This window comes from Wolbachia endosymbiont (group A) of Bombylius major (assembly GCF_947251895.1).
Lineage (GTDB): Bacteria > Pseudomonadota > Alphaproteobacteria > Rickettsiales > Anaplasmataceae > Wolbachia > Wolbachia pipientis.
The window spans coordinates 807,401-1,038,086 of sequence record NZ_OX366395.1 but is presented as its reverse complement, the minus strand read 5'-3'; the positions used below and the strand labels follow the sequence as shown (position 1 = coordinate 1,038,086).

Sequence of the window (230,686 nt, the reverse complement as noted above, 5' to 3'; positions counted from 1 at the left end):
TGCACAGATTGAAGATAAATGAATACCTTCATTATCATGATAAGGGGGCTGGCGAAGCTTGTCAAGGAAGTTTTTTCGTTTCTATTCCCAATAAAAGTGCGTTATATGGTTATGCAAGAAGTCTATTTACCCATTTGCTTAACTTTCTCTCTACTTTTTCTGAGTAAGGCCGCTATTGGCATGACAGACATTCATCGTAGTCAATATCTGTTTTTTGTTGCAATATTTCACTTTTTTTGAATATGTCATGCGAGACCTTATCGGCTCTCTGCATTGATTGTGATCTGCAGTAATATAAGCTCTTCAATCCTTTTTTCCAAGCAAGCATGTGTATTTTGTGCAAGTAACGTTTATGTACGTTAGCAGGTAAGAACAGATTTACTGATTGAGACTGGCAAATACACGAAGTTCTATCACTTGCATGTTCTATAATCCATCTTTGGTCAAGCTCGTACGCTGTTTTAAATGTCAATTTTTCATGCTCACTAAGAAAATCTAAATGCTGAACGGAACCCTCGTTTGTTGAAATTGAAGACCATATTTTATCATTGTCTTGATTTTTTTCTGCTAATAGTTTTTGCAAGAATTTATTTCGCACTACAAATGAGCCTGTAAGTGTCTTTTGTATGAATACGTTTGCTGCGTATGGTTCTATTCCAGGGGAGGTATTACCTGCAATAATGGAGATCGAGGCAGTAGGAGCAATAGCGAGTTTGTGTGCAAACCTTTCCATTAGATCAACTTCTTTGGCATCAGGACATGCTCCCTTTTCTTCTGCTAATTTTTTAGAAACTATATCTGCTTGCTCGCGTAAATACTTAAATATTTTTTTATTCCATTGTTGTGCTGTTACTGATTCAAAAGGAACCATTTTGCTTTGTAAAAATGAATGAAAGCCCATCACACCAAGACCAATACTGCGTTCTCTGGCTGCAGAATATTTTGCTCGCTGCATTTCATTCGGTGCTTTATTTATGAAATCTTCCAATACATTATCAAGAAAGCGCATTATATCTTCTATGAAGAGTTTATTGTCTTTCCATTCTTCGTAGTACTCAAGGTTTACGGATGATAGACAACACACAGCAGTGCGTGACTTATTCAGGTGATCATAACCTGTGGTTAAAGTTATTTCACTGCATAGATTTGACATCTTGATGTCTAAGTTGAGCTTTTTGTAAGATTCTGGCTTATTGTTATTTGTTGCATCAAGGAAAATAATGTAAGGTTCTCCAGTTTCAACTCTTGCTGTTAATATTTTGATCCATATATCCCGCGCTTTTACAGTTGAAATAACCTTATTGTTGTGAGGGCTTATTAAATTCCATTCTTGATCATTCTCAACAGCCTGCATAAATTTATCTGTTACTATTACAGCATGATGTATATTTAACGCTTTGCGATTTGGGTCACCGCCTGTTGGCTTACGCAAATCCAGAAACTCTTCTATCTCCGGATGAGATACAGGAAGATAGACTGCTGAACTTCCTCGCCTTAAGGATCCCTGACTAATTGCAAGCGTTAGAGCATTTTGCACTACAATAAATGGAACAATTCCTGATGTTTTGCCGCTACCCTTTACGCTTTCGCCTATTGAGCGTAAATTTCCCCAATAACTACCTATTCCACCACCACGTGCAGCAAGCCAAACATTTTCATTCCATAGATCAACTATTCCCTGCAAGCTGTCTTCGGTTTCATTAAGAAAGCAAGAGATAGGTAACCCTCTCTTAGTGCCACCATTGCTGAGTATTGGTGTTGAAGGCATGAACCACAAGTTGCTCATGTAGTCATAAAGACGCTGCGCATGTTCTTTATTATCAGAATAGTAATTAGCAATACGTGCAAAGAGGTCTTGATAACTTTCATTTTCTATTAAATACCTGTCTGATAGAACTGCTTTTCCAAAGTCGGTTAATTTGCTGTCCTTTGCGTAATCAATAGTAATGTTATTCATAAAATTCCTTTTATCCTTTTATTATATATAGATACTTAAAAGCCACTTTGAGTAATTTTTAAGTTAGGTTTTTCGGACTTTCTTGTTGATGCTGTAATGCAAACAAGATACCGTCAACCTGACTGCCATATATTTTACAGTAACTCATATAACTTATTTGCATATTTATCTCTTTTGCAACATGTTGAACATAACTTTCTGAGTGACGAAAATAGTCTCCTTTGTTTACAAAGTCAATACCTTCACCTTCCTTTCTTCTTATTAAACATACAATAACTCCTTTTTTGCTCGTAGATCTTTTTGCTAATTCCAATTCTTCTTGAAAGTCATGTAGATAATGTAGCACTTCAGGAAAGATAATTACATCATACTGCTGGTTTTTCTCTTGTTTAAGAAACTCTTTCATTTCCATATGTATTAATTCATTGTAAACAGGCTTACCTTTTATAAAGCATCCTCTTGCGATATTTAGCATTCTACTTGAAATGTCAATTCCTGTTATATGGTTTCCAATACTATTTATTTTCAAGAAATGACCACATATTCCAGTTCCACAACCAAGGTCAAGTATATTGAGCTCAGAAGTGGAGTTGTTGAAGATTTTTGTAATTATCATGTGTACAAGTTCATGCCCTCTATATTGTTTGGCAATCAACCAATGCTCAACAAAATATTCACCTGTGTAATCAAAATATTGTCTTATGAGGTTTTTTGGCAATTCTGTAATAGGCGCTGAGTTTGTCATTTTTTTTATATAGTAAGACGCCTCCTCGTGGTGATTATCTAATTTTAGTGTCTTTGTTAAATAATTATAAGCTTTATTAGTATTCCCTACCGCAAAATGACACCTTCCGATGTTATACCAGACTATAGGTAAATGGGGGTAAAATATGCTAATTAACCAAAATCGTAACTTTGCATCTGATATGTTACCTTTATAAAAGTGATATAAACCGATTTCAATGTTGGTATTTAACAGGTTCTTAGATTTTTTAAGAAGCACTGTCATTTCTTTATGAAGAGTATTATATTTATTCACAATGAAGTGTTTTACTTTCTTAATATTTAATACGCCAATGAGCTTAGACATACAATTTAAAGCAACGTTTTTTATAAAAGAGAGATTACTTTTCATACGTTAGAAATACTCCGAATGTTTATTATCATTTTTATGCAATTGATTTTAACACATTTTATCTTACAAAATATCTTTTTTATTAATTTTTACTGTATATATAAGTTTACCACATATTTCTCAGATTATACTGTTTAGGATTGCTAGTATATTGTTGTTGATAATATAAGTAAATGTTTTGTGCAAAAAGGCGTTGACATATTATTTATTAGGTTATAATATATAAAAGATTAATTTAGTTTTTAGATGTTTGACAAGTTTTATGGTAGAGATTAATTTAATCTCAATTCAATTTTAATAATATTTAACTCTGCATATTCTGCATATAGTCGGATAAATAAATTATTAAGAGCACTTGATGGATGCCTTGGCGTTAAGAGGCGATGAAGGACGTGGCAGGCTGCGATAAGCTGTGGGGAATTGTCAACAAATTTTGATCCGCAGATTTCCGAATGGGGAAACCCAACTAGTTTAGCTAGTTATTACGTACTAAGTATGTAAAGCAAACTTGGTGAACTGAAATATCTAAGTAGCCAAAGGAAAAGAAATCAACCGAGATTCTGTTAGTAGTGACGAGCGAAAGCGGAAAAGGCTAGTGATTTAAGAATAAGAATTAGAATACTCTGGAAATAGTAACCATAGAAGGTGATAGTCCTGTATAAGTAGAAAGTTTTTAAATCCTTGAGTAGAGCGGGGCACGTGAAATCCTGTTTGAATATGGGGGGACCATCCTCCAAGCCTAAATACTCCTTAACGACCGATAGTGAACAAGTACCGTGAGGGAAAGGTGAAAAGAACCCCGGGAGGGGAGTGAAATAGAATCTGAAATCAAGTGCTTACAAACAGTTGGAGCTCTATATCAATTTATTGATATTTAGAGTGACAGCGTACCTTTTGCATAATGGGTCAGCGAGTTAATCTATGAAGCAAGCTTAAGCCGTTAGGTGTAGGCGTAGCGAAAGCAAGTCTGAATAGGGCGTTTTAGTTTTATGGATTAGACCCGAAACCAAGTGATCTAGTCATGACCAGATTGAAGGTGTGGTAAAACACACTGGAGGATCGAACCAGTTAATGTTGCAACATTATTGGATGAGTTGTGATTAGGGGTGAAAGGCCAATCAAACTTGGAAATAGCTGGTTCTCCGCGAAATCTATTTAGGTAGAGCGTTGTATGTATGTTGTTGGGGGTAGAGCACTGGATAGACTAGGGTGATTCACCGTCTTACCAAATCTAACTAAACTCCGAATACCAACAATTAATTATACAGCAGGCACACTACGGGTGCTAAGTCCGTGGTGGAAAGGGAAACAACCCAGATCACTATCTAAGGTCCCAAAATTACAGCTAAGTGGGGAAGGAAGTAGAAAAACCATTACAGCTAGGAGGTTGGCTTGGAAGCAGCCATCCTTTAAAGAAAGCGTAACAGCTCACTTGTCTAAATAAGTTTTTCTGCGCCGAAAATGTACCGGGGCTAAAGCTGTATACCGAAGATGTGAGTGCTTATTGATTTCGATCAATAGGCGCGGTAGCGGAGCGTTCCGTAAGTCTGTGAAGGTGGTTTGTGAAAACTGCTGGAGATATCGGAAGTGAGAATGCTGACATAAGTAGCGTAAAAGAGTGTGAAAAACACTCTCACCAAAAATCTAAGGGTTCCTACGTTAAGTTAATCTGCGTAGGGTTAGTCGGTTCCTAAGGCGAGTCCGTAAAGGAGTAGTCGATGGCAATTAGGTTAATATTCCTAAACCTCTTAAGTGTGACGGGTTTCGTATTTGTATAGATCTTATTGGATTGATCTATGCTTAAAAGAAGCTCCAGGAAATAGCACTTATATTTATGAGGCCGTACCGCAAACCGACACTGGTGGATGAGTAGAGTATACTAAGGTGTTGAAAGAATGATGTTGAAGGAACTCGGCAAATTATACCTGTAACTTCGGAAGAAGGGTAACCTGCTTTTAGGCAACTATGAGTAGGTGGCACAAAATAGGGAGTAGCGACTGTTTACTAAAAACACAGGACTCTGCAAACACGTAAGTGGAAGTATAGGGTCTGACGCCTGCCCGGTGCTGGAAGGTTAATAGGAAGGGTGCAAGCTCCGAATTGAAGCCCCAGTAAACGGCGGCCGTAACACTGACGGTCCTAAGGTAGCGAAATTCCTTGTCGGGTAAGTTCCGACCCGCACGAATGGCGTAACGATTTCTCCACTGTCTCCAACATCACTTCAGCGAAATTGAATTCCCCGTGCAGATGCGGGGTACCCGCGGTTAGACGAAGAGACCCCGTGCACCTTTACTATAGCTTTACATTGCTATTAAAAGTGTGATGTGCAGGATAGGTGGGAGACTTTGAAGTTATGGCGCTAGCTATAATGGAGTCAACCTTGAGATACCACCCTTTACACTTTTGATATCTAACTATGTTTCATTATCTGGAACTAGGACATTGTATGGTGGGTAGTTTGACTGGGGCGGTCGCCTCCTAAAAAGTAACGGAGGCGTGCGAAGGTAAGCTAGAGCTGGTCGGAAATCAGCTTGATAGTATAATGGCATAAGCTTGCCTGACTGCGAGGCTGACAGGCCAAGCAGAGACGAAAGTCGGTCATAGTGATCCGGTGATTCTGTATGGAAGGGTCATCGCTCAACGGATAAAAGGTACGCCGGGGATAACAGGCTGATGGTGTTCGAGCGTTCATAGCGACGACACCGTTTGGCACCTCGATGTCGACTCATCACATCCTGGGGCTGAAGAAGGTCCCAAGGGTTCGGCTGTTCGCCGATTAAAGTGATACGTGAGTTGGGTTTAGAACGTCGTGAGACAGTTCGGTTTCTATCTGCCGTGGGTGAAGGAAATTTGAGAAGGTCTGACTCTAGTACGAGAGGACCGAGATGGATATACCTCTGGTGTACCAGCTGTTATGCCAATAGCATCGCTGGGTGGCTATGTATAGATGGGATAATTGCTGAAAGCATATAAGCAAGAAACCCTCTTCAAAAAGATTTCCCAATTAAGGCCGTGGAAGACTACCACGTTGATAGGCTAGGTGTAGAAGCATGGTAACATGTGAAGCTAACTAGTACTAATAGCCTGATTGATTTATTTGCTTTCTATATGTGTGTATGCAGTGTTAAATATTAAGTTAAAATTGTTAAGTTAGAAATTTTTATTGACTTGGTGGCTATAGCAAAAATGAACCACCCGATCTCATCTCGAACTCGGAAGTGAAACTTTTTAGCGCTGATGGTACTTGAAAAGGGAGAGTAGGTCGCCGCCAAGTTTATAAAAATTTCTTTTTACCGCCTTTTAATAATTCTTTTATTACGAGAAGTCGCTTCTATGTTCAAATCTAATAATTGTGGTCTAGGCTTATTCTTATTTTGCTCTAAGTATTGACTTTGCTCAAATGCTAATTCCCATTGTGTACGATAACTAGATTCTTTATATTCATAAAAATCTTCTTTAACATTATTTGTATTTATATTGAGATTTTTATCTTGTGCTTTTCTACTCTCTACCATTAAACACCCACACCCATTAATTTATTTTAAAAATTTTACTTATGTTATCATAAAAAATATAGTTGTAAATACCTTAATTGAGATTTTTTCTTATTTTATCTTTTTTAAGCAAATAGTTAGATCTTTTTGTAAGTTTTTATAACTTGCTTGCATAATGTTTCTATGAGTTAGTATTATGTAGTAGTGCCCTATATTACTTATATTTAAAATGCTAATTTTAGCAAGCATTCGTAGTTGCCTTTTTATTTTATTTCTTTTTGCTGCTTTTCCGGCTTTTTTACTGATAGCCAGACCTACTCTAATAGTATGAATGTACTTTTCAGGTTCTCTTTCTTTTATAGCGTACAGTGATATATAAAGCCCACGATAAAAAAGACTGTTGAGTGCTAACTTATTTTTGAAAGCAGAAGAAAAATCTTTTTTTTTATACTTACTATGCGCATAATTTGTTACACCCTAATGAACGGCGCTTATTAAGGATTTTTCTTCCAGCTCTTGTTGCCATACGTGAACGAAATCCGTGTCTGCGCTTTCTTATCAAATTTTTTGGTTGAAATGTTCTCTTCATTGTTTTTATATTAATATAATTATTTATTTTAAATTGTTTTACTTTATTGTCAAATAATGGTGAACTTGTATGACATTTTCGTAGAATAAAATTTGATGCATGGAAGAATGAATTCGGTGATAGTCATACCTGTCTTACTAATCCTTTTATTTTGTTTTAGTAGGTTTCAAGAAGTAAATAAGGTTAAATCTTATCTATATCTTAGTTGTGTATGGATGCTAACTTGGTTGTTAGTATTCTATAATAATTGTTTTGTAACTTTTATTTCTATAGCGTTACTTTTTTTCATGCTTGCTTTTATCTTTAAAAATAAAAGAAATAAGATAATAAAACTTTCGTTATTTGTGGCTTTGGCCATATCATTTTTTATCACTTTATTTATAATGCTGTCTATTTTTATTCAATCCATTAGTTTTTTTAATAAAGTAGCTATTTCAGAATTCTTGTTTTGCTTGAAATGGGGCCACAATGTAGTCACTATCAATGAAGAGAAGATAGGATGTTTTGGTATAGCGCCGCTTTTAGTTGGTACATTACTTATAACTATTATAGCAATGTTAGTTGTCGTTCCGCTTGGTTTATTTTCTGCAATATATATTAGTGAATATGCGAGTGAGAAAGTGCGTTATATTGTTAATACAACTTTGCAAGTTTTGTCTGCTATTCCTACGGTTGTATATGGATATTTCGCGGTTGTGTTTTTGTCTGTCTTTATAAAGCAGGTAGCAAATTTTTTTGGTTTAAGTATACACTCAGAAAGTGCCTTAGTTGCCGGTTTATCGATTGGGATAATGATTCTTCCTTTTATTATTTCTTTACTCGAAGATGCCATAAGATCTGTTCCAAAAAGCTTGCGTTATGGCTTCATGGCACTTGGCGCAACTCCAGCGGAAACTATATGGCATATAACAATACCTTATGCAATGCCTACAATTTTAAGTGCAATTTTATTGTCAATTTCAAGAGTGATAGGTGAAACAATGATTGTGCTAATGGCTGTAGGAATCAACGCAAATTTGACTTTTAACCCTCTTAATTCAGTTACTACCATTACCGTGCAGATCGCTACATTACTTACCGGAGATCAGGATTTCAATAGTGTACAAACTCTTGCTGCTTATGCGCTTAGTTTAGTATTGTTTATTATTACTTGGCTATTAAATGCATTTGCATTGTTTGTAATGAAGCGTAACTAGTAAGCGTTTTAATGTTGCAAAATTTCTGTTAATAATATAAAATTTATTTTCTTTAGAAGTTCTTTTATGGAATTATAGTGTTAGGTGATAAAAAGAAAGAGATGAATATAGGTAGAGCGATTAAGGTAACTCAAGCAGTTGTTGATATAAAATTTGAAGGTGAATTGCCTAAAATATTTAATGCTTTAAAAAGCAAACTAAAATATAAGGATAAGGAGCTGGTTTTAGAAGTTTCGCAGCATATAGGTGAAAATATAGTTCGTTGTATTGCTATGGATAGCACAGATGGCATGTCAAGGGGGGATGAATTTGTTGATACAGGTGCACCAATATCGGTGCCAATTGGGCGTTCAACTTTAGGAAGGATTTTTAATGTTGTTGGAGAGCTTATAGATGAGTGTGGTCCACTGAAGGGAAAATATAACTTAGAGCCTATACACAGAGCACCTCCAAGTTTTACTGAACAGAGAATACAGGAAGAAGTTTTAGTTACGGGAATAAAAGTTATAGATCTTCTTGCACCTTATCTTAAAGGAGGAAAAATTGGCTTATTTGGTGGAGCCGGTGTTGGTAAAACAGTCCTAATAATGGAATTAATTAATAATATAGCAAAAGCTCATAAAGGATTTTCTGTGTTTGCCGGGGTAGGGGAGAGAACGCGTGAAGGTAACGATCTTTATCACGAGATGATCACTTCAAATGTAATAAATATAAATGAGCATGAAAAATCTCAAGCTGTTTTGGTTTATGGTCAGATGAATGAGCCTCCTGGAGCAAGGGCTAGAGTTGCTTTAACAGCACTTACTATGGCAGAGTATTTTCGTGACCGTGAAAACCAAGATGTTCTATTTTTTGTGGATAATATCTTTAGATTTACACAAGCTGGTTCTGAAATTTCTGCTTTACTTGGAAGAATACCGTCAGCTGTTGGTTATCAGCCAACCCTTGCAACTGATATGGGTGCAATGCAAGAAAGAATAGCTTCAACAACTTCTGGCTCTATTACTTCTGTGCAAGCTATATATGTTCCTGCGGACGATTTAACTGATCCAGCCCCAGCAACTACGTTCTCTCACCTTGATGCCACCACAGTGTTGTCAAGGCAAATAGCTGAAATGGGAATATACCCTGCTGTTGATCCACTTGATTCAACTTCTCAGTCTTTATCTGCTGAAATCATTGGTGAAGAACATTATAAGGTAGCTTCTGAGGTGAAACGTATATTGCAAACTTATAAATCACTGCAAGATATTATCGCAATACTTGGTATGGATGAGCTATCTGATGAAGATAAAATTATTGTTGATAGGGCTCGTAAGATTCAGAAATTTCTTTCTCAACCTTTTCACGTTGCAGAAATATTTACTGGCATGCCTGGTAAATTTGTTTCACTTTCTGATACTGTTTCCAGTTTTAAAGGGATTGTTGAAGGCAAATATGATCACTTACCAGAGGCTGCTTTTTATATGGTGGGGAATATAGATGAAGCAATAAAAAAGGCTGAATTAATACAAGCTGAAGCTAAATAAAAGTTAAAGATTATGAATACTTTTAAAGTGCAATTTTTCTCTCCTGATGATCAAATTTCATTCAGTGGGGTGGTTTCTCTTTCAGTAACTGGGCTCGAAGGGGAGCTTATGATTTTAGCTCACCATGCTCCTTACTTAATTTATTTATTGCCTGGTATGATTACTGTTAAAATGAGTAACCAAACAGAAAAGAAGGTTGTAATTGATAGTGGCGTATTAGAAGTTGCAAGTAATAATTGTAGCATTATAACAAGTCAAATTCAGGTTTTTGATCGTGCAATTCATGATGAGAAATCGTTTAAAAATAAGAGAATTAGTATATATTTAAGTTATCTTGATGAGAAGTTTCTTTCTTAGTTATTTTAGGCAAAAAGTCAATTATCATTCAAGTGGCTATAAGATTTTTGCTCAGGGGGCTCTTTTTTGTCATCCCAGAAACCCCGGGGTGTCATCCCAGTGTCGGAGTACTTTAGGTGTATGATCCCAGAGTGTGATGGTATGGGACCATACACCTAATCAAATAAAAATTAAAGAAGGAGAGTTGGTTGTAACGGTTGGAGATAACGACTTTGTTTTACCTGGAATTTACGTTGGATAAACTACAAAAAATAACAGGTAAAAATCAACGTAAATTTAAGATAAATCGATTTTATTAGTATTATCAAATCAAAATCTGTTTTTAATTAATCAATAATACTTTTTTACATATTTTCATCCCCTTTCATGGATTTTTTAATTTTATAGATGATATCTAATATTATTAGAAGCATTGTAAAATATCTTATGAGAAAAGTTATAAAATATATTAGCATTATTGGTATTGCATGTTTAGTATTGTTATTTTTTATATCTAATGTGGAAACACGCGTAAAAACACAGGAAGAACAATTATTCCTAGCTGTAGAAGATGGTAATGCACAAGAAGTAAAACTATTACTCAAAAATGGTGCAGACCCAAATCTCTACTACAACCCAAAAGAATATTCAGAGGTAAGGAGAGCTGGCGGGTTATTTCCTCTATGGATTGCTGCAAGGGATAATAAGTTAGAGATAGCAAAACTTCTACTTGAATATAGTGCAAATCCAAATATTCAACATCTCTATAATAGAGATAAGTCTACACCTCTATACATTGCTGCAAATTACGGTTACTTGGAAATAGCTAAGCTGTTGCTTAAAAGTGAAGCAGATCCAAATATTCAAAATTATCTAGGTTATACGCCTATATCCACTGCTGCATTTAATGGTAAAGAAACTCCACTACTTGAACATGGTGTAGATCCAAATAATTTTCAAGATAGTAGCGTTTCTTCTCTATATTCTGCTATCAGAACCAATAAATTAGAAGTAGCCAAACTATTACTTGGGCATGGTGCTGATCCAAAAACTTCAAATGCTCTCGGAGCTATTACGTTTTATGCTCGAGATGATATTATAGAAATAATAAAACTACTATTTAAGCATGGTGTAAATCCAGAGGCCCAATATAAAGGAGTTGCACTTATACATGTTGCTGCAAAGTACGGTTACTTGGAAATAGCAAAATCATTACTTAATCACGGCATAAGCCCTAATGTTAAAAGTGATCAAGGTGCCACACCTATAGCTTTTGCTGCATCTTATAGTCAATTAGAGATGATAAAATTGTTGCTTGAACATAGTGCAGATCCAAATGTTCAAGATAATAATGGGAATACACCTATGCATCATGCTGCGTTTCGTGGTCCCTTGGAAACAGTACAATTGTTAGTTAATCATGGTGCAAATCCAAATATCCAAAATAATAAAGGAGTTAGACCTATATATGAGGCTGCATTCTCTGGCAAATTAGAGACAGTGGAATTATTACTAAAATATAACACAGTTTCAAATAGCTACATCACACCTATTCATAATGCTATAAAGTAGGGAAATAAATTAGAAGTGGTTAAGCTATTGCTTGAATATAACACAAGCCCAAGCCTTAAAGCAAAAGGAATGTGTCTTGCTGCATTTTCAAACGAATTAGCAATATTAAAATTCCTACTAGAACAAGGTGTAAATCCAAGTGGTCAATGTAGTGATGATGGCGCTACCCCTATATCTCTTGCTAAACAGCAAGGCAACTCAGAAATAGCAAAATTCCTGCTTGAATATAGCGCAAACCCTTGATATTACAAAAAGTGACCTTACCCAGAAAAAGTAGAGAGAAAGTTAAGACGTTTTTATCATGAGAATAAATTGTGCAGGAATGCAATAGTTAATAGTAGAATGTCTACGTTATTTGTTATAAAAGATTTCTATGTATTCAAATATGGCAGTTCTGGTTTGTTGAGCGAGAAGTATCAATAAGCAGCTCCCTTTTAAGTGAACTTTTCTGCAACAGAGTTATCGTAACAACAGCCCTTATGGCTCATGCTGGAAATGATGTTTTTTGTATTCAATAGAAATTGGTAATTTTGAGAGGTATACTGTGACCCTTGATCGCTATGTAACAGCAGATTTTTATCGGGTTTGCGTTTATCAACGGCCATCAATAAAGAATCTATAACTAATTATCATGTTACTCATTAACCACCATGCGTGAATATAGGTCAATTATTGCCGCCAACAACCTTCTTTAGTTTTTATGTAGGTAATCCCAAACTTTATTTGGCTGATCAGTAGTAAAATTTTGATCCAATGTGTTCGGAGCCACAACTCGGTTGCTTATTTGCTGTTTTTTATTTTTGAACCTTCGTCTAAGCTTGGCTTTAATGCCATTTTCTTGCATAACACTTTGTACTGTTTTAATTTTTGCCTAAAGCTTTTAATTCAGCGTGAATTTTAGGGGCTCCATATCTGCATTTAGAAGCTTGATGTATTTTTTGAATATCTGCTAGAAGCCCTTCTTTTGCTAATTCTTTACTGCTTTTTTCCTTAGCAACCCATACCACCAGTACAAAACCCTACATAGTTCCTGTGTTTTATAGCAATTTCTATATAAAAGAATACTTTACTCTTTTTCTTTGCCCAGGGCTTTTTTTAAGATGTCTCTTTCTCTTATTAGCTCTTTTTTTAGATCAAATCTTTCTTTGTCATAAGGAGCCTTTGCCTGGAAATGCGTATGCTCCAGACATTTTTCCATCATATTTTCTTACTTAACATACTGCCATCTATACCTAGATCTTTTGCTATTTTTGTACTTGCTTGACCTGTTTCTTTAACCAGCTTAACAGCTTCTAATTTGAATTCTGCTGTATATTCTCTTCTATTTGTCATATTTTGAAAAAACGTTTTATTTTACTCCAAAAACGTCTTAACTTTCTCTCTACTTTTTCTGGGTAAGGTCAATTTACCGCCGCGGCGCTAACTAGTAGCGGGATGACGGGTTACCAAATTGTAGAAGTTGCTTTAGCTATAAATTCAAGTTTTATCAATGTCTTGTGTTGTTACCCAAATAATGGTTGTGCAAGCGCTTAATTTTTTGATCAAAAAGGAACAAGTTTAGTAAAAAATAATGATATTATTAGTGGAACATAAAACAGTCCCACTGCAGTACTGATTAGAAGCAACAGAGTAGCTTTATCTGGTTGATAATTCAAAATATTAGCAAGTATTATACTGGACCCAGAAACTGGAATAATAGCCAGCAACATCAGTGCTTTATATATGCTCTCATCGTATATACCTATAACATGCTTGTCTAAAAGGACAATTCCTAAAACAAACAGTGGCCAGAATACGTACTTTGCTGTAATAGTGATCAAAGCAAGCTTCCAATCTATTTTAAAGCTTGCAATATTCGCAATGCTCACTCCAAGTAGCACCATTCCTAATGTGACAAATGTACTTCTAATATTCATCATAACATCTGTTAAAAAAGTAGGTATTTGTATATCGTATATACTTAAAAAGAAGCCCAGAACCATCGCATAAAGCGAAGGAAGTTTGAACAACTTTAATATGCATTCTTTTGCGGTATAAATACCATTTGCAGCTATGTAAAATCCTAAGCTGTTTTCAAATAGCGCCATTCCTATATAACAAACAACATATACAGATACTGAATCTTCATCAAATAAAGCCATGGCAATCGGCAGGCCAAAATAACCCATACTTGTGCTGCCCGAGCTAAATGCTAATATGTTTCTTGTGTTATCCTTAAATAAAAAAGAAGAAAGATAATACACTGATAAGGACATAGTGCTACCTATAAACCATATCAAAATCGGCAGAGAAATTACTTTTAAGTTAACTTCTGTATGAGAGACTCCATATAAAATCACTATTGGATTAGCTATATAAAAGAGTATTTGAGATATAGTGTTTCTATCAATTTTAAGACATTTTCCTGCTAAATAACCAATAAATATTGTAATATAAATAGGTAATATTTTTAGGAAAAGAGTAAAGAACATACTAGCCTATTGTGATACTTTTGACTGATAAAGTAACATTAGATCTTAAGGTATTGTAAAAGTAAACAAAATTTATTTTCCAATTTATCCAGCTCATAGTTAATTAAATTAGTGCCAAAATTCGTTTTTACATAGGACTTAAGAATGACATTTTTATGATAAAATTATGTTAAGTTTCTATAAAGCTTCTTGCATATTTTTGAATAATGACATATTTACTAAAAATTGAACTGCTTGTAGCAATTTAGATAGGCTGTTGAAAAAGTAAGAAAATGTTCTTCTTTCAACGCTTTAAATGTGATATTTTTATTCATTAATTGAAAATCTCAAATGTTACTACCATTTCTGTTAATCCTGTCTCTAATTGCCAAGTTTATTGAAATTGACATTTCCGCACCTAGTTTTCCTGATATGGTGCGCTATTTTAACGTATCAGAAGGAACAATTCAATTAACTATTGCTTATAATTTCCTAGGCTTTTGCATAGGAGGGTTGTTTTTTGGTCCATTGTCTGAATGCTATGGCAGAAGGAGAATTATGATCATAGGTAACACTTTGCTATTAATCGGTGCTGTTGGTTGTGTTTTTGCACCGTCGGTTTTTTGGCTTTTAATTTCTCGCTTTGTTCAGGGCATTGGTGTTAGCACGTCTGTAGTTGTGTTTGCCATAATTGCAGATAGCTATCAAGGCGACAAAGCGGTGAAATTTATTGGAATCATGAATTCTATTCTAACAGTTGTCATGGCAATTGCACCTATTTTAGGAAGCTTTATTAACGAAGCTGTAGGGTGGCGTGGTAATTATGCAACTGTTGCAGTAATTTGTTTGATCTCTTGGATTTTACTACTTTTAGCGTTACCAGAAACAAAAAAGGACCGCGATATTTTCAGTTTGAAAAAAACGGTGAAAGATTACGGAAAATTATTATCGAGTTCAAAATTCGTTGCATTGTCTTTAATACCAAGTCTCTTTACTTCTGCATATATGTCATTCATTACTTGTGGGCCATTTTTATACATGGAAACTTTTGGATTACCAAGCAAAGTTTATGCACTACATCAAGGTGCAATAGTTGGGTGCTTCTCACTCATCAGTCTATTTGCTGGCAAAATCTTGCAGAAACTTGGAGCAATAAAGTGTGTAATTTCTGGTACGAGCGTGGGTGCTATTGGGTCTCTATTGCTTGTAATATTCAGTATAATTGTACCCCACTCTTTCTACTTAGTAACACTGTCTATGATTATTTTTTCTATCGGTTGTGCAATTTGCCAGGCAGTGATTTTTAATGCATCAATAAATGTTTTCCCTGAAATTAAAGGCACAGCTTCTTCTGCAGTCTCATTCATTAGAGCTTTTATCATGGCTATTTTTATCGGCTTAACAAGCTACATTTACAATGGTCAAACAATTAGTGTATCTCTTCTTGTTCTATCCGCGATAGTACTAGAACTTGTTTTTACTGTCTATCTATTGCGTTTAAAAGATCCTATGTAATTAATAAAGATATTCCATTGTAGGCTGCTAACTTTCCCCTGCCAATCTTTCTGCTTCATTACGTGAAATTAATGCCTCAATAAATTCATCTAGTTCACCTTCTTTTATAATCTGTTCTAGCCGATGTGAAGTTAGATTAATTCTGTGGTCTGTTATTCTTGATTGTGGAAAATTATATGTTCTTATGCGCTCGGAACGATCACCAGAGCCAATCTGACTTTTCCTCATTGTTGACCTTTCCATTTCTTTTTTTTGTCTTTCAATTTCGTATAGCCTTGCCCTCAATACTTTGAGCGCTTTAGCTTTATTTTTGTGCTGCGATTTTTCATCTTGCTGTATCACAACTATCCCTGTTGGCAAGTGGGTGACCCTTACTGCGCTGTCAGTTGTATTCACTGATTGCCCTCCAGGACCACTGGATCTATAAACATCTATTCGTAAGTCTTTTTCTTCTATTTTAAAGTCAACTTCTTCTACTTCAGGTAATATCGCAACAGTAGCTGCAGAGGTATGCAACCTTCCTGAGGATTCAGTTTCTGGCACTCTCTGTACTCTGTGCACCCCTGATTCAAATTTCAACCTTGCAAAAACTTCTGTTCCATTAATGAGTGCAGAAGCTTCCTTATAGCCACCTATACCTGTATTAGAAATGCTTATTGGCTCGAACTTCCAATTTCTTCTTTCTGCATATTTTTGATACATACGAAATAACATTGCTGCAAATAATGCTGCTTCTTCTCCGCCTGTACCTGCTCTAATTTCTAATATTGCATTTCTTGAGTCATCTTCATCTTTGGGCAATAATGCTAACTTTAATTTTGCTTTTATTTTTGGTAATAATACCTTGTGCTTTTCGAAAAATTCTTCTTTTGCTAACTCTTTTATATCACCTTCGCTGTTTTCATCTTTCATTATTTCTTCTAAGTCTGAAATTTCCTCTTTCAGCGTGTTATATTCATCAATTATCTTGATTATTGGCCTGAGCTCAGAGTATTCCTTTGAAAGGGTAATGAATTCTTTTTGACTTAAATTGGTAGGATTTTCCAAATTCCTCTCTATATCATTAAATTTTTTCTTTAAGTCTTGTAAATTATTTTCCATATCCATATAGCACAGATCTAGCTAAGTAATATATACTGAAATAAAAAATTTCTTATATCAAGCAATAACACTATAATATACCTACTACCTTCTAGTTGAATATAATGGCAAAACAGATAACATCAAACTGCAATTTCATATTTGGAGCTTCGGACATAAAATCATTACCAAATGAATCGGCTCCAGAGATTGCGTTTGCTGGTAGATCAAATGTAGGAAAATCCAGTCTGATCAACTTACTGATAAACAGCAAAAAAGCTGCCAGAGTTTCCTCTAAGCCTGGATGCACTAGACAAATAAATTTTTACTCTATGTACGATGATAAGTTCAGACTTGTTGATCTACCAGGGTATGGCTACTCTCATGCAGGCAAGGAGGAAATTATACAATATTTAAACTTAATTGAGTATTATCTAATTCAAAGAGAAAATCTAAGAAGAGTGTTTGTGTTGATAGATAGCAAGGTAGGATTAAAAGAAATAGACAAAGACTTCATTTATTGGTTAATATATAATAACATTAACTTTAACATTGTGCTAACAAAAATAGATAAAGTAAGTCAAAAAAGCTTAGGTGCTGTTATAAAAGATATTCAAAAATGGATTAATAATGAGAATGTGTCAATTCATCAAATGAGCATCCGTGTTAAGCATAAAATAACCAAGGTAAGAGATGAGTTTTTCAAGTTTACAAGATAAAAAAATGAAGAGTAGTGAATTTTTAAAGGGTGAGGTATCATTTGAACAAAAAGCAGAAATATTACTTGAAGTGCTATCTAACATACCTAGCTTTGTAGGCGAGACTTTTGTCATTAAATGCGGTGGTACAATAATCTTAGATGAAACACTATTTAATACTTTTGTGCATAATGTTGTCTTGTTGAAGCAGCTTGGTATAAATCCGGTAATAATTCATGACGGAGAATATGAAATTAACTCAGTGTTAAAAATGCTGGATATGAACAGTAAGTTTGTGAATGGTATCAGACTTACAGACAAAGACACTATGAAAATCATTGAAATGGCACTGTGTGGTTCAGTTAATAAAAAAATTGTTCAGTATATAAATTCTGCTGGTGGTTCAGCTATTGGATTATGTGGAAAAGATGGTAACTTAATTAAAGCCGAAAAAATAACCGCTACGCTTAGAGAAGATAGATCAAATAATATCGAAAAGATATTAGACATGGGGTTCATCGGTAGACCCACTGAAATCAATCCTGATATATTATTTTTTATTGAAGAATCAGATTTTATACCAGTTATTGCACCAATTGGTCATGGAAAAGATGGGGAAACATATCATATTGATGCCGATAGCACTGCAAGCGCAATCGCAATCGCAGTTTCTGCATCTAAAATGATAATCTTGAGTGACACAGATGAAGAAATAGATAAAATTGGTGGCAGGAAGATATCTGTTAAAAATTTAAATGCATCGATTGATTGTGGGAAAATTAAAGGGGAAAAATTTATTGAAAGGCTTATGGCATACGTTAAAATGGCGGAGGAATGTGCTGGAGTTGTTCACATAGTTGATGGTAGAATATCTAACATTATGCTTGATTTATTTACTGAGAGTAATTCAAGCATATCGATTGTGAGTGATTTATAGCTATACTGCTTGCAACTACACGAATACCAAGAGGGTGTCATTCAAGTAGCTGACACTGGAATGACAGCAATCTACGTCATACCGCGATTCATTCGCGGTATCTCTAGATCCCGCTCACAAGTAGCGGGATGACGGTTGTCAGGGTGTCATCCCAGTGCCCAGACACTGGGATCCAGAAGACTTAATTTCAACCAAGTGGCTGCATAATAAGGACTAGATTCCAGACTGGAATGACATCATAGGGGCACTGGGATGACAAAAAAAGGAGCACTGAACTTGTCAAGGAATTTTATGGCCTAGCGTCACGCGCTGGAATGACATCATTTACGATGTAACATTTATCACTTTTGCAGATACAATTTACATGCTATAATTGAGTCTTCATAGATGGTAAATTGGAGTGCAAAGAAGTAAAATTAAAGTAGAAATAAAAAGATTATCACACGGAGAAGACTTGTCTCTTCCATGTTATGCAACTACGCAGAGTGCTGGCATGGATCTTTATGCTGCATTGAATGATTCTGCTGTTTTAAATCCACTTGAAAGATTACTTGTTCCAACTGGAATTGTGATTGCAATACCAAACGGTTTTGAGGGGCAAATCCGCCCACGTTCTGGTCTTGCTGCAAAACATGGAATCACTGTCTTAAATTCTCCGGGTACTATAGACTCTGATTATCGAGGTGAAGTTAAAATTTGTCTAATTAATCTAAGTAATCAGCCATACGAAATAAAAAGAGGAGATAGAATCGCACAAATCCTTATTTCTCCTGTATCTCAGGTAATTTGGGATGACAGAGAAGAATTCTGCGCAGAAGAAACCGGTCGCAATGCAGGGGGCTTTGGCTCAAGTGGCAGGTAGCTTACGAAAAAGCTTGACTATGACAGTTTTTTTATTTAAGCATATTAATATTTGAGGTCGTTTATGCTAACTTCCAAATATTTCAAGAATCATCGTGGTCAGTTCCACAAAACAAACATTGCATTTGTAGCACTTGCTGCTCTGTGTGCCATAGGTGCAATAGTAGCACTTTCAGCACCGCTTTGGAGGTCTTCAACTGCAGCTTTTGCAACTACACCTGAAGCATTTATATTAGCAGGTATTAATATTATGCTGGCTTATTTAGCAATATATACTATTAGCAGAAACAACAAAATATCTGAGTGGAAAGCTCCGAAGATTGTTGTTAATGGTGAAGCAAAATTGCTAGTAACAAAAGAGGTGTATGAGGAAATGAAAAAGGATAACCAAGTTAAAGATAATGCGGAAGAGGATAAATGGTATATAGACTTCAGCTTAAAAGGCGAGAACTACCGTATTGCTGTTGATGGTCAGTTTGATAATGACGAGACGATAGGCAATACTTTATTATTAAACATAAATTCACTGGAAGTGAAAAACAAAGAAGGTAAGTTCGAGGCAATTGAAGAAAAGTGGGATAAAACATTAGGTTTAGACAAAGATGGTGCTAAAGAGGTTAACACTTATTTAGGCCAACTTATTTCTGTTGAACAAGTTGCTTCTCAACAACAAGGAAAATAGACAGTATGGCCAAGTGAAGTAAAAGAGGCAGGCTAAGTCTGCCTCTTTATTTTTTAATGTCAGTTACTTAAATGACATCATTCATTATGGGAATGTATCCGTTCAGCAGAGTGGCAAAGTAGGTAGACAAGATAAACCAAAAAATCAAGAAAAAGTGAGTGTACAACAAATGGTGTCATCCCAGTGCTTGACACTGGGATCCAGAAAAATTGATTGTGCACTATACAACATTTTCGATGAAATTATCAAAAGCTGGATCCCAGTGTCAAGCACTGGGATGACATCCTCCTGGTAGACAATGTTCATACAGCTATGTGTCAGCTATGACACCCTGTGTTTGCTGGCTATAATTGCTAAGGATTTTTATTTAATTTAACTGCATCTTTTGCCTTATCCAATAACCCATTAATAAAGCCAATTTCGCTTGGTTTATCAAGTAAATCAGATGCAATGTTAGTATATTCATTAATGACAACTGGAACTGGCGTATCGCAATTAATCAACTCACATATTGCAACACGCAAAATAGATAAGCTTATAAGATTTAACCGTGAAAGGGACCAGCTTGGGTGTAAGTAAGACTCTATTATTTTATCATATTCTTCACTGTTTTTTATAACCTTATATAACAAGTTTTCTAAGAACTGATGTTCAAATTCTTCACATTCAAATATATCTCTCAACTTACTTATGTAGTCCTTAAGCTCACAATTTTCCAGTTTAAAAGTGCTTTTGTTGTAACCTACGAAAATATTTGAATAAGCTATTTGTACAGCAAGAAATCTTGCCGTGCTTCTTTTTATGCGCCACTTTTTATCTACTGGTTTTTCCTCCATTACTTTAATTTATTGTGTAAATCTATCATACGCAAAACAGTTGAGGCTGCATGGCCTCCAACGTTTTTTTTATTTTTGTCAGCTCTAACTAGTGCTTTATCTTTGCTGTCAGCGGTAATTATGCCCATACCAAGGGGCATTGCATAATGCATAATAACTTCATTTAAACCTTCGATTACTCCTTTACAAACGTATTGATAATGATCGGTTTCACCGCGAATTACGCACCCAAGAGCTAAATAACCGTTGTAATTAGCATTCTTACTTTTGACCGCAAAAAGAATTGTAGCTGGTATCTCGAATGCACCAGGAACTTCAATTATGTCATAGCTTACATGACTTTCTTTTAATCTATCGACTGCACCTTCAAGCAAAAGGTTTGCTATTTCAGCATAATAAACCGAATTAACTATTAGTATTTTCGACATTCACTACCACTTTTTTCGTTAAAAACAACTTTATTAATGATTGTTGAATTAAAGTTATAATATTACTAAATATCCAATATATTACCAGGCCGGCAGGAAAAGAAGAAAAAATAAAGACAGAAATGTAAGGTAAAAACTTCATAACATTTACTTGAATATCATCTTTGCTGGTTTGATCTTTTTCACTTAGCTTCTGCTGGATTATCATAGTAATACCAAAAACTATAGGCAAAATGCCTATAGAAATAGGGAAATTGTAATTAAACAACCCAAATAATGTAAAAATGTTCGTTGGATCAGGAGCTGAAAGATCTTTAATCCATAAACAAAAAGGGGCGTGTCTCATCTCTATAGTAACAAATAATACTTTATATAAAGCAAAAAATACCGGTATTTGTATTAGCATAGGAAGAATGCTTGACATTGGATTTACATTATTTTTCTTGTATAATGCAATTATTTCTTTATGCTGCTTTAAACTATCATTTTTATATAGTTCTTTTATACAAGTTACTTCAGGCTGCAAGCTTTTTACCTTAAACATCGAAATATATGATCTAGTAGATAAGGGAAGCATCAAAAGTTTGATTACTAAAGTCAGCAATAATATTGCTAAGCCAAAATTCTTTAAAACGAAGTTAAAGTATTCAAGCAGTAAAAACACTGGTTTAGTTATAAAGTAAAGAACACCAAAATCTACAGCTTTATCAAATAAAGGTATATTGAGAGTATCCTTATAAGAATCCAGTAAATTCAACTTTTTTGCTCCAGCAAAAAAATAATTCACATTAGAAACGCTTGCACCAGGAAGTATGCTCTTGTAAGGTTTGACAAAATCTACTTGGAATTTATCAGTATTATTAACGTTTGTGTGTTTAATGCTTACATTTATTTTATCGGATTTCTCAGGTATGATGGCTGTAAGCCAGTATTTATCAGCAAAACCAAACCAATTTTTTTCACTCGTGCTTGCTTTTACTAAATGTTTTTTGGAAATATCCTTATATGTCCACTCCTCTAGTTTATTATCAAATGCACCCAGTACTCCTTCATGGGATATCCAATAAGATTCGTTGATATTGTCACGTTTACGGTTAATTTTACCATAAGGAACCAAAACTACATTATCTTTTGTGTTATTTTCAACAATCTGCTCAATTTTAAACATGTAGTTATCGTCAAGGCTAATTTTCATTTTAAACACAATGCCATTCTCATTGTCCCAAAATAAAATTACCTCTTTTTGATTGAGTTTATCTGCTTGCCAGACTGTCTTAGAATCTGGAATTTTAATCTTTTTATTCGGATCGAGCCACCCAAATTCTGCAAAATATACATTTTTTGATTCTGCAGGTGACAGTAACACCACTTGTGGAGAAGAAGAACTCGGTTCTAAGTGGTAATTAGTTAAAATTAAGTCATCAAACCTTGCACCTTTCAGAGAAATTGATCCTTTAATCATGTTATTGGTTAAACTAACCCTCTGTTCTCGAGTAGAATTAATAATTTCAGAACGATTTTGGTGTATTATAGGAGCAAGGTCGTTAAAAGATTCGATATGTTCAATATTTTCAATCAATGGCTGATTTTGGTTTGCACTAAAAAAATTATCATAAATAATACGCCAAGATACCATGATCAACATGGAAAGGATAGCTGCTAAAATTAAACTTTTTGCTTCTGACATGAAATTAAATCAAACATATCTTCTTAAAGTGTATACTAAATATTGTACTAAAACAATGAAATTTACTTATTTTTAATAATAACTTTTAACGCTGATCTTTAAAATTTATTTTAATAGCTTCAAATTTTAACAATATGAACGCGGTGAAAAATCTAGTTATTTGGTTGCTAATAATAGCCACTACTGCAATGCTTATTGATTCACAAAGGGACAAACTAAGCGACAGATTTCTCAGTACTTTTTTACCATATAAAGGAAGAATTCAAAATAGTGGTCAGAATAATGGAAGTATCGAATTTACGAAATCATACGATGGACACTTTTATATTCAGGCTCAAGTCAATGATCGCAATATAACGTTTTTGCTTGATACCGGAGCAACCGATATTGTTCTATCACAAAAAGACGCATTACATGTTGGTATTAACTTACAAAACGTTCAGGATTTTAAAATATATGAAACTGCGAAAGGTCAAATAAAAGCTGGAGTGGTTCAAATACCTCAAGTTAAAATAGGGAATTTTTTAGTTAATGATGTACAGGCGAGCGTTAACACTCATTCTATGTCTCATTCACTACTTGGAATGAGCTTTTTAAGGTATTTTCATTTCACTATAAGAGATAATAAGTTGATATTATACCGCGACTAAACACTTCTACAATCTAAAGCTCCGTAGGTTAATATAGGGGCAGAAATAAATATTGCAGAACAAGTGCCAATCAAAATACCAAAAAAAATGATCAAGCTGAAGTCTTTTACTGCATCTGTGCAGATTAATGCCAAAGGAAGAGCAGCAAGAAGGGTTGTACCCGAGGTTAATATAGTGCGAAATAATGTAGCGTTGATACTTGCATCTACTATCTCACTCATCCGCCCACTTTTACCACTCTTGCGATACTCTCGAATCCGATCGTATATAATTACTGAGTTATTGATTGAATAACCAATGACAGTAAGGAGAGCTGCAACTGATGAAATATTAAACTCAATACCAGTTAGGCTAATAAAACCAACAGTTAAAATCACGTCATGAATCAGTGCTGTTATTCCACTGAATCCACATTGCCAATTAAATCTAAACCAAACGTAAAAAAATATTCCAACAATCGCGATCAACATGGATAACATTCCTTCAAATATTTGTGTTGAGCTTATTTGTGGGCCAACATAGTCTATTTTACGATAGCTTATTGAGCTCCCCAGCTTTTCTTCTAGTATGCTTTTTATCTTTTTGATTTTATTTTCACCTCCTTCATCTTTAAAACGCATGACTAAATTATCACCCGCTTTTGAACTCTGCACTGTAAAACCATTTTCTTTTAATGCATCGAGAATAGAGTGATTCTCATCTGAAGATTTTATCTCTATCAAAATTCCGCCTGCAAAGTCTATGCCTAAGTTCACTCCACGCAGCACAACAATGAGCATTGAAAAGATGATAAGAACAATGCTAATTAATGCAGTCAAATCCCTATATTTACTAAACTTGATATTGAGGTTATCTGGAATGAGTCTAAGTGCCATGCTATTTACTTAAACTTGAATTTTATATACTTTTCAAAAAATTCACTAGTTTATTTTGTGGTTGGACTTCTCTTTCATTCAAGTAGCTGACACTGGTTTCCATCCAAAAGGGTGTCATCACAGTAGCCCCTTCGGTGTCATTCCAGTCTGGAATCCAGGAAAAAGAATGGTGTCATCCCAGTACCCAGACACTGGGATCCAGTTTCACCTTATGATGGTGTCATGAAAATAGCTGACACTGGTTTCCATCCAAGACGGTGTCATTCCAGTCTGGAATCCAGAAAAAAGAATGGTGTCATCCCAGTGCCCAGACACTGGGATCCAGGTTGCTCACAAGCAAACTAGCATAGAAAGTGGTTACAACGTTTTCGATGAGATTACATGGAAAACTGGATCCCAGTGTCAAGCACTGGGATGACACCCTAGTAGAAATCGCTTTTGTAATTGCAACATTCGTGCAATCTTTAGTTACAAATATTTAAGAAATTTACCAAACGAAAAAAAAGGCAAAAGAAGCCCTAGTCATTGTCTATTTTCAGTATTGGCGTTTTTTAAGTCTTAAACACTGTAATTTAGCTGCTTTTAAATGCAACTCACCTTAGTTTAAATGTTTAAGAAATTTACTAAGCAGAAAAAAAGGCAAAAGAAACACCGTGTTAGCTAGTTGTCACTTTCTAATCCTGCAAATTGGCGTACTATACTGTCTTAAACGACTTATAAGCGCGTTTCAGCTTATACAGGTAAAAACCCAGAAATGTTGTGAAGACATAAGGTGCACATAGTGCAAAAAATTAAAAATAAGACACCAACTACGTTGTTTTTTTGCTGTTTAATCTGCACAGATGAAAATAACTGAATACCTTCAGTACCATGATAGGGGGGCTGGCGAAGGGTGTCAAGTAAGTTTTTTCGTTATAGTATAAAGGAGTCCTATTAAAATCTTCTCAATAAAGAAAAAGCGGCAAGGAGCGAACCAAAAGCGATAAGAAAGGATCCAAGCCAGATTATAGACATTCCAGGTTTATAGTGCACTTTGGCTGCGATTTTGCTTTTACTCTTATCAATCTCTCCAATTACAACATAAATATCAGAAAATAAATTGTGGTAGATACTGCTTTCAACATTTTTCTGACCTTCCACAAGGTAAAATCTATATTCAGGGGTTATCTCACCCAATATCTTGTTATTCAGCAAATTCCTGATATCCATTGTACCTCTCACTGCATGGAAATTTTTTTCTTTTATTAGCTCAATATTTCGTAAAGTAACTTTAAACTTATTGACTGTTATGCTATCCCCTATTTTTAAGTAATTTTCTTTTTTCTCCTGCCAACCAACCGAATATGTTATACCAAGCACTAGAATTGCCACTCCAGCATGAGCTGCAATCATTGCATAGTAGGATTTAGAAACTCTTCTTGCTAATAAAATTGATTCACCAAATGCTACCTTAAATAAACGAATTCTTTTACTGTATGCTTCTAAAACAAAGATTAATAATGCTATGGAGATAGTAATTGATAGCACAATCATTAGCTCCATGTGAAAAATAAACGGCAAAATAGCTGCAGCACTACAAAATGAAAATCTATATTCACGGAATATTGGCAATAGACTATTTCCCTGCCAACTGCAGTATTGCCCAATTATCGTGAGGGCTAGAATAGCCAGTGCAATAGGATTAAATAAAGAATTGTAATATGGTGCTCCAACTGAAATTAATTCACCGGTTAAATATTCGAGCACTGTAGGGTATAAAGTGCCAACGAACACAATGAAAAAGGCAGTGATGAATAATAAATTGTTCATCAGCATCATCGTAAGGCGTGAAAAGAATCTTCTACCCTCTGTCACTTGAGTAGCAGGTTTCTTTTCAGATTCCAGTGTCAAGCATTGGAATGACATTGCAGATGTGTGATTTTTTCTCGTAAACACTACAAATATTACTAAGCTACTGACTGTAATTACACCAAGTAGAGCTAATATATACAGTCCATACCTTGGATCATCTGCAAACGTGTGCACTGAGGTAAGTATTCCTGAGCGGACTAGAAATGTTCCAGTCACACTCAATATAAAAGTTGTAAGCGTAAGTAAAATAGCAAAGTTCCTTAAAACATTGAAATTCCGTACCACGAGCAACAAATGTGTCAGCGCTACTGCAATTAGCCACGGCATCAAAGAAACGTTTTCCACTGGATCCCAAAACCAAAATCCACCCCACCCAAGTTCGCGATATGCCCACCAGCTACCCAAGCTGATGCCCAAAGTGAGCAGCGACCAAGAAATAAGTACCCAAGGCCTGACAATTTTAGCCCAAACATTTCCTTCAACTTTTGCAATTAATCCAGCTATAGAGAGCGAAAAAGGAACGCTAAATCCAAGGTACCCCAAATATAATATTGGTGGGTGAATAGCAAGGCCTATATCTTGCAATATCGGATTAAAACCCAGTCCATCTGTTTCAATGCCTGGCATTTTAGTGAAGGGGCTGGATTCAAGTAAAGTGAACAGTAAAAAACAAAAGCAAATCAAGCCTTGGGTGATCAAGGATACTTTCTTCAATTTACTACCATTAGTTCGTTCTGGTGTCATTCCAGTGCTTGACACTGGAATCCAGTTTTTATTATACTGCCATTTGATGTACTCATTTGCAATTAAATTGTCTGAATCCAAGTAGTCAAGCACTGGGATGACAGAAGGTATATAAATATCCATTAGTAATAAATACATGGTGAGCACTAAGGTCCAAAGCAACATGGACCCTTCTTTATTTCCCCAAACACCACAAATCTTGTAGATCAAAGGTTTTGTTGTGTGTGAGTGGTAGTATACATTTTCGAGTGAGAAATCATTTGTAATGTGGCAGTAGATCAAAATAGCCATTGATGTTGATACACAAAAAAATATGGCAGTGGTAATAAACCGACAAGAACTAAGCGGTAAAAACAAATATGTCAAAGACAATAAGCAGGCTACCAATAGCAATATATTCCCAAATTCAGGCATAAAAAATTATAGTTTTTATATAAACAATATTACTGATGACAAGTAAGAAGTTAAAGTGTTAATTGACGCTTACTATTGATGCTATAGCTAAAGTGGCTTAGGTTTACCTACAATTTGAAAAACAACAAATTCGTCATTCCGCTACTCGTTAGCGGAATCTATGCTGAGATACCGCGAATGAATCGCGGTATGACGTAGGGAAATCTTTCTTGGGTCAGCTATAGCATAATGCCCCCGTAGATAGCTGTGCTAGTAATGCTGGCATTAATTAAAAATTAAATATTAAATCTTTATACTTTTATAGATAGCGTTAATATTGAGGTAACATTGTGGGTACAACTAAGATTAGTAAATTTCCATTTAATATAAAAGGTAAAGTGGCAAAACAACATGCCGAACCAATAATCGAAAAAAATCTCTATACTATTTTAGGATTCAAAGATATAGAAGATTTTGAAAATAAGACAAGTAAACTTGTTAATAAAAAAGTTTGGCAATCATTTGTTGACTGCTTTGCAAAAGAAATAGATTATGCAGCAACCGAAGAAGTTGTAAAAAACATCGTTTGTAACATTGCAAAGAGTGATCAAGGTAATGCTTTTACCAAAACTGAACATCTCATATTAAATGAAAAGCAAGATAATAAAAAGAGAGAAAAAGCGATTAGAAAAGCTATTAGTATTTTGAGAAAAATCAATCCAGAAAAAGCCTTTAATGAACTTTCAGTAATAAAAAAACAAGCTGAAGATTTTTTACAAACCGATTTTTGTAAAGCACAGAGTAAATCACTTCAAGGATTTGCTCCCTCTGGTGGACAGCTCTTTGCGGAAACTCTGAAATATATAGAAACACTAGAAAGATTATCCGAAGTAAAAAAAGAAGGGCTAGTTAGAGATTTCTTGTTAAATCATGTTAGTTTATTGAATAAAAAGTATCCTAAATCACAAGGTAAAAGGGAAGATGCTATAACAATACTATCAAGTGATGAGTTGAAGAATTTTTACAATAAAGGTGTAGAAGAAGGAATATTACAACCAATGGCATCTTACAAAGGATGCAGAAACCTGTATGACAAAATGAACCAGATAAAAAATGAATCCAAAAGTATAATTAAAAGAGAAGAACGGGAAGAAAATTTAAAGAAAATAGATAAGTCGATAATCAGCGCAATTAATGACATAAAAAAACATAGAGAAGCAATCCTTAACTGTAAAGACTTTCAAAGTTCTTACATAAAAGAGAAAAAAGAACATCCATTTAGAGGCAACGCATGTCAAAAAATGATTGATATATATCAAGAGAGAATTGTTGGATATCAGGAGAAAATTCGTCAAAACTTAAACCAAATAAAAGCGATATTAAAAAGTGCGCCGCAAGAAATGGATGATGTGGAAGAATTCGAGGAAATAATTGATGATATACATGAAGCAAAGCAGTGTGATGAAATTTTTGATTCAGCTTTAATTTGTTTATCGAACATACAGAATGAGCTAGATATTCAGCTGGAAAATCCTTCAACAGAACTCAGAGCTTCACACATTAACGTTAAAACTGAGCTAACTAGGTTATAAGAACCAAATCTTTAGGGTAATGAAAGCACTTTAATTCAAGACAGCTCTTAGTCTGTGTTTTAATTTGGTTGTGTTTTATTAAAAAAACTTTAGATTTATTTTATAATCGATACTCAAATATAATGACTCAAACTTGGGATTTGTTGCAAACAGGGCAAAAGGAAGGCTATAAAATTGCGTATACTAATGCTCGTATTATCGACCCGGAAACTAAACTTGATATAAAAGGTTCATTATTGACTGAAGGGGATAAAATTGTTGACTTTGGTGAATCATTATTTTCAACAAGTGGAGTTGATGAAACAATAGACTGTAAAGGGCTTGTTCTAATGCCAGGCCTTATTGACATTCACGTACATTTTCGTGAACCAGGCCAGGAACATAAAGAAACTATATATACAGGCAGCAAATCTGCAGCTGCGGGGGGAGTTACAACTGTAGTTTGTCAGCCAAACACTGTTCCAGCAATTGATAGCGTTGTTTTGGCTAAATATTTGAAATATAGAGCACTTGAAACTTCACATGTAAACGTTGAATTTTACGCTAAAATCACCACTTCGGAAGAAAAGTTGACTGAAATGGCACTTTTAAAGGAAGCAGGTGCGGTTGGGTTCACCGATGATGGCATGCCAGTTATGAACCCAATGATTATGAGACAGGCGCTGCTTTATTCAAGTATGCTGGGTGTTCCTATTGCTCAACATGCAGAAGATTTAAATTTATCAGCAGGTGGTGCAATCAACGAAGGTAAAATTTCTGAAGAATTGGGAGTAAAGGGAATCTTGAGTGCATCAGAATCGGTTATGGTAAGTCGCGATATACTGCTCATGAAAGATATGGAGAATGTGCACTACCATATTTTACATGTCTCTTCAAAAGATTCACTTGATGCTATTAAACGTGCAAAAGATTTGGGATTAAATGTTACGTGCGAAGTAACCCCTCATCACTTCACTTTGACTGAAGATATAGTAAAACAACATGGAGCAATTGCAAAAATGAATCCGCCGCTTCGCACTGAAGAAGATCGTTTAGCTATGATTGAAGGTTTAAAGACAGGTGTAATTGATTGCATTGCAACCGATCACGCTCCGCATGATCGTAGTTCTAAAGATCTGCCACTTGAAAATGCTGCATTTGGTATTGTTGGTCTTGAAACAATGCTGCCCCTTTCACTTGAACTTTACCACAGTGGGCAGATGGGTCTACTTGATGTGCTTGCAAAATTGACATGTAAACCTGCAGATATAATACACATACCACGTGGTCGTATACAAAAAAACCTTGCTGCAGACTTAATTTTAGTTGACCTCAATCATGAATGGGAAATTAAAACTGACAACTTTGCTAGTAAATCAAAGAATTCCCCTTTCGATGGTCGCAAAGTAAAAGGACACGTAGTACGCACTGTTGTGTCCGGCAAAACTATATACTCGCAGAAGAGTTAGTTATCATATCTTATCTATTCCAATTTGTTATCACCAGAATGGGCTAAGTGCACCTAAATTTAAATTAAGAAATCTTACACTGTCTCCGAATAAACACATCCTCTTATCTTTCCCTAATCTGTAAAGTTATTTTGTCTATCAATCTGATTCCAAAACAGCAAAATTATTGTATAATGTTACTTTGAAGTTTTATTTTCAATGCACAAGTTTGCAATACTCTTTTCTATACTGCTTGCAATAGTTGCTTACTACCTAAACAATGAAATCATATTTGAAATAGCAAAGCTATTTAGTGATATCTTTATCAGCTTGCTCAAATTAATAAGTTTACCTCTGGTTTTTTTATCCATAGTTTCCACAATTTCAGGACTTAAAGACTCAATCGAAATTAAAACCTTAGTTAAGAAAACACTATTTTATACGCTGCTTACAACTATTATAGCTGCGTTTGTTGCATTATCGTTTTATTTGTTAATAGATCCAGCAAGAAAAAATTTCATAAGTAATACAATAGAGAGTATTAACAGCAATAACCACAGTTATTTTTCATATTTAAAATCACTCATTCCTTCGAATTTTGTGCAAGTTTTTCTTGAAAATAATATGATTGGTAGCATATTAATCTCTTTTTTGATGGGTGGAGCTATTGTTTCACTTTCAAAAGAAAAGCAGGATATATTACATCAAGTATTCTCTGCACTTTTTGATACGCTACTTAAAATTGCTCAAGGGTTATTAAAATTTATTCCGCTTGCTGTTTGGTCTTTTATTACATGTTTTTTGCATGAATTAAAAGGTGGTAGTGAGTTCTACAGTCTTTTATGGTATTTTATTTGCATAATGTCTGCAAATTTCGTGCAAGCGTTTCTGATTTTACCGCTACTTATGTGGTATAAAGGCATATCGCCAATTCAAACGCTGAAAGGGGTTATGCCGGCACTCACACTTGCGTTTTTTTCTAAATCATCCAGTGCAACATTGCCAACAACTATAGACTGCGTGCAGAACAAGCTAAAGGTGCCAAAGAAATTATCGTCTTTTATTTTACCAATATGCACAACAATTAACATGAATGCATGTGCTGCATTTATACTAATCACTGTAATGTTTGTTGCAGAAATGAACGGATACGCATTTTCCTTGAGCGAAATGTTGATATGGATTTTTTTAGCTACAGGGGCTGCAATTGGTAACGCTGGAGTGCCGATGGGGTGCTATTTTATGGCAACCAGTTATCTCGTATCGATGAATGTTCCTTTGCACATCATGGGACTTATTTTACCTATTTACACGATCATCGATATGTTTGAAACTGCAATAAATGTGTGGTCTGATATTTGCATAACTCAGATAATTAATAAAGAATGTAGTAGTGAAACTTAAAAAATGATATTAGACGAAAATAACCTAATAATAAAAGAATTTAAAGAAGCAGAAGCAATTTTGCATGGCCACTTCAAGCTGTCGTCAGGGCTGCATAGTGACACGTACATACAATGTGCGAAGATTTTTGAAAATCCAAGCAGAGCCATGAGAGTTTGTGAGCCATTGGTAAATAAAATAAGAAAAGAATTAAATAGCTCCATAGATTTAATATTATCTCCTGCAATTGGTGGAATAATTGTGGGTTATGAGATTGGCAGGCAGTTTGGAATAAAGACAATGTTTTGCGAGCGCATTAATGGCAAGTTTGAATTACGCCGTGGATTTAAGATCAAAAATGGTGAAAAAATATTACTTATCGAGGATGTGATAACCACAGGCAAATCTTCACTTGAAGCAGTGGAATGTGCAGAAGGGGAAGGAGGTAAAGTTGTTGCTGAAGCTTCTTTGATAAAGAGAAATAGTGAAACGAAACTGCCTTTTCCTGTCATATCTTTGATTGAACTGAACATCAAAAACTACAGCGAGGAAGAACTTCCAAGTGAATTAAAACAACTACCCATAACAAAACCTGGGAGTAGGGAATATTTAACAAAGTAATCCTATAATATCTTGGAAACACAGCACAGCTTTAGTTATTTACTCCAAGTGTATTTTATGTATACTCATTACTAAATTAATTTTGAAATGATAGAAAATGAATGAATTTAAATCGATCCGTAATATAGCAATAATCGCACACGTTGACCACGGTAAAACTACTTTGCTTGATAACATGTTAAAACAAAGCGGCACATTTCGCGAGAATCAAGAAGTTCAAGAACGAGTGATGGATAGTGGTGATCAAGAGCGTGAACGCGGGATTACAATACTTGCAAAATGCACATCAATAATGTGGGGTGATGAAAAGATCAATATTATTGATACGCCAGGGCACGCAGACTTTGGTGGAGAAGTGGAAAGGGTATTGTGCATGGCAGATGGTGTGTTGCTGCTGGTTGACGCTGCAGAAGGTCCCATGCCACAAACAAAATTTGTGCTCTCAAAAGCACTAAAAGCAAATTTGAAGCCAATTGTGATAATCAATAAGGTCGACCGACCAGACAGCAGAATTGATGAAGTATTAAATGAAATATATGAGTTATTTTTTAACCTTGATGCAACCAACGAGCAGCTAGATTTTCCAGTGTTGTATGCTTCAGGTAGAAATGGCTGGTGTGCTAAGGAGCTTTCTGATGAAAGAAAAGATTTAAGCCCATTATTTTCAACGGTTATAGATTATATAAAACCTTCTGTTTATAATCAAAATGCACCTTTTGCTATGTTGGTCACTCTACTTGAGTCTGATAAGTTTCTTGGCAGAATATTGACAGGAAAGGTTTATCAGGGCATTGCAAAAGTCAATTCAGATCTTAAGGTGCTTGACCTCGATGGCAAAGTAATTGAACGAGGAAGATTAACTAAGTTGCTCTCATTTTCTGGCTTGAAACGTATCCCAGTAGAACAAGCTGTGGCGGGAGACATAATTGCAATTGCAGGACTTGAGGAAGCTTCAGTTTCAGACACTATAGCAGCACCAGAGGTTACAACTGCAGTAAGCTCAACTCCAGTTGATCCGCCGACAATGGCGATTACTCTGAGTGTTAATGATTCACCTTTTGCTGGGCAAGAAGGTACAAAGCTTACCTCAACTGCTATAAAGGATCGCTTATACGCGGAGGCAGAAACAAATGTTGCAATTACTGTGACTTTGGCACCAAGCGGTGAAGCGTTTGAAGTAGGTGGACGTGGTGAGCTACAGCTTGGGGTGTTAATTGAAAATATGAGGAGAGAAGGTTTTGAGCTTTCGGTATCACGCCCTCGAGTGCTATTTAAGGAAGAAGATGGCAAAAAACTTGAACCTATAGAGGAAGTAGTAATTGATGTAGATGATGAATATAGTGGAATCATCATGGAAAAACTCAGCTTCCGTAAAGGTGAAGTAACTGACATGAGACCTTCTGGTAATGGCAGGACAAGATTAACGTTTTTAGTGCCATCAAGAGGATTAATCGGTTATCAAGGAGAGTTTTTAACTGATTCTCGTGGCACAGGCATAATTAACCGTTTATTTCACAGTTATGCTCCACATAGAGGTCCAATTTCTGGAAGGCGCAATGGAGTTTTAATTTCTACAGATAAGGGTGAGGCTGTGGCATATGCAATTTTCAATTTGCAAGACAGGGGAATTATGTTTATTAAGCCACAGGATAAGGTATATTGTGGCATGGTTGTCGGCCAGCATAGCCGTGACAATGATTTGGAGATAAATGTGTTAAAGGGTAAGCAGTTAACAAACGTAAGAGCTTCAGGTAGTGATGAAGCTATAAAACTCACTCCACCAAAGATAATGACACTGGAGGATATGATAGCGTATATAGATGATGATGAATTGGTGGAAGTAACTCCAAAATCTATACGTTTACGCAAGAAATTCCTTGATCCAAATGAACGTAAGCGTGCAGGAAGGGCAAAGAATAAGGAGTAATCAGAAGTTGAATATTTGTGTAAAATAGTGTATAATTATTCATCTCCTAATTGTATTTAATTATGGCCTTTTCGAAATTTCTCGATCTAAAAAACAATTTCGCGTTCAAGAGAATATTTGGCACTAAGAAAAATAAAGATATTCTCGTTCACTTTCTCAATGATATATTGGACTTCGCTGGCAAAGATGAAATAGAAGAAATAGAATTTCTCAGCACTATCATGGATGCTGAGATTGCCTCTAAAAAACAAAGTATTGTTGATGTTTTCTGTACTGATTCTGCTGGAACCCAGCTAATTATTGAAATGGTGCGACCTGAAAGTCTTCGGTCATATTGTTTAAAAGGAGAGGAATTCATTCAGAAAGAAACTGAAAGGATTCTAAAGCTTATTGAACCAGATGTTTTGCCATCTGAGTCTACGCATCAGTGCGAATTGGGCAACCAGTTGGTGCCGAGCGATGCGGACAATGAACCTCCTCTTGATAAAGAAGATGCTCAATCGTGAGAGAAAGCATAAACTACAAGCATCATGTGGTTGGAGGGCTAGGCTTAGTAGTATGGTGAACGTAAGTGAAGCTTCATAAGTATCGTAACGATTAAAGAGCTAAAGATGCTGATAAGCTCCGACCAAAAGGTAATGTGACATTTTTCATTTCTGGATGTACGCAAATCACCGGTATAGAGAAGCCACCTAACCCACTATTGTATGACAAAAGGAACAGGGTAAGCCTGTATTTTCGCCTATATGGCAGGCAACCCGCAAGGAATGCTGATGGATGTGCAGGTAAAGGATAATGGAGAAAGCGAATGCCATTTTGTAACGAAATGGATAGAATTTGTAACATTAATTCGCGTGAAAACGAGCAGACTTCCATTTGGTCCCTCGTGACAAGAAACTTTGTTAACCACTTGAGGTAGAGAAGCAGATGATTACAAGTAAAACTGTAAGTGCGCCTACCAACAGCTCTGAAGCATGGAACCAGTTATCATGGAAGAAATGCCAAAAAGTTGTTATGAGGCTACAAAGACGTATTGTTAAGGCTGTCCAACAAGGCAGATGGGGTAAGGTGAAAACTTTACAACATCTTCTCACACGCTCTTTTAGCGGCAAAGCTTTGGCGGTTAAGAGAGTAACTGAAAACCAAGGAAAAAACACAGCAGGTGTAGATCGTCGAATATGGTCAACTTGCAACACAAAATTTCAAGGAATAAAGCTATTAAAACAAAGAGGATACAAACCTTCTCCGCTAAAACGGATATACATCAGTAAGTCTAATGGCAAAAGAAGACCTCTTGGAATCCCCACGGTCAGAATGGACTGCACTCAAGTCCAGTCAATATTCGGGATATACTACTATCACTCATCCATTTCATCCATGGAATGGGCAACGTTTTCAAATATTATCGACAAAGAACTTCAAGAACCGGGATATATTTAGTTTGAGAACATTAACGTGTGGTACAATAGGTATTCCACGTGATTGGACAGACAAGGCAGACCCTAACCCTTATCAGACCCTTACTGATTTATCGCCTATTTTATCATTTTCTCATCTTCAACAGTTAGTTAAATTGGTTACCAATCTCGATCAAACTACGAATAACAAATAGGTTGATCAATGACTAACGTAAGAGCGGTTGTGAGAAGAAAAATATGCCATTGGAAGGAAAAACCTCCGTAGTATCAATAGACACTACTCAGATAGCTACTTGTGTCGCCAATATGCTGCATAAGTACTTAATAGCAGAACAACAATTGATTAAAACGGAGGATATTAATAATGACAACACACAAAATTCAGAATCATCATGTATTAAAACTAGCATATATTTATTTAAGACAATCAACAATGGGACAGGTAAGGCTCAATCAGGAAAGTACTGAGAGGCAGTATAAATTAAAGGATAAAGCACAGCAAATGGGGTGGTCTAATAATGCAATAAGAGTTTTAGATGGTGATTTAGGGATTTCAGGAACCCAAACTAATAATCGAGAGGACTTTAAAATGTTAGTTGCCGATGTGTCAATGGGAAAAGTAGGAGCAGTGTTTGTGTTAGAAGCATCAAGATTATCTAGATCTTGCAGTGATTGGCATAGATTACTGGAATTATGTGCTTTAACCGATACATTGATTATAGATGAAGATGGTTGTTATAATCCTAATGATTTCAACGACCAATTGCTGCTAGGGTTAAAAGGAACGATGTCACAAGCAGAGTTGCACTTCATCCGTGCTAGACTTTTGGGAGGGAAGATAAATAAGGCTAAGAAAGGAGAACTTCGGTTCCCTTTACCAGTAGGATTTTGTTATGATGATGAAAGCAATACTAGGTTTGACGATAACGAGCAAGTAATACCAAATCTCATAAATAGGTAGACAAATAATTCACAGAGCAAATGGTTTGAAAAGAATTTTCCGTAATATTACGAATGAATGCACATACAGTATGCTCCAATAAACTAACAGAGTCATATATTCTATTTTTAATGAGATTGTCTTTCAAATATTGCCATAAACGCTCTACTGGATTTAACTCTTACTTTTACCCACAAATGTAAAAAGTGAGTAAGCTAAATAATTTAGGATCAAAATGATAGAAACAAGTATAAGCGTGCAATATACAGATGGCTTAGGGGATAAATGGCTGGAAAGAGAGTTAAAACACATTAATTTGGGAGATATAAGGCTTAATAAAAGACTTATAAAAACAAGTTATTGCATAGAGGGTAAGGCATCTGAATCAAAGCTGTAGTGGGTGGAAAGAAGCTAAGGGTGCATATAAGCAATGAAAAGCTTGAAGATAAGGGAATTTATTCTTCCCATTATAAAGAAACTAAGGAAAGAATAAAAGGAAACCAGATATTTGTATGGTTACTATGATAGTTCCTTTTTGGGAATGTTCAAAAAAGTGTGTCAAACCGAAAAAAAAGTAATAAATTGATATAAAAAAATGGAGGTGTGACAATGAGTCAGAAAGTAGTAAACAGAACTAACGGATTGGTAGATTATAAAGAGTTGGAAACAAATATCCTGTCGTCTATACGAGAAGGAAGACCGTTGACAGGAAGGGAGGGAGCATTAACACCATTTATAAAAAAGCTGCTGGAAGCAAGTTTGGAAGGTGAAATAGAAAACCACTTATTAGCTGAAAGTGAAGAGAATAATCGAAGAAATGGGAGAAATGGAAAGACTTTACGGACAAGTGCCGGTTCATTTGAACTTTTGACGCCAAGGGATAGAGAAGGAAGTTTTGAGCCGCAAATAGTCAAAAAAAGGCAAACAAGCTTACATCCAGAGCTTGAAACGAAGATTTTGAGCACATTTGCCAGTGGTATGAGCTATAGAGATATAGCGTCACACGTTGAGGAAATTTATGATCACAAAATATCGGCGGCAGAGATATCAAGTATTACCGACAAATTACTGCCTATAATCAATGAATGGCGTAGTCGTCCACTGCAATCAGTATACCCGATAGTATTTATGGATGGGATGTTCTTTAAGGTCAAAGAGGATGGACATTGCGTAAGTAAATGTATGTACAATATATTGGGCATAGACCAAAATGGCAGAAAAGAAGTCCTGGGCTTTTATTTGGCTGAAAGTGAAGGAGCTAACTTTTGGTTGGGAGTGCTAAATGACCTCAAAGAAAGAGGAGTAGAAGATATTCTGATTGCATGTGTAGATGGGCTAAAAAGCTTTCCTGCAGCTATAAATAGTGCGTTTCCTAAAGCAGAAGTACAGCTATGTATAGTGCATCAGATAAGAAATTCACTAAAATATGTATCCAGCAAAGATGTGAAAGTTTTCATGAATGATTTGAAAAAAATATATCGTGCTACAAGTAAAGAAATTGCTGAAAATTACTTACTTGAGCTGGAAGAAAAATGGGGAGAAAAGTATCCTTTAGTTATAAAATCGTGGCAGAACAATTGGGAAAATTTATCTGGTTATTTCAAGTATTCTAGCCCAGTTAGAAGGCTAATTTACACCACAAATCCAATTGAGGGGCTGCACAGACAGATCAGAAAATTCACTAAAACCAAGGGCTCATTTACCAGCACAAATGCCTTGTATAAACAGGTATATTGTGCTATAAAGAAGGTAGAGCAAAAATGGACTATGGCTCTGCCTAATTGGGCTTTAACTATGTCTCAACTTGATATTTTCTTTCCAGATAGATTGAAAATTGAGTTGAACTAAAAATGCGCTTTGACACACTTTTTTGAACATTCCCTCCTTTTTTAAGAAAGTTTTAAATTTCATACCTAACAATAAACAACTTTAGGTTTAAATTTATGAAATCAGTTGTTATATACATCAGCAAATACGAATTTAACTGGTGTTATGGACTTAAATAAATTTACCGAAAAAGCAAAAAGTCTAATTCAAAGTGCTCAGATGAAAGCGTTGGGAGCTGGGCATCAGATTTTTATGCCTGAGCATTTACTCAAAGTGATGCTTGAAGATGAATCAGGTTTAGTTCAGAATTTGATAAACGCTTGTGGTGGAAATGTGCAAAGTATTTCTGATGCTGTGGATAGCGCAATAAAAAAGTTGCCAGTAATTGAAGGTCCAGGAAGTGGTGGCCTTCAACTTTCAAGAGCAATAGCAAAAGTTTTTGAAGATTCAATTGGTATTGCTCGGAGGAATAAAGATTCGTTTGTTGCCATTGAGCGTTTACTACAGGGCCTTACTGCACAAAAAGATGATACTGTAGGCAAAATTCTGGCAGAGAATGGTGTGACTCCACAAAAACTGAACTCAGTTATTGCAGAAATGAGAAAAGGCAGCAGTGCAGACTCGCCAAACAGTGAGGAAAAATTAAACGCGGCAAAGAAATATACAAAAGATGTTACAGAGCTTGCTATGCAAGGCAAGCTTGATCCTGTAATTGGTCGTGATGAAGAGATCAGAAGAACTATGCAGGTATCACTGAGGCGGACAAAAAATAATCCAGTGCTGATAGGTGAACCTGGTGTTGGAAAAACTGCAATAGTCGAGGGGCTTGCAAACAGAATTGTTGCAAACGATGTGCCACTTGGTCTGCGTGATGCAAAGGTTTTAGCTTTGGATCTTGGTGCATTAATCGCTGGAACGAAGTTTAGAGGAGAATTTGAAGAAAGGTTAAAAGCAGTGATTAATGAAATTTCAAAAACAGAGGGAAAAATTATCTTGTTTATAGATGAGCTTCATACTTTAGTTGGAGCAGGAGCAACAAGTGGTGCAATGGATGCCTCGAATCTGCTGAAGCCTGCTCTTGCGCGTGGAGAAATTCGCTGTATAGGAGCCACAACTTTAGACGAATATCGTGAATATATAGAAAAAGATCCTGCACTTGCACGGCGTTTCCAGCCTGTGTTTATCTCTCAACCAACTGAAACTGATACCATTTCAATACTCAGGGGTTTGAAGGAAAGATATGAGGTGCATCATGGTATAAGAATTACAGATGGTGCAATAATTGCTGCTGCAACGTTGTCCAATAGATATATAACAGATAGGTTTTTACCTGATAAAGCAATTGATTTGATTGATGAAGCAGCAAGCAGGGTGAGAATTGAAATGGATAGCAAACCTGAGGTTATTGATGAACTTGAGAGAAAGGTTATACAGCTAAAGATTGAAGCAGAGGCTTTAAAAAAAGAAAGTGATGAAAATTCTAAACAGCGTTTAAAAAAGATAAATGAAGAGATCGAAAATCTAAACAGTAAATTTGCTGACTTGAACAGCAAATGGCAGATGGAAAAGAATAAAATAGCTAGAATACAAGAAACAGCCGAAAAATTAGATAACGCTAGAAAAGAGTTGGAATTAGTTCAGCGTAGTGGGAATTTGGGAAGAGCAGGAGAGCTGATGTATGGTGTGATTCCTCAGCTTGAGAATGAATTAAAAAATCAGGAAAAGGTTACTGATAGTTTCTTAAAGAAAGAAGTGACTGGAGATGATATTGCAAACATTGTTTCAAAGTGGACAGGAATTCCAGTTGATAACATGATGCACAGCGAAAAGGAAAAACTTCTCAACATGGAGAATGAAATAGGAAGAAGAGTAATAGGGCAGAAAGATGCAATAGAAGCGATAAGTAATGCAGTTAGGCGCTCTCGCTCTGGTGTGCAAGATACTAATCGACCTTTCGGTTCATTTTTATTCTTAGGCCCAACCGGGGTTGGAAAAACAGAACTGGCAAAAGCCCTTGCTGAATTTCTGTTTGACGATCAATCAGCGCTTTTGCGTTTTGATATGTCAGAATACATGGAAAAACATTCTGTTTCAAAGCTAATTGGCGCGCCTCCAGGGTATGTTGGCTATGAGCAGGGTGGCAGATTAACCGAAGCAATAAGAAGAAGGCCATATCAGGTTATTCTGTTTGATGAAATAGAGAAGGCAAATCCAGATATATTTAATATATTGCTACAGATCTTGGATGAGGGTAGACTCACTGATAGTCATGGCAAATTAATTGATTTTCGCAACACCATACTGATTTTAACTTCTAACCTTGGCGCTGAGATAATGCTAAAGGGGATTGCTGAGTCTGTAAAAGATGAGGTGATGCAAATAGTTAAATCAACATTTCGTCCAGAATTTTTAAACAGGCTGGATGAAATTATTATATTCCACAGTTTAACCAGAGATGACATTTACAAAATTATAGATGTTCAATTTTCTTATTTACAAAAAACACTTGCTAAGCGTAAACTGAGTATAAGTTTGTCGCAGGAAGCTAAAGAACTAATAGCACAAACTGGCTATGACCCTGAATATGGAGCAAGGCCCCTAAAAAGGGTTATACAAGAGTGTATTCAAAATAATTTAGCTAAATTAGTTTTATCAGGGGAAGTAGTAGAAAATGATGAACTAATAGTGTACGCTCTTGATAATGAAATCTTAGTTAAAAAGGTTTAAGTTCACTGTGTATTTTTGTTAAAAAAAATGTGTATAGATCATAATGTTGACACTGAGTCTTTATTTAAGCTAGCTGATCAAGAAAATCAGCAAGATAAAGAAAAAATTAAAAAATTTATTAAGTATTTTTATAGTTTTGTTTATAAAAGCGACCTAAAAGCCAATGATAAGTTTTTGCTATATATTGTAAACGATGCTTACAATTTTGTTTCTCAAAAAGAGAAAGATGAAAGTAAGTTAGTAGTAAGCAATATAGATGATATACCAGGAATAGAAGGCGATTTTACCACGATTAAGATAACAAACGATGATATGCCATTTTTGGTTGACTCCGTTATTGCAACTATTAAGTCGCACAATTTAACCATATGCTATTACAGCAACAGCATAATTAACATTAAAAGAAAAGAGGACCTAATAGATGAGATTTACCCTTTGGAAGAAAGCAATGGAATCAAAGAGTCAGTTATATATCTAATTATCAAAGGTATAAGTGACAGTTTTGTTGATACATTAAAAGAATCTCTACAAAAAACGCTGAAAGCAGTTAATTGCGTTGTGAAAGATTGGCACTTAATGCTTAAGAAACTTGATGAGGCAAGTCTTTCTGTCATCCCAGTACTTGATACTGGGATCCAGGAAAAGGACACGTGGATTCCAGTGTCACGCACTGGAATGACACCAGACCGAAATCAAGAGCAAAAAGATTTTCTAGTTTGGTTAAAGAATAATAATTTTGTATTTCTAGGTTATCAAGAATATATTGCTGGTAAAGATGAAAAACTCGTCTGTGATAGCAAAAAGGACCTTGGCCTGATAAGAGTAGGTCAAAGTACGTTGATTCCTTCTGCAAACCTTGATTCCCTATACATATTGAGATCAGATCTAATCTCAATAGTCCATCGGCGTACATACATGAATTGTATAGGAGTAAAAGAATTTGATGACCAGGGTAATGTAGTAAAGGAACGGCGTTTTTTCGGGCTATTTACTTCTGTAGCGGAGGTCCAAGATATTCGAACTATTCCAATAATAAGAGATAAAGTTAAAGTTATAGAAAAAAACGCGGGATTTGTAACCGGGGGTCACAATAACAAGGCTTTAATTTCTATTTTACAAGCATTCTCTTGTGATGAATTATTCCAATCAAATGAAGACGAATTATTGAAAATTTGCATTTCGATCATGTCTCTTGCGATTAGACCAAGGGTCAGATTATTTTTAAGAAGAGTAGGGGATTTTATTAGTTGTATAGTGCTGATACCAATGCGTTATGCTAGCGCTAGGCTAATGTTCAAGATACGTGACATATTGAAGGATGAGACAAGTGCAGGAAGTTCAGATATTTATAACAATCACATTATCAATGAATATGATTTGATGAAATTGCATGTAGTGCTAAAGACCAAAAATGCTAGCGTTCTTGATGATGAAGTTTTGCGTATCGAAAACAAATTAAGAAACATTACAGAAAAGTGGGAAGATCGTTTTATAGACAATTTATACAATACTTTTAGCACTGTTGAGGATATATTCATCCGTTATTGCAAGGCATTTCCAATAAGCTATCAAGAGAGTTTCGAACCTCATGACGCATATTACGATATGAAAAAATTGGAGATAGTGAGGAAGAAAGGAGTTAGCGAGGTCGATTTAAGACTTACTCGTGATAATCTTAATTATCAATTAAAGGTTTATACTCCAAACAATGGAGGCCTTGAATTATCGAAGATATTAAGGATCACTAAGAATTTAGGAGCTAAAATTCTATCTCATAATGGCTATTACATAGAAATTAACGGCGGAATATGGATACACCATTTTGTGTTGTCAAGAGTCGATGAATTAATAGACAACATTACTCTAAAAGAGCAATTTGAAATAACACTTGCGAAAGTGTTTAGCAAGGAAATTAAAAATGACTATTTCAATAGTTTGATCATTATTGCTGGGCTCAAGTGGAAGGAAGTGCTTCTGATTAGAGCGCTAAGTGCCTATCTAAAGCAGACGTCATTTAACTACAACCCAGAATATATCCAAAAGGTAGTCTCAGAGTATCCAAAAGTAGTAAAGTATTTGATACAACTATTTCATGCAAGATTTGATCCTAACATAGACATTGATAGAGCAGAAACTACGGACATTGTCAGAGAAAAAATTGAGGAACTTCTAAAAGAGATCAGCAATGTTTCACATGATTACGTTTTGCGCTCGATATTTAACTTGATAATGGCTATTTTAAGGACCAGTTATTATCAAGACGATAAACCATATTTATCTACAAAATTTGACTCAAGTAAAATAAATGGTTTGCCTGATCCTCGTCCGTATCGCGAATTGTATATTTATTCAAACCTTTTTGAGGGAATACATCTAAGAGGAGGGAAATTAGCCCGTGGTGGCTTAAGGTGGTCGGATAGGACGGAAGATTTTCGCACTGAAGTTTTGGGGCTCATGAAAGCTCAGATGACAAAAAATGCGGTTATTGTCCCTGTTGGTGCAAAGGGTGGGTTTGTAATTAAGCAAGTTTATAAAGACAAAGATACTTTAAGAGAGAAAAGTGTTGAGTGCTATAAGAGTTTTATTAGAGGAATGCTTGATATTACTGATAACGTGGTTGATGGTGAAATAATTCCACCAGAGAATGTGATTAGGTATGATGAAGACGATCCATACTTGGTAGTTGCAGCAGATAAAGGCACTGCTTCATTTTCTGATTATGCCAACCAGATAGCCTCTGAATACAATTTTTGGCTTGGCGATGCATTTGCATCTGGTGGATCAGCAGGTTATGATCACAAAAAAATGGGTATTACAGCCAGAGGTGCATGGATTGCAGCACAGAGGCATTTTTGGAAAATGAATAAGGATATTTACCAGGATGCAACTGTTATTGGAATTGGGGATATGGCTGGCGACTTATTTGGAAATGGTATGCTGCTTTCAAAAAATATACATTTAATCGGCGCATTTAACCATATGCATATTTTTGTTGACCCAAACCCTGATGCAGAAAAGAGTTTCACAGAGCGTAAACGTCTCTTTGAGTTACCATTTTCAACTTGGATGGATTATAATAAAGATTTGATTTCTAAGGGTGGAGGAGTATTTGAGCGTAGCAGTAAGCAAGTAAACATTTCTCAAGAAATGAAAAAATGCTTTGATATAACGGAAGATACGTTATCTCCAAGTGATTTGATTAGATATCTACTCAAAGCAGAAGTGAACTTCATATGGAACGGAGGAATCGGCACGTTTGTTAAGGCAAAGAGTGAAAGTCATAGCATGGTCGGTGACAAAGCAAACGATGAATTAAGAGTAAACGGTAAGGATATTAGAGCTTCTATGTTTATAGAGGGTGGAAATCTTGGTTGTACACAGTTTGGAAGAATAGAATATGCTGAAAAAGGTGGACATATCAATGCAGACTTTGTTGATAATTCAGCCGGAGTGATATGTTCGGACCTTGAAGTTAACATTAAGATTGCATTTGTTTCAGCTATGAAAGCAGGGGGTATTTCTTTAGAAAAAAGGAATGAAATACTGGCAAGTATGGTGGATGAAGTTGCATCCAAAGTGCTTGAGAACCACAACAAAATTGAAACAAAAGCATTACTTCTTGAGTGTTTGCAAGCTAAAGAGAGATTGGAGCAACACCACAGGTTACTGCTCAGTTTAGAAAAATCTGGGCTGTTAAACCGAAGCGTAGAATTTCTTCCAACTGAAGAAGAGATAGCAAGGATGTTAACTGGTGCAGAAGGTTTCAGTTCTCCTCAGCTCTCTGTTCTAATGTCTTATGCTAGAACAGCAATAAAAAATGAAATTATACATTCCGATCTGTCTGAAAAAGATCTTATATCTCATGACTACTTGCTAGGTTATTTTCCTAAAAAGATGGTAACAAAGTTTAAGGATTTCATATTAAAACACCAACTTCGTAGAGAAATTATCTCTACTTGCATTGCAAATGATGTAGTGAATAGAATGGGCTGTATATTCATCAATAATTTGGCTGAGAACACTGGAATTAAGATACAAGAAGCGGTTAACATATATATTGTTGTTACCCACCTGTATGATTTAAACAGCCTGTGGCAGAAAATTGATGAATTGGATGGAAAAATTGATGTTAACTCATACTTACAAATAGTGAGGAACGTGCAGAAATTTATTGGCAGAGTATCATTTTGGCTAGTGAAAAATCTTGGCAAGCTTAGCTTTGTAGAATTGGATGATGTTACAAAATTTAAAGATGCAATTGAAACTTTAGGCCAGAACTTAACTGATGTTTTAGATGAACACCTATTAAAGATCTATAGCCATGGATCAACTTCTTTAGTAGAACTTAATATAAATAAAGATCTAGCAAAAAAAGTTGCTGATCTATGCGTTCTTGCTTATGCACTGGACATTATATCTATTGCTGAACAGACATCTTTGTCCATTCTTGATGCTGGTAAAATATACTTTGAGTTAAAGTCGCTGTTAAGATTCGATCTGATTAGAACAATTGCCATCAAGATGAAAAGCCGCTCTTCTTATTGGGATCGCAGCTTAGTTAATGATTTATTGGACGATTTAAGCAATTACCATCACAAGCTAGCTGTTAAAGTCATAAAAGCTACTGATAACCCTGAAGATAAGGTTCAAACCTGGGCTTGTAATGATAAGGACTACATAGAACGTTATAATAGTTTTTTAGATGAGATGGTTGCTTCTAAACTTGATTTAAGCAAATTAATATTTATAATCAGAAGGATTAAAGTACTTGCTTCATAGGAAAATGTTCAATATAGGTCTTTCAGAAATTTTAGTTGTAGCTTTAGTGAGCATAATTGTTCTTGATAAAAATAAGGTACCTGTATTTATTGATTTTATTAAGACTATATATAGGTATTTTATAATTGTAAAGTTAAAAGCCAAAAGGTTATTGAAGGATGCCGGAATTGAAGACTTATATAAAGAGTGTAATACTGAGAAAGTAAATTACATAGTTGGTAAAAATGGTAAGCTTTATCCTACTTACGATATAGATAATACATCTAAAGATAATGACAGCGAAGATTCTGGTAGTAGATGATGTACTATCTAATGTCAAGCTTTTAGAAGCTCGACTAAAAGCAGAGTACTATACGGTTATCGTAGCTCATGATGGTGAAGAAGCTATAGATTTAGTAGCAAAGCAGCAGCCCGATATTATATTACTTGATATCATGATGCCAAAGATGAATGGCTTTCAAGTTTGTAAGGAGCTAAAGAGTGATCCCTTGACAACCCATATTCCAATAATTATGGTAACTGCACTGCATGACACTCACGATAGAGTGCAAGGTATTAATGCTGGCGCGGATGATTTTCTGACTAAACCAATAAACGAAACTGCTTTATCTGCACGAATTAAGTCCCTCACGCGCTTAAAAATGATTATAGATGAATTGCGTTTAAGAGGAGAAACCAACGCTGAGATTGGTGGAGTCGCAGGAAACAGTATTATGGATTATTCTAATCAGATTTTTGATGCTAACATACTTGTTATAGATGAGGATGTTTATCAAGCAGAGCAGATATATAATATATTAAAGCAACGCTTTAGGTCAATTAAAATACTGAGTGATCCAATGGAAGCATTGAAGGTTGGTATTGAGAATGGTTACGACCTGATCATTTCTGATATGCAATTTTCAAAAACTGACGGCTTGCGTTTGTGTTCTGAGTTTCGTAGTAAGGTGGAAACACGTTATACACCAATTCTGATTCTTTCTGAGGATTATGATAAAAACAATTTAGTAAAAGCACTTGATGTAGGTGCTAATGATTATTTAACAGTACCTTTGGATGAGGGTGAGCTAATAGCAAGGGTTAATTCGCAAGTAAAACGCAAAAGATATCAAGATGCCTTGAGAATGAATTTATTTAATAATGCGGAAATGTCTATAAAGGACCCATTAACTAACTGTTATAATAGAAGATATTTTGATGTACACTTAAGAAACATTGTTAAGGACTCTGTGGAAAAGGATAGAAGGTTGTCTCTTATGATACTTGATATAGACTATTTTAAGATAGTGAATGACAGTTTTGGGCATAGTGCTGGAGATGAACTTTTAAAGCAAATACAGAAAAGAATTTCTGAAAATATCAGAGTGACAGATTTACTAGCTAGGTTTGGTGGTGAGGAGTTTGTTGTTGTAATTCCAGATACCAATGTATCAGATGCGTATACTATTGCGGAGAGAATACGAAAAATTATTGCTAAAGAACCTTTTGTACTTGCGGATAAAAATACAACCCATAATGTAACTGTGAGCATTGGAATTGCAGAAATGCAAGGATCTGACTTTGATGATATTAAAAAATTTATAGTACGTGCTGACAGATATTTATATAAAGCAAAAAACAGTGGTAGAAATAGAGTGGTTACTGGCTATAGCTAAAGTGGCTTAAGTTTACCGACAACCGTCATTCCGCTACTAGTTAGCGGAATCTATGCTGAGATACCGCGAATGAATCGCGGTATGACGTAGGACTGCTAAGATTAAAGCGACAACATGAGGTTTCTCAGCTCTGGAAATTTCACATTTAACTGCAAAAATAGATACTTATTTAAAAAATATCCTGTAACTTTCAGTCCTAACTGAAATTCTTGGAATGAGTAGCTGTTTTGTAGGTTATTATTGTATACATCATGTAACATTTGTGGAAAAGGTAGGAGTTTATCTGCATAATAATCTCCTACTTTTTTTGACACTGCTCTACCAGTTTTTGGAGAAATAAATTGTAAATTTTCCTTAACACCTGTTACAGCGCATTTGGATAAGTCTAACTTGAATCCCAATTGCGTAAGAAGCAGAAGCTCTAAGTTAAGATAATGGCTTTGCCAAGACTGATTGTTGTGTTTAATTACATCGATGAAATATCGAAAATTGTCATACAGCATGGCACAGGGTTCACTTTCTGGAAGCACTTTTTCTAAAATAGAGGAGAAAGAAACAATAGTAATGCTTTTTAACCTATCTTGAAAGAAATGATGGAATGGAGATTCGATTAATTCGCACTTAAAAAAACCTAGATTTTCAGGTAACTTAGCACTCCATTCTGCATGTAATAGATTACTTATCTGAAACTTATAATTGCTATTGTTTGTGAGCTTAGTTAATCCCCTGCGCTTTCCATGATTTTTTGTAAACAGAGAAAGAATTAAGTTTTTATCGCCGTATTTTTTAGCAGCTATAATGATGCCTTCATCTTTCCATCTCATTTAGAGTGTATTGACCGTATGATATTATAGGATAGTACACCTAGAGCTTGTAATCCATAAAAATCACTTACTCCGTTACTATTCCAAAGTTTCAAGGCTATGAGAGAGTAAGTTATTGGCTGCCACTCTTCTTCCTGAGCCTCCATGCTGAGCTTTTGGTTTGCTAAATAATTGTTTGAATGATTTTAGTAACCATTACTTTTCCTTATCTGAAATTTTGGATAATTCAGCTTCTAATTCTTCTATCGTCGGTAAAGCTGTTTTTATGTTCTCTGGTAGATTTTCAGTTATTCGATATTCCGCTAATCCTATTGGTTTATTTATGTCTTTGAGTGTATATTTAGCAAGTACATCGTCTTTAGATTTACATAAGATTAACCCTATAGAAGGTTGATCTGTCGAGTGCTTCAGTAAATCATCAACTGCAGAAAGATAAAAATTCATTTTACCAGCATATTCCGGCTTAAAATCCTTATCTTTTAGTTCAATCACTACGAAGCAACGTAACTTTAAATGATAGAATAATAAATCAATATAAAAGTCTTTATTACCAACATCTAAATGAAATTGTCTACCAACAAATGCAAATCCTTCACCGAGTTCTAACAGAAATTTTTCCATATGCCCTACGAGTCCTTTTTCTACTTCTCTTTCATGAGCATCCTTACCTATACTTAAAAAATCAAAAATATACGGATCTTTTAATGTGTAATGTGCTAGATCGGATTGTGGAGATGGTAATTTTTCTTTAAAATTAGTTATTGCTTTTCCTTGACGTTTATGTAGTCCAAGTTCTATCTGCATCACCATAATGTTACGTGACCAGCCATGTTCAATAGCTTTTTTTACATAAAATAATCTTATTTCATGACTTTCTATTTTTTCCAAAAGAGTGATATTGTGATACCAAGTTAATTGTGCAAGAGGCTCCTGCACAAATTCAACATCAGGATATTCTTCGGCAAACTTACGCATATACTTCAGATTTCTCGTGCTAAAGCCTTTCATTTCTGGAAATGTACTTCTCAAATTCTTACTTAATTGATCAATTACCTTAGCTCCCCAGGTATGTTCTTTTTGGCGTTTTAGGATCTCTGTACCAATATGGTGGTAAAGCAAAATAAGCTTACTATTTACTGCAAGTGCTGCCTTATAACGGTTTGTTGCAATATGATCCTTCAACTGCTCTAAAAATTCTGTATATTCTTTTGCTATAATTTTTGTCATACGGTTCCTTTTAATCCATTATACAATTCCTTTGTCTTTCGAGAAGACAATCTTCCGCTTGCCTTCAGCTTTGAAGGGATTCCTTATTGACTTCAAACTCGTCCATCAACTAAAATATATTGACTTTACGTGCAATATTAGCTTTAAACCAGTAAAACAAGCTGCTTAACATATGCGTTTTTTCTATTCTAATTATATTCTTTTTTTGTCTTTATGTTGTTTTTTGCTTTTTTCGTTATCTTCAACAAAAGCCCAAACGAATGATACGTTAGCTGTTCCTATACCACAAAGGAAAAAAGAAATAGTTGAGCACACTGTTGTAGCACAACCGAGGCAAATTATCGAAATGCAAGAAGAAGTCATTATTAACGAGGGTAAAGAATTCATTCCAATTCCAAAAAGAAAAAAAAGTGTAGAGAAAAAACTAAGAAGGGATGTTAGAGGGGCAAAAAATGAAATAGGAAACGAAAAAAGCGTTGAGAGCAAAAAGGATGAATTAGTTGTAACAGAAATTATTAACTCTATAAGAGACAAGCTCACAAAATGCTGGAGCATTCCTGAAAGCATAGCTTACAAAGAAAATTTTAATATAAAAATTAACTTATTGTTATCCAGTCAAGGCGAGATAATTATGGCGGATGTAGCAGACAGTGATTCCTATCGAAATAATCCACTTTTCAGGTCGATAGCAGATAACGCAATGCGTGCAGTATATAAATGTAGCCCATTGACCGGCTTGCCTACTCAGCACCACCACATTTGGCGTGAAGTAACACTAGATTTTATTCTATAGCTAAAGTAATTCTATAATTTAATAAGCCCACTGTATCCGTTCAGGATAGCAGCAAGGTAGTATAACCATAGAGTAAAAGTGAGTTTACAACAAATGGTGTCATCCCAGTGCTTGACACTGGGATCCAGCTTTCTTTATAAATTCACCAAAAGTGCTTCATTCTATAACGCAAAACCCATACTTACCAAACCCAATGCATTACTTGCAATTAAGTTTCCTGGATCCAAGTAGTCTGGGCACTGCCGTCATAAAGGAACTAGTGTCAGCTACTTTCATGACACCCTTCTGGTAGGCCCAAATCGCAATGTTCGTACAGTTATGGAATGAACCGCGGTATGACGTAGGAAGATCTGAGCAAACTTTCAATCAGAAACAGCCAAAGATCTCTCTAAGATGTCAGTTTCTTTTGTATCTTCAACTTTACCGTCCTGGTCGAATGAAATTTGCAGAGACTTACTACTATACTTCCTTTTTCCTAAAAAATTGGCTTGTTTAATTTTATATGAGACATAGTACCAAACATTGTCATCGAACTTTGATACTAATGTTGGTGATCCTAAAGTGTGAACCACTTTTTCTTTATCGTCACCTACTTTTATCTTGCTCCACAATTCAACACTAATGCCAGGAGCTCCTTGATTGTGAATAGTGTGAGTGCAGCTCACTGTAAATAATAAAATAAAAGATATTAATACTCGCATTTCTGTTGATAAATTACTTGAAGCTATAATACACTAATAAATTATCTGCCGTCAAATTTCAAAAAAGTTAAATTGACTGATTCTCAATATCACCTAATATAATATTTACTTTAGAAAATAATAGGTGTCTTATGTCATTGTTAGAAGCAGATCCAATATACAAACCTTTTAATTACCCTTGGGCGTATGATGCGTGGCTGCAGCAACAAAGAATCCATTGGATACCTGAGGAAGTTCCGCTTGCTGATGACGTAAAGGATTGGAAAACTAAACTTTCAAACGTAGAGAAAAATCTACTAACTCAGATTTTTAGATTCTTTACTCAGGCAGACATTGAAGTAAATAACTGCTACATGAGGCATTATTCAAATATATTTAAGCCAACAGAAATATGCATGATGCTTGCAAGCTTTTCCAATATGGAAACTATACACATTGCAGCTTATTCTTATCTTTTAGACACAATTGGCATGCCAGAAAGCGAGTATCAAGCATTCTTAAAGTATGATGCTATGAGAAAGAAGTATGAGTATATGCTAGAATTTGAGGAAAGCAAAAAACATGATAAAAAACATGTAGCTAAAACCCTAGCAGTGTTTGGTGCATTTACCGAGGGGTTGCAGTTATTCGCATCGTTTGCAATTTTGCTCAATTTCCAACGCTTTGGAAAAATGAAAGGAATGGGGCAGATAATCGCCTGGTCAGCCCGTGATGAAACTTTGCACACCAATTCAATTATTATGTTATTTAATACATTTATTAAAGAGAATAATGAAATTTGGAACGATGAGTTTAAAGAGGAATTATATTCTGCATGCCGCACTATTGTTGAGCTTGAGGATGAGTTTATAAAGCTTGCTTTTAATTTCGGAGACGTTGAAGGACTATCTGCAGAAGAAGTGCGCAATTACATACGCTACGTAGCAAACAGACGGTTAATGCAATTAGGTCTTGAGTCCATATATGATGTTAATGATAATCCTATTCCGTGGCTTGATGAAATACTAAATGGCGTGGAACATACGAATTTCTTTGAAAATAGAGTAACAGAGTATAGCCGTGCAGCAACTCAAGGCACATGGGAGGAGGCTTTTACTGAAAACGACACGAATAATAAGTGAGTGCTAATTTCACTCTTCTTTGTCATTCCAGTGTCAGCTACTTTCATTACACCATTTGCTGTGCAGTTTAGACAGTTTTGCTTTACTTAACAACTAACTTACCATATATATGTCCATAGGACATTGGTATATAAGAACGTGCTACAACTATTAATCTTACTCACGGTCATCACTTCAGTTGCATTCTTTGGTCATTTAGTTCCAATGGAAGCAAAAACCTTCTTGTACTCAACGAGCCTGAGTATAAAAGAGGTTTTGCTATTTATAATGCCTTTTATTATTTTTGCGTTAATCTTTAGCAGTGTTAACAATCTTAAGCAGTCAGCTATAAAGTTCATATTGTTACTTATTATAATGATCTTCTTGTCAAATCTGGCTTCAAGTTTAATAGCTTATTCTGTTGGGTATTTTATCATACAAAACACTCATTCAATACAAGATATAACGTATGAAGAAACAATTGTTTCCTTATGGTCGTTTAGGCTGCCTGCATTGCTTTCTAATTTTTATGCCCTTGCCTGTGGATTTGTGTCCAGCATAGTAGTGTCCACACTGCTACCCAAGAAAAGCAAAGAGCTTTCGAACAAAATGTTAGATTTAACTCTCTTTATTTTGAAGACGTTTTTGACGCCGATTATTCCAATATTTGTACTTGGGCTTGCTTTAAAAATGCAGCATGATCAAGTTTTATCTATAATATTTAAGGATTACTCAATAATTTTCATTATTATAGCATCTGCAACCTACCTTTATGTTTTCCTCTTATATGGAGCAGCAAATTCATTCAAGATCACAAGCTGGATAGCTAGTATAGGCAATATGATACCGGCATTTATTACTGCAATGAGCACAATGTCTAGTAATGCAACTATGCCACTTACTCTTGAAGGAAGCAAAAAAAATGTAAAGCAACCTGACATGGCATCATCTGTCATACCAATAACTGCTAGCTTTCATTTAGTAGGTGATTGCTTTTTTATCATAATATTATCAATGATAATTGCCTCCGGTTATTCATTGTTCACAATAGATTATGTAACTTTTCTTCTCTATTTTTTGTTATTTAAGTTTGCTATCGTGGCAGTGCCGGCAGGAGGAATTATGGTAATGCTACCTATTCTTGAGAAATATCTCAAATTCTCTCCAGAAATGCTTTCGTTAATTACAGCATTGTATATAGTGTTTGATCCAATAATCACTTCAGCAAATGTTATGGGTAATGGTGCCTTTACTATAATATTTTCAAAACTCTATGATAAGCTTAAGTAATGTCTATTTTAGCGATTGATACTGTAGGTATTGGTAGTTCAATAGCAATAGTTGATTATGATGGTAACTGTTTTGTAGAGCACAATTCCACCAGCAATAGTCATGCAGAATCATTTTTTCAAATACTAAGTACTTTATTTGATAAGCACAACTATAATTATGATAAAATAGATCATTTGGCGGTAGTAGTTGGACCAGGAAGTTTCACTGGAATTAGAGTTGGTATATCAGCTGCACAAGGTATAAATCTTGCTACAAATAAGCCGTTATACGGGGTTAGTGCGCTGGAAGTTCAAGCCTACGCAATATCTTTGCTTTGTGCAAATAGCAAAAAAAATATCAGAGCTATAATCAAAAATGCTCAAGGGTTTTATACACAGTTATTTGATTTCAATTTATTGCCACTGTCTGGTCCAACTGCAGCATGTGACCCTGGTCACGCTACAAGCAGTACACATATGGATTGCAATTTAAATGCTAGCCATGCAGGACTATTAGTTCATTATAGACTGAAGAACAAGCAAAAATTAAACGAAGTTGAAGCTCTATATTTAAATGAGCCTCAGTATATGAAATTGCTATAGACTATTTTTTTGCATACACGTAATTTGGCTAAGCTTGTGCATCTGGTTTACTATCTCTTGAGCTACTTCTTTTATACTCATATCTGAATTTTCTATCTCTATGGCACTCGGTGGTATAAATGAATCGTTAGTCCTCAATTTCTCTATAACGTTATTTACATTAATCACCCTCCTATTTTTTCTTTGCCTTTTTAATGCAATACGCTTTTGTAATGTCAGTAGATCGCACCTGAGTACTACAGGAAGGATTTCTGTGCCCATTTTTTTACTAAGCCTTACTATTGAATCATACATCCTCATGTTCTGGTCATTATTTTCCATCAACTCATCAATAAATATGTAATTTTTTGAGTGAATCGGATAATTTTCTATTACCTGAAGCATAATTTGCATAATGCCATATATTCTATCTTGAACTTCTTTAGGTATTTGATCACGTTCAAAGACACCATCGTATATAGAGCAAACTTGAACATTGTTATAGAACTTGCTATTTACAATTAATGCGTCTATCATATTAGATAATTCTATTGCTGTGGAAAGTTTACCACTTCCCGAAAGACCAGAGAGATATATGAAAAATCCTGCTGGCTGTTTTTTTGTGTTAATATTTACCATATTATTTTCAATCTTGAAACTTACATTTATAATAACATAAAAATGAAGCTTTAAAACATATGAAATATTATATAGAAAATTATTTTTGTAGTTAAGATATTATGTAATTTAAAAACATAAATTCTGTATATAAACTCTATAATAACGATAAATATTTTTAAGCAAGCTACAACATAAAAGTGTTTGTATGTAAAAGACAAGATTTAATCTGACAGAGAAGAATTAACTGACAGAAGAATTGACGTAGTCAAAACTAATATCAGGCTGTTGTTTAATGCTACTAATATTTTTCTGAAAAGCAATATGTTTACTGTCAAAAAACGTTTGCATAGGTGTTTTGCCATAGCAGTATTTGCCTGAGTGAGGCCTTGTCTCATTGTAAGAACGCAACCAATGATCAACATCGATCTGTAGATCCTCCAAAGAATAGTAGATTTTCTTTCTAAAGATAATATTGTAACACTCATCTTGCATAGTTCTATGGAATCTTTCACATATGCCATTAGTTTGTGGAGAGTTGGCTTTGGTTCTAGAATGATCGATATTTTCGATTCCTAAATATAGCTGATAAGCGTGATTTTCGGGCTTGCCACAATACTCCGTACCCCTATCAGTTAGAATGCGTAATAATGGAATTCTCTGCTCATCAAAAAATGGGATAACTCTATCGTTAAGAAGATCTGCAGCTGTAATAGCTGTTCTGTCCGTGTAAAGTTTAACCATTGCAACTCTGGAATAAGTATCAACAAAAGTTTGCTGATAAATGCGCCCTATGCCTTTGATATTGCCCACATAATAGGTATCTTGAGAACCCAAATAACCTGGATGTTGCGTCTCAATTTCACCATGAGCTTCCCTTTGTTCTTTCACTTTTTCTAAAGCTGCAAGTTGTTCTTCAGTTAAAATGATTCCGTCTTGAGCTACTTTTGCCTCCAGTGCTTTAAGTCTCTTTTTCAAAGTTTCAAGGTCATTTCTTAGCCATACAGATCTTACTCCTCCTTGGGAAATTATTATACCTCTTTTTCTCAGCTCATTTGCAGCTCTTTCTTGTCCATATGCAGGAAATTCTGTAGCTATGCCAATTATTGCTCTTTCTATATCTTCCGAAACTCTGTTTGCTAATAGCGGTTTTTTCTTACTTATTTCATGTAATGCTTCTTCTCCCCCATTTTCATATAACTCCTTGAATCGATAAAATGTATCTCTTGAGTATCCCATCACTTTGCACGCTTGAGACACATTTCCTAATTGTTTTGCTAGCTCTAGTAATCCTAGTTTTGGTTTTAGTATTTTTGTTTGTATTGTACTCATTTCTAACACTCCTTATTTTTATTATTCTTAACTTACTTTTTTAAAGTGTCATATCAAGTCCTGTTTAATACAATTAATCATATTTTAAGCTTAACTTGATACTATAAACTGTGTCAAGCTGCCGCCTTGCCACCTCCTAGCACATTCCCATTTACGTTTTGCGCTTCTTTCGTTTCATCCATTTTAATACTAGGTTTTTAATATGCTATATGTAATACCACCAACTGCTAGTGCCACTGCTGTAACTATAGCTGCTGCTATCATTACGGACATCAATTCAACTGCAACTGTCCCGGTTGCAAAAAGTGTCACTGCTATAGCAGTACTGAGTGCTGCAGTTGCACAGCCGGCAATAATACCGTTTTTAATTGCCTTCTTTTCCAAAAACTGTTTTATATATCCGCTTTTGTCAAGATCCATTGGAGTTTTACCATCCTTATTTTTCAATAAAGGATCTGCTCCATTTATTATGAGAATCTCTACTACCCATTTGTTCTGAGTAGCAGGGAATGTTCAAAAAAGTGTGTCAAACCGAAAAAAAAGTAATAAATTGATATAAAAAAATGGAGGTGTGACAATGAGTCAGAAAGTAGTAAACAGAACTAACGGATTGGTAGATTATAAAGAGTTGGAAACAAATATCCTGTCGTCTATACGAGAAGGAAGACCGTTGACAGGAAGGGAGGGAGCATTAACACCATTTATAAAAAAGCTGCTGGAGGCAAGTTTGGAAGGTGAAATAGAAAACCACTTATTAGCTGAAAGTGAAGAGAATAATCGAAGAAATGGGAGAAATGGAAAGACTTTACGGACAAGTGCCGGTTCATTTGAACTTTTGACGCCAAGGGATAGAGAAGGAAGTTTTGAGCCGCAAATAGTCAAAAAAAGGCAAACAAGCTTACATCCAGAGCTTGAAACGAAGATTTTGAGCACATTTGCCAGTGGTATGAGCTATAGAGATATAGCGTCACACGTTGAGGAAATTTATGATCACAAAATATCGGCGGCAGAGATATCAAGTATTACCGACAAATTACTGCCTATAATCAATGAATGGCGTAGTCGTCCACTGCAATCAGTATACCCGATAGTATTTATGGATGGGATGTTCTTTAAGGTCAAAGAGGATGGACATTGCGTAAGTAAATGTATGTACAATATATTGGGCATAGACCAAAATGGCAGAAAAGAAGTCCTGGGCTTTTATTTGGCTGAAAGTGAAGGAGCTAACTTTTGGTTGGGAGTGCTAAATGACCTCAAAGAAAGAGGAGTAGAAGATATTCTGATTGCATGTGTAGATGGGCTAAAAAGCTTTCCTGCAGCTATAAATAGTGCGTTTCCTAAAGCAGAAGTACAGCTATGTATAGTGCATCAGATAAGAAATTCACTAAAATATGTATCCAGCAAAGATGTGAAAGTTTTCATGAATGATTTGAAAAAAATATATCGTGCTACAAGTAAAGAAATTGCTGAAAATTACTTACTTGAGCTGGAAGAAAAATGGGGAGAAAAGTATCCTTTAGTTATAAAATCGTGGCAGAACAATTGGGAAAATTTATCTGGTTATTTCAAGTATTCTAGCCCAGTTAGAAGGCTAATTTACACCACAAATCCAATTGAGGGGCTGCACAGACAGATCAGAAAATTCACTAAAACCAAGGGCTCATTTACCAGCACAAATGCCTTGTATAAACAGGTATATTGTGCTATAAAGAAGGTAGAGCAAAAATGGACTATGGCTCTGCCTAATTGGGCTTTAACTATGTCTCAACTTGATATTTTCTTTCCAGATAGATTGAAAATTGAGTTGAACTAAAAATGCGCTTTGACACACTTTTTTGAACATTCCCGTCAAAAGTTCAAATGAACCGGCACTTGTCCGTAAAGTCTTTCCATTTCTCCCATTTCTTCGATTATTCTCTTCACTTTCAGCTAATAAGTGGTTTTCTATTTCACCTTCCAAACTTGCCTCCAGCAGCTTTTTTATAAATGGTGTTAATGCTCCCTCCCTTCCTGTCAACGGTCTTCCTTCTCGTATAGACGACAGGATATTTGTTTCCAACTCTTTATAATCTACCAATCCGTTAGTTCTGTTTACTACTTTCTGACTCATTGTCACACCTCCATTTTTTTATATCAATTTATTACTTTTTTTTCGGTTTGACACACTTTTTTGAACATTCCCTCTCTATAGCTCATACCACTGGCAAATGTGCTCAAAATCTTCGTTTCAAGCTCTGGATGTAAGCTTGTTTGCCTTTTTTTGACTATTTGCGGCTCAAAACTTCCTTCTCTATCCCTTGGCGTCAAAAATTCAAATGAACCGGCACTTGTCCGTAAAGTCTTTCCATTTCTCCCATTTCTTCGATTATTCTCTTCACTTTCAGCTAATAAGTGGTTTTCTATTTCACCTTCCAAACTTGCTTCCAGCAGCTTTTTTATAAATGGTGTTAATGCTCCCTCCCTTCCTGTCAACGGTCTTCCTTCTCGTATAGACGACAGGATATTTGTTTCCAACTCTTTATAATCTACCAATCCGTTAGTTCTGTTTACTACTTTCTGACTCATTGTCACACCTCCATTTTTTTATATCAATTTATTACTTTTTTTTCGGTTTGACACACTTTTTTGAACATTCCCTTTTGAAATATCGGTTTTCTAGCTTTTTGATCTCCTGTTGCTTTTATAAATTAAGACGCCAGTTCGTAGAACTTCTCCAACTGCTCACTCCATAACATTGGTATTTCCCTTAAATCAGCTAATCTTAAACCTCTCGGTTGTCTCCCATTTACTATGTCTTCTTTAATCTTTGGAGCTAAATAATTTAACCTTAAAATTTGTTGTATACGTCTTGTACCTATATTAATTTTAACGCTCAGCTCTTTCACATTTCTATATTTTCCTTCTTCTAGCTGCCGTTTCCACAGATGGGCTCTTACCACTGCTTTCAGTAGTGCATTATCTGTTTTGCATTCTGGTTCGATTACTGTGCATTTGTTTCCTTTCTTTTTTAAACTCATTGGTATAAATTTTTCCTCTGACTCAGAACAGACATCTATTCCATCCTCTCTCATCCATACTGTCTTTATTAATTTCTTCACCACTTCTTTCTGTTTTCCAAAACTTAAATTTTTCCACTCTTCCGCTTTTTCTTCCAAATTTTCATATAGGCGTTCTGCTCTCTTCATCACTTCTTTTTCTACTTCTCCCGCTACTACTGTTCGGTTCACTGATCCACAATCTTTTCCTCTTAAATGGTTATTGCATATATAGTATCGATACCTCTTATTCTCCTTTTTCGCATACGTCAGTGTCATATTCACATCACAGCTCTTGCACTTGATTATTCCCTTTAGTAGTGCCTCTTCATATTTTTTCCCTTGATACGGTTGATTCTTTATTAATTCTTGCGCTTTTTGCCATTTTTCTTCTTCTATTATTGCTTCATGTTTTCCCTCATATTGCTTCTCATAATGCCGTATTTTTCCCGTATATATTGGATTTGTTATTATTCTCCTTACCGTTGCTTTTTTAAAGATCTCTTCCCCATGTACCTTTCCTGATTTTGCCTCAAATCTTTTCGTTCGGTATCCTTCTCTGTTTAACTCCCTTGCCAATTCTGCCATTGACTTCAGCTCCAAATATCTTTCAAATATATGCTTCACTGTCTTTGCTTCTTTCTCATTTATTATTAATTCTTTATCTTTTACATCATACCCAAGCGGTAAAGTTCCTCCCATCCATAATCCTTGTTCTTTTGATGTTGCTATCTTGTTTTTTACTCTCTCTACGATCATTTCTCTTTCTAGTTGTGCCGCCCCTGATAACACTGTTTGTACGAACTTTCCCATTGGCGTATTATTGTCAAATATCTGCGTTACTGCTACAAAATTTACTCTGTGCCTTCTAAAAAATGATGTCACTTCTATACTATCTTTTGTTTCCCTTGATAGCCTGTCTAATGTATATACTACTACACAATCTACTTCTCCTGCCTTTACATCTTCAAACAACTCCTTTATCGCTGGTCTTTCTAAATTTTTTCCTGAATATCCTCCATCATCGTATCTTTTTGCAAATACTACCCAGCCTTCTCGGCTTTTTATGTACTTTTCACATGCTACTCGTTGCGCGTCCAAGCTGTTGAACTTTTGCTCTAGACCGTCTTCATTTGATTTTCGCGTATATATTGCACATCTTACCTCTTTTAACATTCTCAACTTCCACTTTTATCACGCATTCCAAACAATAAAGGTCCGTTGTAACTCATTCCCATTATTTTCCCTGCTACTGCTGACAATGACGTATAAAACTCTTCTCTGTAGATTAAACCCCTATCTGTTACCATTACCGCATGCATCTCTTCTCCTCTTTCTAATATTAGCTCTGTTCCTTCAACTGGTAATTTATCACTACTTATCCTTTTTCCCTTCTCTAACCGATCTGCTAGATATTCTAGTCTTTTTGCCCCTTTTCTTGATATTTCTCCATACGCTTTCTCCTGTATTCTATATGCTAACCTCGGTATTAGATACTTCTTTGAATGTCTAGGTGCCTCTTCCTCAAATACCTTCTTCCATATTTTCCTCAGCTCTTCCAACGCTTTTTTCTCTAAATATTCTACCTCTTTTTCTACTTTTTTTTCCATATAATCACCTGAATTTTTAAACGCTATAGCACTTTCCCATCCACAAGCTCTTCTTTTACACCTGCTGCCGTACTTTCCGATACGGTTTTTATTTTTTCTATGAACTCCCTCTGTTTATTTGCCATTTTTACGTTCTCTAACACTTCTATTATCTTTTTATTTTTTCTCGTATAATACATTGCTGTTTTGCCAAATTTATCCTTTTGCTCTATATTCGCTCCTGCTTTTACTAGCTCTTTTATTATTGCAATTCCTGCCCCTAGCCTACATGCAGAGTGCAGTGGCGTACATCCGTTGATATATTGAGTAGCATTTACTTCTCCTCCTCCCCTGATCAGCACTTTTACATTTTCTAAACTTCTCGCAAATACTGCGCAGTGCAGTGGTGCATAACCCTTTTTATCTCTTGCATTCACATTTGTTCCCTTATTTATTAATAACCTTACTGTTTTGTAATCAGAGATTTCCACTGCTTGGTGTAATATCGTCTCTCCTTCTTCATTTCTTTTATTAATGTTTTCAAACCCGTTACTTGATACTTCTTTAAAAAACTTACTAAAAGATTCTCTCTTTTCTTCGTTGAACCCCATTGCATACCTCACAAAATTAGCTTTTCTAGCGCCAGACAAATTTCTTATATTTACCTGCCGCTATTCAAGTCATGTCCGTTTTAGCATAAGAAAGCAAGTCTTTTTCTTTTTATTTCATATATTTTAACCTATTATTAATATAATATATGAGGATATAAATATAAGTACTTAACTTATTATAGATATTACTTGACTATTTTTCCAACTTCTGTGCAAATGTCGATGTTCGTGCCATGTTAGTACACCTGGGTACAACACTAAAATGTAATTTTCCGGTTCATGTATTGAATCCTTTTGCTCTGAATTTAATTCGCTTTCAAAATGAACATAGTGCTTTGCTAAACCATATCTTATAACTTTTTGATTGGTAAAATCTTCTACTTTGTAGTGGTGAGTAACGCTAAACCTTTCTAAAATTGGCTTGTATTTTAAATTCCACAGTTCTTCAGACAGTTTACTACTTCCCAATACAAATTTATTTCCTTCTTCTTCTACGCTACTTACTGGAAAACATGCATTTACTTTCCCTAAATTCCAGCTATCTGATAATACTATCTGCGCTTTAGCAAACTTAATCTCAGGTAATAAGCTCTGTGGTAGCGGATATAGTGCTTTGAAGTTATACCACACATGATTTCTTTCATAAATACCGTTATAATTCTTTGTGTGAGGCTCGGTTTCTCCAAGTATTGCTACATCCAAGCGATATATATCATTGCTTAAAGCTTGTTCATGATGATCGCGTAGATAACTCTCTATAACCTCAATTAATGGATTGCTAGATCTGAAAAAGTTCACTCTTCCAAATGATAACACCGGTCCATCTTTTTCTATTTTTACCCCTGAATAGTCAGAAAGAAGATCTCCAAATAAACTCTCATCCAATATAAATCTCTGTGCATTATAATAATCGTTAAAAATTCTCATCAATCTGGATCTTGCAGGTAATGATAGTTTTGTCAGCTCTACTACTGCATCTACAAAAAAGTCATTTGGAACATCTCTTATTCCTATTTGCAACTCGAAAAAATGTTTACCAGGTGGCTCCTCAATAATTGTAATATCTTCTATATTTGCCCATTTTAGTGCTATTTTTAGTGATGCTGGAGTTCCTCTCAGTCTTTGAAATTTTACTCCTTCTACTACGGCTTTTCTTCTATCTTTTACCCAACGCAGTATCTCTTCTAAACCATATTCCTCAATCAACCACGGCAATGTTTCTTCTTCTAATCTAAATTTAAACCCTCTTATGCAACTTGGATTAACTTTATAGTCGATTGTTTCTACTAGCGCTTTTTCTTGCTTTGTTGCGTTTGGCGGTAATAAACTTTTCATTTGTCTTTTCTTTCAAGTTGCTTTAATTTCCTTTATTTAGGTAGCTTATGAGTAAGCAAGAGATCATTGCAGAACTGATAAAAAACAAAGATATTCTCGGTATTAAAAATACTTTCTTTGATATTTGACTATATTGTTAATACCTTAAAAAATAAGTTGCAACAGCTAGGAGAAGGAGAATCTTTTCGTCTGCATAACATTGGTCATTTTTATCCAGTAAACCTTAAACCACTTATTGCACGTAATCCTCTCACTGGTATGATTCCACAAAGCAAAAAATACGTTTTAAATCCTATCTAACTTGACGTAGCTAAGCACCGCACACTCATTCCCCAGAACCGGGAATGTTCAAAAAAGTGTGTCAAACCGAAAAAAAAGTAATAAATTGATATAAAAAAATGGAGGTGTGACAATGAGTCAGAAAGTAGTAAACAGAACTAACGGATTGGTAGATTATAAAGAGTTGGAAACAAATATCCTGTCGTCTATACGAGAAGGAAGACCGTTGACAGGAAGGGAGGGAGCATTAACACCATTTATAAAAAAGCTGCTGGAGGCAAGTTTGGAAGGTGAAATAGAAAACCACTTATTAGCTGAAAGTGAAGAGAATAATCGAAGAAATGGGAGAAATGGAAAGACTTTACGGACAAGTGCCGGTTCATTTGAACTTTTGACGCCAAGGGATAGAGAAGGAAGTTTTGAGCCGCAAATAGTCAAAAAAAGGCAAACAAGCTTACATCCAGAGCTTGAAACGAAGATTTTGAGCACATTTGCCAGTGGTATGAGCTATAGAGATATAGCGTCACACGTTGAGGAAATTTATGATCACAAAATATCGGCGGCAGAGATATCAAGTATTACCGACAAATTACTGCCTATAATCAATGAATGGCGTAGTCGTCCACTGCAATCAGTATACCCGATAGTATTTATGGATGGGATGTTCTTTAAGGTCAAAGAGGATGGACATTGCGTAAGTAAATGTATGTACAATATATTGGGCATAGACCAAAATGGCAGAAAAGAAGTCCTGGGCTTTTATTTGGCTGAAAGTGAAGGAGCTAACTTTTGGTTGGGAGTGCTAAATGACCTCAAAGAAAGAGGAGTAGAAGATATTCTGATTGCATGTGTAGATGGGCTAAAAAGCTTTCCTGCAGCTATAAATAGTGCGTTTCCTAAAGCAGAAGTACAGCTATGTATAGTGCATCAGATAAGAAATTCACTAAAATATGTATCCAGCAAAGATGTGAAAGTTTTCATGAATGATTTGAAAAAAATATATCGTGCTACAAGTAAAGAAATTGCTGAAAATTACTTACTTGAGCTGGAAGAAAAATGGGGAGAAAAGTATCCTTTAGTTATAAAATCGTGGCAGAACAATTGGGAAAATTTATCTGGTTATTTCAAGTATTCTAGCCCAGTTAGAAGGCTAATTTACACCACAAATCCAATTGAGGGGCTACACAGACAGATCAGAAAATTCACTAAAACCAAGGGCTCATTTACCAGCACAAATGCCTTGTATAAACAGGTATATTGTGCTATAAAGAAGGTAGAGCAAAAATGGACTATGGCTCTGCCTAATTGGGCTTTAACTATGTCTCAACTTGATATTTTCTTTCCAGATAGATTGAAAATTGAGTTGAACTAAAAATGCGCTTTGACACACTTTTTTGAACATTCCCCCAGAACCACAACATCCTCTCTTGGCTCGATTAATTCTACGTTTTCTACACCCTCTACAAACAAATTTGCTATTATCCAAGATCTTGTAACATTCCATCCCAGCCTTCTATTTGCTTCAAACTTCTTAATGAACTGCTTCTTGATTTCCTCCTTCGATATTACAGGACTTATGCTCATTCTGCTGTGAATATCTATTTCCGTAATATTGCAACCAATTACTGTTACTGTATCTGTTAAAACCCTTATATCATCTCTAGTAACCTGCTTTTTACAATTTCTAGTAGCTCTTCTAACGCTATGCCAGTTGTGGATAATTGTGTTGATAAGATTGAAATTTGTACTTTCCCTGGTATAGGTGATTCTACTAATGCATCTTTTACTCTACTATCTGCTGACAGTGCATGATACCTATAATACTCCTTGCTCCCACATGTGCTCCAGCCTTTTATTTTTGCTTTTACCTTCTTTCTAAATCTTTCATCCTCTTCTTCTTTCTGCCTCTCCACTCCGTAAAACTCAGCCAAATTATCAAGATCTTCTCCTACTGCAAATTTCAGTAAATTACTCTCTACTGCTTCATTTATTCTTTCTCTGAGCAAAAGTTCTCTCCATGCTGCTACCTCCATAATCTTTACCGCTGGATCACTTTCAACTAATGCTGAAAAGGTTTCATCTCTACGGACCAATTCTTCCTTCATTCTCGAAAAGATTTCTTCATAACTCAGCTTTTCAATAATATTAGGTGTCTGCATTTCTAAACAACTATTCCTCTAATATCTATGAATTTGCCTTCTGGAAGATAAATACCTTGAAGTACAAGAATCACTTTTCCTTCTTTTACTTCTGTAATTTTTACTTTTTCTAACTTAAATCTCTTCTCAAATTTCCCCAGTGCTTCTGCTGTTGCTGCATAGATCTCCAAAGTAAAATCTCTACTAATTGGTTTATCCACTAATTCAAATAATCTTGACCCATAATCTCTCCTCATTATTCTACTGTTAATAGGAGTGGTCAGTATATCAATTATCGATTGCTTTAAGTGCTCTATTCCTTCTAATGTTTTTCCTGTTTTACCATCCATACCCTTCATTTCTATTTTGCAAAGACGCTTTCACTGCCTTTTATTACTTTAAACCCACATGAAACTATATCTCCTACTCTTCCTACACTAAGACCATTTGCAAACACTGTTTTTGTTACTTGAATCATTACTTTTCCTTCACTAAAACTGTCTCCTTGTCTACATATTGACTTACCGTTTACAAAAACATTATTACTTCCGCTAATGCAGAAATGTGGTATAGCTTCTCCACAATAGTCTCCTAACCTTACTATTCCTTTGTTCAATTTAAGTCAATCCTTTCTGCTTTCAGTTTTATTCCACTTTTTGTCATTTCTATACTTGATTTCCCAGCCTTCAGTGTTATTTTATCTACTACTTCAATCTCTAAATGATGACTCTCTTTATCATATAACAATCTTGTTCCATCCTGAAACTTCACACTATTTATTTCTTTTTTATTCTCTGGTGCAGAGTATTTTTCCTGATATATTCCTCCTAATACCACTCCTAATGATAGTTCACCAAAAGGAGAAAATATCATAACCTGTTCACCGATATCTGGTGGAGACCAATCTCTATCTTTTCCTGCTTTGCTCGTTACCCATGGCAGATAATCTGTTAAAAATTCTCCTATTTTCACTCTTACTTTTGCTTTTTCATAATCTATTTCTTTTACAATTCCTACACGAATAACGTTTGCTAGTTTCCTATTCAGCTCTGAAATCGCAAAACTATGATCCAACATGTACGTTACCTATCTCTATAATATGCGGCTTAATTCCAGTTTTTGACCACACTGACTCACCAATATGTATCTCATGAACCCAATCAACTACCCAAACAAGATACGCATCTAATTCTGGTCTAAATCCATCAGGCTCTGCAGAGAGAAATTCACCTGGTGAAATGTTCATACTAAAAGTGCTTTTATTCACAACTTTTGCCACCTCAGCAGCTAATGTTCTGACAATAATAGGGGCATTTTCTATTGTGCTATCAATCACAATTCGTGCTTCAAATCTTGCTTTCAGCGCTAATTCTTCTGTTCCAGGATCATGTCCTTTTTCAAAGCTATTAAGTTCCACAAATACCGCTGGTGCTATCAATTCTTTCCTTATTGCTGGATAAACTTCACAAGTTTGAATTGCTGGTATTTCTTTCTTTAATGTAGTACAAATTGCATTATGCAAATCCTTCCAATTCATCATACTCTGCAGCTCAATTCACGTTTAAAAAATTTTGTAAAGACTTTCTCAACCTCATAATTAACAAGATTCCCTATTATTCTTGAAGCCTCAGGTTCGAGTGGCAATTTAACTTCTTTTATTGGTAATGCTGTTTTTCCCTCGCGTTTAAAAGCTCCTTTATAACCTCTTGGCATCGTTGCAGTAAACGCTCCTATAAACTCATGATTTCCTGTTTTCGTACCTCTTTTTGTTTCTCTCATAATGCCAATAGATGAAGCCCTTACATCATACAAGCTTGCTCTTATTAAAACCTCCAATCTGCTTGTTTTTGCTTTAAAAATTCTTAGCCTTTTTCTCATTACCGTTAATTTTATCTTCTTTTCCTCACTGATTTCCTTAGCTGCTTTTGATTTTAGCCATATTGCTGTTTTGTTTAATGCTCTCACTGTCGCTTTTTCCACTTTTTTCCTTTCAGCATCTATACTGTGTATAATACTACCGGTGTTTATACCCCTGACGCTCGAATTTTCCATACCATTCCTGAATTATCTTGCAGCGGTGAAGAATATACTTTATATTTACGGTCACCTATAACAAAAATATCTCCTACAATTGGCTGCAGTACATCAAACGCACTTACTTCCAACACTAAAGTTTCTCCTACAAATTGCCCTTCACCAATCTCGTATAATTTATCTGGCTCTTGCTTTAATACTTGTACCATGTACGCCTTATTTTTCGACTCATACAAAGCTAACTCTCCTAAATGGGCAAAACAATCTTTAAATAATCTCTTTATATTTTCCTGCATACCATTTTTTCTAAAAGTCTTTACATATTATTTTAAACATATTGCATATCTTATATTTTTATGGTATATTTTTAAGGTCATAAATAGAGTTTTCTATGTGGGGACCCTACTATGTTGTTACTATTTTCGCTAAAACGGCCGGACGATGGCACATTGGCAGAGGATTTGACTGCGTATGCAAATCAGTCCCTCTATCAAATCTTCTTGGCTCTTGTTTTGCATAGAGTGGCTGTCCTAGTGTATTTACTGTTTCATTAAAATCTGCTGGTGCAAAATATGTTGTAAATGTGCTCGCTGTTCCTAGTGGAAAACAGTGTCCTGTATCTCTTTCTATAAACCTTCTTACGGTTCCTTCAGGATCAGTTGCTTGCCCTCTATATTCCTCAAACGTTATGCCACAAAACGTAAATCCTGATCTCATATCATTCCTTAGCGCTGCTCCTTCTTGCCATCTTTCATATGCTTCTTTCACTTTACTATGCGAAGTTAATGCATCAAAAAACTCAGGGCTTACCAAGGCATGAATTCCGGTCATATATTCACCACTTAGATTATCTTCTATATGCCGGAGTACTTCCAGACACTTACGCTTGACATCTGTTGTTGCTGTTCCAAGGGCAAAATTTACTACTTTTGGTGTTATTTCAAATTCGTTGTACAGATTTAATAATTCTGACCCATCAGCATCTAAAATTATTCCCTTCAGCGCTCCCATTCGCAAATGCTCTAATGTTATTGCGTGCTTGTTTCTCATTAGCTGTAAATGGTCAGTTATTACGTCTGCCAGCGCTTTCAGTTCACTTTCTGATCCAAATGCTCTTATTCCCTGCACTTCTTCTGGCAGTACTACATCATCATGCGGAATATGCGGAATCGTAAATGTTCTTATTTTCCGTTTTCCTCGTTTTCCCACTGTTGCTGGTGCTCCTGGAACTTGTGTTGGCAATAGGCTTAAAACTCCATTATGTTCTTCTATGGTGATATGTCTAAATCTTACTGACCTACTTGGAAATAAATTTAAATTTTCAACACGTCCATAATTTATCGGCAATATATTCATCGCATTTGTTAGTGCCGTCATACTAAATGCTGGATTTGTAAATGGATTTTGCATTTTTTATTTTCCCCCTTTTGTGTTTTTAATAGTTTTTTTAAGCTCCCTTGCGGATAATGATCCCTCGTCCTTCAAGTTGCTTTATTGCTTCAGCTTTCTGTTCTTCAGTGATATTTGCTGGCCACACCACTGCATGATCTGCTAGTATTGCACCACGAGTAATAATTACTGCTTTAGCATTTTCTGTCGCATTTACATCACTTACTACTGCACCTATCGCTGTTTGTGTACCATCTGTGGCAGTTGGATTTATTATCTTAACCATGCTATCTTTATCGAGAGCCACTACTGTACCAAGCTTTAGGTTCTGCCCTTTTGCTACTGTTATCTGATCTCTTGAATATAGACTTGATGCCTCATACTTTAATAAGTCACCTAGATTATTTTGTTCGGTTATACATGTCATATTTTCTTTTCTCCTTTTTTTCCTTTAGTTTTACCGCCATGTTTGTAGTTATTGTACGCGGCGGTTATAAAAAAACTTAAATACTTGATTGTGCTCTAGCTTTAGCTACCTGCATCATCAATTCTTCTCCTGAATTCTGTGGTATTGCACTCAGTATCTCTGTCTTTTTCGTTCGCTCTGCAAGTAACTCCATTAAAACTTCCCGTGCTTGCTCAACACTTACGCTTTGCTCAATAAATTCTCCTATCTTTTCTGGCATCTTTGATACATTACATAATCTTATTATCTCTAAAATTTCTCTACGACAGTTCTCGTAGCTTTCCTCAATAGTTGTCATACTAACACTCCTACTTTTATGATTGTTGATAAATTCAAAAAATGTTGTAACTCCATCTGCAAGACCTATTTCTATTGCTTTCTCCCCAAAATATAGCCCTGCCTCTGTTGATCGAATCTTTTCAATTGAAAGACCTCTGTTCCTTGCTATCAGCTGCACAAACATTTCATATAGTCGGTCTACTTCTTTTTGTAAGCTTCCCAGACTTTCAGACGTCATTGGCTCATGTGGGTTTAAATCATTCTTTCGACTACCAGCAAAGATTGTGGTGTACTTAATACCTTGCTTTTCATCAAACCTACTTTGATCGATATGACTTGCTATTACTCCAATACTGCCAACACCAGAAGTTCTGCTCACAAATACCTTCTCAGCGCTAGAAGCTATAGCATATGCAGCAGAATATGCATCATCATTTGCTATTGCAATAATTCTCTTTTTTGTTCTTGATTCATAAATAAAATCAGCTAGGTCAAAGACACCGTTTACTTCCCCTCCTGGACTATCTATGTCAAGTAGAATCGTCTCTATGCTTTTATCTCCTAAAGCACTCTCTATCTCTTCATGAATATTTTCATACGAAGTCATATCTAAAATATGATCAAAAGCTTCTGTTTTTTTTGTCAAAACTCCATAAATACGTATTATTGCTATTCCTTTTGGGTTTATATGAAAATGCTTTAAGTTCTTAAAGATAGGTTGTTTGCTGTTATATAATGATAGTAGTTCAAAGCTTCTTCTCTCTACCATTACTGGTTTATTTATCCACATCACCTTCCTTCCCTTTTATGATTAACATCAGAATCGAAACAAAGTCCAAAAGAATTAGCTCGCTTTTGATCTTCTGCTATTTCTTGGTCAATTTCTTCAACATCGTAACCCATTTCTGATACTACTTCTGCTCGACTTTTGAAGCCATTTCTTACCGCCATTTGCTGTGCTTGCTGGTCTTTAAGCGGATCTACCCAATCAAATCCCTGTGGTATCCATTTTACATCTTTAAATACTTGATTATCTGTTGTAGAAAGCTCTCCAGATAAAGTGGCAAGTTCTAGCCATCTACTCCATACTGGTCTGCAAAATTGGAATACCATAATGTTATGTTGCAGCATAGCGCATCTACGACGAAACTCTATTAATCCTGCTCTGATTGATGAATAATTAACACCGGTTAAATCTCCTGTTAGTTGTTCGTATGTTATCCCTGTGCCTATTGCTATTGCCCTCAGTTGCTGTCTCATGAATGCTTCATAGCTTCCTCCTACGTCTGATGGTTCTGAAAATTTTATGTCCTCTCCTGGGTCTAAAAGCTGCATTGTTCCAGGTTCCAGGCCAGATAGTGCTACTCCTTGCTCATTTGCTTGCGCCTCACCTAAAATATTTGCTTCAGGATCAAGTCTTGTAATAAATCCCGCAAACATTGCTGCTGTCTTTTTTCTCACTAATTCTGCATCATCGTATTGATCAAGCTCATAAAGTTTCAGAAGTATACTCGAAAGCCATGGCTCCCCTCTGATTTGCCCAGGTCTTAATGGTCTATAGATATGTAAAACATCATTTGCTGGCACTCTCACTGATTCGCCAAACGAACCTTCACCAGGGTGTTCTTTAAATAGGTAATATGCTTCTCTTTGCCCAAGTCTATTGAACTCAATCCCGTTTCTTATTACATTACTATTGGCTAGTGTTTGATTGCTCTTGTTATCTAAATGTTCTGATTCCAATACTTGAAGTTGCAATGGTACAGAAAATCCATCTTCGAGTTTACGATGTCGGAGGCGTACAAAACACTCTCCACCTTCTATCATACTTCTGCATACTAGAGCTTGTAATCCATAAAAATCACTTACTCCACTACTGTCTGCTTCATCTGTCCATTTCAGCCATAATTCTTGTACTTTCTTTCGAAATTCTGCATTCTTTGCTTTTGATTGCGGCTTTATTCCTGTTCCAATAGAGTTACTTACTATTGTATCAATAATATTTGCTGCATATGGATTTTTTCTCACCATATCACGAGAGCGGCTACGCAAGTGCTCAAGGCTTTGAGACAGCAAATTGTTTATACTTCCTAACTCTGGTTGAAAGTGAAAAAATCTTCTTCCTGAGCCTGCTGCATCCCACGCTGAGCTTTTTATCTTTGGTTTGTTAAATAATTGCTTGAAGGTTTTTAGCAGCATTTATAAAATTCCTTTACTCGTTGAAAAAACAATTTTCCTCTTTGGCCTCATGCCTGCAACTTTTAACTCAGCCTTAATTCGTTGTCTTAAATTCAATAAATCATTTATTTGAACTTCTCCGTACCGCACAACATGGTCACCATATGCAATTGAGACAACTCTTTCTCCGCTTTGCAGCTTCTTTATCGCTTCTTCGACTTGAATTAAATAATCTTCGTTATACATTTACTACTTGCTGATCCATTTACTTTTCACTATTTTCTTTGATTTTTTACTTTCTGGTTTTTCACTTAAACTATTCCATTTACTCTCTGGCCATCTGTCTATTCCCAGTGCTATCGATGCTGCTCTTGCGTAAATTCGGCAATCTAGTACTTCATTTCTTTCTCTTACCTTCTGCCACTCTTGTTTAGTGTATCCTTTTACTACCTTGCTGACTAATTGCTCTGCCGTTAGCTGCTTAAAATATTCAGGTGCATACTCCGGAAAATGACAATATCCTGCTGGCACTTTCTCTTCTTCTTTCAAAATATTAAGTAATTGAAAAAGCTCTGACTTTAATATCGATACTCCTACTGGCCATAGCTTTATTCCTCTTTTTAGCTTTTGACCACCAACTGTTATATCTACTCTACTTGGGCTACTCAGCGGCACTAGCGCTTTATTTACACCTTTCACTGCCATTACTCTTCCAGAGCCTTGATGACCTCTTACCCAATTGTATACTTCCTGTGTTGCATATCCTGCATCAACTGCCATCATACTTATCATATATTCAAGCCCATTTTCACCGATAAAATGATGATTGAGGAGCTCCGAAAGCTTTTTCCATACTTCTCCACCTCCTGTATCTCCTTCAAATACTCGGTAGTCTATTGACCAATTTTCACGGCTTTTTCCCCAGGCTACAACTTCCACCTCTAGACGATCTTTTTGGACATCTACTCCTGCAGTAAGTACCACTTCTCTCCTAGGTACTGTGCCTACGGGAAAAAATTCTCTCCTGTTAAATAATTGCTTCCAGTCTGGTACTTCTCCTTTATCTACCCAAGTTTCTCCAAGCGTTGTGTTTATCCAAACTTTCAGTAATTGTTCACTTTCTTTGGCATGGAGAAAATCTTCTACTGCTTGTTGCCAACTATACCAGCCAACTGGACTATAAAGACTTGAAAGGTGAAATCCTATTACTTTGCTATTGTGTACTTGATTTGTAGCTCTCCATTCTCCACGGTCTAGCATCTCTGTCTTTTGATGATTTTCTATTTTGCTGCTACATTCAGTGCAGACATAATGTGCTGTTCTTGAGTCGTTGTTTTCCCATTTAATTTGTGACCATTTTAGAACTTGATAGTAATTACAATACGGACATGGTACAAAAAAGTACTGCTTATCTGTTGCTTCAAATTCTTTCTCAATTCTGCTTATTCCATGAATCGTTGGTGTTGATACTAAAAAAATCTTTCGCCGTGCAAATGTATTAGTACGGGCTATGCTGAGTAAAACTGGATCTCCTTCACCTCCTGAATCTCCTGGATAGGCATCAATCTCATCAAGAAAGAGATATTTTACTGGCATAGAACGAAGTCCTACACTGCTATTTGCTCCAGTTATTACTACTATTCCACCTGGAAATTCCTTACTCTGTACAGTATTCCCTGAATCTCTTGACCTTGGGTCTTTTACTTTACTTTTTAAACATGGCGTACTCTCTATTAACGGTGCAAATCTTCCCTTCGACCAACGTTTTCCCATTTCAACTGTTGGCTGTACTACCAGCATTGGACCAGGAGTCTGATCTATGATGTAGCCAATCCAATTGTTACCAGCTTCTGTTCCACCAATCTGCGCTCCTTTCATGAATACTACTTTTTCTGCTGGTGAGGACGGAGAAAGTGAATCCATGATCTCTTTTAAATAAGGAGTTCTCTCTGTTCTCCATTTTCCTGGCTCTGATGCTGCAGTTGGTGCTAAAACTCGATACTCATTTGCCCACTCTGACACTTTAAGCTGGGGATCTGGTCTTAAACCTTCAGAAAAAGCTCTAGCGTATATCATTGTCTGCATCTACTAGTAATTGGTTCTAACTCAACGTCATTAACAGTAGAACTACACTCCTCCAGTTCCATAAACATCTTTTTCTGAAATTCGTTTTCTATATATCTTTTGCTCACCTCACTTATCATTATTGCTATAATAAGTGCAAATATCCCTGTTATTGTTGCAAAAATGATTGCATTGCTTATTGTTGTTGCTGTTAACCCTATACATACCGCTATTGCTACTGCACTTACTGAGGTAAAAACACAGATCACATTGTTGTATTTTCTTACTTTTGCATCTCTATGTTCTATACACCTATAATAAACTGGTACAGACTTGCCTATCTCGTCTGGTAATTTGATGCTCTTTTCTTTAAATAAAGTTTTTAGCAATTCTAAATTATTTGACTTGATTGCTAAGTGCAAAACAGGTGTATAGTTTGCTCCTTTTTTCAGCAATAACTTTACTACATGTAAATGCCTTTTTTCTGCAGCAAGATAAATTGGTGATAGACCTTTATTATTTACAATATCAATATTGATTTCTTCTTTTAAAATTGCATCTACAATCTCAATTTCTCCTCTTTGTGCAGCTAAATGGAGTAGACTATTCTTTTCAGAACCGTATTTATTACTCATCAAAGCCTTCTTTATCTCAGGTTTAGCGTAATCAAATGGTGTCTTGCCGCTATCGTCTTTTACCAGAGGGTCTATATCTTCTCGTGTTAGTAAAACTTCTATTGTTTTAAGTCTTTCAGCGTAATGTAGTGGTGTTTTACTTTCGTAGTCTTGCAAATTGACTTGAGCATTAGGCTCCTTTATTAAGGATTTGAGGATATCAAGACATAAGTCTCTTTCATCGTAATTAGTATTACTTACAGCTATATGCACAGGTGACAATTTCATTGAGTTTTGTCCCATGCGTGCACTATTCACATCTGCTCCAAGCTTTAGCAGTAACTTTACTATTTCCAACTTTTTGTTATTAACTGCATAGTGCATTGGTGTCTGATTTCGTGCATCAAAGACATCTATTTCAGCATTTCCTTCTTTCACTAAAATTTTGACAATATTTTCATGTCCTATGCCTGCTGCTAGATGTAATGGAGTATGATGCAGAGTATTTCGTACATTAACATCAATGCCTTTTCCTATCAAATATCTAACTGCATTAACTTCACCTATCATTGCAGCTAAATGAAGTAAGCTATCTTGTTCTGACCCGTATTTGTTATTAATTAGCGCTTGTAATATTTCTGCTTTTTTCCCTTCTTTGGCGTAATCAAGAGATGTTTTACCATCATTATCTTCTATAAAAGGATTAATGTTCTTTTTCGTGAGTAACAGATCTACCATACTTAATTCATCAAACTCTATAGCGCAATGTAGTGGGGTTTTTCCGTTTAATCCTCTAACATTTACATCTACTCCTGGTTGATTGATGAGACATTTTATTAACTCTAAACTTAAGTTATCAGACATTTTATATTCAAAATCTTTTTTATATTTGAAATTTAGTGTTAGATAATTCTTCAAGTGAGTTTGTAATCTCTTCAGTTAGCGCCATATGAATCTTTTCAGTGTCACTCAGTGATGCAAGCAATGCTGAAACTCTATTTGGAATATTAAGTAAATTATTACGGACAACTCTTGCTACATTAAATGCATCGCGCTTTACTTCTTCTACTGCTACAAGTTCTCCTATCTCAGCCCTAGCTTTTGCCTCAAGAAGTTTACCTCGTTCCATTTCATTTTTTATTCGCGTTTTAAGCAACATCGTGGAAAGTTTTTCTCCGCTTTCTGAATAGTTTTTTCTTCTCAGTGGTTGACTTGGATCTCTGATTGTTTCTATAGCCCTGTTTGCTTGTTCTCGGTCAATGAGTCCATCCTCCAACTCAACTATTCCTTTTTTTACTAAATAACAGACATATTGCTTTGATACTCCTATCTCTCTTGCCCATTCTGTTTGTGTGATTTTCACTTTTTTTTCTCCTCTCTCTTGTTTCTACGAATTTTCTTCTTGAATCTCTGAAAAGGTTTTGCCAGTATCAGCAATTCCCTACCTGTTTATACTTGCCGGCGTCTTAGAGATATTTTACTAATATAGAGCGAAGTACTCCGGTGCTTTCTTTTTACATAGTGAAATTTGGCTATTTTCAACTAATACTATAAATTGCATCTTTGTAGTTATGAGATTCAACCACTACTTGCTCTAGCGTTAAACTGCTGCATTTGGCATCTTTACTATGGTTTTCTTCAAGCACTTTTGTCCTTGCTTCCTTTATTTCCTCAATGAACTTTCCATTAACTTTTTCTGGTTCAATTCTTTCCTCACAATATACAAGATTTGTGCAATTTGTTTTTCTGTAGTAATGTACTCCAAGGAATATCACTGATAGTGCAAGTATACTCGAGCCTATAAGTAGTGATAACCCTACGTTATTAATCAAAGCGTTCTGGTAAAACTTCTGTACACTATTAATACCACCTTCTACATACAGTAATAAAGGCAATACTATATTTGCAGCAACCAAACTGCTTAATAATGCTGTAAATAATGGCCTATCTTTGATTACTGATTCTACTTTATTTCTTCTACTAATGACTTTGTCGTCAATATTAATGAAGTTGTTCTTACCCTTCCAAGCGTTAAGTGTAAAATGTGAATGAGTACCATTGCTGTATTCCAGTTTGACTGATTTTATTACTTTATCTTTTGGTTGATACTTTAGCACCTGATTCAAAGTTTCATTCGCATTCTTTCCCCCTATTTGACACTCCTCAGTATCTCTAAATTGCTTTATTCCACAAAATATTGTGCTAATTGCAAGCAATGAAGTAATTGCTATCATTGGCATAGTAATATAGAGAGGGCTGTTTGCAAAAAATGCAATAAATTGTCCTTTATCCTGTAGATATACCAAAGCTGCAGAAGCGCTAAGTGCAACAGCAGCTATACCGAAAATTACAAATTCCTTCTGCTGCATTGCATATTTTACTCTTGGCAAAATTCTATTTGTTTTCTTTTCTTTTTTAATTAACGGGGTTTCTTCATTATCACTTTTTTCTGATGGGCTAGTTGAAAGTGTAACTGGACTATCATGATTTAATGACATATTCTCCCATCCTTGCCTGCCACAAAACTCACTCATTTCTGTTACTTGAGAATTTGATCTTGTCACCTCTGCACTTCTATTGTCTATCCCACTATCGCTTCCTTCCAAACTCTTTTTTAAAAATTTCGTATTCAGATCTACAGGTTCATCAGTTATATCTTCTGATTCTTTCTTAATTGATGTTTCTTCAGAATTTGACTTTTCTATCTCTGGACTTTGATCATTTATTTCACCATCTAAACCTCTTTTCGAGAATCTTTTACTTTGGTCTATAGTTGCATACATAGGTTCTCCTATAGCTTCTTGCTCATCACATTTTTCTCCATTTAATTGGAAAGAAGAATGTGGTAGCTTTGGTGGTGCAATATCCTGAATAATACTCAACCGATGATTTTCTGCTGTTCTAGGTGAAGGTGGAGCTACATTTCTAATATTGTCCTTCTCCAACATTCCATTCCTAGGTAACGGCTTTGGTTTATCTCCTAATTCTTTATCCTCTTCCTCTTTTTGCATTTCTTTTGTATTGTCTATTTTGGGGTTGGAAGATGTGTTGGATGCTGCCTCAAACTGATCAAGAGAATACGGACGGTTATATTCTATTCCATTTGCCTCACAAACTGCATTAAATTCGTCCTCTATGTCTTTACCATCATCCAATACTAAAGAAGAACAACTCACTGAAAAATCAGCACCTGCTTCGTCTATTTTTGCTGTAATACTGCTATCGCTACTATTGCTAATCACATTTAAAGAAGCTAGTTTGCATTCAGTGTTCAGGTCAGGTTCTTGCTTCGTACCTTTTTCAAACAATTCAATTCTCTCCTTAACAGATAGTGTAGAATTTGAAACATTATTTTCTACTTCTTCAGAAAACGATGCTTCATTATTTGTTTGCGAAGTTACTACTCCAGCTAACATCTTTTCTTGATTCATTGAGTACATCACATTTAATCCAAAGTTATTTGTTACGCTAAACTCATTAAAATACGGTATATACCAGTATTAATATTACAACTACCAAGGCTTACTAAATTTCTGTTTGCGTTATCTTTTCCACTTTTTTCTTACTGTTTTTCTTCTTGAATCTCTGAAAAAGTTTTACCAGTACCAGAAAGAATTGCTTCCCTACCTGTGTACACTTGCCAACGTTTTATGGTTACATCTACAAATTTTGAATCTAGCTCTATTGTCCTACAAATTCTTCCTGTTCTCTCGCATGCAATCAGTGTACTTCCAGAGCCGCTAAATGGATCAAGTACGATATCTCCTGATCTAATGCTATTAACTATTGCTCTTTCCATTAGCTCTACTGGCTTCATTGTTGGATGTAATGAGTTATGCACTGGTTTGTCATAAAACCACAGATCACTTTGATTTCTACCCCCATGCCACTCACGTTTATTGCCGCTTTTCCATCCATAGAGCATTGCTTCGTATTGTCTTTGATAATCTGATCTTCCTAGCGTAAAGTGATTCTTTGCCCAAATGATAAATGTTGACCATTTCCCTCCCGCTTCCTCAAATACTTTTTGTAACGTTGAAAACTCTGATGATGATATGCAGATGTAAATTGCACCTTTCGTATATGCTAAAATATGGGAACAGATGTCGTAGAGAAAAAGTTCGTACTTTTCACCTTGATTATCGTTTAATATTTTTTTCTCTTCTCTTTCCTGACTGCTACCGTAATCAACGTTATATGGAGGATCACATACGGTAATATCTGCCATTTTATTATCTAATACCGCTTTATATGATTCAACTAAAGAGCTATCACCACAATAGATTCGATGATCACCTAAAATCCATAGATCAGCTGGTTTTGTTATTTCTACTTTTTTGTCATCAACAACTAAGTCAGAAAGATCTTCTTCTTCACCATCTAAATCATCAAGAAACCGTTGAACTTTTTCCAATTCAAATCCTGTCATTTTAAGGTCAAACTGCAAATCTTCTAGCTCTTGAATTTCTACCTTTAAAAGATCATCATCCCACTTTGCCCAATTAGCTGATTGATTGGCAAGTAACCGAAAAGCTTTGGTTTGTGGTTCATTTAAATTATCACTTAAAACCACTGGAATACTCTCCATACCAAGCTTTCTTGCTGCTTTAAGTCTTAAATGACCATCAACCACAGTTCCATTGCTTTTTGCAACTATTGGTATACGAAAGCCAAATTCCCGAATTGAAGCACACATTCTATTTACTACATCATCATTTTTACGAGGATTACGCTTATATTCGACGAGGTTTTCAACAGGATAGTAGTGGATTGCTAAATTCATATCTTAATAATTAAAAAGTTAATATTCAAAATATCTCTGACGCTAAAGAAGGCCTGGGGTCAGCACCACCAAACCCGCCATTCTGGCTGAAAGGACCCACTTTTTATGGATTTTTCGTCTTATTAACATTTTTACTGAAATCCATAACATAGAACATTAATGCTAAAGCATCAGATTCATTATCATCTTTAGGCAAAAACCCTTTTTCCTTTACAGCTTCAATAACTTCACTCTTACTTGCATTGCCTTTGCCTGCTATAAAGCGTTTTATAGTTTTAACATTAACACCTTTGTATGGTACGTGATGTTCTTCACACCAAGCAGACAGCACTGCAAGAAAACCACCATAGCAATGAGCTGCATCAGTTCCTAGATGTCTTCTCACCCCCTCAAAGTACACTGCAGAAATCTCTTTCAAAGAATTAAGCCAATTGCGAAAACTTAAAAAACACATGCCACCTCCACTGAAACGACTACCATGAAAGCTTTTGCTTCCACTTTCAATTATTCCATCTGTTAGAATTGCCCAGCCTGTTTGCTTGCCGAGATCTAGCGTTAAGATTGACGTACAAAAACTCCTTTGTGTAATTAAAGTTCAATGCCCTGTATAATATATATGTACGATGACTCGCAAATTCGTCCGCAATTTTGAAAAAAAATTAAAAAAAATTTCATATCCTGCCATTTGAGTTTTTTCATCTTTACTTATCTTAATAACTATTTTACATAACTTATATTACGCCAATATTTATATTATTATATTATCATATATTATATTTTACCTGTATTTAAATATATATATAATATATATAAGACTTCAGTAATCCGTAAATCCTCTTCACTGGCCGATTTTAGCCACTTAACTTTAGAAACGGCTTTTAGGAATAGAACATAAAAAAGACAATATTATCAATAATTTAACGATTACTGCTTTCTGAAATACTAATTAGTAATTCAGAAATTAGGTACGAAATTGGTAGTTTTTTACCTATGAAAAAGTAGCTTCAGTAGTGTATCAAAACGTTTAAATCTTATTTTAATTTTTAAAGATTTTATTCTTTTAGATAAAAAAATTATTACTACTTTTTTATAATAAATTAGTCATACAAAGTCTTGGTAAAAATCTCTATTCATGAAACTTTTGGAGTTTTTATGAAGAATTCTTATCAAGGAATCGATTCTACAATTGTTAAACATGTGAGATTTCAAGCTTCGCGCCTTAAATCCAAAAGCTGTTTTATTAACGAAAGTCTCGAAGATATAGAGCAAGAGCTTTTTTGTCAGGTTTGGCAATATCTTAACCAGCACGATGAGAAAAGAAGTAGTTTTAGTACTTTCGTTGCTAGATTAGCTAATTATTGTGCTCGCAATATGTTACGCAATCAGTTGTGTCTAAAACGTAATATAACTTTTGATGATATAAACGACGATATTCCAGATCATAGGAACTCGGAAATCGAAGCGATAATTCGCACTGATATAAATAATATAATTTCAACTTTATCTGAAAAAGATAGTAATTTATGTCAATTACTTAAGATATTTACTATTACTGAAGTTTCTGTAATAACCAAAATACCAAAGACAACTATCTATCGCACACTAGAACGAATACGCGATAAATTCTCAGTTTTAGAGAAGTTATAAGCTCTCGATTATATTTGCTCAAAATTTTTTTTTGCAAATTGCGGACGAATTGCCTAGGTCATCGTACATATATATTTAGGTACTGGGAGAAAAATGAAAATAATGAACAGCAATGAACGGCTAAAAGTTCAAACAGGTATAAAAATGGTCATCTTTGGTCCTTATGGTATAGGTAAAACTAGTCTCTTAAAGACCATAAATGAACCAACACTTTGTCTTGATTTTGAGGCAGGTTTACTTGCTGTTCAAGATTGGCAAGGGGATTCTGTAAGTATTCGTACTTGGAATGAGGCAAGAGATATTGCATGTCTCATAGGTGGTCCTAATCCTGCGTTAAAATCTGACTCAGCATATAGCCAAAGACACTATGAGCATGTATCCAGTAAATACAAAGAGCTTTCTTCAGAGTTTCTCAAGTATCGATGTATTTTTATCGATAGTATTACAGTAGCCTCGCGTTTATGTCTATTATGGGCAAAAATGCAACCTGAAGCTTTTTCTGAGAGATCAGGAAAACAGGATATGAGAGCTGCCTATGGGTTACTTGCTCAAGAGATGATGGCTTGGCTCAATCAGTTTCAACATATTCCAAATAAAGACATCATTACAGTTGGAACTCTTGGACAATACCTCGATGATTTCAATCGCTCAACTTGGCTACCTCAATGTGAAGGAGCTAAAACTGCAAGTGAAATTCCTGGGATAGTTGACGAAGTAATCAGTATGGTTGGAATCAAGAAAGATGATGGTACAGAGGTTCGTTCATTTGTCTGTCAGACAATTAATTCTTGGGGATATCCTGCTAAAGATCGAAGTGGATGCCTGAATATGGTTGAAGAACCGCATCTAGGAAAACTTCTTACAAAGATTAAAACCAAAGCTTTTGCAATTCAACCTATCACGCACAACATATAGGAGGTTATTATATGCTACAAAACTTTTTAACTATTGGTCAAAAAATTCCTTTTTTCAGTGTGAAAGAATACTTGGACGATCAATCGCCAATACCAGAGGATATAATCTCACCAAGAATTTTAACAAAAAGAGGCTTATTGGTACTGGGTGGCCCACCTAAAATTGGTAAAAGTGACTTTTTGATTTCATGGCTCGTTCATATGGCTGCAGGTGTTTCTTTTCTTGGCATGGCTTCAAATAGACCTTTGAAAATTTTCTACATGCAAACTGAAATTGAATATGAATATATGAAAGAACGTTTGCAACAACTTGATAATGAACTTTTGAATGTAGCTGCTAACAACTTAATCATTACGCCAAAAGTGCACTTATCATTTAATCATGATGAAATAAGTGAAATCAAGGAAATTGTGAATGAACGCTTTAAACCTGATGTTTTGGCCATAGATCCATTACGTAACATCTTTAGCAGTGAATATGGAAATGAAAATGATAATAGTGCTATGCTGTTTTTTCTGCAAAAGACTCTTGAAAAGCTACGCAGTGCTATCAATCCAGATGCTTGTATTGTACTTACTCATCATACAAAAAAATTATCAAAAAAGATGCTCGAAGAAGATCCATTTCAAGGCCTAAGTGGTGCTGGATCTTTACGTGGATTTTACAGTACTGGTATGGTGATGTTTGCTCATGATGAAGAAAGTAGTGCACGCCAGATAGTATTTGAGCTTCGCAATGGTGAACGCGTGCAAAATAAACTTGTCGATAAGATAAATGGTCATTGGCAGCTAATGGAATAGCTAATTTTCACTTTAAAATCAACTTATAGGAGAGCGTATGCTACAAGATTTTTTAACTGATTTTAATAACGCAAAACTGCAGAGCAGTTTAATACCGAAAGGTACAATAGTCAAGGTAAAAATGGCAATAAAGCCTGGAGGTTATGAAAATTGGTTCACTAAAAACTACACTACTGGCAGTATCTATTTAAATGTAGAATTTACCGTCACTGAAGGCCCATATGCAAAACGCAAGATTTTTCAGATTATAGGTATCAAAAATGGCAAAGCAGAAGGTGAAGAAGACATCTGGGGAGAATCTGGACGTTCTATGCTGCGTAGTATTTTGGAATCATCCAGAAATATTCATGCAAATGACACTTCAGAGAAAGCAGTTACCGCTAGAAGAATAAACTCTATAGCTGATTTCAACGATTTAGAGTTTACAGCAAAAGTAGGCGTTGAAACTAATAATACATACGGAGATAGAAATAGGATTACTACAGTTATTACTCCAGAATTACAAAAAAGTTTTCAAGATGATTGGTTGCCATTTTGAAGTATGACGAAGGAAAGTTGTGGGCTGCTGTTATTACTAGAGCTATTCAGGATGCAGCAGGAAAAAACCCTAAACTTAAAAAAGAGGCTTGTCAATGGATTCGCTCACGATCTTTTGAAACTGTTTGTGAGCTGGCTAATCTTGACTTTAAACGTCTAAAAAATATGTTGAACAAATTTGGAATAAACAAGGAGAATTTTATGGATTTTTCATCTAAAAATGCTTTGAAAATAAAATCATTATTAATTAATAACATCAAAGATTGTTTATCTTATTTGTTACCTGAAGGCAAATCTTACCAAGATAAATTCTATATTGGAAGTAGAAATGGAAATAAGATAATAGTTGAAATGGAAGGAGAAAATGCAGGAAATTGGTACAACCTGATCGAAGAAAAGAAAGGAAATATAATAGACCTTTGGACTTTAGTTAAAGGTAATATAGATTCTGCTGAAACATGGTTGAACGGTAAAGATGAAAGAAGTTCCATATTACAAGAAAAACAAAACGAAGGAAAAGCATTTTCTGTAAATCATTACTTAAATGACAAATCACCAATGCCACAAGATATAATAGGCCCAAGAATTTTGACACCAGGTGGTCTTTTGGTCATAGGTGGTACTCCAAAGATTGGCAAAAGTCATTTTCTTCTTTCTCTATTAGTACATCTGGCAGCAGGAAGATCATTTCTTGGCATGAAGCCTACAAGACCGCTAAAAATATTCTATCTACAAAACGAAATGGAATATGATTACATTAGAGAACGTATACAACAACTCAACAAACTTCCTCATTTAGCAACAGAAAACTTAGTTGTGACGAACAAGATGAATTTGACCTTAAATGAAGAAGGTATAGAAAAAATAAAAAATATGGTAGAGGAAAAGTTTGATTTAGTTGTGATTGATTCTCCTTATAATTACGTTAACTATGGTCTGCAGCATGCAATAGAAAAACTACGTTCCAAGATTAATCCTATGGCTGGAATAATCATCACAAATCACACCAAAAAAGTATCTACCTCTATATTGGAAAAGAATCCATTTCAAGCTCTTGTTGGTGCTAATGCTTTAAGAAGTTTTTATACATCTGGAATAGTAATATTTCAACCCAATAAACGTACAAATATCTTGCAAGTAGTATATGAACTTAGAAACGGTAGATCTATACCAACAAAATTCATCAACAAGATTAATGGATGTTGGAAATCTGCTAACGTTATAGCTAGAACATAAAAATTCTTCAGGTAGGTATGGATATTTATTGTTCACAAAGAAATGGACATTATAAATTATTAGGGAAGAAAGAACAGTTAAGAACTCAACTCCTATCAAATATAAGGTCATGTCTTTCTTATTTACTGCCAAGAGGAACTTTTCGTGGTGATAAGTTCTATGTAGGTGATCTAAAAGGCAATCAAGGAAAAAGTATGATAGTGGAGTTAACTGGCAGTAAAGCCGGATTATGGCATGATTTTTCTACCGGAGAAGGAGGAGATATTTTTGATCTTTGGGCTGCTGTTACTGGAAAAAATCAATTTACTGATACGATAGAAGATATTGCTAAGTGGATTGGTTATTCGGAAAAAAATAACACTCTGGGGCAACCAACGGCATCATGGAACTATTACGATGAAAGTGATCAAGTGATTGTTACAGTTTATCGTTATAACACTGATTCAGGAAAAAGATATCTTCCTTTTGATGTAAAAAGGTCTAGTTTTACTCTACCAGAGACCAGGCCTTTATATAATATTCCAGGTATCATGAAATCTGATAAGGTGATTTTAGTTGAAGGTGAAAAGTGTGCAGATGCTCTGATAGAGCAAGGTATGACTGCCACAACTGCAATGTTAGGAGCAAATACACCAATAGAAAAAACAGACTGGTCACCACTTAAGGGTAAGCATGTTATTATTTGGCCAGACAATGATGAACCAGGTAAACAATATGCTGAGAAAGTGGTGAAAAAGCTTACTTTTCTTGGTGTTTTATCACTTACTCTTCTTGAAATACCGGAGAATAAACCAAAAGGATGGGATTCAGCTGATGGTATAGAAGAAAAGATGAATATTCCTGAATTCATTGAAAATAACTCGAAAAAAATCATCGTTAAGCAATTTCTTAATATTCAAGAATGGAGTGTGGAACGTTTTATAGGTCCAGTACCAGAGCAAAAGTTTCTTGTTGAAGGGTTATTTCCTTTAGGAGTGACATCTATTCTAGCTGCAATGGGAGATACTGGTAAAGGTATGCTTCTGCTTGATTTAGCACTGAAAGTTGCGAGTAGAAAAGATCAGCCATGTGGTTTTGGTCCTTTAGTTACTGAACATGGATCTGTGGTAATTTTCTCAGCAGAAGATGATATGAGTGAAATACATCGTCGTTTAGAGCGTCTTGATTCGCAATGCGAAAGATTAAAATATAAAGATAGGCTCTTTATTGTACCATTACCCAATGTTAGTGGATCACTTACGATAATAAAGAGTATTTCGAGTAAAATTATAGAGATTTCTCATGAATTTGAATCTATAACAAAACAACTTCATAAGATAAAAGACTTAAAATTAATCGTATTTGATCCACTTGCTTCATTTGTGCACGCTGACTTAAATACTGACCCAGCCGTAGGTGATTATCTGATGTCTTTATTATCTGATTTAGCAGGTAGCACTGGAGCATCAATAATTACTGCCCATCATATGAGAAAGCCAAAAAGTGAAAAACCTATATCGACTGTTGAGCAAGCACGTGATGCCATTAGAGGTACATCTGCTCTTGTTAATGGTGTTAGGTGTTCATACGCTTTTTGGTCTGTGGAAGATACAGCTAAACTGACAATTTTTAAATCAATAGGAGAATCTGTAAGACAGAACGCATTATTTTATGGAGCAATTGTTAAAGCAAACGGTTTGGCTGATCGCACTTTACGCACTTATTTAAGAAATGAAGAAACAGGATTGTTAGAGGATATAACTAAAAGATTAAGAATAAAAAATATGAACGAAAAAGATTCAAAGCAGCATCTTATAACTGCAATTACACGAGCAGCAATTTCTGGACATCCATTTACCCATACAGGAAGTACAGGAGTGTATAAACAGCGGCATAGACTACCTGAGGAGTTTCACAGTATAGGAAGAGATAGAATGGAGCGTATAGTTCAAGAGCTGTTACAAGCACGGAAGCTGGTTAAGGGAATGGCTACTGGTTCAAAAGAAGATAAATGGCTTGACATTCCTAGCGGACCATTTGCTCGTGGTGTTGGAAAGTTTAGCTGTGGAGCTGAGCTATTCTCCTAAAAAATTTTTCTGATATAAAAAAATATTTTGATTTTTGCGGACGAATTTTGAAGTCATCGTACATATATAATATAGGAGACTTAATTAAAAATGTCAATTCTCACACATTCAGGAAGAGCAGCAATAGCAGCAAGTATAAAAGAGCAGTCTCTACATCTTGCCTGGGGCAGTGGTGACTCAAATTGGGAAAGTAGCCATCAGGTCGAAAAAGTTTTTGTTGAGGGTGAAATAGCTCTAGATCACCATACTATTAAAGATGTAAGGGTTTTTACAGGACAAACAACTTATCAGCCAAGTATAGATTATATAGTTGATAGCAGTACTGGTGTAATTAAACGTACGGGAAATAGCTCTATCAGGGCAAATAGTGCAGTTACTGTAGAATATAGTGAAAGCACACCACCAGAGCTGATAACTTCTGAAAAACTGCTCAATGAGCTTGGCAGACGTACTGCGAACGAAGTGCTCTTCTGCACAGGTGATGAGAATGGAGAGCTTTTGACCCCTTCTGGAAGGTTTAGGCCCTCAAATGTACCAACTAATAATCTCTATCTTAAATTTACTTTCGATTTCACGGACGCAGCAAATCAAGTGATAAGGGAATTAGGGGTTATGGTTGGTACTAAAGTAAAAGAAGGGTTACCTAGAGGACAAAGATATTTTGAACCAAAAGACGTGGAAAATCCTGGAATCTTATTAGTTTTAGAACACACCGTACCACTTATCAGAACATCTGCAACTCGGGAAACTTTTTCATTTGTTGTAACTTTTTGAAACAAAATGACCTTAAATAGTTATTATAACCGCTTTAATCCTGACAAAGAATATGAGAAAAGCTTATTTCTTGCTGGAAGAGGTCTACAGTCTGCAGAATTAAATGAGACTCAGGAGTATGCTCTTTCTAAGCTTAAAGGCATAGGTGATGCAATATTTCGTGATGGTGATGTTATAACAGGAAGCAATTGTATCATAGATGGGGAAACCGGCGAAGTCACACTTGAATCGGGAAAAATCTATCTTCGTGGAGCGGTGAGAAAAGTAGGGGGAAAAAGATTTATTATTCCACTGAATACCACAGTTCGCATCGGTGTTTTTTTCGCCCTATCCACTATTACAGAATTAGAGGATGAGAATCTTCGTGATCCTGCAGTTGGTACACGTAATTATCAAGAAGTAGGGGCAGCAAGACTTAAAGTTTCCACCATTTGGGGTTATCAAGCAGAGAATGTTTCTCCCACTTTTTCTACTGATGGAGAATTTTATCCAATTTACAACATTGAAAACGGAGTATTAATAGAGCATTCACCGCCACCACAAGCAAACATAGTAACCACAGCGCTTGCTCGTTATGACAAAGAGGCAAATGGTTCCTACGTCGTAAATGGGCTAGAAGTGATGTTCCTCCACAAAGAAGAAAAGGGAGAAGAAGGGGTAAAAAAGGGTAAAAAAGAAATATTTGTGATTAATGAGGGCAAAGCTCATGTTGATGGTTATGAAATTGAGTTACCTCATAGTATTCGTGTTTCTTTTGATGAAGACCCAGATATAAAAGCAGTTGAATCAGAACCACATACCTTTCAGCCAAATAGCCAAAGAGTAATGGAACTGAAGGTTAATGATTTTCCAATAAGTGAAATCAAAAAAGTAGATATCACTGTTCAAAAAACCATTACTGTTACTCACGGTTCATACTCAGGAGCTGTTGATCCAATACCTGACTCTGCGGTACTTGAGATTATTCAAGTTAAACAAGGAGACGTTATTTATGAAAATAGTGCAGATTATAAACTAAACGCAGGAAACATTGATTGGTCATTACCTGGCAAAGAACCAGCACCTGGGAGTAGTTATCAAATAACTTATCGCTGTCGTACTCATGTGAGCCCTGAAGATATAAATGAAAAGGGATGTAAAGTAAAAGGAGCAGTTGATAATAGCTTGGTTTTAGTTGATTACACCTGGAAAATGCCCCGCTTTGATTTAATTACTATCGATATCAAAGGAGTGGTAAGAAGAATAAAAGGAATTTCTCACCCTTGGCGACCATCGATGCCTAAAGCACCTAGTGGACAACTTTTGCTCTGCTACATTCACCAAACGTGGAAAAACGGGGAAAAAGAAGGGGTAAAAATAGTGAATAATGCTATTCATGCTGTACCGATGAATGAGCTTGAAGCAATGAAAAAAGGAATAAATGATCTTTATGCGCTGGTTGCAGAGGAAGGTTTACGCAGTGATGCAAATTCAAGAGAACCTACCACCAAAAAAGGGGTATTTGTAGATCCGTTCTTTGATGATGATATGCGCGATCAAGGAATTTCGCAGTCTGCAGCAATAGTAAATAGAGAGCTAGTTCTGCCAATAGATGTAGAAGTTGCAGATATTGAAAAAGGTGGGGAAAGATATCTTTTGCCATATGAACTTGAACCGGTACTGGAGCAGCTTTTACAGACTAAAGGAGAAAAGATTAATCCATATCAAGCTTTTGATCCAGTCCCGGCACAAATTACTCTAAATAAAAACATTGACCACTGGACAGAGGTTACCACTAATTGGAAAAGTCCAGTAACCAGAGTATTTAATGTTAAAGAAACAACAGAATTGCTGTCAAGTACTTCATACGAAGCTGAATTTATGAGAGAAGCAGTACAAGATTTTGAAATTGAAGGTTTTGAGCTAGGTGAAAGGCTTAAAGAAGTAAAATTTGACGGCATCATTATCCAACCTATGTAAAAATAAAAAGAAAAAAAGTGGAAAATCAAGGACAAATAAGTGGAAAAATAAAAATCCCAGCAAATATTCCAGCAGGTACTAAATTAGTACAGTTTTACGGGGATAAAGGAAGCTATGGAGAAACAACGTATACTGGTAAAAAAACTATTACCATAGAAGAAAGAAGAAGAGTGATCGCAGCAAGACGAGTTGATCCTTTAGCCCAAACATTTACGCTAAATGAGAGCAGACACATAGGAGGCGTGGAGCTATGGTTTATAAATAAAGGCAAAAAACGTGTTGTTGTGCAGATTAGAGAAACAGCAGTGGGAATGCCCTCGCAGACTGTCATTGCTGAAAGCTATATTGAGCCAAAAGATATAAAGATAGATGGCACAGCAACACGTATTACTTGGTCGCCAGTGTTTTGTCATGCTGGGCAGGAATATGCAATAGTTTTACTTACCGATGACGGGGAAAATGCGGTCAAAGTAGCAGAACTTGGCAAATATGATGCAGTAAATAGCCGTTGGGTAACAAGTCAGCCATATCAAGTAGGAGTATTACTGTCATCTAGCAATGCAAGTACGTGGACACCGCATCAGAATTTAGATTTAACGTTTCGGCTATTAGCAGCAAAATTTAGCGAAAGTTCTCACGTTATTGATCTTGGTAAAGTTACTGCAAACAATACTTCAGATTTAATTGTTTTAACGAACGTCGAAAAAGTAGCATTTGATACCAATGTAGAATTTATTTTAACAGACGAAGAAGGAAAAGAAAACTTTCTGTCTGATAATTTGCCACTTGCACTGCGTGAAAGAATAAGTGGGGAATTAACGGTAAAAGCAAGCCTAAAAGGAGGGCGAGAAAAAAGTCCAGTGCTATATCCTGGATTACAGCTAGTTCTGGGTAATCTTTCAGAGTCTGGAGATTATGTTACAAGAAGCATTACAGCAGGAGCTAACACTAAAATTACCATAACATATGATGCGCTGATATCTGGCACTGCAGATGTTAAAGCATATGTTCAAAAAAACGTGGATTGGCAGTTAGTGAATTTAACATCAGGAAAACCTATTGGAGAAAATTGGGTGGAGAGAGTCCACATACTGACAAACTTTAATGGCAATGAGACAAGGATAAAATTAGTTTTAAGTGGAACGGTTATCTATCGTCCTAAAGTCAAAAATTTGCGAGTGATTATTACTTGAATCAATGCCAAATGACCAAAGCAAACGAGGATATACACTACCACATCCAGAAAATATTGCTGTGCAGGATGTTGTTCGTATCCGTACCACAATTGAGAAAATAGATGAAGATATTACCGAAAGAGAAGATGAGCATAATCAACTTAAGAGTAATTTTGAGCGGTTTAATTTTGAGACTTTTTTGAATTTTTGGGAATGAAAGAAGCAATATACCAAAGGATAAAGGATTTAGCAGCAAATAGCACACCTGATCAACTGGCATATCTTGCAAAATCGCTGGAATTGATAGCAGATAAAAAAGCTATTGCTGACATTGTGCAGATGACTGAGGTAAAAGGAATAATTGATGCACTACAAAAGAGGCTTAAGGATTTAGTAGAAAACAGTACACCAGATCAATTAGCATATCTTGCTAAAGCATTGGAATTGATAGTCGACAAAAGTTCGGTTTCTGAAATTGTACAGATGACAGATGGTAAGCTAAAAGAACTTCTTGATAGTGCAAAAAAACACTTAAGTGACATAAACAGCAATAAAGCAAGCTCTATATCGGCGATAACTGTAGCAAAAACAGAATCTGTAAGTGAAATCAACAAGCTTAGGGATAGTTCCTTAAACACTTTAAAAGCATCATCAGATTCACATATATCGCTACTTGATACTCGTAAAAATACCAATATTGCGGCAATAAATAGCATTAGTAACAGTCATAAAGATGGTCTTAAAGGTTTAGTAGAAGATTTTCGTGCTGTTAATAATGTACCACCTGGCTCATCAATTATAGGAGAAATAGAAACTCGAATTGAAAACATCTCTAATGAGGTAAAAACTCGGGATGAACAGTTAAAAGCGTCTCTTATAAATGAAATAAGAAAGCGCAACATGGTTGAATCAGGGTCATTACCTTTCTTATTTGGTGTACTTGGAAGAAAAAATAATTACTTTGGCCACGGAACTTTTATGACAGAGCTTGGAAAGTGGAGTAGTGATATAACAAAAACCGACTATATGTTGCAATTACTAGCAGGTAGCCATATATACGATACAGATTACGTTAGTTTTTATCGGCCAAGACAACTCAGTTTTATAGAGGGAAGCAAGGGAACATTTATTTACGGAGAGTTATACACAAACAGTTTTTCTGGTAGTTATGATCAAATATACTATTACCCATATGCTGCACTTGGAGTAGTATTTATAAAAAATACAACGAATGTGAACATAAATAAAACTATAGAGTTTGTTGGATCATCGTATTCGAGTACGGAGTATGGAGGTGCAGGATTATTTGTGGGAACACCAGATAATACCAATAAATCAAGTATTTCAAGAATAATATGGAAAAATGTTTACCAATACACAAGTTCTGATAGCAAGTTAGCTGGATCTGGCAATGTAGAAATTCCAGCAGGAAAAACAGTTGCAATATTACTTTACACATCATCTTACCTATGTTCCAGAACACAAGTCAGTCAAGGTATGCTTGCATCAAATTATGTATACAACTATGGTCAATTTATCCAGTGGGGAATATATAACATACGTAGCAATTTTCTAACCACGGGGCTTGAAATAGATGTAGAGAGAACGCTAAAAGCTTGGCAATGTCCTGGGTTATCTGAAACTTATGAACTCTGGAGGTAACAAAGAATGTCTATCTACATTAGATTTGAAAATGATAAACAAGTAGAAACAACAACACTTGAAAGCAAGCCAACTGAAAATGATTGGTATGAAGCACCAGAAGATTTTGATTGGCAAAAAAGCTATTGTTTAACAGAAGGAGGAAAAATTGCTCAGCGTACTAAAGAAGATATACAAAAGGAGTTACTGGATAATGCGAAGCTTTGTGCATTTGATAGTATGCGTTTCTATTATGATAATCATACTCACCAATATGCAGGTCATTCTCACCAAAAAGCTAAATCTTATGAGATTCAAGCGGAAGCCGCAAAAAGCATTCTAGCAGCACCAGAATCTATAGATGAAAAGGATAAAGAAATTATAGAACCTTTAGCAAAAGTCCGTGGTATTACGGTTATTGAAATGGCAAGAATAATTGAGGAAAAAGTGAAAAAAGCAGTAAAAGCAATAATTAAATGTGAAGAGCTTGAAGATTTAGCCAAAAGAAAGATTGAAGAAGCCGAAAGTGAAAATGAGCTACAGACTTTGCTAGATGATTTCAGGAAAAAAATACAAAGAAATGGCTGAAGAATTTTTACATGGCGTAAATGTTATTGAGGTAACCTCAGGAGCAAAGACAGTACGTACAGCTAAATCATCAGTGATAGGTGTAATTGGTACTGCACCTGAAGCAGATGAGCAAAAATTTCCGCTAAATAAACCAGTGTTAGTTGCAGGAAGCTTAAAAGAAGCGGCAAGGCTTGGAAAGAGTGGAACTCTTTTTTCGGCAGTAAATGGAATATTTTCCCAGATTGGTGCAACAGTAGTAGTTATTCGAGTTAAAGAAAGTGAAAACAGCGATCCAAAGCTCAAAGAAAGTGAAACTATTCAAAGTATAATCGGTGGAGTTGATAAAGAAACCGGAGAATATCAGGGAATTGAGGCATTTCTCAGCAGTGAAAGCATAGTTCATGTTGCGCCAAGAATATTAATTGCACCTCAGTTTACTCATCAGTTACCTGAAATAGATGGAGTAAATTCAGTAGTGAGTGCTTTAATTTCCATAGCAGAAAAATTAAGAGCAATTATTGTTGCAGATGGACCAAATACTAATGATGAAGAAGCAATAAAATGGAGAAAAAGTGTAGGCAGCTCAAGAGTTTACGTAGTTGACCCATGGATTAAGTTATTTATTGAAGGAAAAGAAAAAATCTTGCCATCGAGTCCATTTGTAGCTGGTTTAATAGCTAAGATAGACAGCGAGCAAGGCTTCTGGCACTCACCTTCAAATAAAGAAATAAACGGTATTATTGGCACAAGCAGGCCTATTGATTTTACGCTCGGTAATACAAATTGTAGAGCAAACCACTTGAATGAAAATGAAGTAACAACGATAATTCATCAAAATGGCTATAGGCTTTGGGGAAATAGAACATGTTCAAATGACTCAAAATGGGCTTTTTTATCAGTGAGAAGAACTGCAGATTTAATTAACGATAGTTTACTTAGGGCTCATTTATGGGCAGTTGATCGCAATATCACTAAAACTTATATAGATGATGTGATTGAGGGGGTGAATTCTTATTTGGCCAATTTAAAAGCACAAGGAGCAATTATCAGCGGAAAATGTTATGCAACTCCCGAACTCAATACACCGGCAAATATTGCAAGCGGAAAAGTGTATTTTGATTTTACACCGCCATATCCGGCTGAGCAAATAATATTCAGGTCTCATCTTGTAAATAATAGTGTAATAAGTTAGGAGAAAGTAAAGTGTTACCGAAAATACTGAGAAATTTTAACGTATTTGTTGATGGCCGGGGTTATGCAGGAAAAATAGATGAAATAACCTTGCCAAAACTTACCATAAAAACAGATGAATATAGAGCTGGTGGTATGGATATTCCAATAAATATTGACATGGGCATGGAGAAATTAGAAGCAGACTTTACTTTTTCTGAATACGATACAGAGCTCTTTCGGCTATTTGGGTTGATAAATGGAAATTCGGTATCTTTGACGCTCAGAGGTGGAATGCAAGGTAGTGGAAGTAATGATATTGAAGCAGTAATAATCAATTTAAGAGGCATTTTTAAAGAATTTGACTTTGGTAACTGGAAACCTGCTGAAAAAGCAACGCTGAAGTGTACTGTAGCTGCCCATTATTATAAACTTACGATAGGTGGTAATGAGCTGATAGAAATCGATGCTGAAAATATGATGAGAAAGATAAATGGTATTGATCAGATGGCTTTGTTACAAGCGGTCTTAGGTATTTAGGTTTAGTTTTAAAAAGATTTTAGAATTTTATTTTTTAGGAGAAAGTATGACAACAGTAAAACTTGATAATCCAATAACAGTTGATGGTATTTCTGTATCAGAGCTTACCATTAGACGTCCAAAAGTTAGAGATTATCTAGCTATTGAGAGACTTAATGGTAGTGATCTGAGTAAGGAAGTAACTTTGACTGCCAATCTAACATCAGTTGCAAAAGAAGCAATTGAAGAGTTGGATATTGCTGATTATGTAAAAGTGCAAGAAGTATTAAAGGATTTTTTTTCACCGATTATCCAAAAAACTTGAGATTAGAAATACTAGTGCTTGGCTCTATCATAGGTGGTGGAGTTGAGCACATTCTTGATATGGAGATTAGTGAGTTTATTTCATGGAGCAAATTAGCAAAGGAGCTTAAATGTCAACATTATCTATAAAAATCGGAGCTGTTTTAGATGGTAGCTTTAATACTGTAATAAAAGGAAGTAGTAGTCGACTTACTCATCTTGGTGAGAATATAAGAAAGCTTGATTCATCTTTTAAATCAGTATCAAAATTTAAGCAGTTGGGTAGTGATGTTTTGACTAGCAAGAGATCATGGAAAGGTTTTGAGGATCAGGTAAAATCCCTTGCTAAACAGATAAAAGCAGTCGAAAAACCGAGCAAAACTTTAAAAGCTGAGTTTAATAAGGCTAAAGCATCAGCAACAAAAGCAAAAGAAGCATACTTGAAAAAGAGAGATGCCTTACATTCATTCAATGAAGAAGTAAGAAAAAGTGGAAGAAATATTAAGTCATTAGTAAGTGATCAATATAAACTTAGTTCGTCCATTGAAACGTTAAAAGGTAAGTATAGTAAGCTTGGATCTGCAATACGTAGTCACCAAAGTTTTTTAGCAAGCAAAGCACATTTTAAGTCACAAATTATAGAAACTATTGGTCTTGGACTAACGCTTGCAGCACCAATCAAAGTTGCTATTGATTTTGAATCGGCCATGGCTGATGTTACAAAAGTAGTTGAATTTAACAAAGAAACAAAGGAAGTAGATAAATTTGCCCAGAAATTAAAAGAGATGTCACGTACTATACCACTATCAGCAGCAGAATTAGCACAAATAGCTGCAAGCGGTGGTCAACTTGGTATCAAGAAAGAAGACCTTTTTAATTTTACAGAAACAGTGGCAAAAATGTCCACAGCATTTGATATGTCTGCAGAACAAGCAGGAGATTCCATAGCTAAACTTTCTAACGTTTATGGAATTGATGTTAGTGAAATGGAGCATGTTGGCAATGTAATCAATCACTTATCAGATAACACTGCTGCTAAAGCAAAAGACATGGTTGAAGCTCTAGCAATAGTTGGTGGTACTGCAAAGCAGTTTGGATTAAAGTTTGAACAAACAAGCAGTTTAGTAAATGCTTTCATTAGCTTAGGCAAACAACCAGCAAAAGCTGCAACTGCTATAAATGCTCTACTTAGTAAACTTCAGACTGCTGAAGAACAAGGAGGGGATTTTAAAGCAGCATTAGAGCAAATGGGAATAACTGCAGAAGAAATAGTACAAAGAATAAGCGAAAACGGCGAAGAAGCGTTACTCTACTTTTTTCAAACTCTAAAGAAAATGGATAACCAGGAACGTTCTACAGTCCTTATGAAACTTTTCGGTCAGGAATATCAAGATGATATTGCATTATTAGCTGGAAGTTTTAACAAATACGAAGATGCAATAAAGTTACTAGCTGACACAGAAGAGTACAAGAGCTCTCTGCAGAAAGAATTTAAAAATCGTGCAGACACTACAGCCAGTAAATTACGACTTCTTCGAAACGCAATAGCTGAAGTTGGTATGAATCTGGGTTCAGTGATGCTGCCTACTTTAAAATCTATAGCTGAATTTTTACAAGAAAAAACTAGATATATAGCAGAGTTTGCAGAAAAATATCCAACTTTAACCACGGCGATCATGGGTACTGTAGCAGCCTTGATAAGTTTAAAAATTGTAGCAGTAGGACTAGGATACGGATTTACATTGCTAGGAAGTACGATTTTTAGTCTGAAAGCAAACCTACTTGGAGTATTTTCATTTTTATCAGCTACAGTTTTTCCTGCAGTAATAACAGGGCTAAGAGCAGTAACACTCCCTCTTACAATGAAGTAAGGCCTCACTCTGGTAAATATTGCTATGGAAAAAAACTATGCAGACTTTTCTTGATAGCAAACATATTGCTTTTCAGAAAAACATTAGTGACATTAAACAAGACTCTGATATTAGTTTTGACTACCTCAATTCTTTTGTCAGTTAATTCTTCTCTGTCAGATTAAGTCTTCTCTTTTACATAATTTCTCTTGACATAGAAAAACTAATTGTGTTAAAATTAGATTTTAATATCTCAAATGAAAAATGAGCATTTCTAAAGCTTCACCTTCGTTAAAACATTCAATTGCTGCAATTTCACTATACGTGTCTAGTATTGTTGCTGGAGTATCCACTTACTTTGTGTATCTAGCAATTTCTAATGCTACTATAAGACTAATCCATTTTATAGCAATCGCCTCTGGAGTAGTCGCATTGAGTTTAGTGGTATATTTTATTAACTCAGCTGTTTCTGAAGAAAGCGGCAAGATACAAATAGACTCCAAACTAACTAAATCAATTGCTGTTTTTTTACTTTGTTTATCTAGTTTTGTAGCTGGAATATACACTTACCCTGTGGTCTTGTTAATTTCTAATTCTGCTATGATACCAGTGCTTTCTGCAGTGGTCGCTTCCATTTCTACAATCACTGCATTGATTTCAGCACAATGTCTTCTAAAATCAACCGCTTATAGAGCAAATGATGAAAAACAAGAGTGTATGTGCAATACCCATAACGAAAAACCGAATGATAATAATGTTAGCACGAAAATTCCAGAAGGAGGTCCTACAATGTTAGGTATAGGGGTATACCAGACAGCACCAGCTAGTCTACCAAAATCTTCTAACTTGTTGCCACCTAATTCTCCGGCACCTACAAATCCGGTATCTACATTACCTAATTCTTCGGCACCTACAAATCCGGTATCTACATTACCTAATTCTTCAGCACCTACAAATCCGGTATCTACATTACCTAATTCTTCAGCACCTACAAATCCGGTATCTACATTACCTAATTCTCCGGCACCTACAAATCCGGTATCTACATTACCTAATTCTTCAGCACCTACAAATCCGGTATCTACATTACCTAATTCTTCAGCACCTACAAATCCGGTATCTACATTACCTAATTCTTCAGCACCTACAAATCCGGTATCTACATTACCTAATTCTTCAGCACCTACAAATCCGGTATCTACATTACCTAATTCTCCGGCACCTACAAATCCGGTATCTACATTACCTAATTCTTCGGCACCTACAAATCCGGTATCTACATTACTGAATTTTCATGTACCTCCGCCTCCGCCTCCGCCTCTGCCTCAAAATCTACTGGGATCAAATTATGATTTGCCAAGTCGAAATTTGAACACACCGGATTTTTCTCCTGCAGGACCGGCAGCTAAGTTAAGTTTATCAAAAAGTTTCATTGAAGAAATAAAAGCAAACAACTTGCAGTTGAGAAAACTCAAGGGTAACAAAAGGAATAGAGCAGATACTTCACAAGCAGCTCAATCTCCAATAGGTGGTTTATATGAATCTTTGAGACATAAGATATCGCAAAGAAGGTATGCTTTCGACCTTTCAAGTAATGACAGCATGTCTTCTGTAAGCGAAGGTTCTGAATTGACTAGGGAAAGGCTATGAATTGACACAACTCCTATTGTACTTTGTTGTGCAAAGAGAATATCCAAAAACAAAGTTTTTGCTGGAATTATAAAATTAAGCAAGAGCTCTTATGATTGGTTTTATGGTTTCAAATTACATATGGTAATCAATGAAAATGGCGAAATTTAAGCGCTTACGCTGACAAAAGGTAATGTTGACGATAGAAAGCCAGTTCCAGATCTAAGCAAAAAGTTAGCAGGTTTATTATTTGGAGATAAAGGTTATATCCAAAAAGATTTATTTCTACGATTACTTGATAGAAGTTTAAAGCTTATTATCAAGATAAAAAAGGTATGAAAAACGCATTAACCTCGCTAAATGAGAAGATTTTTCTTAAGAAAAGGTCTATCATCAAAACCGTTTTTGATTACCCCAAAAACAGATTAGAAGTTGAACATACTTTCCAGCAATAAACGTTAAGAGAAAATAAATATTCAATGTTAAGAGCCTGTCTTCAAACTCAAAAATGAGCTAATTTGTGAAGCATAATAGTGATCATATTAAAGAAGATGTTATTTTTTGAAGTGAGAGGAGAATGCTCATAATCCTTACTCATACGTCTAAAATTGGAGAGCCAAGCAAAGGTTCTCTCAACAATCCAACGTTTGGGAATAACCTGAAATCCTGTATCAACTATTTTCTTGGTAATCGTTAATAAACATCCAGTTTCCAATAAGCAGCGGTTTTGCAATTTACCTGTGTATCCTTGATCAGCAAAAAACTTATGTAATGTTGGAGCTTTGCATTTGGCTTGAACAAAAAGATTTAGTGCACCATCACGATCCTGAATGCTTGCACTTTGTACTTCAGCAGCAATTACAAGACCTACAGTATCTACAACGATGTGGCGCTTTCTACCCTTTACTTTCTTGCCAGCATCATATCCTCTGGATCCCCTTTTTGAGTAGTTTTTACTGATTGGCTATCTATTATTCCTACTGATGGAGTTTCATTCTTACCAATTATCTCTCTTACTTTTTTAACTAGAAAATCATGAATCTCTTGCCATATTCCACTTTTTTTCAATCGCGAATTACAACTATACACTTTTTTCCATGGTGGAAAATCTTTAGGCAGTTGTCTCCATTGACATCCTGTTCTCATCATATAGCGGATTGCGTTAATCATTGTTCTAATACTATGTTTTCTTGGTCTGCCGGTCTTTTTAGGTTCAAAATATAGCTCTATTATCTTCCATTCTTTGTCACTTATATCGCTTGGGTACTTTTAAAATATATCTTATAACACACTTCTTAACTCCTTTCTACTTAGTTTGAAGACAGGCTCTAAGCATTGAAGCAAAAGACAAGAGATGAAAAAGTGGAGAATAATACAAGGGTATACGCAAGAGGAATTAGCGAAGGAGCTTGGTATAGGAGGTCCACAGATACATTACTATGAACAAGGGAGCACCATGTTCGGTGAGAGGTTATGGGAAATAGCAAGAAAATTATCAGTGAATGCTGAAGATCTGGTAACGGAAGAAGAATGCTATGAAGATAAGGATGGTGAAGGAGAAAAAGAGCTATTAAGTTGGGCGAGAGAGTTAAAAAAAATTAACACTCAAGAATCACAAGATGAACTAGGCATATGGATAGAGTTTTTATTCCAAAGGAGACAAATTTATGAGGAAAAAATTAATAAAATTGAGGGAATTAAAGTCGCAAATAATTTAATTAGAATGGGTGTTTCTATTGATGTCATTTCCCAAATAACAGGGCCTGACTGCTAAGGAATTTGCGTAATTTGATAGCAAAAATTTCATAACCTGCATATTTTTTTGCAAAATATTCGTGTTGCTAGTGCATTTTATTGAAAGGATAATATTTAAATAGAAATAGAAAGTTATTTAATAAATATATTAGTGGAGATCTTTGGAAACTTGTTTAGATTCTTCTTTTGCTTGCTCAACTGAAACATTTTCCAACTTTTCTGGCTCAGCTACCGTTTTGGATTTTGCTTTGCGTTGTGTGATAGCTTTCTTTAGTGTCTTGACTGCGATAAAATTGATACTGAAAACACATGCAGAAGTTATTGCAAGTGCTGGAAAAGGGGTCAAATTGAACATTGGTAAAATTGCTACAATCGTTCCAGCTGTGAGTAAAAATGCTAACTTCTTGCTTCCAATGATCTTGTTTTTCTTAGCTTTTATCGGATTTAGGCTTTTTAGCTTACCTTTTAGCTTTTTGAGACCATTTTTGAACATTTTTCCCCTTTTTGAATCCTTCTCTACGTGTTTAGTTTTGAATACTTTTATTTTCCACTTGTTATCTTTTTCGATATTTTCTGCTTTAGAGGTTAATTCAACTTTTTTCTGCCATAGCGTAGGTTTCATCACAATTTCAGGGCTTAGCGGTTTCGGCTTATCGTTAGCTTCTTGAACTTTTTTATGTTTTTTCGGCAAAGCTATATTCTTTAAGCCCTTTTTCGCTTTTTTATATAAGTTCTTTATCTTGCTTGGCATTTTTACGTGAATTAAGATACGATATCGCAGAATTTATCTATTAATTCCTGGTTGTCCTCTATCATTGTATTTGCCTCTTGCTGCAGATATTTAATATTTTTGAATGTAATATTATCCATCTCAGCTGATGCTACTTTCAGTTGTGATTGTATTCTTATATATTTGTCGCCTATTACTTGATCGAGCTGATAGTTTACTGCATCTAAACTTGAAGCAAACATCACATGTAGTAGTGGTTTTATCCACCCTATTCTTCCAAATCTCCTTGAATTAGCATACTTTATACTTCTATTTGTTCTTCCAGTACCTATTGATACCAGTACAATATCATCATTTGGAAACAACCTCTTGCCACTTGCATATGCACAAGCAGCTGGATTATTGGCAAATACCCCGCCATCCACTAATACTCTGTCTATCTGGTTGATTTTTAGATGTTTTGGTATGAAATACGTTGGTGCAGCTGTTGTAGCTCTGAGCGCGTCTTTTAGTTTAATAAAGTTTCTGTCTTCTCTCCAGCTTTTAAAGAAAAATGGGCAATTATTGTGAATGTCATAACTGGTAAGCAGTAGATTACTTGAAACATCAGCAATAGTACTTTTGCCGAAGTATTTATCGAGAATGAATTCTATGTTTTTATATGAGTATTGAGCACCATTTAGCCAAGAAGCGATTGACCTTCTCCAGAATGATGATTCAAAGATATATGGTCCATACTTTTCGTAGAGTTCAACTAAATCGTTAGCTGAGTATTTTTGTGTACATAAACCTGCTGCAACAATCCCACCGGTTGAGGTTCCTGCCATAAGATCAAAGATTTCAGCAATCGGTTTCTTTGCTCTCTTTTCTATTTCTGCTAATATTATGGCCGGTATGATGCCTCTTATGCCTCCGCCGTCAACGGATAAGATATACTTTGTCATTGTGAAACTTAGTTATTATTTTTGTTTGTGAATGGCTTCAAGTTCATTGACTTCTTGAGTGAGGTTTTTCACTCTCTCTTCAAGTCGATAGACTATTTCTATTAGTCCTTGGTTTTTTTCTATAAATTTATCATGGATGTGCACCCGTAAATCGAGCTTGGCCAACCACCAGATTACTGCTACGGTTTGGATTAACATGGTAATAATTACCGTAATTGGGATTTTTTGATTTTGCATGTTTATATTGCCGATAATAGCTTATTTTCGGATTTATTCTGATCCTCTGCTTCTGCAAGTAGCTTAATGATTTCCCTGTAAGGTTTATCTTTATTGTGCCGTGATCTTAGTACAGCTACATCTCTTGGATTTTTTCCATCTGTGTCTCTAATGTTAGGGTTTGCGCCTTTTTCTAACAAAAGTTTAATTATCTCTAGGTTACCTTTGTATGAAGCTGCATGTAATGCTGTCCATTTTTCATATTTTGCTGTGTTTATATCAGCTCCTTTCTCTATTAGAAATTTAACAACCTCCAAACATCCTGCACCGGATGCATAATGTAATGCTGTTAATTCGGGAATCTGTGTATTAATATCTAATAGATTATTTGCTGAAAATTTTACAACTTCTAAGTTACAATTTTGAGAAGCAACGCGTAATATTGTTTTATAATTATCTGTAGCTTTTGCTTTCATATAGCAATAGGTAATAACAACACATATTATCATTGTTATACACCACCAAAAATGTAGCTTATTTCTTGAGTCTCTATTCATATTCAATACTTTTTCAACATTAAACATTGGTTTTACTGATTTTCCTTTAACGTTTACTGATAGATGCTGACAATGCAGTGCGATAACCTGAACTATCTAACACATGTTCTGCTCTGTCAATTATCCATTCACCGTCTATATCTTGATGAAACCCTAACAGGCTAAGTTTTGCCTCTGCAAATAGCTCTGGATTACCAGGCATAGTGATATCCAACACTGCATTATTTCGTTTTAGTTGTTTTAATTTAGCATTTGCCGAACTTAATGCTAACTCTGCATTCGAGTAAATTGTTTGTATGATATAACTTGGACTACCAGAGCCAACTGTTTCTGATATAGTTTCACCTCTTTCATAACTATGCCATTTTGCAATCACTGAGTTGTACCTGCTCACGGTAAAGTGCGCTTTCCAATTTATCGCGTCTTTAGGTCTAATCGCTGTTGTTCCTAAAGCTTTTCCAGTTGCCGACTTTGCTTTGCCTTTTGGAATAAAGAGTATATATCCGCCAGCTAACTTTGCCATTGCCTCGCGTTCTATTGCTATTTTTGTTAGTAAACTTATATCACTTTCTTCTGTTTGGTTAATATGTGGAATCAACACATTTTCAAATTCTTCTGCAACTCTGCACCCATATCCGTGTTTTTCTGCTATTTCCTTAACCAAGTTACCTAAAGTAATTTGATGCCATTCTTTAGATACTTTCTCTTTTAATGAGAGTCTTAAATTTGTTGCATGAGCCTTTATTAGTAAGGTTTTAGGTGGACTCTGCACTGTAATTTCATTAACCGTATATATACCCATAGGTACTACTCCAGTTTCTCTGTAACCCAGAGCAATATTTAATTCATTCGGAACATTTAAGTTTTCATCCCTGTAATCAATATGTACTTCGGCTACATCATCTATAGTTCCAGATTCATCGGTAAGGCGCAATGATATAACTTTATCTATAATTGATTCACATTTATCTATTATAAAATCTGGCTGCATTTATTCCCACACCCTTAATTTTGATTTTTGTACTATTTTCTGGATAATAGGAAGCTTTATCTTTAATCCAGCAGGCAAAAAGCTTCCATATTCTGCCAAACCTAAGTTCTCTGCTAGTGCTAATTCCACTACTCCATCAGTAAATCCGTAATGTTTCCAGCAAATCAGATCTAACATCTCATTTTCTTTACTCACATAGTATACAGTCATCTATAGCTCTTCAAACTCAAACTAAATTCAACTTTTCTTGGTAGTCCATTAGGTAAAAAATACATCTGCTTTTCTTCTAACCTAGTAATTACGAATTGTCCTAAAATATTACCTAAACTATCTACTAAAATATGTGGTTTTTCAGCTTCTTTCACACTCTTTAATTGATTTAGCCCGTTGAGATTATGCAGATAAATCATTCCTTCTAAATCTATATTTTCTACACCTTGACCGATATTTTGTAATAGTGGCATATTTTCAATACACTCAATCGTGCTCCAACGATTTTCTCTGTTATACTTTAAACTTGTAGGAGCAAATTTATACGGACCAAGAGATAACATCAATAAAATGTCTCTACCGTATCAAATAAAACATCACGTGACTTTTCTCTTATCCTTTTTATTACTTCATCTGCAAGGCTACGGATATCTTGATTTGGCTCTGCTTTAATGCTGATAGTGTAATTATTAGTGATGTTCTGAGTTTTATTTTGTTCTTTATTTTCAAATTTACTCCTTGCAAAGTCAGCAAGTATCTTATCGTTTTCTGTGGACTTTTTCTCCTCAATAAGGCTTTTGCTTCTAAAGCTATTCTGATTTCTATTGGAAAATTCTTTAATTATACTGCTACCTAGCAAAGGATTTCCACATTAGCTGGAAGTTTTAACAAATACGAAGATGCAATAAAGTTATTGGCTAATACAGAAAAGTATGGAAGCTCTCTGCAAAAAGAATTTAAAAATCGTGCAGACACTACAGCCAATAAATTACGACTTCTTCGAAATGCAATAGCTGAAGTTGGTATGAATCTGGGTTCAGTAATGCTGCCTACTTTAAAATCTATAGCTGAATTTTTACAAGAAAAAACTAGATATATAGCAGAGTTTGCAGAAAAATATCCAACTTTAACCACGGCGATCATGGGTACTGTAGCAGCCTTGATAAGTTTAAAAATTGTAGCAGTAGGACTAGGATACGGATTTACATTGCTAGGAAGTACGATTTTTAGTCTGAAAGCAAACCTACTTGGAGTATTTTCATTTTTATCAGCTACAGTTTTTCCTGCAGTAGTAACAGGACTAAGAGCAATAACACTCGCTAACCCTATAGGACTTTTAGTTGCTGGACTTGTTACTGGTGCAGCTCTTGTTATCACCAACTGGCAAAAGGTGAAAGACTTTTTCTCTAGCTTGTGGAAATCACTCATTGAACCTATAGGAAAAGCTTTTTCATGGATAGGGGAAAGTGTATTTGGAAAAGTATTGGAAAATAGCCCACTGAAAGAATTTGAAAAAAGAAAAACTGAAATAAAAGCAGTCCATACTCCCATAAAGAGTAATATTCTCAACAGTGGAAATCCTGTGCTAGGTAACAGTATAATTAAAGAATTTTCAAAGAGAAATAAAAATAGCTTCAGAGTCAAAAGCCTTATTGAGGAGACAGAGAGCGATAAGATATTTGCAAGGAGTAAGTTTGAAAATAAAGAACAAAATAAAACTCAGAACATCACTAATAATTACACTATCAGCATTAAAGCAGAACCTAACCAAGATGTTCGTAGTCTTGCAGATGAAGTAATAAAAAGGATAAGAGAAAAGTCACGTGATGTTTTATTTGATACGGTAGAGACATTTTATTGATGCTATCTCTTGGTCCGTATAAGTTTGCTCCCACAAGTTTAAAGTATAGCAGAGAAAATCGTTGGAGCACGATTGAGTGTATTGAAAATATGCCACTATTACAAAATATCGGTCAAGGTGTAGAAAATATAGATTTAGAAGGAATGATTTATCTGCATAATCTCAACGGGCTAAATCAATTAAAGAGTGTGAAAGAAGCTGAAAAACCACATATTTTAGTAGATAGTTTAGGTAATATTTTAGGACAATTCGTAATTACTAGGTTAGAAGAAAAGCAGATGTATTTTTTACCTAATGGACTACCAAGAAAAGTTGAATTTAGTTTGAGTTTGAAGAGCTATAGATGACTGTATACTATGTGAGTAAAGAAAATGAGATGTTAGATCTGATTTGCTGGAAACATTACGGATTTACTGATGGAGTAGTGGAATTAGCACTAGCAGAGAACTTAGGTTTGGCAGAATATGGAAGCTTTTTGCCTGCTGGATTAAAGATAAAGCTTCCTATTATCCAGAAAATAGTACAAAAATCAAAATTAAGGGTGTGGGAATAAATGCAGCCAGATTTTATAATAGATAAATGTGAATCAATTATAGATAAAGTTATATCATTGCGCCTTACCGATGAATCTGGAACTATAGATGATGTAGCCGAAGTACATATTGATTACAGGGATGAAAACTTAAATGTTCCGAATGAATTAAATATTGCTCTGGGTTACAGAGAAACTGGAGTAGTACCTATGGGTATATATACGGTTAATGAAATTACAGTGCAGAGTCCACCTAAAACCTTACTAATAAAGGCTCATGCAACAAATTTAAGACTCTCATTAAAAGAGAAAGTATCTAAAGAATGGCATCAAATTACTTTAGGTAACTTGGTTAAGGAAATAGCAGAAAAACACGGATATGGGTGCAGAGTTGCAGAAGAATTTGAAAATGTGTTGATTCCACATATTAACCAAACAGAAGAAAGTGATATAAGTTTACTAACAAAAATAGCAATAGAACGCGAGGCAATGGCAAAGTTAGCTGGCGGATATATACTCTTTATTCCAAAAGGCAAAGCAAAGTCGGCAACTGGAAAAGCTTTAGGAACAACAGCGATTAGACCTAAAGACGCGATAAATTGGAAAGCGCACTTTACCGTGAGCAGGTACAACTCAGTGATTGCAAAATGGCATAGTTATGAAAGAGGTGAAACTATATCAGAAACAGTTGGCTCTGGTAGTCCAAGTTATATCATACAAACAATTTACTCGAATGCAGAGTTAGCATTAAGTTCGGCAAATGCTAAATTAAAACAACTAAAACGAAATAATGCAGTGTTGGATATCACTATGCCTGGTAATCCAGAGCTATTTGCAGAGGCAAAACTTAGCCTGTTAGGGTTTCATCAAGATATAGACGGTGAATGGATAATTGACAGAGCAGAACATGTGTTAGATAGTTCAGGTTATCGCACTGCATTGTCAGCATCTATCAGTAAACGTTAAAGGAAAATCAGTAAAACCAATGTTTAATGTTGAAAAAGTATTGAATATGAATAGAGACTCAAGAAATAAGCTACATTTTTGGTGGTGTATAACAATGATAATATGTGTTGTTATTACCTATTGCTATATGAAAGCAAAAGCTACAGATAATTATAAAACAATATTACGCGTTGCTTCTCAAAATTGTAACTTAGAAGTTGTAAAATTTTCAGCAAATAATCTATTAGATATTAATACACAGATTCCCGAATTAACAGCATTACATTATGCATCCGGTGCAGGATGTTTGGAGGTTGTTAAATTTCTAATAGAGAAAGGAGCTGATATAAACACAGCAAAATATGAAAAATGGACAGCATTACATGCAGCTTCATACAAAGGTAACCTAGAGATAATTAAACTTTTGTTAGAAAAAGGCGCAAACCCTAACATTAGAGACACAGATGGAAAAAATCCAAGAGATGTAGCTGTACTAAGATCACGGCACAATAAAGATAAACCTTACAGGGAAATCATTAAGCTACTTGCAGAAGCAGAGGATCAGAATAAATCCGAAAATAAGCTATTATCGGCAATATAAACATGCAAAATCAAAAAATCCCAATTACGGTAATTATTACCATGTTAATCCAAACCGTAGCAGTAATCTGGTGGTTGGCCAAGCTCGATTTACGGGTGCACATCCATGATAAATTTATAGAAAAAAACCAAGGACTAATAGAAATAGTCTATCGACTTGAAGAGAGAGTGAAAAACCTCACTCAAGAAGTCAATGAACTTGAAGCCATTCACAAACAAAAATAATAACTAAGTTTCACAATGACAAAGTATATCTTATCCGTTGACGGCGGAGGCATAAGAGGCATCATACCGGCCATAATATTAGCAGAAATAGAAAAGAGAGCAAAGAAACCGATTGCTGAAATCTTTGATCTTATGGCAGGAACCTCAACCGGTGGGATTGTTGCAGCAGGTTTATGTACACAAAAATACTCAGCTAACGATTTAGTTGAACTCTACGAAAAGTATGGACCATATATCTTTGAATCATCATTCTGGAGAAGGTCAATCGCTTCTTGGCTAAATGGTGCTCAATACTCATATAAAAACATAGAATTCATTCTCGATAAATACTTCGGCAAAAGTACTATTGCTGATGTTTCAAGTAATCTACTGCTTACCAGTTATGACATTCACAATAATTGCCCATTTTTCTTTAAAAGCTGGAGAGAAGACAGAAACTTTATTAAACTAAAAGACGCGCTCAGAGCTACAACAGCTGCACCAACGTATTTCATACCAAAACATCTAAAAATCAACCAGATAGACAGAGTATTAGTGGATGGCGGGGTATTTGCCAATAATCCAGCTGCTTGTGCATATGCAAGTGGCAAGAGGTTGTTTCCAAATGATGATATTGTACTGGTATCAATAGGTACTGGAAGAACAAATAGAAGTATAAAGTATGCTAATTCAAGGAGATTTGGAAGAATAGGGTGGATAAAACCACTACTACATGTGATGTTTGCTTCAAGTTTAGATGCAGTAAACTATCAGCTCGATCAAGTAATAGGCGACAAATATATAAGAATACAATCACAACTGAAAGTAGCATCAGCTGAGATGGATAATATTACATTCAAAAATATTAAATATCTGCAGCAAGAGGCAAATACAATGATAGAGGACAACCAGGAATTAATAGATAAATTCTGCGATATCGTATCTTAATTCACGTAAAAATGCCAAGCAAGATAAAGAACTTATATAAAAAAGCGAAAAAGGGCTTAAAGAATATAGCTTTGCCGAAAAAACATAAAAAAGTTCAAGAAGCTAACGATAAGCCGAAACCGCTAAGCCCTGAAATTGTGATGAAACCTACGCTATGGCAGAAAAAAGTTGAATTAACCTCTAAAGCAGAAAATATCGAAAAAGATAACAAGTGGAAAATAAAAGTATTCAAAACTAAACACGTAGAGAAGGATTCAAAAAGGGGAAAAATGTTCAAAAATGGTCTCAAAAAGCTAAAAGGTAAGCTAAAAAGCCTAAATCCGATAAAAGCTAAGAAAAACAAGATCATTGGAAGCAAGAAGTTAGCATTTTTACTCACAGCTGGAACGATTGTAGCAATTTTACCAATGTTCAATTTGACCCCTTTTCCAGCACTTGCAATAACTTCTGCATGTGTTTTCAGTATCAATTTTATCGCAGTCAAGACACTAAAGAAAGCTATCACACAACGCAAAGCAAAATCCAAAACGGTAGCTGAGCCAGAAAAGTTGGAAAATGTTTCAGTTGAGCAAGCAAAAGAAGAATCTAAACAAGTTTCCAAAGATCTCCACTAATATATTTATTAAATAACTTTCTATTTCTATTTAAATATTATCCTTTCAATAAAATGCACTAGCAACACGAATATTTTGCAAAAAAATATGCAGGTTATGAAATTTTTGCTATCAAATTACGCAAATTCCTTAGCAGTCAGGCCCTGTTATTTGGGAAATGACATCAATAGAAACACCCATTCTAATTAAATTATTTGCGACTTTAATTCCCTCAATTTTATTAATTTTTTCCTCATAAATTTGTCTCCTTTGGAATAAAAACTCTATCCATATGCCTAGTTCATCTTGTGATTCTTGAGTGTTAATTTTTTTTAACTCTCTCGCCCAACTTAATAGCTCTTTTTCTCCTTCACCATCCTTATCTTCATAGCATTCTTCTTCCGTTACCAGATCTTCAGCATTCACTGATAATTTTCTTGCTATTTCCCATAACCTCTCACCGAACATGGTGCTCCCTTGTTCATAGTAATGTATCTGTGGACCTCCTATACCAAGCTCCTTCGCTAATTCCTCTTGCGTATACCCTTGTATTATTCTCCACTTTTTCATCTCTTGTCTTTTGCTTCAATGCTTAGAACTTTTTTCTTCTTTATTTTCATATTCATCAGCTGATAAGCCTGTTGCTCGGGAGATTATATCAGTATCAAACCCCGCCTTAACTAGATTCTTTGCAATTCTTATTCTTGCTGCTTTTACATTACTTTCTTCCTCAGCTCGGATAGATTTGGTTAATGCGTAAATTGCTTTGCGTCCTCCTGTTTTTTCTATGAAATTATACATTTCCTGGCTCCTAGCTTCATCAAAACAACTGTTTTCTTTTAGTACTTTTCGTCTTGGAAAAAGATTTCTAATAGGGATTGATAACGACTCTGCTATGATTTTTAACTTTTCAACTGGAATACCACATGTTCCTTGCTCATATCTTAGCAGCGTGTGGTAGTTTATGCTTGTTTTGTCTACTAAGTCTTTCAGAGTATATTTTTGTTTTAACCTCCAGCTCCTTACTTTTTGCGCTATTTGGTACCTTATTGAAATATTTGCCATAAATATGGTATAGGTTAATACTACCAAATAAAGATATACAAAATGTTCGCATTTTAGTTGAATATTTTTTCACAATTGTGTATAATTTTTAATGCTTTTTAAGTCGATTTCCTATGGCTCTTTCGAAGTTTCTCGATCCAAAAAATGATATATCGTTCAAGCGCATCTTTGGCACTGAAAAAAATAAGGACATTCTTATTCACTTCCTTAATGATATCCTTGGCTTCACTGGCAAAAGTACAATAAAGGATATAGAGTTCTTAAGTACTATTCAAGACCCTGATATTGCTTCTAAAAAACAAAGCATTGTTGATGTTCTTTGTAGAGATGAAAATGGGCTGCAAGTCATAGTCGAAATGCAGGTCGCTAAAACTAAAGGCTTTGAAAAACGTGCACAATACTATGCTGCTAAAGCTTACTCAAGACAAGCTGATAAAGGTGATCAATATCATGACCTTAAGGAAATTATTTTTATTGCTATAGCAGATTGTATTTTATTTCCTGATAAGTCTGAGTATAAATCAAAGCACACTATTCGCGATGAAGACACTAATGAACATGATCTAAAAGATTTTTACTTTATATTTATTGAGTTGCCTAAATTTATAAAAACCAAAGAAGATCAGCTTTCAAGTATAGTTGAAAAATGGGTCTACTTCTTTAGATATGCAGATGAAACTAGTGAAGAAGAGCTAGAGAGAATAATAGGTAGTGATCTAATAATTAAAAGGGCCTATGAAGAGCTAAATAGATTCAACTGGTCAGAAAAAGAATTTATTGCCTATGAACAAGAGATCAAGCGTATTCGTGATGAACAGGCTGTCCTTGCTCAAAAACTCGATGATGCCACTCAAAAAGGTAGACTAGAAGGTAGACTAGAAGAAAAAATTGAAGTAGCAAAAAACTCACTCAAGGCCGGTGTCTCTATAGATGTTATAGCTCAAATTACCGGTCTCTCTCATTCTGAAATTTTACAACTCAAGGAAAAAACATAATATTCCTACTTATTCACTTCAACATTTATGAAAACCTTCTCTAAGTTAGACATATCCCCTAATTAAGAATCTAGTGAACTGTCTAAAATGGCTATAAAGATTGCACATAGAATTATATAAATTACTATCATAACGTTACCCAAACTTCTATATCAAAGCTACGTGCTGTAAGTTCAATATGGAAAACACATTAACCACTTAGCATTTAATGTCTACTTCATCCATTTTAGTATTAAGACTATCAAACTTGGTCTGGTATCCCTAATTATTTTGGCTAATTTTGCTACCTTCACTTTAAATTTTCCACTACTTGGCATATTATACCTCCACCACTTATATTATAACTTACCTATTGAGATTACCTCTAAGCTTGGCTACTCCTATCTCAGAAAGACAAGTTGATACTTTTGAATGGCTGTGAACTGAAGCATTACTTAAATAACTTTGAGGCTCTAAACTCATTTGCTTTGCATCATCAACTTCTAATCTACCATCTCTGTTGTGTAATATCTGCTCTATTGATTGATTTAGCAGACCCTTATTAAATTGAGCTATAAACTTTTCAAATTTCTTCGGACTTAATTTACCAGCTTCTTCACCAGGACATGCTTTCTCTACATACGATTTTAAAATCCCTGAAATTTCATTAAATTTACCACTCATGACTTTTCTAGTAATCTCTTTCTGCATTCCCATATAATCAATATTTAATCGATGCATTGATAAACCACTTTTTAATCCAGCTTGCTCTACTACTTTCTCAAATCCCTTTGTAATATTGAGTGCATAGCCCTGTGCTTCTAGTGGAGATATAGACTGACCTACTGTAGAAATATACTTTTGACCTGTAACCTTTCTAACGAGCACGTCAATGAACATTATTGTACCATTTACATCGATTGGTGCACTAATTTGTGAGATTGAACTTTGAGTGAATGTTTTCTCAGGTAAAGCAGCTCTAGAACCTAATAACCCACCTATAGAGCTCTTTACCCAACCAAACAAATCATTTATCCATGAAGATGGTCTTGTGCCACTACTTGCTGCTACCTCAGGTTGATTACTTAAATCCATAGCAAGTGGTTTTCTTGACATATGATGATGAGCATGATCCCCATGGTGATGACGGCGTCTGCGTTGTACAGGTTTTTCTCTCTCTTTATTGAGCTCTTCCTCTAAATAATTTACAATATTATTATATCCTTTATCTCTAGCAATATCTAGCGGTGTTCTACCGTCAGCAGTTGAGGCATTAACATCAGCACCTCTCTCAACAAGATGCTCAACGATGTCTAATGAACCCAATGATACAGCCCAATGAAGAGGTGTCCAACCTTCATTATCTTTGACCTTAATATTAGCACTGTTATCTAAAAGAAGTTCAATTATATTAAAATTATTCTTTTGAATGGCCCAAAATAAAGGAGTCCAACCCTGCCTATCTTGAATATTAACATTAGCACCTCGTCTGATACTTTCTCTCACTTTTTCAAGATCTCCTTTTTCTGCAGCAATTAATAATTCTTTATCTAGATTTAATTGTTTTTGTTTCAAAACTTCTACTATATCTTCGTAACCCTTTTGAATAGCTAGGTCTAAAGATGTCTTGCCGTACATGTCTGTAGCCTTTAAATTAGCACCCCTGTCAAGAAGTAGATTTACTACATTCAACCTGTTTGCGTCAACAGCAATATGCAAAGGTTTCCTATTGTATGCATCTTGAGCCTCAATATTAGCACCTTTATCAAGAAGAAATTGAACCATATTTGAATTACCTTCTTGAGCCGCAAAGTGCAAGGGTGTTCCTTGATATGTGATCTCATTATTAAACTTGGCACCCTGAGCTATAAGGAACTTGACCGCATCCCATTTACTTCCCCGAGCGGCATAGATTATAGGTGTCCAACCATTATTACTATCTTGAGTATCTAAGCTAGCACCTCGAACTACAAAATCCTTAACTTCATTAAGATTACCACCTTGTACTGCAGTTAACAACTGCCTATCTAGATCTAATTGTGTTTGTTGTAAGTATTCTACAACATTATTATGTCCTTTATCTCTAGCAAGATTTAGCGGTGTTTTACCATTCCTATCTTTAGTATTGATATTGGCTCCCTTACCCACGAGGTATTCTATTATATTAAGATGGCCATTCCAAGAAGCCCAGTGCAGAGGCATCCAGCCGTCTTTGTCAACCTCATTAACACTTACTCCTTTATTAAGAAGAAATTCTATAATATTTTTATTATCGTGCTCAGCAGCAATGTGTATAGGCTCTCTGCCATAAACGTTTTGAGGATTAATATTAGCCCCTTTGTCAACGAGAAACTTTGCAACTTCTAAACAGCCTTTCGACGCTGTATAATGTAGCGGTGCCCAACCATAGTTACTGGTATCATCAACGCTTACCCCCTTACCGAGAAGGAACTCTATAATATCTTTGTAATTTTTTTCAGCAGCAATGTGTATAGGTTTCCTACCAAAAATGCCCACATCTATAACATTAACATTAGCACCCTGACCAACAAATTTTTTGACTTCAGAGAGATCTCCATTTTCTGTAGCAGTCAATAATTTTTTGTCTAATTCTGTTTGTTTTAAAAATCCTACTATATCTGTATAATTCCCTTGAATAGCCAAGTCTAAAGGTGTTTTTCCATCGCTAGTTTTAGCTTCAATATTAGCCCCTCGACTTGAAAGTACTCTAACTATATCAAGCCTGTCTTTGAAAATTGCATGATGTAAAGGTGTCCAGTCATTTTTCGTTTTAGCTTCAATATTAACACCTTTATTAAGAAGAAACTCAATTATTTTAGGTGTAGTATTATTATGCTGAATAGCCACATGCAAAGGCGTTAAACCATCATTAGTTTTAGCTTCAAGGCTAGCCCCTTTATCTACAAGAAGCTCAATTATTTTCAATTGACCATAAGCATTTGCTATATGTAAAGGTGTTTCCCCAATGTTAGTTCTAGCCTCAATATCAGCATTTCGATTTAAAATTGCCCTAGATATATCAAGCTTATTATCATTGTCAGCAGCACAGTGCAAAGGCGCCCAACTACGTTTATCTCTAATATTAACATCTGCACCCATACTGAGAAGATTCTCAACTTCACTAAGATTATTTCGTCTCACAGCATCAAACAGTTGCTCTGTCGATAGAATTGCTTTTTCCTTATTAAATTCCACTATAACATCTTCTGAGTTACAAATAGAAGCTATACACTTTGAGTTAGAAACTATTGCATCATTAAAAGCAAACATCATTTCTCTTGCCGGTTGATAAGTATTCCAGTTCTCTACTTTTACAAGAGTGTTATTTTTATGTGATAGCAATAAGGTATCATTTATAACTCTCATATTGAAATCTAATATAGACTTATCTTTCAAATCAACTAAACCAATATCATTCTTGTTAACAGGTTGATTATGATAAATCTGTAACCCTTGCTCATCTGGCTTATAATATCTGAAAGAACTAAATTCATCAGCTCTTTCTCCAAATTCTTCTGGTTCCATAATTTTGTCGCTCAACTCTATGGATAAATCCCAGTTTTTATGAACAGAAGAATAGTAATCCGATATTGATAATGCTCCTCTATCTGATAACAATAGCAAATCATTATTTAGCTTCAAAAAAAGAACTTTTTCTGAGTCAAATGTGAAACAATTATGATGATTTAAAAGGTTAGTACCATTAACACTAAATCTTCCATCTACTTTTAAGCTATGAGAGCAATAATCTCGCTCTAATTCTCCATTCTGAAGTTTGTAATATTCTTCCCCATTAAATGTAACTGTAACATCTTTATAATTTGATAGCAGGGTTATATTTAGGCCATTTTTGTTAATCTTTATTTCTCCTTTATTATCTTCTATAAATGGCATATCATTTAACGTACTATTTAGTAGACTAAAATCTAATATACCATTTGCTTGAGCAATCATAATATTAGCGTTTCTGTTATCGAAAAGATAAAGATGGCTTATATTACTTGGAGCTTTCCAGTAAAAATTATGGTGATCCTCATCAGGGTAAAAAATATGATTACTAGAACTACCTACAACACCATGATAATTAGTGTTTAATAATTGCTTTGTAATATTAAAGTTTGAATTGTCCATTTTTTGCAGATTATCCAACTTATTATCTAATTTTGTTATGTGCACATTTGTTACTTTATCAGTATTAATGTCTACTTTTGTTGGAGTTACAAACAAACCATCTGCTGTTTTTACTGATGTTTGTTTATCTACACTTATAAAAGCTCCACTTTTATTGTAGATATTTGTTATATTATTAGCATGAGTCATACTACCTATATCACTAAAATTTATCGGCAATAATACTAAGCCTTTCCCATAAATAGAATCACCAAAATAACCCTTTATTGCAGTAAAGTTTTTTGCTGTTATTACATCATTGCCACCCTTACCATCAACGTAACCTGCATGAGAAACTTCTATATGATTAGCTTTATCACTGCCAATAATAGAATGTATATTCTCTGAATCTGTAAAATTACCTTGCGTTACAACTATGTTCTTTTGTCCTTCTATTCCTAAATTACATACAAAATTATCCTTTGCTATGTAGAAGAAATTTGTTCCTTGTTTATGAATATCACAATTACTTAACTGATTTGTAAAATAATACCTATTCTGTACACTAGACCCTTGATTATTGATTCCATAACTATTAAGTAATATATTTTTACCATTGAAAATCACATCAACGGTATAATTAGAAGTCACATTTATAAAAGCATTGTTATTAGACATATAAAATAACATCTTTACAGACCCAGAAGGATTATTTCTGTTATATGAAACTGCATTATAGCAATCGGTCATATGTTCTTGTAGAAACCACCTTTCTACTGTTCTACTTAATTTCATATTATTGTACTTCGATGCACTACTGCATGATGCGCCACTTGGTAGACTCGCCAAGGTTTCTTTGCTTACAATTTGTACTGCAATATTGTCGTCATGTGGTCCACAAACAACATTATAGTTTCCAACAGCACTAGGAATTATTCTAGAATTGTGAGCAATGCTACTAGTATAAAATGGGTGTGTAATATTTGTTCTTGATTCAAAATCAAATGTATCATCAACTATCCTTGTTTTAGCACGGCACTCATTCGATACACCATGCAAAGCTTGACCAAATGCTAGACCGTATCCTTCCCATTGTCTTTTATCTCGAGAACGAGCGCTAGTAGCATATTCTTCTTTTGTAACCAGTATAGAAGGCAGTGAAATAGCTATTGTATCATAGTTATTCTTAAATTGATCTAAGATCTTTGATATATACTGTTTATATATTTCTTCTGCTTCCATATCATGTTCTATATAATCTGGTACTTTTTTACCAAGAAAGAAATCCCAATAAAGATCATGTTTTTCCTGATCTGTAAGGTTCATTTGTTCTTCTAATTTTTCTACCTCAAGCCCTGCTTCTACAAACTGTGATATGACAATAACAGCAACTGAGACAGCAGCACCAACTGGACCAGCAAATTCTCCTACTACTCCAGTTTCTAAGCCTGCTACTGACATTGTTTCAGTAACAACCGCAGGGACATCTGCGGCGATAAAGATAGAATTAGTTGCGATGTTTAGGTCAGCAATCTTTATATCTGCAGGATCTGTCGCACTTTGCCTTGCTTTTATTGACTCCGCTAACCCTAAAAATGCCGCAAAATTACCTATAGCACGTCCCATAACTGGAGCAAATCCCTTTAGCATCTGAGAATCAAGCTTTGTTCCTAACTCTAACATTTTTCCAGAGATTTTTTCACCAATCTTTGGCATTACCCAAAGATTTAATGCATCATAACCTAGCCCTTCTACATCTCCATTTGCTATATGTTTACCAACTAAAAATACCGTAAAGGCAAGACCTGCACCTTCTGCTACTTTCCCTATTTTTTCTGCTACTCCAGACCTTCTCAGGATATTTTTCATTTCTTCTTTATTTTCTATGTTGTCCTTCATCTCCTTCACAATATCCCTAATCTCTGGATCTATTGAACTTAGATCTATATTTTTAACTTTTGCGATAAATGCTTCTTCAACATTTTGGTCTATAGTTTCACCTCTAGATATTCGCTCAGAAACCTTGAAAAGCTGATCATAAAACTCAATATTCTTTACTCTTTCTGCTACCTTGTCAGCATTAAACAACTCTTTGATACGTTGTTCTTTTTCCTCTTCTGTAATCTCTTCTTCATCAAACGAATCCTTGCAGGCCATATTTACACTTCTTTCTCTTCTTGGTTTTTTACTTGGTGGATACTCTGGTGATGAAGGTTCTCTTTTTTCTCCTTTAGAACACTGCCCTACAGTAGGTAACATATGAACTGAACTATGAACTACACCAACAGGAATAAATCCTTCCTTAGCTGTCCTACTTGTTAAAATAAGTTTATTTGGATTATTAGATCCTTTATCGAAAACAACACCGATAAATTTCACCTCATCACCATCTGTGAGTGTTTTATAGGTAACGCCCTCTTTATACTCTTCATTTATTTGATCATTTGCTTCCCTCAATAAAGCTTGAGCTCCTTTGCCCTGCCTTGATGTCTTAAGTTCTAATCCTATTGGAGTGTACTCCTCAGCATTTCCACCTTGAGCTACAAACTTAATACCATGAACTAGCATATCAGTGCGTTCCCCTCTACCAGTTTGAAACTCAGTTAAAACTAATGCTCTAGTTTCTGGTGATTCTTGTAATTTTAGGTCGCTATAATAACTAAATACTCCATTCAATATTCCCTGGAAATGAGCTTCTTTATTAACGAGACTCTTAAAAGGAAAGATCCCTTCTCCAATTTTTTCTAACAATTTATTATATTCGTTTGTTGATAAAGACTGAGTATCCAATGCTTGATCAAATGTTTCTTTTAATTCATTAGGATAAGGAACTTCTTTGAAAGCACCTTGAAATCTCTCAGCTCCGTTGTTGTACTCTTGTAAAGAATTGTATTTTTCAGCCCAAATAGTAAGATATCTTTTAAAATCTGACTTGTATCTAGTATCAAAATTAAGACTTAATTCAACTATTTCCCTATTCCTTATTTCTCTATCTAATCTATTAAGAGGGAGCACTTTATCTAGACTGTTCAGAACATCTTTTCTGTTAGCTTCAACAATATTTATCACATAAACCAACTTCTCTGTACTTTCTGGAATAAGTACCATTGTTACAACTGCATGGCTTGCATCAAGGTTAGTTGATAGTCTTTCCCTGGCTCTTTCAGCTGCTGGACGTCCAAGTCTACGAAGATTAGGATGCACTTCGGTAGGTATATTATCTCCATAGATAAAAATGTATTTTTTAAAACCAGTTTTTAAATCTTCAACTCTATTTAGCAATAGTGATTGTCCTAGTAAAAACCTGCTAAAATAATGATTATCCCCCTTCTCTGGTGTACCAGGAAACGTATGATAAATACGTTCTAGATTATCTTTCACCTGTCCTTTTAATTCTATTGTTCCAATCCTTTGCGTATCCCAATCATCAGCAGATTTTAGCATATCTTGAAAAAGAGGAATTATTTCTTCTCCACGATTCGATACTTTAATATCAGAGATAGGAGATGAACTATCAAGATTGACACCAACACATAAAATGTCATCTGCAGTAGTTAGAACTCGCTGAACATTTGGTTGGAAACCTTGTGCATACTTTTCTCCTTGTTGCAAAGCCCTATCTGGAGTAGCATAAGGACCTGTCCCTGCTTTTAACTCAATAATAATCGGAATAGAATCCAGTGCACGATCAGGACCACGAGCCAGCAAGATAATATCTGCATAACCCCTTCCTGCAAATTGCTCTGGGTAGACTCTAAGATTATACCTGTAGTGGAAATTCATGAAAACGCCTACCATAAATCCATGATGTGCTGCTTCACGTGCACTATTATCATAGACTACTGATCCTACATACTCAGAATGAACGTTATTAATTTTTTCAAGAACTTTTTTTAAAGACCTGCTAACTGTTTGCGCATCAGAATCAGATAGCTTCGCTATATCACCTTCCGGATTATTCCATATTCCTTTTTCTATTTCATGAAATTCCTTGCTAGTAGCAGAATCAAGTATCTCTTTAGCTTCCATATTAACAAAAATATCACCCTTTCCTTTATAGATCTGTACTAATCTAGATTTTATTCTATCTTGAATTTCATTCTTAATATTTAGGATCTCATTCTCAACATCCCGATCTCTAATCTTACCCCTATCTATATTCTTTCTTAATATGTTCTCCAACTCATTAACGGTAAACTGATGGCCACGCTTACCTTCTGAAATGGAAAATAAATCTATATTATTAATAGCATCTTCAGCATTTCCAATTTGACCATTTTTAACAATAGCTACTTTTAAAGTTTTTGAAGTATCAAAACTAAAATAAATCTTTTTAATATTTAAATTTTCTGCAATTTTTGTATCTAGCAAAGTAGAAAAGCTCCCTAGGAAGAAGTGTGTAAAAAATCCTGTTTTTTCTACAGAGTGTAAATAAGATGGAATCTGATCCACAAATGATTGAAATCTCGTTTCAAAAGATTTAAAATCCTCACCTTGCCAGCTTATACCAACTTTTTTACCTGCTTCCTCTATTAATAACTGTATTAATTCAAAATCTTGTGGCCTTCCTTTGCCCATGACTTTTTTTAAACCTTTCGCAAGGTCTACATCATTATCAACAGCACCTCTCTCAAGACCAAAATTATAATGGTTTCGGTCGCCTGGAGCACCAACATGAAATAACTGTATTTGAATATTTCCATCACCATATTGAGTTTCAACCTCACCAGAAACACTGATTGTTGCGCTAAGTATTCCACTCATTGCTCTTATTTCAGGTTCGCCTCCCCAAGTATTAGGGTTCCTCATGTTCTCTAAGTAATTCTCAAAATTGCCTTCAACAAAATCTCTGAACTCATTTTCATGATCACGTATATAATCAACTACTCGGTTGCGAAATACATTTCTTACTAAATTTGCAAATGTATCATCATAATTGGCAGCACCTAAATTCCGAACTAAACCTCTCACATAATCTAAATTTTGGGTTATAGCTTCTCCATTTCCAAACAAAGCTGCATACCTTTGTCGAAATAGAGCATCATCGTTTCTGACAGGTATTAAGTAAGCCATAGTAACAGACCAAAATAAGCAACTATTTTCCCCTGGAACATCGACTTTTATAAATCGACTTCTATTATCTTCAGAATCTTGAGAAATAGTATCAAATGATGGATTTTTATAGATTAGCTCTACTTCATCTTCAGTATCATCATCAGATCTACGATAACGTTTAAATTGAGGAAATTTCTTAACTTGCTCTACATATTGAATTTCATCTGATAGCTCAGTAATTTTTGAACTAACGCCTTCTTTTTTTAGATGATCTGTTGGATATTGTATCTTAAACATAAAACCCTCTTCATTACATTATACTGAGCCCACTATTTATTATCAGAGATATCAACAATATAAGCTGTTTTTACCTACATGCTAACTTATATATATAACATTTGTATTACAATGCAACATCTTTTTGACAGAAGCTAGAGTAGTAACAAGAAACCACCACCTGCTTTATAGAATTGCCCTATAATACCTCTTAATTACCCAACTCTAATTGCTCACATGCCTTGCTTAATTCAACCTCAGTTAAGCTAGCAGGCTCTTCAGATCTAGACTTTCCATATGCTAGAAATTTATTTAACGAATTAATATCTCTTTTCTCTAACACAGATCGTATATACTCTGCTTGTCTAGAATCCATAAACTCCTTGATTTGATCAGAATTAGCCTTATCTAATATTGCCCATACCGGTTCCATGTAATTTTGATTTACCCAAGGTACTAATAAACTTGTAACAAGAAAGCAAGATCTATTACAAACTTCTTCCTTCAGCACATAAGTACGATGGCTATCAAACCCCTCCTTTCTCCACATATGCATAAAAAGCTTTGCACCTTCACCAGCATAATATGAGCTGTTCTCTGTTTTTATATGGTGTAGCCAGACAAGATATTTATCTTCTGAAACATTACTTGGCTTCAAATAGTCAAACAATGCTTGAAATTGATCAAAGCGAAGTGCACCCTGTAGCGTGTTTAGACTACCATAATAACCATTTTCAGCTAAGTCTCTTTTTAGAAGTTCTGGATATTTATCAGGACTTATTTGACTAAAACAAAACTCGAATATCTCAGGATAACTATTACAACGACTACCTGCTGCATATACCGCTGTTTTCATCAAGATCTCATCCTTTTTCTGTGCACCCATCTCACTTTCAGGTAATAACTTTATTTTATTCCAGAAAAATTCAACTGCCTGTACTTGTTTAAAATCTATAGCACATTTAAGTCCATATTCGTATAGATGACGACCATCTAAATTTAGCTTAGAGACATAACCACTAACAAAATGTGACCAAAACTGCGCTAAAAGACCAGACCCGCAACACCTAACTAAGTGCTCATACTCCAACAGACTGCTCTTACCTTGAGCCGATAGGCTTTTTTTTCTTTCCTCAAATAAAGCAATAATATCTTCTTCTAAACAGCACCGACAGGCAATGTCATACTTATCAAAGAGATTACCTGAATCTGGCGCAATCAACTTTTTGCCTACCACTTGCCTATCAAGCTTAACTCCGTGTAAATTGTCTACTTTTTTCCAACAATCCTTACTAGACAGCACTTGTGCAAGAAAATTACGTCCTTTCTTGCCGCTTTTTTGATGTAAACGCCAATTTGCATAGCACCAGCGTTCAATTTGAAAAAGCTTAGATGCTCTATAGGGATCATCCTCTTTAATAGACGAAAACAAAACTTTTGGAATATCTGAACGCAGCATGATCACCTCTCTATGAATGGAAAAAAAATGGAAACTGTTACGTTTAACATACACTACAGTAACTTGGTACCATTTCTAGTAAGATATCCCGTTTCTAAGTTTTGTCAATCATCAACTTGAAAAATTTTTTAGACTTGAATAACTCTCAACAAAAGCCTCTTAATATGAGAGATACATGACGTTTTGTTTATTTTAAATTCTGTTTTTTATAAGTTTATCTTAATTATTATTCTAAAATAAACTAATATTAATTTAGTAAAATATATTATTAAGATCTCAAGTAAGATAGCCATTTTCAGCACTCAAAATCAAGAGACGTGAGAAGAGTTTGTTTTGGGATGGATTGGTCTACCGCTTGTTCTGTGCGAACTTTATCTTTATAATAATTCTACTATACCACAAAACTAGCTATATTAGCCTACTTTCACCATATTTAAATATGAACTAATTTACCTAATTTTGTTGCAAAAATTTCACACTTTTATTTTCACAACGCCGCTTTTATTTAAATTGTTCTCACGAAGGTAGGTACTTTTTTGCGATTTTGGAAGGAGTAAATAATTAAAATTTTTGTGGTGCTAAATTAGATACTTTTTTAAAATGTTCTACCAAGGGAATGTTCAAAAAAGTGTGTCAAAGCGCATTTTTAGTTCAACTCAATTTTCAATCTATCTGGAAAGAAAATATCAAGTTGAGACATAGTTAAAGCCCAATTAGGCAGAGCCATAGTCCATTTTTGCTCTACCTTCTTTATAGCACAATATACCTGTTTATACAAGGCATTTGTGCTGGTAAATGAGCCCTTGGTTTTAGTGAATTTTCTGATCTGTCTGTGTAGCCCCTCAATTGGATTTGTGGTGTAAATTAGCCTTCTAACTGGGCTAGAATACTTGAAATAACCAGATAAATTTTCCCAATTGTTCTGCCACGATTTTATAACTAAAGGATACTTTTCTCCCCATTTTTCTTCCAGCTCAAGTAAGTAATTTTCAGCAATTTCTTTACTTGTAGCACGATATATTTTTTTCAAATCATTCATGAAAACTTTCACATCTTTGCTGGATACATATTTTAGTGAATTTCTTATCTGATGCACTATACATAGCTGTACTTCTGCTTTAGGAAACGCACTATTTATAGCTGCAGGAAAGCTTTTTAGCCCATCTACACATGCAATCAGAATATCTTCTACTCCTCTTTCTTTGAGGTCATTTAGCACTCCCAACCAAAAGTTAGCTCCTTCACTTTCAGCCAAATAAAAGCCCAGGACTTCTTTTCTGCCATTTTGGTCTATGCCCAATATATTGTACATACATTTACTTACGCAATGTCCATCCTCTTTGACCTTAAAGAACATCCCATCCATAAATACTATCGGGTATACTGATTGCAGTGGACGACTACGCCATTCATTGATTATAGGCAGTAATTTGTCGGTAATACTTGATATCTCTGCCGCCGATATTTTGTGATCATAAATTTCCTCAACGTGTGACGCTATATCTCTATAGCTCATACCACTGGCAAATGTGCTCAAAATCTTCGTTTCAAGCTCTGGATGTAAGCTTGTTTGCCTTTTTTTGACTATTTGCGGCTCAAAACTTCCTTCTCTATCCCTTGGCGTCAAAAGTTCAAATGAACCGGCACTTGTCCGTAAAGTCTTTCCATTTCTCCCATTTCTTCGATTATTCTCTTCACTTTCAGCTAATAAGTGGTTTTCTATTTCACCTTCCAAACTTGCCTCCAGCAGCTTTTTTATAAATGGTGTTAATGCTCCCTCCCTTCCTGTCAACGGTCTTCCTTCTCGTATAGACGACAGGATATTTGTTTCCAACTCTTTATAATCTACCAATCCGTTAGTTCTGTTTACTACTTTCTGACTCATTGTCACACCTCCATTTTTTTATATCAATTTATTACTTTTTTTTCGGTTTGACACACTTTTTTGAACATTCCCTCCTGCAGCTATAAATAGTGCGTTTCCTAAAGCAGAAGTACAGCTATGTATAGTGCATCAGATAAGAAATTCACTAAAATATGTATCCAGCAAAGATGTGAAAGTTTTCATGAATGATTTGAAAAAAATATATCGTGCTACAAGTAAAGAAATTGCTGAAAATTACTTACTTGAGCTGGAAGAAAAATGGGGAGAAAAGTATCCTTTAGTTATAAAATCGTGGCAGAACAATTGGGAAAATTTATCTGGTTATTTCAAGTATTCTAGCCCAGTTAGAAGGCTAATTTACACCACAAATCCAATTGAGGGGCTGCACAGACAGATCAGAAAATTCACTAAAACCAAGGGCTCATTTACCAGCACAAATGCCTTGTATAAACAGGTATATTGTGCTATAAAGAAGGTAGAGCAAAAATGGACTATGGCTCTGCCTAATTGGGCTTTAACTATGTCTCAACTTGATATTTTCTTTCCAGATAGATTGAAAATTGAGTTGAACTAAAAATGCGCTTTGACACACTTTTTTGAACATTCCCAAAAAAGCCCTGGCCAGTCAAAAAGAGTAAAATATTTTTTTATAAAAGAGCATAGTAACTGCTATAAAGTACAGGAATTATGTAGGATTTTCTGCTAGTGGCTACTATAAGTGGACCACAAGAAAAATAAGCAGTAGAGAATCAGCAAATAAAGAGCTACTCGCAGCTATTCAAAAAATATATCAAGTTTCTAAATGTAGATATGGAGCTCCTAAAATTCATGCTGAATTGAAGGCTTTGGGTAAAAGTTGCAATTTGAAAACGGTGCAAAGTATTATGCAGAAAAATTACATCAGGGCTATACTGAGAAGAAAGTTTAAAATTAAAAAACAACAAACAGATAATAGAGCTGTAGCTCCCAATATACTAGATCAAAACTTTATTGTTGATCAACCAAATAAAGTATGGGATTACTTACATCAAAACCAAGGAGGGATGGCTATATTTGGCAGCAATAATTCTCACGTATGGTAGTTAATGAGTAGTGCAATAAATAAACAATTGGTTATGAACTCTTTATTAATGGCCATTAATAGGCGTAAACCTGTTAAAAATCTACTGCTGCACAGTGACCAAGGTTCACAATATACTGCGCAAGGGTATCAATATCTCTTAGCTGTAAAGAATATAGATGAGTAATAAAGGCTGTTGTTACGACAATTCTGTTGCAGAAAGCTTCTTTAGCTCATTGAAAAGAGAAATACTTATTGATACTTCACAACACTCTGCTCAACAAACTAGAACTGCAATATTTGAATACATAGAAATTTTTTATAACAAACAACGTCACTCCAGAACAATTTGATGCATCATTCTTTTTGTAAAAAACATTCCAAACTTTCTCTCCACTTTTTCTGGGTAAGGTCAGTTATCATATGAGCAAGAAAAGCACCATCTTAAGATAGATGTAGTGGATAAAATAACGTTGAAAGTAGGAGAATCAAGCATAGAGATGACAAAAAAAGGAATAAAACTCAAAGCAAAAAGAATAGATCTAAACTAGCATATGGGTAAAGCAATCGTTTGTGTAGGGGATTATTGCAGTGGAATACCGGCACATGTTTGTATGAGTGGTAGTAACGACATTTTTGTAAACGGTAGATCTGTGTGTCGAAAAGGAGATATCTTAACTCTAGGTGAGAAACTGACGCAAGGGTCAAACAGCGTATTTGTTAATGATATTGGTATTGCACGAGTTGGTGATTTAGCCTCATGTGGTTTTAAGGTAGTAAGTGGAAGTAGTAATGTTTTTTCGGGGTAAAAGTGTATACATTAAAATCGAAAGTTTTTGTGCTATAATGGTTCTTTATTGAAAATAGCGTTGATGGATATCACTACTAGCTTATTAGGGGATATTAGTAATTTAATAGATAGAGCAAAGAATCATCTTGCTACACATTTCAATTCTACTCTAGTATTGTTAAATTGGGAAATTGGCTTCAGAATTGATCAAGATATCTTAAAGCACAAACGTGCAGACTATGGCCAACGAATCATCTTCCAACTTGCAAAAGAATTTCAGATTAAATATGGACGTGGGTTTGATAGAGCTTCATTATTTCGGATGGTGCAATTTTCCAAATTTTTTCCCGATCAAGAAATTGTCGCGACACTGTCACAACAATTAAGTTGGTCACATTTTGTAGAAATTATTGCAATTTCTGATGACTTGAAGCGTAGCTACTATTTAGAAATGTGTCGTATTGAAAGATGGAGTGTTAGAGCACTACGTAGTAGAATCGATACCATGTTGTATGAACGTACAGCACTAGCAAAAAAACCTGAGGACTTCATAAGACAAAGCATCAAACAATTACGTGAAGAAAATACGTTAGCACCAGAATTCATTTTTCATGATCCATACTTCCTTAACTTTGTGGAATTGCCATCAAGTCATAGCGAGACTGATCTAGAAAATACGATTTTGGATGAACTGATAAAATTTTTACAAGAGTTTGGTAATGATTTTTGCTTTGTAACACGTCAAAAAAGGATGAGCACTGATGCAACTGATAGGTATTTAGACCTGCTATTTTTTCATAGAGGATTAAGACGTCTTGTTGCAATAGAACTAAAAATTGGTCCCAGCTTATAAAGGACAGATGCTTAAATTGGTTAGATAAAAATGAACGAAAACCAGATGAAGAAAAACCTCTAGGGATTATTTTATGTGCTGATAAGGATCAAGAAGATATAGAATACCTTGAACTTGAAGGCTCTAATATTCATGTTGCACAGTATTTAACACAGCTTCCTTCTAAAGAAATTCTTGAAAAGAAGTTGAGAAAGGCTATCTCTATAGCGCGTGAAAAATACGAACGACTCAAAGTACTAGGTCAAAGTCATGAAAAATGAAAAAATATATGCAAGGAATGGATGCTAAAACAGGAAAGGAATTAGAAGGCTTAGAGCACTTAAAACGTGAATTCTGGATTAAAGGAGAATAGAAAAGGCAAGAAAACAGGGTAAACTCAGCAGTTATAAAAAAATAGATGAGGTTACCCATGGAAGATATAACAAAACTGTTTTGTTTGGTCGATGATTTTTGCAGAGATATAGAGAAAAATTTTGCAGATAAACTACTGCCAAATGGTAAAAAACCCACAAGAACAACGGAAATTGAGCACTCCGAAATCATGACAATAATCCTGCTATATCAACAATCTCCGTGTAAAAATTTCAAAACTTTCTATCTACATTACCTAACGTTGCTCTACAAATCAGAGTTTCCAAAGTTACCTTCATATACCAGGTTTGTTGCTCTAAAGCCTAGGGTTTTGTGGCATTTAGCAATGTTGTTGCATTGGCTTTGTGGACAGTCAGAAAACACTGGAATTTCATATATAGACACAACTCCCATTGCAGTTTGTCATGCAAAAAGAATATCCAAAAACAAAGTTTTTGCTGGAATTGCAAAATTAAGCAAGAGCACTTACGGCTGGTTTTTTGGTTTCAAATTACATATGGTAATCAATGAAAATGGTGAAATTTATGCACTTACGCTCACAAAAGGCAATGTTGATGATAGGATACCTGTGCCAAATCTGACGGAAAAATTAATCGGCCTTTTGTTTGGTGACAAAGGTTATATTGCAAAAGAGCTTTTTCAGAAGCTGTTTGACCGAGGTTTGAAACTTGTTACCAACGTGAAAAAAGGTATGAAAAATACATTGATTTCGCTAAATGAGAAGATTTTACTGAGAAAAAGGTCTATCATTGAGACTGTTTTTGGTTACCTAAAAAATAGACTAGAAATTGAACACACTCGCCATAGATCCCCTGTTAATTTTTTGGTTCATATCTTTTCTACTCTCATTTCCTATTCCATCAAATCCAAAAAGCCTTCTATTTCCTATTCTTTCTTCCTTCCTTAATCCAGAATTCGCGTTTAAAGCAATCAATTATTGATATATTAACCACGCCAATTGGATCACGTGTTATGAGAAGAGAGTATGGTTCCCGATTGTTTGAATTAGTAGATCGGCCAATAAATCGTGATTTTACGCTGGAAATTTATGCAGCAGTAGCTGAAGCACTACAAAAGTGGGAAACAAGGTTCAAACTCGAGAAAGTAAAAATCACAGAAGTAAAAGAAGGGAAAGTCACTATTGCCCTGGAAGGGATATATACATCAAATGGAGAAAAAATTCGCTTTGACGGAGTTGTGGTATAAAGATGCAGCAGCCAAATATTATCGAACTACTGAACTTCGAAGAAATCTTTTCGCGGATGAAAGAAGAGTTAGTAAATCGAGATAAAAGTTTTACAGGATTGGTGGAAAGTGACCCAGCAATAAAGATTTTAGAGGTAGCAGCATGGCGAGAACTTTTGCTCAGAGAAAGAATAAACGAAGCAGCAAAAAGATACTGTCTTTACTGTCAATAAATTATTTAGCTAAAAAAGATAAAAAACAACAAAAAACTTAATTTAGCCTTCTATACATCAATGTAACTGTGTATAAGTACTTTGAGTTTGTGTAGGCGTACTTATACACAGTTACACTAGCTATTCACCAGGCAGTTTTGTTTAAAGTCAAAGTAAAATGATACAATGTAATCTACTATAGTACCAACACTTTAGGCATGGTGCTCTATACTAAGTGCTCAAAAGTGTTGAGTATAACTGTTAACATTATTTTACCAAATCACCATTGAATGGTTGATTCTTTTTAAGAATACCAAAAAATATATGCATTAGTTTTCTCATTAACGCAACAATTATAACCATTGAACATTTTCTTTTATTTGCTAAACGCTGGCAAAATTTTTGAAAGTGAGGATTACGGTTTTTGACTACTATAGCTGGCATATAAAGAGCCTTGCGGATACGCTCGGATCCTATTTTACATATTCTACTTTTTTTACTGACAGATGAACCTGATTGGTAATATTCAGGATTTAGACCGGCAAAGGCTGTAAATTGTCTAGCATTATCAAAATTATCAACAGATGGCATTTCTGCAACGATAGCAACAGCAGTAAGATGTCCTATACCTTTTACAGTCTTGATGTTTTCTATCATATTTTTTAGGTGTGAATGGTTATTAACATGCTCACAAATCTCTTTTTCTATAGCAGAAATTTCTGTTTCTATTGTAGCAACTACTTCAAGTATGGCTTGCTTACAACGGTAATCCATATTTTTATTTTCCAAGCGATTCATCTGTTGTAACTTGTCGTCTTTAAGTGCTTGCAAACAACGATAGAGATCTCTTAAACGCTTGATTTCAGTAGGAGCAGGTTTCCAAAGATTAGGTTTATTAGCAATACAAAACCTAGCAATCATGGCAGCATCTGACTTATCTGTTTTGTTTCTGAGTAGCTCACTTTTGCCAAAAGCCTTGATTTGAGCAGGGTTTACCACACTTACATTATGTCCAAGGTCATACATAAAAATAATTATATCTTCACTGTAACAACCAGTCGCTTCTAGGCAGAGATGAATAAGGACTGCTCCGTGATTATTACACCAAGCTACAAGCTTTTCAAAACCTTCCTTGTTATTGCGAAAAACTTTATGTCGCTCTTTACTGCCTATCAATAAACAAACATCAAATTTTTTTTTAGCAATATCTACACCTAAAATAACATTTGCTTGCATAAACCAGCCTCCAAAACTATAAATAAAGTTGAGAGTTAGACTAACCTTGTGATACGGGATATAATTCCAAAGATACTGTTCTGTCTTTTAACTCTATATGGGAAGGGAGCAAAATCTTTTTGTCAGCCTTTTTGGCATAAGTAATTTATCGGCTTCACCTTCCCTGCAAGACATTTTAGCTACAATGCCCTACTCCTTGAAGATACAAGCAATTTACTGAAGTTTGCAAGGGGAGAAGAACTTGATAATTTAGCTGAGTTTTACGGAGTTGAAAGAGAAAAAGAAGAGGATGACGAACGTTTCAGAAAAAGAATTAAAGCAAAGATAGTTGGCTGGTCAACAGGAGGAAATTATCGGTATTATGCATTATCAGCAGATACGAGAGTAAAAGATGCATTAGTAGAATCACATGTACCAGGAAAAGTACAAGTTTCAATCTTATCAACAGAATTATCCACAACTGGCATACCCCCAGAAGAATTACTAGAAATTGTCAGAAATCAGCTAAACAGGGAGGATGTGAGGATTCTAACAGATACAATTGAAGTGGTAAGTTGCAATATTATTGAAATAGATCAACTAAGTTTTTTAAATTTTTTGAATCTAGTCTTATTACAACTCTTATTTATAATTTTGTATTCTTGTTCAATTGAAAAATGTATTTTTGGCAATAAAAACCCTAGTTTATATAGAAAGGAATTTATGTCAAATAGCTACCACTACTTAGGTTTTATGGTTAATGAGTATGTGCTTTAAGTTTGTGTGGGCGCACATATTCATTAACCTACTTTCTATGCAGTTTTTTTTATTTCATATTAATTGCTTCCTTAAGTCTTGCATTTGCAATTACTATGATTTTTCCCATTAGAGCCGTTATAGCTACCATTTTCTTTTTACCTCTACCAATGAGATCAGAGTAAAAAGCACCAAGTGCAGATTTAGATCTTGCAGCAGCCATGGAAGCTGTAAAAAGCTTTTTACGGACACTACTTCTACCACCTGTTATACTTCTGTAACCAATAGATTTTCCACTTTCTTTTGGATGCGGGGCAACTCCAGCAAGACTTGCAACTTCTTTTTTGTTTAGGTAGCCAAGTTCTGGCATAAGGCATATAAAATCTTGAGATAACTTGATACCTATTCCCGGTACCGTTCTAAGTATTTTTTGGCGCTTTTGTAACTCTAGATTTTCATCAATGATTTTTTGTATGGCATTATTGATCTCATTTATCTGACCGTTAAAAAAGTCAATGGTTTTTTGGCAACTTTCCTTTATATGCTCGTTTTCAGGTGTTTTCAGTCTACATTTCTCTTGAACTCTCATTTGTGTAATGTCATCACGTCGTTGACAAAGTGCAACTAAGGCTGTTTGTTCTTTTGACATAGGTACAAATAGAGATAGAGTACTATAGCGTTCATATCCATATTGAGCAAGAGCTCTTGCATCTGATTGATCAGACTTTGCTAAAGTTCCATGAGATATGACAAAGCTTTTTACTTTGCGAGTATTAGCTCGATGTACAGCAACATTCTTATCAACAAGAAAATGTGCTAAGCCAAGCTCATATTTTCCAGTGTTTTCTAAAGTTACTAGAGAATTAGGTAGGATATCTGAAAATTTTTGAAACAACTGTTGCCAACCAGTAGCATCATTGTCAAACTTGATAGTGCTCCTTTGGTTGTGAGCTGCAGCAACATTTTTAAATTTTCCGATATCAATTCCAATGAAATTTTGATAAGATGTAATCATAATAAATAACCTCGATAGTTTAATTAATTTAAGATTGTAAACGGGTGCATACATATGTCCCATGCAACTATTCAAACGTATCGAGAGATAGGGCTAGTGTACCTTGATCTATACGGTTGTAATACCAATATCCACTCGGTCGCACATGCCCGTGATAACTCTATTTCTATAGTGGGTAGAGTTATCTTTCCCTCTTAATTTTATTTATATCATATTTTTAACTTACAATATTCAATTCTTTAATATCTTTCTCTTGCTGTAAAATATCACTAACTCTGGTTGGCTCACTTCTATTGTAATTAATAAGATTGATATTCAAAACTCTATGAGTGTTATCAGTTTCTGTGTAATAAGCTCGAAGCTCTACGCCTTTCTCTCCAAGATATTTACTTGCAGCTTCTTTTCCCTGCTCTGCCAACTTTATACATTTATCTATATCTTCCTTAAAGCTCTTATTAGCAGACTCTGTTACTGCTTTATCTATGTACGTTTGTTTAAAATCTCTATCGTTTATTAGGTCATAAAAACTCCACTCATCTCTATAAGCCTTCTGTATAGCAGTGAGGTCTCTTTCTTCTTTCAAAAGCATTAAGAAGCCTACCTTGTCTTCTAGGTTTTTTAGTTTAAAGCCTGTTATTATCTTCTCTAATTGAGAATCAAATTCTTCATTGGCAAAATTTTCAGCAAGATTATTTAAATTTTTTAACTCTTTGTATAATTTATTATTTTCTGCAATTGAGCGGCAGAACTTTATTATAGCAGAGTCCTTAGTGAAAGAATTGTCTTTTTCCATTTTATTGATACGGTCCTTGAGGGATGTAAAATGCGATTCAAGCCATGACGAATATAGATCGTATTCATAAGATGCCAACAAGCAATGTATTGCATTCCAAGCACATGATGCTACCCTTATAACTGATTCAACATCATAATTCTCTGACTGATTACTTGTTTTTCCTGCCTCTGCTGTTTTTTCTTCCTTAGCCAAACTTCCAGTCATAATACGCCTCCTTAACTATATTTATATTATACCAATTAACATATATTAAAAGAAATCAAACTGTACAACCTCGTCCTACACTAACTTTTATGATTACTTAATTGTGTAAAAATAACTGCAAGTGTTAAACTTGAGCTTTTATTTTTCATTATACATTTCTTACTACATGTTTATACTGCTGTCTTGCATAATAGACTATTCGAAGTTACACAAGTATTTTTTTTATTAGATAAGAGTTAGTAAGAGCCTGTTCATAATTTTTTCAGAAGTAAGGCAGTGAAAGCCAGAACTACCATTTGTAGGCTAGTATTGAGTTTTCGCTCACAATTTTTCCACAATCTTCTACATTTTTCTAACCAAGCAAAAGATCGCTCCACAACCCATCTTTTGGGCAATACAACAAAGGAACGTAATTCATTTCTTTTGATCACTTCAACGGTTGCACCAATAATCGTTTTTATTTGAGTTACAAAATTCTCTCCAGTATAGCCTGCATCAACCAGTACATTTTTAACTCCCGAGAGGTTTTCTTTTGCATTTTCGACCATTCTCACAGCACTGCTACGGTCAGTTATCTCTGCTGTTGTTGTATAAATTGCATGCTTGCGTATCTACTGCAATACGGCCCTGAAATCTTCTTGCCTGCATCATAGCTTCAGCAGTATCTGCATTTTTTATACTCTGTGCATCAATTATGCAGAAGCTTTTCCGACCATTGTTTTGTCGCAATTATTTTTTTTTAATACCAGCTCCAGAACACTTTCTTTATTTGCATCTGGTTTTTCACTCCACTTCTTAAAATAGTCGTAACAATTGCGCCATTTTGGGAACTCTTTTGATACCATTCTCCACTGGCAACCACTTTTTAACACGTATAACACTCCACAAAATACATCATGTAAATCAAGTGTTCTTGGTTTTGTCTTCTTTCTGCAAGATTCCAGATCTGCTACAATAATCTCAAACTTTTCTCGACTTATGTCACTTGGTTATAAACTTCGCATATCCTACTTTATATACTTTATCCTCTCACTTTATCTCTTTTTTGAGATTACGTACAGGCTCTAAGATACAAAGACGTTTTCAGAAATCTTTAAGCTTAATAACATCCTCTCTCTTTGGACTAGTTGAGATTAGATGAATTGGTACACCTATTAATTTTTCTAACCTGTCTATATATTTTATTAAATTGATAGGCAATGCTTTAATCGACCTTTTACCTTGAGTGTTTTCTTTCCAGCCAGGAAACTCTTCATATATTGGCTCTAATTCCCCTTGTATTGAATGCGATGCGGGTAAATAATCATACATTTTTCCGCTATACTTGTAACCAGTGCATATTTTAATTGTATCAAAAGAATCAAGCACATCTAATTTGGTTAATACAATGCTTGAAACTCCAGAGAGTTGCACAGCCTGGCGGACTAAAGCTGCATCAAACCATCCGCAGCGCCTTCTTCTATTGCTCACTGTTCCAAGTTCCTTACCTATAGTAAACAAGCTATCTCCTACTTCATTTTTCTGCTCAGTAGGAAATGGGCCATTGCCTACTCTGGTTGTATAAGCTTTCGCCACACCAATAATGTTAGCATTCGAGAATAACCCTGAGCCTGTTATTGCTTGCGATGCTACAGTATTACTTGAAGTAACAAAAGGGTAAGTTCCGTGGTCGATATCTAAAAATGTACCTTGGGCGCCTTCAAATATTATTTTCTTACCTTCTTTCACCAAGTCATTTAATACTTTCCATACAGGTTTTTTATATGGAAGAATTTTTTCTGAAATCTCTTGAATTTCCTTTAATATTTCTTCTTTTTTAACCACCTGGTAGTTAAGGCCTTTCCTGATAGCATTGTGGTAATTCAAAAGAGTATCTACTCTTTTATTGAGCTCATCTGCGTTTTCTAAGTCACAAAGGCGTATAGCTCTCCTGCCAACTTTATCTTCATAACATGGCCCTATTCCTTTGTTTGTTGTACCAATTTTGTGATTTCCATTTAAATCTTCAAATAGCTTTTCCTTGTCCTTATGTACGCTAAGTATTAATGAACAGCTCTCGGATACCATCAAGTTGTTATAGTTTACGTCTACTCCTTTAACTTTCAATGACTCTATTTCTGAGATTAGAGCATGTGAATCAAGAGCAACACCGTTTCCTATGATAGATATTTTGCCCGTTCTCAAAACAGCAGAGGGCAGTAAATTTAATTTATAAACCTCATCATCTATTACTATAGTGTGCCCTGCATTATTTCCTCCCTGAAATCTCACAACTACATCTGCATTCTCAGAAAGATAATCTACTATTTTACCCTTGCCTTCGTCACCCCATTGCAGACCAATAATTACAATGTTATTCATCATTATTTTCTAAATTAATACATAAATATTAATACAGCACGCTACAAATGAAAAGAGAAATCTGCGCCTTTCCTGCACCTCTTAAATAAAGAAATATACTGTCGATTTTCTTAATATATTACCAAATTATTCATCATTATATGATACAACTTACAGCATATTTATAGCAAGGTGTTAATTATGAAAGAGGCAAAGCGAAATAATAAGAGTCCAGTAGTTAGATTAAAGGCCACAGCTAAAGAGTTCAATTTTAGTAAATTAAGAGCAGATCAAGATAATAAATTAGCGAATTCCGGTGAAACAATGTTCTTAGATTTTCAAAGGATGAATTTTATTATTAACGGAAAAGAAATAGATAAAAATCTTATTATTGCATTTAAGGAAGGAGCTAAGCACCGCAGAAGCGAACTTTTTAATAGTGATGATATATATAATGACGAAATATTTAACAAAAAAGGAACAAGAGAAATAGATACGGATCGTGGCAAAGCTTTTGTTGCTTCAGTACTCGAAGATATTGAGAAAGAGCTTGTAAGTGACGCATTGGGTGAGCTGTGGAAAAATCACTGCGAAGATCCCAAAACTACTGATCATCAAAAAACTGATTCATATAAGAAAGAATTTGAAGAATTTTACAATGCTGGCCAAAGGTATATCCATCTATTACCAACAGAGAAAGATGAAAACAAGGATTACCGTTCCTTTGCAAAAGAAGTTTTCAAAAAAATGTTTAGATACGCTGGGGCAGAAGTTCCAAGTGATGCTATTTTAGAAGAGCTAGTCACCAATTGTAATCAAGCAGGGTATGAGGCTGCTCCATTTATACAAACTCAACTTGCACTTGGACAGTCGTTCATAGTAGAAAATCCTAAAAAAGTAATAAACATTGATTGTGCTAACCAAAATAATGTGAGAATTAGATCTGATATGAGGCTACCAATACTCTCTGTTAAAAATCAAGTTATGCATGGCGATAAGATATGTAATCTGCCCAGTTCATTGGAATTTACAATTGAATCTCACAATAGTGAAGACTTTGTAACATACAGAGATGGTAAATTGTCACTTACTATTCCTGAAGAGTTAAAAAATTATAAAGATAATGGCAAGAACTTGTTTGACATTATTAAAGAATATTTTCAGAAATTCTGTGCAAAATTAGGATTTAAACCTGAGACAAAAATACAAATAGAGCATAGCTTAGGTACTCAAAGTAACTATTTAGATGGTACAATATCTACTACAGGATCAGATGCAAATAAAGAGTTTATCAATCTTTTAAGCGAAAATCTCAGAGAGAGGTTCTTGGGGTTAGGACTTGCTCTAGAAGATGTTAATGATCTTGTTGAAGTCAGAGTATCTACAGTTATGGATCTATTGAGTGATTATGCTAAATTGGAAGATAATAAAGAAAACAGAGAGTTATTAATAAGTGAAGTAGCAGATAATTTAGGGCTTTCCTTTCAAGGTAAAATAGCATCAGAAGTATTGAAAGAGTTTGATGATGAAATGTTAATGCATACAGAAGGTATAGATAATAACATAGGTCAACATATAATGGAATTAGGCTCTTTACCTTCTTTGATAAGAGGCCATATTAATCATAATCAAGTGCAGTCTGTTGTAAATACTTTTATTAAGTTAATTATTGAAGGGAAAAGCGAAGTATACAAAGAAAAAAATGCAATTAATGCAATTGATGCAATTTATCAGAAGGTAGATAAGGCAATTGTTGAGCAAGAAAAAAGAGCAACCAACAAACAAGATATAGAAAATGATAAATGGACAGATAGAATCAAAAAACAGAAATTATCTGTGGAATCACATGAACATTTACTTTAAAGATGGGAATGTTCAAAAAAGTGTGTCAAAGCGCATTTTTAGTTCAACTCAATTTTCAATCTATCTGGAAAGAAAATATCAAGTTGAGACATAGTTAAAGCCCAATTAGGCAGAGCCATAGTCCATTTTTGCTCTACCTTCTTTATAGCACAATATACCTGTTTATACAAGGCATTTGTGCTGGTAAATGAGCCCTTGGTTTTAGTGAATTTTCTGATCTGTCTGTGCAGCCCCTCAATTGGATTTGTGGTGTAAATTAGCCTTCTAACTGGGCTAGAATACTTGAAATAACCAGATAAATTTTCCCAATTGTTCTGCCACGATTTTATAACTAAAGGATACTTTTCTCCCCATTTTTCTTCCAGCTCAAGTAAGTAATTTTCAGCAATTTCTTTACTTGTAGCACGATATATTTTTTTCAAATCATTCATGAAAACTTTCACATCTTTGCTGGATACATATTTTAGTGAATTTCTTATCTGATGCACTATACATAGCTGTACTTCTGCTTTAGGAAACGCACTATTTATAGCTGCAGGAAAGCTTTTTAGCCCATCTACACATGCAATCAGAATATCTTCTACTCCTCTTTCTTTGAGGTCATTTAGCACTCCCAACCAAAAGTTAGCTCCTTCACTTTCAGCCAAATAAAAGCCCAGGACTTCTTTTCTGCCATTTTGGTCTATGCCCAATATATTGTACATACATTTACTTACGCAATGTCCATCCTCTTTGACCTTAAAGAACATCCCATCCATAAATACTATCGGGTATACTGATTGCAGTGGACGACTACGCCATTCATTGATTATAGGCAGTAATTTGTCGGTAATACTTGATATCTCTGCCGCCGATATTTTGTGATCATAAATTTCCTCAACGTGTGACGCTATATCTCTATAGCTCATACCACTGGCAAATGTGCTCAAAATCTTCGTTTCAAGCTCTGGATGTAAGCTTGTTTGCCTTTTTTTGACTATTTGCGGCTCAAAACTTCCTTCTCTATCCCTTGGCGTCAAAAGTTCAAATGAACCGGCACTTGTCCGTAAAGTCTTTCCATTTCTCCCATTTCTTCGATTATTCTCTTCACTTTCAGCTAATAAGTGGTTTTCTATTTCACCTTCCAAACTTGCTTCCAGCAGCTTTTTTATAAATGGTGTTAATGCTCCCTCCCTTCCTGTCAACGGTCTTCCTTCTCGTATAGACGACAGGATATTTGTTTCCAACTCTTTATAATCTACCAATCCGTTAGTTCTGTTTACTACTTTCTGACTCATTGTCACACCTCCATTTTTTTATATCAATTTATTACTTTTTTTTCGGTTTGACACACTTTTTTGAACATTCCCTTAAAGATACTGGTAGGCTCCTTAAATATTTTAGAGTTCATGGTTGCAACGGTTGCTATTTTACAGTGCACCTCATCGTAAAAACTACGTGCCGTTGCATCATGTGTTTCAAGAACGTTGGTAAAATGTTCAAGTTGATCTCGATTCAATACCTGATCTATTCTAGTTAGTTGGTCATTGTTGCTTTTAAAATTAGTTAGATCACATAACATAGCACGTTCTTCAGTTTCAGCAGGCAAGTATTTAAAGTGACCAAAGATATTTTGCCTAATTTTCTCTAGCATATTTACCTGTATACTTACAAAGCTACCTAATACCGCACACTAATTTCTCTCTTTATCTTATATAAATTAATTAAGTAAAGCGAATACAGTATCCACACTACTAAAAAAAATGTGGCACAAAACATAAACATTACAATGAGTGGCAACAGCAAAGAACCTTCTATTGCTACTCCACCTCTTCTCAAAATGCTTGCAGGCTGATGGAGAGTAGACCATAAATTTACGGAAAATTTTACTATAGGAATATTTATAGCACTAAAAATGGCAAATACTGCTGCTGATTTTTCTGCCCTCGCTTCATTATCAAAAGCGCTCCACAATGAAAGGTAGCCAACATATAGGAAAAATAAAATCAGCATTGAAGTAAGCCTTGCATCCCATACCCACCAAGTGCCCCAGGTTCCTTTTCCCCAGATACTACCTGTGATTAAGCATATTGCAGAAAAGACTTTTCCTGCAGGAGCAGCAGCATGTGCCAAGACACTAGCAATGCTATTGTTCCACACCAATGAAATGAAACTGAGTGATGCAATTAATCCATATATTCCAAGAGCAAGCCATGCAGAAGGCACATGAATGTACATGATTCGTACAATTTCTCCTTGTTTATAATCTTCTGGAGAGAAGAATAACGCCAAAGACATTCCAATTAAAAAACATGCGAAACAAATAACCCCAAGCCAAGGTAGAGCTTTCTTAGAAAAATAAGAGAAATTTGTAGGCTTTAATAAAAACATTCGTTTTGAGAATAATTGTGTTAAGAATTTACCAATTAGTTTGAGTTTTATCAACAGGATAGTTTTTCTATATTTACGTAGGTCAACAAATTAGCATAATTTCAGTAGCAGATTGCTAGCCATTATTTTTAGTATAACACTATATAAAACATGACCATTAAAAAGCTTAATCTACACTTAGTATCAGATTCAAGTGGTGAAACTGTTATATCAGTTGCAAAATCAGCTCTGAAACACTTTCGTTCTATAGAAACGATCGAATATGTTTGGTCTTTTGTGAAAAAAGAGGAGCAGATTGACAAAATTCTTGAGGAAATTAATAGGAAAAGTGATGAGCATAATTTTGTTATATGCACTATTACTGATGATGAGCTAAGAAAATATTTAAAAGATAACTGTATAAAGTTGAAAATTCCCTATAGAGCAATATTATCACATATTATTAGAGAAATTTCGTCCTATCTTGAAATTGAAAAAGACGAAAAGCTTGACTTGCATACTGAGATAAATAACGAATATTTTCAGCGCATTGAGGCAATAAACTACACTATTAATCATGATGATGGACAAAATATTCAAGATATTGATAAAGCAGATATAATTTTGGTTGGAGTTTCACGTACATCAAAATCTCCCACCAGTACGTATTTAGCTTACCGAGGCTATAAAGTTGCAAATATTCCTTTTGTTAGTGGAGTACCCTTTTATGTTGACTTGGCAAAATTAAAAAATAAACTAACGATAGGGGTAACAATAGACGTAAGTAGGCTAATAGAAATACGCAAAAATAGACTTACTTCAATTAACAACGAAGATAACAATATATATGCTAACCCTGAGAAAGTAGAAAAGGAAATTAAAGAAGCAGAGGAACTATTTAAGCAGAATAACTGGCCAATTATTGATGTCACGCAAAAGTCAATCGAAGAAGTATCAGCAACAATTATACAGTATTTTAATAAAATGTTATCAATTGACTAACTCTTGATAAGTGATTATAATGTAAAGTAATTTAATTCTTACTATAGATATGAAAGTCAAAGGGTCGCTAAAATCTCATCGTAACAGAGATAAAAATTGTAAAGTTGTGAAAAGGGGTGGTAAGATTTACATTATAAATAAGGTAAAGCCAAGGTGTAAAGCGCGTCAAGGTTCTTAGCTTTTTGTTCACCTTTTCATGTTATATATTTTTTATATGTGAAAGTACGGTGCTTATATCTAAAAAGAAGCAAAAGTTACTGTGTTTAAGCGCAGCCTTACTCATTTCTTCCCTTACATTATATTTCAGCATTAGCACAATTACAGGTAAACGTGGCTTATTGACGTTAATCGATTTAAAAAAAGAAATCGAGTACAATAAACTTTTGCTAAAGGATGTCTCTTCTGAAAAGGAAAAGTTGGACAACAAAGTATTTGGCTTATATGAAAAAAGCTTAGATTTAGATCTGCTTGATGAGCAAGCAAAAAATGCTTTAGGTTATGTGAACCCTAATGAACTTATGGTTGTTCTTGACGTGGAATAGCAGTAGAGATCTCCCTACGTCATACCGCCGCGGCGCTAATACGTAGCGGGATGACGGTTTTTCAAATTGTCGGTAAATCTAAGTCAGTTTAGCTATGTAAAAGACAAGATTTAATCTGACAGAGAAGAATTAACTGACAGAAGAATTGACGTAGTCAAAACTAATATCAGGCTGTTGTTTAATGCTACTAATATTTTTCTGAAAAGCAATATGTTTACTGTCAAAAAACGTTTGCATAGGTGTTTTGCCATAGCAGTATTTGCCTGAGTGAGGCCTTGTCTCATTGTAAGAACGCAACCAATGATCAACATCGATCTGTAGATCCTCCAAAGAATAGTAGATTTTCTTTCTAAAGATAATATTGTAACACTCATCTTGCATAGTTCTATGGAATCTTTCACATATGCCATTAGTTTGTGGAGAGTTGGCTTTGGTTCTAGAATGATCGATATTTTCGATTCCTAAATATAGCTGATAAGCGTGATTTTCGGGCTTGCCACAATACTCCGTACCCCTATCAGTTAGAATGCGTAATAATGGAATTCTCTGCTCATCAAAAAATGGGATAACTCTATCGTTAAGAAGATCTGCAGCTGTAATAGCTGTTCTGTCCGTGTAAAGTTTAACCATTGCAACTCTGGAATAAGTATCAACAAAAGTTTGCTGATAAATGCGCCCTATGCCTTTGATATTGCCCACATAATAGGTATCTTGAGAACCCAAATAACCTGGATGTTGCGTCTCAATTTCACCATGAGCTTCCCTTTGTTCTTTCACTTTTTCTAAAGCTGCAAGTTGTTCTTCAGTTAAAATGATTCCGTCTTGAGCTACTTTTGCCTCCAGTGCTTTAAGTCTCTTTTTCAAAGTTTCAAGGTCATTTCTTAGCCATACAGATCTTACTCCTCCTTGGGAAATTATTATACCTCTTTTTCTCAGCTCATTTGCAGCTCTTTCTTGTCCATATGCAGGAAATTCTGTAGCTATGCCAATTATTGCTCTTTCTATATCTTCCGAAACTCTGTTTGCTAATAGCGGTTTTTTCTTACTTATTTCATGTAATGCTTCTTCTCCCCCATTTTCATATAACTCCTTGAATCGATAAAATGTATCTCTTGAGTATCCCATCACTTTGCACGCTTGAGACACATTTCCTAATTGTTTTGCTAGCTCTAGTAATCCTAGTTTTGGTTTTAGTATTTTTGTTTGTATTGTACTCATTTCTAACACTCCTTATTTTTATTATTCTTAACTTACTTTTTTAAAGTGTCATATCAAGTCCTGTTTAATACACCTTCTTTACATTTTATATGGCCTTCATGTGATAAATTTTCCGAACCTAATTTCTAAAAACGCTGTCCTTTTTTGCTTGTTATCTCTAGCAGGGATTTCAACTTCTACTTTTCCAGCGCAAGGGAGACCTTGGATAAATGACCATAATTTTTGCTTGTTCCTGGTATGCATGAATTTTTTATTTACATTTCTGTTGTGGCGAGCTCTTACTAAAATTGCTGAGTTAAGATTATGTGCAAGTTCAAAAAAATCATGCATATCTGCTTCTCTGTCACATACAGTTATAGCTTCGGTTTGGGCCAGATCTATAATATTATTTGTTTTCTTAAAACTTTCTAGCCATTTCATACTTTCTTTATCCTCAATATGAACGTTGTTACGATGGCTCTTTAGTCTTTTTTCTTCTTCAGAAATGAGTTGCCTCGAGTAAATCTTTTGATCCAGTATTCCCAGCTTCCGTACTAACAGCAAGGGCTGTATGCATTACTGCTCCTTTTCCAGCAATAGTTCCCAATCCGCTTATGGCTTGAGTATGAAATATAAGTTGTATCTTGAATCACAAGAATTCTTTTATGAGCTTTTGTTCTTTCAACTGTTTTATCAATGTGTGAAGCTAGAATATCGACTTCTTTTACGTTCTCATTTTGAAAAAAACGATATGCTGCTTTTGCTTCTGACCAACTTCCGCATGCCTCATTAATTGAGCTTTCAGGTAAACTTATCAAACTGTCAGCAATATTTACTAATCGGTCAGTTAATCTTTTATCTCCAAGTACAGCATCTCCAAATTCATTTTTAGCCCATTCATTACTCTCGTTTGCCATTTTTATACCCTCAATATTTGCAAACTCTAATATTCTAATACTTGATTTATAAGTACATTTATATTTGTGGGTAATAGTAAGATATCAAATAGTGAACATAGAGTTGCATCAAAATGTAAGGAAATGTATGAGAAAATAGAGCAAGAAGTAAGTACAAGTAAGGTTCTGCATGTTGACGAAACCAGTCACTATAATAAAGGTAAACTCGGTTGGTGTTGGATGTTTGCTAGCAATGAAGCTAGTTTTATAAAATTAACGGACTCAAGAGGAATGAAAGTTTTAAAAAATAGTGCGTTTTGCAATCGTAATAGTTTGGTAGTAACTGACAGGTATGCAGCATACAATTACTTTGCTGATAAAAACAGGCAAATCTGTTGGGCGCATTTATCAAGAGATTTTGAAAGATTAGCGCATAGTTGGAATATTGAAGTTAAAGTTCTCGGCTGTTACTTAAGAAATGTAGCTACTGAATTATTTGCACTAAAAAAGGCTTTGCTAAAAAATGAAATAGATGTTTTTAGATTTGCCAGACGTGCCAGAAAATTGCGAAAACGTACATGGTATTACTTAAAGGAGATATTCCACTTACCTGAAGCAATTGGAGCTTCTCGAGTTGCAAAAAATATTTTGAAATCTGAAAGAATGATGTGGAAATTTTTAGATGACCCAGAAAATATTCCGCTGACAAATAACCACGCTGAACGGCAAATTCGGCATTATGTCGTTTATCGCAAAAATTCATATTTTACCCAATCGAAGCGGGGAAATGCATTCCTTGAACGGATAATTTCGTTATACTTGACATGGAAACAAAGGGCCTTTTCACAATCTCCTATCTATCGTTTCTTAAACCACTCTGCTGAACGGATACAAAGGATCTTATGTCTTAAACCTTATCACCAGGCTTAACAAATAGGTGGCCCAATACTATTAACTTTATGGGTTTACCTTCGTTATTTGCTACTATCCAAACCCCATCGCTCTCATGATCAACAATTTCTATTGGTGCAAATACTACATAATTATTATCATCAACAATCTTTATTCCAAGAGCACCTTCGTCACTTAAGCTCAGGGCTGAAGAAGGAACTTTATATGCAAATCTTTCGCCTGAAGGTAGCCTTACGTTGGCAGTTAGTCCCTGGAAGGATATCATTTTATTATTAGTTACCTTTACTTCTACCCTATAAGACCCAGTTTTAGGTTCAGCAATTTTACTAATAAAACTTACTTCACCTGCTAATTCTTTTCCGTCCAGCAAATTAATTTGAGCTGTACTGCCTAGCTCTATTTTATTTACTTCATTTTCCGAAACGTATAACACCACAAGAATTTGATTGAAATCAACCACGTCAGCTATTTTTTGCCCAACATTAACAAAATCCCCTTCATTTGCATTGATTTTATCAACATAACCATCTATAGGAGATTTGACTGCAGTGTTTTCTAAATCCAATTCTAGCCTTTTTAGGTCAGCTTTTGCACTTTGTAACGCAGTAAAAGCTGCTTCTACTTTTATTTGTGCTCCATAGCCTTCTTTATTCAGTTTGTGAGAGGAATCATACTCAATTTCACGCTGCTTTAATAAAGCTTTAGCTTTCTGAGCTTGCTCAATCCTGTCATAATTTTCTATCTTTAACACTACATCATCTCTTTTTACCTTTTCACCATCAGGTAAATAAATAGCAATAATCTTACCACTTATTTTTGAGACAAGGCTAGCTCTATGTAAGGGATTTACTGTACCAGAAAAATTTAAATATATAGTGCGGTTTTGCGGCGCACATTCTTGAGTTTTTACTGAAAAGCTACTAGTTGCATTATCACTATGAACCGCCTGATCTTTTTTTAAAAATGCACTGCTGATAAAAAACAGTAGAATAAAAGCAATACTGGAAATGATGATTACTTTATTTCTCATCTTTAAACAATAGAATTTGTTAACTAATTTTGTTAGAAACAACTGCATAAATTTTCGAATCAGAAATGTAAGTATAATACATGTACCATTGTCACTCCATAAATAGTTTTATATGAGAACAAACACAAGATTTTCCTATAATAAGTAAGTTTTTTATTGCTAAAATGCAGTTTTTAATCGAATAAAAATGTAAAATTGCAAACAAAGTTGTGCATAAGACTGGATTTAAAAAAATCTCGAAAAACATACTAAAACTTTTAAATAATAACTTTATATCTAGTGGCTTTGCCTTCTCCAAGACGCTGTAAGTATTTCATCCCTAGCAGTTTCTTTGTAATTGCCTCTACTGTTCTTGGAGGAAATCCTAGAGCTTCTATAGCATCTTTTCTACTAAATTCTTTATCTGCAAGGCTAAGTGCCCACTCCCAGAAGAATAATTGTTTTCTTGATAATAAATATTCAGTATTCTCCCTCTCAAGAACATAATGCGCCTCATTTGCTTGCGTTTTGAGCACATTAAGAAAAAATATTAACCATGGGGAAATATCTTCTTTGCCACTTTTCCAGCTACTTTGTGTTTTATTAAGCGCTAAATAGTAATTAAGTTTGTTAGTTTCAATTATCTTTTCATGTGATACAATAGATACAAAATCATAACCCTGCTGCAACAGCATTAAATTAGTCATCAATCTACTAGTTCTGCCATTCCCATCTTGAAAAGGGTGTATTGCCAAATACTCAAAAACAAAGTTAGCAACAATAATAAGAGGATGCTTAAATTTATTATTTAAGGACCAGTGATACCAATCAATAAGCTCTTGTACTTCCTTTCTAACAAGGTAAGGTGGTGTGGGATCAAAAATTATACCAACAACTTTTCCATTCTGATCTTTTGCCTCAACTCTATTAGAACTTGCTTTGTATTTTCCTCTATGATACAAATCTTTTTCACTATAAAGTAGCATCTGGTTGTTAATGTGCAATATTGATGACTCACTAATTGGAATATCCGTATAATCATGAAATATTAGTGTAAGCATTTCTAAGTAGCCAGCAATTTCTTGCTCATCTCTATTTTTAAATTTTTTGACACGTAGGTTTTTATATAGATCCTCAACTTCTTTATCGGTTAGACGATTTCCTTCAATACGGTTAGAAGCGCCAGAAGATGTAACAATAACTGAATGAGTTAATCTTTCAATTGTTTGTGGTAGTAGTTTTTTCGTTATCTGCCAGCTATTTTTAACACTATCAACTGCAGTAATTAACTCGTACACTTGCTCAATTACAGACCCTTCTAGGTTGAGACGTGTACTAAGACGAAAATTCTTCCAGTTCATATTCTTCTCACATGCATATTATGTGAGATAATGTGAGATAATGTGATAAAAGTCAATAGTAAGCTTTATATGCACAGCAGAGCTAACTACAAAAATTATACATTTTCAAGTGATCCTAACCATATCAAAAACTACAGGGCAAAGCTGTTGGAGGAAGGCTTAATTAGTTAAAAATTTCAATCTTATGTAAAATATTGTCTTATTTTGTAATTTTCTTGTTGACTAACGAGACGATATCTACTTTTCAATAAACTCCATTTGCATTTCTTGTATACTACTTTCTATTTGCTCTATTTGTTCTATTAACCTTTCTTCTAAGTCAAGATTACCGCTCAGCCTCGCTTCGGTTCTTTCTTTTCGTAATGCATTTAATTCTTTTAGTAACACTATATTATTCCACACAATTTCTGCAGATTTTCTCTCGTTCAGTTGGCTATTTAGTACACTAGTTTTTTCAAATACATACTTTATAACGTTAGACTGCTTCAATTCTTGCTCTTTATCGAGTTTGCTTTTGTTACTTATTACATCAATTATACGCTGTTGTAATCTTTTCATCTCATTAGTAAATTCAAAATGAGAAAATTGCTCAAAAAATATAGGACGGTTCAAGATTTCAGGAAATTCTACGGCTATACGCAAAATTACGGCCTGATTTTGCTCTGCTTCAATTAGCTCTGGAGATTTGTTATGAAGATACTCACCTTTTGTTGCTCCAGTTTTACTATTAAAAATCTGTTTTTTGAAGCTACTTCTTAGTTCACTAGCCTTATTGTAAAAATAATCTCTGTAATACCTTCTAATACTGCTGTTGCTAATAGTATTTACATATTCCATGAACTTGTGCTCAAGAATTGAATATTTTTCCGGAGCAAGTTTTTCATAATTTTGCAAATTGCTATCGATTATGTGATGCCATAAATATTCAGAATGCAGTTTTGTTGAATGGTCAAGAGCAGTCAATACGTCTTCTTTCTTGTATTCCAGTTCGTTACATATATCGTATGGATCTTTATTACTCGGCAAAGTCACAAACTTTAACGTGTATCCAGGCTCTAATATTGGCAGAGCAAGTTCTGCAACTCGAGTAGCAGCATGACGTCCAGCACTATCGCCATCCATACAGATGGAGATTTCTTTAGCAAATCTCCATAGATTTTTTATCTGTTCTGCAGAAATTGCGGTACCAAGCGGAGCAACTGCATTACTAATTCCTGCTTGATGTAGCGCTATAGCGTCCATATATCCTTCAACAACGAGTATGTGCTGTTTTTTACGTATTTCGCTTAAAGCAAAGTTTAATCCGTATAAATTCTCCCTCTTCTTGAAGAGCTGACTCTCTGGACTGTTTAAATATTTCGGCTGTTGCTCAGAACTTAGCGCACGTCCGCCAAAACCAATAACTCTCCCTGCAATGCTCTGTATAGGAAATATCAGCCGGTCATAAAAATAATCACGAAAATTTTTGTTTACTAATCCAATATCAATTAAAATTTTGTCTTCAATACCTGAAGAGTTTAAATACTCTTTCAAACCAGAGCTTGGTGCATAACCTATCTTAAATTTATCTATGATTTTAGGTAAAATCTTACGCTGCTTTAAATAATCTACAACACCTTGATTTTTTTGTGCAAACCAATTTGCAGCTAAATCAAGCGCTAAAAATAGTTTATTGTCCTCTTTTGTAATACTAAGACTTTTGGGCAGTTCAACACCTGTAACCGATGCTAATCTTTCCAATGCTTCTTTAAAGCTTAATCCTTCAGTTTGTGAAATAAATTCAAATACGTCACCACTAGCTAAGCAACCAAAACAGTAATACAATCCTTTAGTATTACTTACCGAAAAAGATGGGGTTTTTTCGTTATGAAATGGACAGAGCCCAACAAAACTATCTCCTCTTTTTATTAATCTGACTTTTTTACCTACTATGTCGGATAATAATAATTTTGATTTTATAATATCTATATGATCCATCTTGTTAAATTAGTAGCAGGATAAAAATTATATAGAATTTATACACATCTGACTCGAAATTTATTTCAAGGCTTGCAAAAAATCAGGACAGCTTGACAAAGAACCCAAAATAAATTACTCAAGAATCATGAATATAATTAAAGAAGGTTGATTTAAAGTAGGTACAGTAAATAGTTTTCTTGGATAGCTACTTAGATGACAAAAGAAGGGCATTTGAGAATGGAGAGGAACTATAGCTCCATAAGGTGTCATGCCAGTGCTTGACACTGGCATCCAGGAATTTTGATTGGACACTGAGCTGGTGAGCATAAAAGTAGCTCTTTTATGCTAAAATGAACGTCTTTGACGAGATTGCATGGATCCCAGTGTCTGGGCACTGGGATGACACCCTTCCTTGGTGGACTCAAATCGCAACGTTCGTACAGTTGTGTACTTGACACTGTAATCTATTCAATTTATTAAATCTTATCTGCTTTAATTATATCATTTAATTAGTATAAAATTAATTATTTATATGTCAGATATAGTATCAATTGCCTCAGATCATGCTGGTTATGAATTAAAATCAGAAATAAAACCTTACCTGGAAGCCCTAGGTTACAGAGTAGTAGATCAAGGCTGCACTGCTAAGCAAAAGTGTGTAGATTACCCAAACTATGCTGTTAAAGTTGTAGAAGATATAACAAGCAAAAAAGCAAATTATGGGATATTAATTTGTGGTACAGGTTTGGGCATGAGTACTGTGGCAAATCGTTTTGAAGGAATCTACGCTGCTTTATGTAACAGTGTTGAGATCGCAAAATTAGCTCGCGAGCATGGCAACGCAAATGTACTGTGTCTTGGTGCAGGGTTTACTGCGAGTGGATTAGCAAAAGACATAGTCAAACAATTCCTCGAAACAGAATTTTCAAAAGAAAGCAGACATAAAAAACGCCTTGATAAACTCAGTAATATAACCTCTAAGAAAAAAAAAACAAAAACTTATAACGAAGATGAAATATCAAAATTCGCTAAAATGGCAGGCCAGTGGTGGGATGAGAACGGCAAATTCAAACCATTGCACATGATGAATCCTGTTAGAGTATCTTACATTATTGAGAAAATAAAAGAGTTAAAAAAATGCAATTTGAAAGAATTATCATTGCTTGATGTTGGATGCGGTGGTGGCATTTTGTCAGAGTCAATGGCACGCGTTGGCATTAACGTTGTGGGAATAGATGTATGTGAAGAAAACATAAAAGTAGCGCATTCACATGCAAAAAAAGTAGGGTTAAATATAGAATATATACACACCAGCATTGAAGAGCTAAGCAATGACAAGAAGTACGACGTGGTTCTGTTGATGGAAGTAGTTGAACATGTGGATAATTTAGAGCTTTTCATGAAAAAAGCGATAGAACTGCTAAAACCGGAGGGGTTAATCTTTATATCCACAATAAATAGAACTATTAAATCCTTTTGTCTTGCAATAATTGGTGCAGAGTACATATTAAATTGGCTGCCAAAAGGTACACATAACTGGAATAAATTTCTCAAGCCGTCAGAAATTGCAAATCACTTAAGAGAAAATAATGTAACGCTGCAAAACATGGCTGGCATGGAGTACAACGTAATAAAGCGTGAGTGGAATCTAACTAAAGGAGTAGATGTTAATTATATACTTTGTGGTTTGATGAGTGGTTAGATTTAACTCTATAAAAGCACCATTTTCACTACCAATACTCTGAAGGATCTAGACCAGGTTTCTTACAGTTGCCCTTACTAGTGATCACCCAGCCATTAGGACAACATCCTTGAATCCCGTTTCTCCTAGGGCCACAACGATCACGACCTATGTATTCATATCCAGGAGCAGCAACACACTTTCCATTATTCAATGTTTGTCTCTCATCAAGACAACAAACTTCTTTTTCTGTTACCTTTGTTACAATTTGAGGAGCACCAAAAAACACAGCAACAAACATACCCAGTGCGAAAAGTGCAGGCCAAGGCATTCTGCCAAATATTGCAAGTAAGCTTGAACCAATTATTACCACTGTAATCATTGGTCCACCTATTCCATGAACGTAACCTATTACATTACACATTACATCTGTTGCTCCATCAGCGTGTGCATCAAATGCATAGAAAACTATAAATAGAATTACAAGAAAATTTCTCATTGTTCTTTCAATAATCATGCCTGATTGTTTCTTATTTTAATAAAATTTCAGTAAATAGCTTTTTTCAAAAATTATGCTTAACCCAATCAATATTTATTTATTACTGCCTTTTTAATACTATAATTAACTCAGTTGATTTTTATCAAAATGCTAAACCATGGAACAATTCGAGAACTTTTACATCACCACGCCAGTATATTACGTAAACGATAAGCCGCATATTGGTCATGCATACACTTCTCTCTTGTGTGACGTGGTGGCAAGGTTCATGAAACTAGCTGGGAAAAATGTCAAATTTACCACCGGTACAGATGAACATGGACAAAAAATAGAAAAAGCAGCTAAAGCAAAGGAAATGCAGCCAAAAGAATTTACAGATGAAGTGAGCGTTTCATTTAAAGAATTGGCTAAGTTCATGAATTTTGAGTATGACGATTTTATTCGCACTACGGAGGAACGTCACAAAAAAGCAGTGATAGCTTTATGGAATAGACTTGAAGAGAGAGGACAAATATATTTGGATTCCTATTCGGGTTGGTATTCAGTTCGTGATGAAGCATTTTATCAGGAGTCAGAGCTGATAGATGGCAAAGCACCAACAGGTGCTGAGGTCCAGTGGATAAAAGAAGAGAGTTACTTTTTTCGCTTATCAAACTGGCAAGAAAAATTACTGGAACTCTATAAAAATCAGCCAAGTTTTATCTTTCCTGAGAGCAGAAGAAATGAAGTGATATCGTTTGTAAGATCAGGGCTCATTGACCTCTCAATCTCTCGCACTAGTTTTAACTGGGGAATAAAAGTACCAGGTAATGACAAACACGTAATCTATGTCTGGATAGATGCATTAACCAATTATCTTACATCAATAGGTTTCCCTAGTACTGAAGGTGAGGAATATAAGAGGTTTTGGGCAGAACCAGAAACACAGATTCCAGTGTCAAGCACTGGAATGACACCAAACCAAGGGAAAACGCAGATTCCAGTGTCAAGCGCTGCAAACCTAGCTGACAACTCTTTCAACGTTCATGTAATCGGTAAAGACATATTGCGCTTTCATGCTGTATATTGGCCAGCGATTCTCCTTGCAGCAGACCTGCCACTGCCAAAACAAATTGCAGTTCATGGTTGGTGGTTGAACGAGGGAGAGAAAATATCCAAGTCCCTTGGTAATGTCATAGATCCAATTGGCCTCGCTCAAGAGTTTGGTGTTGATCAGCTACGCTATTTTCTCCTCAGGGAAGCAAGCTTCGGCCAAGATGGCAACTTTAGTAAGAAAAATATGATCAGCCGGATAAATTCAGAACTGGCAAACAACATAGGCAATTTAGTACAAAGAACAATTTCATTTTTACACAAGCAATGTTCTGGAATTGTACCAACAATCGATCAAAGCCTACTTAAAGGTGAAGAAAGTCTTCCAGGTTGCAAAGATATACTCGATCAAGTGATGAATCACCTATCAAAGTATGAATTTAACCATATCATACTTCTAATCATCAACATCTCTTCTGAAGCAAATGCCTACATAGACAAAAGTGCACCCTGGACACTAAGCAAAACTGACAGAGAGCGCATGAATTTAGTAATTTACAAGTTACTGGAATATATCAGGATAATAGGCATTTTATTGCAGCCAATTGTCCCGAAGTCAGCGGAGATGATACTAAATCAACTGCAAATTCCGAAAGAACAACGAGATTTAAAATCTTTGTGCGACGCGTGCGTAAGTTCAGGCATAACATTGCCTAAACCTACGCCGGTTTTTTTGAGGGTTGATGCTAAAGAGGAGAAATAGTGTAAAAACTATTTCTCCTGGATGGGATTATCTTTAGTTAACGACGGTGCACACCGCTGTCTACATATTCAAGTTAGGTGGCAAGTGCCTTAGTTACTTTAGCAAAATATGGTTTAGTAACATCAGCACCTATCACTACTACTTCAGTCATTGCCGACTTAGCCTTTCCTAGGCTCCATGCAAACCAGCCTTGACCATTTTCTTCTTTAGTTGGCTGACTTTCTGGGCTAGAAATCTCAGTACCTTTTTCATCACCAGATTCTGCATCATAAAATACATCCTGATCCTCAGAAAGACTCATTAAATACCTTTTAACGCGAATTCTGGATTAAGGAAGGAAGAAAGAATAGGAAATAGAAGGCTTTTTGGATTTGATGGAATAGGAAATGAGAGTAGAAAAGATATGAACCAAAAAATTAACAGGGGATCTATGGCGAGTGTGTTCAATTTCTAGTCTATTTTTTAGGTAACCAAAAACAGTCTCAATGATAGACCTTTTTCTCAGTAAAATCTTCTCATTTAGCGAAATCAATGTATTTTTCATACCTTTTTTCACGTTGGTAACAAGTTTCAAACCTCGGTCAAACAGCTTCTGAAAAAGCTCTTTTGCAATATAACCTTTGTCACCAAACAAAAGGCCGATTAATTTTTCCGTCAGATTTGGCACAGGTATCCTATCATCAACATTGCCTTTTGTGAGCGTAAGTGCATAAATTTCACCATTTTCATTGATTACCATATGTAATTTGAAACCAAAAAACCAGCCGTAAGTGCTCTTGCTTAATTTTGCAATTCCAGCAAAAACTTTGTTTTTGGATATTCTTTTTGCATGACAAACTGCAATGGGAGTTGTGTCTATATATGAAATTCCAGTGTTTTCTGACTGTCCACAAAGCCAATGCAACAACATTGCTAAATGCCACAAAACCCTAGGCTTTAGAGCAACAAACCTGGTATATGAAGGTAACTTTGGAAACTCTGATTTGTAGAGCAACGTTAGGTAATGTAGATAGAAAGTTTTGAAATTTTTACACGGAGATTGTTGATATAGCAGGATTATTGTCATGATTTCGGAGTGCTCAATTTCCGTTGTTCTTGTGGGTTTTTTACCATTTGGCAGTAGTTTATCTGCAAAATTTTTCTCTATATCTCTGCAAAAATCATCGACCAAACAAAACAGTTTTGTTATATCTTCCATGGGTAACCTCATCTATTTTTTTATAACTGCTGAGTTTACCCTGTTTTCTTGCCTTTTCTATTCTCCTTTAATCCAGAATTCACGTTTTTAGCAGCATCAATACTTAAATGATCAGGTTGCTTAGGAACGTCGTTATCAATATTTAAATAATCCAAACTATTAGCTCGTTGCTTTTGCTCACTGGAAGAAACTGCAAGATCTAAGTAATCCAAACGAGTTAGTTCTCGCATGCTAAGTTCAGACCCATCTTCTGCATAACGCTTAAACTGTTCTGCCAGACTAGAAACCTTAGTACCATAAATCCTACTGTACAAGCTGCTTCCAACGCTGTTAAGTGCTCCTTTTGTATACTCAACTAATGTACCATAAACATTTTTTAATTTATTTCCAGCACTATTAAATTTCCCTTTTACATACTCAACTGATGTGCCATAAGCATTTTTCGCACTACCTACGACATTTTTTAAGTCATTTGCAACATCACTACGGCGCTGCTTAATAGTACTATGAACGCGCCCACTACTGTAGGCTTCTGCTACATATGCAAATGCTTCTTGAGATGCTTCTTTGATATTCTTTATTGCTTGCGGAACAAAAGTTTTCTTGTGTTTAAATTTTTCTATTTCTTCTTTTGGATTATTAATCTCCTCATTTTTTTTATTAATTTCAATTTTCTGCTTAGAAATTTCTTCCTCTTTAGCTTTTACTTCCACTTCTTTTTTTAGTCAGCTGGTCATTTTGCCCAGAAATTGTTTGTTCTTGAGCTTGTATCTTAGCTTCTAACTCAGAAATGGTTTGCTTTTGATCCTGTACTACAGCTTCTTTCTCAGAAATTATTTTATTTTTAGCTTCTACTTTACTTTTTTCATCAGCAAGCTGAGCTTCCTTCTCAGAAATTGTTTTGTTCTTACTAATTGCTTTATACGAAAGTGCAACAGTTACAACAGAAAACACAGCATAACCAATAATAAATGGCAAGCCAACACTTAATGCTGCAACTGGAGCTAAGAAACCAATATAAGGAGCTGCAGCAAACACTCCAGATGCTAATAAAGTGAAAGTAGCCAGAGTTCCAGCTATATAATAGGGTACATTGTTTTTATTCATCATCTCACGTATTATAAAATATAATACCATTATAAAAGGATTTTTAAGAAGTTGTCAAGCTATCTTTACATAAAAAAAATAATTGATAAACTTGGGAACAAGAAGATTGCTGCCAAGCTATGAACTATGCCTTTCCGTGTAATCTTTAAATGCACCTCTGTTAGAGTCAAAATATAGCTTCACACTGCCAATTGGTCCATTTCTCTGCTTTGCAATAATGAGCTCTGCAATGTTTCTAATTTTTTCCATTTTCTCTTGCCATTCCCGATGTTTATTGTTTCCTTCATTTGGCTGTTTTCTTAGTTCATAATACTCTTCTCTATAGAGAAACATTACTATATCTGCGTCTTGCTCTATGCTCCCTGAATCACGTAAATCAGAAAGTTGTGGTTTTTTATCATCCCTCTGCTCAACAGAACGAGAGAGCTGAGATAGTGCAACAATGGGAATATTTAGCTCCTTTGCAATTGCTTTCAAACCCTGCGTCACTTCCGAGATTTCTTGCACTCTATTTTCATTACTCCTTTTTGTTGTTCCTCTGATTAGCTGCAAATAATCAATGAATACCACTTCTACATTATATAATTGATACAGCAAGCGTATTCTGGTGCGAAGGGCACTAATTGATAGCGCAGGGGTGTCATCTATGATGAAAGGCAGTTCAGATAATTCTGTACTAGTATTGATAAATTCATGCAATTCAAAATCACTAATTCTCCCGGTTAATGCCTTATAATAACTAATCCCTGAATCTATAGTGATCAGCCTTGCAGTTAATTGCTCTGCTGACATTTCAAGCGAGAAAAACGCTACATAGTGTTGCTTATCTGCTCTTTTTTGCAACATCTTACAAGCATTAAGTGCGATGTTTAGCGCCAATGCTGTTTTACCCATAGAAGGCCTTGCAGCTAAAATTAATAAATCAGATTTTTGTAGACCACCAAGAAGCTGATTTAGATCTTGAAGTCCGGTTGTAACGCCTAGCGCTTCTGGATTATTTTTCAGTGTGCTGATCTTCTCAACTACATCTTTAATTGAACTTGCAAGTTTTATATATGTTTTCTCACCTTGTTTTTTTACTGCCAAATTGAACAATTTTGTCATTGCTTGTTCAATTTGCGCCTGTGCAGGATTTTCAATATCGTAGTTGTAGCTATCACCAACTATTTCTTGCCCGAGCTTAATTAAACATCTCCTTAAGTAAGTATCACGGATTATTCTAGTCAAACTATAGATATCAAGCGCAATACTTGCCTTCGCTGCAAGCTTTGCTAAGTACTCTACCCCACCACATTCGGTAAATGCTTTGTCGTGCTCAAAAAACATCTTGAGGCTCAGTTCATTGGCAATTATGCCATGTTTCCTGGTTTTGGATATTTGCGTAAAAATACTTTGATGTAATGGATCATAGAAATTCTCCGCTGTGATTGTGTCTTCAACCGCATCACAGATTCTATTATCACGAATCATTGCACCAATAAGCATCTGTTCAGCTTCTAGATTATGCGGTAATTTACATATTTCCTTGTCTACACTTCTTGAACCCAAGAGACTAGCTAATTCATTCATTTTAAGTTTTGAGAGTAACTGTTGATTATTGTAGAATATTTAGTCCTAATTTGAAAGATGTAAAGGCAAAAAAATTTGACTAATTCCGTGTTGCCTATAGCATTAAAACTTAATGCCCCTGTGGTGGAATGGTAGACACGGCAGACTCAAAATCTGTTGCTTGCAAAAGCATGCTGGTTCAAGTCCGGCCAGGGGCAGATTAAATATTGGAAAGCGTATATATGTTACATAAATTTTTTGATCGTTTATTTTCTATTTTTTCTTCTATAAATGTTATTCAAAAGGTAAAGAAAGACGAAAATGGAATATGTTATGTAACGGGCCTCAGGCGCTATATATCAGTATTGCTTGATTTGATTATTATCGTTTTGTTCTTGCAGTTTTGCAGCCAAGCCTTTAATCAGCTCTTTACAAACTCAGAGGATAGCAAAATATTAAGTCAAATTGCTGCAAAATACCAAATGCAAGTGCCACTTTCTATAGAAGAAAAGGCAATGCAGAGTAGACTTGTAAAATTAATGATTCTAAATCAAATAGTTCAGTTTATTATGCTCTTTTGCTATGTAATATATATGTGGGTAAAGTTTGCTGCTACACCTGGAAAACTATTATTTGGGCTCAGAGTTGTGGATGCACAAACCTTCGGAAAAATGACTTTAAGGCAAGCAACCAAGAGATTTTTTTCCCTCATACTATCATTTGCACCATTATTCTTGGGCTTTTTATGGTCAAATTTCAACAAACGCTGTCAAACTTGGCACGATAAGATCGCAGGCACAGTGGTTGTCACGAGTAAAAGCCTTAGAAGGCAGAGCTAAAAACTACTTGACACCCTTCGCCAGCCCCTTTATCATGATACTGAAGGTATTCATTTATCTTCAATCTGTGCAGATTAAACGACAACAGTATTACGTATTGGCGTCTTATTTTTAATTTTTTGCACTATGTGCACGCACTGGGATGACACCTCTGGGCACTGCCTTCGTAAAGGAACCAGTGTCAGCTACTCGGATGACAAAGGAGGACAGTGTCTCAGCTACTTTCATGACACCATTTGCTGTCTTTAAAAATGAATGTTCTTACAATTGTGCGTCATGCGCTTTATTAAATATTTTACTTAAAAATCTAATTTCTTATTATACAAGAGATAAGCAATTCATTGATGATGAAAAATTACAAAAAGGGGCATAGAAAGCGCCTAAGAGAGAAAATTATTTTAGATAATGGACAATCATTACTTGATTATGAAGTTTTAGAGCACATTTTATATTCAGCATATAGTAGAATTGATGTAAAACCGGTGGCAAAGAGTTTGATAGAAAGTTTTGGCAGCTTAATAAAGTTTTTAATGCTGACCTGGAAGCGCTGCAAAACGTTGATGGTGTCAGCAATGCAGCGATATCTGCCATCTTTTGTGTAAAACAAGCCTTTGTTCGTTCTGCAAGAGAAGAAATAAAAAACCTGCCTGTAATCGATAACTGGGAAAAATTGCTTGATTATTTAAGAATAAGTATAGGAAGCCTCAATAAGGAAAATTTTCGCGTCATCTATATGAATAAAAAGTATCGTCTAATAGCGGAAGACCTGCAAAATATTGGTACAGTAGATCAAACTCCTCTTTATGTCAGAGAGATCATCAAGCGCGCACTTTTGATTGGTTCAACATCCATTGTAATATCTCACAATCATCCAAGCGGAGATACACAACCTTCAAATAGCGATATATCTCTCACTAGACAACTAGCAGAAGCTTGCCAAAGTATAGGAATAGAATTAATAGATCACATTATTATTACATTCAGTAGCTATTTTAGTTTCAAGGAAAATAGGTTGTTGTGAAAGCCTTTATAGCTACAGTAACTTAGATTTACCGACAATCGTCATTCCGCTACGTGTTAGCGGCTAAGAGATACCGTGACGGGATGACGTAGGGGTTGCCGAGAACTTGTCATTCCAGTGCTTGACACTGGAATCCAGTTTTCTTTACAAATTCACCAAAAGTGCTTCATTCTATAACGCAAAACCCATACTCACCAAACTCAATGTATTACTTGCAATTAAGTTTTCTGGATCCCAGTGTCACGCACTGGGATGACAAGAAAGAGGGCACTGGAATAACAGGAGAAGGAGGCACTGGAATGACGAATTTGTCGTTTTTTAAATTGGTTGCTAAACCAGAATTACTTTAGCTATAGATTCTTTTACCGCACTCTTGCAATCAAGTTTCATCAAAAGTCAGATTGCAGAGTTAAATCCTCCATATAAATAACCACGCACTCCACTTGCTTGTTTGGATATATTTCTTGTACTAAGGTTTTATAGGTCAACATTTGCTTTTTTATTTCATTTAATGAGGAAACAGAAACGTTACGGTGTGACTTGTAGTCAATTATGATTGCTTTATCTTGCGTTATGCATAGCCTATCTAGTCGTACTAATACTGACTTGCCATCAATTGTTCCACTCAGTGTAATCTCTGATTTGCCTTCCAAGTCAAACAAATAGCCATATTTTTCATTAAAGGCTAATATTTTACTGTAAATTTCATCCTTATCTTCACTGATGTTATCAAGGTATTTTCTGACCCAATTTTTTCTCCTTTCTTTTTCTATCTTGGGCATATACTGCAATATGCTGTGAATTATTAAGCCTCTTGTATAACTGTCTTTCGTTTCAGCGCTACTTTTTGTCATCCCAGTACCCCTATTTGTCATCCCAGTGCGTGACACTGGGATCCAGGCTTCTTTTTTTCTGGATTCCAGCATCAAGTGCTGGAATGACACCGGAGAGTGAGTAGCTGATGCTGGTTCTCCTTCTTTTTTACTGGATCCCAGTGTCACGCACTGGGATGACAGGGGAGGACGCTGGGATGACAGGGGAGAGTGAGTAGCTGATGCTGGTTCTCCTTCTTTTTTACTGGATTCCAGTGTCACGCGCTGGAATGACATTGATAGGTTTGGCGGAAGGGAAATGACCGGAACGTCAAAGTAATCACGTTTTTTATAAATGTAAGGGTAGTTTGCGTTCACACATAGCACTTCAACTTTTTCTTTAAATATTGGCTGTAAGTATACTTGTTTCTTTTCATATGATGTTCCATACTGAGTGATTAGATCATACCAAGAGCCCTTTTGCACTGGCTCTTTACTTAAGATGTATAACTCATCTTCAGCACGCGTGAGTGCTACGTATAATAAACGCAAATATTCATTATAATCCTCTAGTTTTTTCTCTCTTTTTACTTGATCGCAATAAGCGTTGTTGTTTTTTCCACACCAAAATGGCACTTCTGTTCCATCAAAGATAATGCTTTCACTGTTTCTTGGCACTGTGTTTGTATCAACCAAAAATACTATGGGAGCTTGCAGACCTTTTGATTTATGAATTGTCATTATTCGCACAGCATTGCGTTCTGATTGCATATCATTCTTAATCTCCGGGTTATTCTCCTTGATCCACTGAACAAACGCTTGAAGAGATGGGTTCTCAAATTGCAACACAAGGTTCATAAATTCGTCTAGAACCTCGAAGCACTCAAGACCTAGCCTTGCAGCAAATTTCTTCTTACCTGTGCGCAGTATATGCGTGAATAATGCGAGAGGGGATTCTGTGCGAGATAAGTTAATGAGATAGTTTAATTGACTATAGATAACCACAGAATAATCCTGAATTCTTTCCCATAGTGAATGCTCTTTACGGTCGTATGCAATGTTAAATAAATCATCCTCGGTAAAATTAAACAGTGGTGATTTTAAAGCATTTGCAAGAGCTAAATCATTTGCCTGGAGGAGTAAAAATTCGGCCAAAGCTATTAAGTCCTGCACGGCTATATAGTCCATAATTCTAAAATAATCCCGGCCTACAACTGGCACGTTTGCTTTTTTAAGTTCGCTTATTATGTAATCAACTAATACGTTTCGTTGTCGTACCAGAACCATAATGTCTCTTGGTTCTATATGGCGATCTTTAGCGACTAAAATCCGCCCTTCGTTTAACCAATTGTGAATTCTGTTAGCTATTGTTTGAGCAAGTAATCGATCTGCTATTGTATAACCTTCCTTGCATGTCAGAGGAATTTGTAAAGCTTGCTGTTCTTTCTCTTTGCGCCTTGGTAATGCTGGCCAAATTTCAATATATCCTTGGTCATTTTCTCTATGTGGAACATGTTTTATTTCATTATCATTAAAAGATATTTCTGCGCGGAAGTTATTAAATATTCTATCTACAAGCATCAAAACTTCTGGAGTTGAACGAAATGACTTTTCAAGTTGGCATGATATCCAATCTCTACCACCAGTTTTCGTATGAAAGTATTGTTGCATATAGTTGAATAGATGGGGATTTGCTCCTTGAAATCTATATATGGATTGTTTTACGTCACCAACTACAAATAAGGTTCGCTTTTCATCATTACCGGTAAAAAATTCATCGCAGAGATTTGTTATAATTTTCCACTGGCTGATGCTATTGTCTTGTGCCTCATCAACAAGGATGTGATCTATTTTTTGATCTAAGTTAAACAATACCCAATCTTTATGATCTGGGTCGCTGAGAAGATTTGTTGCTAAGTCAATTATATCATTGTAGTCAAGCAGTGCATTTTTTGATTTTTCGCTACTGTATAGATCAACATATACTTTAAATATACCAAGTAAGCTACTGGTTCTCTTGAATATTTGATAAGAGTTCATGTCTCTTATATGAGTAAACACTACATTCTGAACGTTCTCTATTATTTGCTCTGCATCTTTGAATTTCTCCAAAATACTTTTTGTTGCAATGGATGATATGCTCTTTTTTTCGTGCGATTCTGATTTGAGAAATACCTTGGCTAGGTTTTCTATTTTGGTGTCATTCCACTTTATTCCGGTGTCATCCGAGTAGCTGACACTGGTTCTTTTTTTCTGGATTCCAGTGTCAAGCACTGGAATGACAGTAGAATAAAGTATTTCACTATAACTCTGATCTCTTTTACTGCCTTCACTTAATATCTCGGCTAGTCTTCCCACGTGCTCAATTGTTTCACTCTGTAAGTCATGAATTTCATCTGGGGCGCTCAATTTATCTTTGATATATTTCGAATCATTTGCTGACATCGATCTTTTTACACATAAAGTATAAAGCAAATCGCGCAGCTTATTTTCATCAAATTCAGCCGCAATAAGGTTGATATCCTCCTGCACATTTTCGTTATGAAGCACTTTATTGAATATGATGGAATGTAATTCTTTGCATTCGCTCAGCGTGCAATTTGGAGCAATGCAAGCTTCTATAGGAAAGCTGGAGATTAATTTGTAACAGAAAGCGTGTATGGTTTGTATAGTTAGACCAAGATTTTCCAGTTCAGAGAAAAGCCTTCTTGCTCTTGTTAAATAATCTTTATTTTTTCTGGATCCCTCCGTCATCCCAGCATTCTCCTTTGTCATCCCAGTGCTTGACACTGGGATCCATTCTTTTTTTTTACTGGATTCCAGCGTCACGCGCTGGAATGACATCGGAAAGAAATCTAGTTGTTCTAGATCTGCTGCCAACACACTCTCTGAGCATATTGCCCACTTACTGAGTATGCTGTGAATGCGATTCTCCATCTCGTTTGCTGCAGCATTGGTGAACGTTAAGCAGAGAATATTTCTTTTGTTTTCTAATAAAAGTCTCAATACCCTGTCTATTAAGATTTTTGTTTTGCCTGTACCAGCAGATGCATTTACCCACACAGAGAAATTAGGATTTATGGCATTTGATCTCATCAGAAGTGCGAAAACCTTATAAAAGTTGACTAGAATAGCATTATACATATAATGTAAAAATAATCTTAGTGAAGATATATAATGAAAAGTTTTTGTGTAAAGGCGCCTGCAAAAATCAATCTTTTTTTGCATATTGTAGACAAAAAAGAAACAGGATATCACTTAATTGAAGGTTTATTTGTCTTTGCTAATCTCTCTAATTTTTTGGAAATAAAAGTAGGTGAGAAGGATTCTAGATACGATAACTCTACAGTTGAATTTATAAACTCCGAGTCTAAAATAAATAACCAATATAACACTGTAATGAAAGCGGTTAATCTGCTGCTTAGGCATGCTCCTGTACGCACTAAAGTCACTGTAAAGGTTGTAAAAAACATACCAATTGCTGCAGGACTTGGTAGCGGATCCTCAGATGCTGGAGCTGTGGTACGTACGCTAGGGAAGCTGTGGGAGATTGATAGGACGATTTTAAATGAAATAGCCTTAAACGTTGGCGCTGATGTTCCCGCAAGTGTAGATAGCAAGCCTGTTTTTGTTAGAGGTATTGGTGAAGAATTGTGCCACATAAAAAAGTTCTCTTTACCCACGAATGTGGTGCTTGTGAAACCGAAAAAAAAGTTTTTGAGTACACCAGAGGTATTTTCCAAACATGAAGGAAAATTTTCTGAGCCAATTAAATGGAGCGATGACGCTGAAAAGGATTTGTTGAAGCTTCTTAAAGAGACGAGAAACGATCTTCAAGAAATAGCAATAAGCCTTGTACCTGAAATTAAGGATGTGATATCAACACTTGAGTCACAAGAAGGCTCTATACTTTCTCGCATGTCAGGCAGTGGTGTAGCATGTTTTGGAATATTCGATAGTGAGGAAAATGCAAAAGCTGCTGCAGTTAATATCGGAAAAAAGCAACCAGAATGGTGGGTATGTGACACTCAATTAATAGTTTGACTTTATGCCCTTAATTTCCGAGAATAAAAATCTTATAAATGGTTACAGGGAAGGAAAATTTTTGGTAAACAATCAAGAATATTATGGCTCAATTATAATTTTTCCTGAAAAGGTGATAAAATTGAAAGAAAGTGATATAAATAGCAAGGAGCATTTTGAATCTTTTTTAACGGAGGAAATAGAAATTTTGTTAATAGGTACTGGTAAAACACGCAATATACTAAATTCTTCAGTGAAGTCCTATCTTATGGAGCAAAAAGGTTTAAATTTTGAATTTATGACAACCGGTGCAGCATGCAGAACCCATAACGTTTTAATATCCGAAGATAGATTTGTTGTCAGTTATCTAATAGCCATATAGCATGTTTGAAATGTTTACCCAGGATTTTTTCATCAATAGTCTAGTTGCAGTAGTCGTAATTAGCCTAGTAACAGGCGCTTTAGGATCGTTTATGATATGGCAAAGGTTATCTTATCTTGGTGATAGTTTGTCCCATTCTTCATTGCTTGGTATTGCACTTGCTTTGATCTTTAAGATTAGCCCATCGCTCAGCATAATGCTCATTGCAATTACATTTGCTATACTACTTTCTCTTAATTTTAACAGATTATATTCTGCTGATACGATATTGAACATTGTTACCAATGTAGTTTTATCATCGAGTTTAATACTTATGTCTTTTCTTCCATCTGGCAATAATAGTATTATTAGCTCACTGTTTGGTGATATATTAACGCTCGATCAAAGTGATATAGTATTGATTTTTTTAACCTCTGCAGTAGTTACTTTGATATTAATATTTAGATGGCGTTATTGGTTAATGATTTCAATTAATCAAGATTTAGCAGTAGTTGAAAAAATTAATGTTACCTTTGTTAGACTAGAATTTTTAATCACTCTTGCTATATTTATAGCAATTGCTGCCCAATTAATAGGGATATTACTCATTGCTGCATTTTTGCTAATACCAGCAGCATCTGCAAGGCTCATTTCGAAAACTCCGATGCAGATGATTATTGTTGCAACAGTTTTTTCTGTGATTTCTGGGATATCGGGTCTCATGTTATCTGCAAGTTTTGATTTGTTAACTGGACCTGCAATTATACTTGTTGCAGCCGTATATTTAATTATCGCTTATTTTATAAGGCTAGTATTAAGCAGGTTGGCTTAATTTTAATCTCGAATGTTAATAATTTTGTAATATACTCATTATAAAACATCACTATCTTAGCACAATTTGCTATATTATTGTTTATGTGCTAATGATAAGATGTTAGTTTTATGGAGTAAGTAATATGAGCGAAGAAGGATTTTTTTCTAAATATATAGTACAACCTATGAAAAATTTTTACAATAAGTGTGCTTCTTTTTGGAGGAAGGATGCGTCAGATGATGTAGCAGGTGATGTGCATAATATTGCACAAGAAAGCTCCGAGTCTTTGGATACTCATGTATAGTCAAATGAGAATGATATCATATAGGTGGCATGAGGGTTACACCATCCAAAGTTAAAAGATTCCTAGAGAAACCTGATGCTTTACGTGGTGTGTTAATTCATGGAAGTGATAACAGTAGGGTTGATTTTTATGTACAAGAAATAATTGCTAATTTGGATGAGTATTCAGTTCAGGTGATGGATTTTGCAATAGTGAATAAGTCACCCGGTTTACTATTTTCTGAATTGGCAAACATTTCGATGTTTACCAGCAAAAAATTAATTAAGCTGATAAATGTGAGTGGAGGTATATCCAAAGAGTTAAAAAATGTATTGGATTATAACGCAAGTGGTCATTATGTAATGATGGTAGCAAGTGATCTTCCATATAATTCTGCGACTAAAAGTTATATGGAGAGTTCAAAAATTTTTGGTGTAATTGCTTGCTATAAGGACAGCAACAGTAATCTTTATGATATTATATCAAGTTACTTAAAACAAAATGATATAAAATGCACAAATGAGATAATCTACCATTTGCAATCTTACTTTAATCATAGCAAGCTGCCTATATGTTCAGAACTTGAGAAGTTAGTTTTGTACTTAGGGGAGAGAAAAGACCTAAAACTTACTGATATAGAATTATGCTTTTCAACTTCCGGCAATGACTATGCTACACTTGATGATCTATGCTCTGCCATAGCAAGTAAAGATATGTCGCGTTTCATTAGAATTTCTGATGCATTGATATCGCAAGAAAATTTTTCACCGATAGCACTAATTCGCATTATATCAAATTATTTCCTACGCCTTGAAAACGCTTTGCTGTCAGTGCAAGGTGGAATGAGTGAGCAGGTTGCAATTGATCAACTGAGTCCTCCATTGTTTTTTAAACAATTGCAGAGTTTTAAATCTCATTTGAAAAGTTTGCAACTTTCAGAACTTAAGAAGATCTTGGAAAAATTGATAAGCTTAGAAGTTACCTGTAAAAAAACTGATTTAGATCATAAAATGATTTTTCAACATGCACTGACGGGTAGCTGACTACTCGGATCCAGCCTTTCTTATAATTTGTATTAAACAGGACTTGATATGACACTTTAAAAAAGTAAGTTAAGAATAATAAAAATAAGGAGTGTTAGAAATGAGTACAATACAAACAAAAATACTAAAACCAAAACTAGGATTACTAGAGCTAGCAAAACAATTAGGAAATGTGTCTCAAGCGTGCAAAGTGATGGGATACTCAAGAGATACATTTTATCGATTCAAGGAGTTATATGAAAATGGGGGAGAAGAAGCATTACATGAAATAAGTAAGAAAAAACCGCTATTAGCAAACAGAGTTTCGGAAGATATAGAAAGAGCAATAATTGGCATAGCTACAGAATTTCCTGCATATGGACAAGAAAGAGCTGCAAATGAGCTGAGAAAAAGAGGTATAATAATTTCCCAAGGAGGAGTAAGATCTGTATGGCTAAGAAATGACCTTGAAACTTTGAAAAAGAGACTTAAAGCACTGGAGGCAAAAGTAGCTCAAGACGGAATCATTTTAACTGAAGAACAACTTGCAGCTTTAGAAAAAGTGAAAGAACAAAGGGAAGCTCATGGTGAAATTGAGACGCAACATCCAGGTTATTTGGGTTCTCAAGATACCTATTATGTGGGCAATATCAAAGGCATAGGGCGCATTTATCAGCAAACTTTTGTTGATACTTATTCCAGAGTTGCAATGGTTAAACTTTACACGGACAGAACAGCTATTACAGCTGCAGATCTTCTTAACGATAGAGTTATCCCATTTTTTGATGAGCAGAGAATTCCATTATTACGCATTCTAACTGATAGGGGTACGGAGTATTGTGGCAAGCCCGAAAATCACGCTTATCAGCTATATTTAGGAATCGAAAATATCGATCATTCTAGAACCAAAGCCAACTCTCCACAAACTAATGGCATATGTGAAAGATTCCATAGAACTATGCAAGATGAGTGTTACAATATTATCTTTAGAAAGAAAATCTACTATTCTTTGGAGGATCTACAGATCGATGTTGATCATTGGTTGCGTTCTTACAATGAGACAAGGCCTCACTCAGGCAAATACTGCTATGGCAAAACACCTATGCAAACGTTTTTTGACAGTAAACATATTGCTTTTCAGAAAAATATTAGTAGCATTAAACAACAGCCTGATATTAGTTTTGACTACGTCAATTCTTCTGTCAGTTAATTCTTCTCTGTCAGATTAAATCTTGTCTTTTACACTTCAATTTATATTGAAATACCTTTATTAGTATCTTTTTTTTGTTGTGACTCAGCAACCTGTTTAGCCCAATCTAGTGGTCTTTTATTTCTGTTAGCTAATGCAATTCTATTGCGATCATAACCATCAGTGTGTTCTGTTAAAGTATCTCCTCTTTCTTCTTCTATTACTCCAGCTTTCAGTTGTGCTTCATCTTTCTCTAGTAATTTATATAGTTCGCTATTTTTATCTACGGTTGGATTAGTGTCAGCATTTTCTCGTTCTGCCACTGTTTTTTCTAACCACTTACGTATAGGGTCATATTGTTTACCTTCTCCTATCTTTTCTAAAACGTTTTCTGAGAATGAATCTTTAGGAATATTTTCTTTAGTAGCCTGTTGTGCCGGTTCTCTTAACCCTTTATCCAATGCTTCTTTTAACTCACTCGTATCTCCGATTTCTTTTGGTTCAATGTTTTCTAAGCTCTTCTTTAACTGCTCAGGATTTACTTGAGATTGTTCATGATTGGCATGAGTTGGAGATGAATAGCCCGAATCGTTTGTTTTTATGTCTGTTGAGCTGTCTTTGAGCAACCCAACTTCTCCCAAGCGTTTTTTAGTTTCTTCACTAATCTGACTCTGATCAGCCGGTTTTAACCCGAGATTTTCTTGACCTAATGTATTTTTAAGTTCTTCAAATAGAGTTAGATTAATATGTTCTTCTAATTTCCTTCCTACCTGTTTTAAATCTGTTTGAGATTTACTATCACTATTAGTTGGAGATATATAGCCTGAATCACTTATACTATTTGGTGTTGAAGCAGAGACACTAACAGTTGGACCTTCCACTATTTTTACATCTGCTAAATCGTCTTTTTGCAATCCATCTTCTTTATCTTGTGACAGTTTATCAGTAGGATCAACTTGCCTTAATCCTCTATTATCCTGCTGTGATCTATCTCTGATTTCTTTAAGAAGATTTTCAGGTGGAGTTTGATCACTTTGTTCAATGTTCTCTAAGATCTTCTTTAACTGTTCAGGATTTACTTGAGATTGTTCATTATTGTCATGAGTTGGAGATGAATAGCCCGAGTCACTTTTATTATTGAGTGCTGTAGCAGAGAGCGGCTGTTCACTTTCTTTCCACTTAGCATCATTAGCATCTTGGTTGTCACTGTTATCTGGAGAAGATGAATAAGGAATTCTGTCCTTTAATGTCTCTAACGGTGATGGGTTATTTTTTCTACTTCCTGCAATTGATGCTTTTCTATCATCAACATCAATGTGCCGTAAGTTGTTTTTCTTGAAATTTCTGATGTCTTGTAACAGATCGCCTTTGCTATTTCCTTCTTGTTGCTGGGTTTTAGGTTGTTGCTGATCATTAGGTGTTTGCTCACTTCTATCTGGTTTTTGGCTTCCAGGTACAGCATGTCCAAATGTAGGATTGTCATACCGTTCATCTTCTTGCCTATTATCTTGATTGTGGCTTACAGACTTGGTGAAAGTAGAACTATCTGAAGAATCAGAAGTTGCACCTTTTTGCTGATTATTAGGTGTTTGCTCATTTTCGCGCAAGTCATCTGGTTTTTGGCTTCCAGATTTGGCTCCCCCTTGCTCATCGAAAACACCTTTTTCAGGTGGTAGTGAACTAGTTCTAGGTGGAAGTGGCGGAGGAGTTTTTTTGTTCTGAGGATTCTCCTCAAAAAGCGATTGTAGGTTATAAACTTGACCTCCCGAATTTGCTTCTCGTGCTGCTTGTCTAAGCTCACGCTTTTCTTTAGCCTCCTGAGAATTAATTTTATCGTCAAAATCTTTTCCAATTCCGCTATCGTAAGACTGCCTTCTGCTGTTAGATTGTAGTCCAAAATGTGAATGGTGGTCTTCTTTTTTTTGAGTTATATCAGTAGCTTGAACGCTAACACCTCTATTAACATCAATTCTTGTTGTAGTTTCAGATGATAGCTCGTTACTGTCTTTATTATGTTGCACCTCATTCACTTTTCCTTTTTCCCTGAATTCTATTTCATGCAAGAATAAACCACCTATTTTTACATCTTGATTCGCTTCTAACCGTTCTAGAGAAAAATCATCACCTTTAACAAGTTCTACACCGTTAGCATCAATCTTAATTTTGATCTTGCATTCTTCCCCTTTCGCATACCATTTCAGAGTCATTTCATATGAACCATCGGTTACGACATAATGTCTTACTTTTCTCTTTTCTTTCCCTTCACCTTCCTCGGCAACAAAACCGTGCATTCCGCTCTTTCCATCACTATGCAATGTTGAAAACCCCGAGATTCCATTCTTCTGACAAAAATCACTGTTTAAAAATTCGCTGATTTTAAACTCTTTTTTGTTATCTCCCAGCGTAATACTTGCGTGATTACCGTATATTGAAACTCCTGCAACATCATCAACATACTCTTTCAACCTTGCTTTAACTTCACTTTCAAGCTTTTGTTCGGCTTTCTTTATCTTGTTCCACTCTGGGGGAATAACTTCATAAGCTTTATTTTTGTTTTCATCTTCGTCCCAATTCCAGTTGGTGTGTTCTGTTAAAAACTTTACTGTGTTAAAACCAACTACGGCATTGTAAATTGATTCATCTTCTTTTCTTATCTCATTAGATAGAAGATTTTCATCTTTTTCTTTTATCTCTTTGAATAAAAACGAAAAATTTTCAATAAACTCATCATAGCTGTGTTTTTGTTGTGTATCGTTAGTGCCCATATATCCCTCACTAATAACCCTCTGCCTTTAGTTCTAGCTAATACTAGCTAACATAATTATCACAAGCATTGGTTAAATTTTTATTAAGGAAGGTTGTGTTACTAATGTGATGACACAAGCTATTTTATGGTAACATCAAACGATTTAAGTTGTCATTCCAGTCTGGAATCCAGCCTTTCACGAACCCCATCAAAAATGTTGTGTTTTAACATAAGATTAGCTACTTTTATGCTCACTAACTTAGTGCCAATCAAGATTCCTGGATCCCAGTGTCTGGGCACTGGGATGACATCCTTCTTGGCAGAAATCACTCTTATATCACAACAGCTGCATAGCCTAAATTGCTTTAGCTATAGCTCTGTTTTTGCAACTTCAAATATCTGCTACTCATAGTAAACACTTCTGGATCTTGAGAGGTTAGCTTGAGTATAGCGAGTATGTTGATAAACAACAAAGCAGCAATCGAGATATCAGCAACATCCCATAGCAACCGGACTTTACCTATCGCACCAAGCGGAATGATCATGGTAAAAATTACAATCCAGATTTTAGTGTATTTATTATCCATAGACACATAGCGTATTGTCTGTTTTGAGCAAAAAAACCAAGTAAAAATAGTAGTAAAAGCAAAACAAAACATTATGGCCATAATTAAATAGTCAATATAAGGCCAATTCATTGCCTTTCTAAAAGCAAATATGCACATGTTAGTGCTCTCTAAATCAGTAATCCAAGAATCTGTGACAAGCAGTACCATTGTTGTAATAAACACTATAAACGCAACTATAAAAGGCGATATTATCGTAATTAGACTCTGCTCAATAATAAATTTATTATTATTTTTCTTAGGAACAATTGAAGAATGTACGATTCCTTCAAGGCCAAGCCCTATATCTGTTGCAAAAATACCTCGCAAAGTTCCGACTTGAATAATAGTCAACATTTCTAGAATCAAACCTAGAGATAAACCAGAGTTAAAGCTACTGGTTGTAAAAAAACTGCTTGTTATTAGTTTTAGAGAAGGAAGAATATTTTCACTAAATTTAAATAATATGATACCGCAAAGTGTGAGGTAACTTACCGTCATTATCGGTATCATAGCCGATATAGAAATTTTAATTTTTTTTAAGCTGAGAGCTGCAACAACAAAAAATATTATGGCCATTACAATGCCACCAACAACTACAGGCACATCTATCATATTAAGTGGTATTGATAGAGAATTTACCTGAACAAGGTTACCAACTGTTATTGAAACCATCATCATAACAACCAGAAACACAATTGTAGCTTTTCTAGAATTAAATGCATCAGCCATGTAGGCTACAGGGCCACCTATAAACCGTCCGTTCTTTTCCTTTCTGGTTTTTATACTTAGATAACAAGTGACATATTTTATTACAGAAGTGATAACAATAATTATCGCCATCCACAAAATAAAGCCCGGTCCTCCGGTTTTTAGAGCAACAGCAGTTCCTGAAATATTTCCTACTCCTAAATTTCCCCCTAAAATTGTAAACAGAGCGGCTATAGAAGAAAATTTATTTTCTCCTTTTTTAGCTCCAAGGAGTGAAAGGGCGTATGGTAATCTAAATACCTGTAGCCATTTTAGTTTAATCGATAGGTAAACACCAGCAACTAGCATGAGTAATATTGTTGGCAGTAATAAAACAAACTTTACTATATCCATTTACATACTAAAAGTGAGTGTTTTGACTTAAGTATACATACAAAAGTTGAAAATACCTAACCTATTTTCTATGTATGACTTCGTTTCCGTCATTCTAGAAACCTTTTCTTGTCATCCCAGTGCGTGACACATAACTGTACGAACATTGTAATATGGTACAATGTTAAGACGATGTCATTCCAGTGCTTGACACTGGAATCCAGCTTCACCTTATGATGATGTCATCCCAGTAGCCCCTTCGGTGTCATCCCAGTGTCTGGGCACTGGGATGACATCTTTTTTCTTGGTACAAATTACTCTTATATCTCAATGTTCGTACAGTTAGTGCGTGACACTGGGATCTAAATTTTTTTATTATAGATCCCAGTGTCAGCTACTTGGATGACGCCATTTTAGAGGAATTCCCTTATACCACAAGTTTGTACAGATGTGGGTTTGACCATAGCTAGATTCCAGTGTCACGCACTGGAATGACACCTACCCCATGAGAACCCTATTTTTCATACCACTCATTTATAAGTTCATTGACATCAGAATCTATAAAATTCTTCAGTGGCTGTTTGATTTTTATCTCAGCATTTTTAGGGATGCACCTATCTTTACATATCGCATAATTTATATGGAAGTTAAGGTCAATATACCCTTGATTTGAAAACACATTCATCTTAAAGGGAAATAACACCATGTCCTCATATACGTTACTGATAAATATCTCTCTTCCTACTTTATCTCTATGTTTTTTTGGAGTAGGCCAGTAAATATCTATGTTTAATGTGTTACCCTTGCAATCAAAAGAAGTGGGAAAACCGAAATCTCCAGGATCTTTATAATATATGTGCCAGCCTGGTTTTACTGTAACCCTTATTGCACCTTTGAGAGTGAGGCTTGCTTCATTTATCTCGCCAATAAGTAAATCAAATTTTGCAATTTCCTCGTCAGCATATAGTTGAGTGCAAGAAAAAAATAAAAACAATATTAAATATATATGTATTTTCATTAAGGTAAATTTCTCCTTTTATAGAGAAAGTGATTTAGATTTTAATTATTATATTTAATAGCATTATATAGATTATTTATTAATATAGCATTATGCTATAGCTAAACTGACTTACGACAATCTGAAAAACGACAAATTCGTCATTCCGCTACTTATTAGCGGAATCTATGCCGAGATACCGCGAATGAATCCACAACTGTACGAACATTGTGATTTTGGCCCATAAGGAGGGTGTCATCCCAGTGCTTGACACTGGGATCCAGGAATTTTATTAAGTTGGCAAGCATAAAAATAGCTGTTTTTTGTTAAAATACAATGTTTTGATGATTATGGAAAGGCTGGATTCCAGTGTCAAGCACTGGAATGACATCATCCTTTTTTCTGAATTCTAGTGTCAGCTACTTTCATGACATCGTTTACTATGTGCCATATTGTAATGTTCGTACAGTTGTGGAATGAATCGCGGTATGACGTGTTGCTTGGGTCAGCTATAGTATAAATATACTAGGGGTTATAGTTTTCTTATGCTGCCTTTTTGTTATTAGACAACCACAATATAAAGGAGTGAAACGGATGCAAACAGTGGTGCCTTTCTGCACCAAACGTATTACCTTTAACGAATAGTAAAATGTGAGATTTTTTGGAATTACCGTGGAGCAATTGCTCCACGGTTTCATTCTACTTAGAATCCACCCATGCCACTCATTTCTCCTGCACCCATAGGAGATGAAGCATTTTCTTTGCTTGGTACATCAACTATCATAGATTCAGTAGTTATCAGCACACTCGCAACAGATACCGCTGTTTCAAAAGCGATACGAACCACTTTTGCTGGATCAATCACACCAGCTGTAAATGCATTAGCGTAATTCATAGCCTCAACGTTGTATATAAGCTCTTTATCATTCTGCTTAATCAAATAGTCAATTATAACAGCAGATTCAAGACCAGCATTTTTGACTAACCTTCTAATTGGAGCACTGAGAACTTTCTTGATAATGTTTATGCCTATTTGTTCCTCGTCACTTGCACCTTTTAATTTGTCGAGAACAGATGAAGCATAAAGAAGCGCAACCCCACCACCTGGAACTATACCTTCTTCAATTGCAGCTCTTGTTGCATGCAGCGCATCTTCGACTCTATCTCTACGTTCTTTAACTTCCACTTCACTTGCTCCACCAACTTTGAGCACAGCAACGCCACCTGATAATTTCGCTAAACGTTCTCTTAGCTTTTCTTTATCATAATTAGAAGTTGAAGTTTCAATTTGAGATTTAATCTGCTCGATTCTAGCTTTCACACTGTCAGAATCGCTATTTTCGCTGACAACTGTGGTATTATCTTTAGTAATTTTAACATTTTTAGCCGTACCAAGATCATCAAGCGTGAGATCTTCCATCTTGATTCCAAGTTCATCTTTTATGACGTACTTAGCACCAGTTAAAGTTGCTATGTCTTCGAGCATCTCCTTTCTTCTGTCACCAAAACCTGGAGCTTTTACTGCAGCAACTTTTAAACCCCCACGCAATTTATTGATAACTAAAGTGCTTAATGCTTCACCTTCGATATCCTCTGCAATAATAACCAAAGGTTTACCAGATTTAACAATAGCTTCAAGAATAGGAAGTAAAGGTTGAATAATATTTAATTTTTTCTCTGTAATTAATAGATAAGGATTATCAAGCTCCACGATCATTTTTTCATTATTTGTAATAAAATACGGAGAGAGATAACCGCGATCAAATTGCATGCCAGTAGTCAGCTCAACTTCTAACTCTTTTGAACCTTTACTCTCTTCAACAGTTATTACACCCTCTTTTCCAACTTTTTTCACGGAATCAGCGATACTGTTACCTATATCCTTATCACCATTTGCAGATATTATTGCAACTTGTGCCACTTCGTCTATTTTCTCTAGAGAAATTGTACGAGACATTGACGCAATTTCCTTTAATATTACATCTTTTGCCTTCTGTATTCCGTTTTTAATACCAACACGATCGTTTCCAGCAGCAATTGATTTTGAAGCTTCTATTATCATGTTGCTAGTTAGTATTGAGCACGTTGTTGTACCATCACCAACTTTGTCGTTACATTGAGAACAACTTTGTGCAAAGATGCTTGCTATCACAGCGTTTAATGGTTTTTCAGGCTTGATACCCTTCATCACCTTATAACCATCTTTTGTAATTTCTGGTGCTCCATAGGGCTTATTAATCCCTACTGTTTTTCCTCTAGGTCCCGCAGTTATTGCTACCGTTGAATCCACTATTGCTGCGACTTCACGAAAGGCTTCTTGCAACTGCTCACCTGATACTACTACATTAGTCATTTTTATCACCTCTTGTTAATAAAAAATTTAGAAAACTATAATAAAACCATTTACAATGCGCTATGTTGCGCTTTGTTTCAGTTTAGTAAAATAAAGACTGCTACTTAATGACAGCAAGTATATCGGATTCCTTCATCACGATAAGCTTCTCATTATTATGTTCTATTTCTGTACCAGCCCATTGGCGATAGAACACTTTATCACCAGCTTTCACAGTTAAAGTTACGCGTTCGCCACTTGAATTGCGTGAACCTTCACCAATTGCTATAACTTCACCTTTAGTAGGTTTCTTTTCAGCACTTGATGGAAGCACAATTCCACCTTGCTTTTCTTCGCTAATAGGCTTGATCAGCACGCTATCATCTAATACATTTAAACTTATACTTGACATTTGTTTTTCCTCATCAACAAATTAACTTATAAGTTTATATATATATACTCGTAAGTTAGATTTCAAGGGCTGGAGCTTGTAAAATATGCACGCCATTATAAAATATGCACGCCAAAAGCAGTTTCTAAAAGAGCCTAATGTTATATAATAGAATTTAGATTTATTTATAGAGATTTCATGAGTTATATACCATTTTTAAGTCGTGGTGTGATAGTGCTATATGGGCCTGACACTAGAGATTTTCTGCAGGGTATTATAACCAATGATATTAATAAGTTGGATAGCCAAAAAGCCATTTACTCTTTATTGCTTAGCCCTCAGGGAAAATATCTATATGATTTTTTTCTTATTGAATATGGTAAATACACCCTCTTGGAGTGCGAAAACATGCACTTGCAGCAAATAATCGAGAAACTGGATTTGCTTAAAACTTATTTGAAAGTGAAAATTAAAGACATTAGCGCACTATATAAGGTTGGAGTTTTGTTTAATACTAAGTTGGCGGAGTGTAGTAGTGAATCACAAGTTATTTTTCAAGATCCAAGGCACAAGCTGCTAGGAATGAGGATCATACATAAAGATGAAATAAAAGAGCCGGTTGGGGATTTTACTCAGTATGAAAAAGTCAGAATTCAAAATCTCGTTCCAGATGGAGCGAAAGATATGGTGCAGAATTCATCGTTTCCGCTGCAATTTTTAATCGATAAAGTAAACGGTATAAGCTTTAATAAGGGGTGTTATATAGGTCAGGAAGTCGTAAATCGAATGAGCAGACAAGAAATATTCAGAAGAAAACTTTACCTTGTTGAGGGGGATAACGCACTTCCAGATATTGGCACTAAAGTGACAAATGAAAACAATGAGGAAATAGGGGAACTGCGCTCTAGTGTAGACAACATTGGATTTGCATTGCTTAATACTGGAAAGAGCCATGCAAATTTATATGCAGATGGAGTTAGGTGCGTTAAGACGTTGAAGTCTTAAGGTAGCGCATATAGAAACGAAAAACTTGCTTGACACCCTTCGCCAGCGCCCTTATCATAACAGTGAAGCTATTTCATTTAACTTCGCAATCTGTGCAGATTAAAACGACAAGGACTCCTGATATAATGTTGAACATTCTTTTTCTGCATTTCCGGGAATGTTCAAAAAAGTGTGTCAAACCGAAAAAAAAGTAATAAATTGATATAAAAAAAATGGAGGTTTGACAATGAGTCAGAAAGTAGTAAACAGAACTACCGGTTTGGTAGATTACAAAGAACTGGAAGCAAATATACTGTCATCAATAAGGGAAGGAAGGCCGTTGACAGGAAGGGATGGAGCATTCACACCATTTATAAAAAAGCTGCTGGAGGCAAGTTTGGAAGGTGAAATAGAAAATCACTTGTTAGCTGAAAGTGAAGAGAATAATCGAAGAAATGGGAGAAATGGAAAGACTTTACGGACAAGTGCAGGTTCATTTGAGCTTTTGACGCCCAAAGATAGGGAGGGAAGCTTTGAACCCCAAATAGTCAAAAAAAGGCAAACAAACCAGAGCTTGAAACGAAGATTTTGAGCACATTTGCCAGTGGTATGGGCTATAGAGATATAGTGTCACATGTTGAGGAAATTTATGATCACAAAATATCGGCGGCAGAGATATCAAGTATTACTGATAAATTGCTACCAGTAATCAATGAATGGCGCAGTCGTCCGCTGCAATCTGTATATCCGATAGTGTTCATGGTTTTTTAAAGTCAAAGAGGACGGACATTGTGTAAGTAAATGTATGTACAATATATTGGGCATAGACCAAAATGGCAGAAAAGAAGTATTAGGTTTTTATTTGGCTGAAAGTGAAGGAGCTAACTTCTGGTTGTGTAAAAGACAAGATTTAATCTGACAGAGAAGAATTAACTGACAGAAGAATTGACGTAGTCAAAACTAATATCAGGCTGTTGTTTAATGCTACTAATATTTTTCTGAAAAGCAATATGTTTACTGTCAAAAAACGTTTGCATAGGTGTTTTGCCATAGCAGTATTTGCCTGAGTGAGGCCTTGTCTCATTGTAAGAACGCAACCAATGATCAACATCGATCTGTAGATCCTCCAAAGAATAGTAGATTTTCTTTCTAAAGATAATATTGTAACACTCATCTTGCATAGTTCTATGGAATCTTTCACATATGCCATTAGTTTGTGGAGAGTTGGCTTTGGTTCTAGAATGATCGATATTTTCGATTCCTAAATATAGCTGATAAGCGTGATTTTCGGGCTTGCCACAATACTCCGTACCCCTATCAGTTAGAATGCGTAATAATGGAATTCTCTGCTCATCAAAAAATGGGATAACTCTATCGTTAAGAAGATCTGCAGCTGTAATAGCTGTTCTGTCCGTGTAAAGTTTAACCATTGCAACTCTGGAATAAGTATCAACAAAAGTTTGCTGATAAATGCGCCCTATGCCTTTGATATTGCCCACATAATAGGTATCTTGAGAACCCAAATAACCTGGATGTTGCGTCTCAATTTCACCATGAGCTTCCCTTTGTTCTTTCACTTTTTCTAAAGCTGCAAGTTGTTCTTCAGTTAAAATGATTCCGTCTTGAGCTACTTTTGCCTCCAGTGCTTTAAGTCTCTTTTTCAAAGTTTCAAGGTCATTTCTTAGCTATACAGATCTTACTCCTCCTTGGGAAATTATTATACCTCTTTTTCTCAGCTCATTTGCAGCTCTTTCTTGTCCATATGCAGGAAATTCTGTAGCTATGCCAATTATTGCTCTTTCTATATCTTCCGAAACTCTGTTTGCTAATAGCGGTTTTTTCTTACTTATTTCATGTAATGCTTCTTCTCCCCCATTTTCATATAACTCCTTGAATCGATAAAATGTATCTCTTGAGTATCCCATCACTTTGCACGCTTGAGACACATTTCCTAATTGTTTTGCTAGCTCTAGTAATCCTAGTTTTGGTTTTAGTATTTTTGTTTGTATTGTACTCATTTCTAACACTCCTTATTTTTATTATTCTTAACTTACTTTTTTAAAGTGTCATATCAAGTCCTGTTTAATACATAAGTTCTATTGAGAAGGTGGCAGAGAGTAGAAACGTAGGTAGGGTATCATTGTGAAGATGGTTGGGGTTAAGTTGCAACTTAAGTGGGGCGCAAAAGGTCTTTTGTGTTGATAATAATTTAAAATCTATAGTAGACTAAAAAAGATTATTAAATTATAATATAACATATGATAAAAGACGAGAAATTGAAAACAATTTTTGAAGTGGAAGGGGCAGTAACTGCTTTACTACCTGCAGCAGAATTTAGAGTGAAACTGGACAATGAACATGAGATTATCTGTCATGTATCAGGGAAAGTGAGAAGAAGTAAAATACGCATCATTATAGGGGATAGGGTGTTAGTTGAGATGAGCATTTACGATAGGAATGCGAGAAAGGGTAGGATCATTAGAAGGCTTAAAGGTACAAGTGAAAGAACGATCTCTAAATAATCTTATTCTTGCTTCATCATCGAAAAGGCGTATAGCTTTACTAAAACAAATAAACATTGAGCCAGGTTTAATTTTGCCAGCAGATATAGATGAAGCCCCTTTAAAAAAGGAACTTCCGAAGGATTACTCAATCCGTATGGCAAAAAGTAAAGCGGAGAAAATACAAAGCTCAAATCCAAATTACTTTGTGCTTGGTGTTGATACAGTTGGTGCTTGTGGTAGAAGGATATTGCTCAAAGCTGAAAACGTTGAGCAAGCAGAAAAATGTATCCGCTTGTTATCAGGAAGAAGGCATAGAGTATACACCAGTGTATGTCTATTAACTCCCGATCAATCTAAACAACATATCAGGACTGTGGTTACAATAGTGAAATTTAAACGTCTCAGTGAACAAGAAATTAAGTATTATTTAGCATCAGAAGAGTGGAAAAATAGGGCAGGGGGATGCAATATACAAGGCCTAGCTGGAGTGTTCGTATTGTTCTTACGCGGCTCCTACTCTTCCGTTATAGGGTTACCATTACATGAAACCTATTGTTTGCTAAGCAATTATTTTAACTTCAATTGTATTAAACAGGACTTGATATGACACTTTAAAAAAGTAAGTTAAGAATAATAAAAATAAGGAGTGTTAGAAATGAGTACAATACAAACAAAAATACTAAAACCAAAACTAGGATTACTAGAGCTAGCAAAACAATTAGGAAATGTGTCTCAAGCGTGCAAAGTGATGGGATACTCAAGAGATACATTTTATCGATTCAAGGAGTTATATGAAAATGGGGGAGAAGAAGCATTACATGAAATAAGTAAGAAAAAACCGCTATTAGCAAACAGAGTTTCGGAAGATATAGAAAGAGCAATAATTGGCATAGCTACAGAATTTCCTGCATATGGACAAGAAAGAGCTGCAAATGAGCTGAGAAAAAGAGGTATAATAATTTCCCAAGGAGGAGTAAGATCTGTATGGCTAAGAAATGACCTTGAAACTTTGAAAAAGAGACTTAAAGCACTGGAGGCAAAAGTAGCTCAAGACGGAATCATTTTAACTGAAGAACAACTTGCAGCTTTAGAAAAAGTGAAAGAACAAAGGGAAGCTCATGGTGAAATTGAGACGCAACATCCAGGTTATTTGGGTTCTCAAGATACCTATTATGTGGGCAATATCAAAGGCATAGGGCGCATTTATCAGCAAACTTTTGTTGATACTTATTCCAGAGTTGCAATGGTTAAACTTTACACGGACAGAACAGCTATTACAGCTGCAGATCTTCTTAACGATAGAGTTATCCCATTTTTTGATGAGCAGAGAATTCCATTATTACGCATTCTAACTGATAGGGGTACGGAGTATTGTGGCAAGCCCGAAAATCACGCTTATCAGCTATATTTAGGAATCGAAAATATCGATCATTCTAGAACCAAAGCCAACTCTCCACAAACTAATGGCATATGTGAAAGATTCCATAGAACTATGCAAGATGAGTGTTACAATATTATCTTTAGAAAGAAAATCTACTATTCTTTGGAGGATCTACAGATCGATGTTGATCATTGGTTGCGTTCTTACAATGAGACAAGGCCTCACTCAGGCAAATACTGCTATGGCAAAACACCTATGCAAACGTTTTTTGACAGTAAACATATTGCTTTTCAGAAAAATATTAGTAGCATTAAACAACAGCCTGATATTAGTTTTGACTACGTCAATTCTTCTGTCAGTTAATTCTTCTCTGTCAGATTAAATCTTGTCTTTTACAGATTTTATTTTTAGCGTTGCTTCTTATATTATGTAATTTATTTTCCATAATGTAAGTTATGTAATTTTCGATACTAAGATCTGTTATAGCTCTCAGTATGATATGAGTGATTCTCTTTTAATAATTATTTTTTAAATAGTTTGTTGGTTCATCAATTTCTTTAGGATTGATATCTACAATTATTTTTCCGTTTTTTAACAGAATAATCCGATCTGATATTTTTGTTAAAAAATCCAAATTGTGAGAAGCGATAATCATAGTAATACCCATATCTCTAACTGATTGTAGTAGTTCCACAACGTCGACTATTGTTGCTACATCTAAACCAGACGTTGGCTCATCGCATAATAGAATCCTTGGATTCATATTCATCATTAAGCTTCTAGCAAGCGCAACCCGCTGTTTTTGCCCACCAGATAGATTATTAGGGTAATCATTTTTTTTAGAAGCAATACCCAAAGACTCAAGGTGAATAACTTTGATCCTGAGTTTTATTTTTAAGCTTGGGAGCGTATGTAAGATTTTCCCAGACAGTCATATGTGGGAAAAGTTGAAAATCCTGAAATACAAAACCAGTACTATCATTGCATTCAATGCTACCAGAATCTAAAACTTCGAGTTTTTGTATACAACGTAACAATGTTGATTTACCACTACCAGAAGGACCAGCAAGACCAACTATAGATTGTTCTATAATCAGGTTAATATTATTAAGTACTGGAACATTATTAAATAACTTACAAACATTATGCATTTTTATCATATATACCTTTCTGTTCAATTTTTTTGCCTATATATTCAATTAGTAATACAAGAGCGTAATAATAAGCCCCAGCAAGACAAAGTGGTATAAAATAAGTAAATTGTTCTGCTGCAAGCATTTGCGCAGAGCGCATAATATCAACACCACCAATAGTAGAGATTAATGCCGTTTCTTTAAGGAGTGCAATGATCTCATTTATCATTGCAGGAAGAATATTTTTAATAACTTGTGGTAATATAATATCTCTCCACATACAGAAACTAGGTATTTGTAAAGTTTTAGCTGCTTCAAACTGGTTTTTTGATATAGTTTCAATACCAGCTCGTAAAATCTCAGCAATATAAGCACAGCTATTTAGACCAAATGCTATAATGCCAGCACTAAATATGTTTAATTTAATTCCTGCAATGGTTGGAGTCATAAAATAAACAACACTTAACTGTAATATAAGGGGGGTGCCACGTATTACAGATATAATTCCATTAATTAATGGAATACAGATCTTATTATATCTGAGTACTGACAATAACCCCCCTAGACTCACACCTAAAAGCAGTCCTCCAATCAATAATTTTAAAGTAAAGGCAAGGCCTGTTCCAACAAACAAGAAATTAGAAATTAATTCTTGCATCAGTTATCTCCTAGCCATTTTTCTGCTATCTTTTGTATTACACCTTTACTTTCTAAACTTTTTAACGCCTCGTTTATTTTATCCTTTAAATCAGATCCTTTATTCACAGCAATAGAATAACCATTATCTGACTTAGCGATAGCTGACCATGATAGACCAGGATTTTTTTTGCTAAATACTTTACCTTGGAATTCATCAATTAGGACGCCATCAACATGACCAGACTTTAATGTTTCTACAGCTTGATTATTATTGTCCATAGCAATAATTTGAGCTGTTGTAGGAACATGCTCTTTTAGCCAAATTTCCATGACAGTTCCTAGTTGAACGGCTATCTTCTCGTGAGTTAAATTGTTTATACCGGCTATGGGTTTATTTTTGTGATATAGAATACCAAATTCCCCTGTATAATAACTATTTGAAAAGTCAAAATTTTTTTCACGCTCTTCTGTGCTACCAATAGTAGATATAGCAGCATCTACAGAATTACTTTGCAATGCTGCAAATATAGTACTAAACTGCATATCTTTAAATATCGCTTCTTTACCTAACTCTTTTGCTACTAATTGAGCAAGCTCAATGTCAAAGCCAGTAAATTTACCATTTTCATAATATTCAAAAGGTGGATAATCTGCAGAAATTGCAAATCTATAGAATACTTATCGCTATAATAGCATTTAAAATGTATTTTTTCATATTACTAATTTATATTCATATTTTATTCATCTTATGAATATAGACATTAAAAATTGAATAGTCAAGAAATAATGAATATAATTTCAAATATACTTATTACATATTCAATATGAGGAAAATGCATAATGCATGACAACACACTAGGTGAACATATTTTAAATATTATTCAAAATCATGAAATTTTAGAACAGAGCGATTTACAGACCTTGCTTAAAGAAAGAGGGCATAACATTCCTCAGGCTACTTTATCAAGGAAATTAAAAAAACTTAAAATTGCCAAAGTTGCTGGTGTATATAAAGTAATCGATATCAACCAGTATCAATTACCATTAATACTTAATATGCAAATTTCGGATTTTGGTTTAATCGTACTACACACTCAACCAGGACAAGCTAGCAGCCTAGCTTACTTTCTAGATCAGAAGTATGTTATTTATTCATTAAACAATAGCAAAAACATAGGAATTATAGGAACTATAGCAGGTGATGATACAGTATTATTGATCATCAAAAGTAAGGCTGAACTTAACAAAGTATTACAATCAATTTATGAAACATTTCCATATTTAAGTCCTGAATAAGAATGTTGTAAGTTAAAAATGTGATATAAAGGAGATAAGAGGGATTCCTTTGTTTAAATCTTTGTCTTCTTTTTTTCAATATACCTACATATCAGAATGGACAATTCATATAGAATCAGCATTGGTATTGCAAGCCCTACTTGGCTTAATACATCAGGTGGAGTTAAGATTGCAGCGATAATAAAAATTACCACTATCGCGATTCTGCGTTTATTTGACAAATTTTGTGTAGTGAGTAACCCTACTCTCACCATCAATGTGAGTATTACTGGAATTTGAAATGCAGTGCCAAATGCAAACATAAATTGGAGAACGAGGTCTAAATATTCGCTAACTGATGGCATAAACTCTATTGGTATACCGAAAGATTTCCCACTATGTTCAAAAGTGATGAAAAACTTCCAGGCTAAAGGAAATATATAGTAATAGACTACAGTAGCTCCCGTTACAAATAAAACCGGTGTTGCAATTAAGTATGGCAACAACACTGCCCTTTCACTTTTATATAACCCAGGTGCTAAGAACATATAAAATTGCCATGCAAACACAGGAAAAGAAAACAAAAGTGCGCTCATTATTGCAACTTGGAGATACACAAAAAATGCCTCTGTTAAGTCTGTGTAAATTAAAGAAAAACCTTCGCTACCTTTTGTTGCTTCTATTAAAGGTGCGAGTAAAAAACGGTATATATTTTCCTTAAAGTAATAACAAAAACCAAAAGCAACGCAAAAAAATAGAAAGCAAAAGATAACTCTTTTTCTGAGTTCCGCAAAGTGCTCATAAAATGAGGCGTATTTGTTTGAGTTCCAGTTCATACTTTACTATAGCTCAATAATGCTATGTCTAACATTCTCAGCGAAAAAGCCCACTCATTGTCATACCACGCTGCAACCCTGCATATATCACCTGTAACATATGTACCAGTTAAATCCACAATTGCACTATAAGGGTTATGCACAAAATCTATTGAGACTAAAGGTTCCTCGCATATAGAAAGTACATTTGACATTGGATAACCCTCTGTCATCCTAGTACCCTCTGATGTCATCCGAGTAGCTGACACTGGGATCCAGAAATTAGATTCCAGCGTCACGCGCTGGAATAACGTAGAGGAGAGAGCTGCATCCTTAAACATTTCATTGATTTCTTTAACGGTCGCTTTCTTATCAGTCGTAAATTTAAAATCAACCATAGAAACATTGCTAACTGGAACTCTGACGGCAGTGCCATCTAGCTTTCCTTTTAATTCAGAGATGACAGAACCAATTGTTTTTGCTGCCCCGGTTGTAGTTGGCACCATAGATAATCCGCAAGCCCTTGCTCTACGCAAATCTTCATGATTACCATCAAGAACATTTTGATCATTCGTGTAGGCATGTATAGTAGTCATAAAACCGCTTTTTATACCTAAACTGGAGTGTAGGACTTTCACAATCGGAGCAAGGCAATTTGTAGTGCAAGAACCTGCTGATATCACTTTATGCTCTTTTTCGAGCATATCGTTATTCACACCATAAACTATAGTGACATCAGCATCCGGAACTGGAGCAGAGACAATTACTTTCTCTGCATTGTGCCTTATTGCTTCTTCACGTTTGTTGAATGCACCAGTGCATTCAAGTATTACATCAACATTCCAAGGAATATTTTCAGGGCTCCGTTCTCTATATAAAGAAAACTTTTTGCCATTTATAGAAATCCAATTTTGAGACTCATTAAAGTCAATATCACCACTGAATTTGCCATGAACAGAATCATATTTAATCAAATGTGCATGCTGCTCAGCACCGAGCGATCCATTGACAGCTACAACTTCTATTTGTTTACTATATTCTTCTATTTCGAAAATAGCATGCAATACACTTCTGCCTATTCTACCCAGACCATTAATTCCTACACGAATCGTCATCTCTTCATTCAAAAAATTTAATTATAGAGGATATCACTTGATATTTCATTTTATTCTTTTGCTTTTCTATCGATATGAACATTATAGCAAGGAGACAGGGCTAAAAACTTGCTTGACAAACTCCGCCAGCCCCCTTATCATAAAATTGAAGCTATTTATTTATCTTCGCAATCTACAGATTAAAACGACAAAGGGAACTTTGTATTTGGCGTAAATCATGCTTAATTTTTTGCACTATGTGCACCTCATGTCTTTATAAAACTTCTGGGTTTCTACCTATACAAGCCGAAACGCGCTTATAAAGCGTTTAAGACATCAAAAGACGTCAAATAGAACAAGGGAGAATTTGAATACTAGCTACCCTAGGTTTTCTTTGCCTTTTTTTCTGCTTAGTAAATTTTTTAATGTTTATAGCTAAAAGTTAGTTGCAGTTTAAATGCAGCTGAGTCGCGGTTACTAAGTGTAAAAAACATAAAAAAACGCCAATACTGAAAATAGACAATGACTAGGGTTTCTTTTGCCTTTTTTTCGTTTGGTAAGTTTCTTAATATTCATGGCTAAAGATTGCACGAATGTTGCAATTACAAAAGCGTTTCTACTAGGAGGGTGTCATCCCAGTGCCCAGACACTGGGATCCAGGAATTTTATTAAGTTGGTAAGCATAAAAGTAGCCGTTTTACGTTACAATACAATGTTTTGATGATTATGGAAAGGCTGGATCCCAGTGTCACGCACTGGGATGACAAAAAAGAGGCTACTCGGATGACAAGAAAGGAGCGCTGCTATTATAGAGTGAAATGAGATCCCAGTGTCAAGCACTGGAATGACATCATAGGGGCTTGCATGACATCATTCTTTTTCTTGGATCCAAGTAGTCAGGGCACTGGGATGACATCATAGAGGCACTAGGATGACACCTTGACAATCGTCATTCCGCTACTTGTTAGCGCCGCGGTGGTATGACGTAGAATTTTATAACCCAGTGTCCAATCTGGATTCTAGTTAGCGTTTTTAGTAACTAAGAAAAGTGCTTCCCCCTTTTAGAGCGCTGCATATAATAGATTTGACATTGCAGTGCATTATGCAAACAAAATTCCCAATACTACAGGAGGCTTTATGAATAAGAAATTTCTCTATTCACCATTGTCAATAAAAAGCATAGGAGAAAATGGTGTATTTTCTGGTTATGCTAGCGTTTTTAATATAGTTGATAAACAAAATGACCTGATCTTACCCGGAGCATTTAAGGAAAATTTAAACAGAAATAAAATAAAACTCCTTTGGCAGCATAATCCTGACGAACCTATAGGTAGTATCATAGATATTTATGAAAATGATGTTGGTCTATATATAATTGCACATTTACTTTTGGGTATTCAGAAAGCAGAAGAAGTGTATTTGATGCTCAAAACTGGGGCAATTAACGGACTTTCCATCGGCTATATACCTATAGAGTATGATGTTGATCATAAAAGCGGAGCTAGAGTGTTAAAACAAGTGGAATTATGGGAAGTCAGTTTGGTCACTTTTCCTGCAAACTTAGCTGCTCAGGTAATCAATGTGAAAAATCAGAACAATGAACAGGAAGTGTTAGCAAGAGCGATAGAAAAAGCAAATGCTGTACTTGCAGACATGTACATTTCTGCTTAAAGTGTATTAGGCGGGCAAAGACTTTACCATAATTTGACACCTGCGTTAGTATTTGTTTAACATTTATACTAATATATATAACTTTATTACTATTAAAATTTTCTGTAAATTAAAGATAAAAAATAAGGTAATTTTATGCTAAATATTAATAATAAGGAAAAAAAATACAGATGGTCTACTGTATTTGCTTGGTTATATCTAAAAAAGATTGGACGAATATTGCCCAAGAGATGGAACAGATGGGCAGAAAATATTTTGTACTACGATAAAACTACTGCAAACAATGAAGTTCAAACTGATGCTTTTAAGACAATAGATGGAAGTGTTCAAGTTGACTTAAAACTTGAAATTGTAGAGAAAGAGAGCCAAAGTGAAGTAATAAGTAAGGATGGAGAGGTTCAAACTAATAAAGTAACATTTCACGATATAGCAATGCAGACCGAATACGTCGAAACAACGGATAAAAATAGTGATCAAGCACAGCAGATTGCAGACTTACAATCAGAAAATGGCTTATTGGAAGTGAAAATTGAAGAATTGCGATCTATAATCATAAGGCTTAAAGCGGACTTACAATCAAAAAATAGCTCGTTAAAAGAGGAAAATAGAGAATTGCGATCTATAATTGAAAGACTTAAAAAGGATTATAGAAAATTGGTAGAAGTTACAGATAAACAAGAGAAAGAGTTTTTAGTAAAGTTGAAGGCAAAATCTGAGATGATAGGGTGCCAGGGAAGAGAATTAACTGAACTCAGAGCAGAATTTACCAATAAAATAAACGAGCTTTTAGAAAGGGTGGGAGAAGTCAGGAAAAATAGTTTAATTAAGCAGTTACAAAAAGAACAGAAGCAAGTAGAAGATCAATTGAAAGCTGATATTAAGAAACTACAGGGAGAAAAAGAAAGCATGAAAGAACAATTAAAAATAATGCAACAACAACTGTTAAATAATCAAGAACAACAAAAGTTGGAAGAAAAGTTAAAGGATGTTGATAAAAGATTAGAAGATATTGATGAAAAAACTAAAAAATCGGGAATGTTCAAAAAAGTGTGTCAAAGCGCATTTTTAGTTCAACTCAATTTTCAATCTATCTGGAAAGAAAATATCAAGTTGAGACATAGTTAAAGCCCAATTAGGCAGAGCCATAGTCCATTTTTGCTCTACCTTCTTTATAGCACAATATACCTGTTTATACAAGGCATTTGTGCTGGTAAATGAGCCCTTGGTTTTAGTGAATTTTCTGATCTGTCTGTGCAGCCCCTCAATTGGATTTGTGGTGTAAATTAGCCTTCTAACTGGGCTAGAATACTTGAAATAACCAGATAAATTTTCCCAATTGTTCTGCCACGATTTTATAACTAAAGGATACTTTTCTCCCCATTTTTCTTCCAGCTCAAGTAAGTAATTTTCAGCAATTTCTTTACTTGTAGCACGATATATTTTTTTCAAATCATTCATGAAAACTTTCACATCTTTGCTGGATACATATTTTAGTGAATTTCTTATCTGATGCACTATACATAGCTGTACTTCTGCTTTAGGAAACGCACTATTTATAGCTGCAGGAAAGCTTTTTAGCCCATCTACACATGCAATCAGAATATCTTCTACTCCTCTTTCTTTGAGGTCATTTAGCACTCCCAACCAAAAGTTAGCTCCTTCACTTTCAGCCAAATAAAAGCCCAGGACTTCTTTTCTGCCATTTTGGTCTATGCCCAATATATTGTACATACATTTACTTACGCAATGTCCATCCTCTTTGACCTTAAAGAACATCCCATCCATAAATACTATCGGGTATACTGATTGCAGTGGACGACTACGCCATTCATTGATTATAGGCAGTAATTTGTCGGTAATACTTGATATCTCTGCCGCCGATATTTTGTGATCATAAATTTCCTCAACGTGTGACGCTATATCTCTATAGCTCATACCACTGGCAAATGTGCTCAAAATCTTCGTTTCAAGCTCTGGATGTAAGCTTGTTTGCCTTTTTTTGACTATTTGCGGCTCAAAACTTCCTTCTCTATCCCTTGGCGTCAAAAGTTCAAATGAACCGGCACTTGTCCGTAAAGTCTTTCCATTTCTCCCATTTCTTCGATTATTCTCTTCACTTTCAGCTAATAAGTGGTTTTCTATTTCACCTTCCAAACTTGCCTCCAGCAGCTTTTTTATAAATGGTGTTAATGCTCCCTCCCTTCCTGTCAACGGTCTTCCTTCTCGTATAGACGACAGGATATTTGTTTCCAACTCTTTATAATCTACCAATCCGTTAGTTCTGTTTACTACTTTCTGACTCATTGTCACACCTCCATTTTTTTATATCAATTTATTACTTTTTTTTCGGTTTGACACACTTTTTTGAACATTCCCAACGTGAAGTCAAAAATATCGAGAGCATTCTTTCAACGAACTTTTCTCCACGTTTTGACCAAGTGAAAAAGCTATTTTTACGATAAATGACATACCTTCTACCTTGACGTTCTGCAAGATTGTTTGTTGTCTCAATCAGATCAGGACTTCGCACAAATTTCCACATCATATCTTCAGAACGCAGAATATTGGCAGCCATTCTCGAGGCTTGAGTTCCTTTTGCAACCCTTGTTATCTTTTGCAAAAAATATTTCACCCTTTTTCTAATCTTTCTCATTAACCAACAAGATCTTAAATTATCTATCAGGTTTTGTTTACGTGCTCTATCTATCACAAACACTCTATTGATCAGCGATTTTAATGCTGCGCCGATTTGACTCACTTCAACATTTTTACTGAAGAAAAACCTTTCAAAGTCCCTTGCTAAGTGGGCCCAGCAGATCTGTCACGACTAAAGTAATTATATGCAGCATACCTATCGCTTATCTTAGTACTCTGGTAATAACCCTTTCAACACTTTCTTTCCGCGAGATCCAACTAACTTCATAAGTGTTGCTGTTTTATTCGTTACTACCCAACCTTTCTTTCCCTGATTTCTATTGGCTCGTTTCATCTATGTGCAAATACTTACTCTCGTTCAGCTCTTCTCTTATTTTTTCGTATTCTGATATACATTTTTCTGATACTTTACCCTCAGTTTTGATATCAAACCTAGGCTTATGTTCAGATTAAATATACTGCTTAAAATCTGTTGTACTTCTCTTTTTGAGTTGATAAAAAAGCCAGTAAAGCTGCTGATTATCGCTTCGGCATTGGGTCTCAAAAGATTCCAATCAACACCTTCAGGTAGACTAGCTGAGATCCTTTTCTTACATGCCTTACAGTAACCTTTTTGCAGCATATACTCAGTTACTATTGGCTTAATTTCTGGCAGCTCTACCTTTTGGTGTATAGTGTCTTCTTCTAAAATAACTTGGCCTCCGCACACACAAATCGAATCAATCGAGCACTTCACAATCTCATCTGCTTCCATTAACTCTCGCTTGTGCGCTTCATGTCCTGGTTGCCCTCCTGGATTCCTGTTACTCTTCTTTTTTGTTTTTTTACATCTTGTGATGGTGGTAGAGATAAATTTTTTGAATTTAAACCCAGCTTGTCTTGTAACTCTATTACTTCCTTTCTAAGATTTTCTATCTCCGCTTTCAGATCGGCATTTTCTGACTCTAACACCACAATCTTCTCTTGCAGCACTTCTATAATTAAACCCTCTCTATCTAGCTTATCTTCTCTATACCACTATACCATTTTTGTAAACTACTTTCTTATATCGTGAACGGTTACTAGAAAAGCTTTCGAACTACGCAAGGGTATCTTTTTGCCTTTACTATTTCTTTATTGTTTTAAGGCAACTGTCTGAGCTCCTCTGCCTTAGCATTATATCTCCACTTTCTGCAAGTTATTCCATTAAGTAGTAAAAATATTAGACTTGCTGCAAAACTAAGAAAAAAAGACCAAAGATAGAGCAGATTGAACTTACAGTAAAAATAGAACAAAAAACTCCAACAATAAATTGTACAAACTTCATCAGGTTAACTTTAACTTAAGAAAACATAAATCAAATTTTCTTGCTAAAAGACCTTACTTTTTCTCCAACCTTACTCAAACGCACTCTAGCTTAATGCATAATTTTACCCATAAACAACCTTATCTTTGGTACTTTTATTAGTTACAAGTCATCTAGAAAACCCAGATGCTCTACGAAGCCCACCAATCAATATCAGATCCTGCTCTTGTCCTATAGCATTCAATATAGCGTATAACAAAACCATCGCATCTCCCCCAGTAATACGCTTGCATCCTCCACAAAATTCGTATTCACTTAACTGTCGATTTGCCTCCACCCTTTTTCGTTCAACTTGCTCTGCGGTGTTAGCATACTTCAACTCTATTCCAATTGGATGAGTATCATCATTTTCCGCAGATTTTGATAATACTAGGTCTATTTTCCTTCCTCTCTGTAGCTGGAACTCAATAATTACCTTGGCAGGATTACCGCAACTTTGAAATATCCCACGCAACAAAGCCTGAAATTTAGCTTCATTGTTCACGAGTAGACGGTTTCCATTTAATAACGGAGACAACAGACGAGAAATCTCATTAAATAAAACTTCATACCTAGCCCTGTACTCACCATTAACATTACCATCATTACCAAAATTAGGCTCAGCACTCATCAACTGATCTGCAAATTGATGTAAGTTCCTAACATTACCCATTTGTTCTGAAAACCTTCCCTCGAAATAACCTTCACTATGAGAACGTGAGTAAGCACGTAGTGATTCGAATTTCTTTGCATAAGCCACTTCCAGATGACCCTGGACATCTACTTCACAAAGTACTTGACGCACCTTAGCATCATCTATGGCTTGAGGTAGTAACGACAGGTTCAATGCCTTATCTGGTAAAGTCTGCCACTTTAAACGACGAAAAATGTGAAGCACAACAAAACCAATATTTGATAAAAATAGAGCTAAAGTTAACGCATGTCTTACAATATCTGCTGCATCTCCCCTACCACCTGTACGTTTCATTTTCTCTCCCTGAGAGTGGTTAAATAGATACTTGGTAACCCTTACCTCCCGCCCATCATCTGTTTCTAAGTCCCTCCTTGTAGATAAAACATTTCCAAAAACAAACGATGACGTACAGGAAAAAGTATTACAATGAGGAGATTGAGTGAACTCTGATGCTATGGGTTGTAAAAAACGTTTTACATTTCCCCTAACTCCATTTCCATGAGGATGTAGTAAACCTGGTATTAAGGAAAGACCACCTTCTGAAAAGGCCTGCACAGAAGTTCGGAGACCAGCACCTCCACGTAATTGAAAATTTAACGCTACACAAACAGCACTTGGTGATGAGGTATGAATAGGCAAAGACGAAACAGAACAACTTTTAGCATAATCTTTAGCTTGCTCTAACCCTTCCTCATCACCAACCTTCAACTCAATTATAATTGGAACCGAATCATTTGCCTGATCAACACCACGAACAAGCAAAACAACATCTGCATAACCTTTTCCTATAAGTAGCTCTGGGTAGAAATCAGCCACAGCTCGGTATCTAAAATTTACTAAAAAACCACACAGAAAACCGTGGTAATCAGACTCTGCACGAAACACTAAGCTATCTTCATGTTCATCATGGATATCAATAACATATTCCAAAATTCTTTTAACATTAGTACGCACTTCTCCTGCATCATCATTTGCCAACTCATTCATCAGGTCTAACAATTCACCTTGTTCTCTGATTGGGTTAATTTCATGAAAAATTGGAGCTCCAGGTTCATCACGTTGAGGAAATCTATCTATTTCATGAATAAACCTACATTCTTCTCCAAACCGAAATATTTTATACTCTTCCCAGTCCAGATCCTCACCTTCCTGTAATTCTTGTGGAAGATTCTCTGCTACCCACTGCTTCTCTTCTTCGCTAAACCTTGATCCAGGGCTGTTCTCATTATCAGCAACAGTATAACACCTGACTATTCTTCTATTTTCTTCATTAGTGAGAACAGCAACTTTTAGATTTCCACAATTGTCAAAACGAAAATAGACTCTTTCATCTTCAACTAATATACCTGCATCATGTGCGGTAGAAAACATACCAAAGAAGAATGTAGGAAAAAAGCCAGGCTTATTAGCCGAATGCAAAAAAGATGCACAGTTGTTTAAAAAACCTACAAATTGTCTACTAAACTCATCACAACCTCCACTTAATAAAGCCCTAACTAATTCACGATCTTCACTATTACTATGCATAAATACTCCTATTTGTTAACAACTGCAGCAGGCGAAATACTAACACTAGTACCCACTAACGTAGATTGAGGACCTTCAGAACTAGCAGAGGATAAACTCAAGCTTTTCTCCGATTTGCACAACTCTTCTATTAAATTAGAGGAGCTAGTTGCACCTATCATCTTAGAATCCCTTGTTTTGTCTAAACTATTTGCTATCCTCTTTTTTAATGATTCAAAGCTTTTGTCTGAACAACAATCTTTAGCAAACTTTAAAATACTCAAGACCAAATCAACTTTTTCACCATCGCCAGCACTTTGAGTATCCTTGCTGCTCTCCTGATCTACAATCAAATTTGAAATTGCATTTTCCATTGCAACAAAAGCAATCCTATCTTTAAAAGGATCGACAACATTTATTTTATTTTGGTTAAATACACTAGATTCCCAAAGACTGCTAATAGCTGACCTTGCTTCATTCCTGTTATCCAAGTCATAATCTTTAGAAACTACAACAAATGAAAGCGATGATAGAAGATGTGCATATCCTCTAGTTGAAAGCATTTTCTCTACTTCAGATCTTGAACATCCCTCGCTCAAGTACTGGATAACATACTTAGTTGTGTAAAGAAAACCGTGCTCTACTAAGCAACTAAGAGGACGATAGATCACACCCCTATCTTTCTTATTCGGTAGCCCGAGTAGTGACTTATGATCTACTTTTGCGCTTATGACTTTACCTAGAATGGAATTTAAGGTAGCAGCAAGTTTATAGCTAGATTGCAATGGAGATAATTTTGCAATAGCAGAAACTAGCAATTTTTCTCGCCCTTCTTTCACTAATTTTTCTTCAGAACACAGACGATTATAGAAGTGTTCCACTCCCTTACTCCACTTGAAATCTACAGCCTTATTAAATCCATCTTCTGCTTCTATATTTTCTCTAAGGTTACCTGATTCTTGATCAATCCAGAAATTGAAAACAGGATCACGTCTTCCCATGGAACTTAACAATTCAACTCTTGCAAGCTCATCACTGCAAGCTAAATTCCTATCTTCCTCACATGCGCCTTTATGAGATAAGTCAGATCTAAAAGACTCTAACGCCTTGTCAAATAATTGCTTAATTTCACTCTCTACACACTCAATACATGCTATTTTATATATAGCAAATGGATTCAACACACCTGATTTAGCTAATTCTCCTACCAATTTAGCAACATCTAGTGTCGCACCTGACCAACAAGATTCATCACGAAACGCATTACATAAGAGGTCCGATTGCTCAACGGTTAGACCCTCTACTGTTACAGGGTGAGCCTTGACCCATTCCTCAATAGCTGAAGTTCTATCACCTTTAACAACATCCTTCAGCTTACTTATTACTTTGCTAGAGATAATCTCTTTATTTTTTTTAGGATCAGAACTGAGACGAGATCTTTTGCTTGGGCCTGCATTACCCTTCAAATCTTCCGTTCCACGTTTAGTTTTACTTTTTGGCATCTAATTACCTCAAAATCAAATATTCAATGAAGGTATTATACAAGCATTAGAATAATATACAAATCGAAAAATTAGTGTGCACCTAAATTTAAGCAGTAAGTATAGACCTGCTGCAAAAGAGGAGATATAAAGAGAGATGTAGCAAGAGGGAAGATGAGCTTAAATTATCAAATCAACGTTATTCTACTTTACCTCACTAGCATTTTCCTTACCTTGAACCTTACTATTACTCACAAATATAAACATTCGTTACGTAGTTCTTAATATGTCTACAGAGACGAAATTTCCCGAATTATTTATAATTAACCCTCACGATCACATTCTGGAACCATACATCAGAAAACTTTTATATTATTAGTTTTGTAGTAAAATTATATGAGTACATCATATCTATTAAATCAGAAGCTTTATGGATTATAGACTGAGAGCTTATTTGTTTGGGGTTATCTGGTTTATACTTAGCTTATTTAGTAGTGTAGCTAATGATACTATATCAAAATATCTAAGTTTACATCTTCAGAGTTTTGAAATAATTTTTTTCCGCTTTCTGTTTACCACTATTACCCTTGTACCTTTTATGTTTTACTATGGAATAGAAGCTTTTAAAACAAGTCAAATATCTATTCAAATAACTAGAGGAGCACTGTTGTTTTGTGGAATGGTCTTATGGACCTATGGATTGAGTACTTTCCCCATAGTAACTGCAACGATTATAAGTTTTTCTATACCATTATTTGTTATATTTCTTGCAATCCCTTTACTAAACGAAAATATAATTTGGCAAAGATGGATAGTAACTATTATTGGTTTTGTTGGTATTGCTATTACTATCAAAGCTCATAGTGAAGACTTTAATCCTAAAATTCTTATTTTTATTGTATCTGCATTAATCTTTGCTATATTAGACATACTTAATAAGAAACTTGTGATAAAAGAGTCAGTAATAAGTATGTTATTTTATTCAGCTCTAATGACAACTGTTTTTTCTACTCCACCTTTGTTATTTTATTGGCATATGCCTTCCTTGTTGGAATTAGTATTACTGCTGATTTTGGGAATTAATTCAAATCTAATTTTGCTCTTTATGTTAAAAGCTTTTACTCTTACTGATGCTACTGCACTTGCACCTTATAGGTACATAGAGCTAATAATTTCTGCAATAGTAACATACGTTATATTTAATGAATTACCTGATAAAAGTGTTTTACATGGTACTTTGATATTAATACCGTCAACCTTATTTATAGTTTACTCGGAAGGTAAGGCAATTAAGAAAAATAATGTAACAACAAAAGTTTATGACTCTCATTGTTAATGGTATTTATTTTAGATGCTAAGCTATATTTTTAAGGTGATAATAAAATGCACATAACTATTATAGGAGTAGGGTATGTAGGCTTAGTATCTGGTACAATGTTATCGGAGCAGGGCCATAAAGTTGATTGCATTGACATAAATACTGAGAAGATTGAACTTTTGAAATCAGGGAAAATTCCTCTATATGAACCTGAATTAGCAGATTATTTAGAGAATAATATAAAGTCACAAAGGATAAGATTTTTCGATTCGTATTTTCAAATAAATCCCAATACAGAAGTAGTATTTATAACTGTAGATACTCCATCAGACTCCCTAGGAAATGCAAATTTAAAGAATGTATATAATGCAGTAAGTGAAGTTTCTGAGAGAGTTAATCAAGATTGCTTAATAGTGATAAAGTCAACTGTTCCTCCTGGTACTGCAGAAAATATACATAATTATTTATCTAATAAGGGCTATAACTTTGATTTGGGGGTTAATCCAGAGTTTCTCAAGCAAGGCTCTGCAGTATCAGATTTTTTATACCCAGATAGGATAATAATAGGAGTAAAAACTAAGCTAGCTAGGGCAAAACTAGAAGTTATATATAGATCATTTATAGATAAGAATATTCCGTTAATAGTCACTGATACAGTTACTGCTGAAATGATTAAATATGCTTCTAATGAGATGGCAGATTTATGTGAGCTATTAGGAGCAGACATTGACCTTTTAGCTAACAGTATGGGAATGGACCATAGAATAGGTAAGGAATTTCTCAAAGCTGGTCCAGGATTTGGAGGATCATGTTTTCCTAAAGATTTATCGGCCTTAATAAGGCTTGCTGAAGATCACAATGTCAAGCTACAAATTTTAAATTCAGTTAAGGAATCTAACTATAATCATATAACAAACATTGCTAAAAAGGTAGAATATCTATTAAATGGAGTCCAAAATAAAAAAATAGCAATATGGGGGCTAACTTTTAAGTCTGGTACTGATGATGTAAGAAATAGCCCAGCTATAGATATTGCACAATTGTTAGTGAATAACAAGGCTAAAATTACTGCATATGACCCAATGGGGATGGATAATGCTAGGCAAGTTCTAAAGGATATAGAGTACGCGGACAATGCTATAGGGGCTGCAAGGGACGCGGAAGCCTTGTTATTGTTAACGGAGTGGAAAGAATTTAAAAATCAAGATTTTGCAAGTTTAAAGAGTATTATGGCTGCACCTAATGTTTTTGATTTCCGTAATTTATTAGATAGCGAGCTATTACTAAGATATGGTTACCATGTTTATTCCTTGGGTAAAAAATCTATCTACAAAATTTAACTGTTGAGAAATGTTTTTTACACCGCTTTACTTAGTTTTTTAAGGTCTTTGCTTGATAATATGGAAAAGCAAACGAGTGCAACAACAGAGCAAATGGAAAAAAATGAAAACATAATACTGTTACCATAGTGTTTAACAAGTACTCCTAAGAGCACGCATGAAAATATTGAACTTGCAATATACCCAAATAATCCTGTTAAGCTTACAATTGCACATACATTATTTTGTGGAGCAATTTCTACAGCTATAACACCTGTCAGTACTTGCACTCCAAATATAAAAAACCCTGATAAGATTGCGCCAAGGTTCATAAGAATTATGTTTTGACCAAAGTTCATTACAATAAAAGTGAGTGCTATACCCAACATGTAAAGTAATGCCAGCAAGCTTCTATTTTGAAAGAAGTACATATCACTAATTCTTCCTGTGATTAAAGTTCCAAGGATTCCACCTAAATCATACACGCCTGTTATTAGTGAGGATTGTACAAGAGAAATTTGTAATTTATCCTTTAAAATTATAGGAAACCAAAAGAAGATTCCCATTTTTATAATATAAGCACAAAAAGTAGCACAACATAGAAACCATATGGAACTTGTTACCTTGATACCTATTTGAGATTTCTGCACCTTATAATAGGTAGTAAAGTTGGCACTTTCTTTGTAATATGCTTTTAATATTATATAAATTCCAAAAAGTAAGCATAAGAGACCAGAGTACAAAAATGCACTTTTTGCATCATATATTTTAATTATACTTGGTAATACAATTAAAGTAATACAAGAACCAAGTTGCTGAGATGCGCTCATAACTCCCCATGATGATGCAATTGAAGAGATGCTAGAGTTTGTAACCATAAACTTGGTAATAGCTGGCCAACCTAACCCTTGTGTCCAAGCTAATAATATTAATGTTAACAGTAATAAAGTTAGATTATTATATGATAAAGTTACACCAATGGTTAATAATCCAGTTGCAATATTGCATAGCCCAAACATAAATAATGGATTATTTTTGGAGTCCATGATTATTCCATTAACGAATTTTGATACTCCATAAAAAAAAGAAAAGCAAGCAAAAAAATAGCTTAATTTTACATGGTCAGTATCTATTAACAGTGGTAGAGCAATTGGTATACTTTGTCTTGATAAATAAAGCAGCATATATCCACAGAAGAATAGTAAATATTGAAAGAAGACAAAGTTTACACCTATTCCCAAATAGCTCTATGTAGATGCTAGCATAATACTATATTGGTATAATATTGTTTGACAAGAAGTTTGCAAACAATTAGTACAGAAAATTACTTAGTATCTTTCTTATAGCAGATACAGTAGTATTAATATCTTCATAGCTTATATCTCTATGTGTTATAGCTCTGATTTTACCTCTTATGTTAGCCATTCTAATTCCATAATTTGTAACTAGTACGTTTATTAATTCTTGAGTAGATATACAATTATTACGTAATGAGAAATACGCTATATTAGTTTTGTATAGGTCGATATCAATTATAACTTGATCTATGGGTTCTAGGCCTTCTATAAGGTGCTGCATTTTTTTATGATCTTCTTCTAAAGAATTTACATTATTACGTAGAGCATATAAACATGCAGCTGAGATAATGCCAGCTTGGTGCATACCTCCGCCAATTTGAAACTTATAGTACCAAGCTTTTTCAATAAACTCTTCACTTCCAAGCAATATTGCGCCCATTGGAGCACCTAATCCTTTACTAAAATCAATGAATACCGAATCAAAATAACTTGCGTACTCCTTTGGAGATATTTTAGTATGAGCACAAGCGTTGAACAGTCTTGCTCCATCTAAATGAGTGAATACGTCATTCTCTTTGCAGAGACTTGAGATCTCTTGAATATATTCTAAAGGCCACACAGCTCCACCACCAAAATTTGTCGTTTGTTCGATAGAAACAAGCCCAACTCTCGGAATATTTCTTAAACTAGGACGAGTAATAAACTCAACAATTTGTTCTCCAGTAAATATTCCTCTCGTACCTTTGATGGGCAAAGGAGTGGCATGTGCCTGGGCTGCGATCAAGCCAGATTGTACTATGAGCGGATGTGAAGTTTCATCAAGCAGCAAGTAATCACCAGGTCTTTGAATGTGTACTTTATAAGCAATTACATTGGACATCGTTCCTGAAATCAAAAAGATTCCTGCAGGTTTACCTAATATTTTACATGCGGTTGCCATTAATTCGTTCACAGTTGGATCTTCACATGCAGCTTCGTTTCCAACTTTTGCTTTAGCCATCGCTTCCCTCATTTTAGCTGAAGGGTCAGTGTTTGAATCGCTAAAGAAATCTATTTTTATTCTCATATTAAATTTAACACAACCTCCTTTATAATTTCAGCAGCTTTCATGATGTCTATTTCCTTTGTGCCAAGATGGGTAACTGCTCTTATATGAGACTCGAGCCAAGGAAAAAGCAATAAACCATAAGCTTGGCACTTACTCAAGAAAACCTCATTAGTTACATTTAGTGCTTTTATACTAAAGCTTACTATATTAGTTTCTGGATAAGGTAGTACCAGTTTTATGTGTGGAATTTCTTTAATCTTATCTGCAAACAATTTAGCGAGCTTATTATCTTCTTTAAGCCTAGAGATATTATTCTGTAGTACGTATTTTGCTGCATTAGCACAATACCCTATCTGATGATAACCACTACCTAGCCAAACCTGTAGCTTTTTAGCCCTTTCAATTATCTCTCTTTTACCCATAAGCATTTCAAGTACAAGGTCAAAGTATGGTTACTTGTGTGTAAGAGACATGGAGCTGAAGATTGCTGAAAATCAATATAGATTAGTAAAACCAGATTATTATCTCTCGTCAAACAATGGAGTAACTCTGCCTGTTGAAAACCCAGATATTTGGGTTATGCGTGATCTTACCAAATTAGATTGGCAGAATGGCAGAATGGCAGATTGGCAAATTACCTTATATATATAAATATACTATGGTTATATCATAGTATATTATAAGTATAAATTGTACTACGTAAGAGAATTTTTTAGTATTTTTTTATAGTCAAAGTAAAAGGGTTAATCCGATAACCATGTGATGATCTTTGCCAACCAAGTGTTTGTATTACATCATTACGTTCAATACTTAATCCTAATTTCTCAGCCAATGTAGCTTTGATCGTTTTTTGCATCTTGTTTAATGGTTTTCTGATTTGATGTTCTAAATCTGCTTCTAAACTAAGTTCCAAGAGTTTTTCTAACTGGTTAATATTGAGAAGTGTATGTTTTTCAGGTGGCAGCTCTTTCTCGCAGTCATGTAAAAATTGCTTGAACAATATTCGAAAAATATTAAGACATGATACAGCTTTTTTATTTATAACTTCAACGCTATTAACATATACCATACCTTTAACTACCTGTAACTCCAAAAGCTTTGTTGGTACAATTGGTTCAACACGTTTAAGCGAAATATATGAAGCTGGTAAAACTTGCAAAGAAGTATTTTCTACTACCTTTGGTACTCCTCTTTTAGCTGCCTCTTGAAATATCTCAGTTAAAGTCTTAAGCTGACAAAACAGTTCTACCATTGGCACTATATATAGGCTCAATAATAGATTCGGTATATCTTTTTTTAGGGTGATGAGAACTGTCGGATGGACTCTAAGTTTATCTATGGTTAAAAATATTGCATCAGTACAAAAATCAAGGATTATTAGATTTACAATACGACCTTGATTACAAATATAATAAACTCCTTTTTCCACTTTTTCCCACATAAGTCTTGAATCGTGCTCCCTTTCTTGTCATCCCAGTGCCCAGACACTGGGATCCAGAAAACTTAACTTTAAATAAGTGGCTGCATAATAAACTACACATTAAACCTAAAGTGCATTATATCGCCATCTTGTACGATATAATCTCTGCCTTCAAAGCGAATTTTTCCTGCGTCTTTGCAAGCCGGTTCACTTCCATATTTTATATAGTCTGCAAAGCTTATAGTTTCTGCTTTTATGAAGCCTTTCTCAAAATCAGTGTGGATTACACCTGCAGCTTTGTCAGCTGTTGATCCTATTTTTACTGGCCATGCCCGTGCTTCTTTGGGGCCCACAGTAAAGAAAGTTATCATACTCAGCACTTCATACATAATACGCGCTACTCCATCAAGGCCTGATTCTTGTAAGCCAAATTCTGATAAAAAACTCTGTTTTTCCTCTTCAGTATCAAGATTTGCAATATCTGCTTCGAGTTTTGCTGAAATGCAATAAAATTTGCTTTTATTTTCCTCCGCCATTCTCTCTACCTTTTTAGATAATTCATTGCCAGTTATAACATTTGTATCTTCAACATTGCAAACGTACATAACGGGCTTTGTTGTCAGCAATTGAAGCAACTTCATCTCATCTCCATCGATATTCTCCAAGCTTCTTGCAGGTTTACCTAATTTTAAAGTAGCCAGTACCTCTTGCATTAATTCAAGTTGTCTCTTTAGCTCTTTATCACCTTGCTTTGCTTTCTTTTCCAATTGAGGAAGCCTTTTTTCTATGCTATCAATATCAGCTAGGATTAATTCCATTTCTACCACTTCAGCATCTGATATTGGATCTATTTTACTGTGTACATGGCTGATATCGTCATCCGTAAAGCACCTGAGCAGATGAACGATGGCATCAACTTCTCTGATATGGCTTAAAAATTTATTGCCGAGCCCTTCACCTTTGCTTGCACCCTTTACCAGACCTGCAATATCTACAACTTCTAATTGGTTGTAGATTACCTTCTCTGAGCCTGCAATTGCTGCGATTTGTTTCAAACGTTGATCTTTTATCGAAATCTTGCCTATATTTGGCTCGATTGTGCAGAAAGGGTAGTTCGCAGCTTCGGCTGCACTTGACTCTGTAAGTGCATTAAATAAGGTTGATTTTCCTATGTTTGGTAACCCAACTATACCACAGTTAAAGCTCATATTTGCTATGTAAAATTATAACTATTGCATAATTTAAAAATTTCTGCTATACTTAATTAGTTACAATTTTGTTGGTATAGTAATATATAGCTTAAATTAAGGTAAAAATTATGCTTCAATCTAGGGAACGGAAATTACCAACTAATAGCCAAGTAGTTAAGTATAATACTGCGGGCGATGGCAATTGTTTTTTTCATGCTGTGTTTGGTGATAATAGCTCTGGTCCATATAAAGCTGAAAGAGCGCAAGATATGAGAATGGAATGGCACAAATTTTTAAGTCAATTTACATCTTTAGATGATGTAAGTATGCCAGCTCCTTTAAGAGCTCAGCTAGAAAAGGTTTTTAATATGTTTTTAAACAAGCCAGGGGATTTAACTGGTAAGTCTGATAAAATAAAGGAGTTAGTTGAGCAAACAAATAAGAAAATTGAAAATGCTGAAGATAATGTGAAGAGGTTAGTAAGTAAAGCTGTTAGCAAACTTAATATATCACGTGATCAAGCTATGCGTGATTTAGGAGAATATGCAGAGGCTCTTCATGGCCTTGGTAAAAATGAGTACAATGCTCAATATAACAGTGAATTTATTACACACTCATTTCTTAATAACTCTGAACTCTACCAAGCTTATCTTGAAGCAATAAAAAGTCAAAGTTATTTTGTTTTTATTGAAGAAATTGGTATGTTAGCTTCTTTAGCTAACATTGAAATTAATGTCTACTACAAAGATAATAATAGCGAGGAGCAAAAAAAGCTTGAGCCAGATCCACAAATGATAAATGATGATCAGTTAAATCAGGTATTTAATTGTGAGAGTTATAAATTAAATGACGAGTTATGGGGTAGTAAAGAGCGAAAAACAATATATCTTGGAGGGAATCATTACTCTAGAGCTGAAATTGTAACTCAAGAATTAATAAGACAGCAGCAAGAACAAGAAGATTTCCTATTAGCAAAAAAACTTCAGGTAGATGAGATCTTGGAATATTGTAACCTTTCAAAGGATATCTCTGAGAGAGCAGAGGTTGAAAAGGGATTTGATAAGTTATTGGCAGAAAATGCTGATGGAAAAATTGGTGATGTTGTAGGGCAGTGCGTTAGTGATATAAAGCAGCGCATAGAGCAGCAAAACCCTTCAAGTTTACTAAGATGTGGTACGGAATCGATGGCAGAACCATTTCATCAACAACGAGCACCACAACTTGTAAAATCTTAATAGCCCTGTATATTTTTATATAGGGCTTTTGCAAGCATTTCATATAATATGAACTTGCAGTACGTACTAACCTAAATGCAAGTTGACCATGAGACTAGTTTAATTATTGATGCCATAGAGGAATTTGGTGGTGAGGCTAGGCTTGTCGGCGGGTGTGTGAGAGACTCAATTTTGCAGCGTGATGTCCACGACATCGATTTAGCTACTAATTTGCTTCCCAATCAAACGATTAAAGCGCTAAAACTCCGTAATATAAAAACTATTCCAACTGGCTTAAAACATGGAACTATCACTGCGGTTCTAAATCAAAGATCTTTTGAGATCACAACACTAAGGCATGATGTGAAATGTGATGGTAGGCATGCAAAAGTAGAATTTACCAATAATTGGCAAGCGGATGCTTCAAGGCGCGACTTTACATTTAATGCTCTGTATGCAGATAAGCATGGCCATATATATGACTACTTTGGTGGTATAGAGGACTTAAAAGCGCGAAGGTTAAACTTTATAGGCAACGCTGAAGATAGAATTAAAGAAGACTATCTACGTATTTTAAGAGCATTTCGTTTTCATGCAAAAATATGTGTTGGAGATTTGAGTGATGAAATACTAAGCGTATGCAAAAAGCATTCGCATATGATCCAAAACCTCTCTGGAGAGAGAATAAGAGATGAAATACTTAAATTGCTGGAGTGCAATGATCCTTTTCCAACACTTAAGAGCATGCAAGAATCTGATGTTTTGCAAAAGATTATCCCAAAAGAAGTAAAATGCGAAATTCTGTCTTCGCCACTTCTTTTGGGCACTGATGCACTAGTAAAATTAGCCTTACTCCTTAGGACCACTAAAAAAAATGACAGGCTAAGTCTTGGAGAATATATAAGTAAGTTTTTACGTCTTTCGAACAAGCAAAAGAAAAAGCTGCTATTTTTACTATCCAACGATATCAAAACAGAACTCTCAGAAAAAGAGCAAAAAAAATACATATCTTTATTTGGTAGAGAATTATATTGTGATTTAGTAAAAATTTGTGGTGTTGAGTCTGGAGAAAATGTTGATAAATACATTTCATTTGCTAATACATTCAATATTCCAAAATTTCCTTTATCTGGCGATGATTTAATAAGTATAGGTCACCAGCCAGGAAAAAGTTTAGGTAGGAGCTTGGAGTTGCTAAAACAACATTGGGAAGACAGCTCCTATACTTTAACAAAAGAGGAGTTGGTGCTTTATATTAAGAGCCTACTCTAACTCCCTTTCCGATTGTTCAATGAATGTATGCTTACAGTATTAGTGTGACTCATCGAGAAATTAGGTGTGTATTCTTTTTTAGCTTTTTCTGTTAATTGGTATTCGTTTACTCCTCCTTGAGTTTGATTACACATTCCCTGATCTGTAGATAAAAATTTATCTCTTATGCTTGATGTCAGTTGTAACTCTTGAATCTTATCTAAAAAAAATCTCATTCTAGCTTCTATTAGCTTTTTCACAACAATTTCTTTAAGTAATTCTACTGAGTCGTTATTATTATTATTTTCGCTATTAAAGCTGTGCAAGATAGAGTTTACAATCTTATTTACCCCTTCTTTTTGTTTGAATTCTTTTACGCATTTTCTAACAGAAAGTGACAACTTGGTTTTTAACGTGTCATCTTGTAGTTCTTTACCTACATTTTTTCCAATGTTCCAATGTTTGTTGACAACTTCTTTAACCTTGGCTTCTATGATCTCCCTTGCGGATTGTTTCAAATTACTTTCTAATAATTCAAGCAGCTTACTGCTTTCAAATTTGCCATCATCTTGATTTGATAGAGACTTTATAGTTTCATTAAGCACGTTATGGCAAAAGTGTTTCTTTTCAAATTCAGGAAAATTTTCTTTCAACTCTTTATTTTTATCAGACAAAAAGATACTGTCTTTACTGTCAATAAATTATTTAGCTAAAAAGGATAAAAAACAACAAAAAACTTAATTTAGCCTTCTATACATCAATGTAACTGTGTATAAGTACTTTGAGTTTGTGTAGGCGTACTTATACACAGTTACACTAGCTATTCACCAGGCAGTTTTGTTTAAAGTCAAAGTAAAATGATACAATGTAATCTACTATAGTACCAACACTTTAGGCATGGTGCTCTATACTAAGTGCTCAAAAGTGTTGAGTATAACTGTTAACATTATTTTACCAAATCACCATTGAATGGTTGATTCTTTTTAAGAATACCAAAAAATATATGCATTAGTTTTCTCATTAACGCAACAATTATAACCATTGAACATTTTCTTTTATTTGCTAAACGCTGGCAAAATTTTTGAAAGTGAGGATTACGGTTTTTGACTACTATAGCTGGCATATAAAGAGCCTTGCGGATACGCTCGGATCCTATTTTACATATTCTACTTTTTTTACTGACAGATGAACCTGATTGGTAATATTCAGGATTTAGACCGGCAAAGGCTGTAAATTGTCTAGCATTATCAAAATTATCAACAGATGGCATTTCTGCAACGATAGCAACAGCAGTAAGATGTCCTATACCTTTTACAGTCTTGATGTTTTCTATCATATTTTTTAGGTGTGAATGGTTATTAACATGCTCACAAATCTCTTTTTCTATAGCAGAAATTTCTGTTTCTATTGTAGCAACTACTTCAAGTATGGCTTGCTTACAACGGTAATCCATATTTTTATTTTCCAAGCGATTCATCTGTTGTAACTTGTCGTCTTTAAGTGCTTGCAAACAACGATAGAGATCTCTTAAACGCTTGATTTCAGTAGGAGCAGGTTTCCAAAGATTAGGTTTATTAGCAATACAAAACCTAGCAATCATGGCAGCATCTGACTTATCTGTTTTGTTTCTGAGTAGCTCACTTTTGCCAAAAGCCTTGATTTGAGCAGGGTTTACCACACTTACATTATGTCCAAGGTCATACATAAAAATAATTATATCTTCACTGTAACAACCAGTCGCTTCTAGGCAGAGATGAATAAGGACTGCTCCGTGATTATTACACCAAGCTACAAGCTTTTCAAAACCTTCCTTGTTATTGCGAAAAACTTTATGTCGCTCTTTACTGCCTATCAATAAACAAACATCAAATTTTTTTTTAGCAATATCTACACCTAAAATAACATTTGCTTGCATAAACCAGCCTCCAAAACTATAAATAAAGTTGAGAGTTAGACTAACCTTGTGATACGGGATATAATTCCAAAGATACTGTTCTGTCTTTTAACTCTATATGGGAAGGGAGCAAAATCTTTTTGTCAGCCTTTTTGGCATAAGTAATTTATCGGCTTCACCTTCCCTGCAAGACATTTTAGCTACAATGCCCTACTCCTTGAAGATACAAGTTATTGAGATTCTTATTCTTCAAGTTCAAGGTTTTTGAAAACTTTGATTGAGTTGATTTCATAGAACCAGGGAATGTTCAAAAAAGTGTGTCAAACCGAAAAAAAAGTAATAAATTGATATAAAAAAATGGAGGTGTGACAATGAGTCAGAAAGTAGTAAACAGAACTAACGGATTGGTAGATTATAAAGAGTTGGAAACAAATATCCTGTCGTCTATACGAGAAGGAAGACCGTTGACAGGAAGGGAGGGAGCATTAACACCATTTATAAAAAAGCTGCTGGAAGCAAGTTTGGAAGGTGAAATAGAAAACCACTTATTAGCTGAAAGTGAAGAGAATAATCGAAGAAATGGGAGAAATGGAAAGACTTTACGGACAAGTGCCGGTTCATTTGAACTTTTGACGCCAAGGGATAGAGAAGGAAGTTTTGAGCCGCAAATAGTCAAAAAAAGGCAAACAAGCTTACATCCAGAGCTTGAAACGAAGATTTTGAGCACATTTGCCAGTGGTATGAGCTATAGAGATATAGCGTCACACGTTGAGGAAATTTATGATCACAAAATATCGGCGGCAGAGATATCAAGTATTACCGACAAATTACTGCCTATAATCAATGAATGGCGTAGTCGTCCACTGCAATCAGTATACCCGATAGTATTTATGGATGGGATGTTCTTTCAGGTCAAAGAGGATGGACATTGCGTAAGTAAATGTATGTACAATATATTGGGCATAGACCAAAATGGCAGAAAAGAAGTCCTGGGCTTTTATTTGGCTGAAAGTGAAGGAGCTAACTTTTGGTTGGGAGTGCTAAATGACCTCAAAGAAAGAGGAGTAGAAGATATTCTGATTGCATGTGTAGATGGGCTAAAAAGCTTTCCTGCAGCTATAAATAGTGCGTTTCCTAAAGCAGAAGTACAGCTATGTATAGTGCATCAGATAAGAAATTCACTAAAATATGTATCCAGCAAAGATGTGAAAGTTTTCATGAATGATTTGAAAAAAATATATCGTGCTACAAGTAAAGAAATTGCTGAAAATTACTTACTTGAGCTGGAAGAAAAATGGGGAGAAAAGTATCCTTTAGTTATAAAATCGTGGCAGAACAATTGGGAAAATTTATCTGGTTATTTCAAGTATTCTAGCCCAGTTAGAAGGCTAATTTACACCACAAATCCAATTGAGGGGCTGCACAGACAGATCAGAAAATTCACTAAAACCAAGGGCTCATTTACCAGCACAAATGCCTTGTATAAACAGGTATATTGTGCTATAAAGAAGGTAGAGCAAAAATGGACTATGGCTCTGCCTAATTGGGCTTTAACTATGTCTCAACTTGATATTTTCTTTCCAGATAGATTGAAAATTGAGTTGAACTAAAAATGCGCTTTGACACACTTTTTTGAACATTCCCTTCACGTTTGAATAATCAGAACCCTGTCCAGAAATTACAGAATTTAGTCGCTATTCCTTCTTAATTGGGAATACTCCGTGAACGGTTACCCTATACCAGTCCAAACTGCATAAGATGTACCAAGGGGAATAGACTTCATTGCTAACGATAGCCAGTAAAGACTCACAGAACCGCTAACTAAAATAATTACTACAGGTATAACACGAGTAAAGCCATTGCTATATTTCAGTGCTGTGGTCCATATTATCTCAACCAAACCAGCTAATAGCAAATACGCCCAGGCCATACACTAACTCCATCTTACTGATATATTATACATAAGAATGTTAAAAGTTCACTTATACCAATTCCCACTATACAAAGAACGGATAGACAATAATGGAAAAAAAGCCATACTAAAGTAAGTGAAGTAGCGAGGTTTAAATGGCATTAAGATCAAAATTATTGGATGAAAAAGTAGTAGAATCAGCAAAAGAAATGCTGAAGAAAGTAAGTAACAATGCATATGTTTCAAAAAAACTAAATGCTGTAATTGCGGCAAAAAAGCATAGTATAACGGCTGTAGCAAAAATATATTGCATTTCAAGAAGCGCACTAACTTCGTGGATAAAACTCTTGAAATTTGGCAGAGAAGAAAAACTGTTTGCTCCTCCATCACGCCGTAGAAAAACTAAATTAAATCAGGCTCAACTACAGCAAATTGAAGCATGTATAGAAGAAAATCCTAATATTACCATTAAAGAAATGAGAATAAGAATCCAGGAAAAGTTCGGATTAAATATCAGCAAATCTACAGTACACTGCCATATGCAAAAGATGAAATTTTCATATATTACACCAAGACCAGTACACAACGTACAAGATAAAAGTAAACAAGAGGAATTCAAAAAAAAATCTCAATGAAGTTATTGGCAAGTATCCAGAAAAAGAGCTATTTTTCTTTGATGAATCAAGGTTTGGCACACATTCGAAAGTTGGGCATGGATGGTTTAAAAAAGGCACTAGGACTCGGGTTAAAATAAAATTAGGTAGGCATAATTTTTATCTCTACAGTGCAGTTAATCCTAAAAATGGAGAGAGTTTTAGCTTATTTGCACCAAATGTTAACACTGATTGCATGAATGTATTTCTTGAGCAAATGTCGCAATATCTAGGGACAAGAGAAGCTGTTCTTGTTATGGACTGTGCTAGTTGGCATAAGTCAAAAAATTTAAAGGTAGCTAAAAATATTGAGATTATATACCTACCTCCATATTCACCTGAACTTAATCCTGTTGAGAGGCTTTGGTTATACATAAAACAGAACATTTTGCGCAATAAAATATACGATACAATTGCTCTGCTTGAGGGTGCTTTGTGCAAATTTATTACTTCTCTTGCCAGCTCCACAATTAAACAACTCTGCAATGTCTCCTATTTGACTGACCAACAATGAGAATTGGTATTAGCATTTTACACGCTTTAATAATACTGTTGTACTTTATTTTTAATTGTTTCTGTAAGGTTGCATAAGAAATTCTGACAAAATTTTTAAGGCCAAATGCAATTCCTGGAGCTGAATGATCTTCCAATAAAAGACCTGCTGCAAAACAAAAATGATAAAAACAGCAACTTTCCTTTTGCAGCGGGTCTATGTCTTTATTTCAGCTAAAGGGAGAACATAGGAGGCATTTTTTACCGCTTTTGCATCCAAACTAATTATGCTAAGATATTTACTATCTACACTGATATTTTCACATAATTGAGTGTCAGCTTCTGCAACATTGATTTATATCAAATTTGACTTCCTCAACATCTTTTGGCATGACCCTTTGTAGCAGCTCCTTCTAGCACATACTGTTGCTTTTGTAAATTAAGACCGTAGAATTTTTCCACCTGTTTCACTCCTCAACATCGGCATTTCTCTCAAATCAGCTAATTTCAAGCCTCTTGGCTGTCTCCCATTTATTACATCTTCTTGAATTTTTGGTGCTAAATAATTTCACCTTTTCTTTCCCTACTAAGAACTTCACAAACTCAAGATTTTCATGGTTATAACTGACAGCATGGTGCACAGCCATCTTCTCGACGTACATAATTAACATTAGCCCCTTTATCAAGTTGAGCTTCTACTCCACTGCGGTCTTTTCTCTTGACAGCATCAAGAAGTAATTCATTTCTTAGTAAATTTTCAACTTCTTCATGTCCTCCATCATTTGCAAGTTCCAATGGTGATCTATTATTGGAATTTTTAATATCAATTCTTGCTCCTTTTTCTATGAGAAATTCTACAGATGGTAAATGTCCTTCCTTGGCAGCATAGTAGACTGATCTGTAGTTTTAGAATTATTAATAAATGATTCTTGTTGTTGCTTTTCTATTAGAAGCTTTACAATTCCTAGATATCCTTTATTGGTAGCATAATGCAAAGGAGTCCAATTGTTTTTACCTTTTGTACCAACTTCTACTCCCTATTAAGAGAAAACTTTACAATATCAATATTTCAAAAATCAGCTGCAATATGAATAGGCTTGTTTTCGTCATTAGTTTTAGTGTTAAAACTTACACCTTTATTATTTACTAAAAATTTTGTTACTTCTAAGCTATCAAACTTAGCTGGATAATGCACAGCCATCTTGACCAAAAAATCATTCCCCTATCTCGTTCTTATCATTATGCCTTATACCCTGTATTACACCTTCAGATATAGTCATTTCTAACCTCCAACATCCTTGCTAATAAACCCTCACTAAAACTGCCGAAAAGACTTTATAAGTTAATATTCTAAATCTCAATATTTTATGGTGCAGGTTTTTATTTTTAAAACATTATACTTTGTGTAGGGTATAACTACACGCATCAAAGTGAAAGAAAATCAAAAGCAAAATGATGAAGAAAATGAAAGTTTAAGTTTTCTTCAACGACTCAAGGAGAGAATTTATGCTTTAAAGCCTGTATTAGCAAGAGCCTTTATCACTGAATGCACAATATCACGCAATGTTTCATCTTTAATTTTTCTATATTCTCTTACTAATCTTGATATTTCTTCGCTACCTACATCACTATGGAAGGCCTTATCACGTAAGTCTTCAGAGGTTTTAGTAAAAAAATATAACATATCAACTGACAAAGCTTCTGCCAAATTATATAATCTATCAACTACAAGCCTTACCTCTCCAGTTTCATATCCTTGTATATGCTGAAATGAAATTTCAAGCTTTTTTCCTAAGTCTCTTTGGCTAAAACCACACATTAGCCTTCTTTTCCTTATTCTTTCACCTATTTGCTTATCGATAGGATGTTGTATGGTCATTTTACGTATCAGATAATATACTTTGAGAAAAAGATTTTACCAATATATAAACTACACTACGTAACCTTTTGCTCTTAATTTCATTGTATCCTTTAACTAATTTTAATATCTCCTCATCATAAGCTTCATGTGAGTCGTCATGCACATCAGTAAAGAAATCAGCAACATCAATCGATAGGGCTTTTGCTAAGTCATATAGTCTACTAGCTAAAATGCAATTTGAACCATTTTCGTACCTTTGTATCTGTCTATATGAAACACCTATTCTTTTTCCTAATTCAGTTTGTGTCAAACCACAGTATAACCTAAGCTCTTTTATTTTTTTGCCTAATTCCACCTTTCATTACTAATTTTAGCTGTTCAAGCTTATATTGAATTTTTTAATTTATAAAGTGAAAAAAAGAAGGAAAGTTGGAGAACTTTCCTTCCGGTCTACAGATTACAATAAACCACTGTCATAAAAACTAAAGTGGCTTTTCTGTGTTACGATTATATGATCTATTAATTTCATTCCTACATTTTCACAGGTTGCAGCTAATGTAAGTGTGTTATCCTCATCCTCCTTTGAAGGTTCTATATCTCCACTTGGATGATTGTGTGAAATTGCAACAGATGCTGCATCAATCAGTAATCCCTGTTTTATTATTTCCCTGACATACAGAGGTACTCTGTCTATAGTTCCACAGTCTTGAATATACTCATATATTAAATGATCACTTCGATCTAAGTATATTACTCGTAAGCTTTCCTTTCGTGACTGCCCTATTGGTGCTTTAAAGTATTTTAGTAGCTCTTCTCTATTATCAAGAATTGACAATTTTTTTAACTTACCTTTCAGTATCCTATCAAAAATCTCTTTCAGACAAAAGATACTTGCTATTGCTCCATCGTTCATTCCTGTAACATTTTTTAGCTCATAAAAATCAGCATTAATTACCCTTCCTAAACTACTAAAGAGCTCCATTAGCCTTTTAGCGACTTCTCTTCCTTCTGCACACGCAGATAGATTACGTTCCAGTAGCTCATGGTCAAGTAAAGACCTACCTCTACTTGATAGAATACGAGTTTCTAATTTCTCTTTTCTCTCACTATTATTCATAAAAACCTCCAAGATCAACATTATATACAAATTCAGCGCCAGCTTTCTGACGCAGTAGTTCTCGAGGAATAACCCTTTTGAACTCTAAATTTGCAATGTTGTCCTTGTTGCTTGAGCACTGGGATGACATCCTCCCTAGCGGAGATTGCTCTCAAATCACAATGTTCGTACAGTAAGCACTGACCACTTTGCTTCAATATTTGCGATGCCCCTGAACAGATACAAAAAATCTATTGTTTTTTTATAAATTAAATCCTAAGGCATTTTTTACTGTAGATTAATCATTTGATTATAGTATCATTTTAATTAAGCTTATGTTTTGAACATTTATGAAAAGTATTTTATATTCCATACTATTAGTTGTTGTATTTGGATCACTGAGCCTGTTTGCCATAGAGCAGGGTGAAGAAAAGAAAATTGGGTCAGTTCATAAAAACGAAAATGTAGGTGCAAGAAAGCAAGATTTACTGAGCAGTACAAATCAAAAAGATGAGTTGAAAAGCAACGTCGATGCTAAACAAACACAAGAGGCTGAGAGCAAAAGATTAGACGACACTACCGATAAAGAGAAGCTGCAACACAACGAAAATAAAGCTTCCGTGGTTGAGAAAACTATAAGTGAAGGTGAAAGGATTGATAAAGGTTTGCCAAATGACCAGCTAGAAGGAAGCACAGACAAATTTGCTCAAAATTTACCAAATGTGGCCAATAAAGAAGTGAATAAAGATTTGAAACCAGAGCCTTTGCCTTTAAGTGCTGATTTAAATGAGAATACAGCTAACCCGCAAAAAAATCTACAAGCTGATCAGAAGATTGATATAAAAGATAATGAACTTTCAAAAAGTGATGCGAGTCAATTATTAGAGGAAAAAAAAGAAAAAGTAGAGAGTCAGTTTGAAGAAAAAAAAGTGAAAGAAACAAACAGTAATTCCAAGGACCGCAATAGAGTAAAACCTATAACTAAAAAAGATGAAAGTGAAAAGAAAAATTTACAAAAATGGACAAAGCTAAACAGAGAACCAATAAAAGAATGGGGTCATAAAGATATACAAAGCAAGTCAATATATAAACGACAATATGATAGCCTTAATGAGCATCTTCCTACAACTGTATTTATTGATGATTACAGTAAGCAATTTTTTTACTGTATTAAGAAAAATAACTTACCTTGCTTAAGAGGAATAATAAGTAAGCTAGAAAAAATTGGATTAACAACTCAAGAGATACTAAGGTTTAGAAATAAATTGGGTGATACTCCTCTCATTTATTCAGTTAAACAAGGTGAGGTAGACATAGTGCGCTTTCTCTTATTACAAGGTGCTGATCTTAGAGTAGTTAATAATAATTTTCAATCCCCAATTGATATAGCAATCGAAAGAAAGCAGGTCAAGATAATAAATGCGATTGCCGAAATGATGCCACACCTTTTGGAGGATAGAAAAATAGACAATAAAGAAAGCTCAGCAATGTACGATTGGGCTGTAAAAACGAAAGAAATACAGTGCGATAAGCAAGATGATTAGATTTTTGATATTAATTTTAGTTGGTCATTTATGTTATGGAAACGAAATAAATGATGAAAAAAATCAGATTAGTGATTTTTTAAACGCTCTGCATGATGTAAAATATGTATCTTACAGTAAAAAAGACTTTGCTGAATTTCTGGTGCAGTGCCACAAAGAGGGCGTGCCAGAAGATTTTAAGAAAGGTTTTGGTTCTAACTTAAATGGAGCTAATTTTAGTCAATTATATCTCAATAAATCTGTTTTTGATGGAGTAAGTCTAATTGGTGCTGATTTTTCTAACACCGATTTATCAGATGTGTCTTTCATTGATGTTGATTTACGTGGTGCTAATTTCTCCAATGCTAATTTACATGGCATTAAAATAAAAGGTACAAATTTGAGTTTTACAAAATTTGTTTCTGCAAACTTAACAGATATCGTATTTGATCAGTCTAATGTTAGTTATGCTGATTTTATCAGTTCCGATCTCAAAAAAGTAAGTATGCACAACGTAATTGGTTTGCATACTAATTTCTCGAATGTGAAAATGAATTTCTCCAACTTATCAAACTCGAATGTTGGCCACGTAAATTTTAGTGATAGTGAAATAAACGATACCGTTATGCAGAAAAACAACCTTGATAATGCAAGTTTCTTTGGAGTGGATGCATATAAATTAAAGATACAATTTTCTTCATTAAAAAATGCTAACATATATGGTGCAGAGTTAAAAGAATCAGACTTTACAGGTAGCAATCTTTCCGCTGCCTACCTTAATTCTTCTATCATAATTAACAGTAACTTCGACGAAACTAATTTAAGCAACACACAAATTTCCTATGTGAATGACGATAATTCAAGTTTTGTTCAATCTATACTAAATGGTTCCAAGATAAAGCATACATATGTTTCTGAAGCAAATCTTCAGGATGCTGATTTATCCAATATTGATTTTAGTTTTAGTGAACTGCATCAAGTTAATGTCTCTAATGCTGACATTCGTCACGGAAAGTTTCATAATACTAAAGTTGTGAATTCTAACATGAATGGCTCATTTTTTGACCATTCACTATTCACCTCTGCGAAGATAGAAGATTCAGACCTTTCTACAACTTCAATGTATAAGATAAAAATCCAAGACTCTCAAGTTTATAACAGCACGCTTTCTCACCATAATATTGATTCCAGTGAAATAGAAAATTCAACATTCTTTAATTTATTAGCTGATAATTCAAGCTGGTCCAATTTAAAAGTAACTAATTCAAATTTTGTTGAAAGCGACTTCAGATCTTCTTTGCTTCACGCTAATGCCTTTAGGAAAACTAGTTTTTTTCTTAGCAATTTGAGTAATTCAACAATTAGTGATATGTCTTTTCTCTCTTCAAGCATATATAAAAGTTCAGTTGTTGATGTTCACTTAACAGGTTGCAAATTTGATAATTCAATTTTGATTGATAATAAAGGGCAGAAAAAACTTGCAGGTTCAGAAAATGCCATAACTTCAATTGAAGATTTGCAAGAGAAAATATCACAGGGTGAAAAATTTAATGTAAATTATTCTTACTTTGAATTTAAGGATATGAATTTAGAAAATGCTGATTTTGCTAATTCAACATTGAGTAGAGCAAAGTTTGTAAACGTTAATTTGAATAAGGCAAATTTTGAAAAAACCGATTTGCGCTATACTGTCTTTGATAATTCTTCTCTTATTGGCACCAACTTATCAAATTCTAATTTAGAAGGTTCTAGCTTTTTAAACTCTGATCTAAAAAGCGCCATGTTAAAAAATGCAAAGAAAAATGACCGTAAAAAGTGAGGGCGTATTATTGGTTCTATCCTCCCCTTCTGGAGCTGGAAAAACTACTATATCAGCAAAATTACTTGAGCAATCAACTAATTTAGTTAGGTCTGTTTCTATGACTACGCGCAAGCCTCGTCCCGGCGAAATAAATGGAAAAGACTATTTTTTCGTTACCGAAGAAAAATTTCACGAGTTATGCAAAGCTGGCCAAATGCTTGAATACGCCAAAGTTTTTGAGAATTTTTATGGTATACCAAGAGATTTTATAGAGCAAAACTTAAGCAGTGGGATAAGCGTTTTACTAAGCATAGACTGGCAAGGAGCATTTCACTTATTCAAGCTCATGAGAAAAAAAGTTGTAAGTGTTTTTATACTTCCCCCTTCAATGAAAGAGCTTAGGTTGCGTTTGCAAAAGCGTAATAGTGATGATGCAAGCGAAATAGAGCGCAGATTAGCCGAAGCTCAAAAAGAGATAAGCAAACGTGATAAATATGATTATGTAATAATCAATGATGATATTGACAAAAGTGTAGAAGAGATAAGCTCCATACTAAATAAAGAAAGACTTAAAAAATCAGAAGAAAAACCAAGCCTGGAAGACTGATAAAAACATCAATTTGCAGCTATAGTTTCTTATCCTATAGCTATACCGCTTCGGCATAGATTCCGCTAACTAGTAGCGGAATGACGGTTTTTCAAATTGTCGGTAAATCTAAGTCACTTTAGCTATATTTATTATTTTTTAAGATTAAATGGTTAAAATAGTAGACAACTGTTCAAGTGAGGTTTAACTATGACGGCAAACTTTCTTACAGAAATTAATTTTCTGCCTTCTTACCTGCCTTTCTATCTGTATTTCAACTACATATAGCTAAAAGTAACTTAGGTTTACCGAAATATGTTTATGGTTAATTATAGGCGATATCTTAAGTTGTCATTCCAGCGCGTGACGCTGGAATCCAGATTTTTTAGACTGGATCCTATGGTCAAGCCATAGGATGACAGAAGCGGTCTTTGTTAGCTATATACAACGTTTGACTTAATTAAAAAAATTGAATCTTAGCTGACAACTTAAATAGCTTTTAATATTGAGGTTTTAGTATGGATATAGATCTAAACGCACTAACTACTAATGCAAAAAAATTAGATGAATACATAGATAAAAATGAAAAGCAAGAGCGGGATAGAAAAGACGAACAATTGTATGGCATTATAGAGAGAAAGGTAAAAAAAGAAGAACACAAGCGTGAAAAACCAAGAGGTCAAGATGTAGCTCTCAAGGAGTGTAAAAGGTTATTCAAGGAAGGTGCTAGCCCTGAAGTATTAACTAAATTAGAAGAATCACTTAGAGAACAAGAAAAATATTATAGGTATTATGTCCAATGCTTCCTTCCAGTGCTAGATAAAGCAATAAAACGATCGAAAAAAATATCAAATGAAACAAAAGAACGAGTAAAGCAAGTAATTTCAGAAATTACTGATAATAGCAAATATTGTTCTAATAGTATTACCCACAACAAAAATGATCGTAGGAATAGTGAAGATAGTGAAGCAGAAAGTGGCTACGGTAGCGATATTGAAGATGATCATAAAGTAGAAATAAGCAACGAAATAACAAATAGCAATGCTCTATTACTAAAAGCGATCAAAAATAGAAATAACAGGAAATTTAAAAAATATCTAAAAGATTGTACGGATATTAATAGTGTGAAAGGTGAAAAAGACAACAATATTTTACACCTTATCGTGTCGTTGGAAAAGAAACAGAAATGCAAGTTTCTAGGTACCCTAATAAAAACGGTCACCGAGGAAGATTTAGCACAACTCATTAATAGTAAAAATCAGGAAGAACAAACGCCTCTTCATCAGTTGCTTCAGCATATAAAAGAAAAGAATGAGGATCGATCATGTACAGATAGAAAATTTGAAAAAACAAATAGGTATAAAGCCTTAGAGTTATTTCTACAAAATGGTGCAGATATTACTGTGCAAGATAAAGATGGAAAAAATGCTCTGCATTGTATTGCTTTACTAAAAGGAGAGCAAAAGATTGCATGTTTGCAGTTGATTTTAGGTAAAGATGATGCTGTAAATACTACTAACAGAGAAGGATTAACACCTATTCATTATTTATTTCAGCATATAAAAGAAAAAAATGAAGATCGATCATGTACAGATAGAAAATTTGAAAAAACAAATAGATATAAAGCCTTAGAGTTATTTTTACAAAATGGTGCAGATATTACTGCTCAAGATAAAGAGGGTAATAATATTCTGCATCACATTGCTTTACTAAAAGGGGAACAAAAAGTTGCATGTTTGGAATTGATTTTAGGTTTAGTAAAAGAAAGAAAAATATCTGAAGATCAATTAAGAGAGGCTGTGAATGCACCTAATGGAGAAGAGAACACACCCCTAGAATTGGCATTAAAGAAAAAAGCAGAAAAAAGAAGTATCGAATACTTACGGCAAGGAACAATTTTTGATACAGCAACTGCTTATGACAATACAACAAAATTTTGTACAATGCTGCTAGAAATAGGCGCTGATCCCTGTTCTCTGGAGCTGAAAGATCCAAAATTCCATACTAAAAAGTACTATTTAACTTTACGAGATCTAAAAGATTATTCAGGGACTCCACAGAAAGCACAGGAGAAAGCTAAAGAACTAAAAGAGAAGCTTGAGGAAAAATACCACTGTAAAACTGCTTCAAAAAAATGCAAGTCTGGCATTAAAGAAGCAGGTTCTGGTATAAGAAAAGGAGTATCTGTTGTAGCAGGATTCATAGATCCAGCAAAAAGGACCCGCGAACTGTTAGCAATCACGATAACGATTACTGTTATTGCAATGGTAACATTTGCTTTCTTTCAGGGTCAAATGGCAATTGGAGCAGCCATTCCTATCATAGCTACTGCTGGAGTTATATGTCTTACTCTCACTTTAGGGTTTGATGGTATTAAGAAACTTTTTGAAAAATCAACCAACAAAGCACAGGACACATTTAACGACAAAAATCGCTCTAATTCAACAACAGAGCAGAATCAAGCTTCGAAGAACCTTGTTAATAATGATCAACAGAATTTAGGAAATGATTCTGAAGACCTAGCAGCAAAAAGACAACAAAATCAATCAGAGCATACAGAAAACCCAGCTACCAAAATGAGCGATGTATCAATACTACGTCAATTCATAAATTGTATTAAACAGGACTTGATATGACACTTTAAAAAAGTAAGTTAAGAATAATAAAAATAAGGAGTGTTAGAAATGAGTACAATACAAACAAAAATACTAAAACCAAAACTAGGATTACTAGAGCTAGCAAAACAATTAGGAAATGTGTCTCAAGCGTGCAAAGTGATGGGATACTCAAGAGATACATTTTATCGATTCAAGGAGTTATATGAAAATGGGGGAGAAGAAGCATTACATGAAATAAGTAAGAAAAAACCGCTATTAGCAAACAGAGTTTCGGAAGATATAGAAAGAGCAATAATTGGCATAGCTACAGAATTTCCTGCATATGGACAAGAAAGAGCTGCAAATGAGCTGAGAAAAAGAGGTATAATAATTTCCCAAGGAGGAGTAAGATCTGTATGGCTAAGAAATGACCTTGAAACTTTGAAAAAGAGACTTAAAGCACTGGAGGCAAAAGTAGCTCAAGACGGAATCATTTTAACTGAAGAACAACTTGCAGCTTTAGAAAAAGTGAAAGAACAAAGGGAAGCTCATGGTGAAATTGAGACGCAACATCCAGGTTATTTGGGTTCTCAAGATACCTATTATGTGGGCAATATCAAAGGCATAGGGCGCATTTATCAGCAAACTTTTGTTGATACTTATTCCAGAGTTGCAATGGTTAAACTTTACACGGACAGAACAGCTATTACAGCTGCAGATCTTCTTAACGATAGAGTTATCCCATTTTTTGATGAGCAGAGAATTCCATTATTACGCATTCTAACTGATAGGGGTACGGAGTATTGTGGCAAGCCCGAAAATCACGCTTATCAGCTATATTTAGGAATCGAAAATATCGATCATTCTAGAACCAAAGCCAACTCTCCACAAACTAATGGCATATGTGAAAGATTCCATAGAACTATGCAAGATGAGTGTTACAATATTATCTTTAGAAAGAAAATCTACTATTCTTTGGAGGATCTACAGATCGATGTTGATCATTGGTTGCGTTCTTACAATGAGACAAGGCCTCACTCAGGCAAATACTGCTATGGCAAAACACCTATGCAAACGTTTTTTGACAGTAAACATATTGCTTTTCAGAAAAATATTAGTAGCATTAAACAACAGCCTGATATTAGTTTTGACTACGTCAATTCTTCTGTCAGTTAATTCTTCTCTGTCAGATTAAATCTTGTCTTTTACACATAAATAAGCTAGATGGGCTGACTAATAAACCCTCTTCTCTGGCGCTATGAAATCAATCTCACCGCTCAGAGTTTTTTCAGCCACTTTTTTATAATCAATTTTTACGTTAATTTGCCCTTTCTTTTCTTCAAGCCACGCTATAGTGTGCTTCATCCAGTTTTTGTCATCACGTTCAGGAAAGTCTTCACGAGCATGGGCACCTCTGCTTTCCTCGCGATTAGCTGCGCATTCCATGGTAATAACCGCTTGTGGGATCATGTTAGCAAGCTCCAGTGCTTCAACTAAATCACTATTCCACATCATACTGCGATCCTCAAGTGAAATATCAGGCATCATTTTTGCTACCTTTTTTATAGCTTTTTTGCCTTCTTCTAAAACTTCAGCAACACGGAACACTGATGCGTACTTTTGCATAGTGTTCTGCATTTCGCTGCGTATTTTTGCTACTTTTAGCCCACCGGAAGCAAATCGCATTTTATTGAATCTATCTACTATCCAGTCTGTACAGTCTGAATGCAATTTTCTATGTGGTGTATTGGGCTTTAGTTTCTCTTTTGCTCTGAGCGCTGCAGCTCTACCAAAAACCACAAGATCAAGAAGCGAGTTAGAGCCAAGTCGATTTGCACCGTGCACAGAGACACATGCGGCTTCTCCAATTGCAAATAGTCCATCTACCACTTCTTCCTTACCTTGCTTCAGCGTGATCACTTCTCCATGATAATTGGTTGGAATGCCACCCATATTGTAGTGAACAGTCGGAATGACCGGTATTGGATCTTTAGTGACATCAACTCCAGCAAAAGTTCTTGCGGTTTCGCTAATGCCCGGCAATCTGAGTTTTATTACTTCCGGATCAAGATGTGCTATAGTTAAATACATGTAATCTTTTTTCGGTCCAACTCCCCTTCCCTCTCTAATTTCAATTGTTATTGCGCGACTTACCACATCACGGGAAGCTAAATCTTTTGCTTTTGGTGCATAACGTTCCATAAACTTCTCGCCCTGAGAATTAACGAGGTACCCCCCTTCACCACGGCATCCTTCTGTCATCAAGCACCCTGAGCCATATATTCCTGTTGGATGAAATTGTACAAATTCCATATCTTCAAGTGGTAATCCAGCCCTTACTACCATGCCATTACCATCACCTGTGCAGGTATGCGCACTTGTTGCAGAGAAATAAACACGTCCATATCCACCTGTTGCTAGCACCACTCTATGCGCACGAAATCTATGTAATGTACCGTCGCATAGCGACCAAGCAAGAACTCCGCAGCATGCTCCGGTTTCGCTATCCATAATTAAATCAATCACAAAGTATTCAACAAAAAATTCAGCGTTGAATTTAAGACACTGCTGATATAGAGTGTGAAGGATTGCGTGCCCAGTTTTATCTGCTGCCGCACAAGTGCGCTGCGCTGATTTTCCTTTACCAAAGTGAGTTGTCATTCCACCAAAAGAGCGCTGGTATATTTTGCCATCTTCTGTACGAGAAAAAGGTACACCAAAATTTTCAAGTTCAATAACAGCTTTAGCAGCGTTTTTACACATATATTCTATTGCATCTTGATCACCAAGCCAGTCTGAACCTTTTATTGTGTCATATGCATGCCAGCGCCAATCGTCTTCACCGATATTACCTAAAGCTGCACTAATTCCGCCTTGTGCTGCAACTGTATGACTTCGTGTAGGGAAAATTTTAGAAATGCAGGCAACTGAAAAATTAGTTGCAGCCATCCCAAGCGTTGCTCTGAGCCCTGCTCCACCTGCACCTACTACTACCACATCATACTCATGTTCTATGATCTCATACGCTGACTTATCCATATTTACTTATTTTATCATTACAGGCTTATGATATCACAGAAGTAGAAAAAATCTATACAAGTTTTCTATAGCTATGCCGCCGCGGCGCTAACTAGTAGCGGAATGACAGCAATCCTACGTCATACCGCCGCAGTATCTCAGCCACTAACACGTAGCGGGATGACGGTTGTCAGGCTAGCCTGTCATCCCAGTGCCCCTATGATGTCATCCCAGCGCCTCTATGATGTCATCCCAGTGCTTGACACTGGGATCCAGCTTTTTTGTAATTTTATTGAAAATGTTGTATAGTCGTTTGTTTACAATCAATTTTTCTGGATCCCAGTGTCTGGGCACTGGGATGACACCCTACTTAGCCGTCATACCGCGATTCATTCGCGGTATCTCTAGATCCCGCTAACAAGCAGCGGGATGAAGATTGTCGTTTAGCTATAAATATTTAAGAAATTTACTAGGCAGAAAAAAAAGGCAAAGAAAACCTAGGGTAGCTAGTATTCAAATTCTCCCTTGTTCTATTTGACGTCTTTTGATGTCTTGAACGCTTTATAAGCGCGTTTCAGCTTATATAGGTAAAAACCTAGAAATTTGATAAAGACATAAGGTGCACATAGTGCAAAAAATTAAGCATGATTTACGCCAAATACAAAGTTCCCTTTGTCGTTTTAATCTGCAGATTGCGAAGATAAATAAATAGCTTCAGTTTCATGATAAGGGGGCTGGCGAAGGATGTCAAGTAATTTTCTTATTTCATTTAAATTGCTTGTAACCTTCTTATACACTCATCTTTACCAAGAATCACCATGATATCAATGATTCCAGGTGCATCCATTACTCCAGTTATAGGGGCGCGTAATGAGTGGTATACATCGCTTATTTCCATATCGTGCAATTTTGCACATTCCTTGATCTGAGAAGATAAAAAACCCTTATTCCAATTTTCATCACCGATCTTTGACAGAAGTGATGCGAGTAACTTAATTATGAGGTTAGATTTGACAATTTGACAAGCTTCTTCACTTAAATCAAGTGGCGGATCTTGAATATAAAATTTTGCTAAATCCAATAATTCGGTCAGGTAGTTTGCTCTTTTTTTTAGCTCTGTCAGTCCCTGCAGTAAATAGCCCTTTTTTTTGTCAGTTAGAGTATTTTCTCTAAGCATTAGAGTCAGAATATCTTCATTGCTCATATTACTAATATAGTGGTTATTCAAATGCTCCAATTTTTTAAAATCAAGCCGTGCAGGTGAACGACCAATACTTTCTAAATTAAACCACTCTATTGCTTGCTCATCGCTAATAATCTCATTATTACCGTGACTCCAGCCAAGTCTGAGTAAGTAATTACGCATTGCCTCTGGCAATATCCCCATCTTTTCATAATCACAAACGCTTGTAGCACCATGCCTTTTAGATAGCTTATTTCCATCTTCCCCGTGGATAAGCGGCACATGTGCAAAGCGTGGAATGTCAAAATCAAGAGCCTGGTATATCAGCAACTGCTTAAAGGTATTAGTAAGATGGTCAGAGCCGCGTATTATATCAGTTATTCCAGCATCATGATCATCAACTACGACAGCAAAAATATATGTTGGAGTGTTGTCAGAGCGTAAGATCACTATATCATCAAGCTGCTCGCTATTTACTTTGATTTGGCCGTATATTTTATCATCAATGACGATCTCTTGCGAGTCTGGCACTTTAAAGCGGACAACAGGCTTCACGTTTGATGTCACACTAGTACATTTATGCTTATATATTTTTCCTTCTTTTCTTGCTTTTGTCTTCCTTTCTGTCTCAGGGCAATAACAGTGATACGCCCTACCCTTCTCAACTAAAAGGTTTGCTACTTCTTTATGCCGCTCTATTCTTTTTGACTGATATACTATTTCCCCATCATAGCTCACACCGAGCCATCTTAGCCCTTCTATTATTGCATCAATTGCTTCCTGTGTTGAACGTTTTCTGTCGGTGTCCTCAATCCTTAGCAAAAACCTGCCACCATGGTGCTTCGCGTAGAGCCAATTAAATAACGCAGTACGAGCCCCTCCAATATGCAAAGACCCTGTTGGTGATGGAGCGAATCTAGTGACTACGTCTGGCATGTTATTGTTACAGTAAAGTATAGGCTATGATACCCAAAATCCACGTTTGTAACAATGTAGAATTTATTTATTCTGAGAGATAAAATTTTATTTATTTTTCATAAATTGTGTTGTATAATTTAGTATTGGTTGAATATAGCGAGGTGAGTTATGGATGGACTTGTAGATATAGCAAAATTGCTTTCAGATAATGAAGCTAATATCAATTGGCGTTACACCGGCCCATTTGATAAAACAAAACAAAGAATTAGGGGAGATAATCTCCTGCATTTAGCTGCAAAAACAGGAAAGGTTGATAAGTTTTTATCTATTTTCAAGAAAAGTGTTGAAAGTAATGTTCATTTGTTAGAGTACAATAAAGATCATGAAAATCCATTTCATATAGCAGCAGAAGTGGGGATATTACCAAGTGTAGTAAAAGGAATATTCAAGCATTTGGAGTCTGAAAAAACTAACCCAAATTGTGATCCGAAAAAATTAGAAAATGTCAAGAATTATGTTAAAGAGGCATTGTGCAATAGATGTGCGCTAGATCAATCTAAAAAGACTCCTCTTGACTGGGTTAGTAAGACAGTCAAAAAAGAAATAAAAGAAATCGCAGGCATAAAAGACAGCTTTATATGTAACCAGAAGTTTCGCCTATGCTTATATATAGTAGGAGCGATAGCATGTATTGCTGCTTTATGTTTGTCTTTATACTTTTTATTTTTAGTTTCTCAGTCTCTTGCATTGGCTTCGATGGCTGGGATAATTTCTGGTGGGGCTGCGTATCTGTCAGGCAAAGTATTTAGTGAGATACATGACTTGCATGACGTGAGCACTCCAGTAGAAACTTTTAGTAATGCGGATCTTGCAAGGATATAACAAAAAATTGCAGGCAATGATATAGAAATTTACTTTCTCAAGCTAAGAAAGTATACTGATAAGATGACGGAAAAGAAGTACAGTAAGATTTTAATAGCAAACAGAGGGGAGATTGCCTGCAGGATAATCAGAACTGCTCGTAGGATGGGTATATCTTGTGTGTGTGTGTATTCGGATGCAGATACTAATTCTGTACATGTAAGACAAGCAGATGAGTCAAGATATATCGGCCCTTCGCCATCTTGCCTCAGTTATTTAAACATTGAAAAAATATGTGAAGTAGCAGTTGAAACAGGTGCGCAGGCAGTTCATCCTGGCTATGGTTTTTTAGCAGAGAATCCAGATTTTCCACGTGCTTTGCAGAAGCATAATATAGACTTCATCGGCCCCAGTGCAGAAACAATAGAAGTTACAGCCAACAAAATAACAGCAAAAGAAGCGGCAAGAAAAGCTGGAGTGAATGTAGTGCCAGGATATATGGGTAAGATCAGCGATGCTGCCCACGCAGCTCAAGTTGCTAAAGAGGTCGGTTTTCCCGTTATGCTCAAAGCTGCATCAGGCGGTGGTGGCAAAGGAATGCGAATTGTAAACTCCAAAAAAGAAATTGAACTAGCATTTACATCAGCCACAAATGAAGCAGAGAAAAGTTTTAAGGATGGCAGTATCTTTATAGAGAAATATATAGAATTACCAAGACATATCGAAATACAAATCATAGCGGATAAATATGGCAATATAGTATGTCTTGGAGAGAGGGAGTGCTCAATACAAAGGAATAATCAGAAAATAATGGAAGAAACGCCAAGTCCATTTATTAGTGAAGAAGTAAGACAAAAAATGTATGCCCAATGTGTTTCTTTAGCAAAACAAGTTGGCTATTTTTCAGCAGGTACTGTTGAGTTTGTTGTAGATAAAGACCAAAACTTCTATTTTCTTGAGGTAAATACGAGATTACAAGTTGAGCATCCAGTAACAGAATTTATAACTGGAATAGACATAGTAGAAGAAATGATTAGAACTTCCTGTGGAGAAAAATTAAGGTTCAGTCAGGATGATATTAAACTTACTGGTTCTGCAATAGAAAGTAGAATTTGCGCTGAAGACCCATCGAAGAAATTTTTCCCTTCCAGCGGAAGAATAAAATATTACGATAAACCGGGTGAAAATGATTATGTAAGAATAGATGATGGAGTTGCTGCAGGTTCAGAAATTAGCACGTTCTATGACTCAATGATTGCAAAAGTTATAACATATGGAAAAGATAGAGTAGAAGCGATCAGCAGAATGCAAAAAGCATTGTCTGAATGCTATATAGAAGGAGTAACAAATAATATAGAATTTCTAGAATCCATCTTCCATCACCCAAATTTTATCGCAGCAAAGCTCCATACGAGATTCATTCCAGATCATTACCCTAGTGGGTTTCACGGCGATTTTGTTACAGAAGAGTATATAAAAGTTTTTATTTTTGCTGCGCTATATGTCCATTTAGAAAATGAAGAAAGGTACTATTACGAAGCAGTGAATAAAACATCTCAGGTGTCATTCCAGTGCGTGACACTGGAATCTAGTAAAAAAGAAGGGGCACCAGTATCAGCTACTCGGATGGCAGGTGACCGTGCAAGAGATTTATTCATAGTGAATATAAATGACAATGAGTACTCCGTAAATGCAAAATACCAAGATAATATATTAATAACAGTATATAATCACAATAAATACTCCGTTATAGGCAAGTGGAAATCAAGTTATAGATTGCTATATATCACAATTAATGACGATACCAATATAGCACTTAAAATAGAAAGACAAGGCAGCAAGTACTTCATAAGACATGCAGGTATGAAAGCTGAGTGTTGTATATTAAAACCTCATGTAGCTGAATTAAGTAAGTTAATGCTAAATAATGAAACAGAAGGGATTTCAGCAGATGCTGTAAAATCCCCAATATCTGGTTTATTAGTTAAATTACACGTAAATGTAGGAGATCAGGTGGAAATAGGACAACCTTTATTTGTGGTGGAGGCAATGAAAATGGAAAATATCATATGTGCTGAAGCAGCAATGGTGATAAAAAATATTCCCGTTCAAGAAGGAAAAAATGTGCAGATTGGTGATGTAGTCTGCTTTCTTAAATAACATAAGAAGTACAAACTTGACCCAAACAAGATAAATGAAAACACTTGATGAGCTATGGCAATGGCTATTGGTATTTGTAACAAAAGAGTAACCACTCCTAAAATTATCTGAATGATGATGGAGAGCAGCATAATATATACCGGTTTTACGCTAGCATTTTTTACTGTGAGTATTACTACCAAAGTTAGTATTAGCAATGCCAGTGCTCGATGTATAAATTGCACTGTCGCTCTGTTCTCAAAGATATTCAGCCATATAGGCTGTAAGAAAAATAAATCTTCTGGAACGATTTGTCCGTCCATTAGTGGAAAGGTATTATAAATCAAACCAGCATTTAATCCCGCAACAAATGCGCCGAAAATTATTTGTATTACAATTAGAATCAGAATAAGTATTGTGTAATATATACTACTGTTAGTAGATTGAAATCCTGTCATCCGAGTAGCTGACACACAACTGTACGAACGCTTACTTTTGAAAATAAATTGCACAGCAAATGGTGTCATGAAAGTAGCTGACACTGGAATCCAGCTTTTACTATGCAGCCACTTATTTAAAGTTAAGTTTTCTGGATCCCAGTGTCTGGGCACTGGGATGACATCTTCTTTGGTGAAAATTACTCTTATACTGCAATGTTCGTATAGTTGTGTACGTAACACTGGGATCCATATTTGGTAATCAAAAAATTGATATGACAATAATGCAAAGATAATTAATGCTAATAATAAGTGAAGTGCAAGCCTATAGTGGCTAACATGAGGTTCAGTGACTAAACCACTTTTAACCATATACCAACCAGCAAAAGCTTGTAAAGCTCCAAATAATAATGCCACACATAGCTTTATTACTACCTTTTTAGATATTTTTCTTCTTAATATGAAATATATAAATGGCAGGACAAAAACTAAACCTGTTAGTCTTGCAACCAATCTGTGTACATATTCTATTAAGTATATAGCGCGAAACTCCTCCATACTAATACCATAGTTAAGTGCTTTATATTCAGGTGTAGCTTCGTATTTTAATTTTTCTTGTAGCCAGTCTTGTTCACTCAGTGGTGGTAATGTTCCAGTAATTGGTTTCCACTCCGTGATTGACAATCCTGCTTTTGAAAGTCTGGTAAATCCACCAATCCCTACCATGAGAATTACCATGACCGAGCAGAGAAAAAGCCAAATAGCTACAGGTTTTGCTTCCATAAACCATGCTGAGTTTTGTTCCATCGCTCAGGGTAAAGAATAAATTCCCACAAGGCAAGAAAAGCTGCAACACTATGTAGCAGACTATAGACCGGAAAAAATATCGATACTATATAAAAATAAAAAGGCATCTTTTGCTGTTTGACAGCTATTACCAGAAGAATCAGGTTAGTAACGTATACCACTACAAAGTAGTACAAAAATAATTCATTTAAAACTTTAGTTAATATTAATGAAAGCAGTAAAAATGGAGTAGTAAAAAATATAAAAGCTGCGGAGCCAACAAAAAGATTCAATAGCAAAATTCCCTTAAATCCAGTGTGTTTATAAAGTGACTTTATATTTTTTAAATGAACAATATAAGTTTGCATATAGCCTTTGATCCAGCGCGCTCTTTGCTTAATCCAAGCAAATACAACAATTGGTGACTCTTCCAATGTTTCTGAGTCAATCATCCTGGTTTTATATCCCATTTGCGCAAGTCTCAAACCGAGGTCAGCATCTTCGGTAACACTGTAAGCATCCCAGAAAAACACTTTTTTTAGAATTTTTACTGAAAAATGATTACTGCTACCACCCAAAGGCATTGGCATGTTCATTTTTTGGAATCCAGGCAATAAGTATTGAAACCAGTTCATATACTCCAGAGAAAAGGATTGTGTAAGAAAATTATAATCACAATTATAGTAATTTAATTTTGCTTGTACACAGGCAAGCTTATCGTCGCCCTTATTAAATTCAATCAGTGCTTTTTTTAACTGCAATGGGTCTGGTTTATCGTCCGCATCATATATTACTGCATACTTTCCTCTAGCAAAGCTCATAGCATAATTGCATGACTTGGCTTTTGTTTTAGGCAAAGAGTGAGGCACTTTTATTACTTCAAAATACTGCGGTAAAGTGTACTTTTCTATAGTTGCTAGCGTTTCCTGGTCATCACTTTCTACCAGAAGCTTTACATCTAATTTCGACTTTGGATAATCCAAACTTTTAACGCTTTCAATTAATTGCCCTATTACTGCACTTTCTTCAAATACAGGCAGTAAAATAGTATATATAGGTTCATTCAGCTTACTATAATCCACTTTTTGGTTGGAGGTTTCACATAAGCTAAAAACTGTAGCTATAAACTTGAATAAATAACTAGAACATCCGATTATAAATATCAACATCAAAGCAAAATATGTATATTTCTCTGTTAGTGTTAAAATTGAAGTTACAATAAAGAAAGAAGCAAAAAATATTGAGCTTAGTTTAATGCTTTTAGCTGAAAAATTAGGATTCTTGTAATATAAGTAGTTGCTTGCAAATTCTGAAATACCAAAGTGCGAGTTAAGAAGATTTAAAATCTGTTCGCTATCCACTTTTATTAATACATAGTCAATACCGTAATGAGCTTCGACCCAACGGTTGATATCTCGGCTTGTGTCTTCAACCATAAAAAAAGTAGTATTATTTAATTTTTGCCAAGGAATTATATTAAATTTATAGTAAAAAAGTTTCTCTGGCTCTTTGCACAAACTAGAATCAAACTTAATTTTTTCTACATTATCAGCTTGAAGTATAGGCAATTGTTGCATTGAACCTAATGCAATTTTTTATTTAAGTCACGTGAAAATGAAGATATGACCTCGCTACTACGCTTATCATCTTTACGTTCATGCATTATTTTTTTTACAGCATCAGCAGCTATATTCGCTGTGTTAGCCTGTAAATCTCCAAGAGCTTTTTCAACTTGGTCAGTGACTTTCTTCAAGTTAGAATGGGCATTGTCATCTAATGTCTGATCTAGCTGCTGTCTATTGTGCTTAATGATACTATTAGCTTTATCAAGTGCTTCATTCATCATTTTATTAACTTCTGCATCTAATTCTTTGTATTTTTTAGAAGATTTTTTGTAATACTCCAACATATCTTTCCTGAATTTTTCAGTTTCTTCACTTGAAAATTTGCTTTTGTTACGCTTATTGTTAAGCACATTTTTTATCACTTTCTTTAGCAATTTATACGAAAGGACAAAACTTACCAAGAAGGCAAGACCGATAATCAGTGATGTAGACATAAAAACCCCTAAAATTCTTTGGACACCAAGTCAGCAATAAATTCCTCTTCAATTTCAGAATTAGTCAATTTAGTATAATAAATTAAAGCAATACTAGTAGCCATTTGTTTTAACTGATCAGTATATTCAGATTTAAATTCTGCCACTTTTTTTTCAATAAGCTTGCTCTTTTTTTTGTCTTCCTCTTCTAATATATTCTTAACATTAGCTCTCATTTCTTCTACCTGAGCAAGTGCATCATCTATGATTTTTTTTGCCTGTATTCTAGCTTGGTTTAAAGCGGCATTATACTTGGCAACCTGATCTTCCGTGAGTCTTAAAAGATGAACAGAACTATTAAAAGAATCCAATACTTCTTTACTTCTAGTGCTTATTATTTCATCTAACTTTGGCAAAAATAAACAACTTACTACGAAAAAAAGTGAAGAGAAAAAAATTAAAAACCAAAAAACTTGAGAAAAGAAGGTTGAAACATCAAGCTGTGGCATCTGTTAAGCAGCAAATATTAATAACATTGCAAGTACAAACGCAAGCAATCCCATGATTTCAACCATGGCAGCACCAATATAAACATAACTTTTCATTTTACCTTCTGATTCAGGGTTTCTCGCAATCCCATTTAACATAGCAGAGAAGATATTAGCTATACCTAAACCAGCACCGAGCATTCCAAACACAGCTAAACCAATTGCTATAAATTTTAAAGCTACTAAATCCATATATTACCTTTAATTATTTCTTTATAATATAATTGTAAAATATTCTACAAGGAAGTCAATTACTTTACTGCATCTGACAAATATACACATGTTAATATAGTAAATATATAAGCTTGTAAAATTGCAACAAATACTTCAAATCCTATCAATGCAATTATGAACAAAAACGGCGTAGGAGTGAGAAATATGTTCATATTTACAATAAACCCTGCTATCACTTTGATGATTGTATGACCAGCAATCATATTTGCTGCAAGCCTTATTGATAGGCTAACCGGCCTTACTAAATAAGCAAACAACTTAATAATAATTATTATAGGTGCAAGCCACGAAGGAGTTCCTTTTGGTAGCAATATGCGTAAAAATTCTACTCCCCTTTCTTTAAATCCAACAATCGTTATATAAATAAAAACCACCATCGATAAAGCGAAGGTGACTATCACATGACTTGTGACCGTGAAACTATAAGGAAGAACACCAACTAAATTACATGATAAAATGAAAATAAACACTGTAAATATCAATGGAATGTGCTGCAAGCCTTTGCTTCCAGTGTTATTTTCTATTATTGAAATAACAAAATCATATACATACTCAACTGCAGCTTGCAAATATCCTGGTATTACTGCCCCCTTCTTTATTCCAAAAAGCAAAAAGAGTATCACCAATATCACCGAAATCATCGTGAAAAGAGATGAATTGGTAAAGCTTACGTCATACCCAAATAACCTGGGTAACTCTATTACCGTATATACTTTAAACTGCTCCAGCGGATTTAATGCCATTTTAATCTGAATTATCAACAGTAAATAAAGTATGAATTTTATAGGACAAAGTCAAGAATTAAGATAGAGCTCTGTGTTATTATAACATTGATACATTAACAAAATATGTAATTAGAGTGTTAATTACAGTCAGCTCTGTATTTTAAAATTTACTAATCTTATTAAATTACTCAACATCTTGACTTAACATCTTATTTTAATTATAATTTAATTTTTAGTGAGGTAGATAATGAACGAAATAGATTTTATTAACACTAATCATCTTTTAAATTTAGAGCAGGAATTTGGTAACGGATACATCAAATTGACAGATGGTTCCTTTAACGAATATACTGGCCATTATCAAATAGGAAGCGAAATACTAGATGAAAGCCATAAT

General features: G+C 35.1%; 203 protein-coding genes, 1 tRNA gene, 2 rRNA genes and 27 pseudogenes (1 of these 233 only partly in view). 116 read left to right on the top strand and 117 right to left on the bottom strand.

What is annotated here, in order from left to right:
* Positions 1 to 172: 172 nt before the first annotated feature.
* Positions 173 to 1,957 (bottom strand): ribonucleoside-diphosphate reductase subunit alpha, encoded by a 1,785-nt coding sequence (locus OPR49_RS04965; RefSeq protein ID WP_265026827.1) that lies wholly within the window; start codon positions 1,955 to 1,957, stop codon positions 173 to 175.
* A 58-nt stretch (positions 1,958 to 2,015) separates the two neighbouring features.
* Complete coding sequence (locus tag OPR49_RS04960) at positions 2,016 to 3,092, bottom strand: methyltransferase domain-containing protein (RefSeq protein WP_265026826.1); 1,077 nt, start codon at positions 3,090 to 3,092, stop codon at positions 2,016 to 2,018.
* Positions 3,093 to 3,427: 335 nt separating this feature from the next.
* Here OPR49_RS04960 and OPR49_RS04955 point away from each other — a divergent pair.
* A 23S ribosomal RNA gene (locus OPR49_RS04955) occupies positions 3,428 to 6,193 on the top strand.
* Between the two features lie 66 nt (positions 6,194 to 6,259).
* Positions 6,260 to 6,366: ribosomal RNA gene (rrf, locus tag OPR49_RS04950) — 5S ribosomal RNA — on the top strand.
* A gap of 16 nt (positions 6,367 to 6,382) precedes the next feature.
* Here rrf and OPR49_RS04945 read toward each other — a convergent pair.
* The 3 genes and pseudogenes from OPR49_RS04945 to rpmH form a co-directional block, all read right to left on the bottom strand.
* Positions 6,383 to 6,607: a hypothetical protein gene (locus tag OPR49_RS04945; RefSeq protein WP_265026825.1), complete on the bottom strand. Its 225-nt coding sequence runs from the start codon at positions 6,605 to 6,607 to the stop codon at positions 6,383 to 6,385.
* 90 nt (positions 6,608 to 6,697) lie between these two features.
* Positions 6,698 to 6,973 (bottom strand): annotated as a pseudogene (gene rnpA, locus OPR49_RS04940) (ribonuclease P protein component); the annotation flags it as partial.
* 67 nt (positions 6,974 to 7,040) lie between these two features.
* Positions 7,041 to 7,175: a 50S ribosomal protein L34 gene (gene rpmH, locus OPR49_RS04935; RefSeq protein WP_253301990.1), complete on the bottom strand. Its 135-nt coding sequence runs from the start codon at positions 7,173 to 7,175 to the stop codon at positions 7,041 to 7,043.
* Positions 7,176 to 7,282: 107 nt separating this feature from the next.
* On the opposite strand from rpmH, the gene pstC reads away from it, so the two are divergent.
* From pstC to OPR49_RS04910, 5 genes are all read left to right on the top strand, one after another.
* Positions 7,283 to 8,371: a phosphate ABC transporter permease subunit PstC gene (gene pstC, locus OPR49_RS04930; RefSeq protein ID WP_265026824.1), complete on the top strand. Its 1,089-nt coding sequence runs from the start codon at positions 7,283 to 7,285 to the stop codon at positions 8,369 to 8,371.
* Between the two features lie 101 nt (positions 8,372 to 8,472).
* On the top strand, positions 8,473 to 9,900 hold the full coding sequence (atpD, locus tag OPR49_RS04925; protein WP_265027532.1) for a F0F1 ATP synthase subunit beta: 1,428 nt from the start codon (positions 8,473 to 8,475) through the stop codon (positions 9,898 to 9,900).
* 12 nt (positions 9,901 to 9,912) lie between these two features.
* Positions 9,913 to 10,257, top strand: coding sequence for a F0F1 ATP synthase subunit epsilon (locus tag OPR49_RS04920; protein WP_065095371.1), 345 nt, complete (start codon positions 9,913 to 9,915; stop codon positions 10,255 to 10,257).
* 387 nt (positions 10,258 to 10,644) lie between these two features.
* The gene (locus tag OPR49_RS04915) at positions 10,645 to 11,808 is read left to right on the top strand and encodes an ankyrin repeat domain-containing protein (protein WP_265026823.1); all 1,164 of its coding nucleotides are present in this window, start codon (positions 10,645 to 10,647) and stop codon (positions 11,806 to 11,808) included.
* 15 nt (positions 11,809 to 11,823) lie between these two features.
* Entirely contained in the window at positions 11,824 to 12,051 is a 228-nt protein-coding gene (locus OPR49_RS04910; RefSeq protein WP_265026822.1) for an ankyrin repeat domain-containing protein, read from the top strand.
* Positions 12,052 to 12,159: 108 nt separating this feature from the next.
* Here OPR49_RS04910 and OPR49_RS07770 read toward each other — a convergent pair.
* Positions 12,160 to 13,140, bottom strand: a pseudogene (locus tag OPR49_RS07770) (IS3 family transposase).
* Between the two features lie 209 nt (positions 13,141 to 13,349).
* Positions 13,350 to 14,279: an AEC family transporter gene (locus OPR49_RS04890; protein ID WP_141456821.1), complete on the bottom strand. Its 930-nt coding sequence runs from the start codon at positions 14,277 to 14,279 to the stop codon at positions 13,350 to 13,352.
* 330 nt (positions 14,280 to 14,609) lie between these two features.
* On the opposite strand from OPR49_RS04890, the gene OPR49_RS04885 reads away from it, so the two are divergent.
* Positions 14,610 to 15,773 carry a multidrug effflux MFS transporter gene (locus tag OPR49_RS04885; RefSeq protein ID WP_265026821.1) on the top strand — a complete coding sequence of 388 codons (1,164 nt, stop codon included), beginning with the start codon at positions 14,610 to 14,612 and terminating at the stop codon, positions 15,771 to 15,773.
* Positions 15,774 to 15,800: 27 nt separating this feature from the next.
* Here the strand turns inward: OPR49_RS04885 and prfA are convergent, their stop codons facing one another.
* Positions 15,801 to 16,880 carry a peptide chain release factor 1 gene (gene prfA, locus OPR49_RS04880; RefSeq protein WP_007548640.1) on the bottom strand — a complete coding sequence of 360 codons (1,080 nt, stop codon included), beginning with the start codon at positions 16,878 to 16,880 and terminating at the stop codon, positions 15,801 to 15,803.
* A gap of 98 nt (positions 16,881 to 16,978) precedes the next feature.
* Here prfA and yihA point away from each other — a divergent pair, with 98 nt between their 5' ends.
* The 5 genes from yihA to OPR49_RS04850 all read left to right on the top strand — a co-directional run bounded on the left by yihA (position 16,979) and on the right by OPR49_RS04850 (position 20,326).
* Positions 16,979 to 17,572: a ribosome biogenesis GTP-binding protein YihA/YsxC gene (yihA, locus tag OPR49_RS04875; RefSeq protein ID WP_265026820.1), complete on the top strand. Its 594-nt coding sequence runs from the start codon at positions 16,979 to 16,981 to the stop codon at positions 17,570 to 17,572.
* A gap of 4 nt (positions 17,573 to 17,576) precedes the next feature.
* On the top strand, positions 17,577 to 18,488 hold the full coding sequence (argB, locus tag OPR49_RS04870; protein ID WP_010962459.1) for an acetylglutamate kinase: 912 nt from the start codon (positions 17,577 to 17,579) through the stop codon (positions 18,486 to 18,488).
* Positions 18,489 to 18,888: 400 nt separating this feature from the next.
* Complete coding sequence (dut, locus tag OPR49_RS04860; RefSeq protein WP_006279458.1) at positions 18,889 to 19,350, top strand: dUTP diphosphatase; 462 nt, start codon at positions 18,889 to 18,891, stop codon at positions 19,348 to 19,350.
* A 63-nt stretch (positions 19,351 to 19,413) separates the two neighbouring features.
* The gene (locus OPR49_RS04855) at positions 19,414 to 20,031 is read left to right on the top strand and encodes a hypothetical protein (RefSeq protein WP_265026819.1); all 618 of its coding nucleotides are present in this window, start codon (positions 19,414 to 19,416) and stop codon (positions 20,029 to 20,031) included.
* A gap of 154 nt (positions 20,032 to 20,185) precedes the next feature.
* A complete protein-coding gene (locus tag OPR49_RS04850; RefSeq protein ID WP_265026818.1) occupies positions 20,186 to 20,326 on the top strand; it encodes a hypothetical protein in 141 nt (46 codons plus the stop codon).
* A gap of 58 nt (positions 20,327 to 20,384) precedes the next feature.
* Here OPR49_RS04850 and nusB read toward each other — a convergent pair whose 3' ends face one another.
* The 3 genes from nusB to yidC are packed head-to-tail and all read right to left on the bottom strand — an operon-like array spanning position 20,385 to position 22,982.
* Positions 20,385 to 20,867 (bottom strand): transcription antitermination factor NusB, encoded by a 483-nt coding sequence (nusB, locus tag OPR49_RS04845; RefSeq protein WP_182366495.1) that lies wholly within the window; start codon positions 20,865 to 20,867, stop codon positions 20,385 to 20,387.
* Positions 20,867 to 21,295 (bottom strand): 6,7-dimethyl-8-ribityllumazine synthase, encoded by a 429-nt coding sequence (locus OPR49_RS04840; RefSeq protein ID WP_265026817.1) that lies wholly within the window; start codon positions 21,293 to 21,295, stop codon positions 20,867 to 20,869. The genes nusB and OPR49_RS04840 overlap by 1 nt, the downstream gene beginning before the upstream one ends.
* Complete coding sequence (gene yidC / locus OPR49_RS04835) at positions 21,273 to 22,982, bottom strand: membrane protein insertase YidC (protein WP_265026816.1); 1,710 nt, start codon at positions 22,980 to 22,982, stop codon at positions 21,273 to 21,275. The genes OPR49_RS04840 and yidC overlap by 23 nt, the downstream gene beginning before the upstream one ends.
* Positions 22,983 to 23,116: 134 nt before the next feature.
* Here yidC and OPR49_RS04830 point away from each other — a divergent pair, with 134 nt between their 5' ends.
* Complete coding sequence (locus OPR49_RS04830) at positions 23,117 to 23,632, top strand: TIGR02281 family clan AA aspartic protease (protein ID WP_265026815.1); 516 nt, start codon at positions 23,117 to 23,119, stop codon at positions 23,630 to 23,632.
* Here OPR49_RS04830 and secF read toward each other — a convergent pair.
* A complete protein-coding gene (gene secF / locus OPR49_RS04825; protein WP_265026814.1) occupies positions 23,629 to 24,507 on the bottom strand; it encodes a protein translocase subunit SecF in 879 nt (292 codons plus the stop codon). The genes OPR49_RS04830 and secF overlap by 4 nt on opposite strands.
* Before the next feature lie 289 nt (positions 24,508 to 24,796).
* Between secF and OPR49_RS07725 the strand changes: the two genes are divergently transcribed.
* The gene (locus tag OPR49_RS07725; RefSeq protein WP_265026813.1) at positions 24,797 to 24,925 is read left to right on the top strand and encodes a hypothetical protein; all 129 of its coding nucleotides are present in this window, start codon (positions 24,797 to 24,799) and stop codon (positions 24,923 to 24,925) included.
* A 515-nt stretch (positions 24,926 to 25,440) separates the two neighbouring features.
* On the opposite strand, the gene OPR49_RS04815 is transcribed toward OPR49_RS07725, so the two are convergent.
* Entirely contained in the window at positions 25,441 to 27,516 is a 2,076-nt protein-coding gene (locus OPR49_RS04815; RefSeq protein ID WP_265026812.1) for a heme lyase CcmF/NrfE family subunit, read from the bottom strand.
* Between the two features lie 329 nt (positions 27,517 to 27,845).
* Here OPR49_RS04815 and OPR49_RS04810 point away from each other — a divergent pair, with 329 nt between their 5' ends.
* The 15 genes and pseudogenes from OPR49_RS04810 (at position 27,846) to OPR49_RS04745 (ending at position 47,791) form a co-directional block, all read left to right on the top strand.
* Positions 27,846 to 29,087 carry a hypothetical protein gene (locus tag OPR49_RS04810; protein ID WP_265026811.1) on the top strand — a complete coding sequence of 414 codons (1,242 nt, stop codon included), beginning with the start codon at positions 27,846 to 27,848 and terminating at the stop codon, positions 29,085 to 29,087.
* Between the two features lie 122 nt (positions 29,088 to 29,209).
* The gene (locus OPR49_RS04805) at positions 29,210 to 30,535 is read left to right on the top strand and encodes a dihydroorotase (protein WP_265026810.1); all 1,326 of its coding nucleotides are present in this window, start codon (positions 29,210 to 29,212) and stop codon (positions 30,533 to 30,535) included.
* 198 nt (positions 30,536 to 30,733) lie between these two features.
* Entirely contained in the window at positions 30,734 to 31,918 is a 1,185-nt protein-coding gene (locus OPR49_RS04800) for a dicarboxylate/amino acid:cation symporter (protein ID WP_265026809.1), read from the top strand.
* A 3-nt stretch (positions 31,919 to 31,921) separates the two neighbouring features.
* The gene (gene pyrE / locus OPR49_RS04795) at positions 31,922 to 32,518 is read left to right on the top strand and encodes an orotate phosphoribosyltransferase (RefSeq protein ID WP_265026807.1); all 597 of its coding nucleotides are present in this window, start codon (positions 31,922 to 31,924) and stop codon (positions 32,516 to 32,518) included.
* Positions 32,519 to 32,615: 97 nt separating this feature from the next.
* Positions 32,616 to 34,445, top strand: coding sequence for a translational GTPase TypA (gene typA / locus OPR49_RS04790; protein ID WP_065094924.1), 1,830 nt, complete (start codon positions 32,616 to 32,618; stop codon positions 34,443 to 34,445).
* Positions 34,446 to 34,507: 62 nt separating this feature from the next.
* Positions 34,508 to 34,753, top strand: a pseudogene (locus OPR49_RS07495) (PD-(D/E)XK nuclease family transposase); the annotation flags it as partial.
* 619 nt (positions 34,754 to 35,372) lie between these two features.
* Positions 35,373 to 35,885 carry a reverse transcriptase N-terminal domain-containing protein gene (locus OPR49_RS04780; protein ID WP_265026804.1) on the top strand — a complete coding sequence of 171 codons (513 nt, stop codon included), beginning with the start codon at positions 35,373 to 35,375 and terminating at the stop codon, positions 35,883 to 35,885.
* Positions 35,803 to 36,057 (top strand): DUF5372 family protein, encoded by a 255-nt coding sequence (locus OPR49_RS07620; protein ID WP_353278128.1) that lies wholly within the window; start codon positions 35,803 to 35,805, stop codon positions 36,055 to 36,057. The genes OPR49_RS04780 and OPR49_RS07620 overlap by 83 nt, the downstream gene beginning before the upstream one ends.
* Positions 36,058 to 36,227: 170 nt before the next feature.
* On the top strand, positions 36,228 to 36,824 hold the full coding sequence (locus OPR49_RS04775; RefSeq protein WP_265026803.1) for a recombinase family protein: 597 nt from the start codon (positions 36,228 to 36,230) through the stop codon (positions 36,822 to 36,824).
* A gap of 214 nt (positions 36,825 to 37,038) precedes the next feature.
* The gene (locus OPR49_RS04770) at positions 37,039 to 37,200 is read left to right on the top strand and encodes a transposase (protein ID WP_265026802.1); all 162 of its coding nucleotides are present in this window, start codon (positions 37,039 to 37,041) and stop codon (positions 37,198 to 37,200) included.
* 212 nt (positions 37,201 to 37,412) lie between these two features.
* Entirely contained in the window at positions 37,413 to 38,651 is a 1,239-nt protein-coding gene (locus OPR49_RS04765) for an IS256 family transposase (protein ID WP_265026724.1), read from the top strand.
* A gap of 144 nt (positions 38,652 to 38,795) precedes the next feature.
* The gene (gene clpB, locus OPR49_RS04760) at positions 38,796 to 41,357 is read left to right on the top strand and encodes an ATP-dependent chaperone ClpB (RefSeq protein WP_265026801.1); all 2,562 of its coding nucleotides are present in this window, start codon (positions 38,796 to 38,798) and stop codon (positions 41,355 to 41,357) included.
* Positions 41,358 to 41,384: 27 nt separating this feature from the next.
* Positions 41,385 to 46,136: an NAD-glutamate dehydrogenase gene (locus OPR49_RS04755; RefSeq protein WP_265027530.1), complete on the top strand. Its 4,752-nt coding sequence runs from the start codon at positions 41,385 to 41,387 to the stop codon at positions 46,134 to 46,136.
* A 4-nt stretch (positions 46,137 to 46,140) separates the two neighbouring features.
* A complete protein-coding gene (gene tatB, locus OPR49_RS04750; RefSeq protein WP_265027529.1) occupies positions 46,141 to 46,437 on the top strand; it encodes a Sec-independent protein translocase subunit TatB in 297 nt (98 codons plus the stop codon).
* The gene (locus OPR49_RS04745; protein WP_265026800.1) at positions 46,409 to 47,791 is read left to right on the top strand and encodes a PleD family two-component system response regulator; all 1,383 of its coding nucleotides are present in this window, start codon (positions 46,409 to 46,411) and stop codon (positions 47,789 to 47,791) included. Before tatB ends, OPR49_RS04745 begins: the two co-directional genes overlap by 29 nt.
* Positions 47,792 to 47,892: 101 nt before the next feature.
* Here OPR49_RS04745 and recO read toward each other — a convergent pair whose 3' ends face one another.
* A complete protein-coding gene (recO, locus tag OPR49_RS04740) occupies positions 47,893 to 48,615 on the bottom strand; it encodes a DNA repair protein RecO (RefSeq protein ID WP_010082260.1) in 723 nt (240 codons plus the stop codon).
* A gap of 195 nt (positions 48,616 to 48,810) precedes the next feature.
* Positions 48,811 to 49,842 (bottom strand): PDDEXK nuclease domain-containing protein, encoded by a 1,032-nt coding sequence (locus OPR49_RS04735; RefSeq protein ID WP_265026799.1) that lies wholly within the window; start codon positions 49,840 to 49,842, stop codon positions 48,811 to 48,813.
* A 172-nt stretch (positions 49,843 to 50,014) separates the two neighbouring features.
* Between OPR49_RS04735 and OPR49_RS04730 the strand changes: the two genes are divergently transcribed.
* Together OPR49_RS04730 and OPR49_RS04725 are read left to right on the top strand one after the other, a co-directional pair.
* A complete protein-coding gene (locus OPR49_RS04730) occupies positions 50,015 to 50,635 on the top strand; it encodes a hypothetical protein (RefSeq protein ID WP_022626225.1) in 621 nt (206 codons plus the stop codon).
* A 78-nt stretch (positions 50,636 to 50,713) separates the two neighbouring features.
* Positions 50,714 to 50,866: a hypothetical protein gene (locus OPR49_RS04725; RefSeq protein WP_237357331.1), complete on the top strand. Its 153-nt coding sequence runs from the start codon at positions 50,714 to 50,716 to the stop codon at positions 50,864 to 50,866.
* Between the two features lie 131 nt (positions 50,867 to 50,997).
* On the opposite strand, the gene OPR49_RS04720 is transcribed toward OPR49_RS04725, so the two are convergent.
* Positions 50,998 to 51,336 (bottom strand): outer membrane protein assembly factor BamE, encoded by a 339-nt coding sequence (locus OPR49_RS04720; protein ID WP_265026798.1) that lies wholly within the window; start codon positions 51,334 to 51,336, stop codon positions 50,998 to 51,000.
* A gap of 131 nt (positions 51,337 to 51,467) precedes the next feature.
* Between OPR49_RS04720 and OPR49_RS04715 the strand changes: the two genes are divergently transcribed.
* The 3 genes from OPR49_RS04715 (at position 51,468) to tsaB (ending at position 54,310) form a co-directional block, all read left to right on the top strand.
* A complete protein-coding gene (locus OPR49_RS04715) occupies positions 51,468 to 52,457 on the top strand; it encodes a ribonucleotide-diphosphate reductase subunit beta (RefSeq protein WP_065094944.1) in 990 nt (329 codons plus the stop codon).
* 138 nt (positions 52,458 to 52,595) lie between these two features.
* The gene (locus OPR49_RS04710; RefSeq protein ID WP_320157614.1) at positions 52,596 to 53,726 is read left to right on the top strand and encodes a cation:dicarboxylate symporter family transporter; all 1,131 of its coding nucleotides are present in this window, start codon (positions 52,596 to 52,598) and stop codon (positions 53,724 to 53,726) included.
* Positions 53,726 to 54,310: a tRNA (adenosine(37)-N6)-threonylcarbamoyltransferase complex dimerization subunit type 1 TsaB gene (gene tsaB / locus OPR49_RS04705; RefSeq protein WP_077188562.1), complete on the top strand. Its 585-nt coding sequence runs from the start codon at positions 53,726 to 53,728 to the stop codon at positions 54,308 to 54,310. Before OPR49_RS04710 ends, tsaB begins: the two co-directional genes overlap by 1 nt.
* Here tsaB and OPR49_RS04700 read toward each other — a convergent pair.
* From OPR49_RS04700 to OPR49_RS04690, 3 genes are all read right to left on the bottom strand, one after another.
* Complete coding sequence (locus OPR49_RS04700) at positions 54,305 to 54,928, bottom strand: AAA family ATPase (protein WP_265026796.1); 624 nt, start codon at positions 54,926 to 54,928, stop codon at positions 54,305 to 54,307. The two genes, tsaB and OPR49_RS04700, sit on opposite strands and share 6 nt — an antisense overlap.
* Before the next feature lie 222 nt (positions 54,929 to 55,150).
* Positions 55,151 to 56,239 carry an IS481 family transposase gene (locus tag OPR49_RS04695; RefSeq protein WP_265027486.1) on the bottom strand — a complete coding sequence of 363 codons (1,089 nt, stop codon included), beginning with the start codon at positions 56,237 to 56,239 and terminating at the stop codon, positions 55,151 to 55,153.
* A gap of 189 nt (positions 56,240 to 56,428) precedes the next feature.
* A complete protein-coding gene (locus OPR49_RS04690) occupies positions 56,429 to 56,686 on the bottom strand; it encodes a hypothetical protein (protein WP_265026795.1) in 258 nt (85 codons plus the stop codon).
* 130 nt (positions 56,687 to 56,816) lie between these two features.
* Between OPR49_RS04690 and OPR49_RS04685 the strand changes: the two genes are divergently transcribed.
* Positions 56,817 to 58,055: an IS256 family transposase gene (locus OPR49_RS04685; protein WP_265026724.1), complete on the top strand. Its 1,239-nt coding sequence runs from the start codon at positions 56,817 to 56,819 to the stop codon at positions 58,053 to 58,055.
* A 33-nt stretch (positions 58,056 to 58,088) separates the two neighbouring features.
* Here the strand turns inward: OPR49_RS04685 and OPR49_RS04680 are convergent.
* The 6 genes and pseudogenes from OPR49_RS04680 to OPR49_RS04655 form a co-directional block, all read right to left on the bottom strand.
* Positions 58,089 to 58,352: pseudogene (locus OPR49_RS04680) on the bottom strand (IS256 family transposase); the annotation flags it as partial.
* Positions 58,353 to 58,423: 71 nt separating this feature from the next.
* Positions 58,424 to 58,807: pseudogene (locus OPR49_RS04675) on the bottom strand (transposase); the annotation flags it as partial.
* A 122-nt stretch (positions 58,808 to 58,929) separates the two neighbouring features.
* Complete coding sequence (locus OPR49_RS04670; protein ID WP_265026794.1) at positions 58,930 to 60,453, bottom strand: recombinase family protein; 1,524 nt, start codon at positions 60,451 to 60,453, stop codon at positions 58,930 to 58,932.
* A 2-nt stretch (positions 60,454 to 60,455) separates the two neighbouring features.
* On the bottom strand, positions 60,456 to 60,887 hold the full coding sequence (locus OPR49_RS04665) for a DUF2924 domain-containing protein (protein ID WP_265026793.1): 432 nt from the start codon (positions 60,885 to 60,887) through the stop codon (positions 60,456 to 60,458).
* Between the two features lie 23 nt (positions 60,888 to 60,910).
* Complete coding sequence (locus tag OPR49_RS04660; protein WP_265026792.1) at positions 60,911 to 61,477, bottom strand: ankyrin repeat domain-containing protein; 567 nt, start codon at positions 61,475 to 61,477, stop codon at positions 60,911 to 60,913.
* 168 nt (positions 61,478 to 61,645) lie between these two features.
* On the bottom strand, positions 61,646 to 62,812 hold the full coding sequence (locus OPR49_RS04655) for a phage tail protein (protein WP_264328562.1): 1,167 nt from the start codon (positions 62,810 to 62,812) through the stop codon (positions 61,646 to 61,648).
* Between the two features lie 412 nt (positions 62,813 to 63,224).
* Between OPR49_RS04655 and OPR49_RS04650 the strand changes: the two genes are divergently transcribed.
* Entirely contained in the window at positions 63,225 to 64,463 is a 1,239-nt protein-coding gene (locus OPR49_RS04650) for an IS256 family transposase (protein ID WP_265026724.1), read from the top strand.
* Here the strand turns inward: OPR49_RS04650 and OPR49_RS04645 are convergent.
* The 18 genes and pseudogenes from OPR49_RS04645 to OPR49_RS04560 all read right to left on the bottom strand — a co-directional run bounded on the left by OPR49_RS04645 (position 64,460) and on the right by OPR49_RS04560 (position 79,625).
* A pseudogene (locus OPR49_RS04645) lies at positions 64,460 to 65,250 on the bottom strand (baseplate assembly protein). The gene OPR49_RS04650 and the pseudogene OPR49_RS04645 sit on opposite strands and share 4 nt — an antisense overlap.
* A gap of 2 nt (positions 65,251 to 65,252) precedes the next feature.
* A complete protein-coding gene (locus OPR49_RS04640) occupies positions 65,253 to 65,588 on the bottom strand; it encodes a GPW/gp25 family protein (protein ID WP_264328559.1) in 336 nt (111 codons plus the stop codon).
* Between the two features lie 2 nt (positions 65,589 to 65,590).
* A complete protein-coding gene (locus OPR49_RS04635; protein ID WP_265026791.1) occupies positions 65,591 to 65,845 on the bottom strand; it encodes a PAAR domain-containing protein in 255 nt (84 codons plus the stop codon).
* Positions 65,842 to 66,306, bottom strand: coding sequence for a phage baseplate assembly protein V (locus tag OPR49_RS04630; protein ID WP_265026790.1), 465 nt, complete (start codon positions 66,304 to 66,306; stop codon positions 65,842 to 65,844). Before OPR49_RS04630 ends, OPR49_RS04635 begins: the two co-directional genes overlap by 4 nt.
* Positions 66,293 to 66,766, bottom strand: a complete 474-nt coding sequence (locus tag OPR49_RS04625) for a hypothetical protein (RefSeq protein WP_265027528.1) — start codon at positions 66,764 to 66,766, stop codon at positions 66,293 to 66,295. The genes OPR49_RS04630 and OPR49_RS04625 overlap by 14 nt, the downstream gene beginning before the upstream one ends.
* A complete protein-coding gene (locus tag OPR49_RS04620) occupies positions 66,766 to 67,281 on the bottom strand; it encodes a phage tail protein (protein ID WP_265026789.1) in 516 nt (171 codons plus the stop codon). Before OPR49_RS04620 ends, OPR49_RS04625 begins: the two co-directional genes overlap by 1 nt.
* The gene (locus OPR49_RS04615) at positions 67,254 to 67,559 is read right to left on the bottom strand and encodes a head-tail joining protein (protein WP_265026788.1); all 306 of its coding nucleotides are present in this window, start codon (positions 67,557 to 67,559) and stop codon (positions 67,254 to 67,256) included. The genes OPR49_RS04620 and OPR49_RS04615 overlap by 28 nt, the downstream gene beginning before the upstream one ends.
* Positions 67,560 to 67,668: 109 nt before the next feature.
* Positions 67,669 to 68,673, bottom strand: a complete 1,005-nt coding sequence (locus OPR49_RS04610) for a major capsid protein (protein WP_265026787.1) — start codon at positions 68,671 to 68,673, stop codon at positions 67,669 to 67,671.
* Positions 68,674 to 68,710: 37 nt separating this feature from the next.
* Positions 68,711 to 69,079, bottom strand: coding sequence for a head decoration protein (locus tag OPR49_RS04605; RefSeq protein ID WP_265026786.1), 369 nt, complete (start codon positions 69,077 to 69,079; stop codon positions 68,711 to 68,713).
* 76 nt (positions 69,080 to 69,155) lie between these two features.
* Complete coding sequence (locus OPR49_RS04600) at positions 69,156 to 70,187, bottom strand: S49 family peptidase (protein WP_264328556.1); 1,032 nt, start codon at positions 70,185 to 70,187, stop codon at positions 69,156 to 69,158.
* The gene (locus OPR49_RS04595; protein WP_265026785.1) at positions 70,187 to 71,596 is read right to left on the bottom strand and encodes a phage portal protein; all 1,410 of its coding nucleotides are present in this window, start codon (positions 71,594 to 71,596) and stop codon (positions 70,187 to 70,189) included. Before OPR49_RS04595 ends, OPR49_RS04600 begins: the two co-directional genes overlap by 1 nt.
* Positions 71,597 to 71,821 carry a gpW family head-tail joining protein gene (locus OPR49_RS04590; RefSeq protein WP_065095024.1) on the bottom strand — a complete coding sequence of 75 codons (225 nt, stop codon included), beginning with the start codon at positions 71,819 to 71,821 and terminating at the stop codon, positions 71,597 to 71,599. It lies immediately after the preceding gene.
* A gap of 3 nt (positions 71,822 to 71,824) precedes the next feature.
* Positions 71,825 to 73,651, bottom strand: coding sequence for a phage terminase large subunit family protein (locus OPR49_RS04585; RefSeq protein WP_265027489.1), 1,827 nt, complete (start codon positions 73,649 to 73,651; stop codon positions 71,825 to 71,827).
* Complete coding sequence (locus tag OPR49_RS04580; protein ID WP_265026784.1) at positions 73,648 to 75,117, bottom strand: ankyrin repeat domain-containing protein; 1,470 nt, start codon at positions 75,115 to 75,117, stop codon at positions 73,648 to 73,650. Before OPR49_RS04580 ends, OPR49_RS04585 begins: the two co-directional genes overlap by 4 nt.
* A gap of 19 nt (positions 75,118 to 75,136) precedes the next feature.
* A complete protein-coding gene (locus OPR49_RS04575; protein WP_065095468.1) occupies positions 75,137 to 75,616 on the bottom strand; it encodes a hypothetical protein in 480 nt (159 codons plus the stop codon).
* A gap of 175 nt (positions 75,617 to 75,791) precedes the next feature.
* Positions 75,792 to 77,684: a hypothetical protein gene (locus tag OPR49_RS04570; RefSeq protein WP_264328554.1), complete on the bottom strand. Its 1,893-nt coding sequence runs from the start codon at positions 77,682 to 77,684 to the stop codon at positions 75,792 to 75,794.
* 131 nt (positions 77,685 to 77,815) lie between these two features.
* On the bottom strand, positions 77,816 to 79,036 hold the full coding sequence (locus OPR49_RS04565) for a DNA modification methylase (protein WP_265026783.1): 1,221 nt from the start codon (positions 79,034 to 79,036) through the stop codon (positions 77,816 to 77,818).
* Between the two features lie 103 nt (positions 79,037 to 79,139).
* Entirely contained in the window at positions 79,140 to 79,625 is a 486-nt protein-coding gene (locus OPR49_RS04560) for a Holliday junction resolvase (protein WP_458694422.1), read from the bottom strand.
* 563 nt (positions 79,626 to 80,188) lie between these two features.
* On the opposite strand from OPR49_RS04560, the gene OPR49_RS04555 reads away from it, so the two are divergent.
* The 19 genes and pseudogenes from OPR49_RS04555 to OPR49_RS04465 all read left to right on the top strand — a co-directional run.
* Complete coding sequence (locus tag OPR49_RS04555; RefSeq protein WP_264376932.1) at positions 80,189 to 80,683, top strand: RNA polymerase sigma factor; 495 nt, start codon at positions 80,189 to 80,191, stop codon at positions 80,681 to 80,683.
* A gap of 93 nt (positions 80,684 to 80,776) precedes the next feature.
* Positions 80,777 to 81,598 carry an ATP-binding protein gene (locus tag OPR49_RS04550; protein WP_265026782.1) on the top strand — a complete coding sequence of 274 codons (822 nt, stop codon included), beginning with the start codon at positions 80,777 to 80,779 and terminating at the stop codon, positions 81,596 to 81,598.
* Positions 81,599 to 81,609: 11 nt separating this feature from the next.
* Positions 81,610 to 82,398, top strand: a complete 789-nt coding sequence (locus OPR49_RS04545) for an AAA family ATPase (RefSeq protein ID WP_265026781.1) — start codon at positions 81,610 to 81,612, stop codon at positions 82,396 to 82,398.
* Between the two features lie 37 nt (positions 82,399 to 82,435).
* Positions 82,436 to 82,936: a hypothetical protein gene (locus tag OPR49_RS04540; RefSeq protein ID WP_019236461.1), complete on the top strand. Its 501-nt coding sequence runs from the start codon at positions 82,436 to 82,438 to the stop codon at positions 82,934 to 82,936.
* Positions 82,933 to 84,171 (top strand): AAA family ATPase, encoded by a 1,239-nt coding sequence (locus OPR49_RS04535; RefSeq protein WP_265026780.1) that lies wholly within the window; start codon positions 82,933 to 82,935, stop codon positions 84,169 to 84,171. Before OPR49_RS04540 ends, OPR49_RS04535 begins: the two co-directional genes overlap by 4 nt.
* A 17-nt stretch (positions 84,172 to 84,188) precedes the next feature.
* Entirely contained in the window at positions 84,189 to 86,237 is a 2,049-nt protein-coding gene (locus tag OPR49_RS04530) for an AAA family ATPase (protein ID WP_265026779.1), read from the top strand.
* 90 nt (positions 86,238 to 86,327) lie between these two features.
* On the top strand, positions 86,328 to 87,011 hold the full coding sequence (locus tag OPR49_RS04525; RefSeq protein ID WP_265026778.1) for a hypothetical protein: 684 nt from the start codon (positions 86,328 to 86,330) through the stop codon (positions 87,009 to 87,011).
* A gap of 6 nt (positions 87,012 to 87,017) precedes the next feature.
* Positions 87,018 to 88,970: a DUF4815 domain-containing protein gene (locus OPR49_RS04520; protein ID WP_265026777.1), complete on the top strand. Its 1,953-nt coding sequence runs from the start codon at positions 87,018 to 87,020 to the stop codon at positions 88,968 to 88,970.
* 17 nt (positions 88,971 to 88,987) lie between these two features.
* Positions 88,988 to 90,163 carry a hypothetical protein gene (locus OPR49_RS04515; RefSeq protein WP_265026776.1) on the top strand — a complete coding sequence of 392 codons (1,176 nt, stop codon included), beginning with the start codon at positions 88,988 to 88,990 and terminating at the stop codon, positions 90,161 to 90,163.
* A 4-nt stretch (positions 90,164 to 90,167) separates the two neighbouring features.
* On the top strand, positions 90,168 to 90,362 hold the full coding sequence (locus OPR49_RS04510; protein WP_226079698.1) for a hypothetical protein: 195 nt from the start codon (positions 90,168 to 90,170) through the stop codon (positions 90,360 to 90,362).
* Entirely contained in the window at positions 90,359 to 91,807 is a 1,449-nt protein-coding gene (locus tag OPR49_RS04505) for a hypothetical protein (RefSeq protein WP_265026775.1), read from the top strand. Before OPR49_RS04510 ends, OPR49_RS04505 begins: the two co-directional genes overlap by 4 nt.
* A 6-nt stretch (positions 91,808 to 91,813) precedes the next feature.
* The gene (locus tag OPR49_RS04500; protein WP_065095397.1) at positions 91,814 to 92,374 is read left to right on the top strand and encodes a hypothetical protein; all 561 of its coding nucleotides are present in this window, start codon (positions 91,814 to 91,816) and stop codon (positions 92,372 to 92,374) included.
* Positions 92,367 to 93,548, top strand: a complete 1,182-nt coding sequence (locus OPR49_RS04495; RefSeq protein WP_265027525.1) for a phage tail sheath subtilisin-like domain-containing protein — start codon at positions 92,367 to 92,369, stop codon at positions 93,546 to 93,548. The genes OPR49_RS04500 and OPR49_RS04495 overlap by 8 nt, the downstream gene beginning before the upstream one ends.
* 11 nt (positions 93,549 to 93,559) lie before the next feature.
* Complete coding sequence (locus OPR49_RS04490) at positions 93,560 to 94,066, top strand: phage major tail tube protein (protein WP_265026774.1); 507 nt, start codon at positions 93,560 to 93,562, stop codon at positions 94,064 to 94,066.
* Positions 94,067 to 94,112: 46 nt separating this feature from the next.
* Positions 94,113 to 94,370, top strand: coding sequence for a phage tail assembly protein (locus tag OPR49_RS04485; protein WP_149168985.1), 258 nt, complete (start codon positions 94,113 to 94,115; stop codon positions 94,368 to 94,370).
* Positions 94,371 to 94,479: 109 nt separating this feature from the next.
* Positions 94,480 to 96,201 (top strand): annotated as a pseudogene (locus tag OPR49_RS04480) (phage tail tape measure protein); the annotation flags it as partial.
* Positions 96,202 to 96,203: 2 nt separating this feature from the next.
* Positions 96,204 to 96,364 (top strand): annotated as a pseudogene (locus OPR49_RS04475) (IS481 family transposase); the annotation flags it as partial.
* 98 nt (positions 96,365 to 96,462) lie between these two features.
* Complete coding sequence (locus tag OPR49_RS04470) at positions 96,463 to 97,848, top strand: hypothetical protein (protein WP_265026773.1); 1,386 nt, start codon at positions 96,463 to 96,465, stop codon at positions 97,846 to 97,848.
* Positions 97,849 to 98,270: pseudogene (locus OPR49_RS04465) on the top strand (IS982 family transposase); the annotation flags it as partial.
* Between the two features lie 59 nt (positions 98,271 to 98,329).
* Here the strand turns inward: OPR49_RS04465 and OPR49_RS07615 are convergent.
* Positions 98,330 to 98,713 (bottom strand): transposase, encoded by a 384-nt coding sequence (locus OPR49_RS07615; RefSeq protein WP_406833363.1) that lies wholly within the window; start codon positions 98,711 to 98,713, stop codon positions 98,330 to 98,332.
* Positions 98,714 to 98,730: 17 nt separating this feature from the next.
* Positions 98,731 to 99,057: a transposase gene (locus OPR49_RS04460; protein WP_265027524.1), complete on the bottom strand. Its 327-nt coding sequence runs from the start codon at positions 99,055 to 99,057 to the stop codon at positions 98,731 to 98,733.
* Between the two features lie 124 nt (positions 99,058 to 99,181).
* Here OPR49_RS04460 and OPR49_RS04455 point away from each other — a divergent pair, with 124 nt between their 5' ends.
* On the top strand, positions 99,182 to 99,601 hold the full coding sequence (locus OPR49_RS04455; protein ID WP_265026765.1) for a helix-turn-helix domain-containing protein: 420 nt from the start codon (positions 99,182 to 99,184) through the stop codon (positions 99,599 to 99,601).
* A gap of 129 nt (positions 99,602 to 99,730) precedes the next feature.
* On the opposite strand, the gene OPR49_RS04450 is transcribed toward OPR49_RS04455, so the two are convergent.
* The 8 genes and pseudogenes from OPR49_RS04450 to OPR49_RS04415 form a co-directional block, all read right to left on the bottom strand.
* A complete protein-coding gene (locus tag OPR49_RS04450; RefSeq protein WP_265026766.1) occupies positions 99,731 to 100,333 on the bottom strand; it encodes a hypothetical protein in 603 nt (200 codons plus the stop codon).
* An 11-nt stretch (positions 100,334 to 100,344) separates the two neighbouring features.
* Positions 100,345 to 101,256: a patatin-like phospholipase family protein gene (locus tag OPR49_RS04445; protein WP_265026767.1), complete on the bottom strand. Its 912-nt coding sequence runs from the start codon at positions 101,254 to 101,256 to the stop codon at positions 100,345 to 100,347.
* 15 nt (positions 101,257 to 101,271) lie between these two features.
* On the bottom strand, positions 101,272 to 101,493 hold the full coding sequence (locus OPR49_RS04440) for a hypothetical protein (RefSeq protein WP_265026768.1): 222 nt from the start codon (positions 101,491 to 101,493) through the stop codon (positions 101,272 to 101,274).
* A gap of 2 nt (positions 101,494 to 101,495) precedes the next feature.
* Entirely contained in the window at positions 101,496 to 102,029 is a 534-nt protein-coding gene (locus tag OPR49_RS04435) for an ankyrin repeat domain-containing protein (RefSeq protein WP_265026769.1), read from the bottom strand.
* A gap of 46 nt (positions 102,030 to 102,075) precedes the next feature.
* Positions 102,076 to 103,020 (bottom strand): contractile injection system protein, VgrG/Pvc8 family, encoded by a 945-nt coding sequence (locus OPR49_RS04430; protein ID WP_265026770.1) that lies wholly within the window; start codon positions 103,018 to 103,020, stop codon positions 102,076 to 102,078.
* A complete protein-coding gene (locus OPR49_RS04425) occupies positions 103,021 to 103,230 on the bottom strand; it encodes a tail protein X (RefSeq protein ID WP_265026771.1) in 210 nt (69 codons plus the stop codon).
* Positions 103,227 to 103,574: a phage tail protein gene (locus tag OPR49_RS04420; protein ID WP_265027523.1), complete on the bottom strand. Its 348-nt coding sequence runs from the start codon at positions 103,572 to 103,574 to the stop codon at positions 103,227 to 103,229. The genes OPR49_RS04425 and OPR49_RS04420 overlap by 4 nt, the downstream gene beginning before the upstream one ends.
* A pseudogene (locus tag OPR49_RS04415) lies at positions 103,574 to 103,879 on the bottom strand (phage tail tape measure protein); the annotation flags it as partial. The gene OPR49_RS04420 and the pseudogene OPR49_RS04415, both read right to left, overlap by 1 nt.
* Here OPR49_RS04415 and OPR49_RS04410 point away from each other — a divergent pair.
* The 8 genes and pseudogenes from OPR49_RS04410 to OPR49_RS04375 form a co-directional block, all read left to right on the top strand.
* Positions 103,874 to 104,872 (top strand): annotated as a pseudogene (locus tag OPR49_RS04410) (phage tail tape measure protein); the annotation flags it as partial. The pseudogenes OPR49_RS04415 and OPR49_RS04410 sit on opposite strands and share 6 nt — an antisense overlap.
* Positions 104,872 to 105,219 carry a phage tail protein gene (locus OPR49_RS04405; RefSeq protein WP_015589018.1) on the top strand — a complete coding sequence of 116 codons (348 nt, stop codon included), beginning with the start codon at positions 104,872 to 104,874 and terminating at the stop codon, positions 105,217 to 105,219. The pseudogene OPR49_RS04410 and the gene OPR49_RS04405, both read left to right, overlap by 1 nt.
* Entirely contained in the window at positions 105,216 to 105,425 is a 210-nt protein-coding gene (locus OPR49_RS04400; RefSeq protein WP_265026771.1) for a tail protein X, read from the top strand. The genes OPR49_RS04405 and OPR49_RS04400 overlap by 4 nt, the downstream gene beginning before the upstream one ends.
* Positions 105,426 to 106,370 (top strand): contractile injection system protein, VgrG/Pvc8 family, encoded by a 945-nt coding sequence (locus tag OPR49_RS04395; protein ID WP_265026770.1) that lies wholly within the window; start codon positions 105,426 to 105,428, stop codon positions 106,368 to 106,370.
* A gap of 46 nt (positions 106,371 to 106,416) precedes the next feature.
* Positions 106,417 to 106,950 carry an ankyrin repeat domain-containing protein gene (locus OPR49_RS04390; protein WP_265026769.1) on the top strand — a complete coding sequence of 178 codons (534 nt, stop codon included), beginning with the start codon at positions 106,417 to 106,419 and terminating at the stop codon, positions 106,948 to 106,950.
* 2 nt (positions 106,951 to 106,952) lie between these two features.
* Positions 106,953 to 107,174, top strand: coding sequence for a hypothetical protein (locus OPR49_RS04385; RefSeq protein ID WP_265026768.1), 222 nt, complete (start codon positions 106,953 to 106,955; stop codon positions 107,172 to 107,174).
* Between the two features lie 15 nt (positions 107,175 to 107,189).
* Positions 107,190 to 108,101, top strand: coding sequence for a patatin-like phospholipase family protein (locus OPR49_RS04380; protein WP_265026767.1), 912 nt, complete (start codon positions 107,190 to 107,192; stop codon positions 108,099 to 108,101).
* An 11-nt stretch (positions 108,102 to 108,112) separates the two neighbouring features.
* On the top strand, positions 108,113 to 108,715 hold the full coding sequence (locus OPR49_RS04375) for a hypothetical protein (protein WP_265026766.1): 603 nt from the start codon (positions 108,113 to 108,115) through the stop codon (positions 108,713 to 108,715).
* 129 nt (positions 108,716 to 108,844) lie between these two features.
* Here the strand turns inward: OPR49_RS04375 and OPR49_RS04370 are convergent, their stop codons facing one another.
* Positions 108,845 to 109,264 (bottom strand): helix-turn-helix domain-containing protein, encoded by a 420-nt coding sequence (locus OPR49_RS04370; protein WP_265026765.1) that lies wholly within the window; start codon positions 109,262 to 109,264, stop codon positions 108,845 to 108,847.
* Between the two features lie 15 nt (positions 109,265 to 109,279).
* The gene (locus tag OPR49_RS04365; protein WP_265026764.1) at positions 109,280 to 109,759 is read right to left on the bottom strand and encodes a helix-turn-helix domain-containing protein; all 480 of its coding nucleotides are present in this window, start codon (positions 109,757 to 109,759) and stop codon (positions 109,280 to 109,282) included.
* 113 nt (positions 109,760 to 109,872) lie between these two features.
* Between OPR49_RS04365 and OPR49_RS04360 the strand changes: the two genes are divergently transcribed.
* Positions 109,873 to 110,754: an Rpn family recombination-promoting nuclease/putative transposase gene (locus tag OPR49_RS04360; RefSeq protein WP_265026763.1), complete on the top strand. Its 882-nt coding sequence runs from the start codon at positions 109,873 to 109,875 to the stop codon at positions 110,752 to 110,754.
* A gap of 345 nt (positions 110,755 to 111,099) precedes the next feature.
* On the opposite strand, the gene OPR49_RS04355 is transcribed toward OPR49_RS04360, so the two are convergent.
* The 3 genes from OPR49_RS04355 to OPR49_RS04345 all read right to left on the bottom strand — a co-directional run bounded on the left by OPR49_RS04355 (position 111,100) and on the right by OPR49_RS04345 (position 123,539).
* Positions 111,100 to 120,216 (bottom strand): ankyrin repeat domain-containing protein, encoded by a 9,117-nt coding sequence (locus OPR49_RS04355; protein WP_265026762.1) that lies wholly within the window; start codon positions 120,214 to 120,216, stop codon positions 111,100 to 111,102.
* Between the two features lie 190 nt (positions 120,217 to 120,406).
* Positions 120,407 to 121,654, bottom strand: a complete 1,248-nt coding sequence (locus tag OPR49_RS04350) for a hypothetical protein (protein WP_265026761.1) — start codon at positions 121,652 to 121,654, stop codon at positions 120,407 to 120,409.
* Positions 121,655 to 122,300: 646 nt separating this feature from the next.
* Positions 122,301 to 123,539 carry an IS256 family transposase gene (locus OPR49_RS04345; protein WP_265026724.1) on the bottom strand — a complete coding sequence of 413 codons (1,239 nt, stop codon included), beginning with the start codon at positions 123,537 to 123,539 and terminating at the stop codon, positions 122,301 to 122,303.
* Between the two features lie 73 nt (positions 123,540 to 123,612).
* On the opposite strand from OPR49_RS04345, the pseudogene OPR49_RS04340 reads away from it, so the two are divergent.
* The 9 genes and pseudogenes from OPR49_RS04340 to OPR49_RS04295 all read left to right on the top strand — a co-directional run.
* Positions 123,613 to 124,113 (top strand): annotated as a pseudogene (locus tag OPR49_RS04340) (IS256 family transposase); the annotation flags it as partial.
* A 33-nt stretch (positions 124,114 to 124,146) separates the two neighbouring features.
* Positions 124,147 to 124,952, top strand: a pseudogene (locus OPR49_RS07765) (IS3 family transposase); the annotation flags it as partial.
* Between the two features lie 60 nt (positions 124,953 to 125,012).
* A pseudogene (locus OPR49_RS04325) lies at positions 125,013 to 125,150 on the top strand (phage baseplate assembly protein V); the annotation flags it as partial.
* Positions 125,151 to 125,153: 3 nt separating this feature from the next.
* Entirely contained in the window at positions 125,154 to 125,408 is a 255-nt protein-coding gene (locus OPR49_RS04320) for a PAAR domain-containing protein (RefSeq protein ID WP_265026759.1), read from the top strand.
* Positions 125,409 to 125,435: 27 nt separating this feature from the next.
* A complete protein-coding gene (locus OPR49_RS04315) occupies positions 125,436 to 126,242 on the top strand; it encodes a PDDEXK nuclease domain-containing protein (protein ID WP_265026758.1) in 807 nt (268 codons plus the stop codon).
* On the top strand, positions 126,194 to 126,502 hold the full coding sequence (locus tag OPR49_RS07490) for a PDDEXK nuclease domain-containing protein (protein ID WP_320157612.1): 309 nt from the start codon (positions 126,194 to 126,196) through the stop codon (positions 126,500 to 126,502). The genes OPR49_RS04315 and OPR49_RS07490 overlap by 49 nt, the downstream gene beginning before the upstream one ends.
* A 149-nt stretch (positions 126,503 to 126,651) precedes the next feature.
* On the top strand, positions 126,652 to 127,521 hold the full coding sequence (locus tag OPR49_RS04305) for an IS982 family transposase (protein ID WP_458694421.1): 870 nt from the start codon (positions 126,652 to 126,654) through the stop codon (positions 127,519 to 127,521).
* Positions 127,521 to 127,820 (top strand): GPW/gp25 family protein, encoded by a 300-nt coding sequence (locus tag OPR49_RS04300; RefSeq protein ID WP_265027520.1) that lies wholly within the window; start codon positions 127,521 to 127,523, stop codon positions 127,818 to 127,820. The genes OPR49_RS04305 and OPR49_RS04300 overlap by 1 nt, the downstream gene beginning before the upstream one ends.
* Positions 127,821 to 127,822: 2 nt before the next feature.
* Positions 127,823 to 128,008: pseudogene (locus OPR49_RS04295) on the top strand (baseplate assembly protein); the annotation flags it as partial.
* Between the two features lie 270 nt (positions 128,009 to 128,278).
* Here OPR49_RS04295 and OPR49_RS04290 read toward each other — a convergent pair.
* Positions 128,279 to 129,247, bottom strand: coding sequence for a transposase (locus OPR49_RS04290; RefSeq protein WP_265026710.1), 969 nt, complete (start codon positions 129,245 to 129,247; stop codon positions 128,279 to 128,281).
* Between the two features lie 207 nt (positions 129,248 to 129,454).
* Between OPR49_RS04290 and OPR49_RS04285 the strand changes: the two are divergent.
* Positions 129,455 to 129,823: pseudogene (locus OPR49_RS04285) on the top strand (baseplate J/gp47 family protein); the annotation flags it as partial.
* A 229-nt stretch (positions 129,824 to 130,052) separates the two neighbouring features.
* On the opposite strand, the gene OPR49_RS04280 reads toward OPR49_RS04285, so the two are convergent.
* The 4 genes and pseudogenes from OPR49_RS04280 to OPR49_RS04265 form a co-directional block, all read right to left on the bottom strand.
* On the bottom strand, positions 130,053 to 130,997 hold the full coding sequence (locus OPR49_RS04280) for an IS110 family RNA-guided transposase (RefSeq protein ID WP_265026757.1): 945 nt from the start codon (positions 130,995 to 130,997) through the stop codon (positions 130,053 to 130,055).
* Between the two features lie 217 nt (positions 130,998 to 131,214).
* Positions 131,215 to 131,997, bottom strand: a complete 783-nt coding sequence (locus tag OPR49_RS04275) for a hypothetical protein (RefSeq protein ID WP_265026756.1) — start codon at positions 131,995 to 131,997, stop codon at positions 131,215 to 131,217.
* Positions 131,998 to 132,248: 251 nt separating this feature from the next.
* Positions 132,249 to 132,977: pseudogene (locus OPR49_RS04270) on the bottom strand (IS5 family transposase).
* 103 nt (positions 132,978 to 133,080) lie between these two features.
* Complete coding sequence (locus OPR49_RS04265) at positions 133,081 to 134,358, bottom strand: adenylosuccinate synthase (protein WP_265027519.1); 1,278 nt, start codon at positions 134,356 to 134,358, stop codon at positions 133,081 to 133,083.
* Between the two features lie 180 nt (positions 134,359 to 134,538).
* On the opposite strand from OPR49_RS04265, the gene OPR49_RS04260 reads away from it, so the two are divergent.
* The gene (locus OPR49_RS04260; RefSeq protein WP_265026755.1) at positions 134,539 to 136,200 is read left to right on the top strand and encodes a hypothetical protein; all 1,662 of its coding nucleotides are present in this window, start codon (positions 134,539 to 134,541) and stop codon (positions 136,198 to 136,200) included.
* A 38-nt stretch (positions 136,201 to 136,238) separates the two neighbouring features.
* On the opposite strand, the gene OPR49_RS04255 is transcribed toward OPR49_RS04260, so the two are convergent.
* Genes OPR49_RS04255 through ccmC form a run of 3 tightly spaced genes read right to left on the bottom strand, consistent with a single transcriptional unit; the run spans position 136,239 to position 138,570 of the window.
* A complete protein-coding gene (locus OPR49_RS04255; RefSeq protein WP_265026724.1) occupies positions 136,239 to 137,477 on the bottom strand; it encodes an IS256 family transposase in 1,239 nt (412 codons plus the stop codon).
* A gap of 23 nt (positions 137,478 to 137,500) precedes the next feature.
* The gene (locus OPR49_RS04250; protein WP_265026754.1) at positions 137,501 to 137,833 is read right to left on the bottom strand and encodes a hypothetical protein; all 333 of its coding nucleotides are present in this window, start codon (positions 137,831 to 137,833) and stop codon (positions 137,501 to 137,503) included.
* Positions 137,834 to 137,859: 26 nt separating this feature from the next.
* Entirely contained in the window at positions 137,860 to 138,570 is a 711-nt protein-coding gene (gene ccmC / locus OPR49_RS04245; protein WP_265026753.1) for a heme ABC transporter permease CcmC, read from the bottom strand.
* A gap of 150 nt (positions 138,571 to 138,720) precedes the next feature.
* Here ccmC and OPR49_RS04240 point away from each other — a divergent pair, with 150 nt between their 5' ends.
* Genes OPR49_RS04240 through OPR49_RS04230 form a run of 3 tightly spaced genes read left to right on the top strand, consistent with a single transcriptional unit; the run spans position 138,721 to position 140,093 of the window.
* Positions 138,721 to 139,551 carry a pyruvate, water dikinase regulatory protein gene (locus OPR49_RS04240; protein ID WP_065095172.1) on the top strand — a complete coding sequence of 277 codons (831 nt, stop codon included), beginning with the start codon at positions 138,721 to 138,723 and terminating at the stop codon, positions 139,549 to 139,551.
* A 49-nt stretch (positions 139,552 to 139,600) separates the two neighbouring features.
* Complete coding sequence (gene ykgO / locus OPR49_RS04235) at positions 139,601 to 139,729, top strand: type B 50S ribosomal protein L36 (RefSeq protein ID WP_006279631.1); 129 nt, start codon at positions 139,601 to 139,603, stop codon at positions 139,727 to 139,729.
* A 49-nt stretch (positions 139,730 to 139,778) separates the two neighbouring features.
* Positions 139,779 to 140,093, top strand: coding sequence for an FtsB family cell division protein (locus OPR49_RS04230; protein ID WP_010962526.1), 315 nt, complete (start codon positions 139,779 to 139,781; stop codon positions 140,091 to 140,093).
* A 129-nt stretch (positions 140,094 to 140,222) separates the two neighbouring features.
* On the opposite strand, the gene OPR49_RS04225 is transcribed toward OPR49_RS04230, so the two are convergent.
* Positions 140,223 to 141,311: an IS481 family transposase gene (locus OPR49_RS04225; RefSeq protein WP_265027486.1), complete on the bottom strand. Its 1,089-nt coding sequence runs from the start codon at positions 141,309 to 141,311 to the stop codon at positions 140,223 to 140,225.
* A gap of 102 nt (positions 141,312 to 141,413) precedes the next feature.
* Positions 141,414 to 142,207: pseudogene (locus OPR49_RS04220) on the bottom strand (IS4 family transposase); the annotation flags it as partial.
* Between the two features lie 81 nt (positions 142,208 to 142,288).
* Here OPR49_RS04220 and tnpC (OPR49_RS04215) point away from each other — a divergent pair.
* Positions 142,289 to 143,057 (top strand): annotated as a pseudogene (gene tnpC / locus OPR49_RS04215) (IS66 family transposase); the annotation flags it as partial.
* Between the two features lie 36 nt (positions 143,058 to 143,093).
* On the opposite strand, the gene OPR49_RS04210 reads toward tnpC (OPR49_RS04215), so the two are convergent.
* The 3 genes from OPR49_RS04210 to dnaG form a co-directional block, all read right to left on the bottom strand.
* Positions 143,094 to 144,176: an efflux RND transporter periplasmic adaptor subunit gene (locus OPR49_RS04210; protein ID WP_265026752.1), complete on the bottom strand. Its 1,083-nt coding sequence runs from the start codon at positions 144,174 to 144,176 to the stop codon at positions 143,094 to 143,096.
* A gap of 209 nt (positions 144,177 to 144,385) precedes the next feature.
* Positions 144,386 to 145,468, bottom strand: coding sequence for a Fic family protein (locus OPR49_RS04205; protein WP_265026751.1), 1,083 nt, complete (start codon positions 145,466 to 145,468; stop codon positions 144,386 to 144,388).
* Positions 145,469 to 145,705: 237 nt separating this feature from the next.
* Positions 145,706 to 147,445, bottom strand: a complete 1,740-nt coding sequence (gene dnaG / locus OPR49_RS04200; RefSeq protein ID WP_265026750.1) for a DNA primase — start codon at positions 147,443 to 147,445, stop codon at positions 145,706 to 145,708.
* A 514-nt stretch (positions 147,446 to 147,959) separates the two neighbouring features.
* On the opposite strand from dnaG, the gene ubiG reads away from it, so the two are divergent.
* Complete coding sequence (gene ubiG, locus OPR49_RS04195) at positions 147,960 to 149,129, top strand: bifunctional 2-polyprenyl-6-hydroxyphenol methylase/3-demethylubiquinol 3-O-methyltransferase UbiG (RefSeq protein WP_265026749.1); 1,170 nt, start codon at positions 147,960 to 147,962, stop codon at positions 149,127 to 149,129.
* 28 nt (positions 149,130 to 149,157) lie between these two features.
* Here the strand turns inward: ubiG and OPR49_RS07605 are convergent, their stop codons facing one another.
* A complete protein-coding gene (locus OPR49_RS07605; protein ID WP_265026748.1) occupies positions 149,158 to 149,607 on the bottom strand; it encodes a TrbC/VirB2 family protein in 450 nt (149 codons plus the stop codon).
* A gap of 157 nt (positions 149,608 to 149,764) precedes the next feature.
* Between OPR49_RS07605 and metG the strand changes: the two genes are divergently transcribed.
* Positions 149,765 to 151,402 carry a methionine--tRNA ligase gene (gene metG / locus OPR49_RS04185; protein ID WP_265026747.1) on the top strand — a complete coding sequence of 546 codons (1,638 nt, stop codon included), beginning with the start codon at positions 149,765 to 149,767 and terminating at the stop codon, positions 151,400 to 151,402.
* 73 nt (positions 151,403 to 151,475) lie between these two features.
* Here metG and OPR49_RS04180 read toward each other — a convergent pair whose 3' ends face one another.
* The 5 genes from OPR49_RS04180 to OPR49_RS04160 all read right to left on the bottom strand — a co-directional run bounded on the left by OPR49_RS04180 (position 151,476) and on the right by OPR49_RS04160 (position 155,276).
* A complete protein-coding gene (locus tag OPR49_RS04180) occupies positions 151,476 to 151,703 on the bottom strand; it encodes a hypothetical protein (RefSeq protein WP_265026746.1) in 228 nt (75 codons plus the stop codon).
* Positions 151,704 to 151,730: 27 nt separating this feature from the next.
* On the bottom strand, positions 151,731 to 152,600 hold the full coding sequence (locus OPR49_RS04175) for an IS982 family transposase (RefSeq protein WP_458694421.1): 870 nt from the start codon (positions 152,598 to 152,600) through the stop codon (positions 151,731 to 151,733).
* Between the two features lie 35 nt (positions 152,601 to 152,635).
* A complete protein-coding gene (locus tag OPR49_RS04170; protein ID WP_265026744.1) occupies positions 152,636 to 153,313 on the bottom strand; it encodes a hypothetical protein in 678 nt (225 codons plus the stop codon).
* Positions 153,297 to 153,710, bottom strand: a complete 414-nt coding sequence (locus OPR49_RS04165) for a hypothetical protein (protein ID WP_265026743.1) — start codon at positions 153,708 to 153,710, stop codon at positions 153,297 to 153,299. Before OPR49_RS04165 ends, OPR49_RS04170 begins: the two co-directional genes overlap by 17 nt.
* 114 nt (positions 153,711 to 153,824) lie before the next feature.
* On the bottom strand, positions 153,825 to 155,276 hold the full coding sequence (locus OPR49_RS04160; RefSeq protein WP_064124936.1) for a replicative DNA helicase: 1,452 nt from the start codon (positions 155,274 to 155,276) through the stop codon (positions 153,825 to 153,827).
* Between the two features lie 114 nt (positions 155,277 to 155,390).
* Here OPR49_RS04160 and OPR49_RS04155 point away from each other — a divergent pair.
* The 4 genes and pseudogenes from OPR49_RS04155 to radC all read left to right on the top strand — a co-directional run bounded on the left by OPR49_RS04155 (position 155,391) and on the right by radC (position 157,115).
* Positions 155,391 to 155,473, top strand: a tRNA-Leu gene (locus OPR49_RS04155).
* A gap of 24 nt (positions 155,474 to 155,497) precedes the next feature.
* On the top strand, positions 155,498 to 156,094 hold the full coding sequence (locus OPR49_RS04150) for an RDD family protein (protein WP_265026742.1): 597 nt from the start codon (positions 155,498 to 155,500) through the stop codon (positions 156,092 to 156,094).
* A gap of 178 nt (positions 156,095 to 156,272) precedes the next feature.
* A complete protein-coding gene (locus OPR49_RS04145; RefSeq protein WP_155968352.1) occupies positions 156,273 to 156,467 on the top strand; it encodes a hypothetical protein in 195 nt (64 codons plus the stop codon).
* Positions 156,442 to 157,115 (top strand): annotated as a pseudogene (radC, locus tag OPR49_RS04140) (RadC family protein). Before OPR49_RS04145 ends, radC begins: the two are co-directional and overlap by 26 nt.
* Before the next feature lie 389 nt (positions 157,116 to 157,504).
* Here radC and OPR49_RS04135 read toward each other — a convergent pair.
* Positions 157,505 to 161,023, bottom strand: a complete 3,519-nt coding sequence (locus OPR49_RS04135) for a UvrD-helicase domain-containing protein (protein WP_265026741.1) — start codon at positions 161,021 to 161,023, stop codon at positions 157,505 to 157,507.
* Positions 161,024 to 161,104: 81 nt separating this feature from the next.
* Between OPR49_RS04135 and OPR49_RS04130 the strand changes: the two genes are divergently transcribed.
* From OPR49_RS04130 to OPR49_RS04105, 6 genes are all read left to right on the top strand, one after another.
* Positions 161,105 to 161,971, top strand: a complete 867-nt coding sequence (locus tag OPR49_RS04130) for a 4-(cytidine 5'-diphospho)-2-C-methyl-D-erythritol kinase (RefSeq protein WP_265026740.1) — start codon at positions 161,105 to 161,107, stop codon at positions 161,969 to 161,971.
* Positions 161,972 to 161,975: 4 nt separating this feature from the next.
* Positions 161,976 to 162,332, top strand: coding sequence for an Mth938-like domain-containing protein (locus OPR49_RS04125; RefSeq protein ID WP_265026739.1), 357 nt, complete (start codon positions 161,976 to 161,978; stop codon positions 162,330 to 162,332).
* A 1-nt stretch (position 162,333) separates the two neighbouring features.
* Entirely contained in the window at positions 162,334 to 163,143 is an 810-nt protein-coding gene (locus tag OPR49_RS04120) for a metal ABC transporter permease (RefSeq protein WP_264718789.1), read from the top strand.
* A 124-nt stretch (positions 163,144 to 163,267) separates the two neighbouring features.
* Positions 163,268 to 163,429, top strand: a complete 162-nt coding sequence (locus OPR49_RS04115) for a hypothetical protein (protein ID WP_265026738.1) — start codon at positions 163,268 to 163,270, stop codon at positions 163,427 to 163,429.
* Between the two features lie 29 nt (positions 163,430 to 163,458).
* Positions 163,459 to 164,451: a DNA polymerase III subunit delta gene (holA, locus tag OPR49_RS04110; RefSeq protein ID WP_265026737.1), complete on the top strand. Its 993-nt coding sequence runs from the start codon at positions 163,459 to 163,461 to the stop codon at positions 164,449 to 164,451.
* Between the two features lie 100 nt (positions 164,452 to 164,551).
* On the top strand, positions 164,552 to 165,640 hold the full coding sequence (locus tag OPR49_RS04105; RefSeq protein WP_265027486.1) for an IS481 family transposase: 1,089 nt from the start codon (positions 164,552 to 164,554) through the stop codon (positions 165,638 to 165,640).
* 41 nt (positions 165,641 to 165,681) lie between these two features.
* Here the strand turns inward: OPR49_RS04105 and OPR49_RS04100 are convergent, their stop codons facing one another.
* From OPR49_RS04100 to OPR49_RS04080, 5 genes are all read right to left on the bottom strand, one after another.
* The gene (locus tag OPR49_RS04100) at positions 165,682 to 168,384 is read right to left on the bottom strand and encodes a hypothetical protein (RefSeq protein WP_265026735.1); all 2,703 of its coding nucleotides are present in this window, start codon (positions 168,382 to 168,384) and stop codon (positions 165,682 to 165,684) included.
* A 346-nt stretch (positions 168,385 to 168,730) separates the two neighbouring features.
* A complete protein-coding gene (locus OPR49_RS04095) occupies positions 168,731 to 170,074 on the bottom strand; it encodes an alanine:cation symporter family protein (protein ID WP_265026734.1) in 1,344 nt (447 codons plus the stop codon).
* Positions 170,075 to 170,567: 493 nt separating this feature from the next.
* On the bottom strand, positions 170,568 to 171,071 hold the full coding sequence (locus OPR49_RS04090; protein ID WP_065094754.1) for a protein-disulfide reductase DsbD domain-containing protein: 504 nt from the start codon (positions 171,069 to 171,071) through the stop codon (positions 170,568 to 170,570).
* Positions 171,072 to 171,753: 682 nt separating this feature from the next.
* On the bottom strand, positions 171,754 to 173,403 hold the full coding sequence (gene groL, locus OPR49_RS04085) for a chaperonin GroEL (protein ID WP_265026733.1): 1,650 nt from the start codon (positions 173,401 to 173,403) through the stop codon (positions 171,754 to 171,756).
* 100 nt (positions 173,404 to 173,503) lie between these two features.
* Positions 173,504 to 173,785 carry a co-chaperone GroES gene (locus OPR49_RS04080; RefSeq protein ID WP_173862895.1) on the bottom strand — a complete coding sequence of 94 codons (282 nt, stop codon included), beginning with the start codon at positions 173,783 to 173,785 and terminating at the stop codon, positions 173,504 to 173,506.
* Positions 173,786 to 173,971: 186 nt separating this feature from the next.
* On the opposite strand from OPR49_RS04080, the gene ygfZ reads away from it, so the two are divergent.
* Positions 173,972 to 174,778 (top strand): CAF17-like 4Fe-4S cluster assembly/insertion protein YgfZ, encoded by an 807-nt coding sequence (gene ygfZ, locus OPR49_RS04075; RefSeq protein WP_265026732.1) that lies wholly within the window; start codon positions 173,972 to 173,974, stop codon positions 174,776 to 174,778.
* Positions 174,779 to 175,004: 226 nt separating this feature from the next.
* A pseudogene (locus tag OPR49_RS04070) lies at positions 175,005 to 175,670 on the top strand (IS256 family transposase); the annotation flags it as partial.
* A 16-nt stretch (positions 175,671 to 175,686) separates the two neighbouring features.
* On the opposite strand, the pseudogene OPR49_RS04065 reads toward OPR49_RS04070, so the two are convergent.
* Positions 175,687 to 176,775: pseudogene (locus tag OPR49_RS04065) on the bottom strand (IS481 family transposase).
* 240 nt (positions 176,776 to 177,015) lie between these two features.
* Between OPR49_RS04065 and infA the strand changes: the two are divergent.
* The 3 genes from infA to OPR49_RS04050 are packed head-to-tail and all read left to right on the top strand — an operon-like array spanning position 177,016 to position 179,005.
* Positions 177,016 to 177,279: a translation initiation factor IF-1 gene (gene infA, locus OPR49_RS04060; RefSeq protein WP_265026731.1), complete on the top strand. Its 264-nt coding sequence runs from the start codon at positions 177,016 to 177,018 to the stop codon at positions 177,277 to 177,279.
* Entirely contained in the window at positions 177,257 to 177,868 is a 612-nt protein-coding gene (locus OPR49_RS04055; protein ID WP_265026730.1) for a Maf family nucleotide pyrophosphatase, read from the top strand. The genes infA and OPR49_RS04055 overlap by 23 nt, the downstream gene beginning before the upstream one ends.
* A 48-nt stretch (positions 177,869 to 177,916) precedes the next feature.
* Positions 177,917 to 179,005, top strand: coding sequence for an IS481 family transposase (locus OPR49_RS04050; protein WP_265027486.1), 1,089 nt, complete (start codon positions 177,917 to 177,919; stop codon positions 179,003 to 179,005).
* Between the two features lie 151 nt (positions 179,006 to 179,156).
* Here the strand turns inward: OPR49_RS04050 and OPR49_RS04045 are convergent, their stop codons facing one another.
* Genes OPR49_RS04045 through OPR49_RS04030 form a run of 4 tightly spaced genes read right to left on the bottom strand, consistent with a single transcriptional unit; the run spans position 179,157 to position 181,074 of the window.
* On the bottom strand, positions 179,157 to 179,498 hold the full coding sequence (locus OPR49_RS04045) for an ATP-binding cassette domain-containing protein (protein WP_265026729.1): 342 nt from the start codon (positions 179,496 to 179,498) through the stop codon (positions 179,157 to 179,159).
* A 4-nt stretch (positions 179,499 to 179,502) separates the two neighbouring features.
* The gene (locus OPR49_RS04040; protein ID WP_265026728.1) at positions 179,503 to 179,802 is read right to left on the bottom strand and encodes an ATP-binding cassette domain-containing protein; all 300 of its coding nucleotides are present in this window, start codon (positions 179,800 to 179,802) and stop codon (positions 179,503 to 179,505) included.
* The gene (locus tag OPR49_RS04035) at positions 179,786 to 180,433 is read right to left on the bottom strand and encodes an amino acid ABC transporter permease (RefSeq protein ID WP_265026727.1); all 648 of its coding nucleotides are present in this window, start codon (positions 180,431 to 180,433) and stop codon (positions 179,786 to 179,788) included. The genes OPR49_RS04040 and OPR49_RS04035 overlap by 17 nt, the downstream gene beginning before the upstream one ends.
* The gene (locus OPR49_RS04030; protein WP_265027518.1) at positions 180,433 to 181,074 is read right to left on the bottom strand and encodes an ABC transporter substrate-binding protein; all 642 of its coding nucleotides are present in this window, start codon (positions 181,072 to 181,074) and stop codon (positions 180,433 to 180,435) included. Before OPR49_RS04030 ends, OPR49_RS04035 begins: the two co-directional genes overlap by 1 nt.
* A gap of 180 nt (positions 181,075 to 181,254) precedes the next feature.
* Here OPR49_RS04030 and OPR49_RS04025 point away from each other — a divergent pair, with 180 nt between their 5' ends.
* Positions 181,255 to 181,710: an arginine repressor gene (locus OPR49_RS04025; protein WP_065094904.1), complete on the top strand. Its 456-nt coding sequence runs from the start codon at positions 181,255 to 181,257 to the stop codon at positions 181,708 to 181,710.
* A gap of 53 nt (positions 181,711 to 181,763) precedes the next feature.
* Here OPR49_RS04025 and tatC read toward each other — a convergent pair whose 3' ends face one another.
* Entirely contained in the window at positions 181,764 to 182,525 is a 762-nt protein-coding gene (tatC, locus tag OPR49_RS04020) for a twin-arginine translocase subunit TatC (protein WP_065094905.1), read from the bottom strand.
* Positions 182,522 to 183,619, bottom strand: coding sequence for a type I glyceraldehyde-3-phosphate dehydrogenase (locus OPR49_RS04015; protein WP_265026726.1), 1,098 nt, complete (start codon positions 183,617 to 183,619; stop codon positions 182,522 to 182,524). Before OPR49_RS04015 ends, tatC begins: the two co-directional genes overlap by 4 nt.
* Before the next feature lie 1,116 nt (positions 183,620 to 184,735).
* Between OPR49_RS04015 and OPR49_RS04010 the strand changes: the two genes are divergently transcribed.
* On the top strand, positions 184,736 to 185,269 hold the full coding sequence (locus tag OPR49_RS04010; protein ID WP_174515881.1) for an HK97 family phage prohead protease: 534 nt from the start codon (positions 184,736 to 184,738) through the stop codon (positions 185,267 to 185,269).
* A gap of 135 nt (positions 185,270 to 185,404) precedes the next feature.
* The gene (locus tag OPR49_RS04005) at positions 185,405 to 186,394 is read left to right on the top strand and encodes a coiled-coil domain-containing protein (RefSeq protein WP_265026725.1); all 990 of its coding nucleotides are present in this window, start codon (positions 185,405 to 185,407) and stop codon (positions 186,392 to 186,394) included.
* Here the strand turns inward: OPR49_RS04005 and OPR49_RS04000 are convergent.
* The 4 genes and pseudogenes from OPR49_RS04000 to OPR49_RS03985 form a co-directional block, all read right to left on the bottom strand.
* Entirely contained in the window at positions 186,335 to 187,573 is a 1,239-nt protein-coding gene (locus OPR49_RS04000; RefSeq protein WP_265026724.1) for an IS256 family transposase, read from the bottom strand. The two genes, OPR49_RS04005 and OPR49_RS04000, sit on opposite strands and share 60 nt — an antisense overlap.
* 31 nt (positions 187,574 to 187,604) lie before the next feature.
* Positions 187,605 to 188,905, bottom strand: a pseudogene (gene tnpC, locus OPR49_RS03995) (IS66 family transposase).
* A 473-nt stretch (positions 188,906 to 189,378) separates the two neighbouring features.
* Positions 189,379 to 191,469 (bottom strand): PD-(D/E)XK nuclease domain-containing protein, encoded by a 2,091-nt coding sequence (locus tag OPR49_RS03990; RefSeq protein WP_265026723.1) that lies wholly within the window; start codon positions 191,467 to 191,469, stop codon positions 189,379 to 189,381.
* An 8-nt stretch (positions 191,470 to 191,477) separates the two neighbouring features.
* Positions 191,478 to 192,950 carry a hypothetical protein gene (locus tag OPR49_RS03985; RefSeq protein WP_265026722.1) on the bottom strand — a complete coding sequence of 491 codons (1,473 nt, stop codon included), beginning with the start codon at positions 192,948 to 192,950 and terminating at the stop codon, positions 191,478 to 191,480.
* Between the two features lie 409 nt (positions 192,951 to 193,359).
* Here OPR49_RS03985 and OPR49_RS03980 point away from each other — a divergent pair, with 409 nt between their 5' ends.
* Positions 193,360 to 194,265, top strand: a complete 906-nt coding sequence (locus OPR49_RS03980) for a DMT family transporter (RefSeq protein WP_265026721.1) — start codon at positions 193,360 to 193,362, stop codon at positions 194,263 to 194,265.
* Positions 194,266 to 194,312: 47 nt separating this feature from the next.
* A complete protein-coding gene (locus tag OPR49_RS03975) occupies positions 194,313 to 195,587 on the top strand; it encodes a UDP-glucose dehydrogenase family protein (RefSeq protein WP_265026720.1) in 1,275 nt (424 codons plus the stop codon).
* A 17-nt stretch (positions 195,588 to 195,604) separates the two neighbouring features.
* Here OPR49_RS03975 and OPR49_RS03970 read toward each other — a convergent pair whose 3' ends face one another.
* The 3 genes and pseudogenes from OPR49_RS03970 to OPR49_RS03960 form a co-directional block, all read right to left on the bottom strand.
* A complete protein-coding gene (locus tag OPR49_RS03970) occupies positions 195,605 to 196,750 on the bottom strand; it encodes an MFS transporter (protein ID WP_265026719.1) in 1,146 nt (381 codons plus the stop codon).
* A gap of 127 nt (positions 196,751 to 196,877) precedes the next feature.
* A complete protein-coding gene (locus OPR49_RS03965; protein ID WP_265026718.1) occupies positions 196,878 to 197,930 on the bottom strand; it encodes a threonine aldolase family protein in 1,053 nt (350 codons plus the stop codon).
* Positions 197,927 to 198,340, bottom strand: a pseudogene (locus OPR49_RS03960) (beta-eliminating lyase-related protein); the annotation flags it as partial. The pseudogene OPR49_RS03960 and the gene OPR49_RS03965, both read right to left, overlap by 4 nt.
* A 43-nt stretch (positions 198,341 to 198,383) precedes the next feature.
* Between OPR49_RS03960 and OPR49_RS03955 the strand changes: the two are divergent.
* Positions 198,384 to 198,563 carry a hypothetical protein gene (locus tag OPR49_RS03955; RefSeq protein ID WP_265026716.1) on the top strand — a complete coding sequence of 60 codons (180 nt, stop codon included), beginning with the start codon at positions 198,384 to 198,386 and terminating at the stop codon, positions 198,561 to 198,563.
* A 61-nt stretch (positions 198,564 to 198,624) separates the two neighbouring features.
* Here OPR49_RS03955 and OPR49_RS03950 read toward each other — a convergent pair whose 3' ends face one another.
* Together OPR49_RS03950 and ychF are read right to left on the bottom strand one after the other, a co-directional pair.
* Positions 198,625 to 199,353: a hypothetical protein gene (locus OPR49_RS03950; RefSeq protein ID WP_265026715.1), complete on the bottom strand. Its 729-nt coding sequence runs from the start codon at positions 199,351 to 199,353 to the stop codon at positions 198,625 to 198,627.
* A 92-nt stretch (positions 199,354 to 199,445) separates the two neighbouring features.
* Complete coding sequence (ychF, locus tag OPR49_RS03945; protein WP_265026714.1) at positions 199,446 to 200,540, bottom strand: redox-regulated ATPase YchF; 1,095 nt, start codon at positions 200,538 to 200,540, stop codon at positions 199,446 to 199,448.
* 110 nt (positions 200,541 to 200,650) lie between these two features.
* Here ychF and OPR49_RS03940 point away from each other — a divergent pair, with 110 nt between their 5' ends.
* Both OPR49_RS03940 and OPR49_RS03935 read left to right on the top strand, forming a co-directional pair.
* Positions 200,651 to 201,757 carry a hypothetical protein gene (locus OPR49_RS03940; RefSeq protein WP_265026713.1) on the top strand — a complete coding sequence of 369 codons (1,107 nt, stop codon included), beginning with the start codon at positions 200,651 to 200,653 and terminating at the stop codon, positions 201,755 to 201,757.
* A gap of 75 nt (positions 201,758 to 201,832) precedes the next feature.
* Entirely contained in the window at positions 201,833 to 203,008 is a 1,176-nt protein-coding gene (locus OPR49_RS03935; RefSeq protein WP_265026712.1) for a CCA tRNA nucleotidyltransferase, read from the top strand.
* Here OPR49_RS03935 and OPR49_RS03930 read toward each other — a convergent pair.
* A complete protein-coding gene (locus tag OPR49_RS03930; protein WP_265026711.1) occupies positions 203,005 to 203,661 on the bottom strand; it encodes a hypothetical protein in 657 nt (218 codons plus the stop codon). The two genes, OPR49_RS03935 and OPR49_RS03930, sit on opposite strands and share 4 nt — an antisense overlap.
* A gap of 272 nt (positions 203,662 to 203,933) precedes the next feature.
* The gene (locus OPR49_RS03925; RefSeq protein ID WP_265026710.1) at positions 203,934 to 204,902 is read right to left on the bottom strand and encodes a transposase; all 969 of its coding nucleotides are present in this window, start codon (positions 204,900 to 204,902) and stop codon (positions 203,934 to 203,936) included.
* A gap of 350 nt (positions 204,903 to 205,252) precedes the next feature.
* Between OPR49_RS03925 and OPR49_RS03920 the strand changes: the two genes are divergently transcribed.
* Positions 205,253 to 206,491 (top strand): IS256 family transposase, encoded by a 1,239-nt coding sequence (locus OPR49_RS03920; RefSeq protein WP_265026709.1) that lies wholly within the window; start codon positions 205,253 to 205,255, stop codon positions 206,489 to 206,491.
* A 119-nt stretch (positions 206,492 to 206,610) separates the two neighbouring features.
* On the opposite strand, the gene OPR49_RS03915 is transcribed toward OPR49_RS03920, so the two are convergent.
* Positions 206,611 to 206,811: a DMT family transporter gene (locus tag OPR49_RS03915; protein WP_265026708.1), complete on the bottom strand. Its 201-nt coding sequence runs from the start codon at positions 206,809 to 206,811 to the stop codon at positions 206,611 to 206,613.
* A 137-nt stretch (positions 206,812 to 206,948) separates the two neighbouring features.
* Here OPR49_RS03915 and OPR49_RS03910 point away from each other — a divergent pair.
* Positions 206,949 to 207,960, top strand: a protein-coding gene (locus tag OPR49_RS03910; protein ID WP_265026707.1) for an IS630 family transposase whose coding sequence is annotated in 2 segments (ribosomal slippage) — positions 206,949 to 207,410 and positions 207,412 to 207,960 — 1,011 coding nt in all. Because the reading frame shifts where the segments join, the coding sequence is not laid out codon by codon here.
* Here the strand turns inward: OPR49_RS03910 and OPR49_RS03905 are convergent.
* The 7 genes and pseudogenes from OPR49_RS03905 to OPR49_RS03885 form a co-directional block, all read right to left on the bottom strand.
* A pseudogene (locus OPR49_RS03905) lies at positions 207,917 to 208,108 on the bottom strand (hypothetical protein); the annotation flags it as partial. The gene OPR49_RS03910 and the pseudogene OPR49_RS03905 sit on opposite strands and share 44 nt — an antisense overlap.
* Before the next feature lie 205 nt (positions 208,109 to 208,313).
* A pseudogene (locus tag OPR49_RS07590) lies at positions 208,314 to 208,506 on the bottom strand (hypothetical protein); the annotation flags it as partial.
* A 50-nt stretch (positions 208,507 to 208,556) separates the two neighbouring features.
* Positions 208,557 to 208,817: pseudogene (locus OPR49_RS03900) on the bottom strand (hypothetical protein); the annotation flags it as partial.
* Complete coding sequence (locus OPR49_RS07585; protein ID WP_406833416.1) at positions 208,793 to 208,933, bottom strand: hypothetical protein; 141 nt, start codon at positions 208,931 to 208,933, stop codon at positions 208,793 to 208,795. The gene OPR49_RS07585 and the pseudogene OPR49_RS03900, both read right to left, overlap by 25 nt.
* Before the next feature lie 509 nt (positions 208,934 to 209,442).
* Positions 209,443 to 209,817 (bottom strand): helix-turn-helix domain-containing protein, encoded by a 375-nt coding sequence (locus tag OPR49_RS03895; protein WP_265026706.1) that lies wholly within the window; start codon positions 209,815 to 209,817, stop codon positions 209,443 to 209,445.
* 1 nt (position 209,818) lies between these two features.
* Positions 209,819 to 210,154 (bottom strand): helix-turn-helix domain-containing protein, encoded by a 336-nt coding sequence (locus OPR49_RS03890; protein ID WP_065094946.1) that lies wholly within the window; start codon positions 210,152 to 210,154, stop codon positions 209,819 to 209,821.
* A 102-nt stretch (positions 210,155 to 210,256) separates the two neighbouring features.
* Positions 210,257 to 210,916: a JAB domain-containing protein gene (locus OPR49_RS03885; RefSeq protein ID WP_265026705.1), complete on the bottom strand. Its 660-nt coding sequence runs from the start codon at positions 210,914 to 210,916 to the stop codon at positions 210,257 to 210,259.
* Positions 210,917 to 211,245: 329 nt separating this feature from the next.
* Here OPR49_RS03885 and OPR49_RS03880 point away from each other — a divergent pair, with 329 nt between their 5' ends.
* The 5 genes from OPR49_RS03880 to OPR49_RS03860 all read left to right on the top strand — a co-directional run bounded on the left by OPR49_RS03880 (position 211,246) and on the right by OPR49_RS03860 (position 218,578).
* Complete coding sequence (locus tag OPR49_RS03880; RefSeq protein WP_265026704.1) at positions 211,246 to 212,439, top strand: ankyrin repeat domain-containing protein; 1,194 nt, start codon at positions 211,246 to 211,248, stop codon at positions 212,437 to 212,439.
* Entirely contained in the window at positions 212,432 to 214,237 is a 1,806-nt protein-coding gene (locus tag OPR49_RS03875; protein ID WP_265026703.1) for a pentapeptide repeat-containing protein, read from the top strand. The genes OPR49_RS03880 and OPR49_RS03875 overlap by 8 nt, the downstream gene beginning before the upstream one ends.
* A complete protein-coding gene (gene gmk, locus OPR49_RS03870) occupies positions 214,221 to 214,826 on the top strand; it encodes a guanylate kinase (protein ID WP_265027517.1) in 606 nt (201 codons plus the stop codon). The genes OPR49_RS03875 and gmk overlap by 17 nt, the downstream gene beginning before the upstream one ends.
* A gap of 497 nt (positions 214,827 to 215,323) precedes the next feature.
* Positions 215,324 to 217,441 (top strand): ankyrin repeat domain-containing protein, encoded by a 2,118-nt coding sequence (locus OPR49_RS03865; RefSeq protein ID WP_265026702.1) that lies wholly within the window; start codon positions 215,324 to 215,326, stop codon positions 217,439 to 217,441.
* Between the two features lie 48 nt (positions 217,442 to 217,489).
* Complete coding sequence (locus OPR49_RS03860; protein ID WP_265027486.1) at positions 217,490 to 218,578, top strand: IS481 family transposase; 1,089 nt, start codon at positions 217,490 to 217,492, stop codon at positions 218,576 to 218,578.
* Between the two features lie 57 nt (positions 218,579 to 218,635).
* Here OPR49_RS03860 and sdhA read toward each other — a convergent pair whose 3' ends face one another.
* Positions 218,636 to 220,441, bottom strand: coding sequence for a succinate dehydrogenase flavoprotein subunit (gene sdhA / locus OPR49_RS03855; protein WP_265026701.1), 1,806 nt, complete (start codon positions 220,439 to 220,441; stop codon positions 218,636 to 218,638).
* Positions 220,442 to 221,189: 748 nt separating this feature from the next.
* Entirely contained in the window at positions 221,190 to 222,539 is a 1,350-nt protein-coding gene (gene gltX, locus OPR49_RS03845) for a glutamate--tRNA ligase (RefSeq protein WP_265026699.1), read from the bottom strand.
* Positions 222,540 to 222,689: 150 nt separating this feature from the next.
* Between gltX and OPR49_RS03840 the strand changes: the two genes are divergently transcribed.
* Together OPR49_RS03840 and OPR49_RS03835 are read left to right on the top strand one after the other, a co-directional pair.
* On the top strand, positions 222,690 to 223,403 hold the full coding sequence (locus OPR49_RS03840) for a hypothetical protein (RefSeq protein ID WP_265026698.1): 714 nt from the start codon (positions 222,690 to 222,692) through the stop codon (positions 223,401 to 223,403).
* Positions 223,404 to 223,466: 63 nt separating this feature from the next.
* Positions 223,467 to 225,542 (top strand): acetyl-CoA carboxylase biotin carboxylase subunit, encoded by a 2,076-nt coding sequence (locus tag OPR49_RS03835; RefSeq protein ID WP_265026697.1) that lies wholly within the window; start codon positions 223,467 to 223,469, stop codon positions 225,540 to 225,542.
* Here OPR49_RS03835 and OPR49_RS03830 read toward each other — a convergent pair.
* Genes OPR49_RS03830 through OPR49_RS03805 form a run of 6 tightly spaced genes read right to left on the bottom strand, consistent with a single transcriptional unit; the run spans position 225,491 to position 230,307 of the window.
* Positions 225,491 to 226,741: a COX15/CtaA family protein gene (locus OPR49_RS03830; RefSeq protein ID WP_320157610.1), complete on the bottom strand. Its 1,251-nt coding sequence runs from the start codon at positions 226,739 to 226,741 to the stop codon at positions 225,491 to 225,493. The two genes, OPR49_RS03835 and OPR49_RS03830, sit on opposite strands and share 52 nt — an antisense overlap.
* Positions 226,723 to 228,312, bottom strand: a complete 1,590-nt coding sequence (locus OPR49_RS03825) for a glycosyltransferase family 2 protein (RefSeq protein WP_320157609.1) — start codon at positions 228,310 to 228,312, stop codon at positions 226,723 to 226,725. Before OPR49_RS03825 ends, OPR49_RS03830 begins: the two co-directional genes overlap by 19 nt.
* 14 nt (positions 228,313 to 228,326) lie before the next feature.
* Positions 228,327 to 228,803 (bottom strand): F0F1 ATP synthase subunit B family protein, encoded by a 477-nt coding sequence (locus tag OPR49_RS03820; protein WP_265026694.1) that lies wholly within the window; start codon positions 228,801 to 228,803, stop codon positions 228,327 to 228,329.
* Between the two features lie 8 nt (positions 228,804 to 228,811).
* A complete protein-coding gene (locus OPR49_RS03815) occupies positions 228,812 to 229,291 on the bottom strand; it encodes a F0F1 ATP synthase subunit B family protein (protein ID WP_065094794.1) in 480 nt (159 codons plus the stop codon).
* A gap of 3 nt (positions 229,292 to 229,294) precedes the next feature.
* Positions 229,295 to 229,522, bottom strand: coding sequence for a F0F1 ATP synthase subunit C (locus tag OPR49_RS03810; RefSeq protein WP_006014985.1), 228 nt, complete (start codon positions 229,520 to 229,522; stop codon positions 229,295 to 229,297).
* A gap of 59 nt (positions 229,523 to 229,581) precedes the next feature.
* A complete protein-coding gene (locus OPR49_RS03805) occupies positions 229,582 to 230,307 on the bottom strand; it encodes a F0F1 ATP synthase subunit A (RefSeq protein ID WP_265026693.1) in 726 nt (241 codons plus the stop codon).
* Positions 230,308 to 230,536: 229 nt separating this feature from the next.
* Between OPR49_RS03805 and OPR49_RS03800 the strand changes: the two genes are divergently transcribed.
* Positions 230,537 to 230,686, top strand: partial view of a hypothetical protein gene (locus OPR49_RS03800; RefSeq protein ID WP_265026692.1) — the 5' portion only. Its footprint extends 138 nt past the window's final position; the window shows 150 of its 288 coding nt (coding positions 1-150); it begins with the start codon at positions 230,537 to 230,539; its stop codon lies beyond the right edge, outside the window.

Bases quoted from the DNA above. Each gene is read 5' to 3' on its own strand.
- OPR49_RS03860 (WP_265027486.1), top strand. From the start codon at position 217,490: ATGAGTACAATACAAACAAAAATACTAAAACCAAAACTAGGATTACTA.
- OPR49_RS04360 (WP_265026763.1), top strand. From the start codon at position 109,873: ATGGCTCTTTCGAAGTTTCTCGATCCAAAAAATGATATATCGTTCAAG.
- OPR49_RS04205 (WP_265026751.1), bottom strand. From the start codon at position 145,468: ATGAACTGGAAGAATTTTCGTCTTAGTACACGTCTCAACCTAGAAGGG.
- OPR49_RS04625 (WP_265027528.1), bottom strand. From the start codon at position 66,766: ATGAATTGGAAGGATTTGCATAATGCAATTTGTACTACATTAAAGAAA.
- OPR49_RS04165 (WP_265026743.1), bottom strand. From the start codon at position 153,710: ATGATGAATAAAAACAATGTACCCTATTATATAGCTGGAACTCTGGCT.
- OPR49_RS03990 (WP_265026723.1), bottom strand. From the start codon at position 191,469: ATGCATAGTAATAGTGAAGATCGTGAATTAGTTAGGGCTTTATTAAGT.
- OPR49_RS04670 (WP_265026794.1), bottom strand. From the start codon at position 60,453: ATGTTAAAAGAGGTAAGATGTGCAATATATACGCGAAAATCAAATGAA.
- OPR49_RS04450 (WP_265026766.1), bottom strand. From the start codon at position 100,333: ATGCCAAGCAAGATAAAGAACTTATATAAAAAAGCGAAAAAGGGCTTA.
- ychF (WP_265026714.1), bottom strand. From the start codon at position 200,540: ATGAGCTTTAACTGTGGTATAGTTGGGTTACCAAACATAGGAAAATCA.
- OPR49_RS04830 (WP_265026815.1), top strand. From the start codon at position 23,117: ATGAACGCGGTGAAAAATCTAGTTATTTGGTTGCTAATAATAGCCACT.
- OPR49_RS03980 (WP_265026721.1), top strand. From the start codon at position 193,360: ATGGATTATAGACTGAGAGCTTATTTGTTTGGGGTTATCTGGTTTATA.
- OPR49_RS03820 (WP_265026694.1), bottom strand. From the start codon at position 228,803: ATGTCTACATCACTGATTATCGGTCTTGCCTTCTTGGTAAGTTTTGTC.
- OPR49_RS04805 (WP_265026810.1), top strand. From the start codon at position 29,210: ATGACTCAAACTTGGGATTTGTTGCAAACAGGGCAAAAGGAAGGCTAT.
- OPR49_RS03810 (WP_006014985.1), bottom strand. From the start codon at position 229,522: ATGGATTTAGTAGCTTTAAAATTTATAGCAATTGGTTTAGCTGTGTTT.
- tsaB (WP_077188562.1), top strand. From the start codon at position 53,726: ATGTCTATTTTAGCGATTGATACTGTAGGTATTGGTAGTTCAATAGCA.
- OPR49_RS04420 (WP_265027523.1), bottom strand. From the start codon at position 103,574: ATGTTATCTCTTGGTCCGTATAAATTTGCTCCTACAAGTTTAAAGTAT.
- OPR49_RS04265 (WP_265027519.1), bottom strand. From the start codon at position 134,358: ATGAATAACATTGTAATTATTGGTCTGCAATGGGGTGACGAAGGCAAG.
- ykgO (WP_006279631.1), top strand. From the start codon at position 139,601: ATGAAAGTCAAAGGGTCGCTAAAATCTCATCGTAACAGAGATAAAAAT.
- OPR49_RS04050 (WP_265027486.1), top strand. From the start codon at position 177,917: ATGAGTACAATACAAACAAAAATACTAAAACCAAAACTAGGATTACTA.
- OPR49_RS04345 (WP_265026724.1), bottom strand. From the start codon at position 123,539: ATGAGTCAGAAAGTAGTAAACAGAACTAACGGATTGGTAGATTATAAA.
- OPR49_RS04630 (WP_265026790.1), bottom strand. From the start codon at position 66,306: ATGTTGGATCATAGTTTTGCGATTTCAGAGCTGAATAGGAAACTAGCA.
- OPR49_RS04945 (WP_265026825.1), bottom strand. From the start codon at position 6,607: ATGGTAGAGAGTAGAAAAGCACAAGATAAAAATCTCAATATAAATACA.
- OPR49_RS04160 (WP_064124936.1), bottom strand. From the start codon at position 155,276: ATGAATGAATTAGCTAGTCTCTTGGGTTCAAGAAGTGTAGACAAGGAA.
- gltX (WP_265026699.1), bottom strand. From the start codon at position 222,539: ATGCCAGACGTAGTCACTAGATTCGCTCCATCACCAACAGGGTCTTTG.
- OPR49_RS04855 (WP_265026819.1), top strand. From the start codon at position 19,414: ATGCTAACTTCCAAATATTTCAAGAATCATCGTGGTCAGTTCCACAAA.
- OPR49_RS04105 (WP_265027486.1), top strand. From the start codon at position 164,552: ATGAGTACAATACAAACAAAAATACTAAAACCAAAACTAGGATTACTA.
- holA (WP_265026737.1), top strand. From the start codon at position 163,459: ATGAGGGTTACACCATCCAAAGTTAAAAGATTCCTAGAGAAACCTGAT.
- OPR49_RS04610 (WP_265026787.1), bottom strand. From the start codon at position 68,673: ATGCAAAATCCATTTACAAATCCAGCATTTAGTATGACGGCACTAACA.
- OPR49_RS04525 (WP_265026778.1), top strand. From the start codon at position 86,328: ATGTCAATTCTCACACATTCAGGAAGAGCAGCAATAGCAGCAAGTATA.
- secF (WP_265026814.1), bottom strand. From the start codon at position 24,507: ATGGCACTTAGACTCATTCCAGATAACCTCAATATCAAGTTTAGTAAA.
- OPR49_RS04650 (WP_265026724.1), top strand. From the start codon at position 63,225: ATGAGTCAGAAAGTAGTAAACAGAACTAACGGATTGGTAGATTATAAA.
- OPR49_RS03895 (WP_265026706.1), bottom strand. From the start codon at position 209,817: ATGACCATACAACATCCTATCGATAAGCAAATAGGTGAAAGAATAAGG.
- OPR49_RS03955 (WP_265026716.1), top strand. From the start codon at position 198,384: ATGGAGCTGAAGATTGCTGAAAATCAATATAGATTAGTAAAACCAGAT.
- OPR49_RS04210 (WP_265026752.1), bottom strand. From the start codon at position 144,176: ATGCAGTTGTTTCTAACAAAATTAGTTAACAAATTCTATTGTTTAAAG.
- OPR49_RS04915 (WP_265026823.1), top strand. From the start codon at position 10,645: ATGATATCTAATATTATTAGAAGCATTGTAAAATATCTTATGAGAAAA.
- OPR49_RS04640 (WP_264328559.1), bottom strand. From the start codon at position 65,588: ATGAAGGGTATGGATGGTAAAACAGGAAAAACATTAGAAGGAATAGAG.
- rpmH (WP_253301990.1), bottom strand. From the start codon at position 7,175: ATGAAGAGAACATTTCAACCAAAAAATTTGATAAGAAAGCGCAGACAC.
- OPR49_RS04890 (WP_141456821.1), bottom strand. From the start codon at position 14,279: ATGTTCTTTACTCTTTTCCTAAAAATATTACCTATTTATATTACAATA.
- OPR49_RS04370 (WP_265026765.1), bottom strand. From the start codon at position 109,264: ATGAAAAAGTGGAGAATAATACAAGGGTATACGCAAGAGGAATTAGCG.
- prfA (WP_007548640.1), bottom strand. From the start codon at position 16,880: ATGGATATGGAAAATAATTTACAAGACTTAAAGAAAAAATTTAATGAT.
- OPR49_RS04540 (WP_019236461.1), top strand. From the start codon at position 82,436: ATGCTACAAGATTTTTTAACTGATTTTAATAACGCAAAACTGCAGAGC.
- OPR49_RS04375 (WP_265026766.1), top strand. From the start codon at position 108,113: ATGCCAAGCAAGATAAAGAACTTATATAAAAAAGCGAAAAAGGGCTTA.
- OPR49_RS04780 (WP_265026804.1), top strand. From the start codon at position 35,373: ATGATTACAAGTAAAACTGTAAGTGCGCCTACCAACAGCTCTGAAGCA.
- OPR49_RS03985 (WP_265026722.1), bottom strand. From the start codon at position 192,950: ATGCCAAAAAGTAAAACTAAACGTGGAACGGAAGATTTGAAGGGTAAT.
- OPR49_RS04250 (WP_265026754.1), bottom strand. From the start codon at position 137,833: ATGCTAGAGAAAATTAGGCAAAATATCTTTGGTCACTTTAAATACTTG.
- pstC (WP_265026824.1), top strand. From the start codon at position 7,283: ATGAATTCGGTGATAGTCATACCTGTCTTACTAATCCTTTTATTTTGT.
- OPR49_RS04570 (WP_264328554.1), bottom strand. From the start codon at position 77,684: ATGAATCAAGAAAAGATGTTAGCTGGAGTAGTAACTTCGCAAACAAAT.
- OPR49_RS04885 (WP_265026821.1), top strand. From the start codon at position 14,610: ATGTTACTACCATTTCTGTTAATCCTGTCTCTAATTGCCAAGTTTATT.
- OPR49_RS04580 (WP_265026784.1), bottom strand. From the start codon at position 75,117: ATGTCTGATAACTTAAGTTTAGAGTTAATAAAATGTCTCATCAATCAA.
- OPR49_RS03840 (WP_265026698.1), top strand. From the start codon at position 222,690: ATGGATGGACTTGTAGATATAGCAAAATTGCTTTCAGATAATGAAGCT.
- typA (WP_065094924.1), top strand. From the start codon at position 32,616: ATGAATGAATTTAAATCGATCCGTAATATAGCAATAATCGCACACGTT.
- OPR49_RS04015 (WP_265026726.1), bottom strand. From the start codon at position 183,619: ATGACGATTCGTGTAGGAATTAATGGTCTGGGTAGAATAGGCAGAAGT.
- ygfZ (WP_265026732.1), top strand. From the start codon at position 173,972: ATGAGTTATATACCATTTTTAAGTCGTGGTGTGATAGTGCTATATGGG.
- OPR49_RS04500 (WP_065095397.1), top strand. From the start codon at position 91,814: ATGTCTATCTACATTAGATTTGAAAATGATAAACAAGTAGAAACAACA.
- OPR49_RS04600 (WP_264328556.1), bottom strand. From the start codon at position 70,187: ATGTGGATAAATAAACCAGTAATGGTAGAGAGAAGAAGCTTTGAACTA.
- OPR49_RS04530 (WP_265026779.1), top strand. From the start codon at position 84,189: ATGGATATTTATTGTTCACAAAGAAATGGACATTATAAATTATTAGGG.
- OPR49_RS04550 (WP_265026782.1), top strand. From the start codon at position 80,777: ATGAAAATAATGAACAGCAATGAACGGCTAAAAGTTCAAACAGGTATA.
- OPR49_RS04005 (WP_265026725.1), top strand. From the start codon at position 185,405: ATGCTAAATATTAATAATAAGGAAAAAAAATACAGATGGTCTACTGTA.
- OPR49_RS04745 (WP_265026800.1), top strand. From the start codon at position 46,409: ATGACAGCGAAGATTCTGGTAGTAGATGATGTACTATCTAATGTCAAG.
- OPR49_RS04555 (WP_264376932.1), top strand. From the start codon at position 80,189: ATGAAGAATTCTTATCAAGGAATCGATTCTACAATTGTTAAACATGTG.
- OPR49_RS04660 (WP_265026792.1), bottom strand. From the start codon at position 61,477: ATGGGGTTCAACGAAGAAAAGAGAGAATCTTTTAGTAAGTTTTTTAAA.
- OPR49_RS03805 (WP_265026693.1), bottom strand. From the start codon at position 230,307: ATGGCATTAAATCCGCTGGAGCAGTTTAAAGTATATACGGTAATAGAG.
- OPR49_RS04510 (WP_226079698.1), top strand. From the start codon at position 90,168: ATGCCAAATGACCAAAGCAAACGAGGATATACACTACCACATCCAGAA.
- OPR49_RS04305 (WP_458694421.1), top strand. From the start codon at position 126,652: ATGGAAGATATAACAAAACTGTTTTGTTTGGTCGATGATTTTTGCAGA.
- tatB (WP_265027529.1), top strand. From the start codon at position 46,141: ATGTTCAATATAGGTCTTTCAGAAATTTTAGTTGTAGCTTTAGTGAGC.
- OPR49_RS04035 (WP_265026727.1), bottom strand. From the start codon at position 180,433: ATGCAAGAATTAATTTCTAATTTCTTGTTTGTTGGAACAGGCCTTGCC.
- tatC (WP_065094905.1), bottom strand. From the start codon at position 182,525: ATGAACTGGAACTCAAACAAATACGCCTCATTTTATGAGCACTTTGCG.
- OPR49_RS03970 (WP_265026719.1), bottom strand. From the start codon at position 196,750: ATGCTGCTTTATTTATCAAGACAAAGTATACCAATTGCTCTACCACTG.
- OPR49_RS04090 (WP_065094754.1), bottom strand. From the start codon at position 171,071: ATGAAAATACATATATATTTAATATTGTTTTTATTTTTTTCTTGCACT.
- OPR49_RS03975 (WP_265026720.1), top strand. From the start codon at position 194,313: ATGCACATAACTATTATAGGAGTAGGGTATGTAGGCTTAGTATCTGGT.
- OPR49_RS04800 (WP_265026809.1), top strand. From the start codon at position 30,734: ATGCACAAGTTTGCAATACTCTTTTCTATACTGCTTGCAATAGTTGCT.
- recO (WP_010082260.1), bottom strand. From the start codon at position 48,615: ATGAGATGGAAAGATGAAGGCATCATTATAGCTGCTAAAAAATACGGC.
- OPR49_RS04225 (WP_265027486.1), bottom strand. From the start codon at position 141,311: ATGAGTACAATACAAACAAAAATACTAAAACCAAAACTAGGATTACTA.
- yihA (WP_265026820.1), top strand. From the start codon at position 16,979: ATGGCAAAACAGATAACATCAAACTGCAATTTCATATTTGGAGCTTCG.
- OPR49_RS04730 (WP_022626225.1), top strand. From the start codon at position 50,015: ATGCGTTTTTTCTATTCTAATTATATTCTTTTTTTGTCTTTATGTTGT.
- OPR49_RS03915 (WP_265026708.1), bottom strand. From the start codon at position 206,811: ATGGCCTGGGCGTATTTGCTATTAGCTGGTTTGGTTGAGATAATATGG.
- sdhA (WP_265026701.1), bottom strand. From the start codon at position 220,441: ATGGATAAGTCAGCGTATGAGATCATAGAACATGAGTATGATGTGGTA.
- OPR49_RS04380 (WP_265026767.1), top strand. From the start codon at position 107,190: ATGACAAAGTATATCTTATCCGTTGACGGCGGAGGCATAAGAGGCATC.
- OPR49_RS04400 (WP_265026771.1), top strand. From the start codon at position 105,216: ATGACTGTATACTATGTGAGTAAAGAAAATGAGATGTTAGATCTGATT.
- OPR49_RS04425 (WP_265026771.1), bottom strand. From the start codon at position 103,230: ATGACTGTATACTATGTGAGTAAAGAAAATGAGATGTTAGATCTGATT.
- OPR49_RS04735 (WP_265026799.1), bottom strand. From the start codon at position 49,842: ATGACAAAAATTATAGCAAAAGAATATACAGAATTTTTAGAGCAGTTG.
- ccmC (WP_265026753.1), bottom strand. From the start codon at position 138,570: ATGTTTTTATTAAAGCCTACAAATTTCTCTTATTTTTCTAAGAAAGCT.
- OPR49_RS03880 (WP_265026704.1), top strand. From the start codon at position 211,246: ATGAAAAGTATTTTATATTCCATACTATTAGTTGTTGTATTTGGATCA.
- OPR49_RS04395 (WP_265026770.1), top strand. From the start codon at position 105,426: ATGCAGCCAGATTTTATAATAGATAAATGTGAATCAATTATAGATAAA.
- OPR49_RS04240 (WP_065095172.1), top strand. From the start codon at position 138,721: ATGACCATTAAAAAGCTTAATCTACACTTAGTATCAGATTCAAGTGGT.
- metG (WP_265026747.1), top strand. From the start codon at position 149,765: ATGGAACAATTCGAGAACTTTTACATCACCACGCCAGTATATTACGTA.
- dnaG (WP_265026750.1), bottom strand. From the start codon at position 147,445: ATGGATCATATAGATATTATAAAATCAAAATTATTATTATCCGACATA.
- OPR49_RS04685 (WP_265026724.1), top strand. From the start codon at position 56,817: ATGAGTCAGAAAGTAGTAAACAGAACTAACGGATTGGTAGATTATAAA.
- OPR49_RS04520 (WP_265026777.1), top strand. From the start codon at position 87,018: ATGACCTTAAATAGTTATTATAACCGCTTTAATCCTGACAAAGAATAT.
- OPR49_RS04125 (WP_265026739.1), top strand. From the start codon at position 161,976: ATGCCCTTAATTTCCGAGAATAAAAATCTTATAAATGGTTACAGGGAA.
- OPR49_RS04275 (WP_265026756.1), bottom strand. From the start codon at position 131,997: ATGACTGGAAGTTTGGCTAAGGAAGAAAAAACAGCAGAGGCAGGAAAA.
- OPR49_RS03965 (WP_265026718.1), bottom strand. From the start codon at position 197,930: ATGAGAATAAAAATAGATTTCTTTAGCGATTCAAACACTGACCCTTCA.
- yidC (WP_265026816.1), bottom strand. From the start codon at position 22,982: ATGTCAGAAGCAAAAAGTTTAATTTTAGCAGCTATCCTTTCCATGTTG.
- OPR49_RS04720 (WP_265026798.1), bottom strand. From the start codon at position 51,336: ATGCGAGTATTAATATCTTTTATTTTATTATTTACAGTGAGCTGCACT.
- OPR49_RS04620 (WP_265026789.1), bottom strand. From the start codon at position 67,281: ATGGAAAATTCGAGCGTCAGGGGTATAAACACCGGTAGTATTATACAC.
- OPR49_RS07725 (WP_265026813.1), top strand. From the start codon at position 24,797: ATGGTGTCATCCCAGTGCCCAGACACTGGGATCCAGGTTGCTCACAAG.
- groL (WP_265026733.1), bottom strand. From the start codon at position 173,403: ATGACTAATGTAGTAGTATCAGGTGAGCAGTTGCAAGAAGCCTTTCGT.
- OPR49_RS04595 (WP_265026785.1), bottom strand. From the start codon at position 71,596: ATGCTGCTAAAAACCTTCAAGCAATTATTTAACAAACCAAAGATAAAA.
- OPR49_RS04175 (WP_458694421.1), bottom strand. From the start codon at position 152,600: ATGGAAGATATAACAAAACTGTTTTGTTTGGTCGATGATTTTTGCAGA.
- clpB (WP_265026801.1), top strand. From the start codon at position 38,796: ATGGACTTAAATAAATTTACCGAAAAAGCAAAAAGTCTAATTCAAAGT.
- OPR49_RS03920 (WP_265026709.1), top strand. From the start codon at position 205,253: ATGAGTCAGAAAGTAGTAAACAGAACTAACGGATTGGTAGATTATAAA.
- atpD (WP_265027532.1), top strand. From the start codon at position 8,473: ATGAATATAGGTAGAGCGATTAAGGTAACTCAAGCAGTTGTTGATATA.
- OPR49_RS04150 (WP_265026742.1), top strand. From the start codon at position 155,498: ATGTTACATAAATTTTTTGATCGTTTATTTTCTATTTTTTCTTCTATA.
- OPR49_RS04255 (WP_265026724.1), bottom strand. From the start codon at position 137,477: ATGAGTCAGAAAGTAGTAAACAGAACTAACGGATTGGTAGATTATAAA.
- infA (WP_265026731.1), top strand. From the start codon at position 177,016: ATGATAAAAGACGAGAAATTGAAAACAATTTTTGAAGTGGAAGGGGCA.
- OPR49_RS04495 (WP_265027525.1), top strand. From the start codon at position 92,367: ATGGCTGAAGAATTTTTACATGGCGTAAATGTTATTGAGGTAACCTCA.
- OPR49_RS04280 (WP_265026757.1), bottom strand. From the start codon at position 130,997: ATGATTACATCTTATCAAAATTTCATTGGAATTGATATCGGAAAATTT.
- OPR49_RS04385 (WP_265026768.1), top strand. From the start codon at position 106,953: ATGCAAAATCAAAAAATCCCAATTACGGTAATTATTACCATGTTAATC.
- OPR49_RS04695 (WP_265027486.1), bottom strand. From the start codon at position 56,239: ATGAGTACAATACAAACAAAAATACTAAAACCAAAACTAGGATTACTA.
- nusB (WP_182366495.1), bottom strand. From the start codon at position 20,867: ATGGAGGAAAAACCAGTAGATAAAAAGTGGCGCATAAAAAGAAGCACG.
- argB (WP_010962459.1), top strand. From the start codon at position 17,577: ATGAAGAGTAGTGAATTTTTAAAGGGTGAGGTATCATTTGAACAAAAA.
- OPR49_RS04100 (WP_265026735.1), bottom strand. From the start codon at position 168,384: ATGGGCACTAACGATACACAACAAAAACACAGCTATGATGAGTTTATT.
- OPR49_RS04715 (WP_065094944.1), top strand. From the start codon at position 51,468: ATGTCATTGTTAGAAGCAGATCCAATATACAAACCTTTTAATTACCCT.
- OPR49_RS04965 (WP_265026827.1), bottom strand. From the start codon at position 1,957: ATGAATAACATTACTATTGATTACGCAAAGGACAGCAAATTAACCGAC.
- OPR49_RS04485 (WP_149168985.1), top strand. From the start codon at position 94,113: ATGACAACAGTAAAACTTGATAATCCAATAACAGTTGATGGTATTTCT.
- OPR49_RS04455 (WP_265026765.1), top strand. From the start codon at position 99,182: ATGAAAAAGTGGAGAATAATACAAGGGTATACGCAAGAGGAATTAGCG.
- OPR49_RS04920 (WP_065095371.1), top strand. From the start codon at position 9,913: ATGAATACTTTTAAAGTGCAATTTTTCTCTCCTGATGATCAAATTTCA.
- OPR49_RS04180 (WP_265026746.1), bottom strand. From the start codon at position 151,703: ATGAGTCTTTCTGAGGATCAGGATGTATTTTATGATGCAGAATCTGGT.
- OPR49_RS03815 (WP_065094794.1), bottom strand. From the start codon at position 229,291: ATGCCACAGCTTGATGTTTCAACCTTCTTTTCTCAAGTTTTTTGGTTT.
- OPR49_RS07605 (WP_265026748.1), bottom strand. From the start codon at position 149,607: ATGAGAAATTTTCTTGTAATTCTATTTATAGTTTTCTATGCATTTGAT.
- OPR49_RS03925 (WP_265026710.1), bottom strand. From the start codon at position 204,902: ATGCAAGCAAATGTTATTTTAGGTGTAGATATTGCTAAAAAAAAATTT.
- OPR49_RS03835 (WP_265026697.1), top strand. From the start codon at position 223,467: ATGACGGAAAAGAAGTACAGTAAGATTTTAATAGCAAACAGAGGGGAG.
- OPR49_RS04440 (WP_265026768.1), bottom strand. From the start codon at position 101,493: ATGCAAAATCAAAAAATCCCAATTACGGTAATTATTACCATGTTAATC.
- OPR49_RS03830 (WP_320157610.1), bottom strand. From the start codon at position 226,741: ATGGAAGCAAAACCTGTAGCTATTTGGCTTTTTCTCTGCTCGGTCATG.
- OPR49_RS04120 (WP_264718789.1), top strand. From the start codon at position 162,334: ATGTTTGAAATGTTTACCCAGGATTTTTTCATCAATAGTCTAGTTGCA.
- OPR49_RS03885 (WP_265026705.1), bottom strand. From the start codon at position 210,916: ATGAATAATAGTGAGAGAAAAGAGAAATTAGAAACTCGTATTCTATCA.
- OPR49_RS04700 (WP_265026796.1), bottom strand. From the start codon at position 54,928: ATGGTAAATATTAACACAAAAAAACAGCCAGCAGGATTTTTCATATAT.
- OPR49_RS04445 (WP_265026767.1), bottom strand. From the start codon at position 101,256: ATGACAAAGTATATCTTATCCGTTGACGGCGGAGGCATAAGAGGCATC.
- OPR49_RS04840 (WP_265026817.1), bottom strand. From the start codon at position 21,295: ATGTCGAAAATACTAATAGTTAATTCGGTTTATTATGCTGAAATAGCA.
- OPR49_RS04505 (WP_265026775.1), top strand. From the start codon at position 90,359: ATGAAAGAAGCAATATACCAAAGGATAAAGGATTTAGCAGCAAATAGC.
- OPR49_RS04350 (WP_265026761.1), bottom strand. From the start codon at position 121,654: ATGCTGCGTTCAGATATTCCAAAAGTTTTGTTTTCGTCTATTAAAGAG.
- OPR49_RS04755 (WP_265027530.1), top strand. From the start codon at position 41,385: ATGTGTATAGATCATAATGTTGACACTGAGTCTTTATTTAAGCTAGCT.
- pyrE (WP_265026807.1), top strand. From the start codon at position 31,922: ATGATATTAGACGAAAATAACCTAATAATAAAAGAATTTAAAGAAGCA.
- OPR49_RS04405 (WP_015589018.1), top strand. From the start codon at position 104,872: ATGCTATCTCTTGGTCCGTATAAGTTTGCTCCCACAAGTTTAAAGTAT.
- OPR49_RS04665 (WP_265026793.1), bottom strand. From the start codon at position 60,887: ATGGAAAAAAAAGTAGAAAAAGAGGTAGAATATTTAGAGAAAAAAGCG.
- OPR49_RS04290 (WP_265026710.1), bottom strand. From the start codon at position 129,247: ATGCAAGCAAATGTTATTTTAGGTGTAGATATTGCTAAAAAAAAATTT.
- OPR49_RS04135 (WP_265026741.1), bottom strand. From the start codon at position 161,023: ATGAGATCAAATGCCATAAATCCTAATTTCTCTGTGTGGGTAAATGCA.
- OPR49_RS04130 (WP_265026740.1), top strand. From the start codon at position 161,105: ATGAAAAGTTTTTGTGTAAAGGCGCCTGCAAAAATCAATCTTTTTTTG.
- OPR49_RS04040 (WP_265026728.1), bottom strand. From the start codon at position 179,802: ATGATAAAAATGCATAATGTTTGTAAGTTATTTAATAATGTTCCAGTA.
- OPR49_RS04390 (WP_265026769.1), top strand. From the start codon at position 106,417: ATGAATAGAGACTCAAGAAATAAGCTACATTTTTGGTGGTGTATAACA.
- OPR49_RS04025 (WP_065094904.1), top strand. From the start codon at position 181,255: ATGCATGACAACACACTAGGTGAACATATTTTAAATATTATTCAAAAT.
- OPR49_RS03935 (WP_265026712.1), top strand. From the start codon at position 201,833: ATGCAAGTTGACCATGAGACTAGTTTAATTATTGATGCCATAGAGGAA.
- OPR49_RS04590 (WP_065095024.1), bottom strand. From the start codon at position 71,821: ATGTATAACGAAGATTATTTAATTCAAGTCGAAGAAGCGATAAAGAAG.
- OPR49_RS04960 (WP_265026826.1), bottom strand. From the start codon at position 3,092: ATGAAAAGTAATCTCTCTTTTATAAAAAACGTTGCTTTAAATTGTATG.
- OPR49_RS03865 (WP_265026702.1), top strand. From the start codon at position 215,324: ATGGATATAGATCTAAACGCACTAACTACTAATGCAAAAAAATTAGAT.
- OPR49_RS04010 (WP_174515881.1), top strand. From the start codon at position 184,736: ATGAATAAGAAATTTCTCTATTCACCATTGTCAATAAAAAGCATAGGA.
- OPR49_RS04770 (WP_265026802.1), top strand. From the start codon at position 37,039: ATGATAGAAACAAGTATAAGCGTGCAATATACAGATGGCTTAGGGGAT.
- OPR49_RS04365 (WP_265026764.1), bottom strand. From the start codon at position 109,759: ATGGCAAATATTTCAATAAGGTACCAAATAGCGCAAAAAGTAAGGAGC.
- OPR49_RS04115 (WP_265026738.1), top strand. From the start codon at position 163,268: ATGAGCGAAGAAGGATTTTTTTCTAAATATATAGTACAACCTATGAAA.
- OPR49_RS04655 (WP_264328562.1), bottom strand. From the start codon at position 62,812: ATGAAAAGTTTATTACCGCCAAACGCAACAAAGCAAGAAAAAGCGCTA.
- OPR49_RS04585 (WP_265027489.1), bottom strand. From the start codon at position 73,651: ATGATATACGCTAGAGCTTTTTCTGAAGGTTTAAGACCAGATCCCCAG.
- OPR49_RS04000 (WP_265026724.1), bottom strand. From the start codon at position 187,573: ATGAGTCAGAAAGTAGTAAACAGAACTAACGGATTGGTAGATTATAAA.
- OPR49_RS03940 (WP_265026713.1), top strand. From the start codon at position 200,651: ATGCTTCAATCTAGGGAACGGAAATTACCAACTAATAGCCAAGTAGTT.
- OPR49_RS04470 (WP_265026773.1), top strand. From the start codon at position 96,463: ATGAGCATTTCTAAAGCTTCACCTTCGTTAAAACATTCAATTGCTGCA.
- OPR49_RS04355 (WP_265026762.1), bottom strand. From the start codon at position 120,216: ATGTTTAAGATACAATATCCAACAGATCATCTAAAAAAAGAAGGCGTT.
- OPR49_RS04545 (WP_265026781.1), top strand. From the start codon at position 81,610: ATGCTACAAAACTTTTTAACTATTGGTCAAAAAATTCCTTTTTTCAGT.
- OPR49_RS04605 (WP_265026786.1), bottom strand. From the start codon at position 69,079: ATGACATGTATAACCGAACAAAATAATCTAGGTGACTTATTAAAGTAT.
- OPR49_RS04320 (WP_265026759.1), top strand. From the start codon at position 125,154: ATGGGTAAAGCAATCGTTTGTGTAGGGGATTATTGCAGTGGAATACCG.
- OPR49_RS04260 (WP_265026755.1), top strand. From the start codon at position 134,539: ATGAAAGAGGCAAAGCGAAATAATAAGAGTCCAGTAGTTAGATTAAAG.
- OPR49_RS04565 (WP_265026783.1), bottom strand. From the start codon at position 79,036: ATGAATTTAGCAATCCACTACTATCCTGTTGAAAACCTCGTCGAATAT.
- OPR49_RS04815 (WP_265026812.1), bottom strand. From the start codon at position 27,516: ATGCCTGAATTTGGGAATATATTGCTATTGGTAGCCTGCTTATTGTCT.
- OPR49_RS03950 (WP_265026715.1), bottom strand. From the start codon at position 199,353: ATGTGGGAAAAAGTGGAAAAAGGAGTTTATTATATTTGTAATCAAGGT.
- OPR49_RS04615 (WP_265026788.1), bottom strand. From the start codon at position 67,559: ATGCAGGAAAATATAAAGAGATTATTTAAAGATTGTTTTGCCCATTTA.
- OPR49_RS03875 (WP_265026703.1), top strand. From the start codon at position 212,432: ATGATTAGATTTTTGATATTAATTTTAGTTGGTCATTTATGTTATGGA.
- ubiG (WP_265026749.1), top strand. From the start codon at position 147,960: ATGTCAGATATAGTATCAATTGCCTCAGATCATGCTGGTTATGAATTA.
- OPR49_RS04095 (WP_265026734.1), bottom strand. From the start codon at position 170,074: ATGGATATAGTAAAGTTTGTTTTATTACTGCCAACAATATTACTCATG.
- OPR49_RS04775 (WP_265026803.1), top strand. From the start codon at position 36,228: ATGACAACACACAAAATTCAGAATCATCATGTATTAAAACTAGCATAT.
- gmk (WP_265027517.1), top strand. From the start codon at position 214,221: ATGACCGTAAAAAGTGAGGGCGTATTATTGGTTCTATCCTCCCCTTCT.
- OPR49_RS04435 (WP_265026769.1), bottom strand. From the start codon at position 102,029: ATGAATAGAGACTCAAGAAATAAGCTACATTTTTGGTGGTGTATAACA.
- OPR49_RS04765 (WP_265026724.1), top strand. From the start codon at position 37,413: ATGAGTCAGAAAGTAGTAAACAGAACTAACGGATTGGTAGATTATAAA.
- OPR49_RS04430 (WP_265026770.1), bottom strand. From the start codon at position 103,020: ATGCAGCCAGATTTTATAATAGATAAATGTGAATCAATTATAGATAAA.